At 42.9% G+C, this 230686-nt stretch carries 195 protein-coding genes, 4 tRNA genes, 1 other RNA gene and 2 pseudogenes (2 of these 202 running past the window's edge); 99 read left to right on the plus strand and 103 right to left on the minus strand.

The genetic code is table 11. The annotated features are described in order from the left end of the window. The 21 genes and pseudogenes from hlyD to J3U67_RS02415 all read right to left on the minus strand — a co-directional run. Positions 1 to 169 carry the 5' portion of a secretion protein HlyD gene (hlyD, locus tag J3U67_RS02315; protein ID WP_267403601.1) on the minus strand. The gene continues 821 nt to the left of window position 1, outside the view, so only the first 169 of its 990 coding nucleotides appear in the window; it begins with the start codon at positions 167 to 169; its stop codon lies beyond the left edge, outside the window. Between the two features lie 12 nt (positions 170 to 181). Continuing rightward, positions 182 to 853 carry a CerR family C-terminal domain-containing protein gene (locus J3U67_RS02320; protein WP_267403603.1) on the minus strand — a complete coding sequence of 224 codons (672 nt, stop codon included), beginning with the start codon at positions 851 to 853 and terminating at the stop codon, positions 182 to 184. Between the two features lie 204 nt (positions 854 to 1057). Beyond that, a complete protein-coding gene (locus J3U67_RS02325) occupies positions 1058 to 1699 on the minus strand; it encodes a hypothetical protein (protein ID WP_267403605.1) in 642 nt (213 codons plus the stop codon). An 11-nt stretch (positions 1700 to 1710) separates the two neighbouring features. Continuing rightward, positions 1711 to 2622 (minus strand): phage tail protein, encoded by a 912-nt coding sequence (locus J3U67_RS09200; RefSeq protein ID WP_416384671.1) that lies wholly within the window; start codon positions 2620 to 2622, stop codon positions 1711 to 1713. After that, positions 2620 to 2805, minus strand: a pseudogene (locus J3U67_RS02335) (phage tail protein); the annotation flags it as partial. The gene J3U67_RS09200 and the pseudogene J3U67_RS02335, both read right to left, overlap by 3 nt. Positions 2806 to 2807: 2 nt before the next feature. Then, a complete protein-coding gene (locus tag J3U67_RS02340; protein WP_267390190.1) occupies positions 2808 to 3374 on the minus strand; it encodes a YmfQ family protein in 567 nt (188 codons plus the stop codon). Continuing rightward, positions 3371 to 4423 carry a baseplate J/gp47 family protein gene (locus J3U67_RS02345; RefSeq protein ID WP_267390189.1) on the minus strand — a complete coding sequence of 351 codons (1053 nt, stop codon included), beginning with the start codon at positions 4421 to 4423 and terminating at the stop codon, positions 3371 to 3373. Before J3U67_RS02345 ends, J3U67_RS02340 begins: the two co-directional genes overlap by 4 nt. Positions 4424 to 4448: 25 nt before the next feature. Next, entirely contained in the window at positions 4449 to 4799 is a 351-nt protein-coding gene (locus J3U67_RS02350) for a phage GP46 family protein (RefSeq protein ID WP_267390188.1), read from the minus strand. Between the two features lie 77 nt (positions 4800 to 4876). Next, on the minus strand, positions 4877 to 5557 hold the full coding sequence (locus tag J3U67_RS02355) for a phage baseplate assembly protein V (protein ID WP_100156902.1): 681 nt from the start codon (positions 5555 to 5557) through the stop codon (positions 4877 to 4879). A 42-nt stretch (positions 5558 to 5599) separates the two neighbouring features. Beyond that, on the minus strand, positions 5600 to 6739 hold the full coding sequence (locus J3U67_RS02360) for a phage baseplate assembly protein (RefSeq protein ID WP_267390187.1): 1140 nt from the start codon (positions 6737 to 6739) through the stop codon (positions 5600 to 5602). After that, positions 6729 to 8057: a DNA circularization protein gene (locus J3U67_RS02365; RefSeq protein WP_267390186.1), complete on the minus strand. Its 1329-nt coding sequence runs from the start codon at positions 8055 to 8057 to the stop codon at positions 6729 to 6731. Before J3U67_RS02365 ends, J3U67_RS02360 begins: the two co-directional genes overlap by 11 nt. Further along, complete coding sequence (locus J3U67_RS02370) at positions 8057 to 10588, minus strand: hypothetical protein (RefSeq protein ID WP_267403607.1); 2532 nt, start codon at positions 10586 to 10588, stop codon at positions 8057 to 8059. The genes J3U67_RS02365 and J3U67_RS02370 overlap by 1 nt, the downstream gene beginning before the upstream one ends. A gap of 129 nt (positions 10589 to 10717) precedes the next feature. Next, a complete protein-coding gene (locus J3U67_RS02375) occupies positions 10718 to 10864 on the minus strand; it encodes a hypothetical protein (protein WP_180295877.1) in 147 nt (48 codons plus the stop codon). 71 nt (positions 10865 to 10935) lie between these two features. Beyond that, entirely contained in the window at positions 10936 to 11313 is a 378-nt protein-coding gene (locus J3U67_RS02380) for a hypothetical protein (protein ID WP_100152456.1), read from the minus strand. Beyond that, positions 11313 to 11699 (minus strand): phage tail protein, encoded by a 387-nt coding sequence (locus J3U67_RS02385; RefSeq protein ID WP_100140057.1) that lies wholly within the window; start codon positions 11697 to 11699, stop codon positions 11313 to 11315. Before J3U67_RS02385 ends, J3U67_RS02380 begins: the two co-directional genes overlap by 1 nt. A 59-nt stretch (positions 11700 to 11758) precedes the next feature. Next, positions 11759 to 13189 (minus strand): phage tail sheath subtilisin-like domain-containing protein, encoded by a 1431-nt coding sequence (locus J3U67_RS02390; protein ID WP_267390472.1) that lies wholly within the window; start codon positions 13187 to 13189, stop codon positions 11759 to 11761. Further along, positions 13189 to 13368 (minus strand): DUF2635 domain-containing protein, encoded by a 180-nt coding sequence (locus J3U67_RS02395; protein WP_100156897.1) that lies wholly within the window; start codon positions 13366 to 13368, stop codon positions 13189 to 13191. The genes J3U67_RS02390 and J3U67_RS02395 overlap by 1 nt, the downstream gene beginning before the upstream one ends. A gap of 40 nt (positions 13369 to 13408) precedes the next feature. After that, positions 13409 to 14002, minus strand: a complete 594-nt coding sequence (locus J3U67_RS02400; protein WP_267390180.1) for a phage protein Gp37 — start codon at positions 14000 to 14002, stop codon at positions 13409 to 13411. A 666-nt stretch (positions 14003 to 14668) separates the two neighbouring features. Then, positions 14669 to 14759 (minus strand) — tRNA-Ser (locus J3U67_RS02405). Between the two features lie 66 nt (positions 14760 to 14825). Beyond that, the gene (locus J3U67_RS02410) at positions 14826 to 15275 is read right to left on the minus strand and encodes a DUF441 domain-containing protein (protein ID WP_100156895.1); all 450 of its coding nucleotides are present in this window, start codon (positions 15273 to 15275) and stop codon (positions 14826 to 14828) included. Between the two features lie 116 nt (positions 15276 to 15391). Beyond that, a complete protein-coding gene (locus J3U67_RS02415; RefSeq protein WP_267390471.1) occupies positions 15392 to 15889 on the minus strand; it encodes a DUF1841 family protein in 498 nt (165 codons plus the stop codon). A 214-nt stretch (positions 15890 to 16103) separates the two neighbouring features. Between J3U67_RS02415 and ssrA the strand changes: the two genes are divergently transcribed. After that, positions 16104 to 16464, plus strand: a transfer-messenger RNA (tmRNA) gene (ssrA, locus tag J3U67_RS02420). Positions 16465 to 17108: 644 nt separating this feature from the next. Here the strand turns inward: ssrA and J3U67_RS02425 are convergent. From J3U67_RS02425 to J3U67_RS02440, 4 genes are all read right to left on the minus strand, one after another. Then, on the minus strand, positions 17109 to 17540 hold the full coding sequence (locus tag J3U67_RS02425) for a M15 family metallopeptidase (protein WP_267390179.1): 432 nt from the start codon (positions 17538 to 17540) through the stop codon (positions 17109 to 17111). A 53-nt stretch (positions 17541 to 17593) separates the two neighbouring features. After that, positions 17594 to 17932: a hypothetical protein gene (locus J3U67_RS02430; RefSeq protein WP_267390178.1), complete on the minus strand. Its 339-nt coding sequence runs from the start codon at positions 17930 to 17932 to the stop codon at positions 17594 to 17596. 3 nt (positions 17933 to 17935) lie between these two features. Beyond that, positions 17936 to 18424, minus strand: a complete 489-nt coding sequence (locus J3U67_RS02435) for a hypothetical protein (RefSeq protein ID WP_100140049.1) — start codon at positions 18422 to 18424, stop codon at positions 17936 to 17938. A gap of 248 nt (positions 18425 to 18672) precedes the next feature. Then, positions 18673 to 19572, minus strand: a complete 900-nt coding sequence (locus tag J3U67_RS02440) for a phage antirepressor N-terminal domain-containing protein (protein ID WP_267390177.1) — start codon at positions 19570 to 19572, stop codon at positions 18673 to 18675. A 364-nt stretch (positions 19573 to 19936) separates the two neighbouring features. Between J3U67_RS02440 and J3U67_RS02445 the strand changes: the two genes are divergently transcribed. Then, positions 19937 to 20527, plus strand: a complete 591-nt coding sequence (locus J3U67_RS02445; protein ID WP_267390176.1) for an XRE family transcriptional regulator — start codon at positions 19937 to 19939, stop codon at positions 20525 to 20527. Positions 20528 to 21163: 636 nt separating this feature from the next. Here the strand turns inward: J3U67_RS02445 and J3U67_RS02450 are convergent. Continuing rightward, positions 21164 to 21592, minus strand: a complete 429-nt coding sequence (locus J3U67_RS02450; protein WP_267390174.1) for a hypothetical protein — start codon at positions 21590 to 21592, stop codon at positions 21164 to 21166. A gap of 376 nt (positions 21593 to 21968) precedes the next feature. Here J3U67_RS02450 and J3U67_RS02455 point away from each other — a divergent pair, with 376 nt between their 5' ends. Continuing rightward, the gene (locus tag J3U67_RS02455; protein WP_267390173.1) at positions 21969 to 22586 is read left to right on the plus strand and encodes a LexA family protein; all 618 of its coding nucleotides are present in this window, start codon (positions 21969 to 21971) and stop codon (positions 22584 to 22586) included. Between the two features lie 243 nt (positions 22587 to 22829). On the opposite strand, the gene narI is transcribed toward J3U67_RS02455, so the two are convergent. The 9 genes and pseudogenes from narI to prli42 form a co-directional block, all read right to left on the minus strand. Then, positions 22830 to 23519 (minus strand): respiratory nitrate reductase subunit gamma, encoded by a 690-nt coding sequence (gene narI, locus J3U67_RS02460; protein WP_100140044.1) that lies wholly within the window; start codon positions 23517 to 23519, stop codon positions 22830 to 22832. Between the two features lie 13 nt (positions 23520 to 23532). Further along, positions 23533 to 24168 carry a nitrate reductase molybdenum cofactor assembly chaperone gene (narJ, locus tag J3U67_RS02465; RefSeq protein ID WP_100140043.1) on the minus strand — a complete coding sequence of 212 codons (636 nt, stop codon included), beginning with the start codon at positions 24166 to 24168 and terminating at the stop codon, positions 23533 to 23535. Positions 24169 to 24179: 11 nt separating this feature from the next. After that, on the minus strand, positions 24180 to 25730 hold the full coding sequence (narH, locus tag J3U67_RS02470) for a nitrate reductase subunit beta (RefSeq protein WP_267390170.1): 1551 nt from the start codon (positions 25728 to 25730) through the stop codon (positions 24180 to 24182). A gap of 16 nt (positions 25731 to 25746) precedes the next feature. Further along, entirely contained in the window at positions 25747 to 29442 is a 3696-nt protein-coding gene (locus tag J3U67_RS02475) for a nitrate reductase subunit alpha (RefSeq protein WP_267390169.1), read from the minus strand. A gap of 98 nt (positions 29443 to 29540) precedes the next feature. After that, entirely contained in the window at positions 29541 to 30911 is a 1371-nt protein-coding gene (locus J3U67_RS02480) for a NarK family nitrate/nitrite MFS transporter (protein WP_267390167.1), read from the minus strand. A gap of 12 nt (positions 30912 to 30923) precedes the next feature. Next, the gene (locus tag J3U67_RS02485; protein ID WP_267390166.1) at positions 30924 to 32147 is read right to left on the minus strand and encodes an MFS transporter; all 1224 of its coding nucleotides are present in this window, start codon (positions 32145 to 32147) and stop codon (positions 30924 to 30926) included. 183 nt (positions 32148 to 32330) lie between these two features. After that, on the minus strand, positions 32331 to 32987 hold the full coding sequence (locus tag J3U67_RS02490; protein WP_267403796.1) for a response regulator: 657 nt from the start codon (positions 32985 to 32987) through the stop codon (positions 32331 to 32333). Positions 32988 to 33006: 19 nt separating this feature from the next. Then, positions 33007 to 34938: a histidine kinase gene (locus J3U67_RS02495; protein ID WP_267403610.1), complete on the minus strand. Its 1932-nt coding sequence runs from the start codon at positions 34936 to 34938 to the stop codon at positions 33007 to 33009. A gap of 44 nt (positions 34939 to 34982) precedes the next feature. Beyond that, positions 34983 to 35057, minus strand: a pseudogene (gene prli42, locus J3U67_RS09205) (stressosome-associated protein Prli42); the annotation flags it as partial. Positions 35058 to 35539: 482 nt separating this feature from the next. Between prli42 and J3U67_RS02500 the strand changes: the two are divergent. The 3 genes from J3U67_RS02500 to J3U67_RS02510 all read left to right on the plus strand — a co-directional run bounded on the left by J3U67_RS02500 (position 35540) and on the right by J3U67_RS02510 (position 37978). Next, positions 35540 to 36004 (plus strand): type VI secretion system amidase effector protein Tae4, encoded by a 465-nt coding sequence (locus tag J3U67_RS02500; RefSeq protein ID WP_100140036.1) that lies wholly within the window; start codon positions 35540 to 35542, stop codon positions 36002 to 36004. After that, on the plus strand, positions 35989 to 36351 hold the full coding sequence (locus J3U67_RS02505) for a T6SS amidase immunity protein Tai4 family protein (protein WP_267403612.1): 363 nt from the start codon (positions 35989 to 35991) through the stop codon (positions 36349 to 36351). Before J3U67_RS02500 ends, J3U67_RS02505 begins: the two co-directional genes overlap by 16 nt. Positions 36352 to 36667: 316 nt before the next feature. Continuing rightward, a complete protein-coding gene (locus J3U67_RS02510) occupies positions 36668 to 37978 on the plus strand; it encodes a hypothetical protein (RefSeq protein ID WP_267403614.1) in 1311 nt (436 codons plus the stop codon). Between the two features lie 763 nt (positions 37979 to 38741). Here J3U67_RS02510 and J3U67_RS02515 read toward each other — a convergent pair. The 3 genes from J3U67_RS02515 to panC all read right to left on the minus strand — a co-directional run bounded on the left by J3U67_RS02515 (position 38742) and on the right by panC (position 44231). Next, positions 38742 to 39119: a DUF805 domain-containing protein gene (locus J3U67_RS02515; protein WP_267403616.1), complete on the minus strand. Its 378-nt coding sequence runs from the start codon at positions 39117 to 39119 to the stop codon at positions 38742 to 38744. 576 nt (positions 39120 to 39695) lie between these two features. Then, positions 39696 to 43337: a DNA translocase FtsK gene (locus tag J3U67_RS02520; protein ID WP_267390162.1), complete on the minus strand. Its 3642-nt coding sequence runs from the start codon at positions 43335 to 43337 to the stop codon at positions 39696 to 39698. A gap of 51 nt (positions 43338 to 43388) precedes the next feature. Beyond that, complete coding sequence (panC, locus tag J3U67_RS02525) at positions 43389 to 44231, minus strand: pantoate--beta-alanine ligase (RefSeq protein WP_267390160.1); 843 nt, start codon at positions 44229 to 44231, stop codon at positions 43389 to 43391. 243 nt (positions 44232 to 44474) lie between these two features. Here panC and J3U67_RS02530 point away from each other — a divergent pair, with 243 nt between their 5' ends. From J3U67_RS02530 to J3U67_RS02540, 3 genes are all read left to right on the plus strand, one after another. Beyond that, positions 44475 to 45266: a basic amino acid ABC transporter substrate-binding protein gene (locus J3U67_RS02530; RefSeq protein ID WP_100140235.1), complete on the plus strand. Its 792-nt coding sequence runs from the start codon at positions 44475 to 44477 to the stop codon at positions 45264 to 45266. 187 nt (positions 45267 to 45453) lie between these two features. Further along, entirely contained in the window at positions 45454 to 46455 is a 1002-nt protein-coding gene (locus J3U67_RS02535; RefSeq protein ID WP_267390159.1) for a 2Fe-2S iron-sulfur cluster-binding protein, read from the plus strand. 7 nt (positions 46456 to 46462) lie between these two features. Continuing rightward, positions 46463 to 48046, plus strand: coding sequence for a sulfatase-like hydrolase/transferase (locus J3U67_RS02540; RefSeq protein ID WP_267403618.1), 1584 nt, complete (start codon positions 46463 to 46465; stop codon positions 48044 to 48046). Between the two features lie 244 nt (positions 48047 to 48290). Here the strand turns inward: J3U67_RS02540 and clpA are convergent, their stop codons facing one another. Both clpA and clpS read right to left on the minus strand, forming a co-directional pair. After that, complete coding sequence (clpA, locus tag J3U67_RS02545) at positions 48291 to 50585, minus strand: ATP-dependent Clp protease ATP-binding subunit ClpA (RefSeq protein ID WP_267390155.1); 2295 nt, start codon at positions 50583 to 50585, stop codon at positions 48291 to 48293. A 139-nt stretch (positions 50586 to 50724) separates the two neighbouring features. Continuing rightward, positions 50725 to 51030 (minus strand): ATP-dependent Clp protease adapter ClpS, encoded by a 306-nt coding sequence (clpS, locus tag J3U67_RS02550; RefSeq protein WP_100140028.1) that lies wholly within the window; start codon positions 51028 to 51030, stop codon positions 50725 to 50727. Between the two features lie 226 nt (positions 51031 to 51256). Here clpS and J3U67_RS02555 point away from each other — a divergent pair, with 226 nt between their 5' ends. Then, on the plus strand, positions 51257 to 51460 hold the full coding sequence (locus J3U67_RS02555) for a cold-shock protein (RefSeq protein WP_025330479.1): 204 nt from the start codon (positions 51257 to 51259) through the stop codon (positions 51458 to 51460). 398 nt (positions 51461 to 51858) lie between these two features. On the opposite strand, the gene J3U67_RS02560 is transcribed toward J3U67_RS02555, so the two are convergent. Continuing rightward, the gene (locus J3U67_RS02560; RefSeq protein WP_100152432.1) at positions 51859 to 53097 is read right to left on the minus strand and encodes a uracil-xanthine permease family protein; all 1239 of its coding nucleotides are present in this window, start codon (positions 53095 to 53097) and stop codon (positions 51859 to 51861) included. A gap of 188 nt (positions 53098 to 53285) precedes the next feature. Here J3U67_RS02560 and J3U67_RS02565 point away from each other — a divergent pair. The 6 genes from J3U67_RS02565 (at position 53286) to J3U67_RS02590 (ending at position 60009) form a co-directional block, all read left to right on the plus strand. After that, positions 53286 to 53361, plus strand: a tRNA-Thr gene (locus tag J3U67_RS02565). A 784-nt stretch (positions 53362 to 54145) separates the two neighbouring features. Then, positions 54146 to 55825, plus strand: a complete 1680-nt coding sequence (locus tag J3U67_RS02570) for an MFS transporter (protein WP_100140026.1) — start codon at positions 54146 to 54148, stop codon at positions 55823 to 55825. A gap of 24 nt (positions 55826 to 55849) precedes the next feature. Next, a complete protein-coding gene (locus J3U67_RS02575) occupies positions 55850 to 57106 on the plus strand; it encodes an HlyD family secretion protein (RefSeq protein ID WP_267403624.1) in 1257 nt (418 codons plus the stop codon). Beyond that, complete coding sequence (locus J3U67_RS02580) at positions 57103 to 58509, plus strand: efflux transporter outer membrane subunit (RefSeq protein WP_267403626.1); 1407 nt, start codon at positions 57103 to 57105, stop codon at positions 58507 to 58509. The genes J3U67_RS02575 and J3U67_RS02580 overlap by 4 nt, the downstream gene beginning before the upstream one ends. Before the next feature lie 129 nt (positions 58510 to 58638). Continuing rightward, a complete protein-coding gene (locus J3U67_RS02585; RefSeq protein WP_267403628.1) occupies positions 58639 to 59475 on the plus strand; it encodes an RnfABCDGE type electron transport complex subunit B in 837 nt (278 codons plus the stop codon). Positions 59476 to 59565: 90 nt separating this feature from the next. Beyond that, positions 59566 to 60009: an META domain-containing protein gene (locus J3U67_RS02590; protein WP_267390149.1), complete on the plus strand. Its 444-nt coding sequence runs from the start codon at positions 59566 to 59568 to the stop codon at positions 60007 to 60009. 100 nt (positions 60010 to 60109) lie between these two features. Here the strand turns inward: J3U67_RS02590 and fumC are convergent, their stop codons facing one another. Then, positions 60110 to 61498: a class II fumarate hydratase gene (gene fumC, locus J3U67_RS02595; protein ID WP_100140021.1), complete on the minus strand. Its 1389-nt coding sequence runs from the start codon at positions 61496 to 61498 to the stop codon at positions 60110 to 60112. Positions 61499 to 61870: 372 nt separating this feature from the next. Between fumC and J3U67_RS02600 the strand changes: the two genes are divergently transcribed. After that, positions 61871 to 63637: a cation:proton antiporter gene (locus J3U67_RS02600; protein ID WP_267403630.1), complete on the plus strand. Its 1767-nt coding sequence runs from the start codon at positions 61871 to 61873 to the stop codon at positions 63635 to 63637. 250 nt (positions 63638 to 63887) lie between these two features. Here J3U67_RS02600 and sbmA read toward each other — a convergent pair whose 3' ends face one another. From sbmA to J3U67_RS02625, 5 genes are all read right to left on the minus strand, one after another. Beyond that, positions 63888 to 65090, minus strand: coding sequence for a peptide antibiotic transporter SbmA (gene sbmA / locus J3U67_RS02605; RefSeq protein ID WP_323811343.1), 1203 nt, complete (start codon positions 65088 to 65090; stop codon positions 63888 to 63890). Positions 65091 to 65602: 512 nt separating this feature from the next. After that, positions 65603 to 66322 carry a 5'-methylthioadenosine/adenosylhomocysteine nucleosidase gene (locus J3U67_RS02610; RefSeq protein WP_267403798.1) on the minus strand — a complete coding sequence of 240 codons (720 nt, stop codon included), beginning with the start codon at positions 66320 to 66322 and terminating at the stop codon, positions 65603 to 65605. A 140-nt stretch (positions 66323 to 66462) separates the two neighbouring features. After that, complete coding sequence (gene recD, locus J3U67_RS02615) at positions 66463 to 68247, minus strand: exodeoxyribonuclease V subunit alpha (RefSeq protein ID WP_267403632.1); 1785 nt, start codon at positions 68245 to 68247, stop codon at positions 66463 to 66465. A gap of 35 nt (positions 68248 to 68282) precedes the next feature. Further along, positions 68283 to 68978, minus strand: coding sequence for a lipoprotein-releasing ABC transporter ATP-binding protein LolD (gene lolD / locus J3U67_RS02620; protein WP_100140016.1), 696 nt, complete (start codon positions 68976 to 68978; stop codon positions 68283 to 68285). After that, positions 68971 to 70221 carry a lipoprotein-releasing ABC transporter permease subunit gene (locus J3U67_RS02625; protein ID WP_267403634.1) on the minus strand — a complete coding sequence of 417 codons (1251 nt, stop codon included), beginning with the start codon at positions 70219 to 70221 and terminating at the stop codon, positions 68971 to 68973. The genes lolD and J3U67_RS02625 overlap by 8 nt, the downstream gene beginning before the upstream one ends. A 535-nt stretch (positions 70222 to 70756) precedes the next feature. Here J3U67_RS02625 and J3U67_RS02630 point away from each other — a divergent pair. Further along, entirely contained in the window at positions 70757 to 73534 is a 2778-nt protein-coding gene (locus J3U67_RS02630; RefSeq protein WP_267390143.1) for a flavocytochrome c, read from the plus strand. A gap of 25 nt (positions 73535 to 73559) precedes the next feature. Continuing rightward, on the plus strand, positions 73560 to 74534 hold the full coding sequence (locus J3U67_RS02635) for an FAD:protein FMN transferase (RefSeq protein ID WP_267390141.1): 975 nt from the start codon (positions 73560 to 73562) through the stop codon (positions 74532 to 74534). A gap of 62 nt (positions 74535 to 74596) precedes the next feature. On the opposite strand, the gene hisC is transcribed toward J3U67_RS02635, so the two are convergent. The 5 genes from hisC to J3U67_RS02660 form a co-directional block, all read right to left on the minus strand. Then, the gene (gene hisC, locus J3U67_RS02640) at positions 74597 to 75658 is read right to left on the minus strand and encodes a histidinol-phosphate transaminase (RefSeq protein ID WP_267403636.1); all 1062 of its coding nucleotides are present in this window, start codon (positions 75656 to 75658) and stop codon (positions 74597 to 74599) included. An 81-nt stretch (positions 75659 to 75739) separates the two neighbouring features. Beyond that, on the minus strand, positions 75740 to 77284 hold the full coding sequence (locus J3U67_RS02645) for a SulP family inorganic anion transporter (RefSeq protein ID WP_267390139.1): 1545 nt from the start codon (positions 77282 to 77284) through the stop codon (positions 75740 to 75742). A gap of 24 nt (positions 77285 to 77308) precedes the next feature. Beyond that, entirely contained in the window at positions 77309 to 78493 is a 1185-nt protein-coding gene (locus J3U67_RS02650) for a 5-(carboxyamino)imidazole ribonucleotide synthase (RefSeq protein WP_267403638.1), read from the minus strand. A 468-nt stretch (positions 78494 to 78961) separates the two neighbouring features. Beyond that, positions 78962 to 79576, minus strand: a complete 615-nt coding sequence (locus tag J3U67_RS02655; RefSeq protein WP_267390136.1) for a ricin-type beta-trefoil lectin domain protein — start codon at positions 79574 to 79576, stop codon at positions 78962 to 78964. A gap of 29 nt (positions 79577 to 79605) precedes the next feature. After that, positions 79606 to 80553: a class I SAM-dependent methyltransferase gene (locus J3U67_RS02660; RefSeq protein WP_267390135.1), complete on the minus strand. Its 948-nt coding sequence runs from the start codon at positions 80551 to 80553 to the stop codon at positions 79606 to 79608. A 415-nt stretch (positions 80554 to 80968) separates the two neighbouring features. On the opposite strand from J3U67_RS02660, the gene J3U67_RS02665 reads away from it, so the two are divergent. From J3U67_RS02665 to J3U67_RS02695, 7 genes are all read left to right on the plus strand, one after another. Then, positions 80969 to 82303, plus strand: coding sequence for a DEAD/DEAH box helicase (locus J3U67_RS02665; protein WP_267390134.1), 1335 nt, complete (start codon positions 80969 to 80971; stop codon positions 82301 to 82303). 286 nt (positions 82304 to 82589) lie between these two features. Beyond that, positions 82590 to 82733: a hypothetical protein gene (locus J3U67_RS02670; RefSeq protein ID WP_267390133.1), complete on the plus strand. Its 144-nt coding sequence runs from the start codon at positions 82590 to 82592 to the stop codon at positions 82731 to 82733. A 283-nt stretch (positions 82734 to 83016) separates the two neighbouring features. Next, positions 83017 to 83556 (plus strand): RNA pyrophosphohydrolase, encoded by a 540-nt coding sequence (locus J3U67_RS02675; protein WP_267390132.1) that lies wholly within the window; start codon positions 83017 to 83019, stop codon positions 83554 to 83556. Positions 83557 to 83682: 126 nt separating this feature from the next. Further along, positions 83683 to 85668, plus strand: a complete 1986-nt coding sequence (locus J3U67_RS02680; RefSeq protein ID WP_267390131.1) for a DNA topoisomerase IV subunit B — start codon at positions 83683 to 83685, stop codon at positions 85666 to 85668. 887 nt (positions 85669 to 86555) lie between these two features. Further along, positions 86556 to 86918, plus strand: a complete 363-nt coding sequence (locus J3U67_RS02685; protein ID WP_100139998.1) for a roadblock/LC7 domain-containing protein — start codon at positions 86556 to 86558, stop codon at positions 86916 to 86918. Positions 86919 to 87348: 430 nt separating this feature from the next. Next, positions 87349 to 87852, plus strand: coding sequence for a PAS domain-containing protein (locus J3U67_RS02690; RefSeq protein WP_267390129.1), 504 nt, complete (start codon positions 87349 to 87351; stop codon positions 87850 to 87852). A 1-nt stretch (position 87853) separates the two neighbouring features. Continuing rightward, a complete protein-coding gene (locus J3U67_RS02695; protein WP_267390128.1) occupies positions 87854 to 88600 on the plus strand; it encodes a phosphate/phosphite/phosphonate ABC transporter substrate-binding protein in 747 nt (248 codons plus the stop codon). Positions 88601 to 89042: 442 nt separating this feature from the next. On the opposite strand, the gene J3U67_RS02700 is transcribed toward J3U67_RS02695, so the two are convergent. After that, positions 89043 to 89183 carry a hypothetical protein gene (locus J3U67_RS02700; protein ID WP_267390127.1) on the minus strand — a complete coding sequence of 47 codons (141 nt, stop codon included), beginning with the start codon at positions 89181 to 89183 and terminating at the stop codon, positions 89043 to 89045. On the opposite strand from J3U67_RS02700, the gene J3U67_RS02705 reads away from it, so the two are divergent. Next, positions 89182 to 90513, plus strand: coding sequence for a DHA2 family efflux MFS transporter permease subunit (locus J3U67_RS02705; RefSeq protein WP_267390126.1), 1332 nt, complete (start codon positions 89182 to 89184; stop codon positions 90511 to 90513). The two genes, J3U67_RS02700 and J3U67_RS02705, sit on opposite strands and share 2 nt — an antisense overlap. A gap of 77 nt (positions 90514 to 90590) precedes the next feature. On the opposite strand, the gene J3U67_RS02710 is transcribed toward J3U67_RS02705, so the two are convergent. Beyond that, positions 90591 to 91985, minus strand: a complete 1395-nt coding sequence (locus J3U67_RS02710; protein ID WP_267390125.1) for a nucleobase:cation symporter-2 family protein — start codon at positions 91983 to 91985, stop codon at positions 90591 to 90593. Positions 91986 to 92208: 223 nt separating this feature from the next. On the opposite strand from J3U67_RS02710, the gene dapA reads away from it, so the two are divergent. The 11 genes from dapA (at position 92209) to J3U67_RS02765 (ending at position 102972) form a co-directional block, all read left to right on the plus strand. Beyond that, positions 92209 to 93084 carry a 4-hydroxy-tetrahydrodipicolinate synthase gene (dapA, locus tag J3U67_RS02715; protein WP_267390124.1) on the plus strand — a complete coding sequence of 292 codons (876 nt, stop codon included), beginning with the start codon at positions 92209 to 92211 and terminating at the stop codon, positions 93082 to 93084. A 46-nt stretch (positions 93085 to 93130) separates the two neighbouring features. Further along, positions 93131 to 94279 (plus strand): outer membrane protein assembly factor BamC, encoded by a 1149-nt coding sequence (gene bamC / locus J3U67_RS02720; protein ID WP_267403640.1) that lies wholly within the window; start codon positions 93131 to 93133, stop codon positions 94277 to 94279. A 1701-nt stretch (positions 94280 to 95980) separates the two neighbouring features. Beyond that, on the plus strand, positions 95981 to 96220 hold the full coding sequence (locus J3U67_RS02725) for an NGO_0222 family membrane protein (protein WP_323811376.1): 240 nt from the start codon (positions 95981 to 95983) through the stop codon (positions 96218 to 96220). Further along, the gene (gene rdgB / locus J3U67_RS02730; protein WP_267403644.1) at positions 96213 to 96824 is read left to right on the plus strand and encodes an RdgB/HAM1 family non-canonical purine NTP pyrophosphatase; all 612 of its coding nucleotides are present in this window, start codon (positions 96213 to 96215) and stop codon (positions 96822 to 96824) included. Before J3U67_RS02725 ends, rdgB begins: the two co-directional genes overlap by 8 nt. Then, positions 96817 to 98016, plus strand: coding sequence for a radical SAM family heme chaperone HemW (hemW, locus tag J3U67_RS02735; protein WP_267403646.1), 1200 nt, complete (start codon positions 96817 to 96819; stop codon positions 98014 to 98016). Before rdgB ends, hemW begins: the two co-directional genes overlap by 8 nt. Before the next feature lie 38 nt (positions 98017 to 98054). Then, on the plus strand, positions 98055 to 98441 hold the full coding sequence (locus J3U67_RS02740; protein ID WP_267403648.1) for a RidA family protein: 387 nt from the start codon (positions 98055 to 98057) through the stop codon (positions 98439 to 98441). A gap of 67 nt (positions 98442 to 98508) precedes the next feature. Next, the gene (locus J3U67_RS02745; protein ID WP_267403650.1) at positions 98509 to 99327 is read left to right on the plus strand and encodes a symmetrical bis(5'-nucleosyl)-tetraphosphatase; all 819 of its coding nucleotides are present in this window, start codon (positions 98509 to 98511) and stop codon (positions 99325 to 99327) included. A 256-nt stretch (positions 99328 to 99583) separates the two neighbouring features. After that, positions 99584 to 100141 carry a hypothetical protein gene (locus J3U67_RS02750; protein WP_100139983.1) on the plus strand — a complete coding sequence of 186 codons (558 nt, stop codon included), beginning with the start codon at positions 99584 to 99586 and terminating at the stop codon, positions 100139 to 100141. A gap of 227 nt (positions 100142 to 100368) precedes the next feature. Further along, positions 100369 to 100902, plus strand: coding sequence for an ATP-dependent protease subunit HslV (hslV, locus tag J3U67_RS02755; RefSeq protein ID WP_100139982.1), 534 nt, complete (start codon positions 100369 to 100371; stop codon positions 100900 to 100902). Positions 100903 to 100960: 58 nt separating this feature from the next. Beyond that, on the plus strand, positions 100961 to 102298 hold the full coding sequence (hslU, locus tag J3U67_RS02760) for an ATP-dependent protease ATPase subunit HslU (RefSeq protein ID WP_267403657.1): 1338 nt from the start codon (positions 100961 to 100963) through the stop codon (positions 102296 to 102298). Positions 102299 to 102381: 83 nt separating this feature from the next. Further along, complete coding sequence (locus tag J3U67_RS02765) at positions 102382 to 102972, plus strand: biotin transporter BioY (protein ID WP_100152409.1); 591 nt, start codon at positions 102382 to 102384, stop codon at positions 102970 to 102972. Positions 102973 to 103056: 84 nt separating this feature from the next. Here J3U67_RS02765 and J3U67_RS02770 read toward each other — a convergent pair whose 3' ends face one another. After that, positions 103057 to 103395: a P-II family nitrogen regulator gene (locus tag J3U67_RS02770; protein WP_100139980.1), complete on the minus strand. Its 339-nt coding sequence runs from the start codon at positions 103393 to 103395 to the stop codon at positions 103057 to 103059. A gap of 165 nt (positions 103396 to 103560) precedes the next feature. Between J3U67_RS02770 and purL the strand changes: the two genes are divergently transcribed. The 16 genes from purL to J3U67_RS02850 all read left to right on the plus strand — a co-directional run bounded on the left by purL (position 103561) and on the right by J3U67_RS02850 (position 121793). Continuing rightward, on the plus strand, positions 103561 to 107496 hold the full coding sequence (gene purL / locus J3U67_RS02775; protein ID WP_267403663.1) for a phosphoribosylformylglycinamidine synthase: 3936 nt from the start codon (positions 103561 to 103563) through the stop codon (positions 107494 to 107496). 19 nt (positions 107497 to 107515) lie between these two features. Next, complete coding sequence (gene luxS / locus J3U67_RS02780) at positions 107516 to 108022, plus strand: S-ribosylhomocysteine lyase (RefSeq protein WP_267403665.1); 507 nt, start codon at positions 107516 to 107518, stop codon at positions 108020 to 108022. Positions 108023 to 108407: 385 nt separating this feature from the next. After that, positions 108408 to 110687 carry a class 1a ribonucleoside-diphosphate reductase subunit alpha gene (nrdA, locus tag J3U67_RS02785; protein WP_267403667.1) on the plus strand — a complete coding sequence of 760 codons (2280 nt, stop codon included), beginning with the start codon at positions 108408 to 108410 and terminating at the stop codon, positions 110685 to 110687. A gap of 87 nt (positions 110688 to 110774) precedes the next feature. Beyond that, complete coding sequence (nrdB, locus tag J3U67_RS02790; RefSeq protein ID WP_100152721.1) at positions 110775 to 111908, plus strand: class Ia ribonucleoside-diphosphate reductase subunit beta; 1134 nt, start codon at positions 110775 to 110777, stop codon at positions 111906 to 111908. Positions 111909 to 111969: 61 nt separating this feature from the next. After that, positions 111970 to 112287, plus strand: a complete 318-nt coding sequence (yfaE, locus tag J3U67_RS02795) for a class I ribonucleotide reductase maintenance protein YfaE (protein WP_100139976.1) — start codon at positions 111970 to 111972, stop codon at positions 112285 to 112287. 72 nt (positions 112288 to 112359) lie between these two features. Further along, positions 112360 to 113088: a pyridoxine 5'-phosphate synthase gene (locus J3U67_RS02800; protein ID WP_100139975.1), complete on the plus strand. Its 729-nt coding sequence runs from the start codon at positions 112360 to 112362 to the stop codon at positions 113086 to 113088. 24 nt (positions 113089 to 113112) lie between these two features. Next, entirely contained in the window at positions 113113 to 113499 is a 387-nt protein-coding gene (acpS, locus tag J3U67_RS02805; RefSeq protein ID WP_100156850.1) for a holo-ACP synthase, read from the plus strand. After that, a complete protein-coding gene (locus J3U67_RS02810; RefSeq protein WP_267403673.1) occupies positions 113496 to 114287 on the plus strand; it encodes an NUDIX domain-containing protein in 792 nt (263 codons plus the stop codon). Before acpS ends, J3U67_RS02810 begins: the two co-directional genes overlap by 4 nt. 79 nt (positions 114288 to 114366) lie before the next feature. Further along, positions 114367 to 114807, plus strand: a complete 441-nt coding sequence (locus J3U67_RS02815) for a hypothetical protein (protein WP_267390102.1) — start codon at positions 114367 to 114369, stop codon at positions 114805 to 114807. Between the two features lie 84 nt (positions 114808 to 114891). Then, positions 114892 to 115194, plus strand: coding sequence for an accessory factor UbiK family protein (locus J3U67_RS02820; RefSeq protein WP_267390101.1), 303 nt, complete (start codon positions 114892 to 114894; stop codon positions 115192 to 115194). Positions 115195 to 115205: 11 nt separating this feature from the next. After that, positions 115206 to 116702 carry a YifB family Mg chelatase-like AAA ATPase gene (locus J3U67_RS02825; protein WP_267403675.1) on the plus strand — a complete coding sequence of 499 codons (1497 nt, stop codon included), beginning with the start codon at positions 115206 to 115208 and terminating at the stop codon, positions 116700 to 116702. A 99-nt stretch (positions 116703 to 116801) separates the two neighbouring features. Next, positions 116802 to 117512: an SPOR domain-containing protein gene (locus tag J3U67_RS02830; RefSeq protein WP_267403678.1), complete on the plus strand. Its 711-nt coding sequence runs from the start codon at positions 116802 to 116804 to the stop codon at positions 117510 to 117512. Positions 117513 to 117547: 35 nt separating this feature from the next. Beyond that, the gene (locus J3U67_RS02835) at positions 117548 to 118243 is read left to right on the plus strand and encodes a thiol:disulfide interchange protein DsbA/DsbL (RefSeq protein ID WP_100139968.1); all 696 of its coding nucleotides are present in this window, start codon (positions 117548 to 117550) and stop codon (positions 118241 to 118243) included. Positions 118244 to 118342: 99 nt separating this feature from the next. After that, positions 118343 to 119161 (plus strand): undecaprenyl-diphosphate phosphatase, encoded by an 819-nt coding sequence (locus J3U67_RS02840; RefSeq protein ID WP_100139967.1) that lies wholly within the window; start codon positions 118343 to 118345, stop codon positions 119159 to 119161. 151 nt (positions 119162 to 119312) lie between these two features. Beyond that, positions 119313 to 120464, plus strand: a complete 1152-nt coding sequence (locus tag J3U67_RS02845) for an ATP phosphoribosyltransferase regulatory subunit (protein ID WP_267403679.1) — start codon at positions 119313 to 119315, stop codon at positions 120462 to 120464. A gap of 36 nt (positions 120465 to 120500) precedes the next feature. Beyond that, positions 120501 to 121793, plus strand: a complete 1293-nt coding sequence (locus J3U67_RS02850; protein ID WP_267403681.1) for an adenylosuccinate synthase — start codon at positions 120501 to 120503, stop codon at positions 121791 to 121793. 120 nt (positions 121794 to 121913) lie between these two features. Here the strand turns inward: J3U67_RS02850 and J3U67_RS02855 are convergent, their stop codons facing one another. Further along, on the minus strand, positions 121914 to 123062 hold the full coding sequence (locus tag J3U67_RS02855; RefSeq protein WP_267390095.1) for a D-alanyl-D-alanine carboxypeptidase family protein: 1149 nt from the start codon (positions 123060 to 123062) through the stop codon (positions 121914 to 121916). 204 nt (positions 123063 to 123266) lie between these two features. Here J3U67_RS02855 and ilvA point away from each other — a divergent pair, with 204 nt between their 5' ends. Beyond that, positions 123267 to 124802 carry a threonine ammonia-lyase, biosynthetic gene (gene ilvA, locus J3U67_RS02860; RefSeq protein ID WP_267390094.1) on the plus strand — a complete coding sequence of 512 codons (1536 nt, stop codon included), beginning with the start codon at positions 123267 to 123269 and terminating at the stop codon, positions 124800 to 124802. A 344-nt stretch (positions 124803 to 125146) separates the two neighbouring features. Here ilvA and recR read toward each other — a convergent pair whose 3' ends face one another. The 8 genes from recR to rpsF all read right to left on the minus strand — a co-directional run bounded on the left by recR (position 125147) and on the right by rpsF (position 131409). Beyond that, positions 125147 to 125752 (minus strand): recombination mediator RecR, encoded by a 606-nt coding sequence (recR, locus tag J3U67_RS02865; protein WP_267390093.1) that lies wholly within the window; start codon positions 125750 to 125752, stop codon positions 125147 to 125149. Between the two features lie 221 nt (positions 125753 to 125973). Then, entirely contained in the window at positions 125974 to 126315 is a 342-nt protein-coding gene (locus J3U67_RS02870; RefSeq protein WP_100139961.1) for a YbaB/EbfC family nucleoid-associated protein, read from the minus strand. Positions 126316 to 126370: 55 nt separating this feature from the next. After that, complete coding sequence (gene dnaX, locus J3U67_RS02875; protein ID WP_267403683.1) at positions 126371 to 128350, minus strand: DNA polymerase III subunit gamma/tau; 1980 nt, start codon at positions 128348 to 128350, stop codon at positions 126371 to 126373. A 458-nt stretch (positions 128351 to 128808) separates the two neighbouring features. Next, positions 128809 to 129885, minus strand: a complete 1077-nt coding sequence (gene mltB, locus J3U67_RS02880; protein WP_267390091.1) for a lytic murein transglycosylase B — start codon at positions 129883 to 129885, stop codon at positions 128809 to 128811. Between the two features lie 120 nt (positions 129886 to 130005). Then, entirely contained in the window at positions 130006 to 130461 is a 456-nt protein-coding gene (gene rplI, locus J3U67_RS02885; RefSeq protein WP_100139958.1) for a 50S ribosomal protein L9, read from the minus strand. Positions 130462 to 130476: 15 nt separating this feature from the next. Continuing rightward, complete coding sequence (gene rpsR / locus J3U67_RS02890; protein ID WP_025330416.1) at positions 130477 to 130707, minus strand: 30S ribosomal protein S18; 231 nt, start codon at positions 130705 to 130707, stop codon at positions 130477 to 130479. A 5-nt stretch (positions 130708 to 130712) separates the two neighbouring features. Further along, positions 130713 to 131009, minus strand: a complete 297-nt coding sequence (gene priB / locus J3U67_RS02895; RefSeq protein ID WP_267390090.1) for a primosomal replication protein N — start codon at positions 131007 to 131009, stop codon at positions 130713 to 130715. 19 nt (positions 131010 to 131028) lie between these two features. Then, positions 131029 to 131409, minus strand: coding sequence for a 30S ribosomal protein S6 (rpsF, locus tag J3U67_RS02900; protein WP_100139956.1), 381 nt, complete (start codon positions 131407 to 131409; stop codon positions 131029 to 131031). Positions 131410 to 131742: 333 nt separating this feature from the next. Here rpsF and J3U67_RS02905 point away from each other — a divergent pair, with 333 nt between their 5' ends. The 10 genes from J3U67_RS02905 (at position 131743) to J3U67_RS02950 (ending at position 143758) form a co-directional block, all read left to right on the plus strand. Continuing rightward, positions 131743 to 133173, plus strand: coding sequence for a mechanosensitive ion channel family protein (locus J3U67_RS02905; protein ID WP_267390089.1), 1431 nt, complete (start codon positions 131743 to 131745; stop codon positions 133171 to 133173). Continuing rightward, positions 133166 to 133609: a dihydroneopterin triphosphate diphosphatase gene (nudB, locus tag J3U67_RS02910; protein WP_267403685.1), complete on the plus strand. Its 444-nt coding sequence runs from the start codon at positions 133166 to 133168 to the stop codon at positions 133607 to 133609. The genes J3U67_RS02905 and nudB overlap by 8 nt, the downstream gene beginning before the upstream one ends. 22 nt (positions 133610 to 133631) lie before the next feature. Next, positions 133632 to 134402: an endonuclease/exonuclease/phosphatase family protein gene (locus J3U67_RS02915; RefSeq protein ID WP_267390087.1), complete on the plus strand. Its 771-nt coding sequence runs from the start codon at positions 133632 to 133634 to the stop codon at positions 134400 to 134402. Positions 134403 to 135507: 1105 nt separating this feature from the next. Continuing rightward, a complete protein-coding gene (hemB, locus tag J3U67_RS02920; protein ID WP_267390085.1) occupies positions 135508 to 136521 on the plus strand; it encodes a porphobilinogen synthase in 1014 nt (337 codons plus the stop codon). A gap of 1022 nt (positions 136522 to 137543) precedes the next feature. Then, positions 137544 to 138434, plus strand: a complete 891-nt coding sequence (cyoA, locus tag J3U67_RS02925) for a ubiquinol oxidase subunit II (protein WP_100139952.1) — start codon at positions 137544 to 137546, stop codon at positions 138432 to 138434. A gap of 19 nt (positions 138435 to 138453) precedes the next feature. Next, on the plus strand, positions 138454 to 140439 hold the full coding sequence (cyoB, locus tag J3U67_RS02930; RefSeq protein ID WP_100139951.1) for a cytochrome o ubiquinol oxidase subunit I: 1986 nt from the start codon (positions 138454 to 138456) through the stop codon (positions 140437 to 140439). Continuing rightward, on the plus strand, positions 140439 to 141050 hold the full coding sequence (locus tag J3U67_RS02935) for a cytochrome o ubiquinol oxidase subunit III (protein WP_100139950.1): 612 nt from the start codon (positions 140439 to 140441) through the stop codon (positions 141048 to 141050). Before cyoB ends, J3U67_RS02935 begins: the two co-directional genes overlap by 1 nt. Next, positions 141047 to 141379 carry a cytochrome o ubiquinol oxidase subunit IV gene (cyoD, locus tag J3U67_RS02940; RefSeq protein ID WP_100139949.1) on the plus strand — a complete coding sequence of 111 codons (333 nt, stop codon included), beginning with the start codon at positions 141047 to 141049 and terminating at the stop codon, positions 141377 to 141379. Before J3U67_RS02935 ends, cyoD begins: the two co-directional genes overlap by 4 nt. Positions 141380 to 141388: 9 nt before the next feature. Further along, the gene (cyoE, locus tag J3U67_RS02945) at positions 141389 to 142279 is read left to right on the plus strand and encodes a heme o synthase (RefSeq protein WP_100139948.1); all 891 of its coding nucleotides are present in this window, start codon (positions 141389 to 141391) and stop codon (positions 142277 to 142279) included. Positions 142280 to 142402: 123 nt separating this feature from the next. Then, on the plus strand, positions 142403 to 143758 hold the full coding sequence (locus tag J3U67_RS02950; RefSeq protein WP_267403687.1) for an MFS transporter: 1356 nt from the start codon (positions 142403 to 142405) through the stop codon (positions 143756 to 143758). Positions 143759 to 143937: 179 nt separating this feature from the next. On the opposite strand, the gene J3U67_RS02955 is transcribed toward J3U67_RS02950, so the two are convergent. Then, positions 143938 to 145668: a cation:proton antiporter gene (locus J3U67_RS02955; protein ID WP_267403689.1), complete on the minus strand. Its 1731-nt coding sequence runs from the start codon at positions 145666 to 145668 to the stop codon at positions 143938 to 143940. Between the two features lie 333 nt (positions 145669 to 146001). Between J3U67_RS02955 and J3U67_RS02960 the strand changes: the two genes are divergently transcribed. Together J3U67_RS02960 and J3U67_RS02965 are read left to right on the plus strand one after the other, a co-directional pair. Continuing rightward, positions 146002 to 146940: a Dyp-type peroxidase gene (locus J3U67_RS02960; protein ID WP_267390081.1), complete on the plus strand. Its 939-nt coding sequence runs from the start codon at positions 146002 to 146004 to the stop codon at positions 146938 to 146940. 103 nt (positions 146941 to 147043) lie between these two features. Next, positions 147044 to 148546: a cation:proton antiporter gene (locus tag J3U67_RS02965; protein ID WP_267390080.1), complete on the plus strand. Its 1503-nt coding sequence runs from the start codon at positions 147044 to 147046 to the stop codon at positions 148544 to 148546. Positions 148547 to 148624: 78 nt separating this feature from the next. On the opposite strand, the gene thrC is transcribed toward J3U67_RS02965, so the two are convergent. After that, complete coding sequence (gene thrC / locus J3U67_RS02970; protein ID WP_267390079.1) at positions 148625 to 150037, minus strand: threonine synthase; 1413 nt, start codon at positions 150035 to 150037, stop codon at positions 148625 to 148627. A gap of 41 nt (positions 150038 to 150078) precedes the next feature. Then, positions 150079 to 150426 carry a hypothetical protein gene (locus J3U67_RS02975; RefSeq protein WP_267390078.1) on the minus strand — a complete coding sequence of 116 codons (348 nt, stop codon included), beginning with the start codon at positions 150424 to 150426 and terminating at the stop codon, positions 150079 to 150081. A 164-nt stretch (positions 150427 to 150590) separates the two neighbouring features. On the opposite strand from J3U67_RS02975, the gene J3U67_RS02980 reads away from it, so the two are divergent. The 4 genes from J3U67_RS02980 to recX all read left to right on the plus strand — a co-directional run bounded on the left by J3U67_RS02980 (position 150591) and on the right by recX (position 154291). Continuing rightward, complete coding sequence (locus J3U67_RS02980) at positions 150591 to 151904, plus strand: replication-associated recombination protein A (RefSeq protein ID WP_267390077.1); 1314 nt, start codon at positions 150591 to 150593, stop codon at positions 151902 to 151904. Next, on the plus strand, positions 151891 to 152961 hold the full coding sequence (locus J3U67_RS02985; protein WP_267390076.1) for an aldose epimerase family protein: 1071 nt from the start codon (positions 151891 to 151893) through the stop codon (positions 152959 to 152961). The genes J3U67_RS02980 and J3U67_RS02985 overlap by 14 nt, the downstream gene beginning before the upstream one ends. Before the next feature lie 152 nt (positions 152962 to 153113). Beyond that, positions 153114 to 153821 carry a phosphoglycolate phosphatase gene (locus J3U67_RS02990; RefSeq protein WP_100139940.1) on the plus strand — a complete coding sequence of 236 codons (708 nt, stop codon included), beginning with the start codon at positions 153114 to 153116 and terminating at the stop codon, positions 153819 to 153821. Then, a complete protein-coding gene (gene recX / locus J3U67_RS02995; protein ID WP_100139939.1) occupies positions 153818 to 154291 on the plus strand; it encodes a recombination regulator RecX in 474 nt (157 codons plus the stop codon). The genes J3U67_RS02990 and recX overlap by 4 nt, the downstream gene beginning before the upstream one ends. A gap of 134 nt (positions 154292 to 154425) precedes the next feature. Here recX and panS read toward each other — a convergent pair whose 3' ends face one another. The 6 genes from panS to aceE form a co-directional block, all read right to left on the minus strand. Beyond that, the gene (gene panS, locus J3U67_RS03000) at positions 154426 to 155379 is read right to left on the minus strand and encodes a ketopantoate/pantoate/pantothenate transporter PanS (RefSeq protein ID WP_267390074.1); all 954 of its coding nucleotides are present in this window, start codon (positions 155377 to 155379) and stop codon (positions 154426 to 154428) included. Between the two features lie 32 nt (positions 155380 to 155411). Then, on the minus strand, positions 155412 to 155678 hold the full coding sequence (gene rpsT, locus J3U67_RS03005; protein WP_025330392.1) for a 30S ribosomal protein S20: 267 nt from the start codon (positions 155676 to 155678) through the stop codon (positions 155412 to 155414). 129 nt (positions 155679 to 155807) lie between these two features. Next, positions 155808 to 156926 carry an AI-2E family transporter gene (locus tag J3U67_RS03010; RefSeq protein ID WP_370387135.1) on the minus strand — a complete coding sequence of 373 codons (1119 nt, stop codon included), beginning with the start codon at positions 156924 to 156926 and terminating at the stop codon, positions 155808 to 155810. A gap of 257 nt (positions 156927 to 157183) precedes the next feature. After that, complete coding sequence (lpdA, locus tag J3U67_RS03015; protein ID WP_267390072.1) at positions 157184 to 158938, minus strand: dihydrolipoyl dehydrogenase; 1755 nt, start codon at positions 158936 to 158938, stop codon at positions 157184 to 157186. Positions 158939 to 159050: 112 nt separating this feature from the next. Beyond that, entirely contained in the window at positions 159051 to 160676 is a 1626-nt protein-coding gene (aceF, locus tag J3U67_RS03020) for a dihydrolipoyllysine-residue acetyltransferase (protein WP_267390071.1), read from the minus strand. Positions 160677 to 160784: 108 nt separating this feature from the next. Further along, positions 160785 to 163493 carry a pyruvate dehydrogenase (acetyl-transferring), homodimeric type gene (gene aceE / locus J3U67_RS03025; RefSeq protein WP_370386417.1) on the minus strand — a complete coding sequence of 903 codons (2709 nt, stop codon included), beginning with the start codon at positions 163491 to 163493 and terminating at the stop codon, positions 160785 to 160787. 896 nt (positions 163494 to 164389) lie between these two features. On the opposite strand from aceE, the gene J3U67_RS03030 reads away from it, so the two are divergent. After that, positions 164390 to 165358: a DnaJ C-terminal domain-containing protein gene (locus J3U67_RS03030; protein WP_267390070.1), complete on the plus strand. Its 969-nt coding sequence runs from the start codon at positions 164390 to 164392 to the stop codon at positions 165356 to 165358. Positions 165359 to 165373: 15 nt separating this feature from the next. Continuing rightward, the gene (locus J3U67_RS03035) at positions 165374 to 165640 is read left to right on the plus strand and encodes a chaperone modulator CbpM (protein ID WP_100139932.1); all 267 of its coding nucleotides are present in this window, start codon (positions 165374 to 165376) and stop codon (positions 165638 to 165640) included. A 32-nt stretch (positions 165641 to 165672) separates the two neighbouring features. Here J3U67_RS03035 and mtgA read toward each other — a convergent pair whose 3' ends face one another. Then, positions 165673 to 166368, minus strand: coding sequence for a monofunctional biosynthetic peptidoglycan transglycosylase (gene mtgA, locus J3U67_RS03040; protein ID WP_267403692.1), 696 nt, complete (start codon positions 166366 to 166368; stop codon positions 165673 to 165675). After that, positions 166365 to 167168 (minus strand): shikimate dehydrogenase, encoded by an 804-nt coding sequence (gene aroE / locus J3U67_RS03045; protein ID WP_267390069.1) that lies wholly within the window; start codon positions 167166 to 167168, stop codon positions 166365 to 166367. Before aroE ends, mtgA begins: the two co-directional genes overlap by 4 nt. A gap of 478 nt (positions 167169 to 167646) precedes the next feature. Here aroE and J3U67_RS03050 point away from each other — a divergent pair, with 478 nt between their 5' ends. The 16 genes from J3U67_RS03050 to recG all read left to right on the plus strand — a co-directional run bounded on the left by J3U67_RS03050 (position 167647) and on the right by recG (position 188347). Next, a complete protein-coding gene (locus J3U67_RS03050; RefSeq protein ID WP_267403694.1) occupies positions 167647 to 169119 on the plus strand; it encodes an MFS transporter in 1473 nt (490 codons plus the stop codon). Between the two features lie 67 nt (positions 169120 to 169186). Beyond that, on the plus strand, positions 169187 to 170317 hold the full coding sequence (locus J3U67_RS03055) for a P1 family peptidase (RefSeq protein WP_100139928.1): 1131 nt from the start codon (positions 169187 to 169189) through the stop codon (positions 170315 to 170317). A 404-nt stretch (positions 170318 to 170721) separates the two neighbouring features. Beyond that, positions 170722 to 172140 (plus strand): type I glutamate--ammonia ligase, encoded by a 1419-nt coding sequence (gene glnA / locus J3U67_RS03060; protein WP_100139927.1) that lies wholly within the window; start codon positions 170722 to 170724, stop codon positions 172138 to 172140. A 351-nt stretch (positions 172141 to 172491) separates the two neighbouring features. After that, positions 172492 to 173991, plus strand: a complete 1500-nt coding sequence (ppx, locus tag J3U67_RS03065; protein ID WP_267390066.1) for an exopolyphosphatase — start codon at positions 172492 to 172494, stop codon at positions 173989 to 173991. 23 nt (positions 173992 to 174014) lie between these two features. Next, positions 174015 to 175091, plus strand: coding sequence for a magnesium/cobalt transporter CorA (gene corA, locus J3U67_RS03070; RefSeq protein ID WP_267403696.1), 1077 nt, complete (start codon positions 174015 to 174017; stop codon positions 175089 to 175091). A gap of 83 nt (positions 175092 to 175174) precedes the next feature. Next, positions 175175 to 175672, plus strand: coding sequence for an acyl-CoA thioesterase (locus J3U67_RS03075; RefSeq protein WP_100139923.1), 498 nt, complete (start codon positions 175175 to 175177; stop codon positions 175670 to 175672). A 22-nt stretch (positions 175673 to 175694) separates the two neighbouring features. Next, positions 175695 to 176303 (plus strand): riboflavin synthase subunit alpha, encoded by a 609-nt coding sequence (locus tag J3U67_RS03080; protein ID WP_267390062.1) that lies wholly within the window; start codon positions 175695 to 175697, stop codon positions 176301 to 176303. Positions 176304 to 176533: 230 nt separating this feature from the next. Then, the gene (locus J3U67_RS03085; protein ID WP_267403699.1) at positions 176534 to 176893 is read left to right on the plus strand and encodes a DUF805 domain-containing protein; all 360 of its coding nucleotides are present in this window, start codon (positions 176534 to 176536) and stop codon (positions 176891 to 176893) included. Positions 176894 to 178216: 1323 nt separating this feature from the next. Then, positions 178217 to 179305 (plus strand): bifunctional 3,4-dihydroxy-2-butanone-4-phosphate synthase/GTP cyclohydrolase II, encoded by a 1089-nt coding sequence (gene ribBA / locus J3U67_RS03090; protein WP_370387912.1) that lies wholly within the window; start codon positions 178217 to 178219, stop codon positions 179303 to 179305. 150 nt (positions 179306 to 179455) lie between these two features. After that, on the plus strand, positions 179456 to 180352 hold the full coding sequence (locus J3U67_RS03095; protein WP_267403701.1) for a DMT family transporter: 897 nt from the start codon (positions 179456 to 179458) through the stop codon (positions 180350 to 180352). Between the two features lie 130 nt (positions 180353 to 180482). Continuing rightward, positions 180483 to 180935, plus strand: coding sequence for a 6,7-dimethyl-8-ribityllumazine synthase (ribH, locus tag J3U67_RS03100; protein ID WP_100139918.1), 453 nt, complete (start codon positions 180483 to 180485; stop codon positions 180933 to 180935). A 34-nt stretch (positions 180936 to 180969) separates the two neighbouring features. Then, positions 180970 to 181386, plus strand: coding sequence for a transcription antitermination factor NusB (gene nusB, locus J3U67_RS03105; protein WP_100152718.1), 417 nt, complete (start codon positions 180970 to 180972; stop codon positions 181384 to 181386). A gap of 154 nt (positions 181387 to 181540) precedes the next feature. Continuing rightward, positions 181541 to 182191, plus strand: a complete 651-nt coding sequence (locus J3U67_RS03110; RefSeq protein WP_267403703.1) for an RDD family protein — start codon at positions 181541 to 181543, stop codon at positions 182189 to 182191. A gap of 258 nt (positions 182192 to 182449) precedes the next feature. Further along, positions 182450 to 183028, plus strand: a complete 579-nt coding sequence (locus tag J3U67_RS03115) for an RDD family protein (protein ID WP_267403705.1) — start codon at positions 182450 to 182452, stop codon at positions 183026 to 183028. Positions 183029 to 184218: 1190 nt separating this feature from the next. After that, complete coding sequence (ilvD, locus tag J3U67_RS03120) at positions 184219 to 186087, plus strand: dihydroxy-acid dehydratase (protein ID WP_267403707.1); 1869 nt, start codon at positions 184219 to 184221, stop codon at positions 186085 to 186087. 223 nt (positions 186088 to 186310) lie between these two features. After that, the gene (gene recG, locus J3U67_RS03125; protein ID WP_267403709.1) at positions 186311 to 188347 is read left to right on the plus strand and encodes an ATP-dependent DNA helicase RecG; all 2037 of its coding nucleotides are present in this window, start codon (positions 186311 to 186313) and stop codon (positions 188345 to 188347) included. A 611-nt stretch (positions 188348 to 188958) separates the two neighbouring features. On the opposite strand, the gene J3U67_RS03130 is transcribed toward recG, so the two are convergent. The 5 genes from J3U67_RS03130 to J3U67_RS03150 form a co-directional block, all read right to left on the minus strand. Next, positions 188959 to 189033 (minus strand) — tRNA-Glu (locus J3U67_RS03130). A gap of 10 nt (positions 189034 to 189043) precedes the next feature. Continuing rightward, positions 189044 to 189120, minus strand: a tRNA-Arg gene (locus J3U67_RS03135). A gap of 156 nt (positions 189121 to 189276) precedes the next feature. Further along, positions 189277 to 190617: a deoxyguanosinetriphosphate triphosphohydrolase gene (locus J3U67_RS03140; protein ID WP_267403711.1), complete on the minus strand. Its 1341-nt coding sequence runs from the start codon at positions 190615 to 190617 to the stop codon at positions 189277 to 189279. Positions 190618 to 190783: 166 nt separating this feature from the next. Beyond that, positions 190784 to 191542: a hydroxyacylglutathione hydrolase gene (gene gloB, locus J3U67_RS03145; protein ID WP_267403801.1), complete on the minus strand. Its 759-nt coding sequence runs from the start codon at positions 191540 to 191542 to the stop codon at positions 190784 to 190786. A 17-nt stretch (positions 191543 to 191559) separates the two neighbouring features. Further along, positions 191560 to 192096, minus strand: coding sequence for an NUDIX hydrolase (locus J3U67_RS03150; protein ID WP_267390055.1), 537 nt, complete (start codon positions 192094 to 192096; stop codon positions 191560 to 191562). 124 nt (positions 192097 to 192220) lie between these two features. On the opposite strand from J3U67_RS03150, the gene crcB reads away from it, so the two are divergent. Then, the gene (gene crcB, locus J3U67_RS03155; protein WP_267403713.1) at positions 192221 to 192589 is read left to right on the plus strand and encodes a fluoride efflux transporter CrcB; all 369 of its coding nucleotides are present in this window, start codon (positions 192221 to 192223) and stop codon (positions 192587 to 192589) included. 101 nt (positions 192590 to 192690) lie between these two features. Here crcB and J3U67_RS03160 read toward each other — a convergent pair whose 3' ends face one another. Together J3U67_RS03160 and J3U67_RS03165 are read right to left on the minus strand one after the other, a co-directional pair. Continuing rightward, entirely contained in the window at positions 192691 to 193236 is a 546-nt protein-coding gene (locus J3U67_RS03160; protein WP_267403715.1) for a GNAT family N-acetyltransferase, read from the minus strand. 52 nt (positions 193237 to 193288) lie between these two features. Continuing rightward, positions 193289 to 194917 carry an ABC-F family ATPase gene (locus J3U67_RS03165; RefSeq protein WP_267403717.1) on the minus strand — a complete coding sequence of 543 codons (1629 nt, stop codon included), beginning with the start codon at positions 194915 to 194917 and terminating at the stop codon, positions 193289 to 193291. Between the two features lie 144 nt (positions 194918 to 195061). Between J3U67_RS03165 and J3U67_RS03170 the strand changes: the two genes are divergently transcribed. Next, positions 195062 to 196285, plus strand: a complete 1224-nt coding sequence (locus tag J3U67_RS03170; protein WP_267403719.1) for a chloride channel protein — start codon at positions 195062 to 195064, stop codon at positions 196283 to 196285. Positions 196286 to 196309: 24 nt separating this feature from the next. Here J3U67_RS03170 and hemF read toward each other — a convergent pair whose 3' ends face one another. Further along, positions 196310 to 197236: an oxygen-dependent coproporphyrinogen oxidase gene (hemF, locus tag J3U67_RS03175; RefSeq protein ID WP_267403721.1), complete on the minus strand. Its 927-nt coding sequence runs from the start codon at positions 197234 to 197236 to the stop codon at positions 196310 to 196312. Between the two features lie 236 nt (positions 197237 to 197472). Here hemF and grxB point away from each other — a divergent pair, with 236 nt between their 5' ends. Both grxB and J3U67_RS03185 read left to right on the plus strand, forming a co-directional pair. Continuing rightward, positions 197473 to 198120, plus strand: a complete 648-nt coding sequence (gene grxB, locus J3U67_RS03180) for a glutaredoxin 2 (RefSeq protein ID WP_100139904.1) — start codon at positions 197473 to 197475, stop codon at positions 198118 to 198120. 274 nt (positions 198121 to 198394) lie between these two features. Then, a complete protein-coding gene (locus tag J3U67_RS03185) occupies positions 198395 to 200107 on the plus strand; it encodes a thiamine pyrophosphate-dependent enzyme (RefSeq protein ID WP_100139903.1) in 1713 nt (570 codons plus the stop codon). An 835-nt stretch (positions 200108 to 200942) separates the two neighbouring features. Here J3U67_RS03185 and J3U67_RS03190 read toward each other — a convergent pair. The 17 genes from J3U67_RS03190 to pcnB all read right to left on the minus strand — a co-directional run bounded on the left by J3U67_RS03190 (position 200943) and on the right by pcnB (position 222086). Further along, positions 200943 to 202952 carry a DUF3488 and transglutaminase-like domain-containing protein gene (locus J3U67_RS03190; RefSeq protein ID WP_267403727.1) on the minus strand — a complete coding sequence of 670 codons (2010 nt, stop codon included), beginning with the start codon at positions 202950 to 202952 and terminating at the stop codon, positions 200943 to 200945. Further along, the gene (locus J3U67_RS03195; RefSeq protein WP_267403729.1) at positions 202952 to 203887 is read right to left on the minus strand and encodes a hypothetical protein; all 936 of its coding nucleotides are present in this window, start codon (positions 203885 to 203887) and stop codon (positions 202952 to 202954) included. Before J3U67_RS03195 ends, J3U67_RS03190 begins: the two co-directional genes overlap by 1 nt. Next, entirely contained in the window at positions 203871 to 204782 is a 912-nt protein-coding gene (locus J3U67_RS03200; RefSeq protein WP_267403731.1) for an AAA family ATPase, read from the minus strand. The genes J3U67_RS03195 and J3U67_RS03200 overlap by 17 nt, the downstream gene beginning before the upstream one ends. A 193-nt stretch (positions 204783 to 204975) precedes the next feature. Next, positions 204976 to 205479, minus strand: coding sequence for a transcription elongation factor GreB (gene greB / locus J3U67_RS03205; protein ID WP_100139899.1), 504 nt, complete (start codon positions 205477 to 205479; stop codon positions 204976 to 204978). 78 nt (positions 205480 to 205557) lie between these two features. Further along, positions 205558 to 207828, minus strand: a complete 2271-nt coding sequence (locus J3U67_RS03210) for an NADP-dependent malic enzyme (protein WP_100156808.1) — start codon at positions 207826 to 207828, stop codon at positions 205558 to 205560. A gap of 1130 nt (positions 207829 to 208958) precedes the next feature. After that, entirely contained in the window at positions 208959 to 209435 is a 477-nt protein-coding gene (locus J3U67_RS03215; RefSeq protein WP_267403733.1) for a GNAT family N-acetyltransferase, read from the minus strand. A gap of 11 nt (positions 209436 to 209446) precedes the next feature. After that, on the minus strand, positions 209447 to 210112 hold the full coding sequence (locus tag J3U67_RS03220; protein WP_267403735.1) for an HAD family hydrolase: 666 nt from the start codon (positions 210110 to 210112) through the stop codon (positions 209447 to 209449). Next, on the minus strand, positions 210109 to 210777 hold the full coding sequence (hda, locus tag J3U67_RS03225) for a DnaA regulatory inactivator Hda (RefSeq protein ID WP_100139895.1): 669 nt from the start codon (positions 210775 to 210777) through the stop codon (positions 210109 to 210111). The genes J3U67_RS03220 and hda overlap by 4 nt, the downstream gene beginning before the upstream one ends. A 140-nt stretch (positions 210778 to 210917) precedes the next feature. After that, entirely contained in the window at positions 210918 to 213653 is a 2736-nt protein-coding gene (gene glnE / locus J3U67_RS03230) for a bifunctional [glutamate--ammonia ligase]-adenylyl-L-tyrosine phosphorylase/[glutamate--ammonia-ligase] adenylyltransferase (RefSeq protein ID WP_416384670.1), read from the minus strand. 175 nt (positions 213654 to 213828) lie between these two features. Beyond that, positions 213829 to 214311 carry an FKBP-type peptidyl-prolyl cis-trans isomerase gene (locus J3U67_RS03235; RefSeq protein WP_100139894.1) on the minus strand — a complete coding sequence of 161 codons (483 nt, stop codon included), beginning with the start codon at positions 214309 to 214311 and terminating at the stop codon, positions 213829 to 213831. Between the two features lie 96 nt (positions 214312 to 214407). Further along, on the minus strand, positions 214408 to 216408 hold the full coding sequence (rep, locus tag J3U67_RS03240) for a DNA helicase Rep (RefSeq protein ID WP_267403737.1): 2001 nt from the start codon (positions 216406 to 216408) through the stop codon (positions 214408 to 214410). Positions 216409 to 216492: 84 nt separating this feature from the next. After that, positions 216493 to 217152: a uracil-DNA glycosylase gene (gene ung / locus J3U67_RS03245; protein ID WP_267403739.1), complete on the minus strand. Its 660-nt coding sequence runs from the start codon at positions 217150 to 217152 to the stop codon at positions 216493 to 216495. 85 nt (positions 217153 to 217237) lie between these two features. Further along, positions 217238 to 218062 (minus strand): bifunctional hydroxymethylpyrimidine kinase/phosphomethylpyrimidine kinase, encoded by an 825-nt coding sequence (gene thiD, locus J3U67_RS03250; RefSeq protein ID WP_267390041.1) that lies wholly within the window; start codon positions 218060 to 218062, stop codon positions 217238 to 217240. Positions 218063 to 218235: 173 nt separating this feature from the next. Beyond that, on the minus strand, positions 218236 to 219027 hold the full coding sequence (panB, locus tag J3U67_RS03255; RefSeq protein WP_267403741.1) for a 3-methyl-2-oxobutanoate hydroxymethyltransferase: 792 nt from the start codon (positions 219025 to 219027) through the stop codon (positions 218236 to 218238). 575 nt (positions 219028 to 219602) lie between these two features. Next, on the minus strand, positions 219603 to 220235 hold the full coding sequence (locus tag J3U67_RS03260; protein ID WP_267390039.1) for a deoxynucleoside kinase: 633 nt from the start codon (positions 220233 to 220235) through the stop codon (positions 219603 to 219605). 13 nt (positions 220236 to 220248) lie between these two features. Further along, complete coding sequence (gene folK / locus J3U67_RS03265) at positions 220249 to 220755, minus strand: 2-amino-4-hydroxy-6-hydroxymethyldihydropteridine diphosphokinase (RefSeq protein ID WP_267390038.1); 507 nt, start codon at positions 220753 to 220755, stop codon at positions 220249 to 220251. Further along, a complete protein-coding gene (gene pcnB, locus J3U67_RS03270) occupies positions 220752 to 222086 on the minus strand; it encodes a polynucleotide adenylyltransferase PcnB (RefSeq protein WP_267403743.1) in 1335 nt (444 codons plus the stop codon). Before pcnB ends, folK begins: the two co-directional genes overlap by 4 nt. Before the next feature lie 205 nt (positions 222087 to 222291). On the opposite strand from pcnB, the gene J3U67_RS03275 reads away from it, so the two are divergent. From J3U67_RS03275 to purE, 4 genes are read left to right on the plus strand one after another with little or no spacing between them, the layout of a single operon-like run. Beyond that, on the plus strand, positions 222292 to 222477 hold the full coding sequence (locus tag J3U67_RS03275) for a DUF3460 family protein (RefSeq protein ID WP_100139888.1): 186 nt from the start codon (positions 222292 to 222294) through the stop codon (positions 222475 to 222477). A 17-nt stretch (positions 222478 to 222494) separates the two neighbouring features. Next, positions 222495 to 223163 (plus strand): class I SAM-dependent methyltransferase, encoded by a 669-nt coding sequence (locus J3U67_RS03280; RefSeq protein WP_267390036.1) that lies wholly within the window; start codon positions 222495 to 222497, stop codon positions 223161 to 223163. Between the two features lie 30 nt (positions 223164 to 223193). Beyond that, positions 223194 to 223862, plus strand: coding sequence for a tetratricopeptide repeat protein (locus J3U67_RS03285; protein ID WP_267390035.1), 669 nt, complete (start codon positions 223194 to 223196; stop codon positions 223860 to 223862). Positions 223863 to 223887: 25 nt separating this feature from the next. Beyond that, positions 223888 to 224385 carry a 5-(carboxyamino)imidazole ribonucleotide mutase gene (gene purE, locus J3U67_RS03290; RefSeq protein WP_267403744.1) on the plus strand — a complete coding sequence of 166 codons (498 nt, stop codon included), beginning with the start codon at positions 223888 to 223890 and terminating at the stop codon, positions 224383 to 224385. A gap of 240 nt (positions 224386 to 224625) precedes the next feature. Here purE and J3U67_RS03295 read toward each other — a convergent pair whose 3' ends face one another. From J3U67_RS03295 to gltX, 3 genes are all read right to left on the minus strand, one after another. Next, on the minus strand, positions 224626 to 226290 hold the full coding sequence (locus J3U67_RS03295; RefSeq protein WP_267403746.1) for an AMP-binding protein: 1665 nt from the start codon (positions 226288 to 226290) through the stop codon (positions 224626 to 224628). Between the two features lie 151 nt (positions 226291 to 226441). Continuing rightward, positions 226442 to 227548: a tRNA 2-thiouridine(34) synthase MnmA gene (mnmA, locus tag J3U67_RS03300; RefSeq protein ID WP_267403748.1), complete on the minus strand. Its 1107-nt coding sequence runs from the start codon at positions 227546 to 227548 to the stop codon at positions 226442 to 226444. Between the two features lie 258 nt (positions 227549 to 227806). After that, positions 227807 to 229198: a glutamate--tRNA ligase gene (gene gltX, locus J3U67_RS03305; RefSeq protein WP_267403805.1), complete on the minus strand. Its 1392-nt coding sequence runs from the start codon at positions 229196 to 229198 to the stop codon at positions 227807 to 227809. A gap of 113 nt (positions 229199 to 229311) precedes the next feature. On the opposite strand from gltX, the gene J3U67_RS03310 reads away from it, so the two are divergent. Further along, positions 229312 to 230313 (plus strand): asparaginase, encoded by a 1002-nt coding sequence (locus J3U67_RS03310; RefSeq protein WP_267403750.1) that lies wholly within the window; start codon positions 229312 to 229314, stop codon positions 230311 to 230313. 350 nt (positions 230314 to 230663) lie between these two features. Then, positions 230664 to 230686, plus strand: partial view of a sugar efflux transporter gene (locus tag J3U67_RS03315; protein WP_267403752.1) — the beginning only. Its footprint extends 1186 nt past the window's final position; the window shows 23 of its 1209 coding nt (coding positions 1-23); the start codon lies at positions 230664 to 230666; the stop codon falls past the right edge of the window.

Below are 230686 nucleotides of genomic sequence, written 5' to 3' on the forward strand. Positions count from 1 at the left end.
ACAACAGTCGGCCTGACTGACGAAAACCCATATCAACTTCGCGGATATCAACATTCCCATAAAGCGTCAGCGGCTGTCTGGCTGCCTGATAAAAATGCCATCCTGAGTACAACGCAATTAAAGCAATAACGACAACCACACCAGTCAATATCCGTTTTCTGCTAATCATGCTCCCTCTCCCTCAGGCAAAGACCACCGCAATGATATTGCGATGCACAACTGGCAATATTTTCTGCAATTCTTCTTCACCAATTGTTGTCCATTTCATTCGTCTCAAAATACCAGTACGAACCACTCGCCAGACAGCTAGCAAGCCAAAAACACTGAAAGTGATCATCGCAGCCTCCTCTTCATCAGTATTACGCAAAACTTTTATCAATCTAATAATTTGCGTCAGCATGGGCCTGATAAATGTTGAAAACACATATTCAAAAGCAGCTGTAGGTTCCTGCTGTTCACGCATAATCAATTGCGCCCACTCTTTCGTTTTATCACTGGTCAGCAGTTTTAAAAATGTATTTGCCATCTCCAGCAACAAGGGCAAAAGAATTTCCTTTCTTCCATCCTTATCCAATGTCGACCAATCATATTTCTCGAGACAAAGGCGAATCTTGTCTTCTACTGGCGATATTTCACTCTTTAACTGGGTCGTAATTTTTTCAAAAGCCGCTAAATACAGCCCCTGTTTCCCTTTGAAATAGTAGTTAATCAGTGCCAAATTCACATTGGCAGCATGAGCAAGCTCCCGTGTACTAGCCGCATGAAAGCCATCACGGGCAAATACTTTAATAGCAGCATCAATCAACACTCGGCGTGTTAAATCACCTCGCTCCGCTTCTTTAAACTCATTCATAAAAATGTTCACAGAATTTATCAAAGTAATATTTTTAATTAAACGACTGATTAAGTCAATCGTTTAATTAAAATTTAGATAAAATTTTAAAATAAAATTAAAAAAAGAATCAGAACATAAAGCATAATAGCGCAAACTTTTAAGTTTTCAGGCATATCAATTTAAAATGCGCCGAGAGTTCCCAGCGCATTTTTCGAATCTTAATTAATAGTTTTTCTTCGCTTCATCCCAGAGCACAAAAATCTGCTCGTTGCTGATATTTAACGTTTGCATAAGAAAATCCCACATATCATCATTCATCAGCGTAAAACTTTGAGCTTCCGATATCACATTTCTTACCTTGATTAAATGGTCTCCGACTAGCTCACGCTCAGCAATATCCAGCAATTCCTTTTTATTTTTACTGAATTGCAATTCGATCGCAGTCAAAAACTGGCTGCGGGTGATTATTCCTGCTTTTTCCTTTTTATCTTGCAGACGTAATTCATCTGCATTATCCACATCCACCCATGCACCGGCCTCTTCTGACCATTCAGTAAAAGGCGCTGGAGCAAAAGTAGTTACATCATCAGGTAGTTTACCAACCGCAACAATAATTTGTTTTTCACCCGTATTCTTAGAATACACTGTTTCACCGCGATGGTCTTCTATATATTCCCATTGTCCATTATTCCATTGCGGAATAAAACCTTTTTTTTGTTCGGGCTCATCAGTCTGAATACACAAGCGTGGGATTAAATAATGGCCCCCTCCCTCAAGAGGGTCTAAATCAGCGCTGGTTATTCCCCTAAAAAAATTGTTTTCATCAAGCTGACAAACAGGAATTTCTAAAGGATAATTTTTCATAACATCGATCCTTAAATTTTGATACAGGCCAATAACGCAATGTTACGAGGTCGAGCCTCATTACCTCCGCTCACATCGGTGGCAAAATCATGGGTGTGATTGCCGTTGACATCAGTGACAAAATAATGGCTGTGAATACCGGAATTATTAGTAGATCCCCATCTTTCGATATTGCCGCCGTTTGATTCAAAATTAGACCCAGCACCATTAGTGCTAATTGGAACCCCATGATTGTGATCGCCATTGTTATGAGTCCAACCGGTATGGTTGTGGGCTCCAGATTCCCACGTTCTGCCATTGTGCATGTGGCTAAGATTTTGACTATCTTGCCATGAACCAAACTTCCGGCCCCCATCAACATTGCGTCCATCGTCCCATGAACGAATAAACTCAGCACGTAAATCTGGTAAATTAAATGTTGTATTTCCATCGCCAGATCCGTACATCGTACCTATTGCGGCAAAAAGATTTGAATATGTTGTCCGCGACAAGGCCGCCCCATTTGCTTTTAACCAGCCGGTAGGAGCCATGCTCTGGGAAAAATACATGATTGCGCCAGAAGGTGTCGTGTTTATATCCTTTGAACCATCAAAAGGGACGCCATTAATCAATCGTGCAGTTTTTAGTCTAGTAGCTGAATCTGCATTCCCTGTAGTATCCTGATTACCTGCTATATTAACACCGGGTAAATCAATATCACTTTTGGCATTAAATGTCACACCACCGATTTTTCGTGCAGCAATCAGTTCTGCATAAAGTGCAGTTTTAGCTACCCCATCTTTATCCAGTTTGCAATCAAACAATGCTTTACCTTGCCGTGCTGATAAAGCCGCCAAAGCATCATCCGAATCTAAACTATCTATAATCCGAGTTATGCCGGCAACCTTATCTGTGGCACTTGCAGGAACATTGGCGGCAATCAATTTCTTGATAGCAGCAATGACTTGACTCTGATTTGCCTTTTCTGGCTTGATGCCGGCTGCTGTCAGGATGGCGATTAGTTCAGCCTGTACCTGATTCAGCCAGCTGGCAGGTAGAACTGTACCCAGTTCGCTAATACCATCGCCATCGTGAAAAAAGCCGTCTTGTGTATCTATTGGATACATATTTATTTATCCTTATATGTAAAACGTATATCAGTGAATGCCGGTTTTAAATCTTTTAAAACACTTTCAATTACGACATCACCATATGCTGTTAATCTGTCACCGGCAGTAGACATACCTGCACGGAATTGAGTTGCACGACTGTCTGCATTTTTGATATTTACCCACCATACCCACATAATGTCTTCACGTGCCAGCCTGTGGCCTACTCGACTAATACCGACTCGAAAAGGCTGTGGTTCTGTTATATAAATGTCATAACCAATGGATGCAGCCATTTGCATAAAATAGGGAATACTCAAGCCGCCTGTTTCGTTGATTTTCGTGATAACCCCTTGTATTCGCTGTTGACCATTCTTCCCAGTACAATCCAGATTGAGCATTTCCTCCCAGCGTACAATGTAGTTACCAGACGTACGCGGGTCAATAACGCCAAGCTTGCGGCGTGCCGCATTCTGGACTTCATCCAGACAAGCACCATCAACGGCGGCTGCATTTCTTATTGAGGAAGCCGTGCGGTTGTAAGCAACTGGAGGTAATAATCCTAATAAGGTATCTTTGTAATTCATAGCAAGCCCACATCAACCTCACCAAGCATAAACCACTCTATTTTTTTGTTTGTTTCAGCCACAAGATTACCCTTAGGCAAAGTCATTTTTCGGTCTGTAACGCTTGTTACATCACTGATTACAGCTTCCAGCTGAGAGGCAATCACACTATCCCCGGGTTTTAACGCGCTGAAATGTTCTTGTAGTGCTTGTTTAATATCGTTAGCAGCTTTATCAAAAGTCCCCCCGGACAGGCTTACCTTAACTTCTATGTCTACCTTGGTTACATCAGGCTTGACTACCATACTGTTTTTAGCGGTAACAGGGCGCACAGAATCAATATAATTTTGTACTTTGCTAACTATGTCATCACTGGGTACATTATCACCACTGGTAATAACCACATCGACTGTACCTAATCCGCGGCGTAAGGGATAAACATAAGCACTGGTCACCCCATCCACACTCAAAGCCCAAGCTTTATAATCATATTGATTACCTCCGGCCGGTGGACGACGCAATAAATCAAGCAAACGATTTAATAAAGAATTGTCACTTTCAACATCAGTACCACCAGTCACATCAAGGTTTACCAGATCACTGGATACACCCACAGGAGCAGCCATAAACTGTGCTGTCTTATTATGTTGATTTGATATGACACCAGGCTCAAGCGACCTTATGCTCAAAACAACAGTACCATCCTCTTTAATGTAAGCTTTTTCCAAAACCGTATATAAACGTTCTCCACATTTAATTTGCAAATCAGCATCAATTGATGCTTGCGGAATACCATGTGCGATAACAGTACCACTGGCCGAAGTCGCATTTTTACGGCGTATACCACGCAGATTACAATGTCGTTCCAGAAAATCTGTATCTGCTGTATCTGGAAAAAACTGTTTTAATATCCATGCCTGATGGGCATACTGACCAGTGGCACAACTGGCCAAACTACTAGCACGTATATAATTATCACTATCTGAAGAAACATCTGTTTCTGGATTTAATGAAACCATATCACGCAAAATAGCCTGACGGATCTCTTCAAAGGTAGGAATATTATGCATATTTAAAATCCATTTAATTATTCTTTCAGATTACTTTAACCGGACATTCAAATATAAATTTTTCTCCTGTCATCTCCGTTACCTGTATATTCAAATGAAGCTGGCCATTATGTGTCTGCAAAGTTGTCACAGAAATATCTGTTGAACGTCCATCATCAATAATGGGCTGTAATGCTTGCTGTGCATACTGTTGAGCAAGTAAGCTAACAGATTGCACATCTTTCTCACGCTCCAATGTATAAAGCAACGAACCCAATTTTTTATCTCCCCAATAGCTGCCCAGCGGCGTCATCAGACGCAGATAAACAGCGTTTTGCAGATTATTGATTGTTTGTCCGCTGTAATCACCATTTCGGGTATTAATTTCTCTGTCCATAAATCATTCCATTTATATATTTTTATAATTTACTTGTGTTACAGCATTAAAATAAAGCTGAACAGCTTTAGTAGATTTCAGACAGGTTTGCCTACACTTACAGTATGATCATGTTCAGTCAGACTGATACCATCGGCTTTAACATCACCTACCGTAGTAAAGCTGCCTTCAGTTTGAACAACATTGCCAGAAAAGGTTGCACCCTGCCCCCCTTTAATTTCCAATCCGCCATTTCCATTAATCTGACCCGCAGCAGTAATTTCCTGAGAACAACTAACATTACAAGCAGTAATATCCACACCAGCCTGAGCATCAATACTAATCCCGGCAGCTGCTTCAATTTTCACACCAGCTGGAGCCTTAATATTCAAAGTCTCACAGTCAATTTCTATCAATCTGCCATTTTTTAATGTAATAGATGCGCCAGACTGGTTATAAACAGCCACCTCACCAGAAGCCAAAGCTTTTATACGATATGCCCCATGCTCAGTTCCAATAATAATGCCATGGGTGGTTTGTCCGCTTAGCGGTAAAATAATAGCTTCAGAACCAACCGGCGGATTACTGGTAAAACCGAATTGCTGCATATGCTCCACATCCTGTAACAACTCATCAGCTAGAGCAGAAATTTGTGCAGATTGAATCGGCTCAGTAGCATTGACACGTGTCAACCTGCCTCGAAAAGCCTGCCGCACAGAACTAGTTGTATTAGAAATGGTTGTCCGGGTTTTATTAACTAATTTTGCAACATAACTCATTTAATACACCCATTATTGTTATAAATTTATTTCAACGCATTACTAACGTGTCAATTGATTAACTTGCCGGTTAGTCACCCCTTTACGTTTACCTTTGCGCGAACGTGCAGCAGCAGACTTTTTCACATAAGCATCCGGAGTCCAAATTCCATCTTCTTTTAAGCGAAGTTCTGTCATCGTTCCTCCGCTGCGGCTAAGAAAAAACCGCCGTCCCATGATAAAAAAAATCGCATCTATCTGTTGATCTTCATCGATAACATGCACCCTTTGCCCGGGTTTCCATAAAACACCATTTTGGGTTTTATGATCAGCAACAGTAACAGTTAAGGTAAAACCTTCAAGGCGCCAGTCAGAAAGCATTTTCTTAGCCTGAACTTTGAGCTGTTCCAGATTTTCAGCATCACCAATGACAACCGTTTTAGGTTTATATAACGTCATGGTTTCATCTTTATATACCCATTTCAGATCATGCTTAGATGAGTTGGCATAGCGTGTATGGCTTTGTCCAAGAAACGTTACTTCCGAATAGCGATTTTCCGTACTGTACTCAATTTCAATACTTTGAATATTACGCCGATTGTCATTTTTACTATGAAACAATGAAGCTACAGGCTGGCTAGCATAATCGGCCCCTCCAACTACCAGCGTACCATCGGGTTCAAGCCAGACATGCAACCCAGCTTTATAGGCAATTTTGCTCAGCGCCTGCCAAGCCGTTTCCCCCGGCTCTATGTCAATCTTGTCCAATACCGGATTCTTTTCTGCTTTTAAAACCACATTTTTAATCTGCGGCCATGGTTTGACAATTTTTTGTGCAGCACTTAAGACATTCATTCCTTTGACATTAATTTGTGCCACACTGCAATCAACCAGTAATCCGGCTAGGTCGCGGCCATTAAAAGCGATACTGTGATTATTTTTATCTATTGCTTCATTCTGATGGCCAATAATACCGGTCATTACCAGCTGCTGATTAATCAACACCTCACATTGCAAAGAACTATAATCCGCTAATAAAGCCTGATTTTGTGACACATTAGTTACAAAACTGAACGCATCTGCCGGTATCAAAAAATCACTGTCAATATCATAACTAAGCCAATCTTTATGTTCTTTACCGCCAACCCGCACCACCACTTCATTACCATAAGGATAAGGTGCCAAATCACTTTCATTTAACATAATAATTAATCCAGTCATTACGCTTAATGAAAGAAGGGTGGCACAAATGAGGATTGAGACGGATCAACTCACTAGCCCGGTTTAAATCTTGGTAAAGTAAATAAGCCAATTGATGAATCGTTCCACTTATTTCGGCTTTACGTGTACGCATAGGTGGCTTTTGATTAATGACAGACAAAATATAATCATTAAACAGAGCAGCTATATTGGCCAGCATCTGTATTAAAATTGTCGTCTGCGTATAAAAAGCAGCAGCATTAATACTTTTTATATTTTCAGCATAATCATAAGTTCCACGTAAACTATTAATTAAACCTTGTATACGTAGCCGTAAATTATTATTAATAAGTTGCAGCTCATTAGCTGTAACATGATCACTATTTATTTCAATGATATTAACTGTAATCTGAACCAAATACACAGTACTCAGAAATTGTAAAATCTGAGCAACCGGTTTCATCTGAATTTCCGCAATTCTTTGTACATGATTAATAGCTGCCTCCTGAGATTCCTGCACATTCTGATTATGAAGAATATTTTCTGGCAATTGGTTCAAAATATCTACACGATTACCTATCAAATCAAAAGCCTGTCTGCTGCTTAAACTACCTGTGCCAAAATTACTTTCGTTATTCAAACCAGAACACACCATACTGGCCATAGTATCAATTAGTCCCCTGACATCCTGACTAAAAGTAATTGAAGAATAATTTTTAGAAGTCTGATATAGCAAAGGATCAAGATCAAAAAAACGTCTCACACTCCCAGCTACCCCACATAAAGCAGCAAACACACCATTACTACTCCCCCAAATAGAGGCCCCCCCCTCACGTACCGTTAACAATACGTTGCTATATGCCAATAACTGCTGCGTAAACTGATCAAGAGAATTCTGAATCTGTTCTAATTTGACCAACCATTGATTTTCAAATAAAAACAACGGTGCTGACTCTTTGGCTTCAAAAAACGTTATATCCAGTGCAACATAATTAACTGCTTCAGCCTCAGTACGAAAAGACCAGCTGGCAGCAATCATATTGGGCAACAAACCCAAAACCGGATGAACCAGCGTACCAGCACCAGGTTCTTCAAGCACGGTAAGAAGCTTCATCAACTGCGAATCAAAACTTGAACCAAAGTAAACAGCTGCAATCTGACATTGCCGCCCCTGTGCACCCAGGTCTTCAATATCAGAGCCATTGGCGAAAGGTCGGCCATGTCTTACCAGCGATTTTTCATTTTTATCATTAATAGAAATGACATCAAAAGCAATATTTTTATAACTGGCTTTTTGCAGATTATTTTTCCACATGGTCATTATTGTGCTCCCCCTCGGTTATACATTTCCACTTGATTACGTGAAACTATATTACTGATTACTCTCCCATCCAGCGTCAAAGTTACATTATTCTGTATAACCTGTTGCTGACTCGAAAGTATGGTAGCTATTTTGTCTAAACGTATACCCAGCTCCAGTACAATAGACTGGAACGCATTTTGAAATTGCTCATTCTGCTGTACCAACACAGATTGCCCAGCAGGCAACTGATTTTCATCAGCATGCATATTGGCAGGTATATTTTTATACGACATCATCATCGCTGTGGATGTCATCATATAATTGCCATTCAGCATCTGCTCCCTATCACTAGTCAATTTTAATTGGCTAGACAAAGCAGGATTGACGCCATAAGCATCATGCCAATCCGAAGACACCCTCTGTCCACTGAATGTATTTGCTGCTGTATGAATATTTTCATTTTCGTTGGTTTGGGTAACCTTATCGCCTATTTTATCGCCCAACATACTGCCGCCGATGCCACCAATCAAACCACCAACTAGCCCACCTAGAACAGTACCCACACCTGGAAATATAAATGTGCCGATTGCCGCACCAATCTCTCCACCTGCCCATGCACCAGCCATACTTCCCGTTGTTGAGGATGCATTTTTTATTTGAGCGGTCTTTTTCTGTTCAGCAGTTAAACTGTCATCATTTGCAATTGCAATTCCATTAGCTACACCACCAATAGCAGATAAAGCTAAATTACCCCGACCCATCACTTTACCAGCCATTTTTGCCGGAAATTTTCTGGATTTCAAAGTTGTCTTAGAAGATGATGGCGTTTTACTACCTTTGTTTTTACTGTTTTTATTTCTTTTTTTATCAAAATCGTCACCACCATCAATCTCGATATCATTTTTCTGTCCAGATCCGGATAGTGAACCCAACGTTTGCAATGCAGTAGCAGCACTGCCTGCTGCTGCAGCTAAAGCAGTTACCGCTAAAGTCAGTACCGGAAACTCCGCTGACAGTTCAGTTAATTTAGTTTGAAAGCCAACAAGTGGTTCTACAGCCTCACTTCTACCCAATGTTGTCAGCGCATGATTTTTTTCTTGCTGAAATTCTGGATTAGCAGCTAAAACAGCTGCATGTCTATCTGAAGAACTTTCACCAGATTGCGTAAATAATTTTGTTTGCGGTTGTAACAGATTCTGGTTACTTAAATTAGCATGAACAGCATCTTTCGCCTCTTCTGGTATAAATGATAGAAGCTTATCTTGTCTGGCCTGCATCAGCTGACTGGAATACAAATCTCCAGAGTCGGCTTTTTGCTTTAAATTCTGATAATTTTTATCTTTAGCTAAGATTTCAGTACAAACCTTAAGCAAAGATTGAACATCATTTAGGCCTTGCTTGCCACCCTCTTCTCTTATTTTATTCCAGTCTAAATGTCTGTTTGGTGAATTAGGATCTTTAACACGACTCAGTTTTTCTGTAAGACTAGGATCAGCCAGAGCCCCAAGCAAAGCCTTAACACTCTTAGCAGCATCCTCATTCGAATCAGAATGGGTAGAAGTAGCTTGTAAACTAGATATCAAATAATCAATACTGCGAATATCTGTTAACCCAGCTTTTTTTCCAGATGATAGTAATTCTGGTAGCTCACTACTAAGCTCAGCTATCGAAAACTTACCCTGCTTAGTTGAATCAATAATATGATCAGAAACCTGATGATAATCTTGATTTTTTAAACCATAATCTGCAAAAGATTTAAACAGTTTAGCCGTATTTTCATGATCATATTTACCCACTTCAGTGGATGAATTTATCATACTACGATGGGCATAAGGAATAGTGGCTTTAACTTGATCAAGAGTCATGTTTTGTTGCAACATATCATTGATCAAATCTAGAGCAGCTTGTGAAGTCCCACCATTTGAGGCAACCAGTCCTTTCACCAAAGACTGAATTTCTTTTACACCCTCAGTTTTAATCCATTCAGTTGATTTACTTTTATCGGATACATAAGCTTTAGCAGCAGTTTGTAACACACCCGAACGTAATTTTTTTTCATCATCAATTGATGGACTAACAGCATCATATACGGCTTTGCCACCTTTAATAATAGCGCTACCTGCCGACTTAGCTGTATTCCATCCGGAATTTTTTGAAACCCCCGAATTTTTCTGAATTTTAGAGCTTTTTTCTAACTCTTTATTTAATTCGCGAATACTATTGCGTGATGCCTTACTAGCATTCTGAATCTGTTTTTGCGCAGCACTGGCTGTGGCCGCAAAATTTTTATAAGCATTCCCACTTTTGATGATTTCACGCTGAATCTGCTGCTCAGCACGCAACTCCTTGCGTAAACGTACTTCAGCTGTTCGTTGCTGTTCTCTCTGAATTTGCTGAATAATGCGAATTTGTGATTTACCCGCCTTTTCACTTTCCCGAATAGCAACTGCTGCCGTTCGTTTTATCTGCTGTTCAAGCTTTTTAACTTCTTCTGTCATTTTCACGATAGAAGCCTGCTGTTTTGCCAACGAATCCTGATTGGAAGACATATCAATACTCTCTCTTAATTATAGTTATATTAATTCCAAATGATTAAATGAATTGAAAGAAATGAATAGACTTCAGCAGCATCAATGCATAATCCCTGCCACAAGACAGGGATTATGTATTTAATCAGGCTAATTAGCGGCCAAACTTTCTTTAACCGGCTGAAAAGGTTTTGGTTTTCTCTGACGTAAAGAAATAATTACATTATCATCATCATTTTTGATGCCCATACTTTCCAGCACCGTCTCAATCCACACTGATACTTCTGAATGACACATCCTGCTTACCATTTCAGGAGTAATCAATGATTTGGCCAGTAATATACATGCCTGTCTATAATTTTTATGCGCTACTTCAAAGCTTCGTTGCTCTCGGCTTTTTCGGATGCCGCTGGGTCTGACCGGCCAGCGGCAATCGATTTTGACCGAAGTGATTCCATACTTGTTAAAATTGACTGATAATCTTCAGATGCCAGATTATTAAAAAGAAATTCAACACTTAGATTTTCTGGTTCTATACCTGGCACTTGCAACTGTTGCGCCCAATAAGCCAGAGTAGTAATAATCGCTTTTTCTGCATCTGGAACATCAGTGATTAAACCAGTATCCTCCAATAATTCCAGTGCCTTAAGTTCATCGGCCAAAGTCAATGGCTTAACAGTATAATCAAAATACATCTGCTGATTGTATTCCAGACCATAAACCAGTTTTCCAGTCTCTTTTAACATTATTCAATCACTTTATCCAATGCAAACATTTCAATATCACGACGTGCTTCATTTTCTACACTGTATTCTTCCGAGCATTTTGTACTGGTACAGCCAATATAACTAATGCGAGCTTCATCAGCATTACGCGGATAAATAGTAATTTTGGCGTTAGTAATATTGTCCCAATCAATGCCACTTTCATCCAAAGGAATAGCCGCACTAACACTCATGGTATATTCAGTCACACCATCCGCATAACCACGAACCTTACCGGATTTATTCATGGTTTTTACCACCTTGCGTCCGGTAGTTACTTCCGGCTTAAAGCTGATAATTTCCACTTCTCGTCCGTTTACTTCCATAATTACCGCACCTGCATATTTAGCACCTGTTTTATTTGCCATATAATTTCCTTTATATTTAATAAGGTGTTAATAAAAAATTAACACCTTTAATAATTAATTTATAAATACAGATCCACGCGTGCAGCCAATACATGCAATCCATTAACTACATCAGCCGGTATCACTGCATCCAAACGATTTGGGTCGCTGGGATTACGCTGTACAATCAATTTTTCTTTATTTTCCATTACCTGTTCCAGAATTTCTGCGCTTTCACATTGATTTAAAACATCCAGAATTTCGGAACGGACTTTTAAAGGTGTACGTTCAGACAGTTTTTCTCGTGGAAAACGTAAAGCTATGCGTTGATTAATCGCATCTCGAACATAATCAAGAGTACGGATAGTAGTAATATCCAACAATGCCGGATCATCAGTACCAGTTGCATTTTTTACATATGTTGAGACTGCTCGCATAATCTGTACGCGGTTAGATACAATATGCAACGGTGAAAGACCATTGTATAAAGCACTATTAAACTCAGCAAATAAAGGCCAGCTGGCATCAGACGTAATACTTAGACCTTTTATTTCAAGAGTATTTAATGGGCGGGCGGGATCAGTTTCACTGGCAATTACAGCCGCATAGCCTGCAGCAATAATGGCATTACCTTCTACAGCATTTTTATACCATGCTATAGTAATACGTCCACTGTTGATGTTATTAGCAAAAGTTGTTCCCGTACTTAGGGTACCTCGCCAGCCCATTACACCTATACAGCCGCGCTTTTCAATTGCATTTGATACCAGATCTATATGATCCGATAATTTTTTAGCATTCAGACTATCAGTAAATGCATTACAAATAATCTGATAATGCTTACCGGCTACTCTCTGCAGAGCAGCACTGATATCGGGATTAAGCTGTCCACCTTCAAATGGTTTGATATCCAGCACTACACTGCTGGCGCTGGATGTGTCTGTATTAAATGAAGCCGACAAAGTAATTTCGTTACCAATCAAACCTTTATTTTTAGCGGTTAACTGAATTTTATCGCTTACAACCTCTGCTGTAGCTAATGTGTTTACTTGGTTAATTATATTTGCCAGCTGGTTATAAACTTCTGCGTTAGTATCACCATTATTGACTGTCAGCTGACATTCCGTGCCGCCGATATTAATCGTAAGGATACCTGAGTTAGCACCTGGATCTGCAATCGTAATGGCTATGCTGGCTTTAGCAGCAATACTTTGTTCAGCATCATTTACACCAATAATAGTTAAATCCAAATAAGGATTATTAGTAAATGCCTGTTTGACACAATAATGAGCCCATGACCCCTCACCAAAGAGATTAGCAGCATCGGCGTCACTAAATAATTGTACGGGTGCTAATGCCGGCTGTCTGCCTGTTGGTAGCATAGGTGCAATCAGCAGCATCTTCTGCGGATTAGCGGGCAATCCTCTTACTGCTGTCCGGGTATTGAATTCAATATACCGTCCTGGTACACGAATATCATTTCGCACAGTATCAAACTGGATATTTTCTATCATTCATTCACTCCTGTTTTATTTTCTTCGAAATTTTCAGTTATCATTATCAGATCGCCATCAGCCACCAAACGACGGTAGTAGAGAGTGTCCGGTACGTTAACCAATTGAGTTGTTATATAAGAATTAACGCGTTTTTCTTTTGGTACGCGCAAACCATCTGCTGCTTTAACCTTCATCTTCTTTCTCATGAATAGTTAGAACTTAATCCTGCCAAACTTAATTTTCTATTTCTTCTATATTCACCGTCAGTGAAGTAAATGGAGCATGTGGTTCGGAATGACTACCATTAAATTTACTAAATAAATAGTCAGGATTACTTACATCGTTGGTATATTCGGGATATTGATCACTTTCCAGCCCATAGATATCAAAACCTGCCTCAAATTCAATGGCATAAATATTCAAATCTTTACTATTGGCATCAGGAGGATTAAAAAAAACCGGACGAACCGATTTGGGCTGCAAACCTAAACTATTTAAGTGTTCATTTAATCTCTGTCCACTCAGCAGACGTAATACGGCATAAATTAAGTCATTGATATTGGTATTCTGCAAAGATTCTGAATCATTAATCTCATTATTTACACAAACTACATAAAAATTAGCTATTAATTCGAAACGTTGGCGTTCAGAACTCTTTATTTTTATATGTGCTTGATTAAGAGTTAATAACACAGCTGGTTTTTTTTCTTTGTTGGTGAACGCATCTCTATTTTCAAGCCCACCAAAAAAAACTTCTATATCTGTGACTAATGATCCCAACCCCTGATGTAATCGCTCAATAATTGCATTTTGGATTTGATTAAGCACAATAAATACATTTCTCCTTTCTTTTTATATATATTTATCATAAATATTATGTATTACATTCACTTAACTATCGAATTAAATATTAAATATCATGTTTCTTTTAGTACAAAAAACAATTCTTGTATTTCACACTTCATATACATAATTCATCAATATCTTCTCGAAAGAGATATAACTTCACGTAATTATCCTGCAGTCAGTCAAAGATATGATTAAAACAACACAAAATGCTTAATCATATTTATGAAGCATTACTCAATGAATAAAATTTTAATATACGTTTGGTTCAACAAAATTTGCGTGTTTATTCAATTTTTTAATACAAATAACCACAGTGACCCATTAATAATTTAGTCAATATCGGCTACAGTAGTAATTTTATATAGCAATTTAAATTCAAATATTTTTTGAACTATGTCACTCACTCGCACTAATCTTGATTAGTTTCTATAACACTATTTTTATTTTCTTTATCTTGTATTTTCCATTAGTGCATTTATTAGTATAGACTTATCACTCAATTTAGTGAGATTCATTGATTTAACTTGGAAATAAAAACAAATTCAGTACAAAAAGCTATACGAAATAAATACATTTAAATAATATAACAATATCATATTAAACATATATAAAAAAAAGCCGCATAAGCAGCTTTTATATAGAAACTGGCGGAGAGGAAGGGATTCGAACCCTCGATACGCTATTCACGTATACACGCTTTCCAGGCGTGCGACTTCAACCACTCATCCACCTCTCCAAGAAATGGAAGTGGGCGCATTATAACGAGCGGACCTCATTCTGGCAAGAACTTCAGGCAATAGACCTATAGAATTAACGACAGTAATCCAGCAGCAATCAAAGGTCCCACCGGCACTCCACGTAAGAAAGCCACTCCAATAATCGTACCAATCATCAAACCTGTCACAATGGTGGGATTCATTTGCATTAGTTGTACCCCACGGCCACCCAGCCACGCAACGACAATGCCTACTACTACAGCAGCAATGGTTTTCCAGCTACTGGCCAAGGCCGCAATCTGCGCAGGCTGCACCTTACCTGTAATCAGCGGTGCCAATACACCGATCATCAGCAGCATAATTCCAAGCTGCAGCCCATATTTTTCTAATAGCGGTGCATATTTCAATAACGGTGTCTGCTGCACCAGTAGGATAATCAATGCAGAAATCGTTACTGAAGGATTATGTCCGAAAATACCCAACGCCACAAACAACAGTAGCAACAAAGCATTTGCATTACTTGCCCAAAAAGACATATCCATCCCTTAATTAAAGCTTACAGATTCCAAAATATTATGTACCACATTTAATCTGATAAAGTAAATCGGTACAAATGGTTAAACAATAAACTATAATTTATACTAGAGCAAATTCAATCTTTTTTTACGGCAGCTGTTTCGATTTCATGCGGATTCAGACGCGGGTTGTCTTCCTGTCCGAGCCCAACCAATCTACGCAGACGCGTCATATAAGCATTCACATCCAGCCCTTGCCCATAACGCTGTGCCAGCCAGAGGGTTTCCGCCAATGCTTCTATCATATCGTGCTCGGCTTTGACCCAGTCACCTGCATATTTTTTACATAACTGCTGATGAATGGCAGCAATACCAAATGGCTGATTAATCGCAACCTGCTCCTGTACTGACAAATGTAATGACAGATGCAAAAAAGGGTTAGTCTCCCCTTCTTCCGGCCGCCATGTACGGTTAAGGTATTGTTCGACATTTTCTAAATAAGGCGCATATTCGCTATGTGCGTCAATAATCCGTAACGCTTTCTGCTGTAAAGCATCTAACAGATGCGGCTGCTGACGCTTCTGCCAGACATCTGAAAAAAAATGACGTACATCATCAGTATTGACATCGTACATATTAACCAAGATTTCAAATTGAACCTGTAGATTATAAATCAATACGTTTGGCAACGATATTGCATCAACAGACTTACATTCTGCACTAATTGTATATATGCAAATTAATAAAGATAATTTAATATTTTAATCCAGCAGCCAACTTAGTTAGCATATAGCAATTCAGAATAAGTTTGCATATATCTCAAATAAACGTATAATTGACAAACAATCTGGGGGCGACCTTGGTTTCGACGGGGGTTGCAAAGCAGATGCGTGCATACCGGGGTCTCAGATTCCCGTTAAACCCTGAATTTATATAGTCGCAAACGACGAAACTTACGCTTTAGCCGCTTAAGGCTAAACGTTGCAACGGTTCGCCAATGGGCCGTGTGAGGCAACTCACCGCAACGACATTTACATTGGCTGGTTTAATGTCGTGTTGTCTGGCATTAAACAAGATTTATGGCAACTGGTTTACAAACAGCCTGTCTGTCGGCGGTTTGTGAATAAGATTCGAAGTTGGCAAGACTAAGTATGTAGATCGCTCTGTAGAGGACTTTCGGACGGGGGTTCGATTCCCCCCGCCTCCACCAACTCTACAGTATTTCTCTTTTAAAACTATTTAATTCATTTCCATATCACCTGATTTTCAATCTGATTTTATTAAACTGTATTTAAATTTGTTTCCCTAGAACGCAAAAAAGCTCCCATTTAGGGAACTTATCTATTCAGCTGTTTAAGGTCAAGCATACCTGTAATTTGAATTTATTATAGCATTTATTATGTATAAGTCAATAAAATATTTTTAACCAATTGAAATAAATATATATATTTAAATTTTCTTCATTAGATTATTATATTTTCATCCAGCCAGACTTAATTCTGAAACAATTTACTCAAACAGATTTTATCATTCGTTTTTAAATGTTGATGAGATAAATATCAAGCCATTCTTATATAAATTAAGTAAATTTTTCCGATTATCATTCGAGTAATAAATTTTGGAGGCAGATATTTAGCTTCTTAGAATCATCTGACTAATAGAATTGATTATATTTCTCAACCATGAATGATTGCTATATTCTTTTGTATTATCTCAGAGTCAAATTTTAGTCTGATCGCAGTATAATGATGAAATTATATAGACTATCCATTTTGTGACAAATTTAATAAATGTATTGATTACCAATAAATAATGACAACAACACAACAATTCCATTAGTGCTATTCAGTGGAGTTATACCTCAAAATGAGGATAGTCTTTGCTAGTTTTCCAATCCCCACCCCAGACAATTTTTACATTTAGTTCTGCTGCTGCTTGCTTCATTGCCAAAGCAATGGTGTGGAATTTATGCAAATCGTTCCAGTCTACTGGATACGGTACCAGATCAATTGCCTTACCAGTAACATGTTTACTGGCAAACGGATTATTTAACCAGGTAACTTTACTTACGGCTGGCTGTGCATATTTTGCTGGCACACCTTTTAGTGTACATTGCTGCTCAGTGCGGCCTTTACCATAATTAATGCAACATTGTTCTCGTGTGCGTAGGCCTTCTGTTACCATAAAATCTTGAGTGGTCAGTTCTATTGCCCTTTTTACCACTTTAACTAAACCGTTATCTACCCCATATAGTCGCTGCAATGAGCGATTACTTAATTTATACATTTTTAATATCCAAAAAAAGCAGCCTTTCGGCTGCTGATACTCATTTATAATTATTATTTTGTTGTATCATCGTGACCAACAAATTGTTCTGCTTTTCTACTTACAATATCAATAATGCGCTTTGCCAGTCCTGGCGCGGCAGCTTTGAAGGCATCAAGAAAGGATGTTGTAGACATACCTGCAAATACTCCTACACCAGCAAAAAGCCAGGGGCGGTTTGGCGGAAAAAAGTAATCGGTCACTGCTGCTGCAAATATCATTCCCAGTAATACAAACAGTATGGTCATAAACCAACCGTAGCGTTTATAATCTGTGACCAATAAAGAACCAGCCAGCCCGCCTATCAGCGCAAATAAAATACAGACGGAAAAAGCATTTTTTATCAACTCCATACTTTATCGTCCCTTGTGTTTCAAATCTTCAACCCGTTTTGTGTAGTTGATCTGATTACGTCCGGCTAGCGCACACACAACAGCTAATACCGGATAAGTTGTCATTCCGGTGGTCAGTGGTGGATACGAAGCCCAAAACGTAGCCGATATGACTGCCCATATCAGTGCGGATAAAATCAGTAAATAACCACAAAGCACGTTGCAACGATTAGATTTAAATATGGTTACAAGCAATTGCAATACGGCCATACCAATCAACAGTACCGAAAGAGTCAACGGATGTAATAACAAAAAGCCTTTATACAGTTTGAGATTAAAAACCTCGCTACCGCCCAGCAGAAATATGCCGGCAAAACCGATCATAATCAGTGCGCTGGTTACGGTAATAACGCGTGTACCTGTATGAAACAACCATTTTTGTAATTTATCCGGCAAAAATCTTAAATCCAGCAGTGAATAAAGTAACTGTAATACCATTTCCACATTTTTCATAAATCAACCATCAAATCCTCAGAAAACAAAAAAACCGGCAAATGCCGGTTTTTGTACCCATTAATAATAAAATTTTCATATTTAATTTATTGTATAAATATTTGTTTTGTTTTTTCAATATTTCTCCTTCTGTAATTTAGTCATTAATTCAAGATTTTCTACCAGTTTCATCAAATGAAAACTGTTTACCATCATATTCTGTGCAAAGCAGTGTGTAAGTTTCGTTTAGTACCAAACTCTTGGGAAGATTACATCAGCTTAGCCAGATGCTTGCGCGCAGATTCTTTAATTTCTGATTCGGGCATTTTGTCAAATAAGGGTAGAAAAGCCTTATAGCAGTTATTAAAGACATGCTCTATTTCATAAGCATATTTATGGACCTGATTTTCGTATTTGCTGCCAAAAATATGCAATGCTGGCAGTAAATGCTCAAACATAAGTCGCATATTCTGTGAGCATACAAATGATTCATATAGATTATCTAGTTGAGCAGGTGGTACCATGATGTCTGTAAAACCACTGTTATCTGGTTGTGCATTACCGAGACTAACTTTTTTAACAGCTACGCGGCTGAGTAGACACAGCACTTCACTAAATTTGGATGCGGGTACATGCTCGTAGCTGACACCATAGCGGGTTTGTACTGCCTGCCATAATGTCATGGCCAGTTCTGCCTGTTTTTCTTTGGCAACGGATAATACAAGTTGCCGATGCAGTGCTTTTATCACAGCAATCTGGTCACGTTGTAAGCCGGATTTATTTTTGTCTACTGGTTGTGGACAGCACGGCTTTTTTAACGTACGTGGTTTACGCCAGTAAGCCTGTATAGCTTCTGCACACTCGCTCTGATAAATTACTACGGTGTCTTTAAGGCTATCTTTCACTTTTTTGGGATTGATGCTCTGCAACCAGTTACTTAGCTTTTTTAATGGAATTGCTAATATTTTTTTGGTGCCATTTTTAATTGGAATGGATAAAAATCCACAACCATACTTTTGATAACAGCCTCTGAGTTTTCGATGCTGGGTAGACCAGTCCAGACCGATTCCGCTGACTACAGATTTCATGCACACGTAAACTGTATTCTTGATTTTGACTGTAGCCAGACTACTCCCATTAAAAGAAACAAATGTGATACTATTATTCATTCAAAACTCCTTAATTTGAACTTGGGATTTTGTTTACTTAATACCTCAAAGGTGGCAGCCTTTGAGGTATTTCCTTTTAAGTTGCTATACTAATTAAATATATTTAATTTTTTTTATTTTCACCTTGTATTAGTTTATTGTTAATTTAAGTTTAAATAACTTAAAACTACTTTGGGTTAAACTTAATGACAGTTTTGACTCAATATAAATTCAGGTAATATACCTCTTACGGTTATTAAATATAGCCATTTATGGCTATATTAAAATCTATAAAAGATAATTACAAGCATTTAATGGCTATTTTTAACCATTCTTTGTCATTTTTCGATTAAATTTTTATTTATTAATATCTTATGTTTTTACCATGAAATTTGCCATTCAACTTAAAGCTGCCAGATTGGCTGCTGGGCTTTCTCAAAAAGAGCTTGCCTTTAAAACTGGCATTACGCCTTCTCTAATTTCCCGTTACGAACTGGGTAAAGTTGCGCCCAGATTAGAAACGGTTAACCGGATTATGCAAATCCTTAATTTTCAGCCCAGTGAAAGCATATCGGAAGGCCTGTTTAATGATGATGCTTTTATTCCGATTCCTCCTCTGCCATCTCAAAATACCCATTCAGAAACTTCTCAACTTAATCTGTACCGAGAGGATATCAAGCTAAATAATTTGCAGGTAGACAATCTGGTTAGTATCACCATGAGTGGTGATTCGATGCATACTTTGTTAAATGATGGTGACAAGCTCGTTGTGGATGTTTCAAAAAAAATACCTGTAGACGGTAAGATTTATGCATTTAATCAGGGTAGTCTGCTCAGAATCAGGATACTGCAAAACTTACCTAATGAGCGGGTAAGAATGAAAAGTTATAATAATCATGAATACCCAGATGAAACTGTTGGATTAAATCAGATAGAAATTATTGGACAAATTGTATACAAAGCCGGTTTTATATAAATGTTCCCAGATTCAGCTTTTGCTACTCGCAATATTCAGTTTTTTTGTTTGTGTACAGCCGAATACGCTATCAAGTATTCGGCTGGTATCGTAAATACAGTAGTTGAGTTTTGTAATATACATATCAATCATTTTAAGAGAATAATGAGATGATTTTTACGTTTGTTATTTAACTGATGAGATTAATTTAACATAGTCAGATTCCAAGCCATTTTATCTGAAATCTGACCAATTACGAATTTTCCTGACCATTTTTATTCTTCCTGTTTCAATTAAAGATATTTTTTGGTAGTTTTTGCCTGAATAAGTTCATTTATGGTGTATGATTTTATATGCTTAACAACTCAGATACTGTTGTTAATATAAGCTCATGTCTGCTTTGTTAAATATTATTAGTTATGGTCTGGTTGACCACATCTTCACTGCCTATAAAGGTATAAAAAAACGGATTTCTGTACGCAAAATCCGTGCTGATGATAAATCTCTTATTTTTGTTACTTATGCGCTGCCATAATTTAACCGGTTTCGTAATCACCAGATGCAAAAAAGCTCCCTTGCGGGAACTTTATCAAACAGCTGTTTAAGGTGAAGCATACCTGTAATGTATAATTTATTATAAGCTGTGATGTGATTATGTCAAGTATTATAGCGAAAATATTTTTCAAATTGTGGCTGAAGTTTCATTTCCTGCCAAAAGCGCCATAAGCTTTGTTCTATTGCTTGATTCCATTCTTTGCTGGAGTAGCGTCGGCGCTGGTTGCGTTTAACGGAGTTTTGATTCTGGCGTTTATATAAAGGGCTTAGTTTGCAATATTTACTAGACAGAGTGGCAAAGGCTTCGCGGTCTTTGTAAAACAGGTTGCCCATAGTGTTTTTTACCATGTCATACACTTCGGGCTGATAGGTAGGATAAAAAGCTTGCTGAGTGCTTTTATTAGGTGCTTCTGGCTGATATTTCCATTCTATACTTCGGCAATGTCCCTTTTTGATGCTATCTTTCATGCAGTACTCATACGCGCGCAGTACTTTTTCTGCAAGATCAATTTCTGATTTATAGTCTGTCATAGATTCACCTTGTGTAAGTGATGTGCCAAAACCATTAGGCGATACTTAATTAATGTATGGTTTAAGGAAAACCAGTTATTTGCTTTTTTTAAGTTGCTCGCCATATTATGAGATAAATGTTTATTTTTAAATTTTCTTTTGAATCATATTTTTAAAATTTCAGAGTTTCTAAAATTTGAAATCAATCCTTTGACTGAATACTAAATCACTATGTGAAGATTATTTTCTAACACCTTATTAATTATCGATAATAATTAACAAAATACTTTATTTCGTTTTAATACGAATATAATATTAAGCTAATATCTAATAGAATGCAAATCATTGCCTAATTATAATAAGTCTAAATAAGATTAGGTAAACACTAAGGATAGTTATGTACACTGGTAAACAATTAGGTGATGCAATTAAAACTGCGATTGAGCTAAAGGGTGTGCGAAAAGCTGATGTGGCGCGCGCTTTTGCGATAAAACCGCCCTCGGTAACGAGCTGGATACAGACTGGGCGGGTTGATAAAGCTCATATTGATAAGTTGGTATCCTATTTTGCCGATGTTGTGAAGCCGGAACATTTTGGAATCGGTGCATTTGAAGATAATGAAGTTTTGTTTAATGGCTTTAAAGTACCACTGTTGTCATGGATAGATGCATCTAAGCAGCTGGATAGAAAAACCTTACTGGTTGCCAGTAATATTTGGGTACCTGCTTTGCGCAAGCCCAGTGCGCAGGCGTTTGCATTGGAAATCAAGGGCGACAGTATGGAACCAGAGTTTACGGCAGGCGACAAAATTGTAGTAGAACCAGAGCTGCCGGTACAACATGGCAATTTTGTGGTAGTGCGCGAAAGTGGTAATGAGGCGATGTTTAAACAATATGTAAGTGAGGGTAATCGCCATTATCTGAAGCCGCTGAATAATCGCTACCCGATTATCGAGATGTCGAATCAGTTCCATATTTGCGGCATTGTGACTGAAAAATTTAAAATTTATATTTAAGATGTTACACAAGAATCTTACAGGCAAGTTGAGAGAAACTGAAGAGTGACAACGCTGACTGGATCTAATAGACATTTTTTGTGGATTACGCATTAAGAATGCGATGATTTCTAGCCCATTATGCTAGATAAGCCTGTGGTAAATCAATTTTTTAAGTGGATTTATTTTTGCTACGGTTTGGCTGTCATAAATTTAAGGCAATACTGAATATCAGTATTGCCTTAAATTGTTCTAAGCAATTGTTTAATAACGTCTGCTTCTGACCAATTGGGCTTGGCGTTTTAGGTACACTAATGCGCCAAATCCACTCCAGATATGTACTAGCCGAGTGAATGGAAAGATAACAAATACGCTCATGCCCATAAATAGGTGAAGTTTGAAAATCGGATGAGTATGAGCAATGATGTCAGCTGCTCCGCTGCGGAAAGTGACAATATGTTGCGCCCATTGCATCAGGCTAATCATTTCTTCCCCATCCAGATGGTGCGCGGAAACGTGAATGGTTCCTAGCCCAAGACACAGGGTAATAAGTAGCCAAATTAATACCAATTTATCGCGCCATGTACTGTTGGCGAGTAAACGTGCACTGCTGAAACGTCGATAAATCAGCATCATCAGACCGATTAAAGCCAGTGTTCCCATGATGCCACCGGCAATCATGGCTGTAAGCTGCTTAGCTTCATGGCTGATGCCCAGTGTGTCCCAAACAGCAACTGGTGTCAGTAATCCGATCAAATGGCCAAAAAACAAACCCAGTACGCCAATGTGAAATAGGATATTACCCATGCGCAGTAGGCGCGGATATAGTAGCTGGCTGGATTCGGATTTCCACGAATACTGGTTGGTATCAAATCGAATCAGGCTGCCCAGAAAAAAGATACTGGCGGCAATGTAGGGAAAAATGCCGAATATGAATTGATTAAGATAATACATGCTGTCTCCCGGCTTAGCTGAGTTTTTTCTGGCGGAAAAATTGCACTTCCTGTACGGATGGCTGGTTTAACAGAGGTTCGAGTCCTTCTGCGGTGGGACCAAATTTTTCCAGGGCTTCATCCATATTACGTACCGGTGCTGCCTTTAATGGCTGCGGTTTTACTGGCGACAAGGCCACTACTGCATCCATTACCGGCGCATAAATGGACTGGCTTTTATGCAGATTGGCCGCAATGTATGCAATGACATGCACGGCATCAGCTAGCAATTGCTGCGCCTGCTGACTATCTATGCCGGATAGAAACTCCAGAAATAAGGGCAGATAATCCGGCAGTTCGTTATTTTCTGGTTCCAGACCATGTGCCTGATATTCTGCTAGCAAGTCAACCATTGCCTGCCCACGTGCTTTGTCTTCACCATGCAGATGTTCAAACAGATGCAGGGCATGATTGCGGTTGCGGTCGAAAGTATCAACATACACTTCCTGAAGGCTGATTTCATCGTATGCACGCAAATGATTAAAAAATGGTTCCAGCGCTGCGGACTGTTCCAGTGCAGCATACTGGTTGACAGCTGTATGCAGTTCTTCAATATGGCTCAGCCATTGTTGCCGCGGATAGCTCAGTAAAATGGATAATATCTTATACATTTTCTGTTTCCTTATACTGACTGGCGTTCGTTTTTCTTGCGCAGACCATGAAATACTATCGGTGCAGCTTTACGAGTACCAAACAAGCTCTCTTTGCTATGGCCATTGTGGCAGCCATCACCAAAGGTGAAGCCACATCCAGCTTTTTCTTCAAAGGTATTGCTAACCAGTTCTTTATGAGCGCTGGGGATGACGAAACGGTCTTCATAGTTGGCAATAGCCATAATCTGATACATTTCTTCGATTTGCTGCGCGCTCAGTCGGTGGCCTGACAGCTCCTGCAAAGCCTGTTCAGCAGAATGGATTGTTTTAGTACGCATGTATTTACGCATATCAATCATGGTTTGAAGGGCATTGACAATTGGTTCTGTTTTGCCGGCTGTGAGCAGATTGGCCAGATACTCGAGCGGAATACGCATTTCTCTGAGCTCTGGTATGAGGCCATGCTCACCAATCACTCCAGATTCCAATGCTGACTGAATCGGAGATAATGGTGGTATGTACCATACCATCGGTAAGGTGCGGTATTCTGGATGCAATGGGAACGCTACTTTCCATTCAACGGCCATTTTATATACCGGAGAATTCTGTGCTGCCTGTATCCAGTCGGCAGGAATGCCTTGAGCAAGCGCTTCGCGGGCAATTTCTGGATCGTTTGGATCAAGGAAAACATCAAGTTGCTGTTCGTATAAATCCTGAGGATTTTCTACTGCGGCGCTGGAGCTGATACGGTCGGCATCATACAGCATTACCCCTAAATAACGGATACGGCCAACACAGGTTTCCGAACAAATAGTAGGTTGACCACCTTCAATACGTGGATAGCAGAAAATGCATTTTTCAGCTTTACCTGACACCCAATTGTAGTAAATTTTCTTGTATGGACAGCCGGAAACGCACATGCGCCAGCCTCGACATTTGTCCTGATCTATCAGTACGATGCCATCTTCTTCTCGCTTATAAATGGAGCCGGAAGGACAGCTGGCCACGCAGGCTGGATTAAGACAATGCTCACACAGGCGTGGCAGATACATCATAAAGGTGTTTTCAAAAGCGGCATAAATGTCCTTCTGAATGCCATCAAACAGTTTGTCCTTTGAGCGTTTGGCAAATTCACCGCCCAGATCATCTTCCCAGTTTGGCCCCCATTCGATTTTGTCCATCTTTTTGCCAGTTAATACCGAAACCGGCCGTGCTGTTGGCGGGGTTTGCATCAGAGGAGCAGCTTGCAAATGCTCGTAATCATAGGTGAACGGTTCATAGTACTGGTCGATGGCCGGCATATTTGGATTAGCAAATATATTTGCCAGTATTTTTAGGCGATTACCCTGCTTTAGCTTAAGTTTACCAGTACGTTCGCGCACCCAGCCGCCTTTATATTGCTCCTGATCTTCCCAGTTTTTTGGATAACCAATACCGGGCTTGGTTTCGACGTTGTTAAACCAAGCGTATTCCACACCATCACGGCTGGTCCAGACGTTTTTGCAAGTCACGGAACAGGTATGGCAACCGATGCATTTGTCCAGATTCAGCACCATGCCGATTTGTGCACGTATTTTCATAATTTGTGTTCCTTACTTATTCAGCCGCCGGGGTTGTGGCCGGTGTATCCAGCCAGTCCACCTTGTTCATTTTGCGTACTACCACCAGTTCATCGCGGTTAGTACCTACCGTACCGTAGTAATTGAATCCCCAGGACAATTGAGCATAGCCACCAATCATATGAGTCGGTTTCATTACTACTTTAGTCACAGAATTGTGGATACCGCCACGTTTGCCAGAGAGCTCCGAACCGGGCACGTTGACAATTTTTTCCTGTGCGTGATACATCAGAATCATGGTTTCCGGCACACGCTGGCTAACAACAACGCGCGCGGTTAATGTGCCGTTGACATTAAATACTTCCACCCAGTCGTTATCCTGCAAACCGGCACGTCTAGCATCGATTTCCGACATCCATACATGCGGACCACCACGAGATAAAGTGAGCATGCGCAAGTTATCAGAATAGGTACTGTGAATCCCCCATTTCTGGTGCGGGGTGATGAAATTCAGCACAATTTCTGGATTTCCGTTGCTTTGATGGCCTTTGACATTGAGTGTGGTCTTCAGGTCTACCGTTGGCCGGTAAGAAACCAACCCTTCACCAAACAAACGCATCCATTGATGATCTTGGTAAAACTGCTGACGTCCTGTCAGCGTACGCCATGGAATCAGTTCATGTACATTGGTATAACCAGCGTTGTAGCTGACTTTTTCACTTTCTAGACCAGACCAAGTTGGCGACGAAATAATTTTACGCGGCTGCGCCTGAACATCACGGAAGCGAATGGCATCGTCTTCACGTGCAATCGCCAGATGAGTATGGTCGATACCGGTATTTTTAGACAAAGCCTCCCAAGCCTTAACAGCTACATGACCATTGGTTTCCGGCGCTAAAGTCAAGATCATTTCTGCTGCATCAATAGCACTGTGTAGTTTCGGCTGTCCTTTTGACACACCATCGCTTTGCGTATTGTTGAGCTTGCGCAGTAAATCCACTTCTGCCGCGGTCTGCCAGCTAATCCCTTTGCCTCCGTTGCCAATTTTTTCCAGCAACGGCCCTACAGAAGTAAATTTTTCATAAATGGTGCCGTAGTCACGCTCTACTACTGTCATTTTTGGCATGGTTTTACCCGGTACTGGTTCGCACTCACCCAGTTTCCAGTCTTTAGGGTCAAATGGCTGAGCCAATTCTTCTGGACTATCATGCATCAATGGTGTTAACACCAAATCTTTGCGCACGCCTAGATAATCTTTAGCGGTTTCAGAAAATGCCTTGGCTAGACCACGGTAAATATCCCAGTCTGTACGGCTTTCCCATAATGGTTTCACTGCCTCGCTTAATGGATGAATAAACGGATGCATGTCCGAAGTATTCAAATCGTCTTTTTCATACCAAGTAGCTGTAGGCAGCACGATATCAGCATATAAGCAAGTAGTAGACATACGGAAATCTAACACTGTAAGCAAATCAAGCTTACCTTCAGCAGCAGGCCGTATCTTCACATCCATCGGCTTAATGGCATCTGTCTCATCGCTCATTAATGCATTCTGTGTACCCAGCAGGTATTTCAGAAAATATTCATGCCCCTTGCCAGAAGAACCAAGAATATTTGAACGCCATACAAATAGGTTGCGCGGGAAGTTTTGTGGATTGTCTGGATCATTACAAGCCATATCCAGCACACCGGCTTTCATCTGCTCAACCGCAAAGGCAATCGGGTCTTTGCCCTGCGCTTCCGCGTCAAGGGTCACATCCAATGGATTGCGCGCCAGTTGCGGTGCAGAGGGCAGCCAGCCCATACGCTCCGCTTTTACATTGAAGTCAAGCTGACTCATATTAGCCATCTGGCCTGCATGAGTAGGTGCAATCACTTCTGCCATATCCAGCTTTTCGTGTCGCCACTGGCTGGTATGTGCATAAAAGAACGACGTACCATTCATTTGCCGCGACGGACGGTTCCAGTCTGCAGCAAAAGCAAGCGGCGCCCAGCCAGTTTGCGGACGCAGCTTTTCCTGTCCTACGTAATGGCACCAGCCACCACCGCTCTGGCCAATACAGCCACACATCATCAGCATATTGATAATGCCGCGATAAGCCATATCCATGTGGTACCAGTGATTCAGACCAGCCCCCACAATTACCATACTGCGGCCATGGGTTTCATGCGCATTTTGCGCAAATTCGCGCGCCACCTGAATCACCAGCTCTGGCTTAACACCCGTATGTTTCTGCTGCCACAGAGGTGTATACGGTACATCAGCCAGATAATCATCTGTCACACCATCACCACCAAAGCCGCGGTCGATACCATAATTGGCACACATCAAATCAAATACTGTGGTGACCAAAATTTCTTTGCCATCGACACCTGTAATTTTTTTAACCGGAATATTTTTCACAATTACTTCGGCTGCATCTTCGCCACCAAAGTAATCAAAAGACACCCCCATAATCGCATCATGATTTTCGGCCAGCGAAATCTGAGCCTGAATATCGGCACTGTCGGATTTTTCCGCGCGCAGATTCCATTTTCCCTGCTCGCCCCAGCGGAAACCAATCGAACCTTTTGGCGCTACAATATCGCCGCTATTTTCATCTATTACCAAAGTTTTCCATTCAGGATGATTAGTTTCATCCAGACCGCCGGCCATCTGGCTAGCACGCAGGAAATAACCCGGCAGCAAACGACCATTGTCCCGATTCAATACCACTAGATTCGGCATATCGGTTAAGCGGCGGCAGTAATCAACAAAATAAGCCGATGGATTCTGCAAATGAAACTCTTTCAGAATCACATGTCCCATCGCCATCGCCAGCGCTGCATCTGTACCCTGCTTCGGCGCCATCCAGATATCACTGAATTTCACCATTTCGCCATAATCAGAAGACACCGCAACCGTTTTCGTACCCTTATAACGTACTTCAGTGTAAAAATGCGCATCTGGTGTACGTGTCATCGGCACATTTGAGCCCCACACCATCAGATAGTTGGCGTTGTACCAATCCGCAGATTCAGCTACATCTGTTTGTTCGCCCCATGTCTGCGGACTGGATGGCGGCAGGTCACAGTACCAATCATAAAAGGACAGCGGCACCCCGCCAATTAAGCTTAGATAGCGTGAACCAGCAGCGTAGCTCACCATCGACATTGCCGGAATCGGCGAAAAACCAATTACACGATCAGGGCCAAATTCCTTAATTGTAAATGCATTGGCAGCGGCAATAATTTCATATGCCTCATTCCAGTCCAAACGCACAAAACCACCCAAACCACGCTGAGATTTATATTTTTTTGCACTTTCTGGATTCTGAGTAATACTCTGCCACGCTTCAATCGCGCCCAGGCTTTGACGTTTCTCGCGCCACATGCGCAGCAAAGACGCACGAATCATCGGATATTTCACCCGCTGAGCTGAATACACATACCAACTGTAAGAGGCACCCCGCGGGCAGCCACGTGGTTCATGATTTGGCAAATCGGCACGCGTACGCGGATAATCTGTCTGCTGCATTTCCCACGTAATCAGCCCATTTTTAACAAACACGCGCCAGCTGCAGGAACCTGTACAGTTCACCCCATGCGTCGAACGCACCACTTTGTCATGCTGCCAACGCTGGCGGTAAGCATCCTCCCACTCGCGTCCTTCAGCTACCACCGCACCATGCCCGGCAGAAAAAGTTTCCTTGGTTTTACGTAAAAAATTTAGTCTGTCTAAAAAATGGCTCATGAATTTGTGCTCCACAGAGGCCTCAGCCCCTAACAGTTTCTTATTGATTTATAATTTTTAAGCGCTATCGTCCGCGACCACAGCGCCATAACAGCAAACTAGCAGCGCGTTACTGATTGCTTACGCACATAAAACCAGTAATTAATCAGCAGACAGCTCACATAGAAAACAATAAAGCCCCACAATGCCATCGAAACACTGCCAGTAACCTCAATCGAAGAACCGAAACTTTTTGGAATTAGAAAACCACCATACGCGCCGATGGCACCCATAAAGCCCAGCACCGTGGCTGATTCTTTAGTAGCATGCAATTCCGCACTCTTAACATCACCCTGATGCAAGTGACGGTGAAACAACGAAAAAATCCGTGGTGCCTGCGCATAAGTCGAACCATTACCAATACCACTGAACGCAAACAACAGCATAAAACTACAAAAGAAACCAACAAAATTGCCAGAATTGCTACCCATCGGCTGGCACACCAGTACCCCGATTACCCCGACAATCATCATGGCATAGCTGATTTCAGTTAATTTTGCTGCCGACATCCGGTCAGACAGCCAGCCACCGACTACACGCAGTATCGCGCCAACAAACGGACCCAGAAATGCTAGCTTAATGGCATCAATATGCGGAAAAGAACGGCTAATCAACAACGGAAAAGCAGCTGAAAAACCAATAAACGAACCAAACGTACCCACATACAGCCAGCACAAAATCCAATTGTGCAAACGTTTGAAAATAATTGACTGTTCTTTTAAAGAAGAATGCAGGCTACCAATATCATCCATACCAAACCAAGCTGCCAACGTACTGAGTACGATAAATGGCACCCAGATAAAGCCGGCATTTTGTAACCACACCTGCGTTGTACCCTGTGGCGTCGTAATAGTTTGTGCATCACCACCCAGTGTTCCAAACAGGCAGGTCGTAATCGCCAGTGGCACCGCTATCTGCACAGCAGATACCCCTAGATTACCTAGACCGGCATTAATACCCATGGCCTGACCTTTTTCCGCTTTCGGAAAAAACAGACTGATATTGGACATCGAAGAGCTAAAATTTGCCCCGCCGAAACCACACAACAGTGCCAGCACAAACATCGTACTGTATGAAGTATTAGGATTCTGTACAGCAAAACCCAAACCTAATGCAGGAATCAGTAAGCTGGCAGTGGAAATCGTTGTCCACTTGCGTCCGCCGAAAATCGGAATCACAAAAGAATAGAAAATTCGTAACGTGGCACCCGAAAGAGCAGGCAGCGCAGCTAGCCAAAACAGCTCGTTACTGCTGAACTTAAACCCCACAAGTGGCAGTTTCACCACTGTCACACTCCAAACCTGCCAGATAGCAAACGCCAGCAACAAAGCAGGAACAGATATCCATAGATTTCTGCGAGCCACCGTACGGCCTTTGCTTTGCCAAAACTGACTGTCCTCTGGACGCCACTCTTTTAAAATTTTACCCATATCAACCTCAGATTATTGATGCTTCTGATTTTTCAGAGAAAAATGCATCCAGATTAAGCTAATACACACGGTACCAAACATCAGCATAAATGAGCTGGAACGAACACCAGTCCAGTCCACCAACACACCGAACATAATCGGTAGCAGAAAACCACCTAGCCCACCAGCCAAACCGACCACGCCTGAGACAGTGCCCATATCTTCCGGAAACTCATCAGAGATAAACTTAAATACAGATGCTTTACCTATCGCCAAAGCCACACCCACAACAAATAGCAAAATCGTAAATACCGTAGCATTCAAACCAATATGCATATCAAGATGACCGCTTACCGTACGGATAGACATCTGCGTCTGCGGATAAGACAACAGAAAAAATGCAATCCAACAAACCCACATCACAGCCCAAGTCACTTTATAGGCACCGTATTTATCCGACAGCCAGCCTCCGAAAGCACGCAACACTCCTCCTGGCAAAGAAAAACACGCAGCCAGTAAAGCAGCTTGTGTGAGTGAAAAGTGATATTCACCAACGTAATAACTCACCATCCACAAAGAAATACCCACATAACCGCCAAATACCACAGAATAGAGTTGACTATATTTCAATACTTGAGGATTTTTCATCAGCAATAGCTGTGCTTTCAGACTAGGCTGTTTGGCATTGGCTAATTTCGGTTCTGGATAACTGAAAAACCAGAAAAGCAAAGTAATCACCAATAAAATTACTGCATATACCCGCGGTACTGCCTGCCAGCCATAAGCAGTAATCAAAACCGGTGCCAGAAACTTATTCAGCGCTGCGCCCGCATTGCCTGCGCCAAAAATACCCATGGCAAGACCCTGCCGATCCTTACGAAACCACTTTGCCACATAAGGTGTACCAACAGAAAAAGAACCGCCTACAAGACCCAGCCACAATGCAATCCACAAAAACTGGCTATATGTATGCGCATATTCCAGCAGCCAGACAGCAGGTACACACACCAGCATTAAAAGAAAAAATACAATCCGGCCACCAAAACGATCTGCCCAAATACCCAACGGCACCCGAATAAGCGAACCAGACAACACCGGCATTGCAGTTAGCAAACCAAACTCTGTTTCATTTAAATGCAGCTGTTGTTTAATCGGCAAACCTAGTACAGCAAATACCATCCAAATCATGAAGCAAATGACAAAAGCAATCGTACTGGACGTCAGCACTGTTACCGACTTTCTGACTTCAGAATTCATCTTGCACTTCCCCCAAAAAAATTTATCCTAGTGTACGTAATCCCTCTTTCATATCCCATTAGTCATCAGATGCAGAATCGATACTTCAAAAGAACAACCATATATAAGCAAACTGGCCTATTGACAAAATCAATAGGCCAGTTCAAAACGCAAAATTAAAAAAATTACACAGCTACTATCCCATCACAATTTATCCAAACCGTGTTCAACAGCATAAACTGCTGCTTGAACTCGGCTCCCAAGATTAAGCTTGCGCAAAATGTTCTGCATATGAACTTTTACTGTACTTTCAGTTACTTCCAGATTGCGCGCAATAAGCTTATTACTGTTACCACGTGCCAGCCAGCGTAAAATCTCCCGTTCCCGTGGCGTTAGCGGTTCCTTCAACTCATGTTTTACAGGTTCCTTCCGCCTAAGTTGCGTCACCAGCTTACTGGTCATTTCGGGTGAAAGCACACTGTCACCATTGATCGCTTTTTCAATACTATCAAGCAGAAATTCTGTATCAATATTTTTAAGCAGATAACCCCGTGCACCTAGGCGCATACATTCCACTAAATCACCACCGTCTTCAGATACAGTGAGCATCAGCACCACTTGTTGAGGATTATGGCTCATCATTTGCGGCAGTGCCTCTAACCCACGCATCACAGGCATATCTAAATCCAGCAACACAGCATCAGGTTGTAACTGCTGTTGCATTTTTACCCCTTCCAGCCCATCAGTAGCCTCACCCACTACTTCAAAACGCTCACAGCTATCAATTAAAGCACGCAAGCCACGCCGAAAGAGCGTATGGTCATCCACAATCAGAATCCGGTACTTTTTTTCATTAGCCATCATTAATTTCCCAAAAGAATTACTCCTGAGTATGGATATACTGACGTGGTACCATCAGCTCCACACATGCTCCACCCCCCACCCGTGCAGAAATTTTCAACTTTCCATTAATTTTAGCGGAACGCTCTTTCATTATATGTATACCCACATGTCCTTGCTGCTCCTTCTGCAGGAGTGTATCTTCAGCAAAACCAACACCATCATCCTCAATTTTCAGATTCAGCCGGTCTGCCATATAAGCCAAACATACTTTAACAGCATCTGCATGAGCATGTTTACGCACATTTGACAAAGCCTCCTGCACAATAAACACTACCTGTAATTGCACCTCTGGCTCAACTTCATAAACATCACCTTCAACAGACCAATCAACAACAATATCAGTTTGTTGTTCAAATCGCTTCATTACTCCTTGCAATGAGCTAATCAGCCCTTCCGTTACCAGCCTAACACGAAAATTCGATAACAATTCGCGTACATCATCATAACATTGCTGAATGCCCTCATTAATAAATTCAAGAGTCTGTGCAGCCTGTTGTTTTTTATGCTCACCTAACGCTTTTTCCAGCACCTGCACCTGAATATTCAGAAATGAAAGCGACTGAGCAATACTGTCATGCAAACCCTGTGCCATCAGATTACGTTCTTCCAGAATAGCCATCTGTTTGTCCAACTCATTTAGACGCATACTTTCAATAGCAATCCCAAACTGACTACACACAGTAGAAATCAAGCGCTGATTTTCTTCACTCAACGCAAAGGGCACTTTAGCAAACAGATGCAGCATACCAATTTCATCATCCACAGACTTCACCGCAAAGGTTAAACAAAACGGCAAAACCTGTCTTATCTGGCAGAAACGATTACGCTCATCAACAATAGCCAATGATTCAGTTTCAACTACCGGCACAGATTGCAACATCTGAGCACAACGCCCACCATCACAGCGATAATCTCTGAATCTATCCACCTGCTTTTCAGTCAGCCCATCAGATCCAGCCAGCTCAAGCCTCTGAGAATGCCGATTTTTCAACTGCACCACACAGGCATCCGCACCACTAAACACCTTCATTTTATGCATAAACACCTGCACAAGCACTGATAACTCATGCTGTTCTTGAAACAATGATGTCATAGCATACAAAACAGCCAAATCTTGATTACGCTTTACTAGCGCCTGTGTTTGTTCCGCTACCCGATTTTCCAGAGTGTCATAAACTTCATTTAGCTTAGCAGCCATTAAGTTAAAGCCTTGCGCTACCTTACCAAATTCATTAGCTGTGCCCACTTGCAAGCGCGTATCAAAACGGCCTTTACCAATCTGGCCAATACCCTGATTCAAACGGAGTAACGGTGCGATAACTAAATGGTGCAGTAACAGAAGAGAAACAATTGCAGAAAAAATAGCCATCAACAGCACAAGCACCTGTAACCAGCGCAACAACTGAATATTATGAGTATTATCCTGCTCAATCAGCAGTACCAGACGATCAATCACCGCAGTAAATTCACGAGCTTCAGCCAAAAAGGCCGCATCGCTCAGACGTCCATTTAAATAAGCATTACGGTCACCAAGAAAATCCTGTAACTGCTCCTCAATCTTTACTACTTGTTGCAGAAGCTGCTGATGCCGCCGTCCATTAACAAAACCGGTTTCATGCAAATCATGCAAATGCGTCAGAATTTCTTCAAACTGCCGTTGCTCCTGCTTAAACTGTTGCTCCGCTCCTGGTGTTTTCGTTACCAACACCATATAAAATACCCGTTTGCGTAAACTCCCAGCTTCATTTATTGCCATACCCAGCTCTTCAAGCCGCCAAGACGTATTCAGCGACAACCCTACTAAACTGGTAGCCAAAAACAGCCACACAGCAATAAGCACCACCAATACTTTAGAAAGCTTCTGCCCACGTAAAAACCAACGGTCAAATTTTTGCCACAAACTTTTCATATCACCCTTGCCAATAACAGAAGGCACAGTAACTTAAACTATAACTATAATATTATTTTGAATTTAAAATCCCCTAACATGATTGCGAGCATCAAATAAATTATTATTTTTTGAAATTTTGTTTATCATTCAAAATAAATTATTAAGATTATAAAACATCAACTATCATACTATTTACCTATTCTATTATTTTTAAATACTGAAAAAAATTAAAACATGACAAAGCATGAAAACACTAGAAACCAAGTTAATCACATTTAAGGTTTAAATATTTACATCGTCAGTATTTCCAAAATAAAAAAATAAGGTGTTAACAGCATTAACATTTTTAGTTTACTGACACATATAGACATATTCCCTATTTTTGCCCAGAAATTTTTGATCGATATGGACAATTTAATTTACCGTCTTCTGTAAGAAACAATATAAGAAGATAGGAAAAATAACTTGGAGCAAATTGTTTTAAATCAGTTAGCTTTACAAAATCCTATTTTAATTTATTTTATATTTAAGATAGACAATGCCAGCATATACACTTTATAATCATTATTAACAAATTCAGTAATTTACTTTACCTGTATTTTCTTAATAAGAGGATGAAATGGCAAAACCTGACTTCAAAACTATGTGGACAAATTTTCAGTACGTTAATGTACCCGTTAAAGAAGTAGGGAAAAAAATTGGAGGTAAAGTTCAACAAAATATTGATTCAGAAATTTTCCAGAATGCTTGTGCAATACGAATGAGCTATGCATTAAATTATTCAGGTTTTCCTATCAATCGAGATTCAAGATGGAGCACATCTTCCGGTGCCGACAAAAAATGGTATATATTTAAAGTTACTGATCTAATTCGATTTTTAGAATGTAATTTTGGTAAACCAGACATTATTACCAAATCTACTACGAATATGAGTCAATTTAATGGAGTGAAAGGTCTATTAGTATTTAATGTTTCTATTTGGTCGGATGCGTCGGGTCATGCCACATTATGGGATGGAAGCAAATGTTCTGACCACTGCTATTTTGACGATGCAAATGAGGTGAAAATGTGGAAATTAAAGTAAAACTAATTTTTAGTCTAATAGTAATTTCGATTTCTTCTGCATTCGCACAGGCGCGCCCTCCGTTAAAAAATGATTTGGAAAATTTTACCTTGAGTTATTGTCTTGCTCAGAGTGAAAGCGGAGACATAATGCAGCGGGAGGCAAAAGCAGCTGTAGGCGCCTATGTTGAACTTGGTCGCTATCCTGCTGAAGCTTATGAAGAAGCAGCACTGGTTGCACGCAAGTACTCAAAGCGTCCTTATAAAAGTTATCAAGAAGGCGTACAGCTAATATTAATGAAATGCATAGATGCTTCACAAAGCAAAGAAATAAAATCAATTAAAAACCGTTTTTCTCAGAGAAAATAATTTTTTACTGAAAATTATATAGATGAAACAAAATTCCTGTTTTCAGATTATTTATTTACAGATAATTCAATAATTTTATTCGTATTTATATAACTTTAATTATCAGGTTTATCCCATCTTAATTAGGCATAAACGAATATACCTTTTCAACACGTGGTAGATGTAAACGTTTCCAACTTTCACAATAAAATAAATTTTTTTGTGTATTAGTTTGTGATCTAAAACGAATTATAATTATTTAAATACATGTAATATATTTTCAGTAAATCATTAATATTTTATATATATTTGCTTTAATCTAGCCAAAATCCTTACCATGTATAGCAAAAAATTTCTAAAACTCATACCTTATTTTCTGGTATCAATATCAATCAACACCATTTCCCAAACATGGGCTCAAAATATATATACCATCGAAAAAATATCTCCCAACGGATTGATTACCGTTTCTTTATCTGTACCAGTTAATACTACCAACAATAAAAATACACAACTATCCTTACGCGACGATATACCAGTTACAAAATCACAAGTTATAAATGTAAGATGCGGACAAACCAAACTGAAACATGACAAATCAGGAAACTGGCTGCTCCCAACAACTTGTAATAAAGTTACCTGGCAAGTAAAACCAGAGCTATCAGATAATAAACCCATAGATTTGGCTAACCAATTAACACTCAAACTGAAAAAAGCAGGCTGGATATTATTTTCAGAATCTTCTTCTTTATTGCGGATCAAACATTCTGAGAGCGCCTCTGTACTCACTAGTACAAACAATATCCCCTTGCTTGGCGCCACTTCAACGTTGTACGGATGGGCTATCCCACCGGTAGGTACTGCTCCAGAATTTTACATCATCGGACAACCTGAAACTCAGCAAAAAATCATAGCAGACCTTCCCGTCACCTATGTAATAGACAATCCACAACAAACCAATTGGTCTGAATTGCAGGCTTTACATCAAAAAACCCTACGTTATTTCACAACTATTCTTTCTCTACCCGCAGACCTACCAAGCAATGAAAAATCATTATTGCTTATTTGGCTAGGAACAGAAGCTAAAAACAAACAAGTAAATGGATCAGCAGGCAGAAGAAGCTTTATTGCCAATTATGTATATGAAAGAAATCACCGAATCAGTACAAGTGATAATATGCATAGCCTTTTAGTTATTGCCCATGAGCAATTTCACCAGTATGCCGATATGGTACGTTACAAGCACCCTGTAGATACATCTGTCTGGATAGAAGAAAGTTTAGCTCAGTATTACGCTTTAAAATCTATGCAAAAAGCTTTATCTGCAGATGAATTTGAAGCTATTAAAAATAAATTCTTGTCACAAGATCAAAATATTTATTTCAAATTTAGTGAGATTGAGCAACAAATTAAAGAAAACAATTACAAAAACTATTCCCTCTTATATAGCCAAGGACCAAAATTTTGGTATGCCATGGATCAGGCACTGCTGTCTTCTTCACAAGGTAAATATGGGCTCGATTCATTATTACCTGTACTAATAAACTCTGACTGCCAAAATGGTCAACTTCCAGCTGCTTTCGTTCAAAAAGCAAACGAAATTGGAGGTAATCAAATAAATAATCTATTAAAACAATATGTTCAATAAAAAGTAAATCAAGAAATTTGAAAACAAAATTTTAAATAAGGAAAATTTCTTCTACAAATAACCGTAGTATAAATATACTATTTTAAATCAGATACAACCCTACAGATTTTGGTTTGTAGTGAGTTTTTTCGCATTCTTTTTATTATTTTCTAAAACATAGAATGAATGAATTAAATCATATCCGGTAAACACCGTTCACAAAGGAGCGAAATGTTTCTGTTTTACAAATCATACTTCTACTTCTAATCATCCGTATAAGAATTTATATAACGCAACAAATTAAGATTAAACAGTATAAGATAATCTGAGGCCTATTTGTGTTTATTTTAATTTCACAACTTGCTACAAATTCTGCATCCATCCATTTTATCGCAGTGAGTTTATGATTAAAAATCCATACAGAATCTATGATAAGTTTTTTACTAAAACAGCTCATTTTCAATGGCTGTTGGTATTTAAAAAATATTTTTTTACCAATTTCATATTTTTTACTGATTATTCATATTTCTATTAATATCTACAAAATAATAAAAAAATGGATTAATGACTATCAATTCAGTTTCGAACTTTTCAAAAAAGATTATTAATAAATTTGATACCTGTAAAAATACCGCAAAAGAATACAGACTTCGGCAACTCTCCCTTTCATAAAACCTAAGCTGCCGAATCAAAATAATCAAACAATATCGAAGTAAACAATAAAATGTCTCATAAAGAATTTATTGCTATTTATCTGCCAAATAAACGTATATCGTAAATCTGCTTAAAACATTCTCTGTTCAAATCGATTCGGTTTACCTGGCAATAACATAAGAATAATAAACCAGATTTGACCAATAATCGGTATCAGAGTAATCAAAATCCACCAACCCGAGCGATCAGTATCATGCAAGCGCCTAAACTGTAATGATAAAGTAGCAATCCATACTACAAATCCAATTACCAAAACTACAAAATTAATTGTCCAGTCACCCCATGTATAAATATCATTAATCGGATGGCCAAGCATTTTTTCAAGTACATACATCAGCAACATACCCAGTACATAGTTGATAACAATCGGCCACCAATAATCAGCACGGTTAGAAGTTCCAGAAAAATTAAAAATGTTGTGCCAGAAACGTTTATAAGACTCAATCATAAATCTATCTCCTAATAATAACCCGTATATATTTACACACTTAAAGACATAAATTTTTATTTCATAAATAGCCAAATTCATCTTAAAACTTATTTTTTTTTACTTCAAACCGTTTAATAATCAAAACAATTAATTACAAAATTTATTTTTCTTATAAAACCTTACGTAAATATTGAGTGTTTTAGCTTTTACCTTTTTAATTAATACAATATTTAATTACTTATCAGCAATATTTTGCACTTTCATCTACTATTTATTTTATTAAACATTGCTGACAAAGCAATACCAAGTAAAACAGCCAAAAATGATTTAATAAAATTTGCCTGTTTATTGATTTTTTTCAAAATAACTGTTCATTAAAACAACAGAATCACAACATATTAATTAAATCTATACATATAAATACGCTGTTTTAACCATAGCTCTAGAATAATATTAATCAGACAAACTAGTTAATAAATATATAGATATCATATTAATAATATAATAACTTATAGACTTAATTGACTAATCAACTCATAAATAAAAAACCGCATACATAAAGTACACGGTTTGAATAAACGATATTTAGAATAACTAATCATCTAGATGGTTATTTTGCGGAGCAAGTACAGTACGATTCCCATTTCCTTCTGCAGCAGAAACAATTCCCTCTGACTCCATTTGTTCCACCAACCGAGCTGCACGGTTGTATCCAATACGCAGCTGACGTTGTACCGAAGAAATACTCGCTTTTCGAGTTTTTACCACCAGTGCCACTGCTTCATCATAAAGAGGATCCAACTCTTCTTCACTATTGCGTGGTGACGCATTGCTAAACATATCATCATCACTGACACCGGCCGTTAAAATATCATCGATATATTTCGGCTCACCAAACTGTTTCAGATAATGCACCACACGATGCACTTCTTCATCAGCCACAAATGCCCCATGCACCCGTTCTGGATATGCTGTACCGGGAGGTAAAAACAGCATATCACCCTGTCCCAGCAGATTCTCAGCACCCATCTGGTCAAGAATGGTTCGGCTATCCACTTTGCTGGATACCTGAAAGGCAATTCGTGTAGGAATATTGGCTTTAATTAGGCCAGTAATTACATCTACACTCGGCCTCTGTGTCGCTAGTATCAAATGGATACCGGCCGCCCGAGCTTTCTGCGCCAAACGGGCAATCAGTTCCTCGATTTTCTTGCCTGCCGTCATCATCAGATCAGCAAATTCATCTACCACAACCACAATATAAGGCAGCTTTTCTAATGGTTCTGGGTCGTCGCGATTCAGCGAAAACGGATTAAATAGCTTTTTATTTTGCGCTGCTAGCTCAGCAATTTTCTGATTGAAACCGGCCAAATTACGCACACCAGCATGGCTCATCAACCGGTAACGTTTCTCCATTTCATTTACACACCACGTTAACGCATTCGCCGCTAACTTCATATCCGTCACTACTGGTGCCAATAAATGCGGTATACCTTCATAAATGCTTAATTCCAGCATTTTAGGGTCTATCATAATGAGACGCACATCTTCCGGAGTAGCTTTAAACAGCATCGACAGAATCATTGCATTAACACCCACTGATTTACCCGATCCAGTGGTACCCGCTACCAATAAATGTGGAGCTTTGGCCAAATCGGTCACCACCGGCTGTCCAGTAATACCCTGACCCAACGCCAGCGTCAGTTTAGAACGTGATTGCTGAAATACCGGAGCCGAGAATATCTCACTCAACCGAATAATCTGCCGTTTCGGATTAGGAAGTTCCAACCCCATACAGGTTTTACCCGGAATAGTCTCAACCACACGTATAGATGCAAAGCCCAGACTGCGCGCCAAATCCTTTTCTAAGTTTACAACCTGACTGCCACGCACACCCTGAGCCGGTTCAATTTCATAGCGGGTGATAACCGGACCAGCAAAAGCATCTATTACTCGTACCTTAACTTTGAATTCAGCCAGTTTTTCTTCAATGGTAATCCCATTTTCAAGTAAGGTTTCTTCACTCTGGCGTGCAGCAGGGTCATAATGCGGCGGCAATAATAAATCCATACCCGGAAGCAAAGGTTTTAAAGACGGAGCTGGTATTGATTTTTGAGGTGCAGTCTGATGCAGTGCCTTTCGTAATGCCATGCCGATTGCTGTTTGTGAATCGGATGCAGGAGAATTTATTTGCTTTGTAGGCAGCGGTTGTTGATTCAAACGGGTAACCACACTCACGCTTCTAACTTCTGGCTCTGTTTCAGATAGACTTTTTTGCACCTGTACCGGCACTAAATCTGGAGTTGTTTCAGACTCATTAACGCTGGAAGCATCTGACAACCAATAATCATAAACTTTTGAATCAGTATTTTCTTCTTCCGCTGCGGCCTGCTCAGAATTAAAAGATGATACTTCTTTCTGTTCTTCAGAATCGTTGAAATACGGGTCTTCAGTGGCCAGCACAGGATTTTCAACCACATCCGCTTCTTTGCTGCTTTCCTCATCGGTGTAGGAAACAACTGCATCATGGGTAGGGTTTAAATCACTAAAAGAGGTCGCATTTGCATAGCCATTACTACTTATACCTGACACAGGTGGTGGTATATCCGGCGCATACGGAAATTGATTTCCTACAGAGGGATCAGCATCATGCATAATGCTGTCACGATGTTCGTCCTCATCAAATACTGAAGAGTTGTAATCATCATCTACAGTAAAAGAATCATCCGCTGATGGTACCGCAACTACTGGCGCAGCAGCCATGGCTGCCGGCATCAGCTGAAAAGGTGTAAAACGTGTAGATAGTGGTGTATGTTCACTGCCTGCCACTCCTGTATAGGGGCTTACGGCCGACATATCAGCTACTGGAGTAGTCATCCGCACAGCATGGCGCTTACCAATTCGAGCAGCCGCCGGAATCACACTTTCGCGTACTACAGGCCGCTGAAATTTCTGCTTATTTAAAGGTGAATCGGTTTTAGCCAAATTAGCGTAAATTTCATCTTCCGCAATAACCGGTACACTATAGCCAGAATTAGCATGAGTGAACGTTTCCTGATGGCGCTGACGAGCCAATCTCTGGCGCAACAAATTTAAACGGATATCTTCTTCATTTATGACATGAACCCCATTGTGTTCACTACGCTGTCTAGGTTCGTGATGAGCGTGAGCAGAAAGGGAGTTTGCTGCATGTGCCAGATGCGAAGGAACGCCAACTGAGTTTCCCAATTTGCGCTGAGTAGCCTGCTGTAAATCATTTAAATCGAAATTTTTCAGCGCCCGAGCCTTGAGCAAAGCGGCTTGTTCAGCCTTAGTATGCAAGCGAACTCTGTTTAACGCCGGATCATCAGGAGTAATTTCTCTGGCATGCCTATTCTGCTGTTTTTGGCTATTTACTGGCTTATGCTGCCAGTTAATCTGTATCACCTCTAGCGCCGGAGCAGATTCAGCTACCGCATCCGTTAGAGGATGAGTAGCTACCTTACGTGTAGCTTCTGCTAATGTGATAACTTCCAGTTTTTTCTTCTGATTAAATACCACCGCTGGCTCAGCCACTTCTTCACTGCTTACCAAAATTTTTTCTGTAGTGGACTCTTCTTCCGTATCTGCTATCAGTTCCTTATCAGTGTAGGAGACATCAACCACTTTTGGTTCAGACTCAGTTTTATTTTCGGCGGAAGATTGCATTTCCTGTGTTGAGAAAGAATCTGCTATCGGCAACTGTGTTTTGTTTGCTTCCGGCATCTCTTCAGCAGTTTTTGCCTTCGACTGTAGATATTCTTTATCTAGCGTAGCAGGATAAGGCGTTTCGGTTTTTAAAGGTTTCGGGCTTGCCTCAGTTACAGTAATCTGTCGGGCTAGAGGATGTTTTATGGGCAGCTGAGGCTTGCTCGCTACAGAATCCATTGCATCAAGCTCAGCTTGTACATTCTGCTCTGATGTTGCTGACGCAATTTCCGCCGGTGCTGCTGGTACTTTCTGTAAAGAATGTTGTGATTCTGCTGACGATTGTACTTTCTGTTGCTGCTGACTACGCCGCACTGCTAATTTTCTCACTATACTTTTCAGCAATGATACAGGAGCCGGAGCTGGAGACGACACTTTACTGTGCTTTAAATGCTCTTCATAGCGGGTTAAATAGGTCATTTCCAGCTGCCATTTACGCTCTTCAATATTGCGCCACCAGAGTAATGCGCCTATAGCCATAATTAACAGTAATAATACAATCCACCACATACGTATTCACGCTGCCTTTTGGTTAAAATCCGGTTTACAGACTCTTTTATTTTATTCGTGCTCCAACTGCACTTCTAAATTATCAATTAGACGTGTCGTCCCCAGTATAGCAGCCGCAACAATTACCAGATTTTTATCAGAAATCTGAGCTTTTGTCAGCGTTTGTGCGTGTCTGACTTCAATATAATCCACTTCCCAGCCATGCTGTTGCAAATAGGTTGCTGCACTATTTTCTAAAGCAGCAAATTGCCGATTTCCTCTTCGCATTGCTTCAGCCATAGTCCTCAACTGCGCCGATAGCTGCGCTGCCTGTTCACGTTGTTCAATTGTCAGATAGCCATTACGGCTAGACAAAGCCAAACCACTATCAGCACGCTCAATTTCAACCGGAATAATGTCAATATCCATATTCAGATCCTGCACCATTCCCTTTATTACCGCCAGTTGTTGATAATCCTTTTTACCAAAACACGCCACATCCGGCTGCACAATATTAAAGAGCTTTGTCACAATTGTGGCCACACCTCGAAAATGGCCAGGACGACTACGGCCGCAGAGCTCATTCTGAATAGCCGGCGGTTCAACAAAATATTGCTGCGTTCCATTTGGATACAATTCAGTTTCTGACGGCGCAAACACCACATCAGCACCGGCCTCAGTCAGCTTTTCCACATCCTCAGCCAATGTCCGCGGGTATAGCTCAAAATCTTCGCCCACTCCAAACTGAATGCGATTAACAAATATGCTCACCACTACCGCATCAGCGTGTGCTTTGGCAGTACGCACCAAAGCCAGATGACCGGCATGCAAGTTTCCCATTGTCGGCACCAGAGCCACCCTTTTCACTTGCTTGCGCCATGAACGCAGTTCAGTAATGGTATGAAATATATGCATTATTTATCCTGTTAGACTTAATCAAATTACACCAGCACAAAATTATGTAAAGTCATGTCTCCATGAAAGCGGGATTATAGCACCGCTAAGCAGTATCACAGTGTACGGATAAAGCTTGTTTCAACAGTGAAATATGTTACTATCAAGCCATACATGGCGATAAGGATGCATATTTTGAATTGCAAACCATTGTATGGTAAGCAGCCTTCAGCCAATAATTTCAATAGAATTCAGGGAGTGTATATGAAAATCAAATACTGGCTGACCGCTGTAGCCGCGTGTTCTGCACTGATACTATCTGCCTGTGGTGGCAGCAACAGCAATTCTGCTTCTGCACCTGCTCAGTCCGGTGCAGATAAAACCTATATAGTTGGCACCAATGCCGAATTTGCACCTTTTGAATCCCGCACAGCCGATGGTTCGCTCACCGGTTTTGATATTGATTTGCTCAATGCCATGGCCAAAGCTGGCAATTTCAAAGTACAGTTTAAAGATCAGCCATGGGATGGACTATTTGCCAGCCTCAATAACGGCGATCTAGACATTGTGGCTTCCGGTGTGACCATCACTGATGAGCGTAAACAAAGTATGCTATTTAGTGACCCGTATTTTGATATTTCTATGATGGTACTTACACCAAAAGCCAAAACATTCCATTCGCTGGCTGAATTAAATAATATGCATCGTGTAGCCGTAGCCACAGGCCAAACTGGTGATTTGGCAGTACAAAAAGTATTGGGTGCGCAAAGCACAAAAATTGCCCGTTTTGACAGCGTGCCCCTAGCCATCAAAGAGCTTGAAAATGGTGGTGTAGAAGCCATGGTATCCGATGGTGCCGTAATCAGTAATTATGTTAAAGCCAACGGTGCTGATAAATTCACCATTAATAAGGTACCTGAATTCGGTGTTGACCATTACGGCTTTGTGGTTCGCAAAGGCGATACAGCCACTGTGGAGAAACTGAATGATGCACTTAAAAAAATCCGCGCTAGTGGCGAATATGACAAAATATATGCAAAATACTTTTCCAACTAAAATTTAATTTGCATTCAGAAGAAAAACAGCCCGTTATCCTAAATAGCGGGCTGAACTGTATGTGTCAACATTCTGGCCAAAGCCATATCTACTTTAGTTTCCATTTTTTCAAAACGCATCTGCACATTTGGCTTTTATTTCACAGCGTTCTAAAATAGCCAACTCGTTAAAATAAGCTAAAACTAAAATGAGTTATCAAATAACGGTTTTACCAGCTGGTGAAACTTTTCAGGCACCAGAGGGAACATCACTGCTACAGGCAGCAATCGATCAGGGGATCATGCTGCCGCATGCGTGTAAAAGCGGCTGCTGCGGAGCGTGCAAAGCTCAGCTAGTCAAGGGTCAAACTACTGAAATCAACCCACAGTCTGCCCTGAACAGTAATGACACAAATCAGCAGGATATATTACTGTGCTGCCAAAGTGCCAAAACAGACCTAACTCTATATTTGCCCAACTATAATGGCCATTCAGCACAACCAGTACAAACGCTGACTGCACGAATTGAAGATATTCGCTATTGTGGCCATACTGCCATCCTATCGCTGAAGCTGGCACAGCGAAAACCATTTCATTTCACTGCCGGCCAATATATCGATATTGTGCTATCCGAGAATCAGCGCCGTAGTTATTCGATAGCGGGTTTTGACACAAACCGCCGGCAGTTAATTATCCATGTACGACGTCACCATGGTGGCGTCTTTTCCGAACAACTCTTTGATGGCCGCTTGCGCCCGAAAGACATTCTGCATTTTCACGGGCCACTGGGCAATTTTCAGTTAAACCGTCAGCAAAAACCACTTATTATGTTGGCCTCCGGTACCGGTATTGCACCGATTGAAGCCATGTTGGAAACACTGAATCAACAGCAATTTCAACTACCGGTATCAATCTACTGGGGTATGGCAGCAGAAGAAAAATTGTATGATGCTGCCGTGCTGGATAAGCTTTGTTCTGAGTTAGCACAGGCACAGTGGTCAGCTGTATTGTCGCATCCATCGGCATTATGGAAAGGTGCACGTGGCTATGTTCAACATGCGGCACTGGCTGCTCATCCAGATATGAGTAAATATGAAGTGTATGCATGCGGCCATCCGCAAATGATACATCAGGCCAAAAATTTATTTACAAATCAGGCTGGATTGCCTGAAGACGCATTTTTTGCTGATAACTTCACCCCAGCTGTCTGAGTGATCTATGAAACTAACGCCCCGTAAACATTATGCACTGAATGTATTACTCTTACTTATTTACAGCATCGTAATGATTTATGCACTGGCCTACCCGCCAAATCCTAACCGCATTATTGAAACATGGCTGGTCAGCATATTATTGCAACGTTTCTGCTCACGACTATGGTGCATCATGATGTGGCTGAGCGCAATCATTGTTCTGTTCTATCATCCTACTGCGACTCTGTACGGAAGACCGAGTTTTGGCATCGTCACTTCATTACTTAGTACCACAGCCAGTGAAGCAAGTGAATACATAGCAGCCATATCATGGCATACCTATGTAATGACAATTGTTCTGGCCGCTATACCGCTACTCATTATGCGTTTCAGCCGCCATACGGCTGTCCCACGCTGGCGCGGCTACTGGGCTATTCCGTTTGTAATCGTACTAATGGTAATGACAGTACAGACAGCGCGCAAAGGCTATACTACCGGTGGATTTGCCCTACGTGCACAGCCAATAGAATTTCTGGCCGATGCTTATCTGCAACCGCGTGCCTACTTCGCCGAACTAGCAAAGATGAAAGCCGACTTAGCTAAACCAGATAATTGGCAAATTAGCAGTAGTCAACAGCAATACCGCAACTATGTATTGATTATTGGTGAAAGTGCCCGCGCAGATTATTTACATCTATACGGATTCAAATATCCGGACACCCCGTTTCTGGACAGGCACGCCAGCATCATCATGGATAACATGCTGTCTGCCGGTCCCAATACGCCCATCTCGCTCTTACATGGTCTTACCCTTAGCCATGGTAAATCATTCTCAATTCAGAATAATGTGATTACTCTAGCGAAAAAAGCCGGTATGGATACAGCATGGTTGTCAAATCAGGGGGCACTTGGACAATACGATACATCCATTTCAACGATTGCTCATCAGGCCAATCACATCACATTTCTAAAAACTACCGGCTACGATTTCGGCCAACGCAGTTATGATAATCAGCTCATTAAGCCATTGCAGAAAGTACTGGCTCAGCCTCTGGTTGCTGGTCAGTCCCGCCTGATTGTATTGCACATTATGGGTTCTCATCCCAATCCATGCGACCGGCTGCCCAACCCACCACAGCACTATGTGGAAAATAACAACAGTAATTGCTATATCGATACCATTCGTCAGACAGACACTCTATTAAGCCAGATATATACAACATTGCAGCAAAATGGTGAGCCTTTCAGCATGTTGTATTTTAGTGACCATGGCCTGAGTCATGACAAAAACACCTTTGAGAAAAACAGTTTAGTACGTTCTTCAAGCATCCTGCGCCACAACGACCATTTTTATCAGAATTATCATGTCCCGCTAGTCATTATCAACAGTGGTCAGCCTCGGCAGACACACAATCAGGCTCAGCGTAGTGGGCTGGAACTATTAGACGGAATTGCACAATGGTTGGGCATCCACTCACCACAACTACCATTTGCCAATCAGTTTTTCAGCACGGCAAACAGTAACAATCCGCAGGTTCTCGACTTCAACCAGCATTTACAATCCGTCAAACAGCTGCGGAATGATCCTTTGCCTGCGGATTTACAGTAAATAAACTCACTATACTAACTATCTGTAATAAAAAATAAATATCCCTGCCAAATTTATTCAGCAGGGATATAACATTAATTTTGATTTAATTTTCTTAAACATTTTCATTTGATTTGTATCAAAACACACTCAAATGAAAACATTATAATGAATTTACTTTGATTGGTTTCCTCTTGATGTGTGTGTTTAAGTGTGGCGTTTCGCCACACTTTTTTTTATTTTAATTTTAGCTTTCTTAATCAAATCATTCAATTGTTACCGATTCCTTTTTCTTAGAACCGGATTGATTGGCGGCAGAAAAAACCAGCTTCACTTCATCAGACTGCGGCAAATAATCAATCAATACATCACCTCCTTCACTCAGACGGCCGAAGAGCAACTCATCAGCCAGCAGCTTACGAATACGCTCCTGAATCAACCGGTGCATGGGACGAGCACCCAGTGCAGCATCAAAACCGTGTTTGGCCAAATAGCTGCGTAAAGTTGGTGTAAATTCTGCCACCACCTGTTTAGCCAGCAACTGCTGCTCCAGTGCCAACAAAAACTTATCCACGACTTTCGCAATTATCGCTTGATCCAGAGCCGTGAATGGCACAATTGCATCCAGACGGTTGCGGAATTCAGGCGAAAACGCTTTCTCAATAACGGCCAGACTATCGACTTGTCCACGCTTTCCTGTAAAGCCCAAATTAGGCTTAGCCAATTCAGCAGCACCGGCATTGGTGGTCATAATCAGAATAACATTCCGGAAATCCGCACTGCGTCCATTATTATCCGTAAGATTGGCATAATCCATCACCTGCAACAACACATTGAACACATCCGGATGTGCCTTTTCAATTTCATCCAGCAGCAGCACACAATATGGTTGCTTATTGACTGCATCAGTAAGTAATCCGCCCTGCTCAAAGCCCACATAACCCGGCGGAGAACCTATTAGACGCGAAACAGCATGTGGTTCCATATATTCCGACATATCAAACCGCAGCAAAGGCAAGTCCAGGAGCTGCGCCAGCTGTTTGGCAACTTCAGTTTTGCCAACGCCGGTCGGGCCGGCAAACAAAAAGCTGCCAATCGGCTTATCCGGCTGTTTGAGACCAGAGCGCGCCATTTTAATCGACGCTACCAGTACATCAATAGCTTGATCTTGTCCAAATACTTTTGCTTTTAAATTATCAGCCAGAAAGCGCAATACCTGCTTATCATCATGTGAAACAGTGGTTTCTGGAATACGTGCAACTTTTGCCACAATCGCCTCAATTTCAGCACGGCCGATAACTTTACGTTGTCTGGATTTCGGCTGGGTTTTTTGTGCTGCCGCGGCCTCGTCTATAATATCAATAGCTTTATCTGGCAGAAAGCGCTCATTAATGTAGCGAGCAGACAACTCAGCAGCTGCCTGAAGCGCACCTCGCGTGTAGCGTACCTGATGGAAATTTTCAAATGCAGGTCGCAACCCTTGTAATATCTGCACCGTTTCAGTTACCGATGGTTCTACAATATCTATTTTCTGAAATCGTCGGCTTAAAGCATGATCCTTATCAAAAATAGTACGGTATTCCTGATAAGTTGTGGCGCCAATACAGCGCATACTACCTTTAGCCAATGCCGGCTTAAGCAAATTAGACGCATCCATCGTGCCGCCAGACACACTGCCGGCACCTATAATGGTATGAATTTCATCAACAAACAATACCGCCTTATCTAGTTCGCCCAATTCTTTAATAACGGCTTTCATGCGTGCTTCAAAATCACCGCGATACTTAGTACCGGCAAGCAAAGCGCCCATATCCAGCGAAAAAACCACTGATCCTTTGATAGATTCTGGCACCTTATCATGTACCAGCATATAAGCCAGCCCTTCTGCCAGTGCCGTTTTACCCACACCGGCTTCACCTACCAGTAAAGGATTATTCTTACGCCGCCGGCACAATGTCTGAATCAGGCGCTGCATCTCCTCATTACGGCCAATAAGCGGGTCAATTCGGCCGGCAAGAGCCTCCCTGTTCAGATTAACAGTATAATTTTCTAAAGCTTTTACTTCTGCCTTGCCCGCATCTGCCTCATTATTTTGTTCAGTTTTTTTATTCTGAACCGGATTATGATTGCCAAGTGTCAGATAGCGCAGCACATCCAGACGGTTCACTGACTGCGATTCAAGAAAATAAACCGCGTGGCTGTCCTTTTCTGACATAATGGCCACCAGAACATCCACAGGTGTCACCTCACCTTCAGTATGCGCAGCACGTACATGCACAATTGCCTGCTGCAATACACGCTGAAATCCAAGCGTAGGCTCCAACTCAGACTGCTCTGCTACGCTTTCCGGCAACACCGGAGTATTCTCATGGATACTTTGCTGAAGCTGTTTGGCTAGCAATTCATTATCCACCCCTACAGCCCGTAGCACCCCACTCACTTCTTCACTTTGCTGCAACAGGCCGAGCAGTAAATGCTCCACACCAATAAACTCAAACGCATGGTTCCGAGCCTCGGCATAAACATACTGCAGAATTTTTTCTAGTTGCGCCGAAATCATACCCGACCTCCTGACAAAGTAACATTTTCAATTCAGAATACATCACACTGCATTATCAGCATATACATGAAGCACTCACGTTAAAAATCAAGTAACACCCGCCGAGTGTACCGTGGCATCTAGGTTTTAATACAACATCTCATTCTTCTTCAGTCAGACACCGCAAAGGAAAGCCAGCAGCTTCGGCACGTTCAAGCACCTGATTGCATTTGGTTTCGGCAATATCCTTCTGAAACACACCACACACACCGCGTCCAGACTCATGCACCATCAGCATAATGGCAATCGCCTGAGTATGTGGCAAATGAAACACTTCCATGAGTACAGTTACCACAAAATCCATCGGTGTGTAATCATCATTCAACAATACCACTTTATAGCGCTTCGGTGGCTTTAACATGCTTTCCTGATTCTGGCTAACAGTTTGTGTTCTAGTATTTGACATTGTGCATAAATCTACATGTATCTGTGGGTTTTTAGTAACGGTTTTAATAATTTTATCATTTTTCGGTAAGCTTGCTTGACGTTAGTTCTTAACCTATGTAAAAAGACTACTTAACAAGTCAGACATAGACTGCCAAACAAATAGTTGTACATCTGTTCACTAATTTGTAGGTTCTACTGTGTCGCAAACTTGTTCTTTATTTTGTTTTTTATGTATAGGAAGTTTCATGGCAACTGGTATTGTTAAGTGGTTTAACGACGCTAAAGGTTTTGGTTTTATTACACCTGATGAAGGTGGTGAAGATTTGTTTGCTCATTTCTCTGCAATCAATATGAACGGCTTCAAAACCTTGAAAGAAGGTCAACGCGTATCTTTTGACGTGACCACCGGTCCAAAAGGTAAACAAGCGGCCAACATTCAGGCAGCTTAATCTTAGCCGGTTGTCCGGTTAGACAAAAATAGCGGCAATGCCGCTATTTTCTGTTTGATACTGAATATACTTACATTCTGCAATTACCAGTAGCCTGTCATTTATTCATATCAGCTCAATCAGGACCAGTTGGTTAGTTTAGACACATCAAATTTAATAGAATTCAAATAAATAACTGAATTTGCTAAATAAATAGCTGGTCCGATTTTTAATTTATTGTACTTAAAAACCTGAATAATGTCCTGATTCAGAAAATCCTATCCGTTCCCCATCAGATTACAATCTCATAAGCAACCATATTAACCACCCTGCTGTTCTATTTATCTAAACTTCTTACCGATCTGCACAAAAAAACCGCAGCCTATTAGAAGCTGCGGTCTTCAACTCAAATCTGATCGTTATTCTGCTTGAACGGATGTTCCGGCTGGAAGCAGTAAATTCAGCACTATCGCCAGTAAAGCACATAGCCCTACACCAGCAAAAGCCATGGTACCGATTTTCACAACCATGCCACCTACACCCACAATCAAAACAGAACTCACAATCACCAGATTACGCGGTTGCATTAAATCCACTTTAGCATCAATCAGCGTTTTTAGCCCCAGAGAAGCAATCGTGCCAAATAGTAGCAACATGATACCGCCCATTACAGGCAATGGAATTGAGCTCAGAAAAGCATTAAATTTGCCAAAAAAGGCCATTAAAATCGCAAACACAGCTGCCCATGTCATAATTACCGGATTACTATTCTTGGTAATCATCACCGCACCTGTAACTTCACCGTAGGTTGTTACCGGAGGGCCGCCGATTAAACCGGCAATACACACACCCAAACCATCTCCAGCTAAAGTTCGATGTAAACCGGGGTCTTTCACATAATCATTACCCGTCACCTTACCAATAGCCATAATTCCGCCAATGTGCTCAATAGCCGGCGCAATCGCTACCGGCAGCATAAACAGCGCAGCCTGCCAATTAACTTGCGGAGTAGCAAAATGGGGAACAGCAAACCACGGCGCCGCAGCCATAGCACTGGTATCCACCATTCCGGTTAGCAATGCCATTATATAACCGGCTGCCACACCTATCAGAATCGGAATCAAACGCATCATCTTACTGCCGAATACCGTCACAATAACTGTTACCGCAAAAGTAAAACCCGACAAAAACAGCGAATGCGCATAATCCACAACTTGTTTATCTCCGGACTTACCCATAGCCATATTACAGGCTACCATCGCCACAGAAAGCCCAATTACCATAATCACCGGACCAATAACCACCGGCGGCAGCAAACGGTGCACCGAAGCCAGCCCGCGCCACTTAATCAGCGCAGCAAAGACAAAATACATAAAGCCAGCAGCGAACAGGCCAAACATAGTCGAACCCAACCCCCATTCCTGCATGGCATATATAATCGGGGCAATAAATGCAAATGAAGAACCCAGATATATCGGCACCTTACGTTTAGTACAAATCTGAAATAATAATGTGCCTACACCCGCACCCATCAGCGCCAGAGCTGGATTTAGCCCTGTTAACAACGGCACCAGAACCATGGCACCAAAGGCCACAAATAAAATTTGTGCGCCGGCCAGCGCTAGTTTAAATTGGTGTCCCACCCAGACACTCCCCATAAAATAATCAAAAACTCTTCATTATAGTCTAGTACCAAATAAAAAATAGTTATAATTTGTCGCCAATCAGCTAAAGCTTGAATAATTTAATTAATTTTTAAATCATAGCCTTATTTGTAAATTTAAAAAATAATTCCCATTAACTCTTGCGTATTTGTTCATTATTGCGCATAATGCGCCTCTCTTTAGCCGGCATAGCTCAGTTGGTAGAGCAGCTGACTTGTAATCAGAAGGTCCCGAGTTCGACTCTTGGTGCCGGCACCAGTTAAAAAAAAGCGTAATCAAACGATTACGCTTTTTTATTTGCAATTTAATCATTACATCTCTCGAATAATCAGTCCACAATCTAAGTTTTCCCTTCTGCACACCTAGTCTAATAATAACGCACCCGCACAATATATAACCTATGGATTACAACGCTAATCAGTTGAGCCAGCCTAAACAAAACATCCGGTACAAATAAAATACTGACTTTTATTTTCTGAAGATTTAGAGTCGAAGAAGCCTCCCACTCCTTCAAATCCATTGAGTATCTTGCTTTTCAAGTCATTCCCAACGCTTTATTAGCACCTTCACCCATAAAAACAGTCATAACTCATCCCAATTTACATAATTGATGACTGAAACAATTAATTCAGGTATTTATATTTACTTTAAAATAATGGTTGTGTTGTTAAACTCTCATCTATATCCAAAAAAATACTGTTAGGCAAGACTATCCAACTACATTAGATGCAACCAATAAATAAAACTGATTAATAAATTTTAGTATTTATTAATCAATCCATATAAGAGCACCCTCATCACAAATTAATAATTCAATACAGCAAATAAAAAAAATTCAATTAAAATAAATTGTTAATCAATAATCTTCATCTCAAGTAACTATTACATCTGTTAAATTATTGTTAGCAGAAACCAATAATTTGTTTTAGAATATGCAAAAGCTGAACCAACATCGCCCATCCACCTGAGCTGCTCAGGATTACTGGATGGCGTTTTTAATTGTGGCCGACTCAGCATAAATGTAAATTGCAATAATCAACTCATGTCTCATACTACCTATCAGTTAAAACCGCATGAACGCCCAATGATGGCCGGTTCCCCTTCCTTTCCGGACCATCCGTGGAAACGCCGCGTCTGCTATGCCATCATCGGCGTGATCGTAGGCTTAACTGCCGGATTTACCAATGGCATGATGCTGGCCAATATTCCTCAGATTCAAGGCTATTTGGGGCTGACACCCGAGCAAGGAGGCTGGATACAAGTCTCTTATTACATGTTTAGTGCCATTATTAGCGTCTTACTATTTAAAATTCGACAGAATTTCGGCTTGCCACGTTATGTTAGCTATATCGTTACGGGACTAATCATTACCAACTGCCTGCAATTCTTTTTCCATGATTATCATATGGAATTATTTGCTCGCGGTATGAGCGGACTCGTAGGCGGCAGTTTAAATAGCATGGCCATGTACTATATGATGCAAGCCATGCCCGCTATACATCGCGGTAAGGGCATACTACTCGGCCTCGGCTTGACCCAGCTAAGCCAGCCTCTGGCCAGATTTCTTTCCCCTTTGCTGTTGCAGCACGAACAATTTCAGCTAGTGTTCAGCTTTCAGCTTGGCATGGCGTTGCTGGTATGCGGAGCCGTATGGCTACTTCCTATTCCTTCTGGCTATCTGGAAAAATCATTCGAAAAAATCGACCTAATTAGTTTTCCTCTAATGGCTGCAGGCATCGCCTTTATTTCCGCTGGTGCAGTGCAGGGACGCATTGTCTGGTGGGACAAAGACTGGATTGGCTGGCTGTTTGTTGCCGGCGTTGTATGCTGTATGCTTTCCGTAATTATTGAATACAACCGCAAGCGGCCAATGTTTGATATCAAATGGATGATGCATACCAACGGCATGTTACAGGTATTGGTTTTCGGCTCACTTATCCGCGTAGCCCTGTCCGAGCAAAACATGGGGGCAGCTGGTCTAATGACAGCATTAGGTCTAAGTAACGATCAGATGATTCATTTCTATGCCGTAACATCTTGTGGCGCAGCATTGGGACTAATGACTAGCGTACTAACATTCAAACCTACCGATATCAAATTACCACTGGTGATTTCATTCGCCATCATCGCCATTGCCAGCTTTATGGAAGTTGGACAAAATCAGTGGTCGCGACCAGTGAATTTTTACCTACCAGAATTCATGATTGCTTTTGCATCATTATTCTTTTTCGGTCCTGTGATGATGGAGGGTATGATTCGCGCGCTGGCCAAAGATCCTGTTTACATCATGAGCTTCTCCGCTGTATTTGGATTTTCACAAACTGTCGGTGGTCTAATTGGTTCAGCTCTGCTGAACGCCTTTATCACCATCCGTACCCGTGTGCATTTAATCAATAGCGCCGATGGTTCCTATTTAACTGACCCTCAGGTTAATCAACTCATCCAGCAAAATGCGCAAGCCAGCCAGCGATTCAGCTTCGACAGCACATGGAATCACGCATATGGCGTGAGTAAATTGATTCAGCAAGATACCATGCTGGCACAAGTAGCCGCTTACAATGATTTATTCGTTACCGTAGGCATTGGTTCATTAATCTGTTTTCTAGTAGTTGGTGCACAACGCTGGTGGCATCAGCTGCATGGCACCAACCCTATCGGAAAAGAACTCAGAGGCTTTGCAGCAGCACGCCAGCGCGCGATGCAGGAACCGCCCAAACAATAAGCTGAAATAATATTTAGGATAATAATGACAAACACACCACAAAACACATCTGGACAAAAACCAGATACCGAAACAAACAAGCCTGAAAACTCGGCATCTGCCACCCAAAATTTAGGCAGCGCCTCTTCATCAGCACAGACCGGTGACAAACAGACCAGTTCAAATCAAAATAACGGTGCTGCGGCCGCCGGCCAGAATAACACGTCACCCACTCAGCCATCAGCCAATCAGTGGCAGCCACCTAAACGCAAATGGTTTGTCACCGCTATGCTGGTACTGGTGCTGATGCTGGGTGTTCTAATGATTTTACGCGCATGGAAATTGCCACCATTTCGCAATTCCATGGTTTCTACCGATAATGCTTATGTACGAGGCCAGACCACTATCATTAGCCCTCAGGTCACCGGCTATGTTACCAAAGTATATGTACAGGATTTTGATGAAGTAAAAGCTGGTCAGCCACTTATTCAGATAGATGATCGCATCTATAAACAGAAAGTAGCGGCTGCGGAAGCCGGAATTGGTCTGCAAGATAGCTCCCTAGCTAATTACGAACAAAACCGCCGTATCAAAGAAGCCAATCTGGTTGCCAGAGAAGCAGATATAGCCAATGCACAGGCTCAGCTGGAAAAAGCACAGGCCGATATGGCAAGGGTAAATGTACTGGTGGCAGACGGCTCTCTGTCTTTGCGTGAGCGTGACCAGACACGTGCCGCATTAAAACAGGCACAAACCGGCGTTGCAGAAGCCAAAGCCCAGTACCGCGTTGCTCAGGAAGACCTGAAAAGCACCCATGTCAATAAGGGCGGCCTGAAAGCCAATGTGGATAATGCACATGCCCAGCTAGGTCTGGCACAGATTGACTTGTCCAATACGGTAGTGAGAGCGCCGGAAAACGGCCGTCTAAGTGAAATCAGCGTTAAAAATGGCCAACTAGTAAATGCTGGCACACAATTAATGTTTCTGGTACCGGCACGCAAATGGGTAGTGGCCAATTTCAAAGAAGCTCAGACAGCCAATATTCGAGTTGGTCAGCCAGCATGGTTTACCGTAGACGCATTAAACGGCACCAAAATCAGAGGTACAGTGGAAAAAATCTCACCAGCTGCAGGCAGTGAATTTTCCGCTATCAAACCTGATACTACCACTGGCAACTTTGTCAAAGTACCGCAACGCATTGCCGTACGCATCCGTATCGATAACCATAATGAACTATTTGAACGCCTGCGTCCCGGCATGTCGGTAGTAGTCAGTATTGATACCACTAGGGTGAAAGCATGAACGCCCCATTGATTAAGTTATCCATACTTACGGCTATGGCCATCAGCCTCAACGGTTGTATTCCTCGTATACCGGCTGTACCGGCCACAGCACGAGTACAAGCCCCCGCTCACTGGCACGAACAATCCACAACAACTAGTCAGAACGCAGATGCTCAATGGTGGAAACAGCTGAATGACCCTGTGCTGGATCAGCTCATCAATGAAGCTCTATCAAACAATATTGATTTAGCTCTGGCTCAGACCCGTGTTCAGGAAGCACTAGCTCAGGAACACGCCTCGCGCGCCTCGTTGCTACCCACACTGGAGGCCAGCGGTGGCACCACCCGCCAGAAAAGTCTGAATGCGTTTGGAGTGGCCACTTTAACACGAGTAGAACAGCCCAGTTTTCAGGCCGCCTATGAACTGGATGTATTCGGTAAAAACCGCCATGCCTATCAGGCTGGCCGTTTAAACCGACAAGCCACTGAAACGGCCGAAGCTGCCACACGCCTGAGTGTAATCAGCACCACAGTGAAATCCTATATTACCCTACGAGCTCTGGATGAAAAACTCAATCTGCTACAAAAAACATTAGATGCACGACAGCGCGAACTGAAAATTGCCCAGTCCAAAGCCAATGTTGGTTATACATCCAAACTTGAGCTAAATCAGGCACAAGCAGAGTATGCCGCCACATTGCAGCAGATTCCAGTAGTCCAATCGAGTATCAGCCAGCAAGAACATGCATTGAGTATGCTGGTTGGTTCCAGCAGCCGCACCATTGGGCGTGGTTTACCATTATCCCAACTGCAAGCACCGGCCATTCCTGACATGCTGCCGTCTGAACTGATGCAGAATCGTCCAGATATAGTTCAATCTTCATTATTACTGGCTGCCAGTGATGCCAATCTGGCTTCAGCGCGAGCACAGTTTCTACCGTCAGTAAAAATCAGTGCTGCTTTTGGCCGCATTTTTTCCACTGCTCCGATTAAAGAACCGGTAAACGTCTGGAGTATAGGCGGCAGTATACTGGCACCCATCTTTGAAGGCGGTAGTATCAAGGCCAACTTTGATTTGAATGTAGCCAGACGCAACGAAGCTGCATGGAATTATCGAAAAACCGTGCTCACAGCGCTAAAAGAAGTGGAAGACCAGCTCTCCGCTAGCTACCGTCTGCAAGAACAGGAACAAGCATTGGAAATGGAGCAGAAAGCACTGGCAAGTGCTCTACATCACGCTAGCAACCGCTATCGTGCCGGATATTCACCTTACTTAGACGTACTGGATAGTCAGCGCAATTTGCTCAGTGTAGAAAGTCAGCTAATTCAGAGTAAAGCGGATTACCTGAACGCACAGGTTTCACTATATCAGGCCTTGGGTGGCGGCTGGACACCAGCTAGAAACACTGATACCCATCATTGATACTAGGACTTATTTCTCGAAACAAGCATAATTTTTTTTAACGGTCAGTCAGCACCCTGCTGCAAATTGGCACAACAACCAGTATGTTAAAATTGATTTTTAATTAGTATTCGTTTAATCAGTTTTATTATGTTTATTGCTTCAGAACACATCGACCGGCTATTACCACAAACCCAGTGCAGGCAATGTGGCTATCAGGGCTGTGCCCCTTATGCACAGGCATTAAGCCGAGGCGAGGCAGCCATTAATCTGTGTACACCGGGAGGAATGGCCGTTATCTGTGATCTGGCGCAATTACTCAATGTACCGGTTATCCCTCCTGCTGATACCAATAAAGCTCAGCAGCCTAAGGCTATAGCCATCATTGATGAAGACGAATGTATTGGGTGTACCGCCTGTATCAAAGCCTGCCCTGTAGATGCCATTTTTGGTGCAACAAAGCAAATGCATACCGTTATTACCAGCGAATGCAGTGGATGTGAATTATGTCTCCCCCCCTGTCCGGTAGACTGTATCCATATGCAGCCAGTAGCAGACCAATGGTTACCCCGCTCTCGTGTTTTAACTGAAGACATTCAAAATGAGCGCTTTGCCGCAGCTAAACAGGCTCATACCCGTTTCCAACACCGTAACGAACGCTTGCATCGTCTACAAAAACAAAAACAACAGCAACTACAGGCACGGCAGAAGAAAACCTCAGCCACAACAACTAAATTAAATTCAGCAAGCAACATCAATCCAGCGGCTCTGATTGCCAAAGCCATGGCTAAAGCTCATACTCAGCAGCAGCAACGACGTGTGCCGGATAATCACGATTCATTTCAGCAACAGCAGATTGCCAAAGCTCAGCAACAGGCCAGTTACCGCCGCGCCATGCGTGATTTCCAGTATGGAAATGAAAAGCAAAAAGCAGAGGCACAGGAATGGCTGCGTTTATACAAACAACAGCACGAATCCCAACAATAATGCGCTTAACCTGACAAAATTAAATAAAAATGCTAAAATTATAGGCTAAATTAAAATTATTTAGCTGTATAAATTAACGAAATTAAACAAATGAAAAAGCTGAAACTGATTCTGGCTACCGTGACTGCCTTGTTAATGGTGAGTGCCTGTGCCATTGCAGATAAACCCAATACCCGTTATCTGTCCGGTAACTGGCAAATTCGTACTTTAAATGGTGAGCCTACCCCTGATACCAGCGCTCGAATCCGTTTCGACCCAAATACACACCAATATTATGCTTTTTTTGGCTGTAATCATATCCAAGGTAACTACCGAGATTTTCGCCACACTCTGCATCTAAGCCAACCGTTCGGTATCGATAAAATGTGTGCCAACATCGAAGATGAACGCACCGGTACCGGTACCCTCGGTTTCGTTAATTCATGGCGTATCATCAACGATACCACCGGAGTGCGGCTGCAACTGTTAGATAAACAGCACTATGTACGTGTCGAAGCTCGTTTATTAAAAGACGCCGACAACGAACAACATTAATCTTTTCATTACCTTAGTAGTAATAAATAATCTACAAGCACTTACAAAACAAAATAGCCACATTATCTCCGAGACAATGTGGCTATTTAATTACTCTGAATTAATGCGGAGCAATCATATCTTCAGGAATCACCCACTCATCAAACTCTTCGGCAGTGAGGAAACCCAGCTCAATAGCAGCCTGTTTCAGGCTGGTATTTTGCGCATAGGCAGTTTTGGCGATTTTAGCAGCTTTTTCATAGCCGATATGGCGGTTCAGAGCTGTAACCAGCATTAGAGAATGATGCAAATTGGCATCAATTTTTTCACGTACCGGCTCAATACCTTCCGCACAACGCAGATTAAAACTATTACATGCATCCGCCAATAAGCGAACTGATTGCAGAATATTAAACACCAGCACAGGCATAAACACATTCAGCTCAAAGTTACCGGACGCACCAGCTACTGTAATCGTCGTGTCGTTACCCATTACTTGAGCTGCGACCATCGTCATAGCCTCGCACTGAGTAGGATTCACTTTACCCGGCATAATGCTTGAGCCAGGCTCATTGGCTGGAATAGTAATTTCACCAATGCCACAGCGCGGGCCACTGGCCAGCCAGCGGATATCGTTAGCAATCTTGTTCAGACTTACTGCCAGTGTCTTCAGGCTACCAGAAGCAAACACCACAGCATCACGGCCAGCAAGTGCTTCAAATTTATTTGGTGCAGTTACAAACGGTAAACCAGTCAGTTCTGCTAGTTTTGCTGCCGCTTTTACCGCATATTCCGGATGGCTGTTCAGGCCAGTGCCCACAGCAGTACCGCCCAATGGTAACTCATACAACCAGTGCAATGCTTGTTGCAAACGTTCTAAACCATGATCCAACTGGCTAACATAGCCACTGAATTCCTGTCCTAGTGTCAGCGGTGTAGCATCTTGCAAATGTGTACGGCCAATTTTAACTATATCCTTGAAGGCTTCAGCTTTCGCCGCCAATGTGTTTCTCAATGCTTTTACTGTTGGCAACAAATGCTGATTAATTTGGATAGCCGTCGCCACATGAATGGCTGTCGGGAATGAATCATTGGTAGATTGAGCATGATTCACATGATCATTTGGATGCACTGGTTTGTAGCTACCACGAGGCTGTCCGGCAATTTCGTTTGCCACATTAGCCAGAACCTCATTCATGTTCATATTGCTCTGCGTACCAGAACCAGTCTGCCACACAACCAGAGGAAACTGATCTGCCAGTTCGCCAGCCAGAACACGTTCTGCCGCCTGTACAATCAGTCCGGCACATTCGTCACTAATGCGTCCGAGCTGCTGATTGGTCAATGCAGCTGCCTTTTTTACCAAAGCCATGGCCTGAATCATGGCTGGCGGCAAAGTTTCACCACCGATATCAAAATTTTGCAGGCTACGCTGAGTTTGCGCTCCCCAATAAACATTTTCAGATACAGCGATCTCACCCATGCTGTCATGTTCAATACGTGTATTCATAACGTCTCCATGATTGCGCACACATTTTATTTAAAATAAAACAAATATTTGTGCAGCGGTCAGGCATTAACTACACTCGCAGACCCTCTGGAATATATTTAATCCCCATTCTAAAGAAGCTTAATTGTGCAGCGATTCAGCTATCTTAGCCACCAATTTATCACATTTGTAAATAGATATTAATATAAACATAAGATTTGATTATAAATTTCCAACATCATTTACCTATCAACACTTAACTGAACTTAGATACAAATTCCTAAGCTAAGATCCTAACTGCATGCCACTCTAACAGCAATTGATTATGAAAAAAAATAATAGAGGGAACAGTTTGTGGCAGAATAGAAACTACCAAACAACACATATAAAATAATGGATATAGCCTTTCAGTTTTCAGCATTACTGGCACTGGGCATAGGTGCACAATGGCTGGCGTGGTATCTGAAACAACCATCCGTACTGTTTCTGTTGTTCACTGGCATAATCATTGGGCCAGTGCTGGGATGGTTTCAGCCTGATAAAGTCATGGGCGACCTCCTTTTTCCGTGTATTTCTTTAGGTGTAGCCATTATCTTGTTTGAAGGCGCCCTTACGCTGCAATTTCACGAAATCAGCCAGCATGGCCGTGTAGTTCAAAATCTGGTGACCTTTGGTACCCTCATTACCATTGCAGTATTATCACTAGCTACTTACTGGTTGTTCAATCTGGATATACGGGTGGCTATACTGTTTGGTGCCCTCGTATGTGTCACCGGCCCCACCGTTATCGCGCCCATGCTACGCAGCGTCAGGCCACGTACAAAAATTGCCAATATTCTGCGCTGGGAAGGCATTATTATCGACCCCATCGGCGCCATTGCCGTTGTACTCGTCTATGAGTACATAGTTTCCAACGGCCACGAAAATTCACTGCTGCTTTTTAGCAAAATTGTGCTGGTAGCTGTAATCTGTGGCGGGCTGGGTGCTGTAATTCTCGCCAATGCCATCAAACGCTATTGGCTGCCGGAATACATGCGCAACGTCGTTACCTTCGCATTTGTGCTTATTCTGTTCTCTATTTCCAACTATCTGGAAAGCCAATCCGGCTTGCTCACGGTAACGATTTTAGGACTTACACTAGCTAACTGGCCCCAATTTCCACGCCAAAGTATTCTGGCGTTTAACGAATCCCTTACCTTACTCTTTATTCCGACATTATTCATTATCCTTGCCGCACGTATGGACCTAGCTGCGCTACTTGGTCTTGGCTGGCACGGATTGTTGCTACTGATGATTGCCATGTTCGTTGCGCGTCCGTTGGCCGTGTGGTTTTCTTCTATCCACTCCGGTTTAACCGTGCAGGAAAAACTAATGATAAGCTGGATCGGACCGCGTGGTATTGTCGCAGCCTCGATTGCCTCATTGTTTGCAATGCGTTTAGAACACCAGCATTTAGCCGGTACAGAATTACTGGCACCATTGGTATTTCTAATAATTATTGGTACCGTGTTGATTCAGGGGCTGGGCGCAAAAACAATTGCCATCATCTTGAAAGTACGCGAACCAGCCAATAACGGCGTACTGATTGTTGGCAGCAATGATGTCGCCCTGATGCTGGCTAATACCCTAAAACAACTGAATATCGATGTTTTGGTTGCCGATTATCACTACATACAGATTGCCCGTGCCCGCATGCAGGGTCTTCGCACCTATTTCGGTAATCCGGTATCAGAAAATGCACAGACACAACTAGACCTAATTGGCATTGGCCATTTGTTCGCCGTCAGCCGCGATAAAGAACTGAATACCTTATGTGAACTCCAATTTCGGCATGAATTCGGCGAGCAGAATATCTATCGTATCCGTTTTGCCGAAGAACAGCATTTAACCGCTCGCGCCCAGAAACAACATCAGTTTGTTTCCCGCCAACTGTTTGAAAAAGAGGTGACATTCGGGCGTCTGGAAAACATGCTAAACAAGCAGGCTCGGATAAAAATTACCAACATTACTGCTGCCTACAACTATCAGCAGTACTGTCATGACCATCCGCAAGCAATTCCTCTGTTCTTACAGGATAAAAACAATACCTTATATATCATCAGCAGTGAGTTTCAGCCAGCATCTGCCATTGGAAAAAGATTAATTGCATTGGATTACTGAGCATCAGTTCCGAAAGTCTCAGCGACTATTGGCTCATTCAACAATTTGCTGTCTGAATCAGATTACAATTAGCTAATTTTCCGGCCAATCCAACAAGCGCTAATACTGATGACACGTCTGCAGCACTCGGTGCCAGCAAATATGTAAGCATTGCCAGATAAATCTTCTGCCTGATATAAAATCAATATAAGATTGTTTTATGTTTTATGTGCAAACTATATATAGCCAAAATAACGTGAAAATATAAATATTAATTTTTAGTATTTAATATCGATTCAAAAGCTTTCAAACGTTTATGAATCGACAATAGCTCAATAATGGTTTTCCACGAACTAATCAGATATTGGAACGAATCACGCACATTGCCAAACACGTTCAGAATCTGATTAATTAGCCCCAAAGTCATCGTGCCTGCTGCAATCGATGGAGATAATATGAATAAACCGAATAAATTATCCAACTGCATGTACCATGTACTCACCAAATTAAAATAGGCGTAATGAAAATACAATCGGTAGTAATTCACCCTCACCCGCTCAAAAAGTTCTTTTAACGTAGCTGGCTGGGCGCGTGCAATATCATCCTCTCCATATACCAACTCTTTCCGGTAAGCTGCTTCTACTTTCTGATTATTGAATTGCAATCCCGGTAGCTTAATCCCCACCACCATCAGCAGCACCGTACCAAATAAAGACCAGCCTATCGCTGCCCAAACCAGCGAGTATTTAATTTCACCAATCAATGCAAGCACAGGTACATGGCTCGACAATTCAAACAGAATCGGTAAAAAAGCAATCAGCACCATCACAGCCCGTACCAGACTGACACACAATTCTTCCACAATAGTGGCAAAGCGCATTGTATCTTCCTGCACCCGCTGAGAGGCTCCTTCTACTGTATGTAATTTTGGCCAGTGGTCTATATAATACTGGTTCATCGCGGTGCGCCAGCGAAACACATAATGGCTGACAAAAAAAGCATTCAGCATAATCATAGTCACCGAAACCATCGCAATCAGCAAAAATGTCAGCATATTCTGATAAATATTACTGATTGGCCCTCCACCACTGCTAAGCATCTTCTGTATCATGTCCCAGAACGGTCCATACCAGGCATTAATCGCCACACTTACCTGCACATTAAACCAGATGTTAAACAGAATTAATGCCGAACCCCATATAGACCAACGCTGCCATGGATGGCGTGCCACCACCGACCAGAAAACCGCGAATACCAACGTAGCCAGCACAAACCAGATATAAAACCATACAAAAGCGGGCGACCAAAAACGAGAAAGGCCAATAGCCAGAGGCTTATCAGCATAGCCTTGCGGAAAGCCGAACCATTCACCAGCAGACTTACCTCCCGTATACCAGAGAGCAATATTTAAACCAATCCACAAAATGGCAGACAAAAAAAACCAACGAGGCTTAGGAAAAAACGACTGGAACACAATTTCATCCTGACAAAAAAACTACCGGTTAAAAAAAGATGGTTTCAACAATGTCAGCTCGTGCGTCACCAGCCATATGCATGCATCAGCGGAGATTGTAAAGAAGCTATTAAAAAGCGAGTGACCCACAAAGTCAATCAATATAGTTAATCCAGTAACGGATTTATTTTAAACATCTGTTTGTTGTGTCTGATAGTCTCAAGCACAGCAAATTGGCTTAGAGCATCCATTTTAGAATGGATTTGGATTTGTTCGTAAAAATTACGGTACCCAAATTCCACCAGCAGAAAAAAAGATAGCAGAAAATGAGCAATGGCTAGAAAATTTAAAATATGCCATTTTTTCCACAAAAATATTATCCTCTATATTAAATATTTATTAGCTTATTTCACTATTAAAAAGCAAAGAAACAAACCCATTATCATTATATTTTTAAGCATCAAAATACTTAAACGATGCAGGCAACTAATGTACAGCCGGCATCACTTTCCTGTAGCGCTTAATTTAACATATCATTCAGGGCTATTTTGCAGACCTAAAGTAATTAAATCAATTACCATGCGTGCAGAATTTTGGCCTGCTTGCTGTAAAAATTCATCAAAACTAATGGCAGCATTAGCGTCACCATTATCGGAAATGGCTCGGATGATGACAAACGGGATATGCAACTGATAGCAAGTCTGAGCAATGGCAGCAGCTTCCATTTCCACCGCCAGCACATCAGCAAATTTATCTTTGATGGCACTGTTCTGCTCGGCAGTACCAATAAACTGATCTCCGCTGACTATCAAGCCTGTATGGATATGTGCACCAGTGAATACTTGCGCCGCACAAGTAGCTGCTTCAACCAAAAGCTCACTAGCTTTAAATCTAGGTGGCAGCTGTGGTACCTGACCAGACTCATAGCCAAAAGCAGTAACATCGACATCATGATGAGCTACTTCTTGTCCTACCACCACATCACCAATCTGCATACCAGCTTTAAGACCGCCTGCACTTCCCGTATTAATCACATAATCAGGTGTATATCGTTCAATAATGATTGCCGTTGTCAGTGCCGCATTGACTTTACCTATTCCGCTTAGTGCCAGCACTACCCGCACACCCTTAATTTCACCTAGATAAAAATGCACTGCTCCAGCTACATCATCCTGACGTTTTTCCAGTTGAGTTAGTAAATAATCCAGCTCAGGCTGCATGGCAGCAATAACGGCAATTAAAGGTGTTGGCATCATTCAATCTTTGTCATATTTTTTTGATAAAAAACAGGATAGCAGAATTTACTTTCTACAGCCAGATAGGCATGGATGCTTTCAATTTCACTGTTACCTAAACCTATCCAAATAATTTGATTTCACATTTAGTAGCAGAATTAAAATAAAGACAATTGCGACTGCTGTAATGCTTTTCCAGCCAGAGCAGCACCCAGCCCACTGCGTCGTTGCTGGCTATTTTTAATTCCCTGAACCATTTGTTTGGCAGTACCACAGAAAATAAACTGCTCCCGTGCACGAGTCAACGCAGTATAAAAAAGCGCTCGATTAAACAGTGGGTCATCTGCTGCAGCGTTAGTCTGAGGAGCCACAAACCATACACTATCGTATTCCGAACCTTGACTTTTGTGTACCGTAATCGCAAAGGCATCTTCGTGAGGAGGCAGACGGCTGAGAACCATCGAACGAAAAGAATTACCATCATTAAAATAGGCACATAGGTGACCAGAATGATTTTCATCAGGAAGAATGACACCTATATCGCCATTATACAAACCCACCGCATAATCATTTTGGGTAATCATGATAGGTAAACCAGCAAACCAGCTATCGGTATTCAGATGCTGCCGACTACGCAAAAACTGCCGGTAATGCCGATTAAATGCTTCAGCATCAGCTCGCCAAGCTGTCAACACCATAATATCATTTAGATGGCTAAAAACTGCATCAACATCATGATCGGCCACGGCCTGCCACCATGGCTGATGCAGAGCATACAAATCATGACACATCCGCTGCCAATCAGCCGAACGCACCTGCAACTGTGCCGGAAAGCGGCGGACGGCATTCATAGCACTTTCATCATCACCTTTAATACAGGCAGTCGCCAAAGCACCGATACCTTGCGTAGCATCAAAACGGTAGCTGTGACTCAATGTAGCCACATGACTTGCCATTCCAGCCTGACTACTGGTTTCGGGCAGAATCTGATTTGGCAGCAGCGTGGTAAGCTTTTGTTTTAGAGCAAGAGACAATACTGTCGGCCGCGACAATTCTGCTAATACATTACCAGCACCAACAGCTGGAAGCTGATTAGCATCACCAAGCAATATCAGACGCACATCCTCTTTCAGAGCACGCAGCAATGCCCGAAACAAAGATAAATCCAGCATTGAGGACTCATCCACCACCAGAATATCCACCGGTAAAGGATGCTCAGCATCATAAGGGCCTGTTAAAAGAGGCGGTTGTAGCTGAAGCAACCGGTGTACAGTTTGACCGCCAAGCCGTCCCAGCAAACGTCTACTGTCTTGATCCAAAGGTAGTTTACTTAAAGCTCGCTGCAAGGCATTGGCCATATGTGCTGCCGCTTTACCGGTAGGCGCCACCAAAGCAATATGCGGCGGACGTGATAATTTCCATGCGTGCTTGAGCACCAATCCCAAAATTTTGGCAACAGTAGTCGTTTTTCCGGTACCCGGCCCGCCATTTATAACCACAAAATGCTGTAATAGAGCCAGCGCCGCTGCAAACCTCTGCTGTGCACTGTCTGCATCCGGAAACCACTCAGTCAGATCAACAGCCACAGCCTCCATATCTAAAGGTACAGATTTTACTGTTGTGCGTTTCCACAGATTCTCAGCAATATCCTGCTCGAGTTGCCAGATACGGCCTGAAAACAAATGATTATCCAGCAAAACAAATGGCGTATACGCACCGGCTGCCCCTACCAGCATCCGACAATTGCGGACAGATGTCCGGTATTCGCGCGGAACAACAATATAACTGTCCCCCCGATTCAACGCCCATAACAGTGCATTAGCCCAAGGTTGCATCACAGCCCATTCAGCCGGAACAACTGTACCCAGCACCTGAGCCATTGCCGCCAGAGCCGGATGGTCGGGTTGTTCAGAGCCTGCCTGCACTGTTATTTCATTTGCCATACACTGCAACCATCATTAGCCATTAACCCTACGGTTCAGTTTGCTGCAAAAGGTATTAATTTCCCATCTGATACCGTTAATACCTCATCAAAACGTACAGCAAGCTCATCATCATGGGTAACCACTACCAGACTGGTGCCTAGCTCATGTTGCAAATCGAGCATCATATCGAGCACATTACTGGCATTTTTACGATCCAGATTTCCTGTAGGTTCATCCGCCAGAATACAGGCTGGATGAGTAACCAAAGCGCGAGCAATGGCAGCACGCTGCCGCTCACCGCCAGATAATTCTCCAGGACGATGCGCCAAACGCTGTTTCAAACCCACTTTATCCAGCATTGCTCTTGCTTGTTCTTCCGCCTGTGCTTTGGGCATGTGACCAATCAACAAAGGCATCATCACGTTTTCCAGCGCTGTAAACTCTGGCAGCAAATGATGAAACTGATATACAAAACCCAAATACTGATTTCGCAGCTGACCAATGGCTTTCTGACTCAGCTCAGTAATATCACGCCCCATTAGGCGAATGCTGCCTGAGCTGGGTGTATCCAGGCCACCCAAAAGATGTAGTAAAGTGGATTTACCACTGCCGGAAGCGCCAACCACACTGATACTTCGGCCACTCCCGATTTTGAAATTCAAATCATCAAGTACCGATACCTGTAAATGGCCATCATCATAAGTTTTACTGACATGTTCACATTCAATCACATATTCCGGCTTATTCATAACGTAATGCCTCCGCCGGTTGAGTTTTGGCAGCACGCCAGCTCGGATACAGCGTAGCCACAAAAGCCAGTAGCAAAGAAATCACCGCAATAGTACAAACATCAGTAAACTCCACATTCGACGGCAGGTAGCTAACAAAATAAATTTGCGATGGAATCAAATGTTTACCAGTTAGGTGCTCAAAAAAGGCAACAATGCGGCCAATATTCAAACCAAGAGTGACACCAAACAAGGTTCCGAAAAAAGTACCCAGAAAACCGGCTACCGCACCCTGAATCATGAAAATACGCATTACACCGGCTGGGGAAAGCCCAAGAGTGCGTAATATAGCAATATCTGCCTGCTTTTCAGTTACCGCCATCACTAATGAAGACACTAGATTAAATGCAGCCACCGCAATTATTAGCAGCAAAATAATAAACATCATGCGTTTTTCCATCTGTACTGCATCAAAATAACTGCGGTTTTGAAAAGTCCAGTCACGAATCCAAATTTCATTCTGTAATTTAGGTGGCACAATTTTGCGAATCACATCTGGTGCATTTTGTGGGTCAGCCAGTTTCAACCTTAGACCACTTACATTATTTCCTAGCCGGTAAAGCTTTTGAGCATCACTAATATGGGTTAAAGCCAGCGTATTATCCACTTCATAAATCTTGGTTTTTACTACCCCTACCAGAGTAAACTGTTTCAGACGCGGCACCATGCCAGCGGGCGTGACATTTCCATCAGGCGTGATAACAGTGATTTTGTCTCCAATATTAGCACCCAGCGCCTCTGCCAAATCCTTGCCCAACAAAATACCGAATTCACCAGGTTTCAGTGAAGCAAAACCATTTTTGGGCATGCCGGCTCCATAATCCACAACTTTGCCTTCCAGTGCGGGATCAATGCCGCGAATCTGCACTCCACGTACCTCGCCGGCATTGGCTAACAAAGCTTGGTCTGCTACATAGGGTGCCGTGCCCACCACCTGTGGATTCCCTTGTACTAACTTTTGCAAATCCTGCCAATGCTGATCCAGACTGTTTTCATAAAAGCCCATTTCAGCATGCGGAGCGACACTGAGTAACTGATTACGAATTTCTTTTTGAAAACCATTCATCACCGACAGCACCACAATCAAAGTAGTAACTCCGAGTGCGATACCAGCAATTGACACTGCGGTAATGAATGACATAAACCCGTTACGTTTCCTGGCCCGTAAATAACGTAAACCAATCCATGTTTCCAGAGATGCCATGAGTAAAAAATTTCAATAGAAAAAACTGATTGTACCCGAGCGCAACGAGCAGCGTCATGCTCAACACTTATAATAATAATGTTAATATTCGTTAATCAGACAATCGTTTTACACCAGCAACAGTTAAGCATCTCTCATCTCAAGTAAACTAGACTATTCAAATACCTGATTATATTTAACCTTTTAAATATTTTATAGGTCGAACTTAATTTCTGAACCATAAAAATCTAAAAGCACAAACGCACAAATATGTCATCCTAAAAGCAAACTGCTATTATCAACCCAAGTTCATTCTAACCTTCAAAACATACTTCCAAATACACAAATACAGCACTGTTGAAAGAGCATCTACATAGCAAAAATCAGCTTAGTTTTACCAGAATTAACCGCATAATTTTGATTATCATCAATACAATAGCTTTAATATATGCCGTTGTTATATATACTACTTTTGCTCAATAGAAGAGTACAAAGGTTTACGCTACCATGCGCCTATTTCTAATTTTAGACTGATTCTGATTAACTGATAATGCGTATGAATACCCCATCTTCTCCACTATATAATCCGCTTACCCTACCCAACGGGGCCATTCTGAAAAACCGACTGGTCATGGCACCAATGACAACATGCTGCGGATTCTATGATGGCACGGTTACCGACAACCTAATTGAATATTACCGCCAGCGAGCTGGCAGCATCGGAACTGTTATAGTGGAATGCGGGTTCGTCGATACCATGGGACCGGCTTTTCCTGGCGCCATCGGCATACATAACGACGACTGCATCGAAGGTCTGAGCCTGCTTGCTGCAGCTATCAAAGAACAAGGTTCTAAAGCAATTATACAAATCTATCATGGCGGACGCATGGTGGAACCTCAGCTTATCGGCGGCCAAACACCAAAAGCACCCAGTGCCATCGCTATTCCTCGACCAAATGCCACAGTACCGGTAGCAATGAGCGCGGGTGAAGTGGAAGACATGATTATAAAATTTGGCGATGCCGCCAGACGAGCCATAGCCGCCGGCTTCGATGGCATTGAAATTCATGGCGCCAATACTTATCTGATTCAACAGTTTTTCTCACCTCATGCCAACCAGCGACAAGACAAATGGGGTGGTAGCCGTGAAAACCGCACCCGTTTCCCGCTAGCGGTACTAGAAATCAGCCGGCAAATGGCAGAAGAACATGCAAATAAAGAATTTATCATTGGTTACCGCTTCTCACCAGAAGAGCTAGAAGTACCTGGGATTACCTTTGAAGATTCCTTGTTTTTACTAGATAAACTAGCACAAACCGGTCTTGACTATGTCCATTTCTCCATGGCTGCGACTTTACGTCCATCCATCATTGATACTGACGACGAAACACCGTTAATAGATAAATACATTCAACAGCGTTCAGCAGCGCTGGCTAAAGTACCCGTCATCGGCGTAGGTAATGTAGTAAACAAGGCTGATGCAGAGACAGCCATGGCACACGGCTATGATTTAGTAGCTGCAGGACGAGCATGCGTTGCCTATCCAGATTGGGCAGATCGTATACAGCAATACGATGATTTACAACTGTCCATGAATAGCGATCAGCGTACCGAGCTATGCATACCCGAGCCCTTATGGCGCTTTCCGCTTATCCATAGCATGGTACGAGAAATCAATACCAAAAAATTCCATGCCGGCACCTACCAGCAGACAGTCAGCGATGACTACGAAAACAAATTCGTTATCAATGTAGAGCTGGGAGAAGATTTCATCAAAGACATGTCACTTATAAATGCCGAACAGCTAGACCACGTATCCGTTCGCAATTTCAACGAAATCAAAGAGCGGATATTGGCCGCCAACAGCCCTTATGTCGATGCCATCAGTGGTGCCACATCACAGTGCGATGCCTTTAAAAAAGCAGTAACAAAAGCCATTTCCACCTCCTACAAAGTAGCCAGCATTGTTGAAGGCGGCGATGGCGACGACAAAACCTGTGATGTGGTTGTAGTAGGTAGTGGTGGTGCCGGACTGGCAGCAGCAATAGAAGCTCACGACAAAGGTGCATCTGTCGTCATCATTGAAAAAATGCCAATTGCCGGTGGCAATACCAATAAAGCCTCAGCCGGCATGAACGCCGCAGAAACCCTGTTCCAGCAACAGGCAGGCATTACCGACCATAAAGAATGGTTCTATAACGAGACCTTAAAAGGCGGTAAAAACAAAAACAATCCTGAACTATTACACTACTTTGTCGAACATGCGCCGGCGGCTATCAATTGGCTGGACGCAAAAGGAATCCGCTTAAACAATCTAACTACCACAGGCGGCATGAGCGTAGACCGCACCCATCGTCCAAATAATGGTGCGGCCGTAGGCGGATTTCTGATTAGCGGCTTATTGAAAAACATCAATGAGCGCGGTATCGAACTGATGCTCGATACCTCCGTTACCGATATCGAACTAAAAGATGGACGGATCAATGCAGTAATAGTGAATGACGAAGATGGCAATGAACAACGCATCAGCACCAAAGCAATCATCGTAGCCACAGGTGGTTTTGGTGCCAACGCGCAGATGGTGACACATTACCGACCAGACTTAGCAAATTTTGTAACCACCAACCACAAAGGCGCTACCGGTTCAGGCATTGCCCTGTTACAGAAAATCGGCGCTGGTACAGTTGACATGAATGAAATACAGATTCATCCCACAGTCGAACAAAAAACTGCCTATCTGATTTCAGAATCTATACGTGGCGGTGGTGCCATACTGGTATCACGGCATGGCAAACGCTTTGTCAACGAGCTAGACACACGCGATAAAGTTTCCAACAGTATCATCGCCCTTACAGATCATTATGCTTATATATTATTCGATGAGCAAATACGTCAGGAAAATAAAGCAGCAGATACCTACATCGGCAAAGGACTGGCTGTACAGGCAGATTCTTTAGTTGGACTGGCAGAAAAACTGGATATCAACCCGGAAACCCTCAGCAATACGGTAGAACGCTATAATCGTTTTGTCGAACAGCAGCATGACGAAGATTTCGGCCGCACCACCGGCATGCGCCACCCTTTAAACCAGCCATCATTCTATGCAATTCCGATTGCACCAGGTATCCACCATACCATGGGTGGTGTTACTATCAACACCAATACAGAAGTACTTGATACCAATGCGCAAGTTATTAAAGGCGCATACGCAGCAGGCGAAGTAGCTGGTGGCGTACACGGGGGTAACCGCATCGGTGGTAACGCCATTGCCGATATCATTATTTTTGGTATTCAGGCTGGTGATCAGGCAGCTGCCTATGCAAAAGACCTATAATTATTGATTTACCTTGCTCATCACCATGTCAGAAACCTGCCATACCTACAGCCAGCAGCTCATGGGAACAACAGTTTCCCTACAACTTTTTGTAGAAAACCTGCCGGCAGTATCAGCTGTGTTTCAAACCATACAGGCTTTAGAAACACGATTAACGGTCAACAGAAACCATTCAGAAGTGATGAGCATCAATCATGCTGCCGGCTCACAGCCGGTAGCAGTCAGCAAACTAGTTTTTGATTTAATCCGTCAGGCCAAACAGGCCAGCCTACTTCCCCATAGCTGTTTCAACTTTGCCATTGGACCACTGGTTAAACTATGGAAAATCGGCTTTAACGGCCACAGCGTCCCGCCTGCTGAAGAAATTGCTAAGCGGCTGACCCTAGCTAATCCTGAGCTAATAAAACTAGACGAAAAAAATCATACTGTTTTTCTGACCAGAACCGGCATGGAAATAGATTTAGGTGCCATTGCCAAAGGCTATATAGCAGATATAACCAAACTGGTATTAGCCAGCTATGGCATCCATCAGGCCATAATCAACTGTGGCGGTAATGTATTAACCATTGGAAGCTCACCCCTCACCAGCAATCAGCAATGGCATATCGGACTAAAACGCCCGTTTGCCGCCGCAGACAGCCTGCTGGGAATTCTGCATCTGCAAAATAAATCAGTTGTAACATCTGGGATTTATGAACGCTATTTCATCCTGAATGAAAAACTGTATCACCACATCATTGATCCTCAGAGTGGCTACCCTTTAGACAACGAGCTGCAAAGTGTCACTATCATTTCCGACAACTCCTTGACTGGCGATATCTATTCCACAATTCTTTACGGCTTGGGAGTAGAACGAGGAATAAAAGAATTAGATAAACATCAATATATGGGTGCCATATTTGTGACCAAAGACAAAAAAATAATCATCAGATCCAATCAGCACTTCGAATTTAAATCACTAGCAGATGATTACCAAATTTGCTCATATGAACTAAATTGAATTCCTACGAACTGCCTGAAATAGCCAATACCCAAATAATAAATTAATATTTTTAATTATTATTATTTCATCAATAATTCTTTCAGCACCGCTATTAGACGCTGCTGTTGCTCAACTGTCCCAATACTGATACGCAAAAAATTATCAATCCTAGCCTGTTGAAAATGGCGCACCACCACACCATGCTGACGCAAAAAGACAGCAATCTCCTCGGCAGCTTTTTCTACGTGACAAGCAAATACAAAATTGGCATAAGAAGGTAAGACTTCAAAACCCAGTTGCCGTAATTGTTCAGTCAGCCAGATACGGTTATCGATGACTTTTTTACAAGTAGAACGAAAATAGCCATCATCCTTGAAGGCAGCAATAGCCGCCGCCTGTGCCACACGATCCAGCGGATAGGAATTAAAACTGTTTTTTACTCGCTCTAGCCCTTCAATCAATTCAGCCTGCCCCAATGCCAGACCAACCCGCATACCAGCTAGCGACCGTGACTTAGATAATGTCTGCACTACGAGTAGATTAGGATAATCTGCAATCAACTTCACCGCAGAGACACCACCAAAATCAATATAAGCTTCATCTACCAGCACCACACATTCAGGATTAGCTTGCAATATCTTTTCAATCATTGCGAGCGGTAGAATACAGCCGGTAGGTGCATTCGGGTTTGGAAAAATCACACCCGCCACTGCCCCAGCGTAATCTGCCGAATTAATGGCAAACTGCGCATCCAGTTGTATCACACGCGGTTTCACATCATACAACTGACAATACACTGGATAAAAGCTATAGCTAATATCGGGCATCAACAACTGCTGTTTACCTTGAAAAAAAGCTGCAAAAGCGTGTGCCAGCACCTCATCAGAGCCATTTCCCACAAACACTTGCGATTTTTGCAAACCATAGTAGTCTGCCACAGTCTGCTTAAGATTATCTGCATTCGGATCAGGGTATAAACGCAAATCCCCATTTACTGCGTCATGCATTGCCTGTAACACCAAAGGTGATGGTGCAAATGGATTCTCATTAGTGTTCAGTTTAACCAGATTAGAAAATTTAGGCTGCTCACCGGGTACATAAGGCTGCAACCTTTTAGTATTCTCACTCCAAAATTTACTCATTCTATTTCTATTCCCTTATTATAAAACTTGGTTACTTACAAACCCACACAATCGCAACTCAGCCCCGTATCACAACCGAATTCATACTGTTACAGGCTCACCAGCATAGCTTGGGCTGATCAATAAAGATTCAGCATCACGCGTACTCAATTGCTCAGGCAGCAAATAATCCAATTTTTTAGTCGTTAGCACCATACATGCCGCTTCACTCAGGCCACAGATATATAAAGTTTTACCTTGCTGATGCAGGTTACGTGCCAACACCTGCAGATGGACAAATACCGTCACATCAGTATGACAGCCTGCACTCACATCCAGATAAACCTTTTGTACTTTCAATGTCCGAACCAAATCAAAACTTCTATGGAGTAAGCTACTGGCATTAGCAAACAGCAAAATCTGTGGCAGCGTAATAACAGCTTCCTGTACCACAATCTGCACTTCAGGCAGCAACAACGGCCATGCTCGCAGACGAATAGTATGCCAGCACATCACAATCAAGCCTAAAGAAATAATCAGCCATAAACCGGCACAGATACCAAACAACACAATCAGCAGCGCAGAAACACACAACCATAACAAATCACCCCATTGGCGATAATACAAGCGCAACTCACTCCAGTTTATCTGCACGCAGATTGCATACAGCGCAATTACGGCCAGCACTGGCAGCGGAACCGCACGCCACCATGACCAGCAATAGATCAGTAACAATATCACCAGTGCTGTCAACAACGTCGAACGGGTTAATCGCAGAGCCTGATCATCTACATAACCCACACTGGCCACCATACCGCCAGTCAGCGCAGACAGAATATTAGTCAAACCAGTCAAACCAGTGCTGTACCGGAAACGATCTGGTAAATATTGGCAAATTTCTACATTAATCAATAAAGCAATCGTAGCACTCATAAATACCAGCAAAGCCCAGTCTGCATGTACTTGACTCACTTGCATCCAAACTTGCCAGTTTTGCTGTACCGGAGTAGCCACACCCAGCAATGTAAACGGCCAAATATGGCTGAGCATCCATACCAACAGCAACACCCACAAAGCTTTCGGCTGAGATTGCGTTCGCCAAAACAGCAGTAAAGCAAGAGAAAGAGCAGCCAGCACCACGCTCGGCCAATTCCAGCTATGCCAGTTTAGCAGTAGCACCCATTGCTCCAGCCATGAGCTATTATTGGCGGCCACACCAAGAATAATCGGTGCCAGCATCACCATCAGAGTCAAGGAAATCCCCATTCCAATACCGTGCCACACCGGACGGGCAATCCAGTTCATACAATGCCGTGGCAGAATCACAGTCAGCAATACTAACCAGCCTCCAGTAAACAGAGTCAGCATACTCGCTACCATAAGCCGATCCGACACCGCACCGGCATAGTAAGCTATCGATGCGGTAAGCATCAAAGCTGAAAACGGTGCGGGCGTCAGCAATACTTTATTACGGCCACCAAAAAGAAGGCAGCACAATAGTGCACACAACAAGCTGGCCAGAGCCATAGAAATGGGCAAGCCGGTGATACCGGCACAGGCAAGAGCCATCGGCAAAACATAGCCCAGCATCTTCCAGCCATGTGACAGCCATACCAAAGGCCGCCACTTAAAGCTTTTCAGTTCCAAGGTATTATCCTTTAGCCCAAATCATCAGGATAAATTAACATCAGTCGAGCAAAATTCTTGAGCACCAGATTGCAAACGCAGATGAAGAGCGCGAGCCATTTGCAAGGCCTGCTCAGAATCCTGTGCAAGAACAGTAAAATGTCCCATCTTGCGACTCGGACGGACTTGTTTTTTACCATACAGATGTAAAAATGCCGTTGCATGATTCAGCACGACAGACCAGTTCGGTTCAGCTTGCAGCGGCCATACATCACCAAGAATATTGGCCATACAGCAAGGCTGTAACAAATCAGCAGCAGCCGGTTTTAAACCACACATTATTCTCACCTGTTGCTGAAACTGGTCCGAAATACAGGCATCCATACTAAAATGGCCCGAATTATGCGGCCGCGGCGCCACTTCATTCACTACCAGCTGCATCTTGCTGCCCACAACAAACATCTCAACTGCCATGACCCCTCTATATTCTATGGCCTGAGCCAGCCGGCATGCCATCTGCTCAGCCTGCTGTAAAACTGAAAGAGGTAGTCTAGCCGGTACCAGCGAATATGCCAAAATACCATTTTCATGCTGGTTTTCTGCAACTGGAAAACACACCGTGTGCTCTTCATCAAGCCGTGCCACTACCACCGAAATTTCCGCACGCAAATCTACTTTTTTTTCCAGCACACAGCGCACCTGCCCTAATTTGGCAAAAGCAGACTTCAATTCAGCAATTGTACTAACCGCTATCTGACCTTTACCATCATAGCCCAGCGTCGCCGTCTTCAGTATTCCTGGTAATAATTCTTCAACATGGCTATCAATATCAGATTCAGCACAAACAACACGATAAGGTACCGTTTTCAGCCCAGCTTTAGCAATCCATTCCTTTTCCTGCTGCCTGTCTTGTGCAATAGCCACACATTCACCAGAGGGAGACACAACTGTATATTGTGCCAACCAGCGCATAGACTGAGCATTGACATTTTCAAATTCCGTCGTTACCGCCGCACATTCAGCCATAGCCTGTAAAGCTTTAGAATCATCAAAAGCAGCGCACAAATGCACATCAGCAAATTGAGCAGCAGGAGCTTCAGGATCAGGATCCCATACCATCACCTGATAACCCATTGTTTTAGCAGCAACTGTAAACATTGCCCCTAACTGGCCACCGCCCATAATGCCCAGCATTGAAGGTGGCAGAATACAGGAAGAAAAACAAGACATAACGGTATAGAACAACCCTCAGAATACAAACAATATCATTTTAAAATAATCTTATGCCAAAACAGCTAACAGCATTGAGATCTTAAACTTACTCAGTGTCTAATTTACCTGTCAGCAAATCAATATACAAACTATGCAAATAATAATAGTAATTAATGCACTTAGCAGCCAGATAGGTTGCAAAAAACCTTCATATCAGCCAAATCTCAGAATTTTTAAATAAAAAAATAAAATTCTTTAAATAAATTACCTTAACCAATCGAAAAATAAAATTAAGTAAACCCAAAAATAATATTACCTTCAATTATGTTAACATAAATCAATTCTTGATTACAAAATCAAACACAAATGACCAGTTATAATCCATCAATTTAAATTCAAAATTAGTAAAACAGAGCAATCAACAGTCATCTAATTAGATACCACAAACCCAAATACATTTAATCAATTTCCAATTTATTCATAGTTTTAATGAAATTTCTGACTAGAAACATCACTACAGGGTTGTAATTGCAAAGAGCCGTTAGCCCCATCCACACATAATTTACTATCCCTATCTCGAAGCTGGCGTCCCGTTAGTAACCAGTTATTTCTTCTACTTTGCGTACAAGAAACGACTCCAACATCATGATTTTTAACAGCAAGGCAACGATTGTTCAGCCATACTTTTCCCTGATGGAAATACATAGCCTCACTGATTTCTCCAGCCGTACAAGTTTCAAGCAAAACAGGCTGCCATACCGAAGCCATGCTTTTCGTACGCAAACATACACTATTGAGCGGACGCAAGCTGATACTGGAAGAAACAGGATAAACAGGCGGATAAGGTAAAATTTCAGGATAATCTGGATAAGGCAGAGCAGCAGGATATACGGGCGTATCAGTATAAATCACAGTTGAGCCAGCAGTGGCATCAATATGTACCGTTTTATTAATCGTAGTGGTTCGTGAAATAGGCAAATCAACAATGATATCGCGCTCACCATGACCGGAATGATATATGACCGCTGCTTGGTTCAAAGCTGGACAACACAGCATACTCATCAAAATCAAAATTTGCTTGAATTGTATATTGCCAATCATTATCACCTCCCGTAATCATAACCCAGAAATTATCGATGCCTGATCTCCCAACACTGGTGAATGCGGGTATTGCGAAAATCATCAGGTACAGTATTTGCAGAAATATCCCGAATGCTGTAGCGTTGATGCAAACCAGCATTCAACGTGAAACTCCGCAGATTATTTGAGAAAAACAACACCCCCTGTGGCGCCAATAAATGCATCGCCCCATCAATCAACTTTTCCTGATCCCGTTGAATATCAAGAATATCTCGCATTTTCTTACTATTAGAAAAACTCGGTGGATCCATTACAATTAAATCAAACTGCCTGCTTAGTTCAGCTGCCTGCTGCAGATACAGGAACACATCAGCACGCACAATCTGATGCTTTAAACTATCCAATCCATTTAGCTCAAAATTACGTTTCGCCCATTGCAGATAAGTATTTGACAAATCGACCGTTTCACTCAATATGGCTCCGCCAGTGGCCGCATAAACCGTAAAACTACCCGTATAAGCAAATAAATTCAAAAAACGTTTACCTTCAGCTAGATTACCGATTAACCTGCGAGTATTACGATGATCTATAAATAAACCCGTATCTAAATACTTATCCAGATTTACCCAAAAAGCACGTCCGTATTCATGAATAACAAAATCTGTGCCTTCAGCACCGGTTTTTTCATACTGCTCTTTACCTTTCTGGCGCGCCCGTCTTTTAACATGAATATTGTCTGCAGGCAGCCCTGTAACGAACACTATCGCCTCAATCACCCCGCCCAGCCATTCCTCATACTCTGTCTTCTGCATCAGCCAGCCAGTATCATATTCCTGCAAATGAACCTGATCCTTATAAATATCCACCGCAAACGGATATTGAGGAATATCACGGTCGTACATCCGCCATGCCTCCAGCCCCTCACGCTGCGCCCACTTACGCAAATGTTTAATATTCTTACCAAGACGGTTAGCAAAAGCACCTATATCATTACTCATAAATAAAACTTTACATATCTGCCACAAACAACCTAATACCCACATTGTAACGGAAAAAACCACCATCTCCCCAGCGCGTTTGAAATAACCATCCAGTCATCAGGTTGCTAAAAAAACCGAAATAACTTATAATTTAACGAATAATTTGAAACCATCGTTTACAACCTGAGTTAATTCCGGCGTATCCAGAATCTCTTTTATGATGTAACGCCATCTACCATTAGCCGCAGTACTGCTTTCGCTACTTGGTTGTCGTCGATGTATAAAATACCCACACACAAGCTAACGACAACCAATTGCTATCTTTATATTACTTTCCTCCTTGGCTTAAGCTAGCAACAGTTTCCAGTAATCTATTTTCAACAAAATAAACTAGATTATCACGTTTGGTTGGTCGTTTAACCAAAGGAAAACCATGACATTGTCTTTTTCAGATTTACATTTAGACAAACAAATTACCAGCGCGCTCATTGCTGCCGGATATGAAACCCCAACTCCCGTACAACTGGAATCTATTCCCGCTGTTTTAAATAATCAGGATGTAATGGTTTCTGCACAGACAGGTTCAGGCAAAACAGCCGCTTTTCTTTTGCCAACGCTACAAAAATTGCTTAAACGCAGCGAAAAATCCGGCAAAGGCCCGCGTGCACTGGTATTAACGCCCACACGTGAACTTGCCCAGCAAGTCGAGAAAAATGCTCAGATATACGGCAAAAATATGCCTTGGCTGCGCACAGTTACCCTAGTGGGCGGCACCGCCTTCGGACAACAAATCCGAGCCTTAGCGCGCCCCATCGACCTGATCGTAGCTACTCCAGGACGATTAATGGATCACATGCGTCAGGGACGCATCGATTTTGGGCGTTTGGAAGTCCTCATTCTGGACGAAGCAGACCGCATGCTAGACATGGGCTTCATTGATGACATCGAAACCATCGTCGCAGCCACTCCTGCCGAACGTCAAACCCTATTATTCTCAGCCACATGGGATGGCATGGTTGGCAAACTGGCGCAGAAACTAACCAACCAGCCTCAGAAAATTGATATTGCCCGTGAAGAAAAACAAGGCAAAATCGATGAACAATTGCTATATTGTGACGATATTCGTCATAAAAATCGCCTGCTAGATCATTTGTTACGTGATGCCAGTATTGATCAAGCAGTAATCTTTACCGCCACCAAAGCTATGTCCGAACAACTGGCTGACGAACTATACGAAAAAGGTTTTTCTGCTAACTGTCTGCATGGAGACATGCCCCAGGGCTGGCGAAACCGCACCTTGATGGATTTACGCAAAGGCCGAATTAAAATTCTGGTCGCTACAGACGTAGCTGCACGAGGTATTGACGTACCTACTATTACGCATGTAATCAATTACGACCTACCCAAACAGGCAGAAGATTATGTACACCGCATAGGACGTACCGGCCGTGCAGGTCGCACCGGTTTGGCCATTACTTTTGCTGAAGTGAACGAGTACATCAAAGTTCACAAAATAGAACGCTACCTCAATCGGAAACTGCCTGAACATACCATCAGCGGTATGGAACCCACTCGCAAGCGTTCGAGTAAATTTGCTAATAAAGGTCGTCGTTCATTTGGCAACCAAGGCAAAAGCGGCAACTGGAATGCCGACCGTCGCCATAATAATGAGCAGCAGCCCAACCGTTCGCGCCAAGGCAACCAAGCAGGACGTCAGCGCAGCAATCCGCAAAATAGACATAGCAGCAACAGCCAACCAAAACATTAATTCTTAATTACCTACACATTTATCAGGCAGCTTTTGCTGCCTGATATCTTCAAAATCATTAAGTTCAGACCATATCTGTTTTTATCATCATCAAACAGAACATCTTTACTGTCTTGCAAATTTTTGTTATATCTAATATATTTTATAGTAAAACAAAAATTATCTAAAAAAACAATAATAATATTCATGCAGGCATAAGCATTGTCACCTTATAGTAGTACCTGTAAAACAAGTATTAATGACAACAGTTGGTGCACAACACCGACAAGCGAGAAAGGATTTAACTATGCAACATCGTCGAAGATTACAAATTTTTCAGGCCGCCAAACGAGCTGCATTTTACCAGCACACTCAGCCGGTTAATACAAAAGAGCAGATTCCAGAAGAAAACGAAAAAAATATTCTTCTATTGGAAACTGTGCACCAGTAATAGTACTTAGGTAATACATAACAAGCCATATTGATCAGATATGGCTTGATTCATAATTATCCGGATAATCAATATATCCAATACTGACTCAATTGCAATATACAATCAACATAACATATTACCTACTCTACTCTTGTTTGATAAATCCTTTAATATATAAAACCAACAAAAATACCAATAGCATTTAATTAAGCAAATAGCCTTGTCTCATCATCAAACAATCCTAACTGGTTTCCTATCTCGATTTGTGCGAAAATTCAGTTTATTTACTGGGCGAACTACCATGTTAGACAGAGAAGGTTATCGCCCCAATGTCGGGATAATCATCACCAACGACCGTAATGAGGTTTTCTGGGGCAAACGGGTACACGAACATTCTTGGCAGTTTCCACAGGGTGGCATCAAACCGGGAGAAAGTCCCGAAGCTGCCATGTATCGAGAATTGATGGAAGAAGTAGGCCTGTTGCCACATCATGTCAAAATCATTGGGCGCACTCGTGACTGGTTACGTTATGACGTTCCCACACATTGGATTAAACGCGAATGGCGAGGCTCCTATAAAGGACAAAAACAGATATGGTATCTGCTGCGTCTGACTGGACGTGAAAGTGATATCCACCTGCGTGCCACCCACCATCCCGAATTTGATGCATGGCGCTGGCACCAGTACTGGGCACCAGTGGATGAAGTGATAGAATTCAAACGCAATGTCTATCTTAATGCACTGCACGAATTGTCGCGTTTTCTGCATCAACTACCGGAGTGGACTGAATTCGTACAAAACCGTCAGAATCACGATGATAAATATTCACTGGCTGAATAAAAGCCGGTCATTCAGCCGGCATTCACCTGCCTGATCCCAGCACAAAACAAAAACAAATTACCGAAAAATTAAATTTTTTACGGTAATTTGTTCTATATTGGCAATACTACCAGTCTGAAATAAATTATGAGCAAATCCATAACTTACGATGAATCTAGCGTAACCGTACTCAAAGGTCTGGCACCAGTTAAAGAACGGCCAGGCATGTACACCAGAACCGACAGCCCTACCCACATCATTCAGGAAGTCATTGATAATGCTGCCGATGAAGCACTTGGCGGTTATGCACAAAACATCGACGTCATCCTAAATCAGGATGGTTCAGTAACCGTAAAGGATGATGGACGAGGCATACCAACTGGATTACATCCAACTGAGCAGGTTCCTGTAGTCGAACTGGTTTTTACCCAGCTTCATGCGGGTGGTAAATTTAACAAAAAAAGTGGTGATGGTGCTTACGCATTCTCTGGCGGGCTACATGGTGTCGGCGTTTCCGTTACCAACGCCCTCTCCACCAGATTGGAAGTCACCGTTAAAAGAAACAGCAAAATTTATCAAATTGTCTTTGCCGCTGGAGAAGTAATTCAGCCCCTGACTGAAATTGGCAAATGCACCTCCAAAGATAGTGGAACAGAAGTTCGCATCTGGCCTGACGGTCATTACTTCGACAACCCACAATACAACATAGCTGAACTTGAACGCACATTGCGTGCCAAAGCAGTATTACTGCCAGGCATCAGTGTCACCCTTACTCGGTATATCAATAGTACAGATGAAGCACAGACACAAAACTGGCAATATCCGAATGGCCTAAAAAGTTATTTACTGAATCTCCTCTCAGATAGCCAAACCGCTACACCTATCTTTGCTAGTGAAAACTATCTAGGCGCCAACCATGACACAGATTTCAATCAAGGCGAAGGTGCAGCTTATGCATTAAGCTGGGTGGAAGAAGGAAATGCACCCAGTGAAAGCTATGTAAACCTCATACCTACAGCCCTTGGCGGCACACATGAGGCAGGTCTCAAACAAGCCGTCTTTCACGCCGTCAATAATTTCATTAACCACCACAACCTGCTGCCACGCGGTGTAAAACTTCAATCAGATGATGTATTTTCCCGCGTCGCTTTTGTATTATCCGCCCGTCTGCTGGATCCACAATTTCAGGGACAAACCAAAGACAAACTCACCAGCCGTGATGCACTCAAACTGGTGGCAGCTATGTGCAGCGATCCGCTTGAGCTCTGGCTGAACCAAAATATCGACACTGGAAAAAAAATAGCCGAACTGGCCATTCGTCAGGCGCAGGCGCGCATGCGCTCAACCAAAAAAATAGAAAAGAAAAAAGGATCCGGAGTAGCCGTCTTGCCAGGTAAACTCACAGACTGTGAAAGTGAAGATATACGTGAAAATGAACTTTTTCTGGTCGAAGGAGATTCTGCCGGCGGTTCTGCCAAACTGGCTAGAGATAAAAATACCCAAGCCATCCTGCCCTTACGCGGCAAAGTATTAAACAGCTTCGAAATTCATCGCGATCAGTTATTTGGCAATGCAGAAATTCACGATATTTCTGTAGCCATTGGCGTAGACCCGCACGGAAAAAATGATAATCCAGATTTATCCGGCCTTCGCTACGGCAAAATCGCCATATTATCCGATGCCGACGTAGACGGTGCTCACATTCAAGTACTACTACTTACCCTCTTTTATACCCACTTTCCCCGTCTGATTGATGCAGGACACATCTACGTAGCCCAGCCGCCTCTATTCAGAGTGGATGTCAACGCACAGGGTAAAAATAAACCAGCGCGTAAACTTTATGCACAGGATCAGGCAGAACTAGATACCATTCTGGATCGACTGCAAAGCGAAAAGGTTAAAGAAAGTGCCTACAGTATCAGTCGATTTAAAGGTCTGGGAGAAATGAATCCAGATCAGCTTAAAGACACCACCATGAACCCCGATACCCGCTGCCTTTTACAAGTACAGATAAGAGAAGAAGACAGCAACGAAACCCGCAACATCTTTGTTAAACTAATGGGCAAAGGAGAAGCATCATCCAGACGCATATGGATGGAAGCAGAAGGAGACAAAGTAGAAACCGATATATAATGAACCATATAACCAATATCGGCTTGACCTAAATACATAAGACTCTGTATCAAAGCATATCCGTAAGCAATGAAGTTTTATATAAATGTAACTACAGGTTTTTAACAAATAACAACCTGTAGTTACATTTATATGGTTAAATACGTATCAATGCTTTTTTATTTATAAGAATTCAGCTAATAGTCAAATAATATATCACCATTACCGCTAAATAATATAATTAGCTTGTTCAACAATGCTCAACTTACATCACGAATAAAAAACTTGAAACAAATTCTGTATAGCAAGAACCTTCATGCAATACAGACTAAATCTACCCAAAACTTTAGAATTAAAATCGGTACAAAATCCAGCAAAATTAAAATATCTCACAGCATAACCAAATCAAAAGTCACAACCTATATAAAGACATACCCTCATCAGAAGGTAAAAGCAAACTTTAAACACCAAGTCATTAAAATAAATGAACATAAATTTTATTTAATATTAATTTAATTAAAATATGGCCAACAAAGTCGTATATTATTTGCTAATTAGATATGTAAATTTATATTTATACATAGTAGTCACACAACTTAAAATTGAACTTTAAGTCAAACGGATATTGATTTAAATCAAATAAATGTTCTTTAAGCAATCCAGCATTCTGTCCATATTTAGAATAATGTTATAATAAAGAATAGTTTCAGAAGACCAATAAAATAGACTGATCAAAAACTACAGAATATTACTTTCAATACAACGTCAAATCAGAAAAAAAATGCATCGAAAATAAAAATAAGAATTATCTATAAAGATAATTGATAAAATTTAATAACATTTTTTTGCAAAAAAATTCACCCATCTTTATAATTAACACGGTTACAGTCAATTTTAGAGGAATTTTCATGAAATATGATTTCATCGAAGGCGTATTAAAAACACTAAACAGTACACCTGACATTACATCTTCTGCTGTTATTTCTACTGACGGTCTGCCAATCGCCTCAGCACTGCAAAGTGGCATGGATGAAGACCGAATCGGCGCCATGGCTGCGGCATTACTTTCATTGGGTAACCGCTCTGCTAAAGAAGTATTAAAAGGTTCTTTGGATAATACTATTATTCATACAGATAAAGGCTATATGCTGCTGTTTCAGGCATCTGAAGCCATCTTGTTAACCATCACTACAACACATGAAGCAAAATTAGGTTTAATTTTGTTTGAAGCTAAACGTGCATTGAAAGAACTAGCTGATCATTTTGGTTAATATTCAGTTTGCTTAACCTGAAATGTGCCATGCCTAATTAAAGCCATACATGCAAAATAAATGATATATCCAAAACGGTTTTTGTAATCAGCACAACACTGAAAATTTGGTTTAATCTTTCAGTATTGTTCAATTCCGGTTTCATAAACAGGATTGATCGCTGTCAGGCAAATTCATATAAGCAAAAACCGGTTTTACTGTATGACAGAAAGTTTAATATCTTTAAGCATCCTTTAGATTAAAGCATAGCATATAAACATCGGGCGAAGATTACTCTGTCCCCGAAAAGCATATTCAGAAGTTTTCAGCAGCAATTGACGTATAACATCAAAACAGACAGAGCTGCTACAAAAACATAATAACACTGAAATGCTTACATTAAGCACACTCATTCTTCACCAGATTAAACCAAATTGAAGGACAAATTAACATGGATATGAGTCGTTGGATTCAGCCAAAACCTCAGAGCGAATCTACAGAGTATAAAATCAAACATTATCAGCAAGAAGGGGAATCCACAATATATGTTACCAATCAGGAATTTCCCTATCCTGATGGCGCACTGATTGTATCCCGTACTGATCTTGACGGTATCATTACACATGCCAATGATGTATTTGTTGATATCAGTGGTTGGACCCGTGATGAAATTATTGGCGCGCCGCACTGCCTATTACGTCATCCAGATATGCCAAAAGCACCCTTTGCCGACATGTGGGCTACCTTGCAAAGAAAAGAACGCTGGTATGGCTATGTCAAAAACCTGCGCAAAGACGGTGGTCATTACTGGGTATATGCAACTGTTATTCCCAACCTGCGTCAGGGCAAAGTTATCGGCTATAGCTCAATCCGCCGCAAACCGAGCCGCGAAAAAGTAAATGAAATGAGCGCGAAGTATGCAGAAATGCTGAAATCTGAACAGGAAGGAAAATAATATGCTAAGTTTAATGGTTGTACCTGATTATTTGCCTGACCAATTCAGTACCTGGTATCTGCTCAATAACTACCTTCAAAAGAAAAGCGATCAAAATATATCACTGATCATGCCTCCTTCGTTTGATGAAGTCACAGCTCATCAGGAAAAAGAAAAAGTATCTATGCTTTTTGTTAACCCTTTTGCTGCTGGTACTTATGTACGTGAACAAGGTTATTTACCGCTCGTTAGACCTAAAAATAAATCAGACGAAATTGTCATCGTTGCAGCCGCTGATTCAGACATCAATGCAATTGAAGATCTGAAAGGAACTGTAGAATTAGCACTTTCAAATAATGAAGATGCTAATTTCATTGGGTTACGCCTACTAGAACCTGCCAATCTGAGTGATGATGAACTAGTTATCAAACGCAAAGATAATTTCCTGATGGTTGCCTCAGGTGTAATTCGGCATCATGCAAAAGTAGGAATTATCCAATCTGATGTATATGATAGCTTCAACTCAGTCACCAAAGATCAGCTGAAAGTATTATTGAAGAGCCGTATTAACGAAGTTTCACACGTTATGCTGTATCATCCTGATGCAGTTTCCAACGCTGAACTTCTGAAAGATGTGCTATGTAAAATGGCCGATGACGCCGATGGCGCCAATATTGTAAAAGCATTAAACTTCCCTGAAGGCTTTACTGCATTATCAGAAGAAGAAATGGAATTCATGATCGACGTTGTAGACACCATGCGCAAGTAATCAAGCTTGGATTAAACCGTATAGGATACCACCTATACGGTTTAATTTTTGGCTGCCGAATTTCTCTAATCAGAAAAGATAAGAATAAAGTTATTGACTTCTTTATCTTTCAAATATACTGAATAGAAATATATTTTTTCACCAACTTATCAAGTGTAATAATTCCCTTACCTTATAATTTCATAAATATTGTTAGGTGAAATTTAAAATTAACACTTTCACCTTTTTCTAATAATACAATCAACACATATATTTTTTGAAAACAAATCTGAAATAAATAAAATTATTTTCTATTAATAATTTGAACATTTAAATATAGATATAAAACCATCAATTGAGAGTAATCAACATCAATATCTGAGCTCATCAATATTAGACAGCAGTAAAGCTTTTACCAGCCATAATTCATAGCAACATACTGGCATACCCAACTGATAATGTATCAATGCTGCCTAATGGAACACAACATGATTCTGTTATAATGGATTAAATCATAATCGTTATCAACAGCTTCAATGGCTACCATTAGCACAACAAAACCTTCACGCTGTTTGCCTATATTACTAGCAATAGCAATTTTCATGCAGCAGCTGGATGCCACCATCCTGAATACTGCTCTGCCTTCTATGGCTGCAGATTTAGGCCAATCGCCTTTGAATATGCAATCGGCAATTATTGCCTATGCACTGACGCTGGCCATCATGATGCCGTTGTCAGGTTTTTTATCGGACAAATTAGGTACCCGCAAGCTCTTCATGGGATCAATGGTCATATTTATTATCGGTTCAGTTCTCTGTGCAGCCAGCAACAATTTACCCCTGCTGGTATTAGCTAGGATTATTCAGGGATTGGGTGGTGCCATGCTTACTCCTGTAGCACGATTAACCATGATGCAAGCCTATGACCGCTCTAAACTGATTACCGTTATGAATTATGCCATTATGCCAGCACTTATCGGCCCAGTATTAGGACCGATTATTGGTGGTTATCTGGTCGTCTATATGAGCTGGCACTGGATTTTTTTATTAAACGTACCAATTGGTCTGCTGGGATTGCTGGTCACATGGTACATCATGCCCGATTTCAACCGGCCGGCTAATTATTTTGACGGATTAGGTTTCTTTTTATTTTCTGCGTCCGCATTTTGCATGACTCTGACCTTTGAAACCATGTCTCACGCAAATAACATTCTTTTCGGCTGTATGATGGCAGCTGCCGGAATTGGTGCATTATTTGCCTATTTAGCACATGCACGCCAGAACAACCGCGCTTTGTATCCACCTCATCTGATTCTGGTACGCACGTTTCGTCTCGGATTGGCCGGTAACCTTGTCAGCCGTTTGGGTATGAGTGCTTTACCTTTATTATTACCCTTACTGTTTCAGGTTGCATTCAGCTACGATGCAGTCAATTCAGGTTGGCTACTGATGCCGTTGGCACTGGCTGCAATATTTGCCAAACCTTTCCTGAAACCATTAATGAACCATTTCGGCTACCGCAACACATTAGCATGGAACACACGTATCATCGGCTTACTTATAATGTCTCTGGCATTTATCAGTGCTGCTACCCCACAATGGCTTATTTTGCTTCATCTGTGCGTACTCGGTGCTTGTAATTCATTACAGTTTACCGGTATGAATACCATTACACTGGCTGATTTGCGGCCTAATCAAGTAAGCAGTGGTACTAGCCTAATGGCAGTTAATCAGCAGCTTGCCTTAAGTTTTGGTATCGCGATCGGTGCCTTGCTTTTACAAAACCTTAGCCGAGCCAGCTTTATTCATCAAAATATCACTAGTGCCTTTCGCGTCACATTCATTATTTTGGGCGTCTTTACCCTGCTTTCCAGCTGGATATTCGCTCGTCTGCATCCTACCGATGGTGATAATCTACTTACCAGAGAAAAATAAATTACTAATAACGTTTTATTTTTTACATAATAAAAAGACTGCCTTAAAAAGGCAGTCTTCCATTCAGCATAAATAAACTAATGAGGAATATCATCACTCAAATACACTGCTGGTTCACTTTTATCATGGGGCAGTAATATATTCAGTATGATAGCCACAATACCCCCCATACAAATCGGGTTTTGAAACAGAATAGGCAACTGAGCAAATACTTCCGGCTCAAAAGCTACGCCCAACCCCAATCCTAAAGAAGTAGCACAGATAACTGCTTCCCGGCGGCGAATACCAGCTGTGATAATAATACGTATACCTGCTGTAACAATCAGACCAAACATAACCACCATTGCGCCACCAAGAACCGGGCTCGGAATAGTGGTAAAAATTGCGCCAACCCAAGGGAATAAGCCCAATATCACCAAAATCACTGCAATGTATTTGCCTACATGGCGAGATGCAACACCGGTCATCTGAATCACACCATTATTCTGAGCAAATGTAGTTAACGGTAATGAACCAAGTGCAGTAGCAATTACAGAAACCAAGCCATCGGCCATGACGCCACCGCGCAAGCGGCTAGTATAGGCTGCTCCGTCCACCGGCTGATTGGATATCATTGCAGTAGCAGTTAAATCACCAACAGCTTCAAATACACTCAGAAGATAAATGGTTCCTGCTACCATAAAGGCATGCCAGTCAAAAGCAAAACCGTATTTGAATGGAATTGGAATGGTAATCAGCGGCAGATCATGTAGATTGGAAAAATCAACAATACCCATAAAAATGGCGATTACATAACCAGAAATCAAACCTACCGCAATACCTGCCATACGCCACCATGCATTGCGAAAGCAGTTAAATAACAGTACGGTAAACAGAACAAAAGTAGAAAGAGCAAGATTGGGCCATGAACCGAATGTATGATTAGCTTTAGCGGTGAGCCCCCCGCCGAAATCAGTAATACCGACATGAATCAAGCTTAAGCCTATCATCAATACCACTACTCCACTTACCGTAGGAGTGATAATTTTTTTCAGAAACGGCAATAGCCATGATGCTCCGACTACTAAAAAGGCGCCCACAAAAGAGACGCCCAATAAAGTAGAAATCATGGCTTGTTCATTCATCCCGTTTTCCTTCATGCCCAATCCTAGCGCAATCATCACAGTAACAAATGAAAAATTAACCGATTGAATCGATAATAACCCAGAACCGATCACCCCGAAACGGTGCACTTGAATATACGTACCGACACCTGATGCAACCATAGACATCGATACCAAATAGGCAGTCATGTCTGCCGGCAGTTTCAGTGCGCCGCCCACCACTAAAGCCGGAGCCACCATGGGTACGAATAGAGCGAGTAAATGGGTTAATGCACTCAGCAAACCATTAAAAACAGGAGGTTTATCCTCCAGACCATAGACCAGATCAGAGCGTTCTTCTTGTTTAAAAACAGAGGGATTATCGGCCATGTCAACCTTTCTTATTTGCTTTATACTTGCAAAAAACGAATATAAAGCCCCGTATTTTAAGCTAAGCTGATACATTTAATCTACATCAGACAATTGAGTAATAAAATCTTTAACTCAAGCAAACCTCTTTTATCAAAACACATTATGAACGGCCTATTTTCCATCAAGGGATAAAATACGCTACAATCATCACATTTTTAGCTCTCCTGTAAAGGGTAGAATTATGTTGACAGGCAGCCTGGTTGCCATCGTAACGCCTATGCATGCAGATGGTAGTATTGATTACGACCAATACAAACAGCTTATTGACTGGCATATCGAATCCGGTACCGACGCTATTGTCGCTGTAGGAACCACAGGTGAATCAGCAACCCTTAGTGTTGATGAACACCTAAACGTAATTAAAACTGCTGTAGAACACGTAGCCGGACGCATTAAAGTGATTGCCGGTACAGGTGCAAATAATACGCACGAAGCCATTTATCTTGCTCGAGAAGCACAGCAAGCTGGTGCGGATATGACACTGTCAGTAGTGCCTTACTACAACAAACCCAATCAGGAAGGCATATACCGCCATTTCAAGACCATAGCTGAAGCAACTTCTATTCCGATGATTCTATACAATGTGCCTGGACGCACTGTTGCCGATATGCAACCGGATACTGCTTTGCGGCTAGCTCAGATAGAAAATATTGTCGGAATCAAAGAAGCCACTGGCAACATCGGCCGAGCTTGTTATCTGTTTAAACATGTTCCCGAAAACTTTGCAGTTTACTCTGGCGATGATCCTACCGCGATGGCATTCCTACTATGCGGTGGCCATGGTGTTATCAGTGTGACAGCCAATGTAGCTCCGAAAATGTTTGCCGACATGTGTCATGCTGCACTACGCGGTGATATAGCCGGTGCGCGAAGCCTGAATGATAAATTACAGCGTTTGCATGGCGACCTTTTCTGCGAACCCAGTCCGGCACCTACTAAATGGGCACTGTCCCAAATAGGTAAAATCAATCCGGTATGCCGCCTGCCCATTACGGAGCTGACTGAAGCAGGACAGACCATAGTAACAGCTGCCATGCGCGAAGCCGGCTTAATCTGAATATAAGCCTACCCTATCAGAAAAATACACACAGAAAGTGGCCGATATGAATATAAGTAAAACCGTTGTCCTGACCATGCTGGCAGCCAGTCTTGCCGCCTGTGCCAGCAAAAAAGAAAACCTACCTAAACTCGATTATCAGTCAGACAATAAAAAAATTGTTCAGCTGGATGTACCGCCAGATTTGACTGATCCCAATCAAGGTAATCGTTTCAGTGCTCCTGGCAGCTCGCTGATTAATGGTGCCGTCCGTGCCAGCGATCTGAACAAACGCAATAACAAAAACCAGCCCGCAGCCAATACGCAGGTATTGACACAAGTACCGGATATTCATTTTCAACGTGATGGCAGCATCCGCTGGTTAACGGTAGACAATAAACAAGCTGCTGAGTTATGGCCTCTATTAAAAGCTTTTTGGCAGGAACAGGGCTTTACTATAGAGCGTGAAGAACCATCTATCGGCCTAATGCAGACCAACTGGGCTGAAAATCGGGCCAAACTGCCTTCGGATGCCATTCGCGGTATATTTGAAAAAGTTGGCTTGGGTGGCGTTTACTCCAGTGGTGAACGTGATATGTTTACCATCCGGCTGGAAAGAAACAATAAGGGTGGTACTGATGTATTCTTCAGTCAGAAAGGCATGAAAGAAGTCTATACCAGCAAAGATGGTGACAGTACCGCATGGCAGCCACGCCCTAATGAACCTGAACTAGAAGCAGCATTTCTGGCACGCTTCATGCAGTATCTAGGTGCAGATGCCAAACAGGTACAGCAACAGGTAGCCGCTCAACAGCAAAATCCGAATGAGAACGCTTTGGCCAGAACCGATGGCAGTAGTGTTTATCTGCTTGGCCCACAGGAACGCAACTGGCGCCGCGTTGCTCTGGCACTGGATCGCGTAGGGCTAAATGTTATTGGCGAAAATCAGAGCCAGTATGCCTATCTTGTGGAAGTGGCCGCTGCCGAAGCTTCATCTGTAACCAACAAAAAACCGGGGCTGTTTAGCCGCATGTTTGGTCGCAGCAAAAAAATCGAACTCCAGCAACAGCCCAAAGAGCAGCCGCGTTTGATGGTACTGGCTCAACCATTGAAAGATGGAGGAACACGCGTCAGTCTAGCCAATGTTGACGGTACACCTTATACCGGTAAAGATGGTAAAAAATGGATTCAGCAACTTGATCAGCAGTTGCGATAAAAACCAAAAGCCTGCTACAGCAGGCTTTTTTATCAGCAACCTTTTAACATTGCCCACATTTTTTTATTTATTTTTCAAGCAGCTAAACTCTAAATACAAACCTAATATAAAAATCAAGATCGTTAATTACATTATTGGCTTGGTATAGCTCATCTTTCTTTAGAAACTTCAAATATGAGTTAAACACTACCGTGAAACAATACTGTAAGATACTTTTGACAACTCTTTTATAATCAAATCTTGACTATAAATTATTTTGATAAATAAAACAGTATCAACACAATAATCTTAAGTTTTTAAGAACCATTACCTAGGAAAATGCTTCATCAGATACAATAGCTGGCAATTAAGCTACACTTGCTTTCATCTTATAAAATTCTTGAATAGACTAATATGAAAAAAATGATAATCAGTTATAGTTTTCTATCTTTACTGATAATTGCTGCATTTATTATGGGTACCATCTTTTTTGCAGACATCCGTTACCCCTTATGGTACAGCTTGTGTTGTTTTGCAGTAGGTATTACAGGATTGGTTATTATTGCACCCTTTACAATTAAACTGATTAAAGTTAGCCAGAAACCTCTTCTTACATCACAAAAAAATGACTAGAATTCAATCTTTAGAAAAAATAAAATACAAAATGATTTCAAGATCACATGGGGCAAGATACACTTAAATAACAATTTTTAAAATTTTTTATACTTATTTTAAATACAATGATTAAAATAATTATTCCCCTGAGCATTAACTTTATTCTGTTTATGGTGTCCTTTTACGCTGGCTTTTCTCTTTTTCAAAAAGAGCAACAGCTAACAACATATAGTACTGTATGCTTTTTCATCAGTAGTATTAAATGGCATGACATTTGTCAGAATTGCATACAGTTAACGCTTTAACATCTTTCAGCATTAAAACGTGAAACTGATTTAACGCAAAATCATCTAATGCCTTAGTAATAAAGAATTTGTTGCTATACAGTTGTTTTTAAACCTGAGTAAATGACAAAATTTAAATTTTATTAATTATTCTATTGTCATGTATATTCATGTTTAATGAAGCTTTTATATTGGGTACTATCCTTTTTGCAGATATCCGTTATCCCTTATGGTTATAGCCTGTGCTGCTTTGCAATAGTTATTACAGGTTTGATTATTATTGCACCCTTTACAATTAAACTGATTAATATTAGCCAGAAATCTCTTCTTAACATCACAAAAAACTGACTAGAATTCAATCTTTAGAAAAAATAAAATACATATGGAATTTTAAGATTAAATAAGGTAAACTTCAATGAAATAACATTTTTTTATTCTTTTATACATTTTATTTAAAAACCATGTTCAGAATAATAATTCTCCTTAGCATTAGCTTTATTGTATTTATAGTGTCGATTTTCACTGGCTATTTTCTTTTTCAAAAAGAGCAACAGCTTACAACATACAGCACTGTATGCTTTATCATCAGTATATTTTGTTTAATTATAGATATTCCATTAAGCTTGAAATTATCCAAACTAGGACAAAGCAAAAACCTTAATACCTAAAGTATTAAATGGCATCACATTTATTAGATTTGTATTTAGTTAACGATTTAACATTTTTTTGAATCAAAATGTGAAACTGATTCAACGTAAAATCATTAAATTTTAAGTAATAAAACATATTTGTCGCTATACTGTTTGTTTTTGAGCCTGCGTAAATGACAAAATTCAAACTTTTATTACTTATTCTAGCATCATGTACATTCATGTTTATTGGCTGGATAATATTGGGCTGCTATTATTGGGTACAAAATCAGCGCAATATTGCGCTGATTTGCTGTTTACTCGCATTTGTTAGCGCATTAGGTCAGTTTGCAGCGTTGGCATTCACATTACGTGAACGTGCTGCCCAGCAAATATATCGGACTTTATCTTCTAAAGATATTAAACATGAATAAAATTGTTCTTGCCAGTAATAATCAGGGTAAATTAACTGAGTTCAAGCGTCTGCTACAATCATTAAATATTGAAATAGTGCCACAAGCTGAATTCAATATTCCAGAATGTCCAGAACCATATATTACTTTTGTTGAAAATGCTTTAGCAAAAGCCCGCCATGCCAGCCGCTATAGCGGCTTACCGGCATTGGCAGATGATTCAGGTATCTGTGCCAATGCACTAAAGGGAGCACCTGGAGTTTATTCCGCCCGCTATGCCGGTACAGAACCCAAATCAGATGCAGCCAACAATGCTAAACTGGATGCCGACTTACAACCATTCAGCGATAAAACTGTATTTTACGTCTGTGTATTGGTGCTTGTACGCCATCCAGATGATCCACAGCCAGTGATTGCTGATGCCATCTGGAGGGGATTATGGCAATCCACGGCCACTGGAAACAATGGTTTTGGCTATGACCCGCATTTTTATCTTCCCGAAAAGCACCTCACAGCAGCACAAATGAGTCAAGACGAAAAAAATCGTGTCAGCCATCGTGCGCAGGCGCTAAATATTTTACTCACTAAATTAAAGCAACAATCCGGTTTAAATCTGCATGTCTGAGTTTTCTCTACCATTGCACAATAACCAGACAGCCACGCCCAATTTGACAAATTTACCTCCTTTATCCCTGTATATCCATGTACCTTGGTGTGTGCGTAAGTGTCCGTACTGTGATTTCAATTCGCATCAGTTGAAACAAGAGCTTGATGAACGGGCTTATATTTCAGCTTTACTTACCGATCTTGAGGCCGAGCTTCCCTATTTCTGGGGTAGGACGGTACATACTGTCTTTATCGGTGGCGGCACGCCCAGTCTTCTATCTGCTGCGTCATTGGAACAATTGTTGAGTGGTATACGTGCCCGCATTAATCTGCAGCCCGCTGCTGAAATAACACTGGAAGCTAATCCAGGTACCTTTGAACGCCAACGCTTTGCCGGGTATGCTGCAGCCGGTATTAACCGTCTGTCGATTGGTGTACAAAGTTTTGCTGACGATAAGCTAGCCACATTGGGACGTATTCATAGTCGCGATGATGCATTAAGAGCTATAGAAGTCGGATTATCCCTGTTTCCCAAAGTAAATGTAGATCTGATGTATGCATTACCCGGACAAACTCTTATGCAGGCACAGGAAGATATTCAAGCAGCTCTTGCCACTGGTGTACAGCATATCAGTGCCTATCAGTTAACTCTTGAGCCTAACACTCCTTTTGCCCATACCCCGCCGCCACAATTACCGGACGAAGACCACCTTGCCGATATAGAAGAAGTCGTGCATTCAGCTTTAAAGCAAGCCGGATTTATTCATTATGAGACTTCGGCCTTTGCCCGTTCGCATCAGCAATGTCAGCATAATCTGAACTACTGGCAGTTTGGTGACTATATCGGCATCGGAGCCGGAGCACATGGTAAAATATCCAGCGCTCAGTCAATCGTGCGCACCACCCGCAGCCGCCATCCCAAAGACTATATACAAAGCATGCAGCGGCAACCACAACGCGCCATTAGCCGCCAGTCAGTTGCTGCCGGGGATTTGCCATTTGAATTCATGCTTAATGTTTTACGTTTAACAGATGGTGTGCCTACTGCATGGTTCAATGAGCGTACCGGACTTCCGCTGTCGGTAATCCGGCAAGCTGTCAGTGAAGCTGTTAAACGCGGTTTACTAGATGCCAACCCATTTTTTCTGCGCCCTACAACACTCGGACGCAGTTTTCTCAATGACTTGTTGGCTTTATTTCTGAAAGCCTGATTTTTTTGATAACCCTTTTAATACGAAGGAGTAGCATTGTGAGCAAAACCATTATTCATACTGATAAGGCACCCGCTGCTATCGGCGCATATTCGCAGGCTGTCCGTGCAGGGGATACAGTATATCTGTCTGGACAGATACCCTTGGTAGCAGAGACCATGCAAGTTGTTGCAGGCGGCTTTGCTGAGCAGGCTCATCAAGTATTCAAAAACCTACAGGCTGTAGCACAGGCAGCCGGTGGTAATCTGAATGACCTGGTGAAAGTAAACGCCTATCTCACTGATTTAAGCAATTTTGCCACCTTCAACGAAATTATGGCGCAATACTTTACTGCACCCTATCCAGCTCGTGCCGCGGTAGAAGTATCTGCGTTACCTAAAGGCGTACTGGTAGAAGCTGAAGCTATACTAGTATTAGAAAAATAACAGTCAGACTCGTTCAGCACAGGCAAGTATTGAGACTGCCTGTAGCTGAACGAACTGGAGAGTAAATATGGCGCAATATGTGATTGGCGATATACAAGGCTGTCTGACTGAATTTCAACAGCTTCTAAATAAACTAAATTTTAATCCCGGTACCGACACTATCTGGCTCACTGGTGACTTAGTCAATCGCGGCCCCCAGTCTCTGGCCACATTGCGTCTGGTCAAACAGCATGATGGCTGTATGCAGACTATTCTCGGCAATCATGATTTGCATTTACTCGCATTGCATTACGGTCATGGCAAACTCAAGCGTGGCGACACCATCAGTGATATTCTCAATGCCCCAGACAGAACAAATTTAATTGACTGGCTACGCCAGCAACCTCTTTACCGTGAGGAAGAAGATTATGTGCTGGTGCATGCTGGTATTTGGCCGGAATGGAACTGCAAACAGGCACAACGGCTAGCGGTAGAAGTGGAAACCGTATTACAAAACAATCCGCAAGAGTTTTTTGCCCGTATGTATGGCAATAAACCTGTACGCTGGAACAACAACCTCAATGGCGATGAACGGCTGCGTTTTATTACTAACAGCTTCACACGTATGCGTGCACTTACCGTTGATGGCGCCATGGATTTTGATTACAAAGGTATGCTTGGTGATATGCCATCTCAGTTAATGCCATGGTTCAAAGCACCTGCGAGACAAAACACAGACAGAACTATTTTATTTGGCCATTGGTCAGCATTAGGACTGTACCATCAAGACAATGTTGTTTGTGTCGATACCGGAGCACTATGGGGCGGAAGTCTCACAGCTTACAACCTTAAAAACGGAAGCGTGGTACAGACACCAAGTCAAACAAAGTTAAATTTTGAAAATTAAATGCCGGTAAAATAATAATTAAAATATTACCTTTATCAAAGTGATAAATAGTTTATGTTCTTAAAACATTGAGTTGTGCAGAGTTTTTTAATCATGTACTATTAACTCAGTAACGATAACGTTTATTTGGTCATTTTTAATACTAACCTACATTAGCTAAAAAAGACTAAGATACATCTATTGCTTCTTTACCTAAGCCAAGTATCATGGCTTATGTTATCTAATAATTTATTCATAAATACTTGAAGGAGTTGTCATGAAAAAAGTTCTAGTTCCTGCTGTGTTGTTAATGCTTGCACTGACTGGTTGTGCTTCCAAATCTCATCACAAAGCCCCCGCTGCACAATCAACTGCAACTGCCGCTGCTACTACTGCCAATGTACAGATTGACGGACGTAAAGAAGTTTCTTACCTATGCGGTACTGGCAACGCTAAAAACAACTTACGTGTAATGTATGGTCTACAAGGCCAAAACGTTGTGGCTGCACAGGTAAACTATCAGGGTAAACTTTCTCCAGTGATGATGCGTGATGCGCGTGACGTAAATTACAATACATTCGTTTCTCCTGAAGGTATCACTTGGAAAACAGCAATTGCTACTAGCGATACTGTAGATAAAGTAGGCGCTTTAGGCTTATTACAGCCTAGCAAACAGGTTGTTAATGGTCAGGAAAGAATTGTTCCGCAAATCGTTACTCAAAACTGTGTAGTTGATAATGGTACCGTTGCTGTTGCTGCAGCTCCTGCAAAAACAAAAACTGTTAGAACTACTAAAACTGTAACTACCAAAAAAGTATACAAACACAAAAAATAAGTAGCCATGTTTAAAAAACGGCAGCCACAGAGGTTGCCGTTTTTTTTACTGATGCAATTCAGGCTTAAACTTATGGCTGTATCCGGCAACTCATACTTAAGACATATTCATTAGGTCTATTTACTCTCATCCTGATGTCTTGAAAGCCTGCATCAGCGCCCTTATTTAAAGGCAGTTATTTTTCCCAACAGTTATGGCGACTGTTGATCAGCAAAGGATCATAAGACATGCAACAATTTGACGGCACCACCATTATTTCCGTTCGGCGCGGCGAAAACGTCGCCATCGGTGGCGATGGTCAAGTGACATTGGGGAACACTATTATTAAAGGTACTGCACGTAAAGTACGGAAACTTTATAACAATCAAGTGCTGGCTGGATTTGCTGGCGGCACTGCCGATGCCTTCACACTTATAGAACTGTTTGAAAGCAAATTACAGAAACATCAGGGCAAGCTGATGCTGGCTGCCATTGAACTGGCCAAAGAATGGCGTACCGACCGCGCTTTACGCCGACTGGAAGCCATGCTGATTGTAGCCGACAAAAAAAATACCTTAGTGATTACTGGTAATGGTGACGTACTTGAACCAGAACAAAGCATTGCTGCGATTGGTTCCGGTGGTGCATTCGCTCAGTCTGCTGCGCGGGCACTGATGGAAAATACGGAACTTGAACCTGAAGTGGTGGTTAAAAAATCACTGGAAATTGCCGGTGATATCTGCATCTACACCAACCAGAGCCATACAATCGAAACTTTATAATTGTCTTGACCGATAGTTTAAATCATTAGTATCGGTTCAGCCCTATGATAGGAACAAGATGAGTACAGTAGTAATGACACCAAACGAAATCGTTCATGAACTGGATAAACACATTATCGGCCAGAATCAGGCCAAGCGCGCAGTAGCGGTCGCATTGAGAAACCGCTACCGCCGCAGCAAAGTTGCCGAACCATTACAAAGTGAAATTGTCCCGAAAAATATTCTCATGATCGGCCCCACCGGCGTAGGTAAAACCGAAATTGCACGCCGTCTTGCCCGTCTGGCCAATGCACCCTTTATCAAGGTAGAAGCTACCAAATTTACTGAAGTTGGCTATGTCGGCCGCGACGTAGACAGCATCATTCGCGATTTGATTGAAATAGCCTTAAAAAACATCCGCAGCCAGACCATTGCAAAAAACCGCGACCGAGCTCAGGATGCCGCAGAAAACCGCGTTTTAGATGCGCTACTACCTCCTCCACGCACAGTTGGCTTTGCAGGAGAACCACAGGAGGCTCAACCGGAAAATCATACACGGCAAAAATTCCGGCAGATGTTACGTAAAGGAGAATTGGATGATAAAGAAATTGAAGTTGAAATTGCCGCCACTCCTTCACCAGCCATGTCGGTAATGGGTCCTCCAGGAATGGAAGATTTTACCAACCAGCTGCAAGACATGTTTAGCAACATGGGTCAGGGTAAAACCAAAGCGCAGAAAATGAAAGTCAGCGCAGCGATGAAGATATTGCTGGATGAAGAAGCTGCCAAACTCATCAGCGAGGATGAATTACGTGAACAAGCCATCAAAGCAGTAGAGCAGAACGGTATTGTCTTTCTGGATGAAATTGACAAAATTGCTACAGACAGCAACCGCCATGGTGGCGACGTATCACGTCAGGGCGTTCAGCGCGACTTACTCCCACTTGTGGAAGGTACAACCGTTCAAACCAAATATGGCATGATTAAAACCGATCATGTGCTGTTTATTGCTTCTGGTGCATTTCATCTCAGTCGTCCCAGCGACCTGATACCAGAATTACAAGGCCGCTTTCCCATTCGCGTGGAACTGAAAAATTTAAGTGTGGACGACTTTAAAGCCATCCTGACCAGCACAAATGCCAATCTGACTGAACAATATACAGCTTTACTGGCAACAGACGATGTGAAATTACAATTTACCGAAGATGGTATTGCTCGGATTGCAGAAATTGCTTTTCAAGTGAATGAAAAAACCGAAAATATTGGCGCACGCCGCTTGCACACGGTTATGGAAAAGCTACTCGAAGAAGTATCCTTTGAAGCGCCTGCAGGAGACATCGCCATTGATGCAGCTTATGTTAATGCGCGTTTGCAGGATATAGTCGAAGACGAAGATCTGGCTCGATACGTACTATAAACCATCAATAAAGCGGCTGCGGCCGCTTTTTTTATCTGGCTGATTATTTCTTCACCGTATCTCAATTATATCGACGGCGTTTCATGATTACTACACTGACTCAAACCCATCAACCTTATCTTCAGCAACGTTATTTAATAACAGGATGGCAGTACCAGTTACTGGCCACCACCATCGCCGCATTAATGATGGCTTTATCCGCCAATATTAGTATCCCATTGCAGCCAGTGCCATTATCCCTACAATCACTAGCAGTATTACTGACCGGTGCCGGCCTTGGGCGCAAGCTTGGTGTTTTGGCTATACTTGAGTATCTACTACTTGGTGCATGCGGATTGCCATTTTTTGCTGGCGGCCATGGCGGCATTAACGTACTGGTTTCAGCTTCTGCAGGTTACCTATACGGATTTGTTGTCAGTGCCTATCTGGCTGGACTAGCTGCTGAGCGAGGCTATGATCGGCATTTTCTAAGCGGCTTATGTGCATTTGCTCTGGCACATCAAATTATTTTTGTGTTTGGAGTTGTTTATCTGGCATTTTATCTGCATATCGGCATTTATCATGCAGTAGAACTTGGCTATCTACCCTTTGCCGGTTTTGATTTACTTAAATTTTTTATAGCCAGTTTAATCATGTTTGCCTTGTGGCGGCATTCTGGGTCACTGAATCATTAAGTCTCAAACAAAAATAAACCGTCTAAATGCACAGATACTATTAATAGTCTGCGCTTTTAGACGGGTTGTATTTCAAGACTGCGATTAAATAGCTGATTCGTTCTGCTCACCGGTACGTATACGTACCGCTTCTTCTACTGGCAATACAAAAATTTTACCATCACCAATTTTGCCCGAATGTGCGGCAGCTACAATAGTTTCAATAGCCTGCTCTACCCGATCATCTGGCAATACCAGCTCAATTTTTACCTTGGGTAAAAAATCCACTGCATACTCCGCACCACGATATATTTCTGTGTGCCCCTTCTGGCGCCCAAATCCTTTCACCTCAGATACAGTCATGCCACTAAAACCAACGTCAGACAAGGCTTCCCGAACATCGTCCAGTTTAAACGGCTTTACAATTGCTTCAATCTTTTTCATACGTGCACTTCCCTATAACTGTATCCACACAAGTAAAAACTACCATAACCGTATCTGAAACTCAAACCAGCACTGCCTTACAACATAAAATTAAGCAAAACTCTTGTTTTTCGCGTAAAATTGCGCCTCAGCCAAAACCCACTATCAAAGTGAGCTTACCTCATCATGTCAGTTGTACTGTCACTGTGCGGCGAGGCCGCACTTTCACCATTCCGTATCGAAAAACTGTTACAGCAGGCAGCAAAACTGCAACTGAACTGCGAGATTCAGATAAACAGCGAATACCGCTATTTCGTGGCTTCATCCGCCGAAATCACATCCGACAATCAACAGAAATTATTACAACTGTTGCGTGCCAGACCACAGAGCAGCCACAAACTGTCTGGAACTCAGCTACTTATTATTCCTCGATTGGGCACCATTTCTCCCTGGTCCTCCAAAGCCACCGATATTGCCCGCAATTGTGGGCTGAGCATGATTGAACGCATCGAGCGTGGTATTCTGTATTCTTTTTCACGCCAGCTCAGCCAGCAGGAACAGGATAAATGGCAAACAATATTGCATGACCGCATGACTGAAAGTGTGCTTACGTCAGAGAAAGAAGCAATAAAACTTTTTCATACCTCATCAGCACAGAGCTTCAATTATATAGACGTACTAGCTGATGGCAAAAGCGCACTGGAAACAGCCAACCGGCAAATGGGCTTGGCTTTGTCCGCAGATGAAATTGATTATTTGGCAGAAAATTATCAGCAGCTACAACGCAATCCCAGCGACGTTGAGCTGATGATGTTTGCACAAGCAAACTCAGAACATTGTCGCCACAAAATTTTTAATGCAGAATTTATTATTGATGGCAAAACCCAGCCGCAATCCTTGTTTGGCCTAATCCGCGCTACTCATCAGGCACACCCCCAAGGTACACTGGTAGCATATAAAGACAATTCATCCATTATTACTGGTGCGAATATTGAACGCTTCTATCCGCAGCCTAATCAACAACAGCAATATCAATATAATGCGGAAGAAACCCACATTTTGATGAAAGTGGAAACCCACAATCATCCGACTGCCATTGCTCCCTTCGCAGGTGCAGCCACTGGTTCGGGCGGAGAAATCCGCGATGAGGGCGCAACCGGAAAGGGAGCTCGTCCTAAAGCGGGGTTAAGCGGTTTCAGCGTATCCAACCTTTCCATCCCCGAATTTACCCAGCCTTGGGAACAATACACAGCCAGCCGTAATCAGTACGGTAAGCCGACACACATCAGCAGTGCCCTCGATATCATGCTTGATGGCCCGATAGGCAGTGCAGCATTTAACAACGAATTTGGTCGCCCCAATTTGCTGGGTTATTTCCGCACCTTTGAAGAATTATTCAGCGGCACTATGCGTGGTTTTCACAAACCAATCATGATTGCCGGCGGTCTTGGAAATATTCAGGCACAACAGGTTTTCAAAGATACCATTCCAGCCGGAGCATTACTTATTCAGCTTGGCGGTCCGGGATTACTAATCGGACTGGGCGGTGGCGCAGCTTCTAGCATGAGCACCGGCGCTAATCACGCCGACCTGGATTTTGATTCCGTACAGCGCGGCAATCCAGAAATGGAACGGCGGGCACAAGAAGTTATTGACCGCTGCTGGCAGATGGGCACCGATAATCCGGTTATATCCATTCACGATGTCGGTGCAGGCGGTCTATCCAATGCCTTTCCCGAATTGGTAAACGATGCCGGTCGCGGTGCCACATTTGAGTTACGCCGCATTCCCTTGGAAGAACATGGCCTGAACCCACTGCAAATCTGGTGTAATGAAGCACAGGAACGCTATGTGCTGGCTATATTGCCTCAAAATTTGGCTACCTTTCAAAACATTTGCCAGCGTGAACGATGTCCGTTCGCTATAGTAGGCACTGCCACTGATGATGGGCAATTAAAGTTACGCGATGATTTATTTGACAATCTGCCGGTAGATATTTCGCTGGATGTATTATTGGGCAAACCACCCCGAATTACCCGTACTGATTGTACCGTTACCGAATTTATCCCAGCTTTTGACGGCAGCAGGCTAGACATACGCGAAAGCCTGTACCGTGTATTACGCCTGCCAACCGTAGCCAGTAAACAATTTTTAATTACCATTGGTGACCGCAGTGTCGGTGGACTGACCCATCGTGACCAGATGGTCGGACGATTCCAGACTCCTGTTGCAGACGTAGCCGTAACAAAAATGGGCTTTAACACGCTGCTGGGCGAGGCCATGAGCATGGGTGAAAAATCACCTCTGGCTTTATTTTCCGGCGCTGCTTCAGGACGCATGGCCATCGGCGAAGCAGTAACCAACATTGCTGCTGCAGACATTGGCACGCTAGATAAAATCAAACTCTCTGCCAACTGGATGGCAGCCTGTGGTTTTGCTGGTGAAGATGCCCGTCTGTATGAAACAGTGGCAGCAGTATCAACACTGTGCCAACAACTAGAGCTGAGTATACCAGTTGGTAAAGATTCTCTCTCTATGCAAACCATCTGGCATGATAACGGTGAGGAAAAAAGAGTGGTGTCACCACTCACAGCAGTGATTACCGCCTTTGCACCAGTAAACAACGTCTGCCACACCGTCACACCGGAGCTACAAAATATACCCGATACTACACTGCTAGCAATTGATTTGGGACAGGGTCACAGCCGTATGGGTGGTAGTGCCTTACAACAAGTATGGAAAAATCTTACTGGTCAGGCTCCCGATGTCAATTCCGCCTCTCTACTGGCTGATTTTTTCCGCATCATTCAGTCATTAATTCAGGAACAGAAAATTCTGGCCTATCATGACCGCAGCGATGGCGGGTTAGTGGTCACACTGGCTGAAATGATGTTTGCAGCGCACATCGGCGTCACCATCGACATTGCCTCGTTAATCCGGCAAATCAACGATCAGAGTCACAACCAGAAACTTCAGGATGCAGCAGTACGCTGCCTGTTCAATGAAGAACTGGGAGCAGTGATTCAAATACACAATACCGATTTAGCCAGTATTCAAGAGACTTTTGCCAAGGCCGGTATGGCTGATGCCCTGCACATACTGGGTCACATCAATACGACTGACCGTTTGATGGTACATCACGGAAATACAGTTCTGCTAAATGAAAACCGTGTAGATTTACAAAAAAGCTGGAGCGAAACCAGCTATCACATGCAGCGCTTACGCGACAATCCGCACTGTGCAGACAGTGAGTTTGCCTTACTCGAACAAGAGCATTTACCCAGATTATTTGCTGAATTGAGCTTTGATCCGGCCGAAGATATTGCTCTGCCATTTATTCAGCGCGGCAAACAGCCCAAAGCAGCCATACTGCGTGAACAAGGCGTCAACGGGCAGTTAGAAATGGCTGCTGCTTTCAGCCGTGCTGGATTTGAGGCTTATGATGTACATATGAGTGATTTGCTTACTGGACGGGTGAGTCTCGATGATTTTCAGCTACTGGCTGCCTGCGGTGGTTTCAGCTATGGCGATGTACTCGGCGCCGGTGAAGGATGGGCAAAAAGCATTCTATTTAATCAGCAACTGCGGCAGAAGTTTGCCGAATTTTTTGCCCGTCAGGACACGCTGACACTGGGTGTATGCAATGGCTGCCAAATGCTGAGCAATTTAGCTGAAATAATCCCAGGTGCACAATTGTGGCCACGTTTTCGCCGCAACATTTCCGAACAGTTTGAAGCTCGCCTGAGTATGGTGACCGTGCCAAAATCAACATCATTGATTTTGTCCGATATGGCCGGCAGCAGCTTACCGGTAGTGGTGAGTCACGGGGAAGGACGAGCAGATTTCAGCCATCTGCCACAGTCTGATTTGCCGTCGGAGCTAGACATTGCTCTGCAATACGTAGACGGTCTCAATCAGGTCACAAATACTTATCCGCTGAACCCTAACGGTTCTCCGGCTGGTATTGCCGGTGTGTGTAGTCAGGATGGGCGAGTAACCATCATGATGCCGCATCCGGAACGGGTCTTCCAGACCGCACAAATGAGCTGGGCACCGCGTAACTGGCCAGAAATGTCTGGCTGGTACCGCCTATTTGCCGGTGCCCGCAAAGTTTTAGGCTAACATCGACAAAGGAAACATCATGCCATTACTGGATAGTTTTACAGTAGACCATACCCGTATGCATGCCCCGGCAGTACGCATAGCCAAAACCATGTCTACTCCTAAAGGGGACGAAATTACCGTATTTGATTTACGCTTCTGTCACCCCAATCAGGACATTCTGCCGGAAAAAGGCATGCACACACTCGAACATCTGTTTGCTGGTTTTATGCGCGATCATCTTAACAGCAAAAATGTGGAAATTATCGATATTTCTCCCATGGGCTGCCGCACCGGCTTTTACATGAGTCTGATTGGCTCACCAGATGAAGCCACAGTAGCCGGTGCATGGGCTGCTGCGATGCAGGATGTGCTATCTGTAGCCAACCAAAACCAGATACCTGAACTGAACCGTTATCAGTGTGGCAGCTATACTATGCACTCATTGGAAGAAGCCAAGGCCATCGCCCAAAAAGTACTCGACAGTCAAATAAGCATTAATTATAACAATGACTTGAAACTAGATGAGTCACTATTGCAACACTAAAAGCGAAACACGATTACGACTGTCTAAAAATAAGTGAAGTGGTACACGGCTTATATTTTAGACAGTTTTCATTTTTATTAGTAAAACTAGCCAGATACAGCATAGATTTAAAAGCTGATAAAAAAAAACTAATACAAATTAAAAATAGATAGCAATTTTTACACTTTAATTCAAAACACGCCAAACTTAGCCAAACCATTTGTCTATCAACAAAATCATTACATCACTTAACCCATTCATTATGAAGAAGCGGATATAGTCGGTTTTGACAAGTCTTTTTTTTAAAGCAAAAAACCAGTATATTGTGTTCAGAATAACAGTTGACCACTACATTTTGTGTTGTCACTGTTTTTTTCTGCTTTACTTGTGCTAGAAAGAATAACTCATGAATGCGGTAGCCAATATAAAAGTAACCAAACGAAACGGCCGTTTGGAAGACATCAATCTGGATAAAATTCATCAAGTTGTTACTTGGGCGGCTGAAGGACTGGATAACGTATCCGTATCTCAGGTAGAAATGCGCTCACACATTCAGTTTTACAACGGCATCCGCACAGACGACATTCACGAAACCATCATTAAGGCTGCGGCTGATCTGATTTCTACCGAAACGCCGGATTATCAGTATCTGGCTGCACGGCTGGCAATATTCCACCTGCGGAAAATCGCTTTTGGCCAGTTTGAACCGCCCCATTTATATGATCATGTCACCAGCCTGACTCAGTCAGGCAAATACGATGAACATATCCTAACTGACTACTCCCGTGCTGAATTCGATGAGCTCAACGATTGTATAGACCACAACCGGGATTTAACTTTTTCCTATGCTGCTGTCAAACAGCTGGAAGGTAAATATCTGGTACAAAATCGCGTCACCAGACAAATTTTTGAAAGCCCGCAGTTTTTATATATGTTGGTGGCTATGTGTCTGTTTGCACGCTACCCGCAGGCCACCAGGCTGGAATATGTTAAAAAATTCTATCACGCTATCAGCACGTTCAAAATTTCCCTACCCACGCCGATTATGTCCGGCGTGCGCACTCCAACCCGCCAATTTTCTTCTTGTGTCCTGATAGAATGTGATGACAGTCTGGACAGCATCAACGCTACCACCAGCGCCATCGTGAAATATGTATCGCAGCGTGCCGGCATCGGCATTAACGCTGGACGCATCCGTGCACTGGGCAGCGAAATTCGGGGCGGCGAAGCTCAACACACTGGCTGTATCCCATTTTACAAAATGTTTCAGGCAGCAGTTAAATCCTGCTCACAAGGAGGCGTACGTGGCGGTGCGGCCACACTATTCTATCCCCTGTGGCATCTAGAAGTAGAAAACCTACTTGTACTTAAAAACAACCGAGGGGTAGAAGAAAACCGCGTTCGCCATCTTGATTATGGCGTGCAGATTAATCGACTGCTGTATTCTCGTTTGATTAAAGGTGAAAACATTACCTTATTCTCTCCCTCAGAAGTACCTGGGCTATATGATGCTTTTTTTGCCGATCAGGATGAGTTTGAACGCCTGTATGCCTTATACGAAAAAGACGATAGCATTCATAGCCGCAGTATTCCGGCTATAGACTTATTTTCATTATTAATGCAGGAACGCGCTGGAACCGGCCGCATTTATATCCAGAATGTTGACCATTGCAACACCCACAGTCCGTTTGACCCTAAGCTAGCACCGGTACGCCAGTCTAATCTATGTCTGGAAATCGCCTTGCCGACCCGTCCGTTGAACGACATAAATGATCCAGACGGAGAAATTGCGCTTTGTACCTTATCCGCTTTCAATTTGGGTGCACTAGAGAATCTCGAAGAGCTGGAAGAGCTGGCCGAACTAGCTACCCGTGCGTTAGATGCTCTGCTGGATTACCAAAACTATCCAATCAAAGCAGCCGAACTGGCCACGATGAACCGGCGTACACTTGGCATCGGCGTTATTAACTTTGCCTACTATCTGGCCAAAAACGGCGTAAAATACAGCGATGGTTCTGCCATCAGTCTTACCCACCGCACCTTTGAAGCCATTCAGTACTATCTACTCAAAGCTTCAGTCAAACTGGCCAAAGAGCTGGGCGCATGTCCTAAATTCAGTGATACAACATACGCTCAAGGCTTACTGCCGATTGATACTTACAAAAAAGATCTGGATAAAATCTGTCAGGAACCACTTCATCTAGACTGGGAAGCACTGCGTGCCGATATTGTCAAACACGGATTGCGCAATTCAACACTCACTGCACTGATGCCATCAGAAACATCCAGTCAAATTGCCAATGCCACCAACGGTATCGAACCTCCGCGCGGACTAGTATCCGTAAAAGCCTCCAAAGACGGCATTCTCAAACAAGTTGTGCCTGAGTTCGAACGTCTGCACGACGAATATGAGCTATTATGGGATATGCCAAATAATGAAGGCTACCTGCATTTAGTAGGTATTATGCAAAAATTCATCGATCAATCTATTTCAGCCAATACCAATTACGACCCGCAGCGGTTTGAAGGGCAGAAAGTACCGATGAAACAATTAATTAAAGATTTACTTACCGCCTATAAATTTGGCCTGAAAACCCTCTATTACCAGAATACCCGCGATGGAGCCGACGACATGCAGACCAGCATTCAAGATGACGGCTGCGCCAGCGGTGCATGTAAAATATGATTTCTGGGTGCTCATGCACCCTTTTATTTCCCATTCCATTCATTAAACTAAATAAAGAGTAACATCATGGCCTGTGAACATCTGTCAATGAACTACAGCACATTCTGTCAGAAACCAAATAACGCCCTGACAGAACCGATGTTCTTCGGTCAGCCAGTAAATGTCGCCCGCTATGATCAGCAAAAATTTGATATTTTTGAAAAACTGATTGAAAAGCAATTATCATTCTTTTGGCGTCCGGAAGAAGTAGACGTATCGCGCGATCGTATCGACTACGCCAACCTACCCGAGCATGAAAAGCACATTTTTATCAGCAATCTGAAATACCAAACATTACTTGATTCCATTCAGGGTCGCAGCCCCAATGTGGCTCTTCTGCCCTTGGTATCCATACCCGAGCTGGAAACATGGATTGAAACATGGTCATTTTCTGAAACCATTCACTCCCGCAGTTATACACACATCATCCGCAATATCGTCAACGATCCATCCATCGTATTTGATGACATTGTACAAAACAAACACATTATTGCCCGTGCTGAAGAAATTGCCTGCTACTACGATGATTTAATCGAATATACTCAATACTACAATTTGCTGGGTATCGGCGAACACCAGATTAACGGTAAAACTGTAGTCATCGACCTGCATGAACTGAAGAAAAAACTCTATTTGTGTCTGATGTGCGTAAACGTACTCGAAGCCATTCGTTTTTATGTATCTTTTGCCTGTTCCTTCGCCTTTGCCGAACGCGAACTGATGGAAGGCAATGCCAAAATTATCAAACTGATTGCCCGTGACGAAGCATTGCATCTTACTGGTACACAGCAGATGCTTAATCTAATGCGTACTGGCGCCGACGACCCTGAAATGGCACAGATAGCTGCCGAAACCGAAGAGGAATGCTTTCAGCTTTTCCGTCGTGCTGCTATGCAGGAAAAAGACTGGGCGGAATATCTGTTTAAAGACGGTTCTATGATTGGCCTGAATAAAGACATACTTGGTCAGTACGTCGAATACATCACCAACCTGCGCATGCAGGCTGTCGGCTTACCACCAGCCTTTGAGCATGCCAAACAAAACCCGATACCTTGGATAAATGCATGGCTTTCTTCCGACAACGTTCAGGTGGCACCACAGGAGGTAGAAGTTAGTTCTTATCTTGTCGGCCAGATTGACGCAGAACTCAGTGAAGACGATTTAAGCGATTTCGAGCTATAAATCCAGACTTTCCAAAATAAACCAAGCGGACAGAACTGACTGGAATACGATAATACCAAACATGGCTTTAATCACCACTAGCGACAAAACCTTCACTCTGCAACAGGACGAAACCCTGCTGGAAGGTCTGGAACGTACTGGGCACGAAGTGGAATATCAGTGTCGCAGTGGTTATTGTGGTTCGTGCCGCCTCAGACTGCTTTCCGGACAAGTAAGCTATCCAGAGCAGCCCTTGGCATTTATTGCACCAGAAGAAATTCTGCCTTGCTGCTGTAAAGTAGAAACCGATTTACATGTAGTCTGCCATCTGCGTAGCGATACACCTGAACACAATCCTGACCTCTTTGAAAATGATTTATTTCCCGCTGGACAAAATTAAAACGTTTTCCTTTACAGCCCTACAAGGCTAAAGTATCGTAACCTATCCATAATCAATTTTAGGTAAAAGCACATGCTACTTGGCGTCAATATCGATCACGTTGCCACCGTGCGCAATGCTCGCGGCAGTATTTACCCGAGTCCGCTAGAAGCAGCACTATTGGCTGAAACGCATGGTGCAGACCTCATTACCATGCACTTACGCGAAGACCGGCGCCATATTCATGATGCCGATGTATTTGCTGTCAGAAATGCCATCAGCACACGTTTAAATTTGGAAATGGCACTCACGCCGGAGATGCTGGACAACGCACTGGCTGTTCAACCTGCTGATGTGTGCATCGTGCCGGAAAAAAGGCAGGAAATTACTACCGAAGGCGGGTTAGATGTATTATCGCAACAGGATAAAGTAGCAGAATATATTCAAAAGCTCACAGCGGCCGGTATTCGTGTTTCCTTATTTGTTGATGCCGACAGCAATCAGATACAGGCCTGCCGCGAAGTAGCTGCACCCGTTATCGAACTGCATACTGGTGCCTATGCTGATGCCGCCCCACAGCAGAGAAGGCAGCAGCTTGCCCGTATTGAAGAAGCAGCCCATCAGGCCAGCGAAATGGGTATCATCGTCAACGCTGGACATGGTCTGAACATTCATAACGTCGCCCCCATAGCGAAAATTCTGGCTATTCAGGAACTGAATATCGGCCACGCATTGATTGCACAGGCCATTTTTATCGGTCTCCCCCAAGCCATCGAACAAATGAAGACCGCCATCTTCCGTGCGCGCAGTATTCCTTATTAATCTTTCAGCAGTAAAAGGGACAAAATGATTTACGGCATAGGTACAGACTTAGTCAAAATTGATCGCATCGCCAAAATGTGCAAAACCTACGGAGCCAATGCCGTGGCTGAAAAAATGCTATCTCGGATAGAAGCTCTGGAATGGCCCTCAGCTAATCAGCCGGTTCAATTTCTCGCAAAGCGCTTTGCCGCCAAAGAAGCATTTGCCAAAGCCGTACATACCGGTTTGCGTAGCCCGGTCACGCTTCGAAACATTGGTATCGGTCACAATGAGCTGGGCCGTCCGGAATTTATAGTAGAAAAACCCTTAGCACAATGGCTCAGCCAAAAAAACATCGGCCGTATCCATCTCAGCCTCACCGATGAAGAAAATTATATTGTGGCATTTGTCGTAGCTGAGTATCTTAAATGAATACCGACAAACTGGTAGAAGTTGTAGCCGGCGTACTATACAACCCACATGGAGAATTTTTGCTTAGCTCCCGTCCAGCAGGTAAAGCTTATGCCGGCTACTGGGAATTTGCCGGTGGAAAAGTAGAAACAGGTGAAACCTATCTAACCGCCCTACAGCGCGAATTCAAAGAAGAGCTAGGCATTGACGTCATCCAAGCCACCCCATGGCTCACCAAAATTCACAAATATGAACACGCCCATGTTCACCTGCATTTTTATCGTATTGGTGCCAGACAATGGCGGGGAAAACTTTGCGCTCGGGAGCAACAAAGCTGGTGCTGGCAGCAACCGGGTAAGCTTACAGTAACACCCATGTTACCGGCTAATGCGCCTATTTTGGCGGCTCTGTCCATTCCTACGAGGATGAGAGGGCAGTTTAATACCGGTTTTCACACTGTCTCTGCCCAAGAGCCGCAGCTCAAAATACTGCCTTATCACTCTGGTATTGCCGCAGCAGCCAGCATATATGCACCTGCCAATCAATTACAGTATTTGGCACAACAACACCCTATAGACCATATCTGGGCAATCTGCTCTAGCCGTGAACAGTGGCAGCAGGCACAATCAGCTGCTGCCATTATCTGGCCAATATCCAGTATCGATGATATAAAATTACTGCTTACCCTGTTACAACAAGAGCCCTCAAGTGTGCCTGTCATGGTTTTTCAAAAGAAAACTGGTTTAACAACACCGCAACCCGATTGGATGAATGTAGGTGCACATGGCATCATCCACGAGCAGGAATAAGTAATTAAATACCATTTAAAAATCCGCTACCTATTTATTCTCATTTACCAATTCTAAACTGAAACTTTTCGCCAACTTCATGTCCCAGCCTGCTAAAAATTCAACAGCCGTTATCATCGGCTTACTGATATTCATTGTGGCCGTACCGTTCATTATTGGCATAATATTCTGGCAAAACAGCCGTATAGATGCACAAAGCACACTTAGTAACTGCAACATACGCAACGGCTGCATACTGCCTGGTGGTGCCATTATCCAGTTCACCCCGCCGGCAGACGTTACCAAACCCTTCAATATCACTATGCGTCAGGTACCTGCATCAGTTAAACGCATTAGCATCCATTTCACTATGCGCAACATGGATTTGGGTTTCAATCGTACAGACTTTAAGCCACAGGGAAATGGCTTCTGGACGGCTCATCACGCTGTGCTCCCTGTATGTGTGGATGAACGCAACGATTTTCTCGGCGACCTAACACTGGATGGACAACATTACAATATTGTATTTTCCGCCCCCTGAATACTATATAAGCATTGCATCGCCGGCGCATTCACCCGTACAATCACACACATTGATTACCTTGCCATCAAAAGGATTCACGCCATGCTCAGCAAAAAATTTTTTGACGATATCAGCGAAAAACTCGGTGATACCATCAGTAATAGCCCCATCAAAGACATGGAAAAAAATGTTAAATCCATGCTAGGCAGTGCTTTTAATCGCATGGATCTGATTACCCGTGAAGAATTTGATATCCAGCAGCAGGTTCTTCTTAAAACCAGAGAAAAACTGGCTGAACTGGAAAGCCGCGTGATAGCACTGGAAGCTTTGCTGGCACAAAACAGCAACGCCGACAGCGCACAACCAATATCCTCCGCAGAAAATAATAACACTTTACCTGCCTAAGGAACTAAGCCATGTCATGGGCAGTTGTATATAGTCGTGCACTGGCTGGCATGGCAGCACCATTAGTAGAAGTAGAAGCACATCTGGCCAACGGTCTAACAGCATTTAGTATAGTAGGATTACCGGATACAGAAGTTAAAGAAAGCCGCGACCGCGTCAGAGCAGCTATTATTCAGTCTGGGTTTGATTTTCCAGCAAAAAAAATTACCGTTAATTTAGCTCCCGCAGATTTACCCAAAGAATCTGGTCGTTTTGATCTACCCATCGCCATTGGCATATTGGCCGCTTCCGGCCAGATTGAACCAAGCGCACTACAGACTTATGAGCTGGCCGGTGAACTTGGCTTATCCGGCCAAATAAGGCCTATTCGCGGTGCCATCGCTATGGCGGAAGCAGCACGGCAAGCACAGCGTGCCTTTATCCTGCCTCAATACAACGCTTTTCAAACAGCTCTCCTACCAGAAGCACAAGTCTTTGGAGCCGAAACACTTGCAGCTGTAGTTGCCCATCTCAATTATGAAGAGCCGCTTAAAGCCATAAATACCGAACATCTGCATCAGTATCCTACTGAAATCAGCTATCCAGATATGGCCGACGTACGCGGACAACAAACTGCACGGCTGGCACTGGAAATCGCAGCCGCGGGTGGCCATAGTCTGCTCATGTCTGGGCCGCCCGGTACCGGTAAATCCATGCTTGCACAACGTCTCCCGGGTATTCTTCCGCCACTGACCGCCACTGAATTGGTCAGCGTTTGGTCTTTACAGTCACTGTTACCACACGGACAACAACAATACCAGCGAAATCGTCCATTTCGCTCTCCGCATCATAGCACCTCTGCTGTTGCATTGGTCGGCGGTGGTTCTGATCCGCGTCCAGGTGAAATATCTTTAGCCCACCATGGCATTCTGTTTCTGGATGAACTGCCAGAATTTGACCGCAAAGTACTTGAAGTGCTGCGAGAACCTTTAGAAAGTGGCGAAATACACATTTCCCGTGCAGCTCGGCAAGCAACTTATCCGGCCAAATTCCAGCTGATAGCAGCCATGAACCCTTGTCCATGCGGTTATCTGGGTCACTCAGTACGAGCATGCCGTTGTACACCTGAGGCCATAGTGCGCTACCGCAACAAAATTTCCGGCCCCCTCCTCGATCGCATAGATCTCATTATTGAAGTACCCAGCTTGCCAGCTAGTGACTTGATTCAGCAGGCAGACGGTGAAAGCAGCTGTAGTATCCGCGAACGAGTCAGCACCGCCCGTGCTCGCCAGTATCAGCGTCAGGGTAAAATTAATGCTCAGCTAAGCAACCGCGAGCTGGACAACATCGCTCGCATTAGCCGCGAAGCCAAACAGACTTTAGCCGGTGCCATCGAAAAACTATCTCTTTCAGCCCGCAGTTTTCACCGAATATTACGTATTGCCCGGACTCTGGCCGATATGGATGATAACCATGACGTTGGAAACGGGCACATTTTGCGCGCCATAAGTTTTCGCCGTGCTTTATAATATGAAATAGGGCAAAATAACAGATGCCACCTCCCCTAAACAAGCATCCGGCCCTGATTAAAATTTGCCGTATAAAATGCCAACATAAAGGCTTTCAACATGCATATGTACACACCGATTCGTCAGGCAGGTAAAGGATTAATCAGCTTTATCGTCGGCTTATTGATAGCAACTGCCATCATTGCCGGTATCCTGTTTTACCTGAATAAAAGCAAGTCTGATTTCAAAACCCCAGCCATCCCTGAGGCATCTGCGCCACAAAAGCCGGAAATACTGACTCCAGATAACAGCGCATCTGCAACCCAGCAATTCATTCCCGATGGTGCAGCATCAGCATCTTCAAACAGCCCGTCGCAGACTGTGCCCCCTGCCTCAGAACCGCTAAACATCGGGGGCATTGAAAATCAGGTTACAGGCGTGCATACACCGGCAACCAGACCAAATGAAGAGCATAAAGAGCCGGCTAAAACACCCAAAAAAGTACCCTCAGGTGGTAGCAAGACTCATGTCACCCCCGAACAGATACTCAGCAACGGCAGTCTGGAAAAAGCTCAGCAGGCAGCAGAAAAACAACATACTGGCAATAAAGTCTATCTGCAGATCGGTTCCTACAGCAATCGTACCGATGCCGATGCCCAACGCGCTAAACTGGTGATGCTCGGTATCAATAGCACAGTACAGACAGCTAAAGTGAACGGCACAACCAAATACCGTGTACAGACAGACAATCTGAACCAGAATCAAGCTGGCCAGATTAAAAAGATACTGCAACAACATAATATCGATAGCCTGACCAAAGCAGCATCCTGAGTTACTCAGCTTTCATAAAAAAACAGGAAATCAACATGCTAAAAAAAATTATTACCATCATGGCCACTTCATTGGTATTCGCCAGTGGCCTAGTACATGCTTCACTCGTTAACGTAGATTACGTTGTGCTGGACAAACCTATACCGCAGCTACATAAAGACAAAGTAGAAGTACTGGAATTTTTCTCCTACAGCTGTATCCATTGCTCCCACCTTGAACCCTATATGCTCAAGGAAATGAAATCTTTCGCCCCCGATACCTACCTGCGTCCAGTACATGTAGTCTGGGATGATGACGTATACTACAATCTTGCCCGTGTCGCCGCCGCAGTTAACAGCACCAATATGAAATTACAGGCAGACCCGCTGATTTTCGACGCCATTTTCAACAAGCACATTGAATTATGGCGACCGGAAGTATTCAATAAATGGGCGGTACAGCAAACCGCCTTTGACGGACAAAAATTGGTTAAATCTTACAACAGTCTGGAAAATGCCGCCGCAGCTACCAGCATGCGTAAAATGGGTGAAAAATACAATATCCTATCCACACCAACTGTAATTGTAGGCGGTAAATACGAACTTAAATTTCCGCAAGGATTTGCAGCAGGAATGAAAACCCTGAATGAATTAATTGAAAAAGTACGCAATGAGAATAGCGCACGTGCTGCAAGCGCACGTAAACTACCAAAAAGCATAGGCGCATCACTAGCTGCTTCTGCAAATCGGTAGATTTCAGCCTGTGATTTAAAACAATAGTGTGTTTCCCTCAAACACACTATTGTTTTGCATAGAATTTGTGGCTTCAATTTATAAAGAACAGTAAATAAAATGGATATTGTCCTGTTTCTCAAAGCTCTAATACTGGGCATCGTAGAAGGCTTAACCGAATTTTTACCGGTTTCCAGTACCGGCCATCTAATTGTTGTTGGCAACCTGCTTAAATTTCAGACCACTGGCGAAGTATTTGATATCACTATTCAGCTAGGTGCCATCCTCGCTATTATTTTCGAATACAAACACCGCTTTGCCCACATCATCACGCATATCGGCAAAGAACCAGCCACTAACCGTTTTGTTCTCAATCTTGCCATTGCCTTTATTCCTGCCGCCATCATGGGTTTACTCTTTAGCGAACAAATCAAACATTACCTTTTTAACCCCATTACCGTTGCTACAGCACTGGTTATCGGCGGCTTATTAATTTTATGGATTGAAAAACGTCAAACCCGTTGTCAGCCCAAAGTACGCAGCGTAGAGGAAATGCGTCCGCGTGATGCCCTTGTCGTAGGACTAGCACAAATTCTGGCACTAATTCCGGGTACCTCCCGTTCCGGCAGTACCATCATGGGTGGCATGATGTGGGGTATTGAACGCAAAGCCGCTACCGAATTTTCTTTTTTTCTGGCCGTACCGGTGATGATTGCCGCCACTGGCTACGACATGCTCAAACATTTGAATGAATTTACTCGCGATGATTTGCTGCTGATTGCCATTGGCTTTATTGCCGCTTTTCTTTCTGCTCTGGTGGCAGTCAAAGCATTACTGCGCTTCGTTGCCCACAAAAACTATATTCCCTTTGCCTGGTACCGAATCATATTTGGCGGCATCATCCTGCTAACTTGGGTAACAGGCTGGGTAAAATGGTAAGCCAGCCAGTATTGCCTCTGGTATAAAAACGTTAAATTGTGATAAAGTGATGTTTTAACAGACCACAGGCACAGCATTTTCCTGCCTTTCCATGTCCATGTCACACTGTTGCTTCCGCTGCAGTGTGGCTTGTATTTTGTAAGGAATATCAATGCAGTCTTGGCAATTGCCCGAATACATTGCCGACATCCTTCCTTCTGCGGCGCGCCAGCTGGAAAGCGCCAAAGAACAGCTGTTAGCACTTTATCGCGTTCATGGCTACGAACTCGTCTGCCCTCCTCTGCTTGAGTATAGCCAATCTTTACTTACCCGTATTGATGAAGGTTTGTCTCTTAAAACCATCCGAGTTGTCGACCAGCTTAGCGGCCGGCAACTGGGTCTGCGTGCAGATATCACCCCGCAGGTAGCCCGTATTGACGCACATTTACTTTCTGCCAACAGCGGCCTAAACCGTCTGTGCTATGCCGGTCCAGTATTACATGCAAGACCTGACGGCTTTCTAAGCACTCGCGAACCTTTACAGATTGGTGCCGAACTATATGGCCACGCAGGTATCGATGCAGATATTGAGCTGATTGATTTAATGCTAAAAAGTTTAGCTATCGTTAATGTTTCTGCACCCACCTTATCGCTGGGGCACATCGGTATTTTTTATGCTTTAGCTGAAGCTGCCGGACTGGATGATCAGCAAGCTGCTTCACTATTACAGCTAATGCAGGCAAAAGACGCCTCAGCCGTCGAAAAATGTGTCCTGCAATGGCAGATTTCGCAACAGTGGATTGATGCCTTTATCGCCTTACCCACCCTATATGGAACGCAAGAAGTATTACAGACCGCCCGCACCATATTGCCTGACTTACCCGAAATCAGCATAGCACTACAACAGCTTCAGCAAATATGTGCGGCTTTTGCTAGCAACAGCATCTTTATCGATCTGAGCGAACTGCGAGTAGACAATTACCATACCGGATTACTGTTTGCCGCCTACAGTGAAGACTGGCCAGATGCGTTGGCACGAGGCGGCCGCTATGATGGATTGGGCAAATATTTTGGCCGTAGCCGCCCAGCCTCAGGATTCAGTTTTGACTTACGAGATTTAATTGGGCATCTGCCACCAGTAGAAAAACTACGCGGCATAAAAGTCAGCGTGCACGATGCCCCCGCTGCAAAAAACGAAATAGAGCAACTGCGTTCAGCCGGTGAATGTGTCATCATTGATTACACTCCTGAATGCAACGAAGTTAAAGGATGCGACCGCCAACTTGTCTGGCAAAACCAGCAATGGCAACTGATTCCTTTGTAGCAATAACCAACCTTTAGTATGAGCAGGTAAATCTATATGGCAAAAAACGTCGTCGTTGTCGGTACCCAATGGGGTGATGAAGGCAAAGGTAAAATTGTAGACTGGCTGACCGAACGTGCCTCCGGCGTGGTACGTTATCAGGGCGGACATAATGCGGGTCATACTCTCGTAGTCAACGGTAAAAAAACCGTATTGCGACTAATTCCAAGCGGTATTTTACATACAGGAAAACGCTGTTTTATCGGCTCTGGCGTAGTGGTATCACCAGAGGCCTTACTGAGTGAAATGTCTGAATTACAGCAAGCCGGTATTGATGTTACCAAACAGCTGACAATTGCCCCAACTTGTCCCTTAATATTACCTTATCATATTGCATTGGATCATGCCCGTGAAGCAGCCAAAGGCGATAAAAAAATCGGTACCACCGGCCGTGGTATTGGTCCGGCCTATGAAGATAAAATTGCTCGGCGTGCAGTACGGATAATGGATTTGTTTCAGCCAGATGTCTTAGAGCAAAAAATTAAAGATGCTGTTGCTATCTATAACTGCCAGCTTAATGGCCTGTACGGACAAGAAGCTCTGGATGCAGATAAAATCTATCAGCAAACTTTAGAACTGGCCGACCTGATACGGCCGATGGTCGGGGACGTTTCACGCGAGCTGAACGATATGAACGCAAGCGGCGAATCATTACTGTTTGAAGGAGCACAAGGCACGTTCCTCGATATCGATTATGGCACTTATCCTTTTGTTACCTCTTCCAACTGTATTGCCGGTGCTGCAACAGTCGGTTCTGGTGTCGGACCAACTAAAATCGATTATGTTCTGGGTATCGTCAAAGCCTATACTACCCGCGTTGGCTCAGGTCCGTTCCCGACAGAACTCTTTGACAGCGTGGGCGAAGGTCTGGCCCAACGCGGTAATGAATTCGGTGCTGTTACCGGACGTCCGCGCCGCTGCGGCTGGTTCGATGCTGCACTGATGAAACGTTCCATTCAGGTAAATGGTATCTCTGGTTTATGTGTTACTAAGCTGGATGTAATGGATGGTATGGACAGCATCAACATCTGCGTTGGTTACGATTATAATGGTGAAAAAATAGATATTCTGCCTTGCGGTTCAGATGCTGTCTCCGCTTGCACACCTATTTATGAAACCATGCCTGGATGGAAAGAAAGTACCTTCGGCCTGAAAACCTACGATGCATTACCGGCTAATGCTAAAGCTTATCTGAAACGCATTGAAGAAATCTGTGGTGCACCAATTGCCATGATTTCTACCGGCCCAGATCGCGAAGAAACTATTTTGCTGCAACACCCCTATGAATAAATAAGTAAAAAGCAAAAACCCATCAATATGATGGGTTTTTTATTATTGTTAGGTTCCTGAACAGTTTTACCTATTTTATGCTATCAAAAGCCACTTGCTTCTTTCTCATAACCGGCGCAGCTATTTTGCTTTGTGAAAAAGATTGTGCCACCACAAAGCAACACTATCCAGCCAGCGACTGAACCAACCCGCCTCATCCACATTATGCAGTGCTACCACCTGCTGTTCAGCAATTGTCTGGTTTCCAGCCAGAAGCTTTAACGTCCCCATATTCTGACCTTTATACACAGGTGCCACTACAGGCTGTACAGCATCTAGTTCAATTAAAAGCTCTTTAGCTCCATTAGCAGGCACAGTAACATAGGTATCACGCAAAAATCCGACTGGCACCTTTCGATGTGCACCCTTGTAAACAGTGATATCTGCAAGTTTATGTCCCGCCGGATATAAGCGCACCGTATTGAAAGAAGTCAGAGCCCAGCTTAATAGCTTACTGCCTTCAGCAGCTCTGGCCTCACTACTGTCTGCACCTACGAGTACTGCAATATTACTGCGGTCATTGCGCTTGCTGCTTACAGCCAGATTATATCCGCCATTAATACTATACCCTACAGCCAGACCATCCACCTGATTATCGCGAAATAACAGCAGATTTTGGTTTAACTGCGTTACTCCGTTATAACTAAATGATTTCTTAGCAAACCATTTTTGATACTGTGGAAAATCACTAACCAGTCTCTGTGCTAATATCAGCAAATCTCCCACACTACTGTATTGTCCTTGTGCCGGCAAACCGGTGCAATTCATAAAATGGGTGTGATGCAGCCCCATTTTCTGCGCTTGTGTATTCATACGTTGTACAAAGGCTTTTTCACTGCCGCCCACTGCTTCAGCCAGCGTTATTGCCGCATCATTGGCAGAAATCACCAGCATACCCTGCACCACTGTTTCAGCAGGTACCGGCACACCCTGCTGTAAAAACATTCTGCTGCCGTCTGTCTGCCAACCAGTCGAAGAAACCTGCAATTGCTGGCGAGCTTTCAGTTTGCCACTTTGCAAAGCATCAAAAACTAAGTAAGCTGTCATCAGCTTAGTCAAGGCTGCTGGTTCAATCTGAGCATCCTTATCACGGCTTGCCAGAATCATCCCGCTTTGCTCATCCGCCACCGCATACGCTGCAGCATTAATCACAGGCAATTCCACTGCCTGCGTCATTGGCAGAACTGCCAGCAATATCGTTGCCCATAGTCCACAAATTAAATTTCTCATAATTTTTTTAGCACATTCAAAATCGGCTTTGCCTGCATTCACCCAATCTTTAACCGGATATTATAAACATTTGACCGCACTAGATAAGCGATATTGGCAAATTTACTTGCATAAAAAAAACAGCCGCGTTATCGTTAATTTTTGATTAATTCCGTTAAGCAGACAATCTGCATAATAAAATCAGACTCTTCTTTATAAGCAATCATGAACAAACACGCAAACTACCTTACCCGCATACTCACCGCCGCTGTTTACGACGTGGCCATTGAAACGCCTTTGGATTATGCCACCAACCTATCCGACAGACTCAATAACCACATCTGGCTAAAACGTGAAGATTTACAGCCGGTATTTTCCTTTAAAATCCGTGGCGCCTACAACAAAATGGCCAAGCTGGACAAAACTACTCTAAAAAAAGGGGTTATTACTGCTTCAGCTGGCAACCATGCACAGGGTGTAGCTTTGTCTGCGCAAAAACTAGGATGTGAAGCAACAATTGTCATGCCTCAAACCACACCACAAATCAAAATTGATGCCGTCAGAAAACGGGGAGGAAAAGTTGTATTGGCCGGTGAGTCATACAACGATGCTTATAACCACGCCATGCAACTGGTTGCCGAAAGCGGCTTAACTTACATTCCGCCGTTTGATGATCCTGATGTGATTGCCGGACAAGGCACCATTGGCATGGAAATTCTGCGTCAGCATGCCAAACCAATAGATGCAGTTTTTGTAGCCATCGGTGGTGGTGGCCTCGCTGCTGGCGTTGCCGCCTATATCAAAAACGTACGTCCGGAAATCAAAGTAATCGGCGTTGAAACCGAAGATGCTTGTGCCATGAAACAATCCATTGCAGCAGGTAAACGCATCGAATTATCTGAAGTTGGCCTATTTGCCGACGGCACCGCCGTCAAACTGGTGGGCGAAGAAACATTTGCTTTGTGCCGCGACCTTTTAGACGACATCATCATTGTCGATTCCGACAGCATTTGTGCGGCGATTAAAGATATCTTCGATGATACTCGCAGCATTACCGAAACCTCAGGTGCACTTGCCCTAGCCGGCCTAAAAGCATATATCGCAAAGAATCAGTGCCAGCATCAAAATTTGATAGCCGTCACAAGTGGTGCCAACATGAACTTTCATCAGCTTCGTTATGTATCCGAACGTTGTGAGCTAACCGAAGGCCATGAAGGTATTTTTGCTGTTACCATACCGGAAAAACCGGGCAGCTTCCGCCACTTTATTGAACTGATAGGCAACCGCAGTATTACAGAATTCAATTATCGCTACGGGGATAACCAGAAAGCGCATATTTTTGTCGGGATCCAGAGTAACGACATCGCCGATTTACAGCAGATTGCACAGGAACTGAACAGCAACGGCCTACCTACCATTGACTTAACTCATAACGAAATGGCCAAACTGCATATCCGCTATATGGTGGGCGGTCGCACTGGAAAAGTAGCCAATGAGCGCCTGATAAGCTTTGAGTTCCCAGAGCGGCCAGGCGCATTAAAACGCTTTCTGTTACACATGCAGTCTGACTGGAATATTTCCCTGTTTCATTACCGCAACCATGGTGCAGATTTCGGCCGCGTATTAGTGGGTCTGGATATTCCTCCTTCTGATACAGAAAAATTCCATACATTTCTGGAACACCTTGGTTATCTATATCAGGAACAGACGCACAATGCTGCTTATCAGCTGTTTCTGAGTGAAACCCCAGACAAAAAATAAATCCAGTATAGACTGTAGTAATGGCTTGAATTAACTCAGTCTTAAGTGTTTAAAAATTAGAAAAATAACTGATAACATCAAAAGACATTATCGGCAGGCTGCAACAATCAAATTTTTTTAAGCGGAATAAATTGCTCAGCCTGCCATAATTTTTAACAAGATAACAATTCCTGCTTATCTCATCATGCCAAAATTATCAGCTCTATTTTCAGAAAACCTCTTTCAAAGCGATATTTTCCCCAACAAAAGTCCAATCAAAATACAAAAAAGCTAAAGATTAAACCAATCTTCAGCTATAACAAATAATAAGAAAAATACGAATCAAAAATTAATACTGCCAAAATTTATTTTATATTCCGTCGTTCATAGACAGACTGCGCCAAGGTACCGGCATCGACATACTCCAGCTCTCCACCCAGAGGCATACCGCGAGCCAGCCGCGTAATTTTAGCTGGAAAATCCGTAAGCAACTGCGACAGGACATAAGCCGTAGCATCACCTTCAGCTGTAAAATTCGTAGCAATAATAATCTCTTCTACTTCATATTCCTGTAACCTTGTAACCAGCTTATCCAGCGCTATAGCCTGTAAATCTGCGCCCTGTGTCGGGTTTACCTGTCCCATCAGCACAAAATACAGCCCATCATGACAATTCGCTGATTCCATACTGGCTACATCCACTGGCATCTGCACAATCATCAGCCGCTTCGCGTCACGAGTTTTATCCGCACAGATGGCACACAATTCACCCTCGCAAAAAGTATTGCATAACCGACAATGATGCACCTGTAACAAAGCAGCCTGAATAGCGGCGACTAATTCCTCCGCACCAGCACGCTTATGCTGTAGCAATTCGTAAGCCATACGCTGTGCCGTTTTAGGTCCCACATTCGGCAAGACTTTTAATGCATTGGTTAAACGGCTCAAAGCATCATTGTTTTTTGTGCTCATTCTGTTACTCATTAACACGCAGCTGAAGATTTAATTTATCAGCCAATATACAATTAGCATTAACAGCCATTTAATTGATTTTATTTCAGATTTAAATCAATTACGGCATGGCAAAAGCTAAAAGGAAAAAGCCGCTGCAAACGCATGTTCAGCCAATTTATGCTATTTTTTAAGATAAAAGGAAGAGCAACTCATCCAAATCACCCTCCCTGTGTAATAAATTATTTAAAGAAATCACCCATACCAGCAGGCAGATTCATACCTTGCGTAAACTGCCCCATCCGTTCAGAAGAAGTGGCCTCAGCCTTACGCACTGCATCATTTACCGCAGCCGCAATCAAATCTTCTAGCATTTCTTTATCTTCAGCTGCATCGGCAAGCAGAGTGTCATCAATATGAATACGCTTAACCCCGTAATGACAATTCATGGTTACCTTAACCATTCCGGCTCCAGATTCACCTTCCACTTCCACATTAGCCAGTTCTGCCTGCGCTTTTTTCATGCGTTCCTGCATCTGCTGCGCCTGCTTCATCAAACCACCTAAACCTGCTTTTCCAAACATAGCAACTTCCTTTTACTTCAAATTTAAACGGAAAAAATTAAACCAAATATTGTAATTAATCTTCAGCCAGACGCAAGCTTTCAGGAATCCAACTTGCGTTAAAGGTATCCATTAGCATTTTTACCGCTGGCTGCGCTTCCAGAATCGATTGTGCCTGCTGCTGAGCTTCAGCATGCAGACGCTGTTGACGCATCTGCGGTGTTTCCAGCGTACTTTGTTCTTGCCAGCTGCAAGTCTGCAGCCGAATCGGCCGCTTATAAACTTCCGAAAGAGTTTCAGCTAACCGCGTTAATAATTCACGGTTAGCTGTTGGTTCTCCCTGCTCTGCAAGCGCAATCGTCAATTCACCAGTATGTTCTTCATAGGCAGCAACGGCAGAATGTTGGCTGAACAACTGTACAGCTCCAAGCCGGTGTGCCAGCAAAGTTAATATTTCTGGCCAGTTCTCAGCACTTAGAGGCGGAAAACTATTCTGAAGTATTTCCGGTTGTGTTTTATCAGCTTGATCAGCAGCTAAGCTGCCTGAGTCAACCTCCAACTGTGGAGTAGAAAACTGCTCAGACACATCAGGCTCATCAGAGGTTAACAAAGGGGGTGATATAGAATTGTCATCAACTGCATCTGACAAATCTGAAGGAACATCTTCCCACGGAGGTGGTAACCCCTCATCAGCCATTGCTGATCTATGAGCATTCACATCAGGTGGAACTGCCTGATAATCAATACCACTAGATGTTGCTGCTGGGGTGGTTTCCACGTGTGTAGCGGGCTCTGCCTGTACATTTTGTTCAGCTTCTGTGCTTACCCCTTCGTTACCCGATATATCCGCAGATACTGGTGTCTCCACAGATTTAAAATATTGTCCTTCAGCAACCAGAAGATTACTATCCGGCGGATTTTGCAGTTGAGTGCCGCTAAGCTGACCATGCAGACGTTGAGTATTTACTGCAGCAAGTGGTGTAAAAGCCAACATGCGCAGCAAAGTCATTACGAACCCAGCCTTCTCATCCGGTGCCAGAGGTAAATCCGCTTTACCTCGTAAAGCGCATTGATAGTAGAGTTGTATTTGCTCACCAGAAAACTGGCCGGCAAAGCGGGTTAAAGCCGCATATTCAGGTTCATCCGATGCAATGGCAGAAGGCACTGTTTGCAAAATAGTTAAACGTTGTAACAATAAAGCCAGCTCTGTCAGCGCACTGTCAAAACCCACTGCACAGCTAGCCATTTCTTCAGCCTTGGATAACAAAGCTTTTCCATTACCTGTAGCCAGCGCTTCCAGTAAAGCATACAAATAGCTTTTATCCACCGCGCCAATCATATTGCGCACATTTGCTTCGGTCACCTTGCCAGAACCAATTGCAATTGCCTGATCAAGCAAACTAAGCGCATCGCGCATGGAACCGGCAGCCGCTCTACCCAACAGCAGCAATGCCGCATCTTCATAATCAATCTGTTCCTGCTGTAATACATAAACCAGATGATCGTGCACCTGCGTGCTGTTCAAATTACGCAACACAAATTGGAGGCAGCGGCTCAATACTGTAATCGGTACTTTTTGTGGGTCGGTTGTAGCCAGAATAAACTTCACATGTTCGGGTGGTTCTTCCAGCGTTTTAAGCATGGCATTGAATGCACTTTTGGACAGCATATGCACTTCGTCAATAATATATACCTTATAGCGTCCCATCGTAGGTGCATACTGCGCGTTTTCCAGCACCTCACGGATATTATCAATCCCTGTATTAGAGGCCGCATCAATTTCCAGTACATCAACGAAGCGTCCAGCATCAATCTGACGGCATGAATCGCACTGATTACAAGGTTCGCCATGTTCAACATGCAAACAATTGAGACTTTTAGCCAGAATACGGGCAATGGTAGTTTTACCTACACCTCGTGTTCCAGTCAGCATATACGCATGGTGCAAACGGCCTTTATCAAGCGCATTCACCAATGCCTTAACCACATGCTCCTGCCCCACTAAATCGGCAAACCTTTTCGGCCGCCATTTACGCGCCAATACTTGATAAGTCATAACCGTCCACAACCGCCAGCCACAGCAGAATCTAAACTCAAAAAAAGAAATTTTGTCTGTCAGAAATACACAGACAGGCACCACATTGTAACCAAAAACACCTAAAAGTGGTTAGGATAAAAGACAGCAAAAAATCGTAGGTAACAATAAGAAATTGTTTAGAAGAAATGATATTAATAAGGGCTGTCAGTAAGAATTCAATCATTTACAGCAAACGGCTTTTTTACATTCTGTAATTCATTGCCTCTAGCAGATTAATTCTAATGTAAAACATAATTTACTGCACCCATACCAGCTTTACATCAAACAACTCAGACCAATTTATACAATTGGAATAATGAGTTCAACACATTTCTTCGTAGCTCTATGTTTTCGGTACAAAATTCAGAAGATAGCTTAGCTTACTCGCCAAGCTACCTAGCTCAGCAGGTAGCTTGGACAAAGTGACAAATTAAACATTATAAATTTGCATTAGCATCAGCCAGATTATTGGCAATCTGCCGCACCGCAGCCACATAATGCCGGCTGTGATTATATTGCCAGACAGTATAGAAATTATTTAGTCCAAACCAGTAATCATACACACCGGGTGAAATTTCTAGCCGGTACAAAATACCCTTTTCCTGATTAGCAATCTGCGCCGGAATCACCACACCCAGTTGACGCAATTGTCCAGCAGTATATTTTAGGGAAGTTGGCTCATCAATAATCTGTTGTAATTGTGGCGTTGGCTGCATACTCACCTGTACCGCAATCGGTGCACCAGACTTCCAGCCATGTTGCTTCATATAATTAGCCACTGAAGCCAGCGTATCACCGGCATTGCGCCAGATATCCCTATGCCCGTCACCATCCCAATCTACAGCATATTGATGAAAACTGGATGGCATAAACTGCGGCATACCCATTGCTCCGGCAAAACTACCTTTGAAACTAAATGGATCCTGCTTTTCCTCATAAGCCAGCTGCAAAAATTCTGCCAGCTCGCGCTGAAAATAAGCTGCACGGCGCGGGTAGTGATACCCAAGGGTAGTCAGCGCATCTGCCACACGATACGATCCCATGCTCGCGCCATAATTGGTTTCAATACCCACTATTGCAACCAGTAATTGTGGCGTTACACCATAGCGTTTGGAAACCTCCTGAATCACAGCAGCATTATTCTGCCAAAAAGCGTTACCTGTACTGATACGCACATTATTTGCATTATTCTGAACAAAGGTATACCACGGCAGAGAGGTGCCCGGCTTATCCATGCCACGGATAATACTCGGGCGATAGCGTACTTGCCGAAAAAAATTCTCCAGTTGCTCGCGGCTGTAGTGACCACGTTTTATCTCATTATCAATAAAGCGGTTCACATCATTACGGCCTAGCAAATCCATACCGCTATCGGTTAATGCAAACACTTTTTCATCAGTCTGTGCGGTTACAGTGGCCGTTACAACAGGTTTGATTGGTTTATTCTGCATAGATTGTGTGCTTTGGCAGGCCGTCAGCAATAAAGCTGCACCTGTAATCAGTAGGTATTTCATTATTATGGTTCCTAATATATGCTTTATGCACAGTCTAAACTATTTTTACCATCTATAACAAAAAAGCTGTCTGGAATAATCCAGACAGCTTACGCTTTCCTGATGTGTGGTCAGTTATACTTATTCAGCAGCAGCCACAACAGTTACCGTAATAGCAGCCACAGCATCACTGTGTAGCGCCACTTCGATTTCATATTCGCCAATAGCTTTTAACGGACCGTTAGGCAGACGTACATTAGCTTTCACTACTTCCACACCGACTGCTGCTTTAATGGCTTCTGCAATATCATGAGTAGTAACTGAACCGAACAAACGGCCGTCCACACCAGCTTTCTGAGCAACGCTGATTGTCTGACCATCCAGTTTCAGCTTGCGTGCTTCGGCATCGGCCAATACTGCTGCTTGATGAGCTTCATACTCAGCGCGTTTTTCTTCAAATGCAGCCAGATTAGCAGCATTGGCACGCTGTGCTTTGCCCTGAGGAATCAGAAAATTACGAGCATAGCCGTTTTTTACATTAACTAGATCACCCAGATTACCCAGGCCACCGACTTTTTCTAACAAAATAATCTGCATAATAACTCTTCCTTATTATTTATGTTGATCGGTGTAAGGCAGTAAAGCCAGAAAACGGGCACGTTTTACCGCTGTAGATAGCTGACGCTGATAATGTGCTTTGGTTCCAGTAATACGAGCCGGAATGATTTTACCGTTTTCGGTAATAAAATCTTTTAACAAGTCAACTGCTTTATAATCAACCTGTTTGATACCTTCCGCAGTGAAGCGGCAAAATTTTCTACGTTTGAATGATTGACGAGCCATGTCGTTTAACCTTTATATTCGCGAATTTGTTGGATATGCAGTACCGGCCGGGAATGATAAATACCTTTTTGGCTCAGAAATCCATTGATTTCCACCATACTACCCGGCTGATACGGCCAGTGTGCAGCCAAATCACCTAATGCTTTTGCCTGAATTTCCATTTTCGCCAGAAACCGCTGTTGTAGCTCCATCTGCCACGATTCATGGGTAAGCCACATAGTCAATACCGGCAAACCAGCGGGGGTATAACGTAATTCATCCAGACTTTTAATCTGCGCACAAAGGCATAATTGATTCAGCAAACCAGCCTCAATAAATTAATCAGGCTTCAGCTTGCTCTGAAGTAGCTTCAGTGCTGTTACCTGCTAACAGATTCTTGGACTTCTCGTCTTTCATCATCGGAGAAGCTTCAGTTACTGCTGCGTCCATTTTCACAGTCAGATGACGCAGTACCGCATCATTAAAGCGGAACGCAGTCTCAATTTCGTCAATCACTTCTGGTGTAGTTTCAACGTTCATCAGCACATAGTGTGCTTTGTGAATTTTGTTGATCGGGTAAGCCAGCTGACGGCGACCCCAATCTTCCAAACGGTGAATTTTACCGTTGGCATCAGTAATCATGGTTTTGTAACGCTCAACCATGGCACCGACCTGTTCGCTTTGATCCGGATGGACAATGAACACGATTTCATAATGACGCATGAATACTCCTTGTGGCTAATCAATCCCTTTACCATGCGAAGTGTAAAGGGCAAGGTTGGAAAACCAGTAATTATAAATATTTTTGCATACAGAATCAAATAATAGTCTGCCATTTCCACCCAAATATTGTGAATAACTGTTTTATATACAGACATACTATGAGATCTCTTTGTATCACTGTAGCCCAAAATGTCACTTTACTGTTCTTAAGTCACATCATTAACCCAAAAACATTTCAGTAGACATACTAAATTTTAATAACGACGGTTTACAGAACTCCACTAAAACGCCTACCATTAAGGTTATATTCAAATATTGTTTCTTTGCCCCACCATGAATAACTATTTCGACTCCATGTTTGCCCGCAAAGAATTTCTGGCACGCCTGATGGTACACAGCTTAAAAACCAGCAGTGGCTGGCTCGAACTGGCCTTTGCAGTGATAATTATGTTTGGTACGTACTGGCTAAGCTTGAAAATACTGGCCGTCATCAACCGACATACTCAGCAAAGAGAAATCAAATTTCCGGTTCTGTTTCACTTTATTACACGCTTATTATGGCCGGTATTACTGTTACTGTGTACCATCATTGCCATGGTTATCTGGCGCGTCAGTACCGGTGAATCTGTTCTGTGGCTACAGCTTACGGCCTTTACCGCACGCTGGCTGCTGATGATTCGTATTATCATGGCCGTATTGCACAACGCCATACCCAATAACCGCTTCAACGAACGCTATGAGCGGTCTCTTTCTACCTTTTTATGGGTATGCTTTCTGCTCTGGCTCACCAGTCTGGATACCTTTATTATTCGATTACTCAAATCACTGGCCTTGCCAATAGGTTCAACCAGTCTGAGTCTGTACACCGTCATTACCGGCAGCATTATTGTTGGCATCGCTATCATTATCGCAATGTGGCTATCGCGCATCACCGAACAGCATATACTTAAAGCAGAAAAACTTGATGTAAATCTGCGCTATGTGCTGGTGAAAATTGTTAAAACTCTGCTTGTGGTTGTGGCTGTACTGATTGCGCTTCCAATGGTAGGTATCAATCTCACTATTCTGTCTGTATTCGGTGGTGCATTGGGTGTTGGACTTGGTTTGGGTTTGCAAAAAATTGCCAGTAACTATGTATCTGGTTTTATCATTTTGGCAGACCATTCCGTGAGACCAGGCGACCGGCTGAATATCAATAATTTTACCGGTTATGTGACCAAAATAACCGCTCGTTTTGTGGTCTTGCGCAGCAGTGATGGTTCTGAAGCATTGATTCCTAACGATACCTTTGTTTCCAATACTGTAATCAATGATTCCTATTCCAGCAAAATCATGTCTAACAATCTTACCTTACAGGTTGCTTACAATACCGACCTGCCACAGGCACTTGAAATATTAAAAGAAGCAGCAGCCAAACAGGCAAGAGTGTGCGACGACCCAAAACCAAACAGTTATGTCACTGAGTTTGCCGATTCGGGTATCAATCTGTACGTTAATTACTGGATTCGCGATCCCGAAAATGGATTTATGAGCATTAACTCAGCCATTTTGCTGGAGATATGGAACCGCTTTAAAGAAGTAGGTATAGAATTTCCATTTCCGCAGCAGGAAATCCGCATACTTAACGATGCAAGCGATCCCATTGCCTGTGACAACATAACGCACCAAATTACCTCTGAAGAAGAACCATCCTTTTCTGAACCACTGCCAACTGCACTCAGTGTTTCTTCTTTTCACGCAGGCCAGCATAAGCCTCATGAGTAGCCTTAACACCTATAAAATGCCGGTGTCTGTACTGGTGGTGGTTTATAACAATCACCACCAGATACTGCTACTTGAGCGCGCAGATAAGCCCGGCTACTGGCAATCGGTCACCGGCAGTCAAGAAGCCGGAGAAACTTTAGAACAAACAGCCAGACGTGAACTGGCTGAAGAAACTGGTATTATTTCTACCGATATTGTCAACTGGCAGTTTTCAAGCGTGTTTGAAATTTATCCACATTGGCGGCATCGTTATGCACTGGGCGTAACACATAACACTGAACATGTTTTTTCTGTATGTATAGACGCTTCTATTCCTATTAAACTATCACCACGCGAGCATCTGCGTTACCAATGGTGCCCTCTGGGGCAGGCTGCTGAGCAGGTTTTCTCACCTTCCAACCGTGCAGCACTTATCCAGTTGCCCCAACGCTGGTGATTCTATTTTTCCAACACCTTTCATGAACGCCATCACTATTGCCACTTACAACATTCATAAAGGCATGTCTGCACTAAATCAGAAAGTACAGCTGTTGCAAATGACTACAGCTTTACAGCAGCTTGCTCCAGATATCCTGTTTTTACAGGAGGTACAGGGATACAACAGCAAACGAGCAGACAATATTCCGGATTTTCCTCGCCAACCACATTACCAGATTCTCAGTGAACAACTGGACTATCACGTGAGCTACGGCCGCAATGCACGCTACAAATACCGCGATCATGGCAATGCTATTCTTAGCCGCCACCCCATGATCACCTGCCATAACCTGGATATTAGTGTCAATAAAATGGAACAGCGCGGACTGTTACACTGCGAAGTTCAGCTTCCACAGTGGCAGATGCCATTAGTGTGTTTGTGTGCTCATCTCAATCTGCGCGAACCAGATCGTATTAAACAGTATCAAACTATATACGATTACATTCAAAGTGAAATAGATCCAGCAAAACCTTTGATTCTGGCTGGAGATTTCAACGACTGGCGACAGCGGTCTTATAATACTCTTGACCCAAAACTGAATCTGCAAGATGCATTTTGTAATTACCACAACGCACCAAAAACTTTTCCTGCACGCTTACCCCTTTTAAGCCTCGATAGAATTTTTATCCGCCATTTAAAAGTACTGGCAGCAAAACCATTAACTGGTCAACCCTGGCAGAAACTATCTGACCACCTGCCCTTGTTTGCCATCATTTCTCCAGAAAACGAAAAAAATTCATCAGCACACTAATCGTACTGCTACAATTAATCAGAAACCATATAGAATAGCAAAAATAAACAAAGGGATAGATAATTAGTTAGTAACTATTTTGTTAACCTTAATACCTTAAATATCAGATTGAATTATGCTCGATTTCTTTACAAGACAAATACTGAGCCTATTTTCATAATAGCTTTCAAGGGTTTCAGCAGCAAAAATGCTTTTTTATACAAAATTTGAAACAATAATATGTTTTCTCATTATGTCTAATTAGCGAATTGCCAGATGCCAAACTGGTATGTGCAGACATCACAAAATATACTGAAGTTTTGCATCAACTCTTTGCTATTTTATTTTTTATTTCTTCTAGTAGTTTGTTTCTATTTATATAAGATTCCAGAAAATTTTCAATTGCAAAAACTCATAAAACCGTATTTAAAATAAACCTGTTAGTAAAAGATTTATCTTTCCAATTGTTTGGTTTTGTCTCGCACTCACTTAATTAAACAAGCATATTCATCCGAATATAATTTTCTCAGTCAGTCCCATCGCTATTTCATTTACCGGCAACCTTTAATTATTTGCACTTAGTGTAATACTGGCTATGTGGCTATTTTAATCTAGACAATACGCCAGATTTCTTTCACCATTATTAATAAAATTATTTTATATTAAAATTTAAATTTAACCATTTAAATTATGATGTTGATATAGGCTTAGGTTTGCCATCCATAAAAATACAATCGGTAAATTTGCTGTCTTCAAATCATTAGAATTCATTGATAAATTTCACTCGGCATACATTGAGCCCATAACCTCATGCCAAACAATAAGATACATGTTAGCTGAATACATTTTAAACACAGTATCTAAGCAATCTATTGATAAATCAAAATTATAATTATTCAGCTAATAACAATGTGCATTTACTCGTTTAATTATCAAACAAACTTCCATGCAACCTCAAAAATCAGAACCTCTTTAGAACAATCTGGAGTCGAAAAGACGATTAGAAGTACCATGTAAAAAGGATTAAAATACCACAATCAATTTCACCAAACCTCACTGGCGGTGATATCAAACTCATTAATACTATTAACAGTATGCTGAGTAATAAAATAATAGGATAGCAATTATGAATTTCCCTCCCCGTATCATGCCAAATACCCGAATGCGAAGAATGCGGCATGATGATTTTTCACGCCGCATGATGCGTGAAACCATCCTAACAGCAAATGATTTTATTTTGCCGGTTTTCGTGCACGAAAAAAGCGGTCGCACTCCGGTCGACTGTATGCCCGGTGTTGAACGGTTATCCATTGATGAATTGTTAAAAGTTGCCGAACAAGCACTTGAACTTGGTGTACCAGTACTGGATTTGTTTGGCGTACCCAATCCAGAATGTAAAACAGCTGACGGACGTGCAGCATGGGATGAAAATGGTATTATCCAGCGGGCTATTCGCGCTTTAAAATCACGCTTTCCTGAATTGGGAGTGATGGCTGATCAGGCTCTTGATCCCTATACCACTCACGGGCAGGATGGATTACCAGATGCAAATGGCTATATTCAAAATGACGAAACAATAGAAGCTATTATAAAACAATCATTATCTCACGCCGACGCAGGTGCAGATATTCTTTCACCAAGTGATATGATGGATGGACGGATTGGTGCCGTACGTGAAGCTCTGGAAGAAAATGGTTTCATCCATACCCGCATTATGTCCTATGCTGCCAAATATGCCTCTGCTTTTTATGGTCCGTTTCGTAGTGCTGTAGGTAGTGCAGGAAATTTGGGTAAAGGGAATAAATATACTTACCAGATGGATCCCGCAAATAGCAATGAAGCACTTCATGAAGTCGCACTGGATATTGCTGAAGGTGCTGACATGGTAATGATTAAACCAGGTATGCCCTATCTGGACATCATACGAAGAGTTAAAGATGAATTTGCTGTACCTACTTATGCATATCAGGTTTCAGGCGAATACGCTATGCTTCAGGCTGCGATACAAAATGGCTGGCTAGATGCGGACAAGGTGATAATAGAAAGCTTACTGGCGTTTAAACGAGCTGGTGCTGATGGCATCCTGACCTATTTCGCACTAGATGCTGCTCAACGGCTCAAACAACAATCCAACGTTTAATTTTTCATTCATCATCAATCCTATAACGATTGCATAGAGCTGTCGTAACCGATCTTCCTCTATAGCTAAGGCCGGCAGCATCCATGCAATCCCAGAACAATCTAAACTCTACTTTTTTCCTCATATTCTGGCTGATCCAAACTACCCTAACACTTAAAAATTTTGATTAAAATTACAGCATCATTTACATACTTATTTAATAACTTTGAAACACTCGAATTTACTTTGCGCTATTACAATTTAATTTAAATAATTCTTGGCTCAGCTATAAAATGGCATGTTAATTGCTTTAATGAAAAATGAAATAAGTTAATCTCTATCTAACATTGATACATTAAAAAATTAAATAAAATAGACATCTACATCGATTAAAAACTTTATTTGCTTCGTATTTTAATTAATCTTATCAACCACGTTCATCCTTAGCGATAAAATTACAACACAGCTAATTTTTTTATTACGAAACTATATTTATATAAATTTCCTTAAAATATAATTTGTTACCTTTATTTATAGATTATTTTCTATTTTGAAATACAATCAGCATATTCGATATGCGCAATTAAAATTATAAGAGAACTTATTTTGATATAGATTAATTATTTCTAAGAAAACCAAATTGTAATTCATGTAAATATCATCTTCTTAGATAGCAGCAGGAAGAAAACCAATTTATAATTTTTAGTTATATATCAATTATTTATTCATATACCTAGTAAAGATATTTTCAATTCAGAAATGTAATCCAGTAGCAATAATTGTGTGTTAATAATTGTATTAATATATTAATGTAATTTTTAAGCTTTACACATTTCTTCCCATGTCTATAAAAAAAATAATAATAAATGTATGATTTTTATATAAAATAAAAACAGAAATAAAAACAAGAATAATACTTATTTAACATTCCTTAAATAACATATAGCCACAGGCAATATACAGTTTGCCAACATTGTCTTAAAATAGTAACTCCCGTTTTTTACAAACGTTAATCGTGTTTCCCGTAATGTTGAGGTCGTTACATGAAATTAAGTAAGCTCTCAGGGATAGTATTGACGATGCTGATCGGTTCGCTGTTGTTAAGCGGCTGTGATGCAGCTCTGCTAAACCCTAAAGGCCATATAGGTCAGGAAGAACGCACGCTGATACTGACAGCAATCTGCTTGATGTTGATAGTCGTAATTCCGGTGATTATTATGGCAATTCTCTTCTCTCTGAAATACAGAGAGGGAAGCAATGCCAAATATTCGCCGAAATGGGCGCATTCCAATAAACTCGAGGCCGTAGTTTGGGGCATTCCTATCCTGATTATTCTCATTCTGGGAACAATCACTTGGAAAACCACTCATTCTCTGGACCCGTATCGTCCGCTGGAAAGTGATAAAAAACCAGTAGTAATTGAAGTTATTTCATTAGACTGGAAATGGCTGTTTATTTATCCAGAACAGGGTATTGCTACAGTTAATGAAATCGCTTTTCCGAAAGACACACCGGTGGAATTCAGAATCACTTCCAATACAGTGATGAATTCATTCTTCATCCCCCAGCTGGGTAGTCAGATTTACGCTATGGCCGGTATGCAGACCAAGCTACATCTGGTAGCTGATACTGCCGGTGAATACAAAGGTATTTCATCCAGCTACAGCGGTGCCGGTTTCTCTGGTATGAAATTCACTGCCATTGCTACACCGGATGAAGCCAGCTTCAATCAATGGGTGGAAAAGGTGAAACAGTCGCCAAATACACTTAATGACATGGCTTCATTCAACAAACTGGCTGCGCCTAGCCAATTCCACAAAGTGGAATACTTCTCCAGCGCAAATCCGAGTTTGTACGGCAACGTGATTGCTAAATTTGCCAATCACAATATGCCGGCTACTCTACAGGCCAGTGCCGCCAGCAGTGCTGAGTAAGCTTGCGAGGAAATAAACAATGTTCGGAAAATTATCTTTAGATGCGATACCGTTCCATGAACCAATTGTCATGGTAACGATTACAGCCATCATCGTCATAGGTTTGGCGTTGGTGGGTGCAATTACGTATTTTCATAAATGGACTTATCTGTGGAAAGAATGGTTTACCACAGTTGACCACAAACGTATCGGTATCATGTACATCATTGTCGCAGTCGTGATGTTGGTACGTGGTTTCGCCGATGCTGTGATGATGCGTAGCCAGCAGGTACTTGCTTCCTCTGGTACCAGTGATGGCTTTCTGCCGCCACATCACTATGATCAGATTTTCACCGCCCACGGTGTAATCATGATTTTCTTTGTAGCGATGCCATTTGTTATTGGTTTGATGAACTTCGTCATTCCGTTGCAGCTAGGCGCGCGCGATGTGGCTTATCCATTCCTAAATAATCTGGGTTTCTGGTTTACCGCTGTCAGTGTGGTGCTGGTTAACCTGTCACTGGGTCTGGGCGAATTTGCCCAAACTGGCTGGCTGGCTTATCCACCGCTGTCTGGATTGGAATTCAGCCCTGGAGTTGGTGTAGATTACTGGATATGGAGTCTGCAGATATCGGGTATAGGTACTACGGTAAGTGCGGTTAACTTTATCGCTACCATACTGAAAATGCGTGCCCCTGGCATGACTATGATGAAAATGCCTATCTTTTGCTGGGCTTCTTTCTGTAGCAATATTCTGATTCTGACTTCTTTCCCGATTTTGACTGCATCTGTAGCGATGCTGACATTAGACCGTTACCTTGGCACCCACTTCTTTACCAATGAACTGGGCGGTAACATGATGATGTATATCAACCTGATTTGGGCATGGGGTCATCCAGAAGTTTATATTCTGATTCTGCCAATTTTCGGTGTGTATTCAGAAGTAACTGCTACATTCTCACGTAAAACCATGTTCGGCTATACCTCAATGGTATGGGCCACCGTGTGTATCACCATCTTGTCTTTCATCGTATGGTTGCACCACTTCTTTACCATGGGTTCTGGTGCCAACGTTAATGCGTTCTTTGGTATCGCCACTATGATTATTTCCATTCCGACTGGGGTGAAAATATTCAACTGGTTGTTTACTATGTATGAAGGCCGTATTTCTTTCCATGTCCCAATGCTGTGGACGGTAGGCTTTATTATTACTTTCTCCGTAGGTGGTATGACCGGCGTACTGTTAGCTGTACCAGGTGCCGACTTTGTACTGCATGGCAGTCTGTTTTTGGTAGCCCACTTCCATAACACTATTATCGGTGGTGTGGTATTCGGTCTGTTTGCAGCGCTCAACTACTGGTTCCCGAAAGCATTTGGCTTCAAGCTGAATGAAACATGGGGTAAACGCGCCTTCTGGTGTTGGTTTATCGGCTTCTTTGTTGCGTTTATGCCGTTATATGCACTGGGCTTTATGGGCATGACCCGTCGTTTGAGCCAGCACATTGACCCAGCTTTCCACACGTTGCTGTGCGTAGCTGCTGCTGGTGCTGCCATCATTGCTCTTGGTGTGGTATGCATGGTGATTCAGGTAGTGGTTTCCTGCATACATCGTAAAGAAAATCTAGATGTGACCGGCGATCCATGGGATGGCCGCACACTAGAATGGTCTACTTCTTCTCCAGTACCTTTCTACAATTTCGCTATTCAGCCTCAAGTTGAATCCCGTGATGCATTCTGGGACGAAAAGGAAAAAGGTATTGCGTATAAGAAACCAGCTAAATATGAAGAAATTCATATGCCGAAAAATACAGCTGCCGGTCTGGTTATCGGTGTATTCTCCCTGATTTTCGGTTTTGCCATGATTTGGCATATCTGGTGGATGGCCATCATTGGCTTCGCTGGCATGATTATTAGTCTCATTGCCAAGAGCTTCGACACCGACGTGGATTACTACGTACCGGTTGCTGAAATTGAAGCCATTGAAAGCAAACGTTTTAATGAATTAACTAAAGCAGGACTGAAATAATGTCAACTGAAACCTTGATTCACGGTAAGGCGCCTGAACACGCTCACCACGACAACGGTTCACTGAAGGTATTCGGGTTCTGGATTTACCTGATGAGTGACTTGATTTTGTTCTCTTGTCTGTTTGCCACCTATATCGTGCTCCTGCCGGGCACGGCTGGTGGCCCAAGCGGCAAAGACATTTTCGAGCTCCCTTTTGTGCTGGTAGAAACTTTTGCTCTGTTACTGAGTTCCATTACATACGGCTTTGCTGTACTGGCAATGAATCGCAATAATCAGAGTCAGGTTTTGTTGTGGCTGGTTATAACCTTTGTATTCGGTGCCTGCTTCATCGGGATGGAGCTGTATGAATTCCATCACCTGATTACACATGGTATGGGACCGGATCGCAGTGGATATCTGTCTGGCTTTTTTGCTCTGGTAGGTACCCATGGTCTGCACGTTACCGCCGGTCTGATCTGGATGGCAGTTCTGATGATTCAGGTTGCTTCGCGTGGTCTGACTAGTGTTAACCGTACGCGTATTAACTGCCTGAGCCTGTTCTGGCACTTTCTGGACATCGTGTGGATTTGCGTGTTCTCAATTGTATATCTGATGGGGGTAGCGTTATGAGTCAGTCAAACCATCAAGACCATATTCCACAACATGGCAGTGCTAAAAACTACGTCATTGGTTTTATCCTGTCGGTGGTATTAACTCTGATTCCGTTTCTGATGGTCATGAATCATGCAGCAGACAAGAAAACTTTGTTTGCGGTGATTGTGATTACAGCTGTATTACAGCTTATTGTTCAGTTGGTATGTTTCCTCCATTTGGGCAGTAATCCAGAAGAACGCTGGAATCTAATTTCATTTATTTTCACCGCAATTGTGATTGTATTGCTGGTAGGCCTTTCCATTTGGATTATGTGGAGCCTGAATGCAAACATGGTGTTAGGTTAAAGGCAGTTCATGATTAAGCCATACCTGCAAGTAACTAAACCAGGTATTATCGTCGGCAACCTGATTTCGGTTGTCGGCGGGTTTTTGCTGGCTTCCAAAGGCAGCATTAACGGTTTCCTGCTAATTCTTACTCTGCTGGGCGTGTCTCTGGTAGTAGCTTCTGGCTGTGCGTTCAATAACCTGATTGACCGTGATATCGATCCGAAGATGGAACGTACCAAGAATCGTGTTCTAGTACGAGGGCTTGCCTCTGCACGGGTGACCTTTGCATTAGCCACGATACTGGGTATTGCTGGGTTTATTGTGCTCTATTTTGGTGCTAACCCGTTGGCCATGTGGTTATCTGTAATGGGCTTTGTGGTTTATGTAGGGATTTATAGTCTCTATATGAAACGGCATTCTGTTTACGGTACCCTTATTGGCAGTCTGTCAGGTGCCGCACCTCCAGTGATTGGTTATTGTGCAGTAAGCAATAATTTTGATGCTGGTGCACTTATTCTGCTAGCGATTTTCAGTCTCTGGCAAATGCCACATTCCTACGCTATTGCGATTTATCGCTTTAAGGATTATCAGGCAGCCAATATTCCGGTTTTGCCAGTGGTAAAAGGTATTGCGGTAGCCAAACACCATATCACGTTTTATATCATTGCTTTTATGTTTGCGACACTGATGCTGTCTATAGGTGGTTATGCCGGATACAAATATCTGGTGGTGGCTGCTGCGGTCAGTGTATGGTGGCTGTGTATGGCACTATCTGGTTATAAAGCGCAGAATAATGACCGTATATGGGCACGTAAACTGTTTGTATTTTCGATTATAGCTATCACTACCTTAAGCATTATGATGTCGGTAGATTTCATGACACCGGCCTCTCCTACTGTATTAAGCTTGGCTGGTTGATACCGTAAACATGAATACATAATAATACGCAAACCACCCCAACCTGCCTTTGTTTCTTTTACAATAGGCAGGTTTTTCTTTTAAGCTGTAATCAATATGAATTCCAACAATAATGATACACACATGAACTTTGCCGAAAGGCGAGCAACATGGGGATTAGGAGCGGTTTTTTCATTGCGCATGCTGGGCATGTTTATGGTTTTGCCGGTACTGACCACTTATGGAATGACATTACAAGGAGCCAATGAAAGCCTGATCGGGCTGGCTATTGGTATTTATGGCCTGATGCAGGCGTTACTACAGATTCCTTTTGGCTTATGGTCAGACCGTTTTGGACGCAAGCCACTGATTGTGGGCGGTTTGATAATCTTCACTCTGGGCAGCATCATTGCCGCTGTAACCACCTCAATCTGGGGCGTGATTTTGGGACGAGCTTTACAGGGTAGCGGCGCAATTGCCGCAGCCGTAATGGCTTTACTTTCAGATTTAACTCGTGAACAGAATCGCACTAAAGCGATGGCTTTTATCGGCATCAGCTTTGGCATAACATTTGCATTGGCCATGGTATGTGGCCCAATTATCACACATGCATTTGGTTTACACGGTCTATTTTGGGTCATTGCCTCACTGGCAGTAATCGCTATTGCACTGACTTTATTTTTTGTACCTGTGAGCGATGTTCATGTGCTCAATCGTGAATCTGGTATCGTGAAGGGTAGCTTTGGCACTCTACTGCATAATGCACCCTTACTCAAGCTAAACATAGGTATTTTTTGTCTGCATTTTCTACTGATGTCTACCTTTGTTGCTCTGCCTTTGCAACTTGAACAAGCAGGATTTCCAGCATCCAAACACTGGCAAATTTATTTATACACAATGCTGATTGCATTTATTACGGTATTGCCACCGATCATTTATGCAGAAAGTAAGCGCCGGATGAGACGAGTTTTTATCATATGCGTTGCCGGTCTGATGCTTGCAGAAACAGTTTTATGGCTGGCCAATGTTTCCTTTTGGTCCCTAATTTTAGGTGTATTGTTGTTTTTTATTGCGTTTAATTTGATGGAAGCCTTGCTGCCATCTTGGGTAAGCAAAGAAGCGCCTGCCGGTTTTAAAGGCACAGCAATGGGCATTTACGCTACGGGACAGTTTCTCGGAGTAGCCTGCGGTGGCACCATCGGAGGCTGGCTGGCTGCACATTGTGGTGCTCATTCAGTTTTTTTGTTTGGTACAGGATTAGCTGTGGTGTGGTTGCTGCTAAGTTTTACTATGCAGGAACCACCCTATCTGGCTAGTCTGCGCTTGACGCTGGGCAGCAATCAGATTTTGCCCGAAAATGCACGCCAACAATTATTGCAGCAGAATGGTATTAGCCAAGTTTTGATTGTGCCTGAAGAACACAGTATCTACATTAAAATTGACAGTAAAATTACCAGCCGCCAACAGTTGGAAGTTTTTATCAACTCCATCTGCAGATAGGTATCTATTAACAAGACGGTTTTTCCGTATCCGGCTCATAGTTTAAATTAAAATAGCTGCCAGAATAAAACTTACGCTAATTATTTATTTCTAAACAGTTTTATTTTTAGACTTGGCCGGATTTTATGGCGTTCAATATTGATAATTTCTTTCTACCATTTCTCACAGGAATGAAGAATTTATGCCTGCTCAAAGGCCTGCATAATTTCCTGTGCTAGCACAATCTGGCTATCAACTACTTTTGTAGCACCAGCTTGGATAAATAATTGCTTATCCTGTTCATATCGGCTAAACGTCACGATTTGCAATTGAGGATTGAGTGCCAGTGCAGCTTTGATAATTGAAACAATCTCTGTTTTATTTTGGATGGTAATAATCAAATTTCTGGCTTCGGACACAAATACTGCATCAAGCATACCATCAGATAAAGCGTGTCCGTAAGCCACTGGTATCTGACGTGCTCGTAGTTCTGTTACCACGTCAAGCCGGTTTTCCTGAACATATACCGTTTCATTCTGAGTATGCAAATGCCTGATAATTTCCTGCCCTACCGGACCAGCACCAACAAGGACGGTATGATTGCTTACAGCTGGCGCAACAGCCATGTCTTCATCAACAAAATAAATCGATACCGGTTTAATGGGAGCAGCCACTTTTGCATGAGGCTTATCAGACATCATTCCGCTGTCAATCACGCCTGGTGCTGCTGAGGTAGCCTGTTGATTCTGTTTTTCTAGATACCGGTTAAGCCAGACAAACAGAAAAGGATTACAAATAATGGAAATCAGGGCACTCCCTAATATCACATCGCTGGCCAAGGGAGGCAATATTTTGTATACCGACCCTAAGCTGGCTATCATAAAAGAAAACTCCCCAATCTGCGCCAATGCTACGGCAATGGTTAATGCTGTTTGTGGCGGATAACCAAATACACGCACAATCAGAAATGCGCCTGCACTTTTGCCGATTACCACAACCAGCAGGGTTGCTATGAGCAATAAGGGTTCACGAATAATAATACTGGGGTCAAACAGCATCCCTACTGAAACAAAGAACAAAACTGTAAAAAATTCTCTCAATCCGCTCGAAGCATCTTCAGCTGTGTGATTCATACTGGTTTCACTGATGATGGCTCCAGCAAAAAACGCACCCAGTGCAAATGAGACACCGAAAAGATAATTGGCTAATATGGCGCAACCCAGTGCTACGGCTATAACCGCCAACCGGAATAGCTCTGGACTACCGGTGCCTACTACACGCTGTAAGGACCAGGGTATGAGACGGCGCCCCAGAAACAGCATCACTACCACAAACGCAATAATCTGAACACTGGTTTTGCCTAGTAAATAAAATAAATCAGCACCCGAAACACTTCCTTGTCCTGATAATACCGGCGCAAGCGCCGGAATCATGACCAGCACAAACACCATGGCTATATCTTCCACAATGAGCCAGCCAGTGGCAATGCGTCCTTGCGTAGAATCCCCCAGATGCCAGCGCTGCAAAGCAGCTATTAAAACTACCGTAGAAGCACAAGATAAAGCCAGCCCAAACACAATTCCGGCACCAGAGCTCCAGCCGGCCAGCCATGCCAATAGCCAGCCTAACAGGGTAGCCAGTGCAATCTGTATCAGTGCTCCAGGAATGGCAACACGTTTGACTGCAAGCAAATCGCGGATAGAAAAATGTAAACCCACTCCAAACATGAGCAAAATTACGCCCAACTCTGCCAGCTGCTGAGATAAATGCATATCAGCAGTAAAACCTTTGGTGTACGGTCCGACAATAATCCCTGCAAAAAGGTAGCCAACCAAAGGTGGCATACGTAATTTGTGGGCTATATAACCGAGTATAAAAGCAAAAAATAATCCGCCTACAATGGTTTCTACCAGTGGAAATGAGTGGTGCATTGATTTCTCAGGGTAATAATCAGTAATAGTAAGTAATCTATATTAACGGATAATTTTTGATAAATAAAAGCTTTTCTCAGCTTTTCATATATAATTAGCGTTTTTTATCTAATCTTTGCATATATTATAGTTAAGTATCCCCATTTATTAATTGCATTAATGAAGGGGACATCAAATTGTACTTATTTCGAAGCCATATTCCGTATTCTTAGTTGAATATGGAAATATTATTTTTCTGCGCGAAATAGTTAAAATTTTTTAAATTTGTGTCTGCCTTGTACTTAATAAGGTTAGTTAAATTTACTATAATATTGGTTTAGGAAAGTTTTATTAATGACTATAAACAGGATACCGCCGGTAGTTGCCTATCCGGGTAAAAGCGCTTTGTTTATTACGCTTGGCATTAAGGACAATGAAACAGCAGTTGCTGAAGTTCTTGATTTTATCACCGGTTTTTCAGCTTTAATACGCAGTCTACATGGCCGTTTTCATGATGAACATTTCAATGCGTTAATGGGGATTGGTTCGGATGCGTGGGACAGATTGCGTCCAGCGAAACCCAAACCGAAAGAGCTAGTGCCTTTTACTGAAATCAAAGGTGCTAAGCATACTGCTGTGGCCACACCAGGCGATTTATTTTTCCATATTCGTGCAGACCGTCAGGATATTTGCTATGAAATGGCCGCAATGATCCATGAAATTCTGGGAGAGGCCACTTATCCGATAGATGAGGTCAGCGGATTCCGTTATCTGGATGGGCGTGCCATTATTGGTTTTGTCGATGGTACTGAAAATCCTGACGACGAACGCAAAATGGATTATGCCGTGGTTGGTGATGAAGATCCGCTGTTTCGTAACGGTAGCTATGCTTTCACTCAGAAATACCTGCACAATATGCAGGCATGGCGACAATTATCAGTTGAGGAACAAGAAAAAACTATCGGTCGGCGCCGATTCAATGATATTGAACTTTCCGATGAGGAAAAACCGCAGACAGCTCATAACAATGTCAGCAAAGTTTATGATGCTGAGGGTAATGAACTAAAAATAGTTCGCGCAAATGTTGCTTTTGCCCATCCATCGAAAAATGAATATGGTACATTCTTTATTGGCTATGCCCGTTCATTTGCTGTTACCCGTCAGATGGTTAAACAAATGTTCACCGGTAATGCAGAAGGACATGTCGATCGTCTGCTGGATTTCAGTACCCCAGTGAGCGGCAGTCTATACTTCATACCTTCTCCTGATTTAATGGATGAATTTGATTCGTAAGTTACTTTTGCATGTTTTATTCAAGGGGAACCTGCTCGAAACTGCGACAGATTCGGTTTAACTCTAATTTATAACATCATCTCAATAAAGGAAAACTGTTTGCATGGGTAGTGTACTTTTTTTACAGGCCATCACCGTTATTTTTTCGTTGTCCATAGTCACAACGCTATTAAATAAACGGTTGTTTGATATGCCACAGGCCATCGGTGTGCCGATTGTTTCCGCAATTCTTGTATTCGCTCTGCAATGGGGTATGAATTTGTTCGGACGCAATCATTTTATTCATGTGGATATCCAGGCGTTGAAAGCTGCGGTTGGCCATATTAATTTTTATGATTTTCTGGTTAACGGTGTAATCTGTTTTATCCTGACTTCTTCTGCCCTCAAATTCAAGATTTCCGATTTAAAACGCTACTGGCGTCAGATATTAATTTTAGCCACTCTGGGTTTGCTGTTGTGTTCCGTACTGTTTGGCGGGCTGCTTTATGCTTTCCAGTTTCTGGTAGGAGATTATGTCCCGCTGCTCGTGCTGCTACTACTTGGTTCTGCCCTCGGTGCCACTGACCCTATCGGTATCAAGGGCGTACTGAGCTCAGTCCGCACACCTCGGCATCTGATGGTTAAGCTGGAAGGTGAATCTTTATTCAACGATGCAATGTGTATCGTGGTGTTTATGACCATTTTAACGCTGATTAACGGCCAGCATGTATCACCCATAGGTGTGATTGAGAATTTCTTCTATGAAATTATTGTAGCCGTGATTATCGGTTTTATCTTTGGTATCGGCGCATTACGCCTTCTACACGGTAAACATGAAAATGAATCACTGATTTTAGCCACTGCCCTGCTCGCTTCTGGTTCATATCTGGTAGCCTATTTTGCCCATGCTTCCGGCCCAATTGCCTGCGTGGTTGGTGGTCTGATTGTCGGTAATAAATGGCAGGAAGTATTGCAGAAAAAAGAAATAGATGATGTTAATAATTTCTGGCATGCGGTAGAAGGGATCATCAATTCTTTCCTATTTACCCTGATTGGTCTGGAACTTTTTATTGTAGACATGAGCAAAACGCTGGTTATCGGCGGTATTGTTGCATTCGTGTTACTACATCTGAGCCGCTTTATCGGCAATATTCTGGCCTTTATGCTGTTTCCTAAAGTGCATAAGAAAAGCTACCACGGCAGCCTGACCATTCTGTCATGGGGTGGTGTGCGCGGCGGTATTTCTCTGGCTTTGATTCTAGCCGTAGCCAATATGCCGGCATTGGCGAAATACAGTGATATTCTTGTTGGTTATACTTTTATCTGTGTATTGCTATCAGGTGTAGTATGTGGTCTGGGGTTACCGGAAGTATTGAATGCGTTTTATTACAATCCAGACGAGCCGAAAACCGGTTTTCGCGGCTGGTATCAGCGTCAGTGTCATCGTTTTAACCGCAGTGGTGTGATGTATACTATTGAAGATCGGTCTGATGGTTCAGAATATATTTCTGTTTATAATCCGATTGCTGTAGCTACCGCTGCTGCTGACCCGAGTGAAGAGATTGCTCTGACACCAGAAGAATTAAAACAGAAAGTAGACAAATTGGAAAATCCGGATAATTTTTAATCCGAATCTAAAAATGCCGGCTTGATTAAGCCGGCATTTTTATTAAGTGTTTATTAAGCTATATAAGCCAAACTTTATTTATTTCAATTGTGCCTCTATAAATTCTCGTACTGCTGCGGCATCGTTATCCATGATGGTAACACGCTGTGGTAAATCTTCCAGCCCAGCCAAATTATCTGGCCGCGGGATTTTGACATTATCACCTACGGCTTCATGGATGGTCTGGGCAAACTTAGCTGGCTGTGCTGTTTCTAGACAAACAATAATTTCACCAGCTTCGCGCAATTGCCGTGCAACTTTTACACCATCAGCAGTATGCGGATCTATTAGCTCGCCGTCTTCTGCATAAACTTGTGCAATAGTATGCAGACGGTCAGTATGTGTGCTTTTACCAGCAGCAAAGCCATACTGTTTGTGGATTTTGTCGAGCAATGGGCTTAGGTCAAACCCGCTGCCAGTGGCTACCTGTTGCCAGAGCTGCTGCACTTTAGTGCCATCGTGGTCCAGCAAGTCATATATAAAGCGTTCGAAATTTGAAGCTTTGGAAATATCCATCGAAGGGCTGGAGGTAACAAAAGTATGTGCTGCATCCCGCGGACGATAATGACCAGTATTAAAAAATTCGTTCAATACATCATTTTCATTGGTGGCAACTATCAGACGGTGAATGGGCAGACCCATACTTCGCGCAATATGTCCGGCCAGTACATTACCGAAATTACCGCTTGGTACGCAAAATGATACTTTCTGCTCGTTACTGTTGGTGGCAGCAAAATAGCCTTTAAAATAATACACCACTTGCGCCACTATCCTGCCCCAGTTAATCGAATTAACCGTACTCAGATGGTAATCTGCCTTGAAAGCATGATCATTCTGTAAAGCTTTCACAATGTCCTGACAATCGTCGAACATACCTTTGATAGCGATATTGAATATATTGTCATCCTGCAAGCTGTACATTTGTGCACGCTGAAAATCGCTCATTTTGCCAAAGGGCGATAACATGAACACATTTACTCTGTCTTTACTCCTCAAGGCATATTCAGCTGCAGAACCAGTATCACCGCTGGTGGCACCGATAATATTGAGATAACGGTTTTCACGTCCAAGCACATATTCAAAGAGATTGCCCAATAACTGCATGGCCATATCTTTAAAAGCTAGTGTAGGGCCGTTTGATAGCGCTTGAATATTGACACCGTCATGCAACGTTCTCAGAGGCGTAATTTCATCGTTACCAAATACATCTGCAGTATAGGTTTTGCTAATGATTGTCTGTAAATCCGCTTTAGGTATGTCAGTAGCAAATAAGCTGATGATTTGCAGAGCCAGCTCAGCATAGCTCAATGAGCGCCAGTCATGCAGAGTAAATGCATCGATATGTGGATAGCTTTGTGGCAGTAACAATCCACCATCATCAGCCAGCCCCGCCATTAATGCCTGACTAAAGCTTTTTGGTGCTGTCTGCCCTCTGGTACTAATGTATTTCATTGTTTCTCCTGTATGATTCTGAAATCATATCTGAACCATAGTTAATAACGCTGCATTCCGTAGCTGCATTTTTCAGCCTCTGATGCAATTAATACACTTACATTCTGCTGGCGATTTTGTGGATTGACCATTTTGATTACTTCTTCGATGCTGAACTTACGTTTGTTTTGCTCAGCAATACAACTACAATACTGTTTACTCACTCCAGAAAGGTCAATTGTACCGAGTCCACGGATAAGCAGTGGCTTACTCAGCTGAAGCTGACACTCATTATTAATCATGTAACCAGCTATGCCGGAGATCAGTCCGTATTCTGCTTTTTTATCATATTGAATACCGACCCCTATCACTACCACTACAAAAACCAGCAGAAACAATATTTTATTCATGAATTTTTGTCAGTTGCATTATAATCAAACCCGAATACAACCACCCTTTTTTAAGATATGTAATCACACGATTATACACGCAATGTAAAATCTGAATAGCGGGCAAACTTCTTTCAATCAGGTACAATATCTTACACGAATTGCCGTGTACAGAATGACACGATATGGATTTATTTAATCAAAAACCTTTAGCCCCACTGGCAGAACAGTTACGTCCGCAGAATCTGGATGAAGTGATCGGCCAGCAACATCTGATTGGTGAGGGTAAACCATTACGGGTCGCAGTTGAAACTGGACATCTACACTCTATGCTGTTGTGGGGTCCTCCTGGCGTAGGTAAAACCACACTGGCACGCATTCTGGCACAGAGTTTCAATGCTCAGTTTATTCCATTGTCAGCGGTTTTTTCCGGTGTCAAGGAAATTCGTGCGGCGGTCGAAAAGGCGCAGCTGGCATTACAACATGGTCAGCGCACTATATTGTTTGTAGATGAAGTACATCGCTTTAATAAATCTCAGCAGGATGCATTTTTACCCTATGTAGAAAACGGTCTTTTCACATTTATTGGCGCCACCACTGAAAACCCCTCTTTCGAAGTGAATCCAGCTCTTTTAAGCCGCTCACAGGTTTATACGCTGCATTCGCTCAGCATTGAAGAATTAAAACAGCTTCAGCAGAAAGTATTCAGTCTGCAGGCTTTCAAAACATTCAGTATTGATGAGGATGCTCAGACACTCATTCTCAACAGTGCCGACGGTGATGGTCGGCGTTTTCTAAATCTTCTGGAACAATTAATTCACACTGCACAGGCTCAGCAGCAAAGTGTTATCAGTGCAGCATTAACGGCCAGTAGTCTTGGCACACAGCTGCGTCGCTTCGATAAAGGTGGTGACAGCTTCTACGAACAGATTTCTGCTTTACATAAGTCTGTACGTGGTTCCCATCCTAATGCCGCTATTTACTGGTTTTCACGCATGCTCGATGGTGGCGCAGACCCGCGCTATCTGGCAAGGCGCATTATCCGTATGGCGTGGGAGGATATCGGGTTGGCAGATCCTCGGGCAATGCAAATAGCGAATGATGCTGCCCTCACTTATGAGCGTCTGGGCAGCCCCGAAGGCGAACTAGCTCTAGGGCAGGCTGTATTGTATCTAGCCTGTGCTGCCAAAAGTAATGCAGGATATATGGCTTATAATGAGGCACGTGCATTTGTTAAACAGCATCCCTCCAGTGAAGTGCCTGTACATTTGCGCAATGCATCTACTAAGCTGATGAAAGAGCTGGGTTATGGCAGAGAATACCGTTATGCACACGATGAACCCAATGCTTATGCAGCTGGTGAAACTTATATGCCAGACGGTATGGAAGAACCGTCTTTTTATCAGCCAGTAGCACGCGGGCTGGAAATTAAAATCGCGGACAAGCTGGCATTTTTACATAATCTGGACGAAGAGGCCGGTCAGAATGCAAACAAATAAGCAATCACTTTGTACACTTGAAACCCAGCCATTTGGCTTGATAGATGGAGACAGCGCCACACTATGGACATTGTCCAATAGCAACGGCATGAAGGTATCGATAATGGATTTTGGTGCCATTATTACTTCAATTGTAATACCAGACCGAGACGGCAATTCAGTGGAATGTGTACTGGGCTTTGATAATGCTGAAGACTATGCCAGCAATAGCTATCGAGCCAACAATCCGCATCTGGGAGCAGTAATCGGGCGACATGCTGGCCGTATCAGCCATGCGAAAGCAAAGCTAAATCAGGAATGGATTCAGTTGTCACCCAATCAGGGCGAGCATCACATGCATGGCGGATTTTGCGGCTTCGACCAGAAATGGTGGACAGTGCATACCACGCACACAGATGACGAATGTGCTTCCATCACGTTGCAATTATTCAGCGCCGATGGAGAAGAAGGCTATCCCGGCAATCTGAACGTTCAAGTTTGTTATACTCTGACAGCTAATAATGAGTTAAATGTTGATTTCAGCGCTGAAACAGACCGAGATACGTTGATTAATCTTACTCAACACAGTTATTTTAATCTGGCTTTGCGAGAAAATACTGTCAGCGAGCATCAGTTATGGTTGTTACCTATGGAAGTAATTGATACAGATGCAGATATGATGCCTACTGGTGAGGTTTCTAAGGCACCAGCAGCTCTGGATTTCCATTCTGCCCGCCCTATTGGCAATAGTGTAATTGATACTGCCTATATCTTACCTCCTCATTCCAATCAAAGCATTGTAGCGAGTATTAGCGCGCCAGATACGGGACTTTCAATGGCGGTTAAAACTGATGCACCGGTAATGGTGGTTTATAACGCCCAGCATCTAACAAAACAACCGATACCGCAACGTAAAGCACTGCAACCATTTGCTGCCATCTGTTTTGAACCGCAGGGTTATACCGATGCAGCAAACCAGCCAGCTTTTCCCAATAATATTCTCCGGGCCGGGACTACATATAAACAGCATATCAGCTATATATTTAGCCGCAATCCTATCCAACCCATATGTAGTTAACCCTACTTAGACCTACACCTGCTGGATGAAGGCAAATTAAGGTGTAAAATCTTTGATTGCTAAACAGAGTAAATCCAGTTCGACTAAGGACCATATCGGTACATTGCTCGTGATAAAATGAATACGTCTTTTACCAACCCATATTGCTTAGCATGAAATGGAATGATATTCAGGCCATAGCATTCGATCTTGATGGTACGCTGGTCGATTCAATTGCCGATTTGTGTGCAGCGGCCAATCATATGCGTGCCGAAATGAATCTGGCACCCTTACCCGCAGAAGAACTCACCAGCTACGTAGGCGATGGTTTGTCTAGTCTGGTGCATCGGGCGCTCAGTGGAAGTAAAGACGGACAGGCTGATGAAGCTAGCTGGGCACAAGGTTTTACTGCATTTATTGCTTATTACCGTACTCATCTAAGTGTTCATACCCGTCCCTATCCTGAGGTTGAAACCGCACTAGCTCTATTTCGTAACAGGGGATTACCCTTAGCGGTAATTACTAATAAAAATGAAATTCTTGCAGTGGAATTATTGTGCGAACTGGGACTGGCCGATTCTTTTAGTTTAGTGGTAGGTGGTGACACACTGAGTGAAAAGAAACCCTCCCCTATGCCCTTATTGCACACAGCCGAAGTATTAGGTGTTGCTATTCAGAATTTATTAATGGTGGGTGATTCAGCAAATGACATTCTTGCAGCCAAAGCTGCCGGTGCCTTAAGCTGTGGCGTAACTTGGGGCTATGCCGATATGGGACTACTGGCACAAAACCCCGATACCAAACCAGATATCATTATTGACCATCTGCCTCAGATTGATGATGGCATGCGGCATCATGGCGATAGTGAAATCCGCGCATGAAACCAAAAATCAGCTTACGCGGCCGTGCCATTGCTATATTGGCACGGCAAGAAATCAGCCGTGCTGAGCTGACACGTAAATTACGCCCGCATGTAGAAGAAAACGATGATATTGAATCTTTGCTAGATGAACTAGCCGAGCGGCACTGGCAATCTGATGCTCGCTATGCGGAAACCTACATCAACAGTAAAAGCCGTATACACGGCAATCTGCGATTACAGCAAAGCCTTAAACAAAAAGGAGTTAAAGCGGAGCTGATTGCCGATTATCTGCCAAACAAAGCGGAACAAATCAGTAATGCAGTCGCTGTTTTACAAAAAAAATATCGCCGGCCTCCATCTGATTTAAAAGAAAAGCACAAATATATGCATTTTCTAGCCTATCGTGGATTTAGCATGGATATTATCAATACAGCTATGCATCGTGCTTGGGAAGAGAGTATTCTTCCAGAGGAAGAGTTTTGGGAATAGCGTATAAAAGGCAATAAAAAAATTGATGGGTTTGATGAAAAAAGCTGAATTAGTTACGCGCTCAGTTTTTGGCAAATCGCGATAATTAAAAAGTCCGGTAATTGGCCGGACTTTTTAATTATTGACAGACTATATCAATGCAGACTGACATCTTCACGTTTCACTTTGTCATTACTGGTGCCGGTAGGTTTGGTTGACCAGTAACCTGCAAGAAACGAACCGGAAATATTATGCCACAGTGAGAATATTGCTCCGGGAATTGCAGCCATTGGCCCAAAGAAATTCGTGCCTAATACTGCAGCCAGACCTGAGTTCTGCATACCTACTTCCAGTGCAAGGGTACGACAAATGGATTTATCAAAACCAAACAGCCGTCCACCCCAATATCCACCAATCAGCCCCAAACCATTGTGCAGAATTACGCCAAATACAACAATAGCTGTTTCAATCCCTATTTTATCACTGCTCAGCGAAACTACCGTTGCCAATACAAGGATAATTACGCACATGGTAATCAATGGCAATGAGGGTACAATTTTTTTTACTTGCTGCGGGATAAAATAATTTATCCCCACTCCGATAGCAATCGGTAATGCCACAATAAGCAGAATTTCCTTGAGCATATTCACTACCGGTACAGCAATAGAAGCTGCAATGTACAATTTAGCCAGTAATGGCGTAGCAAAAATACCCACTACAGTAGACAGCGCACTGATAGTTACCGAGAGTGCAACGTCCCCTTTAGACAGAAATACCATAACGTTGGAGGCAGTACCACTGGCTACGCATCCTACCAGCACCATGCCTGCTTGCAATTCCGGCGACATGTTAAGCAATCTGGCTATCAGCCAAGCAGCCAACGGCATAATCAGATAATGCAGGCCAATACCGGCCACGATTGGTGCCGGCCGTTTTAATACACGGGTAAAATCGGCTATTTTCAGCGTCATGCCCATGGAAAGCATTACCAGCATCAGCATTTCTGAAATATAAGGTTTCAGGGGTGCGAAAACAGCAGGATTCAGATAGGCGAAGATAGAACATAAGGCTGCCCACAGTGGGAACAGCCTTGTAATGATAGCAATCACGAGAATTTTCTCATGTAATAACAGTAATCAGCTTAGGCAGCCATTGCTTTGATTTTGGCAGCCAGACGGCTTTTATGACGTGCAGCTTTGTTTTTATGGAAAACACCTTTATCAGCAATGCGATCAATCACTTTAACGCTTTCGCTGTAAGTAACCTGAGCAGCGGCTTTATCACCAGCTTCAACAGCTTTCAATACTTTTTTAACCGCAGTGCGAAAAGCGGTACGCAAGCTTGCGTTGTGAGCACGTTGTTTTAGTGCCTGACGAGCGCGCTTACGAGATTGTGCACTATTGGCCATCAATATCTCCTAACATACATATACAAATCATGAAACGCCGAATTTTAATGACTTCGCAGCATAAATGCAAGTGCCCTTGTTGTTTTTTAGCTGGCTTCGGCTGGTGGCAAGTAATTAAGATTACTTAGCTTACTCGTGTTTTTCGTCCTTGATGATGGCATTTTCCGGCAGCTGGCGGAAGTAATCACTATGCCAGTATGCTTGTGTACCTTCACGTATCAGTACCAAGCATACGGCAGCCAGAGGTAGCGCCAGCAGCATGCCTACAAAGCCCAGCAACTGTCCAAAAGCCATTAAGGAAAAAATTACCCAAAAAGGTGACAGGCCAATGCGGTCACCGACAATTTTCGGCGTAACGAAAAAACTTTCCAGAAACTGGCCAATTGCAAACACGCCCCATACCATCAGTAGTCCTGTCCAGCCATTAAACTGCAATAAAGCTGCCAGCGTAGCCAGCAACAATCCGGTAAATGCACCCAGATATGGTACAAATACCAGCAAGCCAGCCACCATGCCAATCGCAAATCCTGATTCTAGTCCTACCAGAGCGAGTCCCAAACCATATACCAGTCCCATAATGACCATCACTAATAATTCACCGCGCAGAAATTCACCCAGCACAGTATCCATATTAGTGGAAATGCGATTGTAAACCGGAAGGGCTCGGCGAGGAATCAGGTGGCGGATACCGGCTGTCCAGCGGTTCCAGTCGAGTAGAAAGTAGTACAACAGGAATGGCAATAACAACAGATTGGTTATCCATTCCACCATGCCGCTGCCATGCTGCCATACTACTGGTAACACTTTCGAAGCAGCATCCTTAATGCTGGCATTGTGGGTTTGAATCCATTGACCAACATAGCGGGACATATAATCAGCATCCCAGCGCAGGCGAATATGAAAAGTCTGATTCAGCCACGGAACCAGTTTATGATGAACCCAATTGAGAAAATCTGGAAGCTTTTCATAAATGCTGTCGAGCAGGTTAATCAGCATTGGTACGACAATCAGTAGCAATACCACGATTACACTCAGCCCTAGCAGCATCACGAGCATGGCTGCAATAGAGCGTGGGATCTTCAAACGGCGCAATTTTTCTACCAGCGGATTAAGAATATAGGCCAGAACCCCTGCTGCTACAAAAGGCATTAATATCGGTTTTAGTCCGATAAACAAACTGATGGTGGCCAGTAGTACTAGCGCGCCAATAATCCATGGAGTAACAGGAGAATGTTTTTTGCTGTTGATATTCATTAAATATACTCTTGCTGATTAAAAAATAAGCTTGCAGCAATAATCAGGCAGTAACCTGCCTTTTATTATTCTAATAATAACTGAATAAATAACGTTCTGAAATAATTTATCTGCAGAGGTGATTATATCTGTAAATATTACGTAATGATAATTGAATAAGCTATCTCATCGATTTCTATCCTCACTGCCCAATAAAAAAGCCAGCTGTTCGAACCAATTCGAACAGCTGGCTATAACAAGCCCTCAACAGCTTATTTTTTACGCTGTGGCGGTAAATCAGTACAGGTTCCCATGGCTACTTCAGCAGCCATGCCAATAGATTCACCAAGTGTTGGATGCGGATGAATGGTACGGCCGATATCGTCTGCATCACAACCCATTTCAATGGCCAGACAGATTTCTCCAATCATGTCGCCTGCACTGGGGCCGACAATGGCACCACCAATAATCAATCCACTATCGGCATCGAAAATTAGTTTCGTCGCGCCCTCACTGCAACCATTGGCTACAGCTCTGCCAGAGGCTGCCCATGGAAACACTGCTTTAGTGATTTTGACACCATCTTTTTTAGCCTGATCTTCGGTTATACCAGCCCAGGCCACTTCTGGATTAGTATAGGCCACACCAGGAATTACCCTTGCGTCAAAATAAGCTTGATGACCGGCGCAGTTTTCGGCAGCAACGTGACCTTCATGTACAGCTTTGTGCGCTAGCATTGGTTGGCCGACAATATCTCCAATTGCATAAATATGCGGCACATTAGTACGCATCTGTTTGTCTACATTGATAAAGCCACGGTCGGTGACCGCTACACCGGCATTTTCAGCACCAATCAGCTTACCATTCGGGGCACGGCCGGCAGCCACCAGTACTAGATCATAGCGTTGTGGTTCAGCTGGTGCTTTATCACCTTCAAAGGTAACATAAATACCGTCTTCTCTGGCTTCCACTGCTGTAGTTTTGGTGTTCAGCATAATATTATCGAAACGATGTTCGTTTTTCTTTTGCCAGATTCTTACCATATCACGGTCAGCGCCGAGCATCAGGCCACCCATCATTTCCACTACATCTAGGCGTGCACCGAGCGTACTGTAAACCGTGCCCATTTCTAGGCCAATGATACCACCACCGATTATCAACATTTTTTCGGGCACAGATTTCAATGCCAGTGCACCGGTAGAATCGACAATGCGTGGATCCTCTGGAATAAACGGCAGATTCACCACACGACTGCCGGCTGCAATAATGGTGTTTTTGAAAGCCAGAGTAACTGTTTCGCCGGTTTCTGTTTTACCTTCGCCGGAAGTCAGTTTGACCTCAATGTGATGTGGATCGATATACCGGCCATTACCGCGGATAATATCGACTTTACGTGTTTTAGCCATACCGGCAAGACCACCTGTCATTCTGGCAACTACTTTTTCTTTGTAGCTGCGTAGCTGGTCTATATCGATTTTTGGAGCCGGATACTCAATACCATTGGCTTTAAGCTCTTTTACTTCATCAATCACTGCAGCGTTGTGCAACAATGCTTTGGAAGGGATACAACCCACGTTCAAACACACACCGCCTAGCGTGGCATAACGCTCTACAACTGCTACTTTGAGGCCTTCGTCGGCCGCAGCAAAAGCTGCAGAATAGCCACCAGGACCACCGCCTAACACGACTACATCATATTCAGCATCACTGCTGCCGTTGTAAGTGGCCGCTTGCGAAGCTGCAACTGGAGCCGTTTCACTGGCCGGTGCCGCTGCTTTGGCTGTTGCAGCTGCAGCTTCTATTACAGCAATCACCCCACCCTCAGAAATTTTATCGCCTACTTTAACTTTAACTTCCTTTACCACGCCGGCTATTTCAGCCGGTACATCCATCGTGGCTTTGTCAGTTTCCAGTGTAATGAGGGTATCGTCTACCGCAATGGTATCGCCCGTTTTGATTTCTACCGCTATGATATCAACATTCTGATAATTGCCAATATCCGGTACTTTCAGTTCAATTAAGCTCATGATCTAACCTTTTCCAGACTGCTGTATGTTAAACAACAGTATGTGCCTGTATTTCATGTATTCAGGCTGCCGAAAACGTTTCGGTTTTCAGGCAGCCTCCGGAATTGAAGTTTTACAGAGTAACGCGGCGGAAATCAGCCAGCAGCTGGCTGATAAATACCAGAAAACGCATGCCGGCTGCGCCGTCAATCACACGATGGTCAAAAGATAGTGACAGCGGACACTGTAAGCGCGGTTCGAACTCCTTACCATTCCAGCTTGGTTTAATCTGCGATTTGCAAACGCCAAGAATCGCCACTTCAGGTGCATTGATAATTGGCGTAAAGCCGGTGCCACCGATGCCACCTAGAGAAGAAATGGTGAAGCAGGCACCTTGCATTTCCTGTGGTTTGAGCTTGCCTTCACGTGCACGCTTACTCATGTCGGCAAGTTCCTGCGTGATTTCTTTGAGGCCTTTTTTATCAGCATTTTTGATAACTGGTACGACCAGACCATTCGGCGTATCAGCAGCAAAACCGATATTGATGTATTTTTTCAGTATCAGGTTATTGCCATCCAAAGATGAGTTGAATTCCGGAAATTCTTGCAAGGCTTTCACACAGGCCAGAATGATAAAAGCAAGCGGAGATACTTTCAGTCCTGCGCGCTCCCATTCTTTATTCAGTTGCTTGCGGAATGTTTCCAGTTCGGTCATGTCTGCATCTTCTTGCAGGGTGACATGCGGAATCATTACCCAATTGCGCGCCAGATTCTGACCAGATATTTTCTTGATACGGGACAGCTCTTTGACTTCGATTTCACCAAATTGACTGAAATCTACTTTCGGCCATGGCAATAAATCCAAACCACCACCCAGAGCAGTGCCAGCACCACCATGCTCGACTTTCTGCATGACTTCTTTGACAAAATTGCGCAAATCAAGCGGAGTGATGCGTCCTTTGCGACCGCTGCCATTTACTCGACCTAAATCTACGCCCAGCTCACGCGCCAGTTTGCGCACAGAGGGGCTTGCATGGGCTTTTTCAAACCCTTTTTCGTCGATATCAGAGCTGCCAAATGCTTGAGAAACATGGCTCTTTATTTCGGCGCGCAATTCATTGTTTTCTGCTGACGGCGTAGCTGCAACCTGTTTTTTGATTTCCGCAGCTTGTTTCTGATCCTGCGTAGCCGATTCAGCAGCAGGAGCAGAAACGGCGGCTACTTCAATGAGTGCACTGCCTTCTGATACTTTGTCACCCACCTTTACATGTACAGCGGTTACTTTTCCGGCCACTGTGGATGGGACATCCATGGTGGCCTTGTCGGTTTCGAGTGTAACCAGTGTCTGGTCTACTGCGACTTCATCACCTACTTTGATGTCTACTTCTATAACATCTACATTAGAAAAGTTACCGATATCAGGTACATTTACGGCTACCGGCTTGGCTGCGGTAGCTGCCGGTACTGTAGCTGCAGCTTTGGCCGGAGCTTCGGCCGTTTGCGTTGTAGCGGCTGCATCAGCAGCTTCTACTTTGACAATCACACTGCCTTCTGAAACTTTATCCCCCACTTTGACCAATACTTCTTTTACCACTCCTGCGTGGTCAGCCGGTACGTCCATGGTGGCTTTATCGGTTTCAAGTGTAATCAAAGTATCGTCTACGGCAATTTTATCGCCCACTTTTACAGCCACGTCAATGACATCGACACCGGTATAATTACCGATATCCGGTACTTTTATTTCTACAATCTGACTCATCATTATGTCCTTTGGTGACAGCAGGCTGTTGCCTGCGTCCGACAATCGTTAGCTTATACAGCCAACAAAACCTGCCTGAAACCCAAGAGGATTCAGGCAGTCGGTTCATTAGCGTGTCCAGCTCGGTTCTACATCAGCCTTGATACCATATTTGTTGATGGCATCCTGAACAACCTGTTTGCTGATTTTACCTTCATCAGCTAAGCCATTCAGAGCAGCCACCGCTACGTGGTAACGGTTGATTTCAAAGAACTCACGCAAATTGTCACGAGAATCACTGCGGCCGAAGCCATCTGTACCCAACACAGTAAATACATCTTGTGGGACGTAAGCGCGGATACGGTCGGCAAAGTGACGTACATAATCAGTAGAGGCCACCACCGGTCCTTCATGGCCAGACAGCAGTTGAGTAACGTAAGGTACTTTCTGTGTATCTGTTGGATGCAGACGGTTGTAACGTTCGATATTGATACCATCACGGTACAGTTCATTAAACGAAGTCACGCTCCAAACATTGGCTTCTACGTCAAAGTCCTGTTTCAGTAATTCTGCTGCAGCTATCACCTCTTGCAAAATTACGCCGGAACCCATCAGCTGCACTTTTAGTTTGTCGCCTTTAGCTTCCTGCAGCAAATACATACCGTTCAGAATCTGCTGTTCTATACCTTCACGCTGTGGCATGGCCGGATGTTTGTAGTTCTGGTTCATCAGAGTGATGTAATAGAAAACATCTTCACGGTCTACATACATGCGCTGCATACCATGCTGAATAATTACAGCTACTTCATAAGAGAATGAAGGATCATATGAGATGCAGTTTGGTATCAGTTCTGCTTGAATATGACTGTGGCCATCCTGATGCTGCAAACCTTCACCATTTAGAGTAGTACGGCCGGCAGTACCACCCAGCATAAAGCCACGGGCTCGTTGATCCCCAGCAGCCCAAGCCAGATCACCAATACGCTGGAAACCAAACATTGAGTAATAGATATAGAATGGAATCAGTGGATAATCGTTGTTTGAATAGCTAGTAGCAGCTGCTATCCATGAACTCATGGCGCCTGGTTCGTTAATACCTTCTTGAAAAATCTGACCATTTTTAGATTCTTTATAGAACATGAGCTGGTCATGATCCTGCGGTGTATAAATCTGTCCTTTCGGATTCCAGATAGCATACTGACGGAACAAACCTTCCATACCAAAAGTACGGCTTTCATCCGGTACAATCGGCACTACGCGCTTACCAATGTTTTTGTCTTTCAACAATGTGCTCAAGATACGCACAAACGCCATAGTCGTAGAAAATTCTCGGTCGCCACTATCTTGTAGTTGTGCGGCAAATTCGCTCAATGGCGGAATTGGCAGCTTTTCAGAATCGGGGTGACGATATGGTAGGAAGCCACCGAGCTGAGCACGACGCTCCTTCATATATTGCATTTCTTCGCTGTCTTCCGGTAAGCGGAAGAATGGCAGAGTGTGTTCCATCTCTTCATCGGTAACCGGAATTTCGAATCGGTCACGGAACTGTTTCAGCGATTTCATGTCCATTTTCTTAGCCTGATGGGCTGTATTTTGCGCTTCACCAGAAGCACCCATGCCATAGCCTTTAATGGTTTTAGCCAGAATCACGGTCGGACGTCCATCTGGATTGTTCACGGCTTCGTAGTAAGCTGCATAAACTTTATGCGGGTCATGGCCGCCACGATTCAGAGACCAAATTTCATCGTCTGACATGTTGGCCACCATGGCTTTCAGCTCAGGCGTATTGAAAAAATGCTCCCTTACATAGGCACCATTCTGAGATTTATACATCTGATAATCGCCGTCTACACATTCTTCCATGCGTTGTTTCAGCAGATTGTCTTTGTCCTGAGCCAGCAGTGCATCCCAGCGGCTGCCCCAGATTACTTTCAATACGTTCCAGCCAGCACCGCGGAAGTTGCCTTCCAATTCCTGAATAATTTTACCGTTACCACGTACCGGACCATCCAGACGCTGTAAATTACAATTCACTACGAAAATCAAATTATCCAGACCATCACGGGCTGCCAGTGCAATCGCACCCTGACTTTCTGGCTCATCCATTTCGCCGTCGCCACAGAATACCCACACTTTACGACCCTGTGTTTTGGCCAGACCACGGGATTCGAGATATTTCAGTAAGCGAGCTTGATAGATACCCTGTATTGGACCAAGCCCCATAGATACGGTTGGAAACTGCCAGAAATCAGGCATCAGCCAAGGATGTGGGTAAGAAGATAGGCCGTGGCCATGAACTTCCTGCCGGAAATTTTGCATCTGCTCTTCAGTTAATCGACCTTCTACAAAAGCTCTGGCGTAGAAACCGGGAGCACTGTGTCCCTGGAAAAATACAAGGTCGCCTTCCTGATTTTCTGTTTTACCATGCCAAAAATGATTAAAACCGACATCATACAAAGTAGCACAGGATTGGAAGCTAGCTATGTGGCCGCCCAATTCGAGATTTTTTTTGCTAGCGTTCAATACCAGTGCCGCTGCATTCCAGCGTACCAATGATCGAATACGATGTTCTAATTCATGATTACCCGGTGATTTTTTTTCTTTACCAACAGGAATAGTGTTGAGATAGGCGGTGGTGGCTGAAAATGGCATGTAGATGCCACGGCGGCGTATATAGCGCACTAAGCTTTCCATTAAATAATGTGCGCGCTCAGGCCCCTCTTCTTTTAATACTGAACTGAGCGAATCCAACCATTCCTGGGTTTCAATCGGATCGATATCTTGATCATGGAAGTCAGCAGACATAGCAATATCCTCTTTCATATGGGATTGAGTCATGAACAAAACACTTTATGTTGTTGCTATTTCATCTATTTATTTTCTTTTTATCATCAATTACTTTAATTGCTTTACCAAATTGATAAGAAAAAATACATATAAATTCAAACAACTTACAATAATTCAGCATAATCCAAACTGGATAAAAGCATACATTATTGTGATGCAACATACTGTATTTTCGCTTAAATCGTACCAGTGTAACAGGCAATCGGCAATGTCTTTTTACACCAATTTTCTGATTTAAAACAACCAAACATATGTTCACAAATTAGTATATATCAGCCTTTTAGTCTGTAGATTAAAGGACAAAAAAGGGTAATTCATTGGCGCATAAAGTAAATGAAAGAGGGATATAACCTTTAAAATGTTATGAGCATTAACATAAATCATTTACATTTGAATGATTTTAAAAACACAACGCTAAACAAAAAAAAATTATTCTATTAAGCTTAATTTTACACAGACCATTATGAATACAAATATTTTATATTCATTAATAACATATACATAATAAAACGTTTTTTAGATTACAGAATAAATCCTTCAGATCCACTGAAAAAATTTTCTGTATCTTTGTTTTTCTTATTTCTATTTAAATTTATTTTTATGTCGGCGCCTTATTCACATCGAGTTGTTAATTTGAAGATACGGGGCTGATTTTAGTCAGCATCGGTAAGTCCAATACTACATAGAGAAACTATAAAATACGGATTACATAAATCTGTAAGAAGGTATGCAGGTTTGATTCTGTTATCTGAAATTTCCTAAACCATGTTTATTCAGCTACTGCGAAAACCATGATAGTTAGGTACTTTAAACTTTAACCGTTTGTCCCCAAGTTTGGATACAATGCTAATTTGAAAATCTAAAAAAATCTGCACAAAGGACGGAACATGGCAGACCGCAATTATTATGAAATTCTGGGTGTAGACCGCAAAGCCAGCGACGATGATATTAAGAAAGCCTATCGTAAGCTGGTACGAAAATATCATCCGGATGTCAGTAAAGATCCAGATGCTGTAGCCAAAACCAGTGAAATTAATATTGCCTACGAAACTTTGCATGATAAGGAAAAACGAGCCGAATACGACGCTATGCTGGACAATCCGTTTGGCCATGGCGCCCAGCAACAGGCCGGTGGTCGTAGCGGATTTAATTATCAGCAATACGATTTTGACCCCAGCCATTTTGGTCAGAACGGTGCTTTCGGTAATGGTGATTTTCATTTCGACGATTTATTTTCAGCATTTGGCAGCCGTGGGGGACATGGTTTTCAGCAAAACCGTACTGGTCCGATCAAAGGAGAAGATCAGCATGCTGAGTTGGTAATTGACATCGATGCAGCCTACCACGGTGCTCAGCGCAACATGTCACTGGAAATGCCTACGCTCAATGCTCAGGGTCAGATGAGCTACGAGCGTAAAACCCTGAATGTTAAAATTCCGGCTGGTATAACAGAAGGACAACAAATTCGTCTTAGCGGACAAGGCTTGCCGGGTTTTAATGGTGGAGCAGCTGGAGATTTATACTTAAAAATCAGTTTCCGCAATCAGGACAACCTGTATGTACAGAATCGAAAGGATGTATACCAGCGCATCAGTGTGGCACCATGGACAGCAGCATTGGGCGGTAAAATTGACGTCAGCACACCTGCCGGCAAGTTAAGTATGAATCTTCCGGCCAACAGTCACAATGGTCAGAAAATGCGCTTGAAAGGCAAAGGCATACCAGCCAAAGAGGCAGGCGATTTGTATCTGCTGATTAATATCGTTCTACCCAAGAGCGACACCGAAGCTGACCGCGCCGCGTGGCAGGCATTGGCTCAGCACTATGCAGGTTTTCAGCCTGAGAACCACGTTTGATAGCAGGAGCGTAACATGAATAATATTCAACAAGATATAGAGTTAAGCTTTGACGATCTGGTTCGCGCCTGCGACAATCAAAGCAGTTGGGTACTGAGTCTGATTGCTGAAAGTGTCATTCCTGCAACTCAGAAACCAGAACTAGCACGCTACACTGGCTATCACATGGCAATTGCACGGCGTGCATGGCGCATTCACCGTGATTTCGATGCCAGTGCCAGTGCCACCGCCCTGATCTTGCAATTATTAGATGAAGTGGAAGATTTGCGCCGTCGCGGTTAGTACGGTATGGTTTTGATTCAGTGAAAGCAAGCTTACTGGTCGTTGTCTGGTAATTGTGCTGACCCCATCCGCCGTAAAATTACATTGGCTTTGCGGCGGATTTCCTTATCGTGCGGGTGGTCAGCGTAGTATAAAGGTCGAGGAACTCGAGCGGCCAACTTGGCTGCCTGTTGTGCCGATAATTGCATAGCTGTACGTCCGTAAATCGTCTCACTTGCCGCTTCTGCACCATATACGCCATAGCCCCATTCAATAACATTCAAGTACAAAGCGAAAATCCTGTCTTTATTCGTTGTGGCTTCCAGTAAGGAAGTGATTACTGCCTCTTCTGCCTTGCGCCAGTAATGGCGGCTTTCAGATAAAAACAGATTTTTGGCCAATTGTTGGCTGATGGTAGAACCGCCTGCCCGAATCATGCCCTGATGTTCATTTTTTTTAATTGCCGTACGAATGCCGTTCCAGTCGAAACCATCATGTTCGGCAAAGCGTGCATCCTCAGATGCAATTAGCGCTTTTTTCAGATTTGGCGAAATGCGGTTATATGCTACCCATTGGTAATTTAGTTCCGTATCAGGACGGGAAGCAGCCAGTTCATGCATACGCAGCAACATAAATACCGTACGGTGAGGTGCTACAGCACGGTAAGTTAAAAGGCTGCCATAAACGTATGCATTAAACAGCAAAAACAACGTCACCAGCATAATCAATAAACTGCGCACAATTTTCATCTTTTTTCCATTTCCGTGCGCATCTGCTCTGTTACCGGCCGGATATCCGGTCTAAATCCATGCCATAATTCGTAAGAAGCAGCTGCCTGTGCAACCAGCATTCCAAGACCATCTGCCAGCAGCGGACATCCTGCAGTCTTTGCCTGTAGTAGATACGGCGTTAGTTCCGCCGCATACATCATATCGTAGGCTAGTTTGGCCTTTGCCAGCACAGCAGATGGTATGGGCAAGGTCTGCCCGTATAAACTCCCAGAAGTGGCATTGATGATAACATCATATTGAGGTTGAATCTGATGATATTCACACCAACTTACTTCATGTTCCTGTGCCAACGACTGTACTTTGTGCACTGTACGGTTGGCAATGGTTAATGAAGCCGGATGTTGCTGCAAAAGTGGTTGAATCACTCCACGTGCCGCACCACCGGCACCCAATAGCAATATGTGCTGATTAAAGAGTGAAAACGACAACAACTCTTCAATCGCTCGCACTAGTCCAATACCATCTGTGTTGTCGCCAAGCAAACAATTATCATGCCAAAACAGTGTATTGACTGCTTTTGCTGCCTCCGCTCTGGAAGTTAGCTTATCGGCAAGCGTAAAAGCTTCATGCTTGAACGGCACCGTAACATTGGCACCAATGCCGCCTGCTGCAAAAAAAGCCTTTGCAGTAGCCGCAAATTCATTCATGGGTATCAAACGACGTTCATAGATCAATTCCCGCCCTTCCTGTGCAGCAAAAGCCTGATGAATCTGTGGCGAGCGACTATGCGCAATCGGATTTCCAAACACAGCAAACATAGTGTTCCGTTCCCCTCTGCAAAAAAAATTAGCTGTTGCTATTATCCAGCCTCTACCACTCTATGGCAAAAATGCATGAAAAAACGTGTGAGCACAATAAAAAATTAAATAATTAATGACGGTATAACTCTGATCCAGCCTCATTCGATTTAAAGCTGCCAACTTTTGCTTTTGGGCAAATAAGCTGATTTCCAACATACAATCAGACCTGTATTTAAGCAACATACGTAAAAATTTATTTTTAATTAACCTAAACTTACTATATTATCTACTTAAGACTTAATCGTTTTATATTCGTTTTATCTAACTATACTAAATATAGCCTGATTACATCCAGGTAAACACATAACTACTTATCAATGTTCTGAACCAGCATTCAGTTTGTCTAAAACTGATGAAACAGCCGGCATTCAGATTCCTTTTATATCTGCACCTAAACGTACAAAGCCATTGATACAGTAATTATCCGGGATGACTCATGCATAAACATCACACTTTCACACCCCACCTAACAAACAAACTGCCCCTTCACGTTAAGCTAGGCTATGCTATCGGACAAATGGCCGATTCAGTTGCCTACAATTTTTTTTATGTTTTTTATCTGTTTTTCCTTACCAACGTGGCTAACATCCCACCTGCGCAGGCCGGAACCATCGTACTGATAGCTGTTGTATGGGATGCGGTGGCAGATCCACTGGTCGGGCAATTTTCCGACAATATCAGCCTGCACTGGGGTAGAAGGCGGCCGCTAATGCTGGCGGCCATTCTTCCCTACAGCCTGCTACTGTTGCTGCTCTATACCGATATTCCAGCTCTTAGCATCAATCAGAAAACGATATATTTCACAATCATTGCCATTCTGTTCTGGTCTACCTACAAAATTTATGTAATTCCCTTTTATACACTTGGTGCAGAAATGACAAACGATTTTGATGAACGTACGTCGGTACGTGTCTGGGCAGGATATGCTCTGAATATAGCGGTGTTGATTTCTTCTTCAGCACCGCCCTTAATCGTTAAATGGATTGTTGATGCTGGCTACAGCGTAAGCAGTGGCTGGCATGGCGTCAGCTTGATATTTGCTGTTGTTACACTAGGAAGTGGCCTTACGTGCTGGTATCTTACCCGCGGTTACGAATTACCAGCCCAGAAAAAAACATCTTCAGCACTCAATCCAATTCATTTACTGGCTTTTTTCAAAGCAGTTATTTGCAACATGAAAGAAATAGGACGGCTGTCATCAAGTAAATTTCTTGGTGCTTCGGTGTTTTTCTGGTCGGCAGCCTATGCCCTCAGTACCGGCGCACTTTATTATCTGTTCCTAAATAATCTGGCGTACAGTGAAAAGGAAGCCGCCATTGCTTTCCTAATATTCAGCCTATTCGCTCTGGCGTGGCTGCCGGTGGTGAATTACACCGCACAGAAATTTGACAAAAAAAATGTCTATTATCTATCCATGCTGATCAGTTCTATCGGTACTGGAATTTTTTTCTTTAGTGGTTTTCCCAACCCTAGCATGCTACTGCTATATTTAATTCTGCTTCAGCTTGGAAACAGTTATTTTTGGACTATTTACTATGCCATGATGTACGACATCTGTGAGCTGGATGATTTTATCAACAGCAAACGACGGGAAGGCGCAATTACTTCCCTGATGTCATTTTTACAAAAATTTGGTAGTGCACTAGCCATCTGGTTTATCGGATTGTATCTTGCTCAGCACGGCTACATTTCGTCCAGCGGGCAACAACAAATTATTCAACCACCTCAAGCACAGTACGCAATTCTAGAACTAAACACATGGATTCATGCACTCGCCGGTATAGTGGCTGCGTTTTTCGCCATAGGCTATCCTCTCACCCGCAGCCGCTATCAGGCATTACTCAGTGCACTAAATGCAAAAAAAGCGTGCAAGCCCCATAATTCCAGCGATTTCAAACAATTACTTTAAATTTTTTTTAAAAAAGTGTATCCTTTTCTCTCCTATAACAAAAAATGAAACTACAAGGAGATGAAATATGTCTAAAAAACGTGCCCGAGAATTAGGTATTCCATTAACAGGTATCACTGGTAAATACAATGCCATTACCGATGTTACAGGTGTAGAAGTCGGCTACAGTACCGTCGTATACGGTACACCAGATGATTACACCGGACCCGGTTCACCTTTTGCCCGGACTGGCGTTACCGCCATTTTGCCCAGAGGTCGGCAGCGAAGTGCCGTTTTTGCTGGTCGGCATGATTTAAATGGTAACGGAGAACTAACCGGTACACATTGGGTGGACGATTCCGGCCTACTACACGGTCCGGTACTGATCACCAATACCAACAGCGTGGGTATTGTGCGCGACACCACCAGCAAATGGATGATTGACAACCATTTTTACTATCCCTATGTTAACAATGGCCAGCCAGTAGACGGAGTTGGTTATTTTTATCCGGTAGTGGGAGAAACTTGGGATGGATTGCTCAACGATATCAACGGATTTCATATCAAACCGAAACACGCTTTAGAAGCCTTGCATAATGCTCATCCAGGGGCGATTGCCGAAGGTAATGTTGGCGGCGGAACTGGTATGATTTGTCATGATTTCAAAGGTGGCACCGGTACTGCATCACGACTGGTCAGCACTGAAGCAGGGAATTTCACGCTGGGGGTACTGGTACAGGCCAACCATGGCATGCGAGACACTTTTCAAATATGCGGAATTCCTCTCAAAGATGAATTCGGTCCAGAGACGATGCCGATTATCAATACCTTTGCCCCTAAACCGGGTACAGGTTCAATTATTGTTATTATCGCCACCGATGCACCCTTACTACCGTGGCAGTTAAGTAAACTGGCTAAGCGTGTACCGATTGGTATTGGCTTACTTGGCGCCTATGGCGATAATGGTTCTGGTGACATTTTTCTGGCGTTTTCTACAGCCAATGAAGATGCATATGGAATTGGGATTAGCAAAATTGATTTCCTTAGTGATGAAATCATCGATCCGTTGTATGTCGCTACCGTAGAAGCTGTACAAGAAGCGGTGCTGAATGCCTTGTGTGCAGCAGAAACTATGGAAGGGCGCGACCATAATCTGGTACAGGCTCTTCCGCAAAACCAACTTGTAGCCATATTAAAAAAATACGGTAAAATTAAATAATTACCTGCTAGTATTACACTACAGCCCGCTAGTAAAGTTAGCGGGCTATTTTGATTTAGCATTTTTTTCTCATCTATCTAAACTAGACTCTCAGAATTGGGTTTTGCCAACCATCTTCAAACACAAAGTTGTTCTACTTAAGCAAGATTAGATATTAAATAAAGCAAAGCAATTTGCGACAATCACCCTACTTTCTAGACCACCTTAAACTAATAGTTCAGTATTTCAGATATAAAGAAGAATAAATATTTATAACAACATGTTTTTAAATAAATTAATTTAACAACCACAGTAAAGTCTTCTTTTTTTACATCAGTGCATTTTTTTTACAAAACAATTGTGGCAGAATCAAGATAACTTACAAGAGAGTGCACCACTCTCCATACCTTAATGGGAGTCCTAAAATGTCAATAAAAGAAGTAGTCAGCCTGATAGAAGCAAACGATGCTAAATTTATCGATTTGCGCTTTACCGATACCAAAGGCAAACAACAGCATGTATCTGTCCCTGCCCGAATTGTGCTGGAAGATCCAGAAGAATGGTTTGAAAACGGGCAGGCCTTTGATGGTTCATCCATCGCCGGTTGGAAAGGTATTCAAGCTTCTGACATGACCCTGAAACCGGATGCCTCCACTGCATTCATCGACCCTTTTTATGATGATACAACCGTAGTTTTAACCTGTGACGTTATCGACCCAGCAAATGGTCAGGGCTACGATCGCGACCCGCGTTCCATTGCCAAACGTGCCGAAGCTTATCTGAAATCAACAGGCATTGGTGATACCGCTTTCTTCGGACCAGAACCTGAATTTTTTGTATTTGACGGCGTAGAATGGCAAACCGACATGAGCGGCACCCGTTACAAAATTCATTCTGAAGAAGCTGCATGGTCCAGTGGCGAATCTTACGACGGCCAAAATACCGGCCACCGTCCGGGTGTAAAAGGCGGCTATTTTCCAGTTGCACCTGTAGATTCAGGACAGGATCTGCGTTCAGCCTGCACCCAGACATTAGAAGCCATCGGTATTCCGGTTGAAGTTCATCATCACGAAGTGGCTACTGCTGGCCAGATGGAAATCGGTACTCGTTTTAACACACTGGTTCGTCGCGCAGACTGGACTCAGGACATGAAATACGTGATTCAGAACGTAGCTCATAATTTTGGTAAAACTGCCACCTTTATGCCAAAACCAATTCTGGGTGATAATGGTTCAGGTATGCACGTACATCAGTCCATTTGGAAAGACGGCCAGAATCTGTTCTCCGGAGACGGCTATGCCGGTCTGTCTGATCTGGCTCTGTATTACATCGGCGGCATCATCAAACATGCCAAAGCACTGAACGCACTTACCAATCCGTCCACCAACTCTTACAAACGGTTGGTTCCGCATTTCGAAGCACCTACCAAACTGGCTTACTCTGCCAAAAACCGCTCAGCTTCTATCCGCATCCCTTATGTAGCCAGTGCCAAAGCGCGCCGTATCGAAGCACGCTTTCCAGACCCTACCGCCAATCCGTATTTAGCGTTTACCGCCTTGCTGATGGCAGGTCTGGACGGTATTCAAAACAAAATTCATCCGGGCGATCCGTCTGATAAAAATCTGTACGACCTGCCGCCAGAAGAAGATGCTTTGGTTCCAACCGTCTGCGCCTCTCTGGAGGAAGCATTGGAAGCATTAAAAGCAGACCACGAATTCCTCACTCGTGGTGGTGTATTCAGTCAGGACTGGATTGACAGCTACATCGATTTCAAGAGCGAAGATGTCAAACGCATTCGTATGGCTCCTCACCCACTTGAATTCGAACTGTATTACAGCCTATAAGAGCCCAGCTTTAAACTAATTACTCAGACCGTTCACACTCAGGATCATATTGCTCTCGGCACATTTATCCTGAATGTGTAGCGGTCTTATTTTCAATATAGCTGCATCTAGTATAAACAAAAGCAGCTTAAAGCCAGCCAACATATTCAGCTTAGAACCAAGCAAATTTTCTGCAGCCAATTTCGCAGCACTGGACTTTTTTCAAATATTCTCATTCATCACACATCTTCATAACAAAAAATCAGAAGTGTATCTTTTTTTGCGATAAGCATATCACCACACAGCCATTCATAGCAGTTATCACAACGATAAGGTAACATTACGTCTGTCTAAAGTTAAAACATCTTCATTATGACCGCGCAAGATATGCTCGCCACCGTAGACCTTGGTTCAAACAGCTTTCGTCTGCAAATTTGTCATAACCAGAATGGCCATTTACAGGTAGTCGATTCCATCAAGGAAATGGTGCGTCTAGCTGCAGGTCTTGATGAACAGAAAAATCTTGATCAGTCTTCGCAACAACGCGCCCTCGACTGTCTGGCCAGATTCGGTGAACGGCTGCGGGGTTTTAGTCCCGATCAGGTACGTGCTGTCGCTACCAATACTTTCCGAGTAGCCAAAAACATCAGCCAGTTTATGCCTCTTGCCGAAGCCAAACTGGGTTTTCCCATCGACATCATTGCCGGACGCGAGGAAGCACGCCTGATTTACACTGGTGTGGTTCACACCCTGCCACCTAAAGGCGAAAACATGCTGGTTATCGATATTGGTGGCGGTTCAACTGAATTTGTCATCGGGCATGAATTACAGCCTGCCATCACCGAAAGCCTTAGCCTCGGCTGTGTTTCCTACAGTATGCGCTTTTTTCCACGTGGCAAAATAAATAACAAAAATTTTCAGGCCGCCGTCAATAGCGCACGTGCCGAAATACAGCGCATCTCTGTAGCACTCAAAAATATTGGCTGGGGCTATGCTATTGGAACATCGGGTTCAGCCCGCTCCATTCGCGATGTTATCGCCGCTGGAGATGAATCTATTGATGCCATTACTGCAGCGCAGATGCAGAAAATTGCCAGCCGTATCATCGCAGCCGGCAGTACCAAAAAAGCCAGACTAGAAGGATTAAAACCTGATCGCCTGGAAGTTTTTGCCGGCGGGTTGGCCGTAATGACAGCAGCTTTTGCCGAGCTCAACATCCGCGAAATGACCATTACTGATGCAGCTCTACGCGATGGCGTATTCTACGACATGATTGGTCGCCAGCTGGGCGATGATATGCGCAACCAAACCATTGCTGACTTCCAGAAACGTTACCATGTAGATACTGTTCAGGCACAGAGAGTTGCCACTTTGGCGCAAATGATATTTAGCCACCTCACCGCCTCCATCAGCTCAGATCATCCTGAGCAATGGCAGCAGTACGTACGCTGGGCAGCATTACTTCATGAAATCGGACTGGATATTTCACACACAGGCTTTCATAAGCACGCTGCCTACATACTGGATCAGGCAGATATGCCCGGCTTTTCGCGCAAAGAACAACATATATTGGCCACACTCGTATTAGGACAACGTGGCGATTTGCGTAAAATAGCCGAGTTTAGCCAGCAGGAAATGCTGTGGCTTGGTATCTTGTCACTGAGGCTAGCGGTACTATTTTGCCGTGCAAGACAGGATATACAGATACCTGTAAATCACTGTGACATCCACTATCACAAAAACAGCCATCAGCTACTCATCAGTCTTGACAAAGAATGGTTGCAACATAATCCGCTGACCGCCAGTGCCTTATTGCAGGAATCTGCTCTATGGCAGAAAATAGGTCTGCAGCTTGAAATCAAGGCTATCTGAAACCTGTTCAGTGAGTTTGTCCCATGAGTACACCGCAACATGTTTCCAGTAATAAACTGGTTCAGACCCACAACCTACCCAGTCTGGTTCACCGTAGCAACGTGAGCAACATGCCGGCACAATCCATGACCATCATTCAGATTAATGCCAGCCAGTTTCTCAACCACACCTACACCGAAGCTGATATCCGCACAGAAAACATACCGGCTCTCAGCAAAGACAGCCTGACCTGGATTCATCTTGTCGGTATAACAGATAACGACCAATTACATGAGTTATTACAGCCTTTCAACATCCACGAACTGGCGATGGAAGATATACTCAGCCGTAAACAACGCCCAAAAATTGAAGACTACGGTCACTATCTATTCGTTGCTGCACGTATTTTTGTCTATAAAAAGCAGAAACTTCAGTACAACCAAATTTATCTCATCATTGGCCAAAACTACATCATCACCTTTCAGTTCGAACCATTAGGGTTACTACACATTATTCGCAAGTACATCCAGCATAATTACAGTAGCATTTACAGCAAAGGCATTGATTTTTTGGCTTATTCATTACTGGACCGTATAGTAGACGATTATTTTGTAACTGTAGATGAATTTGATAACCGCGTAGAAGGACTAGACAAACGCCTATTTAGCAACAGCAACAAAAACCTATTAATGTCCATCCATCAGCTCAAACGCGATGCCATCAGCCTACGCCGTACCCTTTCACCCATACGCGATATCATCGGCCGCATTGTACATAATGAATTTTCTTTATTCAGCCAAGATATACACGTCTATTTACTTGACGTCTACGACCATACGCAGCAACTGATGGAAACACTCGACAGCGCACGCGACACTGTAACAGGCATGATGGATGTACACCTATCCTATCAGTCCAACCACCTCAACGAACAAATGCGCATGCTCACTGTAATTACCATCATTGTCATGCCTCTGAATGTCCTCACCGGCATATATGGGATGAATTTTGATAACATCCCCGAGCTGCACTGGCACTATGGGTACTATATCGTCCTTGGCCTGATGGCAACCATCATCGTTAGCCTGTTAATTTATTTTTACCGGCGCCACTGGTTATAACCTTTACCAGCTTTTATAATTACACACAGTCTTCAAAGAAAGACAATTATTCACATATAAACACACATATCAAAGGTAAAACCATGGTTCCTACACCCTTACCACCGCAAGGTGCACAGCATCAGCTATCCATGTCCGTACTTATGACACCGGCATTGGCAAATTTTCATGGTAACGTTCATGGCGGCGATTTACTCAAATTGCTAGATCAGGTAGCCTATGCCTGTGCCAGCCGCTATTCTGGCGAATACGTCGTGACCCTGTCCGTGGATCAGGTAATTTTTAAAGAGCCCATCCATGTAGGTGAGTTGGTGACCTTTTATGCTTCCGTCAATCATGTAGGCCGTACTTCGATGGAAGTAGGCATACGGGTAGAAGCACAAGATATCCAACACCGTAGTGCCCGCCATACTAATAGCTGTTATTTCAGCATGGTTGCCGTCGATAAAAACGGTAAACCTACTAAAGTACCACCATTATGTATCGGCACTGAAGAACAGGCGCGCCGTTTTCAGGAAGGTGCCATCCGTAAGGAAGCACGCTTGAAAGCAGCTAAAGCCAAACACAAACCAACCGTTTAAATATCTTAGAAAGTTAGCATCAATGTTTACAGGCATCGTACAAGGATTAGGTATCGTCACCGCCATCAGCGAAAAGCAGCAATTGCGCACTATACAAGTACGCCTGCCTCAAGGCGACAGCGATAATCTCTCTATCGGTGCCTCCGTAGCCAACAATGGCTGCTGCCTCACCATCACGGCTATTAAAGGTGATGAAGTCTCTTTCGATATAATGGCAGAAAGCTTGGCCAGAACCAATCTCGGCCAACTAAATATCGGTGATGCCGTAAACATTGAACGCGCCGCCCGTTATGGTGATGAAATTGGTGGCCATATCATGAGCGGACATATTTTTACTACTACAAGCATAACCCGCATTGACGATACCCCGCCAAATCGGACTGTCTGGTTCAAACTACCAGCTAAGGCCGCTCCCTATATTCTCACCAAAGGCTTTATTGGTTTAAATGGATGCAGCCTCACAATCGGTGAGGTAACCACAGAAGAATTCAATGTCCACCTGATACCTGAAACCATGAACAGGACACTTTTTGGAAGATGTCAGGTAAACGATTGCATCAATCTAGAGATAGATGCTCAGACACAGGCAATTGTAGATACAGTGCAAAAATATATGCAATTGCATGCATAAACAAAAAATTCATTGCTACACCAAATTTTTAAACCCTGTTTTAAAGCATTCTTATCAGCCATTACTATTTAATAAAAAAGGCAGACGGAAAACCTGAACATTAGAAAAGAACAACAATCCAAACCATTAAATGATAATATATGTAAATAATTACTATATATTATTAAGTATATTTAAAATAATAAAGCTATTGCAATTTTTAATTATTTTACACTAGGATACTTATTGTTATGGAATGGTTTATCAGCTGTATGACCACAAATTATTTTAATTTCCAAGGTCGAGCCCGTCGTAAAGAATACTGGTTTTTTACCTTAATAATATTCTTGATTGGCGTTTTAATAGGCATAATCGCATCTGTTCTCGGATTAGAAGAATCAACCATTAAAATGATTCAATTAATTTGGGGTTTAGTATTATTTATGCCAGCCTTAGGGGTACAAGTGCGTCGATTACACGATATCAGTCGTTCTGGCTGGTGGATTTTATTAAACTTAATTCCTATAATCGGCCCACTAGTAATATTTATCTTCAACCTATTGGACTCCACACCGGGTGATAATGAATACGGTCCAAGTCCTAAATATTAATACACTCAACCACCTCAGCAATAATGTTCATGAGGTGGTTAAAAATACTTTATAAGAATTTTATTAATATCCAAGCTAATATATTTTATAACTATTCTAGTGAATTAAAAGAAAGATAATCTTAACTTAGTTTTCAGTTTAATCGCTTTATCAGATATAGTTTTATGAGAGCGTAAGCATTCAGTGAAAAAAAATATGCGCGAAGAATAGTTATAAATTTATGATGATTTATCATATCTTTCCTATTTGATACAGTGTATATATTAATGTTTTAAACAAATCAATGTCAGTTATACCAATGCATGATTAAAAACTTAATACAAAAAATTTCTAAAATCAAAATTTATTCTTAGTCAAAATATAATTTTAATCAAATTTCAAATATATTTAATTTTTCTTTTTAAAAAAAAGCATTCGAGAAATAGATGAATTGTCTAACCAATCAAACTAAATTTAAGCTTGAATAACAAATCATATAAATTAATTTAAATTATATTGGTATAATATTATTTAAATATAAAAAAACAGTACAAGATACACTGCTTGCGAGAAAAAATCATTCAACATAATGCTTTATCGGAATTAAATTAAATACTAAAAAGCGAGACAAATATAACAATAGAATATAATAAAAAGGTTTTCTTATCTTATTTAGCAGGTTTTTTTATGAAGTTTATCAGCGCTTGGCCTATTGATTTAAGTTTGTTTGAGTTGAACAATTGCATGATAATTGCAAAATTGATGATGGAAATACTTACCATCCCCAAACCAAATTACATGAATAATATATTAGCATTATCAATTTTTGTGCCGTATCAATACTAATACACATAATAACCGTCTGGATTTTTGAAATAAAATCCAATAATCTCTATAAAGTAATAATTGTAATCGGTTGTATTTGCGGTATACCCAACATTCTATTATCTTTGAATATTATTTTATTGGTAGTGGTTTTCAAATTTTGCCCGCAGCTTGTTTGGCGGTCTATCTAACCTGATGGTATTTCAAAGGGGATACATATTATCCAATAGACCAAACATCCCAAACATTCCTGAATAAAAACCTGAAGAACGACCTAACAATAAAATATTTATAAACACTGCAATAAAATATCGTAAACCAAAGAAGAAACAAAATTTTGTATTTTTTGTATTAACTGATATTTCAATAGTCTGCATATTCCAGCAAACAACAAAGCAGCAAGAGCTTATTGCAGCCTATCTACACAAGTCATCGCGAGTAGTGCAGATTAAAGCATCCGGTATCACCCAATCAGGAGTAAAATACACATTATTTTGCCAAGGGAGCGTTGAAAACATCATGAGCATTGCCACCATTCCAGAAATTATTGCCGACATTAAAGCAGGCAAAATGGTTATTCTTACTGATGCAGAAGACCGTGAAAACGAAGGCGATTTAATTATGGCGGCACAATTTGTTACGCCGGAAGCCATCAATTTTATGATTAAGTACGCCCGCGGACTCGTTTGCCTACCTTTAGAAGAAGAAATTGTAGACCGTCTACGCCTGCCCCTGATGACTCAGAACAATGGTGCCCAGTATGGCACCAATTTCACCGTTTCCATTGAAGCAGCTCATGGTATCACTACCGGTATTTCTGCCGCAGACCGGGCACATACTGTACAGGCAGCTGTTTCACCAGCCGCAAAGGCAGAAGATATTGTACAACCAGGCCATATTTTCCCACTGCGTGCACAAAAAGGTGGTGTGTTGGTACGTACCGGCCATACTGAAGCCAGCGTTGATCTAGCCAAACTGGCTGGTCTGATTCCAGCAGCCGTTATCTGTGAAATCATCAATGATGACGGCACCATGGCAAGAATGCCAGAACTAAAGATTTTTGCCGAAAAACACAACATTAAAATCGGGACGATCGCTGATCTGATAGAGTACCGCAGCCGCCATGAAAGTTTGATAGAAGAATTGGGTGTCAACACCATTCATACCACATGGGGTGATTTCACTCAGCATGTGTATGTAGATCAGCTATCAGGAGAAACTCATCTAGCATTGGTAAAAGGCAATCCAGAAACAGCAGATGAAGTATTGGTTCGGGTACACGAACCATTCAGCGCCATGGATTTTTTACAACCAAATCAGCTACACACATGGCCCCTACCGGAAGCCATGGCTCGCATTCAGCAAGCAGATGCCGGCGTAATTATTCTTATGCATCGAACCGAAACCGGTGCTACCCTGCTCGACCGTACTTTACCAAAAGGCACTCATCAGGCCAGACAATGGGACAGCAAAACTTATGGCATAGGCGCACAAATACTGGCCGGACTTAAAGTAAAACGTATGCGAGTAATGGGTAAGCCATCAGCCTTTACCGGTTTGAATGGTTTTGGTCTTGAAGTATCCGGATTTGAAGAACCAACTAAATAATATTTCTTTACGAAACAAGTATATATTTTAGTAGCCTATTTGAAATACAATACGCACCCTCAGGCTGTCCGAATTATCTGATGTCATCATCTGCTGCCATCAGATAATTCGGACAGCCTATTGTAATGTGGCTTTCAAGGATAGAATTTCATGCAACTCACCCCACAAAAATGGGCTGCTTCCGGTTTAACTGTTGGCTGCGTGGTTTTCGGGCTCGGCAGTCTGATTGTCAAATTTGTTTCAATTGGTTCCTATGCCGTAGCCCTGTGGCGCGTATTCATAGGTGGCATCGTTTTTTTGCTGCTCAGCCGACATTTTGGACAAAAATTACCAACCAGCGGTACGGCTAAACGGTTTTGTATTCTGTCCGGCGTATTTTTAGGTTTCGATCTGGCTTTCTGGCATGAAAGTATTCACGCTGTTGGGCCTGGGATTTCTACTTTGCTCAACAGCATGCAGATTTTTTTTCTAGCTGCCATCGCATGGTTTTTCTTCGGTGAACGACAGAGTAAACTACAATTATTCAGCATGCTGTTGTCTGTCATCGGCATTATACTCATTGCCCATCCTGAATTGCATCACAACAGCCATGGCGGATACGGCATATTTATCGGCCTGATTTCAGGAGGTGCCATGGCTGCCTCTATGGCCTGTATCCGGCAGGCACATCAGGCAGAACCAGTTTCATTATTTCCACTCATGCTGCTGGTAAGCGTAGGGGCAGTAGCTGCATTAATTGTACCCAGCATTCTGATAGACACTCATCGTTTTTGGCCATCAAGCATGAAAGATGTGCTGCTGATAATGATTTATGGCGTAGTCATGCAATGTTTTGCATGGGGATTGATTGCCTATGCCGTACCCCTCCTATCATTAACCTTAACCGGACTTTTATTACTGAGCGAACCAGTGGCTGCCATACTAATAGACTTTTTTATCCTGAATAAACCCATAAACGCACTCCAATGGACAGGAACAGCTTTAACTCTTCTAGCCATCTATCTGGGTTCACTCAAACCCAGACACAATCCGAAAAAAACCGCATAGGCATTCCACCCCATCAGCAAATTCGGTAAAATCAGTCCGATAAATACCAGCATTAGCGTTGTAAGAGCGTGAACATATTTGTCTGTTCTTACACTTTACGCTTCTGGCTAAACTGACAAAAGGAAATCAAATGAATATCATTACCCCAGAACATAATGGTACCGGTCTGCATATCGGCATTGTACAGGCACGTTTTACCAACCCGATTGGCGTAGAACTGGTTAAAGCCTGCACCGATCGTCTGGTTAAACTAGGGGTAAACGATAACGATATCACACTGGCCACAGTTCCCGGTGCATTGGAAGTACCTCTGGTATTACAAAGCATGGCTCGCAGCGGAAAATTTGACGCTTTAGTGGCTATTGGCGTAGTGATTCGTGGTGAAACCTACCATTTCGAACTGGTATCCAATGAAGCTGCCGCAGGCGTATCCCGAATCAGTCTAGAACACCAAATTCCGATTGCCAATGCCATTCTTACCACCGAAAATGATGCACAGGCACTGGCACGCATGTATAACAAAGGCAGTGAAGCTGCGGTGGTGGCCATTGAAATGGCCAATTTGCTTAAAACCAAATATTAATTATTTTCCGAACAAGGACACCTTATACATGTCAATGATCACTCCACGCCGGCGTGCCCGTCAGTTTGCAGTACAGGCTCTGTATCAAGCTCAGCTAAACAAAGAAGAATCTGCCGCCATTATTGCCCAGAATATTCGTGACAATGAGTATTTTGCCAAAGCCGACGGCGAATTATTTACACAGATTTTTTTCGGTGCCTATAACAATCAGCGCGATTATATGAAACGAATCCGTCCGCTACTGGACCGACATGAAGACGAGCTGAGTCCAGTGGAGCGTGCTGTATTGTTAATGGCTTGTCATGAACTTTCCGCTATGCCAGAAACACCCCATCCCGTCATTATTAATGAAGCTATAGAAATTACCAAAACCTTTGGCGGAACTGATGGCTACAAATTCATCAATGGGATTCTGGATAAACTTTCTGCCGAACTGAGAACTACATCTTAAAACAAGTTTTATTTTTGCAGAATGACAAGCAGACTGACAAACAGTCTGCTTTTTTTACAAAATAAGTACTGATCATAATTCATAATATTTAACATATATTGCTTAAAATTCATCATATATTTACAATAGTGTATATAATTTCCATGATAATTTTATGCAAAATAAATCTAATATAAAAGTTTCAGTTTCAAATCTAGGCATACACCAGCAATCCTGTCCTGCTCTGCCAAAAGATGGACTGGAGCTGGCCTCCCCCGCCCATCGTATGAGTGCCGTAATGATCAATCAGGTATTAACTTCTTTGATTTTTATACCTTTATATATTCAAATGTGTTTATCGATCCCAGATAATGCCGATTACGATACAGATAATGCAACTGATCTACATCAGTATCAAAATCTAGATTTTGTAAGCTGGATAAGCCAGCCTGCCACAAAATTTATTATTGGTTTAACCTTTATTGTACTGATTGTTTATACTTTATGGCAGGTTTACTGGATGAGCAAATACGGACAATCTATAGGTAAACGCATACTTAAAATCTGGGTCATCCGAACAAATGGAGAAAATCCAGGCTTTGCCCGTAATGTAATTTTGCGTGAATTAATTTATCAAATTCTGGTAATTGTTTTTAGTTTAATCACACTCGGTATCGGATATTTTGTATTTATGTTAGTTCCTGCTATGGTATTTATTAAAAAATGGAACCGACGTACATTTCAGGATTTTATGGCTGGTACCATTGTTGTTTCTACTAAAAATACCGTTAAAGATGAAAGAATCAGAATTACACTCCCTAAATGAGCAACTGTATTTGTGATTGTATAATTAATGTCGATTAAGTAAAAATTACGCTACAACTATTTCTTATATTGACATACCACTTACATCTAAAAACTTAAGAAAAAATACATAGAAATTCAGCAACTATTTTGAATATTAATTTTCAAAACGTTGAAAAAACAAATAGCAATCTTTAGAATATTTGATTTTAAATGCTTAAATAATAGCATTGAATTATAAACTTAACCCATCCTTTACAATAACCGATAGACAATTATTATGCCTAATAACCTCGAAAATTTTTATTCTAATCTCGTGGATGCTCAGTCTGAAAAAGAAACAGAAGTTGAACTGGCTAGTCCGTGGAACAGAATTGCCGCCTACATCATCAATACTCTGTTGACATCGATAGTTGTAACACCAGGAATAATCATCCTTATCATAGAAATGATTCGATCAAAATCTATAGGTTATAATCTGATAGGTCCTGTATTATGGATAATGATACCGCTAACCATTTATGGAATCTGGCAAATTATATTAATGAGTAAAAAAGGTCAATCGTTAGGCAAGCGGATGATGAATATCAAAGTTATTGGCATGGATGGACGAAATCCTGGATTTATCGGTACAGTTTTACTCCGTGAAATGGTTTTTAATATGATTGCCACTATTGTTTCGTTAATATTAACGTTTGTTTTTGTGGGTCTCTTAAATTTTCCTGACACATTAACCAGTAATTTTTTTGAATATCTAATACCATTTATTCTGCTAGTAATGCTTTTTAGAAAAAAAACCCTCCATCGTACACTTCAGGATTATTTAGCCCGCACAATAGTAATCAAAGTTAATAACTAAACATAGTATGTGTTAATTAACTAAATATTTTTATGTATAAATTTATTTTTAAAACAACATAGACTGTTTTAAACTATGATGACAAGCATTAGTGAGTCAGTTAACCAAATCAGATAGAGCAGTGATATAAGCTGCTCTATCAACTCACAGATAATCAATATAGAAAACAACTTTATTCATATCATGCTTTGCTTTCACTCACCTTATTATATAAATTTAAATAATTAATCTAATTATGTTTTTAATACAAAAATTACCAAATACATTTATGCAAATCAAGAAAATTAGTTTAAAAAAAATTTTTCTAAATATTTTGCAATATGCGCTCATTAATATCAGTTAATAATATATTACCATAAAATAATAAGATACTAAGTTCAGCGTCATTTGGAACTATTTCTAAAATAATTGTTTATACTAGGTTTTAATGTATATCGAATCGGCTAACCGTTTTAGCATCTGTTGATTCTTATAAGTATTATCATATTACACATTGTCAGCTGTTATTGGTTCTGAATCTTATCGATATATATAACTGATAATTTCCAATTTTTAATCACAAAATATTTATATGAGCCGTTTTCATTCGATGAGTCTGAAATTAAAGCTGAGTTAGCTTCACCTTAGAAACGTACCATAACGGTTATCGTTAACTGACTTATTTTATATCTGTGATTAATGCTAGGAACGATTTTATTTACCTTTTTGGTGTAATATTCCACAGCAAAATGGCTCAAAAATTCGATATCGTATTAGGTGTTTTTTACCTTTATAATCTTTTTTGTTGGCCAGAGTATATTAATGAGTACCAAAAGGCAAAAATTTGGCAAAAACTAATAGTCATAATAGTGATCGTGATTAACAGAAACAATCCCAGGTTTATAGGGACAGTTTTAATGCGTTCTGTATTGTCTTTTTTGGGCTAATAGTCATTAATCTAACAATAAATTTGATTATCTATCCAAATATCATTCCTACATTGAATCATCCCAATCTGATTGCACTATTTTTATGTCATTTGTATGATAATGCGTTTCATACTGAGAATTTCCATCGTACGCTTGAAGACTATCTAGCCAAAACAATTGTAATCAGAGCATGCTTTGAGTTTACAAACATCAACTGCCTGCGTACCATAGCTGACAGTTGTTTTACATTTACACATAAAAAACAATACAAGGGAATGCATCATGCCACAATACCGTTCGCAGACATCCACACACGGGCGAAATATGGCCGGTGCGCGTGCACTATGGCGCGCCACCGGTGTCGCCGATCAAGATTTTGGCAAACCAATTATCGCTATTGCCAACTCTTTTACTCAATTTGTACCAGGCCACGTACATCTACACAATATCGGTCAACTAGTTGCACGTGAAATTGAGCGTTCCGGCGGGATCGCTAAAGAATTTAATACCATTGCCGTAGATGATGGCATCGCCATGGGGCATGAAGGTATGCTTTACAGCCTACCCTCACGCGATTTGATTGCTGATAGCGTTGAATATATGGTTAATGCGCATTGCGCTGATGCCTTAGTGTGCATATCCAATTGTGACAAAATCACCCCGGGCATGCTAATGGCGTCAATGCGTCTCAATATTCCAACTATATTTGTTTCCGGTGGCCCTATGGAAGCCGGTAAAATTATCGACACTACAGACGGCCAGCAGCATACACGCAAACTGGATCTGATTGATGCCATGATTGAGGCCGGTAACGATAAAATCAGCGATGAAACCGTTGCTAAAGTGGAGCGCAGTGCCTGTCCAACCTGTGGTTCATGTTCGGGCATGTTTACCGCTAATTCTATGAATTGTCTGACAGAGGCTCTGGGCTTATCTTTACCCGGTAATGGCTCACTATTGGCCACTCATAGTCTACGCAAAGAGCTGTTCCTTGAGGCCGGCCGACGAATTGTTGAGCTTGCCAAACGCTATTATGAACAGGATGATAGCAGTGTGCTGCCACGAAGTATTGCAACAAAGGCTGCGTTCAATAATGCCATGAGTCTGGATATTGCCATGGGAGGTTCTACCAATACGGTATTACACCTTCTTGCCGCTGCGACTGAAGCTGGTGTGAATTTTAAAATGGCAGATATTGATCAGTTGAGCCGGCATGTACCCTGTCTGTGCAAGGTGGCACCGGCCACACAAAAATACCATATGGAAGATGTCCATCGCGCCGGAGGTGTAATGGCCATTCTGTCCCAGCTTAATCGTGCCGGCTTGCTGGATACCAGTGTACACACTGTACATATGCCTACATTGGCCGAAGCCATCTCACATTGGGACATTGGCAATCCAGCCAATACTGATGCCCGTCACCGTTATCAGGCGGCTCCGGGCGGTGTACGCTCTACTGAGGCTTTTTCACAAAGCTGCATCTGGCCTGAGCTTGATTTAGATCGCGAAAACGGTTGTATTCGTGATAAAGAGCATGCCTACTCTCAGGATGGCGGTTTGGCGGTGTTGTTTGGTAATCTGGCTGAACGTGGCTGTGTGGTGAAAACCGCCGGTGTCGACGATAGTATTCTGAAATTCACTGGCCGTGCCCGTGTATTTGAAAGTCAGGATGAGGCTGTTGAAGCGATACTGGGTAATCAGATTGTGGCTGGCGATGTTGTCGTTATTCGTTATGAAGGTCCCAAAGGTGGTCCCGGTATGCAGGAAATGCTCTACCCGACCAGTTACCTGAAATCCAAAGGTCTGGGCAAAGCCTGTGCTCTACTCACCGACGGCCGTTTTTCCGGTGGTACATCCGGTTTGTCTATCGGACATGCTTCTCCTGAAGCAGCCGAAGGTGGCAATATTGGGCTGGTGCATGAGGGCGATATCATTGAAATTGACATTCCGCAGCGACGCATACATTTGGCAGTCACCGATGCCGAATTAGCGCAGCGTCGAGCAGAAATGGAAAGCCGTGGTGCTCGTGCATGGAAACCGGTAAAACGTCAACGCCATGTTTCCGTTGCATTGCGCGCTTATGCCGCCATGACTACAAGTGCCGATACTGGTGCAGTTCGTGATGTATCTCAGGTAGAGAGGCAGGATTAATTAATCTAAACATTACCCGTTTTGCAGCGAAATTGAAACTCGATCTGTAAAACGGGTATTTTTTATACATGATATAACTCTATTTCTGGTTTTGCTCATAAAAAACTATTTGGCAGCCAAAGTTTCTTAATTATTACATCTACATGGTATCAGCAGGAATAGCATGATGCGTGTAATCGTGTTATGTTAACTAGGATATTTCTTGTTTCTTAACTGTCTGACCATGTCTACAGCAGATTTTCCTTTCCCTGTCAGTACCGCCACGCAGGCTAAACTGGCCAAGCTCAATATCAATAATATCTGGGATCTGGCTCTGCATCTGCCTTTACGCTATGAGGATGAAACTCATATTACCCCAATTGCCGATGCTCGTGCCGGTATTCCCGTACAGATTGAAGCCACGGTCATTCATCAGCAAATCCAGTTTCGTCCCCGTAAGCAGTTAATCGTACAAGTACAAGATTTATCCGGACATGTTCTGTATCTGCGATTTATTCACTTTTACCCCAGTCAGCAAAAGCAACTAGCAGAAGGGAAAGTGATTCGGGCGTTGGGAGAAATCAGACACGGTTTTTTTGGTGATGAAATGGTGCATCCAAAAATCCGCACTGATATTGAGCAAGGACTATCAGAAAGTCTAACTCCTGTTTATCCCACGGTTAATGGCCTGAATCAACCTGCATTGCGACGGCTGATTCAGGCCGCACTGAAACATCTGCCTGACGACGATACATTACCTGATGAGCTATTGCAGCAATTGCACTTACCACCATTATTACAAAGTCTGAAATTTCTGCATTCTCCTCCACCAGAATACTCAGTACAGGATTTACATCAAGGCACCTTACCAGCCTGGCAACGATTGAAATTTGATGAATTACTGGCACAGCAACTATCGATGCGGCTTGCACGCCAGCAGCGATTAAAAGGACATGCTGCAGCTTTATCTGGTGATGGACACATCAGCAAGCTTCTACAGACAAATTTAGGTTTTGCTTTAACCAGTGCCCAGCAACGTGCTATTAATGAAATCAAAACCGATCTGGCACAAACACATCCAATGCATCGTCTATTACAGGGAGATGTAGGCAGTGGTAAAACCATTGTATGTGCACTGGCCGCCGCTATTGCGGTGGAAGCGGGTTTTCAGGTTGCAATAATGGCACCCACAGAAATTCTGGCAGAACAACATTATCTGAAATTTCAACAATGGTTTGCCTCTCAAGGGATAACAGTGGGCTGGCTCTCGGGCAGTGTGCGCAAAAAAGCTAGAGAAAACACCAAAACAGAGCTGGCGAATGGAACATTGCAACTCGCTGTGGGTACACATGCCCTGTTTCAGGAAGATGTTTCGTTTCATAATTTGGGTTTAGTCATTGTTGATGAACAGCACCGCTTTGGCGTAGCTCAACGTTTAGCACTGAAAAATAAGGGCAGTGATGTACATCAGTTGATGATGTCTGCTACACCGATACCACGCACATTAGCCATGAGCTTCTTTGCTGATCTGGACGTCTCAGTTATTGATGAATTACCACCGGGACGCACCCCTATAGTGACCCGACTGGTCAACAGTACGCGTCGGCAAGAAGTTGAAAAACTGGTACAACATACCTGCATTCAGGGTCGGCAAGTGTACTGGGTGTGCCCTTTAATTGAAGAGTCGGAAACATTACAGTTACAGACGGCAGTTGATACCGTTGCCCAGTTACAATTGGCACTACCCCAGCTAAACATTGGCCTGATACATGGGCGCATGAAATCGACGGAAAAAGCAGAAGTGATGGCCGCATTTGCGGCTGGCACGATACAGGTGCTGGTGGCCACAACGGTCATTGAAGTAGGTGTAGATGTCCCAAATGCCAGCTTGATGGTCATTGAACATGCAGAACGGATGGGGCTAGCGCAGCTGCATCAGCTACGTGGTCGTGTGGGTCGTGGTTCTGCGGCCAGTCGCTGTGTTTTATTGTTTAGTGAACCGTTGAGCGATTTGGCAAAAGCCCGTTTGAAAGTGATTTATGAAAATACCGATGGATTTGAGATTGCTCGGCAGGATTTAAATATCCGTGGACCGGGAGAGTTTCTTGGCGCGCGTCAAAGCGGTGTACCAATGCTGCGTTTTGCAAATTTGGAAGAGGACTTGCCCTTACTGGAAAAAGCCCGCAATCTGGCTCCACTGCTGATTAATCAGCAACCACATGTGGTCAGAAAGCATTTACAGCGCTGGCTGGCACAACGAGCTGCTTATCTCGGTGTATAAAGGATGATGGTTACCGGATTTAAAATTTTACTGACACTTTGCTTGCACACAATTTTTAGAAAAATCGGTACCTTTTTTAAATTTTTCATCATTTATAAGTTCATAATTCCGCTCAAGATTAATCTGTGCATTCTTTAGCTCGTTTTATCTATCGATGTCTGAATGAATTGTTTAGGATTATTGAATATAATTATAATGATTTCATTATTTATCAATATATTAATACCATTTGTATTTATATATTTTTTAGAATTATTTCTTTTTTTTATGCCATCTTATACTTGAATGATATTTGGGAAAGCAAACCAGCAACTATCATCGGTTAAGACAAAATCCGAAATTGGTTTCAAGTGGCCGTTATTCAACAGTAATAGCTTCAATCATAACTGATAAACATATATTCTACGTTAGCAGATGTATATCTCATATAAAATGCAATTGTGATTTCAGCCTGATTCTATAATAATCATGAATTATTTAATATTTCAAATACTTATCTAAAATATATCACTGTATCTGTATTTTATTACCTACGAATAGTCAGATTATTCTTTTTTCTAGATAAGAAAATAAAAAAACCTGTTTGAACAATCAAACAGGTTTTTAGAATCTGGCACGCCCACGGGGAATCGAACCCCGGTTACCGCCGTGAAAGGGCGATGTCCTAACCGCTAGACGATGGGCGCGTTAGCTTGATGGTGCACCCGGAGCGATTCGAACGCCCGACCCTCTGGTTCGTAGCCAGATACTCTATCCAACTGAGCTACGGGTGCACTGCTTTCGAACTCGTTTAAGAGTCACCGAAAATCAAGAAGCGCGATAATACGCAATAATTTGCTTCTTGGCAAGAAAAAAACCGCACAAAATTAAAAATAATATTTATACACATGATTTAAATAATTATTTATCCATTTAATCAGTGCTAATAATTACAACATGCCAATACCCGACACTTCGCGTGCCAGCTTCGCTGCTGTGTTATCCGTCATCCCGCCAACAAAATCCAGCACTTTCATATAAGCCTGATACAAATTATCGTCACGAGTTAGTTTCTGCTCTTTCAATAATGACAAAGCCAGCTCCTGCCGCTTGCTCATTTTGTCGGTTTTAATAAAGTCATGTACTGCTGGTACCAGCAGACCCAATATCGAACCAAGACAGGGAAAAGTAGCGATTTCGGTAATTAATTTGCTCTGATGACGAAATATGCGTTTACATGCCAAATCCTTAGCAGCATTAAGCGCATCACTAACATCAGGACTTGCCAGCTCAATAAGATCTTTACCGCGAAATTCGCCGTTTAATAAATCTCCATGATACTTGATAAAGGTATGCGCGATATCATCTACAGCACGGCCAATGGCGATACCGCGCAATCGTGCACAGTGTGCCTGACTAGTGTCTGAATGCAAGTTATATTCCTGATTGATCAGTCTAGATAAAATTTGCTCAACTTCTTTTACCTGCAATAGTTCCAGTTCGACTGCATCTTCTAAATCGAGTAATGCATAGCAAATATCATCAGCCGCTTCCATCAGATAGGATAAAGGATGCCGTACCCATTGATTCTCACCCGCAGTAAGCAAGCCTAGCTGTTGTGCTACGCAGCGAATAAAAGGCAGTTCAGTCTGATAAATATTGAATTTACTTCGCCCTTTTTGTGCTGAACTTGTCCATGGATATTTCATTAAAGCGCCGATAACCGCCGCTGTGAGCCTCATTCCGCCATCATTCTGATACATTTCCAGACTAGCTACCAGACGCAGGCTATGTGCATTACCTTCGTAAGTTTCAATATCATTGCGTTCAACGGCACTGAGTTTATGTAAATAATGTGCATGTTGCGGATCACGGAACCATTCACGCAAAGCCTCTTCACCAGTATGGCCAAATGGCGGATTGCCAAAATCATGTGCTAAACAAGCCACCTGTACAATGGCTCCGATATCAGCTGGGTGACTGTCTGGTGGTAAAAAATCACCATTTGCAAGCATTACGCCGACTCGATTCCCCAGACTACGTCCCACACTAGCCACTTCTACACTGTGTGTCAGGCGATTGTGTGTGTGGTCATGTAAAGCAAATGGATGCACCTGTGTTTTACGTGCTAGCCGGCGAAAACCACTGGAAAACACCACACGGTCATAGTCTATATGAAAATCTGTACGTAGCGCTTCTGCACCTTCTTCACTGGACGCGGTTACGGTTGGGACGATACTGCCATTGTTCGGTTTAAAACGCTGGGTACTTAACAGTTGTTTCCAGTTCATCCTGTATCGAGATGTTGTATTCATATTTTGGCAGTTGATAAGCTGAATGCACCCTGATTTTTTCAGTCTAATATCATCTTTCTCAGGCATTCAACCTTGTTTCAACTCATTTATTCCTTCGTTATTATGCTGCCTCAATGATAACATGCTGCAATCGGCATCGGAATCAGAATTGATTTTTCCATTCGCGTAAGCAGGTAAAAACAGCCAGCGGCTGATTAGCATTTTGTCGCGGCAGACCATGTTGTATTGCAGCGGCGATTACCTGTGGCTGGCTGATACGTAAAAAAGGATTGATAGCGCGTTCATGAGCTAATGTAACCGGCAGAGTTGGCAGCGTTTCAGCTTGTCTTGAGGCTTTCTGGATTGCCTCATTATCCGGCTCAATTGCATGCGCAAATCTTAGATTGGCCGCAGTATATTCATGTGCAGGATATAACAATGTATCAGGTGAAAGACTGTTTAGACGTTGCAAACTGGCAAACATTTTGGCCATGGCTCCGGGAAGCACCCGCCCGCAACCTGCACTGAAAAGTGTATCACCACAAAACACATGTTGCCGGCTCTCGTCATCGGTGAGTATATAAGCCAGATGATCTTCTGTGTGCCCAGGTATGTGCCATACGGATACCTGTTGTCCGAAAGCTGCAAACCGACTCCCTTCTGTAACCGGCCAGTTTACCAGCCTCCATCTATCCGACCCAGTAATCACACACCGTGGAAACTGCTGTAACAAAGCAGAAACCCCGTCGATATGGTCATAATGTGTATGAGTCAGCCAGATGGCACTTAGAGTTATCTCATGCGCAATCAGATAATCAATGACACCTTGCGCTTCTCCGGGATCTACTACAACAGCCTGCTTTTCCTGATGTAACAGCCAGATATAATTATCAGTTAAGGCGGGTATCGGAAGAATCTGCATCACAGCCAACTCCAACTTTAGCAATACAATAACCAATATTGCAATGCAATCAATGTCTTACCATCATGAATCTGATTACTGGCCAACGCTTTACGCACCTCTTCCCTACTGAGCAGAACAGGCTCGATTATCTCATCTTCGTCTGCGCTCAGCTTACTATCAGCTTGCACATTTTCAGCAAGATAAAGATACATTTTTTCATCACCAAAGCCTGGAACGGTGTAAAAAGTGTGAATGAGTTTAACTTCTGTGGCTGTATAAGGGGTTTCTTCAGCCAATTCACGCACAGCAGCGTGAGCCGGATCTTCATTTTTTCCATCCAGCTTACCAGCGGGAATCTCAAGTAAGGCTTCCCCTACCGGATAACGCCATTGACGCACCAATACTACTTTTTGTTCTGATGTTACCGCCAACACTGCAGCTGCACCTGGATGCTGCACCACTATCCGTTGCGCCTGATTACCATTGGGCAGACAAACTGTATCTTCAAATACATTGATAAAGGCACCATGATAAACTTCTTCACTGCTGATTTTAGTTTCGGTTAGATTCATAAGAATAAATTTTTTAGTGTAGTTGAGAACCTTAGCGTAGCCATTTCAACTGTAGTTGACAATATTAGTGACGCTGCTTTAGCGTAAAATAAATGAATCTGTATCCTGTTTCGGTAGTTTGTTTATGTATCGGTCTATATTTGCGATTGCTGGTGGTGCGGCACTGGGTGCTGTTGTACGTTGGCTATTAAGTATCAGTCTAAACACCATTCATTCCACTCTACCCTATGGCACCTTAGCTGCAAACTGGATTGGCGCTTATTTGATCGGGTTGTCAAGTGGTCTGTTTCTACATTTCGTAAATATAGCCCCTGAATGGCGCTTGTTCGTTATTACAGGATTTCTGGGGGGATTAACCACGTTTTCAACCTTTTCCATGGAATCAGTACAATTACTTCAGTCCCACCGCTATGTTCTTGCGCTCACCCATATGCTTTTACATACAGGCGGTTCTCTGCTGCTCACCATATTCGGCTTGTTTTGCATACAGTAGTGGCTAAAATTCGTCTGAAAAATACTATAAATAAGTCATATCAAAGTACTGCCAATAAAAAAACAGCATAGATATGCTGTTGATTCTCTTCTTGCTTCTTCTCAATCGCCTGTCGGTCTGAGGGGGGTATCCAAAATCAGCTGATACAAAGCCGCATCCAGCCAGTGGCCAAATTTAAATCCTATCTGTGGTAGCGTGCCTACATGAGTGAAACCCAGCTGTTCATGCAGGGCGATGCTGCCACTATTAGCCGCATCAATCACCCCCATAAGAACATGCATATCAGCCTTGCGTGCACGTTCAATCAGTTCCTGCATCAGCATGCGCGCCAGTCCCTGTCGACGGCAGTCATCACGCACATAAACACTGTGTTCTACGGTATATTTATTTGCTGGATAATCTCTGAATGCACCCCATGAAGCAAAAGCCAGCAGATCACCTTGCTCGTTCACTGCACCGATTACAGGACAGTTACGCGCACGTTTGGCGGCAAACCAGCCATTCATAAATGCCAGTGTACGCGGTTCATAATCATATAGAGCCGTAGAAGAAGCAATCGTATGATTAAAAAGTGCCAAAATGGCTTCTGCGTGCGCCTGCTCATTACAATCAACCAGTTTTACCGCAGAATTTTTGCTTGTACTCATCATTATCTCCCATATAAAAAAACTGCCTGTGTAAATAGGCAGTCAATATAAATCAAACCAGACCTTTCTTGGCCAGATAACCTTCATAATCACCCAGATAATATTCAAAGCCACCTTCACCATCTAGCTCAATAATCTGCGTTGCAAGACTGGAAACAAACTGACGATCATGGGATACAAACACCAATGTACCTGGAAATTTTTCCAGTGCCATATTTAGCGCTTCGATGCTTTCCATATCCATATGGTTGGTCGGTTCATCCATAACCAGCACATTCGGTTCTTGTAAAATCAGCTTACCATACAGCATGCGGCCTTTTTCACCACCAGACAGCACCTGTACGTGTTTACCGACTTCATTGCTGCCAAACAACAGCCTCCCGAGAGTGCCACGGATAACCTGTTCATCATCACCTTCTTTACCCCATTGGCGCATCCACTCTGTTAACGTCATCGGTACGTCAAAATCATTTTCATGATCCTGTGGGTAATAGCCAACCTGTGCTTTTTCCGCCCATTTCACACTACCACTATCCGCTTTAATACCTTCGTTATAAGCTTCATCATAAGCTCCTGCCAAGAGTTTCAGCAAAGTGGATTTACCGGCACCATTTGGGCCGATAATTGCCAGCCGTTCCCCCGCATCCAGCATAAGACTCAGCTTTTTGAACAATTGGCGGTCAAATCGTTTAGATAAATCCTGCACTTCCAATGCCTGCCTGTGCAATTTTTTCTTATCATCAAAATTAAAACGAATAAACGGGCTCTGACGGCTGGATGGCTTGACTTCCACCATATCGGCCTTGATTTTATCTGCCAGCTTGGCGCGACTGGTAGCCTGCCGTGCTTTAGATTTATTAGCCGAAAAGCGAGCTACAAACTCCTGCAGCTCCTGCAATTTTTCCTTGGCTTTGGCATTGTCTTTCAGTGTACGTTCGCGAGCCTGCGTAGAAGCCAGCATATAATCATCATAATTACCTGGATACAGCGTAATGCCACCATAATCCACATCAGCCATGTACGTACACACTTCATTTAAAAAGTGGCGGTCGTGCGAAATGATAATCATGGTAGATTCATAACTATTCAATACACCTTCCAACCAGCGGATGGTGTTGATATCCAGATTATTGGTGGGCTCATCCAGCAGCAGCACATCCGGTTTGGAAAACAATGCCTGCGCTAACAACACGCGCAGCTTAAACCCCGGCGCCACTTCACTCATGCTAGCATTATGCAAATGCTCATCTATACCCACACCGGCAAGTAATTCAGCAGCTCGGGCTTCCGCCGTATAACCGTCATATTCTGCAAATTTGGCCTCCAAATCTGCCGCGCGCATATAGTCATCTTCAGTTGCATCCGGATTGGCATAGATAGCATCACGCTCGGTCATCGCGGCCCACATTTCCGTATGCCCCATTAACACCACATCAAGCACACGCATATCTTCATAAGCAAACTGATCCTGCCGCAGTTTACCCAGACGGAGCCCCTGATCTATGGCTACTTCACCACTCGTAGGCTCCAGATCGCCACCCAGAATTTTCATAAAAGTTGATTTACCTGAACCGTTGGCACCAATCAAACCATAGCGATGGCCGCCACCGAACTTCACCGATACATTTTCAAACAATGGCTTAGCGCCAAACTGCATCGTAATATTATTGGTACTAATCACAGGAATGCTTCCTTTAAAATCCTGACAAAATAGGCTGATTTTAGCACAGGCTTAAGCCGAAATTCCGCAAACCGTATTCCGACATTTACAATAAAGGCATTAAAGTGTAAAAACCACTTTTATTTACCACTGATGCATACTGTCATGACCCGATTAAGCCCCAGAATGATTGCTTTATTATTGCTCTGCGGAGCCATTGCTGGTGTGGCAGGTATGTCCTTAATCGGACTACTGCATATGATCCAGCAGCTTGTCTATGGCATCAGGCGTATTGACGGCATCACTTTTCGAGACATGGTAGAACAAACCAGTGCTATGCATCGTCTGCTGGCTGTGTCTGGCTGCGGCATAGTGGGTGGCATTGGCTGGTTTCTGCTGCACCGTTTTGGTGCCAAACTAGTAGATATCAAACAGGCCATCAGTACCAGCACCACCCCCATACCGCTAGGTACGACTGTGATTCATGCGTTGCTACAGATTTTAACAGTGGGTATGGGCTCACCCCTCGGGCGGGAAACCGCTCCACGTGAAATTAGTTCTGCTCTGGCGGATTGCATCAGCCGTCGATTGCAAATCAGCGCCGAGGAACGGAAAATTCTCTTAGCCTGTAGTGCGGCAGCAGGTCTGGCAGCGGTGTTTGATGTACCACTAGCCGGTGCCCTGTTTGCTCTAGAAACGCTACTTCTCAGCTTTCAACGCCAATGCGTGATTGCTGCCTTAATTTGCTGCACAACTGCGGCATGGGTAGCACGGTTGGGTTTAGGCAGTTCAACTTCCTATCAGCTACCGACACTTACTCTTAATAGTACATTATTAGTTTGGGCGTTATTACTCGGCCCTATTATCACCGCCGGTTCTTGGCTGTTACAACAGCAATTAGCTTACTGTAAACCCGCAAACCGCAGCACACCGCGCCTAATTTTTATCAGTGTTGCCGCTTACGTACTAATAGGTGTACTGGCAATGTGGCTGCCGGAAATACTGGGCAACGGAAAAGCAGGTAATGAATTATTATTTAATGACAGCATTAGTTGGCAATATGCAGCAGCTCTGCTTATTGGCAAGTGGCTTGCCTTGTTACTGGCTACACGAGCCGGTGCTTATGGCGGTTTTATTACACCCTCAATGATGATTGGTGGCCTTGTTGCCTTACTTGCGGCTACCGCATGGAATAGTATATTGCCTCCTGTGCCCTTGATAGCAGCCGTAGTAGTTGGAGCAACAGTTTTTCTGGCGGTACAGCAAAAAATGCCTCTGACCGCAATATTATTTGTAATAGAAATAACCAATATCACACCTGATATTATTATGCCAGTCAGCTTGTGTCTGCTGACTGCTCTTCCAGTACAGCAGGCACTAAACAAATAGAAAATCTGCGCCGAATTCCCTCACTTATACTGAGCAAGTTTCACCCTCTGCCAGCCAGTCGTGTATCTGTAAATACTTGGCTAGCTGAGCTTCAGCAGAACCCGTTTCAGGCTCATACTGATATTCGAAACGGGCAGCAGGCGGCATAGACATCAGGATAGATTCCGTACGTCCGCCAGCATGTAAACCAAACTGTGTGCCTCGGTCACAGAGTAGATTAAATTCTATATAACGTCCGCGCCGGTAAAGTTGAAATTGTCGTTCCCGCTCGCCAAAAAGCATACTCTTACGCCGCGCCACAATTGGCAAATATGCCTGTGTATAGGCTAAGCTAACCGCCTTTATAAAAGCAAAACATTGAGCAAAATCCCAGCGGTTTAAGTCATCAAAAAACAAACCACCCACCCCCCGCTGCTCTCGCCGGTGTGGCAAATAAAAATAGCGGTCACACCACTGTTTGAATTCCGGATACACTGCTTCTCCAAATGGCAGACAAGCTGCCTGAGCTACCCGATGCCAGTGTAAAACATCTTCTTCAAACGGATAAAAAGGTGTTAAATCAAAGCCTCCACCAAACCACCATACTGGACTGGCGTGCTCAGGATAGGCCACAAATAGACGCACATTGGCATGGCTAGTAGGCACATAGGGATTACGCGGATGGACTACCAGTGATACCCCCATAGCTTCATAAGGTGCTCCAGCCAGATGCTGACGTTGCCGTGTAGCAGAAACCGGCATTGCTTTACCCTTTACATGGGAAAAATTTACTCCTGCCTGTTCAAATACCGCCCCGTCTTTTAAAACCCTCGTACAACCAGAACCTAAAGCACCAGACCAATTATCTATTACAAAACTGCCCGTTCCATCAGCTCCTGCCAAAGTATCAGCTAAATCGATCTGTAAATTTTTAAAAAAATCTAAAACTTGATTAAATACATCACCACTCATGAAAAAACCACAAACTTTGATTAATTAATATATGTATAATGTTAATTAATTTACAGCACAAAACAACCACAGCAACAGAATTTTTAAATCTGTGGATTATTGTGTAAGAAAAAGTATTTTACTGCACATTTATCAACTGCAATACACCAGTAAAAATATCAATAAACCGATAAATGTCTGAATTGTGTCTTCGGCACTAAATTTATTACGCACACTATTAAAATAAGGAAATTTCAATGCAACTTTATCTTTATGACCATTGCCCTTTTTGCGTCCGTGCGCGGATGATATTTGGAAAAAAAATAGTACCAGTTGAAAATATTTTTCTGCTAAATGATGATGAAAACACACCCATAAAACTCATTGGCAAAAAAATGGTACCCATACTAGTCAAAGATGATGGCAGCGCCATGGGTGAAAGTCTGGATATTGTGCAATACATCGACAATCTTTCAGACAGTACACATTTAAGCCCTACTGTCCGACCAGAAATTCAGGGCTGGATCAAAATCGTTGATACTTACCGAAACTTCCTCACCGCGCCACGCTGTACACAGATTAATCTGCCTGAATTTGCCACCCAAAGTGCCATTGATTATTTCGTCAACAAAAAAACTGCCATCTACGGCGATTTTCAACAGCATCTACTAAACAGCCAAACCTACATCGAACGTCTGAACGCCGACTTAATTGCCTTATCACCACTCATTCACAGCGACCGTGGTGCGAATGGAACTTTTGGCATGGAAGACATCCTGTTGTTCCCGATTCTGCGCAATCTTACTATGGTTAAAGGTATTGAATGGACTGCACCTGTATTAGACTACATGCATAGCATGAGCCGCATTACTCGTATTCCGTTGTTTGATGACCGCGCCATCTGAAACAACCTCACCCAAAAGTGCAGCCGCTAAATTTAGCGGCTGCTTTTTTATTTAAATAATATTTAAAATTATAAACTTATAATGAATTTTATTAACATTATTGTATTGTGTATTTCACAATACTACAATAGATTAAATATTGATAAAGAATTAACATACCTTTAATTTGAATATTTTGAATATAAATTACAGGCATGATATTTAAATGAATATTCAGCCTACTCTATATTTATTCAAAGCATTAATAAGTAATCAACTTTAGAGGAAATACATCATGTCTAAAACCAAAACCGTTTCAGAAATACTTGTTGATGTACTCACCGCAGCAGGAGTAAGCAACTGTTATGGCATCATCGGCGATACTTTGAATTTTGTCGGCAAAGCCATCCAAAAAAGCAGTATAAACTGGGTACATACCCGTCACGAAGAAGCTGCAGCCTTTGCCGCTGGTGCGGAAGCCATGATTACCAACAAGCTTACAGCTTGTGCCGGTTCCTGTGGACCAGGCAGCCTGCATTTGATTAATGGCCTATATGAATCAAATCGAAACAATGCACCTGTGATTGTCATTGCTAGCCAATTAGCCGCTACTTCAATGGGAACCGGCTTTCCGCAAGAAGTTGATTTTCTTAAAGTCTATCAGGATACCAGTGTATTTTGTCAGATGGTAAATCAGCCACAGGAAGCACAACGCATATTTACGCAAGCAGCTCAGGCTGCCATCAATAAACGTGGTGTAGCCGTGGTCATCCTGCCTAGTGACATCAGCAAGATGGAAATAGCCGAACAACCCATACAGATTTGGCAGCCACAGCCGGTAACCAGACCAAATGATCAAGAAATCGAAAAACTAGCTGAAGCCATTAATCAGGGTAAAAAAATCACCATCTACGCCGGCTATGGTAGTAAAGATGCTCATGACGAAGTGATTGCTCTGGCAGAAAAACTAAAAGCGCCGGTGGTACACACTTCACGAGCTAAAGACAGCATTGCCTGGGATAACCCTTATCAAGTAGGCATGACGGGTATGTTCGGCACCAAAGCCGGCTATGAAGCAATCAAGGAATGCGATACGCTTTTATTATTAGGCTGTGGCTTTGCATGGTCTGAATATTATCCTGACCATACCAGCATCATTCAAATTGACCATGATGCGACTCAGCTGGGGTTACGTCATCCAATCAATCTAGGACTAGTTGGAGATGTAAAAACCACTTTGCAAACTGTGCTCCCAAAAATTCAAGCTAGAAGCGACAGCAGCTTTCTGGATCACTACACTGCACTATTTGCCAAAATCATGGAGAAATTTCAATCATTTGCCACCCCGGATGATAAACACCCAATACATCCGCAGCAATTAGTTGAATTAATTGATAAATATGCAGATGATGATGCTCTGATTACGGCAGATGTCGGTACACCGATGCTCTGGGGTGCCCGCTATCTAAGCATGAACGGTAAACGGCGCTTTCTCACCAGCCTGAAACACGGCACTATGGCTAACAGCATGCCTCAGGCTTATGGCTTTCAAAAAGCATTTCCAGGCCGGCAGGTGATTTCTTTATCAGGTGATGGCGGACTAGCCATGCTGATGGGTGACTTACTTACTGCCAAACAAGAAAATCTGCCCATTAAAATTGTCGTTTTTAACAACAGCTCCCTTAACTTTGTTGAGCAGGAACAAAAAGGTGAAGGACTGGTCGAAGTGTATGTAGACCTGAAAAACGGCGATTTCAAGACTATAGCCGAAGGTTGTGGCTTCAGCGCGCAAAGTGTAAGCAAATCTTCCGAACTGGAAACAGCCGTTCAAAGTTTTCTGGCACACAAAGGACCAGCTTTGCTGGACGTGGTTATCAGCGACAAAGAACTGATTATGCCTCCTTCAATCAGCTATGAGAATGTTAAAAACATGGTTTGGTATGGTTCTAAAGCCATTCTTGAAGGCAAAGGTAAAGATGTTATCGACATGATAAAAAATAATATTTAAACCAAAACGAACAAACTTACTGCTCAGCATCCGGTTGGGCAGTAAGTTTTATTATATCGGTCAGATTTTGGTAAACCATTTAAAATATCTATCTTAACGAAACTGCTTCTAAATCAGCCTAAGTTTAGAGTTTGGAATTTTCCAAAATATCACATTTACTAAATACAAAAATAATCAGAAAAAATAATAACCAGCTAATATTCCAAAAAATATCACTAAATAAACTTAAAATAGCGCAAGGTATCTGACACACCTTGGCTCAAAATCATCAGATACCATATATCCTAGACTCATTCTCAATCGAGCTTTGCCCTAAATTGGTTTTGAGAATTCTGTTTTGAAAATCATTGCAGTTTACAGAATTCACACAGTCTAACAACACTTTATAATTAAAACGTTAATTTATTATGTTTAATAATAGCTGCTTTTTAACAATCCCTTTCAAACAGCAAACATCAAATAATCAATCATCAGTTAATTAACTACGCAAAAAAAAAGGATATTTCGTTTTTAACAACACTTTATTAAAAATTTATAATTATTAAAATCAAATAGTTAAATATTAACAATAATTAATTCTTTTCAATCAAAATGATTTAACGTATTGTTATTTCATAGCTTTTAATCAAATTGATTAAAAGCTATCTGTCTGCGGGAATTTTGTACGGACTGTTTCACAGACCACACAGAAAAACTTCAGGCAAGAAATTAATATGATCATTCACAGCTGTAATAAGCTACCCAGCGATTGAGTTAAACTCAATAGTTGGGTAGTTTTCGTTTAAAAATCGATTTTAATCCGCATCAACGGAGATATATAAACGGATATACCCGTTTATTCCTGTTTATTTAGCTGGCGGACAGCTTTTTTCATCTTACGATACCAAATACGCTGCTGTCGCTTGTCTGGCAATCCACCTGCACCATATTGCCAATCAATATATTGCATCAGCAAAGCTGCCAAATCTGCATTAAGGAGATTATGTTCGGCCAGAAGAGCTTGCAGCTCCAGCGGTCCCATTGCCGCTAATTCATCTTCTTCACCTTCTATTACGGATTGCTTCAGCAAATTAATGCCGTCAGTAAGCGGCTGTGACTGCACATCTCCCTGCCGCCGCAACCAAAAAACTAACGGCAATGCCATAATGATGATGACAACAACAATCATCACAACCAGTACAGAGACAGGTAAATTTTTCAAATTTAGCCACGTTAGAATTGATTTCTGGCTTCCTGTATCATAGTTGACAACCCATTGCTGCCAGTAAAACTGGCCATTATCCAAATATTTCTGCAATAAAGGATAAGAAGATGTCAAACTGGCACGCTGAGCTTCGGGAAGGGCATCTTCAACTCCCTTTTCTACCCTTGAGGCAGCAGCAGCGGTAGTTGGATCCACACGTTGCCATCTGCCTTTTTCTGCAATCCAGATTTCAACCCATGCATGTGCATCCTTGCTTCGAATCTGCCAAAATTTCCCTTCAGGATGATATTCACCACCCTGATAGCCAACTACCACTCGTGCAGGCACTCCTACCGCTCTTGCCAGCCACACAGTGGCATCTGCATAATGCTCACAAAATCCTTCCCTACTTTGAAATAAGAAAAAATCTGTACGATTTATAGGTTCATCACTGGTTTGAGGAGTGAGTGTGTATTGAAAGTGATTATTACGAAAATAATCCATTATATGACGTATGAATTCTTCACTACTACCAGATTGTCTGGCCAGCTGCTGTGCCAATTGACGAGTTTGCGGATTTAATCCATCCGGCAGCTGAGTGTAATAACTCAGTAAAGCCTCATCCATCTGCTGATATAAATATGGCGTCAACTGAGAATACAAATGAATACGACGTAAACCTTCTCTGCTACGATTTACCCGCACCACATTGCCAACACGCCGATTCAAATCTGGCTGACTATCAGCCAATGGTTGATCAAGCGCTGGAATACGGCCATGGTCATCCTGAAGAATCAACTGGTAACCATAAAGCCGATTATTGCTTTGCTGTGTCAAATTATCCTTAGACGGCAATTGCAAAGAGTCTTCATCTGTATATTGTTCTTTTACTGCCCGCCATTCACCATCATAATTTCTACCCATTACCAGTACACGCCAGTAAAGATCGGCTTGTCTGGGTGTAACATCATTATCAAAAGTAGCATTGAAAACCAACGCATTGTCTAAAACTAAATTACTGACACTACCCGCAACCAGCGTATCCGATATACCTGTTGTAGCAGCTGATTGCTGCGGCTGGGGTATTCCCCATAAGGGCTTATCCTTACGTGGGACAACTAGAAACAGAATCACCGCCAATGGAAAAGACAGTAACAGAATCAATGCACCCTGACGAATAGCAGCAGATGGCTGAGTAGCGGCGAGTAAACCTAAAGCCGAAATAATGCAGAATAAAGCCACAATCAGCCAGGGGGCCATCAGTATGCTCTGATTAAACAGTAGGCCGCCACCCATTAAAATCAACTGAGCCAGAAGCAGAATTTGCCAGTCACGTAAGGTTTCTCCCTCGAAAGCTTTCAGCATAATCATCAGCATCAGCAAGGAAACACTAGCATCACGTCCAATGATGGTGCCCAGTCGAAAATATATCCATACCGTCGAACCCAGCAATAATATTACCAATGCCCATAATGGCAGCTTTTTGATTTTAGTAAAAAGTAAACCCACTCGTATCAGCCACAGCAAGGCAAATGCTGCACCAACACTCATAGGTAAATCAAACAGCAACGGTAAAGCTATCCAAGCCAGCATCAGCAACAGAATTAACTGCGTACGCTTAAGGGGAGATTTACGCAAAAATACCGGATCAGCTAGCCACATTACCATCTACCCAGAGCATTCAGACATTGTGTTCGTTGTGCAGTCGCTGCTTCATAGCGCTGACGCGGTAATTCGAGAATATACTTTTCACCACGGGCATCTGCGGCCAATACTCTGAAGCACATTTTACTGGCCATCTGTTCTACACTGGTGCCCTGCGGATAATCGCGATAGGAAATCAGCAATGGATCTGCCAGCGGAGCACCTTGGTCAAAATACTTATCCAGTAAATCACCACTTTTAGCATAATGCTTCCATGCAATCTGCCGTGCTGAAATAGCATTTTGGTGTGGAAGTAGATAAGCCGGATCTTGTCCACTCTGGCTGATTTGGCTGTTTTGCTCACCACTAATGCTTTTTACTGACGAAATAGTATGTTCGATCGGTTGTGGAAAAATAACAATTTCATCTGTAAATTCCCACTGTGTTTTAATCATTACCAGACCAAACGGAGCCATACTGGCACCTGCTAACATTAGTGTTGGCAAAATGCCGCGCCGTTGTGGTGGTAAAGTCCAGACAAAATCAGTATTCTCAGGTGTAATTTTCCACAGCTGCCAGTCCTCTGGAGTACCGCTAATTTCCTGTGCCGTCTGTAACCATAACCAACGTGTTCGTTTACTATTGTCACAGGCACGTAAAGTCAGTACACAATCTTTACCGGCAAAATATTCTGATTGCGGCACAACAGCCAAAATCAGACCACTTAGCTGCCGGAAACTGGCCAGCGCTCCAAACACCAATATACCAAGCAGCCAAAATACGAGCGCATAAGCTACATTGATCTGATAATTCACCGCCATAATCCACAGCAGAATACAGGCAATAGCCAATCCCCATCCCATGCGTGTCAGATTAAAACGTATATTTCGAGCACGCAGAGCCGTATGCCCGTCTATCAACGTGGGTATAGACACCTCAGACCACGGCAACATGGTCCAGCATCCCATTAAGCAGCGTACTGCTTCTGGATTGACTCTGCACTGGTTGCAGGCGATGTGCTCCCACGGATACCCAGACAGCTTTCACATCTTCCGGTACTACATGTGCCCGCCCATGTATCCATGCATAGGCTTTGGCTGCCTGAACCACTGCCAAGCCAGCACGAGGACTCAGACCTACAGCAAACATACCCGGAGTCCGCGTAGCCGCCACCAGTCGGTACACATAATCAGCAGCGGCAACAGATAAATTAACTTTAGCCACTTCTGCCTGCCACTGCTGCAGTGTTTCCCCATTACAAACGGCTTTTAGGCGTGGTACAAACTGGCGGCGTCCGCCAGAAACATAAAGCAGCTTCTCTTCTTTTTCAGCAGGATAGCCGATACTCAGACACATCATAAAACGATCAAGCTGCGATTCAGGCAAAGGATAGGTACCGAGCTGTTCGGTCGGATTCTGTGTAGCCACTACCAGAAAGGGCTTAGGCAGTGTATAAGTTTTCCCATCTACAGAAGCCTGCCCTTCTTCCATCGCCTCTAATAAAGCCGATTGCAGCTTGGGTGAAGCACGGTTGATTTCATCGGCCAGTAAAAAGGAATTGAAGACCGGTCCCGGATGAAACACAAATTCGCCACTTTTAGGTTGGAATATACTCACACCAAGCAAATCAGCCGGCAGCATATCGTTGGTGAACTGAACACGCTGGTATTTCAATCCCAGTACTGCAGCCAGTGCATGAGCGAGCGTGGTTTTGCCGACTCCTGGGACATCTTCCAGCAGAATATGTCCGCGAGCCAAAACACAGGTCACAATCTGAATCAGTAATTGTTGTTTACCCAGAATCAGGGCATTAAGCTGTTTGAAAATTGGTTCTAGTTTTGGATTCATGTATTAAAATAGTAGATAAAGGGTATTTGGCAGCAATACTGATAATAGTTACAATGCATTTCTCAAAGATAATAAACACAACAAAAGTTGTTTATTATGTTCTCATGCAAAAAGCATTGATAAAAGTACAGACTGAAAACACAAACTGTATGATTAATAACTAAGTTTAACATTATGTATGCTAAATAGTAAATTAATCAATGCGAATATATTCCACAGCCAGTATCTCAATATTCTCCACCCCATCCGGACCATGCAGGCGTACTTCATCACCTTCATGTGCTTTAAGCAATGTACGTGCCAGCGGCGATACCCATGAAATCTTATTACGACTAGTATCAATCTCGTCCGTACCTACGATGCGTACCGTTTGTTCTATTCCATTGCCGCGTAGAATGGTTACCGTTGCACTGAAAAATACCTGATCACTTGCCTCACGTGTTTCTGGGTCAATCACCTGAGCAGCCTCAAGCCGTTTAGTCAAAAACCGAATCCGCCGGTCAATTTCTCGCAACCGGCGTTTACCATACAGATAATCACCATTTTCACTGCGGTCTCCATTACCGGCTGCCCAGTTAACCACGTTCACGATTTCCGGCCGTTCCTTGTGTACCAGTTGATAAAGCTCGTCCTGTAAAGCCTGATGACCGGCTGGTGTAATGTAATTGGGCGCAGGTTGCGTCTGCACATCAGACATAATCTGTCTCCATATTTAACACAAAAAGGCTGTCTGAAAAATACAGACAGCCTGCTTCATTTTCAGCTAAGTCAGTGGTTATTTACGCTGCGCATCCACTGCTGCCAAAGCAACCATATTTACAATACGGCGTACAGAAGCCATAGGCGTAACAATATGCACGGATTCATTCATACCCATCAGAATCGGGCCAATGGTTACACCATTAGAAGAAGTACGCAACAAATTGTAGCTGATGTTGGCTGCCTCAACATTAGGCATCACCAGCAAATTGGCTGCACCTTTAAGCTTGCAGTCCGGCATTAATTTCTGACGCAGTTTTTCATCCAGAGCCAGATCACCTTGCATTTCACCATCAACATTCAGTTCTGGATCTGCTTCTTTAATCAGAGCCAGAGCTTCCTGCATTTTGCTGCTGCTGGGCTGATCCAATGAACCAAAGTTGGAATTAGACAACAGCGCCACTTTAGGTTCGATACCGAAACGTTTGATTTCATTCACACACATCAGTGTGTTCGCAGCAATTTGCTCGGCAGTAGGTTCAGGATTGACGTAAGTATCAGCAATGAACATATTGCCAGAAGTCATAATGAGTGCATTCATTGCACAAGCATTCTGCTCAGCATTGTTATAGCCAATTACTTCTTCCAGAATATTGAAATGATCATGGAAGCGGCCAACTGTACCACAAAGCAAGGCATCAGCACTGCCCATTCGTACCATCATGGCACCAATCAGTGTAGAGCTGCTAATCATGCGGCGACGTGCCATCTCTTCAGTAACGCCGTGACGTTTGCGCAGCTCATAATAAGCCTGCCAATATTCACGGTAGCGCGGATCGTCCTGATTATTGACGATTTCAAAATCCTTGCCTGACTGAATAGTCAGACCTAGCTTTTTCGCCCGTGCTTCAATAACGGCCGGACGGCCGATAAGAATTGGGTAAGCCAGTTTATGATTGACTATATGCTGCGTAGCATGCAAAACGCGCTCATCTTCACCTTCACACAATACCACACGTTTTACATCTTTCTTCGCCTGTGAGAATACCGGTTTCATAAACAGACTGGATTTGTAAACAAACTGACTCAGTTTTTCTACATAAGCATCCATATCTGCAATCGGACGGGTTGCCACACCTGAATCCATCGCTGCTTTGGCAACAGCCGGAGCAACAACCGCAATCAGGCGCGGGTCAAAAGGTTTAGGAATCAGATATTCACGACCAAAAGACAGCTCGGCATTACCATATGCTGCAGAAACTTCGTCACTCAGCTCGGCTTTTGCCAGCTCAGCAATAGCGTGCACACAGGCTAATTTCATCTGTTCATTAATAGTGGTAGCACCGACATCCAGCGCGCCACGGAAAATGAACGGGAAGCACAATACATTGTTTACTTGATTCGGGAAATCAGAACGTCCTGTACCAATTACAGCATCTGGCCGCGCTGCTTTGGCTTCCGGCGGCCATATTTCTGGAGTCGGATTGGCCATAGCCAAAATAATCGGGTCTTTAGCCATGGTTTTGAGCATGTCTACGCTCAGAACATTTGGGCCGGACAAGCCAAGGAAAATATCCTTGCCATGTACGGCATCAGCCAGCTTGCGCTGACCATTATCAGGAATGGCAAATAGTTTTTTCGATTCCACCATGTTTTCTTCGCGATTCTGGTAAATTACACCTTTAGAATCACACACAGTGATGTTTTCGCGTTTCATGCCCAGCGCTACCAAGAGCTCCAGACAAGCAATAGCCGCAGCACCCGCACCAGAGCAGACTAGCTTAACCTGACTGATGTCCTTACCTACTACTTCCAAACCATTTTTAATCGCTGCTGCTGTAATGATAGCAGTACCATGCTGATCGTCATGGAATACCGGAATATTGCAACGTTCACGCAGTTTTTTCTCAATATAGAAACATTCCGGTGCTTTAATATCTTCCAGATTGATACCACCGAAAGTGGGCTCTAGAGAAGCAATAATATCAACTAGTTTATCTGGGTCAGTTTCGTTTACTTCGATATCGAATACATCAATACCGCCAAATTTTTTGAACAGTACCCCTTTGCCTTCCATTACCGGTTTGCCGGCTAATGCACCAATATTGCCCAACCCCAGCACGGCTGTACCATTGGAAATTACAGCCACCAGATTACCGCGAGCAGTATAACGATATGCATTCAAGGGATCACGGTGAATTTCCATACATGGTGCAGCCACACCCGGTGAATAAGCCAGTGACAAATCATATTGAGTAGCCAGCGGCTTGGTTGGCGTAATCTGAATTTTACCGGGACGGGGTTCTTCGTGAAAATGTAATGCTGCTTCTTTGATTAATTCATCCATATCTGTTCTCAGTCTTAGGTTTTTCAACACCAATAAGCTGTTCTTGAAAGAGCACGCTAAAAGTCACTTCTATCAGAGCAATTTATAAATCATAGGCATTGATAAAAGTAGTTCACATTATAGCGTTATTTAACAAAATCATGCACCGTTTTATTATCAGTATAATCAACTGCCATCTATTAGAAATATCAGCCTTTACCCATGCATTGGCATTTTTTATACTAGCCATATATGGAATAGAGCATGTATAGAAAATTTAGCTTTATGTTAATAAATTAGCCCTACTCTACCAAATATTTATTTACTTCTAAAAAAATTATATTTATTGCTTTTTAATATTTTATAGCTGACTTTCATAACCTAATTTGAATAAAGAAATCTTAACTTATCATTATTCGATTTGCATTATTATAAAACCATACTCAAATGCGAATTAGGTTCCTCAAAATATAATCGCAATCTTGTATTGGATGGCAGTATTTTTCTGCAATCAATCAAAAGATACTATAAACCACTATAATGAAAGCATAAATTTTATTTTTTGTGGTATCTGTTTGTCTCTGGATGCTTTATTGAAATCTACTTTATTTGGCCATTTAAAATATTTTATTGATTTACAAATGGTATTCTGGCCAGCCAGTCTTATAGAAGAAACTATGCTGTTAAAAATCAGGCATTTTATTCAAAGCTTTTGATTGAGATATAACTTCGTGATTCATTTTCTAAATTAATAAATAGCCTTTACGTTTAATCAATAATTTACCTGTCGCAGTCATCTTCAATTCTGAAATACCTGAGAATATAAAAAGGGTTTATTTAGGCAGAGTGATTTTGCAGTGCTACTTAGGAGAAGGAAGTCAGGTGTTTATACAATTGATATTAAATTTATATAATTAACGGTTTTAGAATAACGTTATTATATCCACAACGTGTATATTTTTGAAAATATGCTGACAGTCTAATGCTTTAATTAACAGATTATGCTGTTGGATAAATGAAATCAGGCAATGCTTTAATAACAATCACCTTTTTAGTGCCTACATCAGCTCAAAAGTAAGTTCTGGTTCAAAAAATCTGTGAATCTAACAAGCAGACTCACAGATTTTACTATATATGGAAAATTTAATGGATTACAGATTCAGTTCCATCTGGATGTTGACTCTGTTGAATGTGCTGTGAAGGTTGGTAATTTCTTTAAATCCGGCTTGCTGATAAAGATGGATGGCCGGTTTCAGGCTAGTATGGCTTTCTACATAAAGTTTTTTTGCGCCCTCTTCTCTGGCTTTGGCAATGATTGCCTCTATCAAATGTCTGCCAATATGTTTGCCCTGTGCCTCTGGGGCCACTGCTAATTTGGCTAGCTCATAATCATATGGGTCACCATGCAGCTTTATCAGGGCACATACGCCTACTGGTTTGCCGTTTTCCAGTGCCACCAGTATGTGGCCGCCTTTATCGAGGATGGCTTGTCTGGGATTATCCAGTAGCTGATAATCACTGTCTTCCATTTCGAAATATTTAGCTATCCACGCTGCATTCAAATCACGAAAAGCAGAATGATAGCGGTCACTGTAATCAACAATTTGCATATTTTCTGCGATATTCATGATGCATCCTTTTACATGAAATTGAGTATAGGCCAGCCATGGCGGTGGGCATACTGTGCTAGTTTTTCATCAGGATTGACGGCTACCGGGTCAGTTACTTGTCGCAGGAGCGGTAAATCGTTATGTGAATCGCTGTAAAAATAAACTTTGGTAAAATCGCTCAGTTGTTGCCCTCGTTGTGCCAACCATTGTTGCAGACGGATAACTTTGCCTTCTTTAAAGCTGGGTGTGCCTACGTAGCGTCCGGTATAGTTACCTGCTGCATCTGTTTCTAACTGTACGCCGATAATATTCTGAATACCAAATGTTTTTGCAATTGGGGCGATAATAAACTCATTGGTAGCCGATAATAGCAACATTTCATCTCCAGCATCACGATGCCCCTGTACCAGCATTTTTGCCATGGTGGAAATATGCGGTACGATAAAGTCACGCATGTATTCGCTATGCATGCTGTCCAGTTCGGCACGGGTAAATCTTGCCAGCGGTGCAAGCTGGAATTGCAGGAATTCATCTATATCAAGACAGCCATTTAGGTAATCCTGATAGAATTTATTGTTTTTCATGTCAACAAACGCTTTGTCGACCAGTCCTTTCTGCATCAGGTACTTCGGCCATTCGTTATCCGAATCACAATTAATCAGAGTATGGTCAAGGTCAAAAATAGCCAGATTCATGCATGTTCCTGTTGTTTAAGTAGCTGCCGCAGTAAGGTAAGAGTGATGCGCCGCCCCTGCGCAAGTGAATAATCATTTAAGGTATTGAGCATTAGCAATAGACTGTCCAAATCACGGCGCCAGTGAGCCAGCAGGTAACGGATAACTTCAGCATCCACCGGTATTTGCCGTGCCCGTGCCATGCCTACCAATGCGTTAAATTTCTCTTCGTCGCTTAATGGTTTGATTTCATATACCAAACAAAAAGCCATACGGGTACGTAAATCTTCGCGAATCATAAGCTGCTGGGGGGGGATGGCTGAGCTTAAAAGCAGATTGCCCTGACGGGTATTGCGAAAGTGGTTGAATAAAGAAAAAAGCTGCTGCTGCTCGGCAGGGCTGAGTAATTCAATCTGATCCACAGCAACGCAATCGAGGTCAAACAGCCAATAACCAAGGCCTTCGCTCGCAGCGTCAACATATTCGGCTTTCAGACCGCGCGATTGCGCCTGCGCTACCCATGCTTTTAGTAAATGGCTTTTACCGCTACCGGCTTCGCCCCAAACAAAGATAAACGGGTCTGCCTGCTGCTGTAAAACATAAATCAGTTCGGCGTTGGTATGGCCGAGAAATTTGTCAAATCCGGGATAGCTGCGATCATCAAAGTCAAATATCAGTTGGTTCACTACGTTAGACCAGTTTGAAAAGGTAGTGCGGCCTTTGATTGTACGCTGTCTGCTTTGTTTCTTTCAAGCAGCACATTGGAGTAATGCTACTGAGGAATAAGGATTTTACGTTTGCACTTGTCCATGGCAAAAAGATGAAATTATTCTTTTGGCTTTACTCCAAATACTTGTGTCCAAAGCTGCTTTACAACCTGATAATTGGAGAGCAAAGTTGCGTCTATGTTGGTGTTGACAGCGTCGCGCAAACGAGTGTTGTGCTGTTGCTGGCGATAATACCGATAAGCCATGCGACTGCCTTCGGCCATACAGCTGTCTACTAGCCCCAATTCGGCAGCGATGCTAAGCAAAGCAATATTACCGTAATTGTTTAGTAATTGCGGATACTGATGCGCATGTGCCAGTATCAGATACTGCACGATAAATTCCACATCCACTACTCCGCCGCGGGCATATTTTACATTTGTGTCTACGGGTGGATGTGTAGGAAACATTTTTTCGCGCATGGCGATGATTTCGTTGCTTAAAGAGACGGTATCACGTTTGCGGCATAATATTTCGCTACGTACCCCATCAAAACGTATGCCCACGTTGCTGTCGCCACCAATGAAGCGGGCTCGGGTTAGGGCCTGATGCTCCCAAGTCCATGCACTTTCACGTTCATAGCGTTCGAATGCCTGTATATGGGTAACAGTAAAACCTGAATCGCCATTCGGGCGCAGCCGTAAATCAATATCGTAAAGGGTACCTGCACCGGTTGGTACTGTTAGCCAGCTGGTGAGACGGCGGGCCAGACGTGTATATGTATCAATAGCATCGGGATGGTTATCATCAAATACATAAACCAAATCCAAATCTGAGGTATAACCTAATTCTTTACCCCCCAGTTTGCCATAACCAATCACAGCAAAATGCGGGGTTTCAGTGTGACGTCGTGGTAATTGCGCCCATACTCTATTCAGTGCATTTTGTATAATTAAGTCTGCCAGTGCAGAAAGCTGATCTGACAACCCTTCTACTGTCCACAAACCGGCCAAATCCTGTACCGCCAGACGAAAAGTCCATGCATGCTGAAACCGGCGCAGAACATCCATTTGCGCCTCGACATCATCATGGCAATCATCCAACAAATTTGTCAGCTCCTGCGCATGTACTGTCCAATCAGTATCCTTGCGCATTAGTTCATTGCTAAGCAGTTCGTCCAATAATACCGGATGCCGCTGTAAGTATGTAGCAACCCAGCTGCTTTGACTCATGAGTCCGGCCAGTTTATCTAAAGCTTCGGGATGTTCATGCATAAAGGCCAAATATGAACTGCGCCGAGCAATGGTTTCTACAAAATCAAGCAATCGGGTTAATGTAGTATCTGGTTGCGGATATCTGGCTGCTACGCTCAGTACAGACGGAATCATGTCATCAAAACGCTGTTGCGCAGATGACGATAGCTGCCGGTACTGACTACCGTGATGTAGTTGTTGCAGACGCTGAATTACATTTTGAGCATTAAAGCCATGTGCTGTTAGTAAAGAAGTTTTTTCTTCACTATCACTATCACTGTCAACCTGCCAAACGCGAACCATATCAGGATCTTGTGCTTTGGCCTTATCGTCCGGCTCAGTGAAAATGGCATTGAAAATCTGGTTAACAGCACAACGGTGCTGATTCAATGCAAAAAGGTAGTGCTCGTAATCGGCATAGCCCATACTTTTCGCTAGCATTTGTTGCTGCTCAGTGCCGGCCGGCAGCATCTGCGTTTGCTGATCATCCCAATATTGTAAGCGGTGTTCGGTATCTCTCAGAAAATGGTAAGCCTGTAGCAAGATATCAACATTTTCTGCTGACAGCATGCCTTGTTCCTGCAAAGCATGCAGGGTTTCCTGTGTGCCTTTTAGTTGCAGGCTGCGTATCTGACCGCCGCGTATCAACTGGAAAATCTGGGCAATAAATTCCACTTCACGAATGCCACCGGCACCCAGTTTGATATTGTCCGCCATGCCTTTGCGGGTCACTTCACGCTGAATTTGCTGATGCAGATTGCGCATGGCATCGTAAGCATTGAAATCCAGATATTTACGGTAAACAAACGGCCGTACAAGTGCAGCGATATGATTCGGATAGTCGGTTACTAATCGGGCCTTAGTCCATGCATAGCGCTCCCATTCGCGTCCTTGCTGTATCAGATATTGTTCCAGTGCGGTTTCATTTATTACCAATGCACCAGCATCACCATCTGGACGCAATCGCATATCTACGCGGAAAACCTGCCCGTCACCAGTAATATCATTCAGTAGCGATATGATTTTCTGGCCAACTTTGGTGAAAAATTCCTGATTGCTTTTCTGGCGTTTACCGTTGGTGTCACCAGCCTCCGGAAAAACAAAAATTAAATCTATATCAGAGGAAACATTCAGTTCATATCCACCCATCTTGCCCATGCCCACTATACTCAGCCGCTGAAATGTATTGCTGTGGGCGCCAATTGGTTCGCCATAAAGTCCAGCATAATAAGCATGTGCATACTGTTCAGCGATATTGATGGTGAAATCAGCTAGATGAGTTATGGTGGTGGTGACTTCCTGTAAATCACTTACCCGTGCCAGATCGCGCGCCATGATATGTGCAACTACATAGCGGCGCAGCAGGCGCAACTGGCGTTTCAACTCTGCCTCATTTTCACCAGCCTGCAATTGTGTCCAGTTGGCAAAACCGTGAAAATCTTCCAACTTCAGGCGTCTTTCCAGCCATGGAAAAAGTTTGTTCTGGTCGAGCAAATGGTTATCTAGCAGACGACTGAGAAACAATGAATATGGATGGGCTGTGGCGAGAATGTGTGCAGGTGTCATGTTGCTGTTGAATTGGTAACAGTTGTGTGTGAGCATGATACCGCCAGACCTAAATACTGTGAACTGACAACTTTCAGATAATTAACAATGGCTCATCCGTACAATACTGTTGGCATCACCCATTAAATACTAATAAAGGGAATATTCATACCATAATGAATATTCCCTTTTCTTTATACAGATTCAGTTACAATTGTATTGATGTAATGTATTAGTGATGATGGTGGTCGTGGGCACCATGTACATGGCCATGTTCCAGCTCTTCTGCAGTAGCTGGACGGATGTCTTTTACAGTTGCTTTAAAGCGAATGCGCTGGCCGGCTAAAGGATGATTACCATCCACTACGGCTTTACCATCAGCCACATCAGTAATACGGTATACCATCACTTCACCAGTTTCTGGATCGTCAGCTTCGAACATCATGCCCACTTCTACTTCTACCGGAAACACATCCAGTGGTTCGATACGAATCAGGTCTTCCTCCTGCTCGCCGAAAGCATCATCCGGAGACAATGTAACATCTACTACATCGCCAACTGCTTTATCGTGCAACTGTTCTTCCACCAACGGGAAAATACCATCATAACCACCATGCAGATAGCTGATAGGTTCTTCCGTTTTATCTATCAGCTGGTTATCTGCATCAAACATTTCATAATCCAGCGTCACTACAGAGTTTTTGGCGATTTTCATAATTTTTTCCATAATCAATAAACTGCACGAGCAGCAAACAGGATGTAGTTTAACATGGAACCAGCAACATCACATGCCGCTGATGTTAAGACACCATCAGGATTGCAGACTGTCCAGTCGCGCCATCATTCCGGCCAATATACTTTTGCCTTCTGAGTGACTGACAATGGGTTCACTACCTTTGCGCCCAAGCAAACGTATATCATCTGCCGGCATTTCATCTATAAAACGGCTGGGTTCATGAAATTCCCACGTTCCGGCACGTTTGCGCTTATGACAATGGGTCAGCGTGAGTGTCTGACGAGCACGGGTAATACCAACATACATCAGCCGGCGCTCTTCATCGATATTGCCTTCCTCCACGCTATCTGCATGCGGAAAAACGCCTTCTTCACAACCAACCAGAAACACATATGGGTATTCCAATCCTTTCGAAGCATGCAATGTGGACATACTCACCATATCCGCATCTTCATCTTCCTTTCCATCCAGCAAGGTCATCAGGGCAATGGTCTGGGCTATTTCAAGTATATTTCTACCGTCTTCCTCTCCTTTTTTACTAATCCAGCCGAGCAAATCCTGTACATTACGCCACTTGATTTCACCTGCACGCCCTTCTTCTGTGTTCAGTAGATGTGCTTCATAAGCAATATCAGACAACAGATTGTGTAGCAAGTTGCCAGCTGCTTCAGTACGTGCGCGTATTTGATAATCCGCCAGCATCGCCATAAACTGCTGTAAAGGCTCACGGCTCTTGGCAGATAGTTCTGCCAAAGCACTCATACTGCGCGCCGCCTCGTACAGGCTGCATTGCGCCACTTTGGCATAATTGTTCAGCTTTGCCAGTGTCGTTTCGCCCACTCCACGCCGCGGAGTAGTCACCGCGCGTAAAAAAGCCGGATCATCATCGGGGTTGGCGAGTAAGCGCACATAAGCAAGCACATCCTTAATTTCAGCCTTGTCAAAAAAACTCTGCCCACCAGAAAGACGGTAAGGAATCCGTCTGCTGCGCAAAGCTTCTTCAAATACTCGCGCCTGATGATTACCCCTGTACAGGATGGCAAAATCGCGATAATGCACCGCATCTCCGCCTACCAGTTTCTGGTGCGCAATGCGGCTAACCACAAAATCGGCTTCATGGGTTTCGTTTTTACAGGCAATCACATCAATCATATCGCCAAGCCCATATTCACTCCATAAAGTTTTGGCGAATAACTTAGGGTTATGGGCGATTACTTGATTGGCCACGCGCAGAATACGCGCAGTAGAACGATAATTTTGCTCAAGCTTGATGATTTTCAAATCTGGATAATCCTGCTGCAAAAGACGCAGATTTTCCATATTGGCACCACGCCAAGCATAAATGCTCTGGTCATCATCACCTACAGCAGTAAATTTTCCATCCGCCCCTGTAAGCAAACGCATTAGCGCATACTGGCAAGTATTGGTATCTTGACATTCATCCACCAGCAGATAACGCAGGCGCAGCTGCCACTTATAGCGGATGTCTGCATCTGATTGCAGCAGCTCAACCGGTATGCGGATTAAATCATCAAAATCAACTGCCTGATAACTTATTAGAGTATCCTGATAAGAGGCGTACAGCTGCCCTATCTGATGTGACCAGCTATCATCTGCCTGCCGAATAATAGTTTCTGGTGACAACAGGCTGTTTTTCCATAATGAAATTTGGTGCTGTGCCTTAAATACCATTTCACGGCCACTGCTACCCAGCAACTCGCTGATAATTTTGCCCGCATCGGCACTGTCGAGAATAGAAAACTGTTTTTTATAACCAGCTGCGGCCGCTTCTTCGCGCAGAAAACGCATACCCAATGAATGGAACGTGCTGATGTTTAAACCGCGGGTCTGCGATTTGTGCAACAAATGCCCTACACGCTCTTGCATTTCCCGAGCCGCTTTATTCGTAAACGTAATCGCGGCAATCTGATGCGGTGGATAACCAGCCTGTTTGATTAGATAGGCAATTTTTTCAGTAATCACACGCGTTTTACCGCTGCCAGCACCAGCAAGTACCAGTAACGGCCCATCCAAATAATGGATAGCCTGATGTTGTTGTGGATTAAGATTCAACATGATTTACTAGATACTTTCCGGCGCAATAGATGAGACTTCTGCCTAAAACAGCTAATCCTGACATCTGTGAATCGGATAGTAAACTTAAATTTGCCAATCGATTGGCGCCATACCGTGCTGTTGCAGATATACATTGGCTTTGGAAAAATGTTTACAACCAAAAAAACCACGGTAGGCGGATAAAGGAGAAGGATGAGGCGCAGTCAGTACCAGATGCTTTTGGCGATTTATCATCGCTCCTTTTTTTTGTGCATGACTACCCCAAAGCATAAAAACAACGTTCTGACGTTCTGCATTCAGTGCAGCAATCACATGGTCAGTAAATGTTTCCCAGCCCAGCTCAGCATGAGAATGTGCCTGACCAGCGCGCACGGTTAAAACTGTATTGAGCAGCAATACACCTTGTTCCGCCCAGTGTTGCAGATAGCCATGCTGTGGTATACGAAAACCAGGAATATCGTCTGCTAATTCTTTGTAGATATTAACCAAAGATGGTGGAATAGCAATTCCCTGCCGGACTGAGAAAGAGAGGCCATGAGCCTGTTGCGGACCATGGTAAGGATCTTGCCCTAGAATCACCACTTTTACCTGTGCAAACTCAGTAGCCTTGAATGCATTAAACACATCTTGAGCAGGCGGATAAATAATTTTACCGGCCATTCTTTCGGCACGGACAGTTTCCAGAATATGCTGAAAATATGGTTGCTGTTTTTCTGCACCAATTGCCTGATGCCATGTCTGCATATGTTCTCCCCTATACGATTAGGATAATTTCTGCTTTACCCTGATACTCACTCATGCAGCCAATTTTAGCATACAGATACAACCACTAATCATGCTTGAAACGCCAGAAATGAGCCAGAGGACCATAACCGTGTCCTAAATGCCAATGCTGTCCAGCCTCAATGGCGCCGTGCACATAGCATTTAGCCACAGCTACTGTATTAGCTAAAGTTTCATGCTGTGGACGTAAAGCGGCAATTGCTGCTGAAAGCGTACATCCAGTGCCATGTGTATGAGATGTTTTAATACGCAGACTCTTAAAGCAAACTGGTTCGCAATCCTTTTCCAGTAACCAGTCTATGGCTTCTTCATCTTCACTGAGATGCCCGCCTTTGACCAGAACAGCCTGACAACCTTCATCCAGCAGAATTTGCCCCTGCTCCAGCATTTCATCACTAGAAGTAGCCATCGTTTTCTGAGTCAGCAATGCCAGCTCAAACAAATTAGGAGTAAGTATATCGGCAAGCGGCATGAGCATTTGCTTCATAGCTTGCACGGTGTTTTCTATAGAAAGTGCCGAACCAGAAGTGGCTACCATTACCGGATCTAATACGGTAAAAGGCAGATGAAATTGCTGCAAAGACTCTGCAACGACACGTATACTTTCAATATCCGCAAGCATACCAATTTTGAGCGCATCAATACGGATATCCGACATCACAGCCGAACATTGTGCCTCAATCATATCCGGTGTCACCACCATGACCTTTTGCACACCAAAAGTATTTTGTGCTGTTATTGCAGTAATGACACTGGTACCGTAGGCACCAAGTGCGGCAAAAGTTTTTAAATCCGCTTGTATACCTGCACCACCACCGGAATCCGAACCGGCTATAGTCAATGCACGAGGGTAAGGCTTGGCCAGGGCCATAAGCGACTCCCAAAATAATTTTTATTAGTCAAGGATTTAATTTATATATACATCCTGCAAAAAAAACAAGTCCATACAAATAAACCAATCAGTTTAAGCAACCTTGTTTGTAAAGGGAAAAACCGCCAGAAATATAATATTTGCAATTAAAAACAGAAATTTAATTCAAACAATCAGTCAGTAAAACTGTGTTCCGCATCAGGAAAAATCTTAGCTTTAACTTCCTGTACATAGGCTCCGACAGCAGCCTGAATACTGGTTTGATTGTGCATGAAATTCTTCACAAATTTTGCTGTTTTGCCTGGATAAATTCCCAGCATATCATGCATCACCAGTACCTGACCGTCACAATCGGCACCGGCACCAATACCTATGGTTGGACAGCTTACAGATGCGGTTACTTTTGCTGCCAGAGCAACTGGCACACACTCCATCAGCACCATATCCGCTCCGGCTTGAGCATGTGCCTGAGCATCAGCTAGCAATTGTGCCGCAGCTTCACCGCGACCCTGAACTTTATAACCGCCAAGCGTATGTACCGATTGCGGCGTCAGGCCAATATGTGCACACACAGGAATACCACGTTGCTGTAAAAAATGCGTAGTTTCAGCGATCCATTCACCGCCTTCCAGTTTTACCATGTGTGCTCCGGCCACCATCAGCCGAACAGCTGCCGCAAAAGCCTGCTCTTTACTTTGCTGATAAGCGCCAAATGGCAGATCTGCCAGTATCAGCGCCTGCTGATTGCCTCGCGCCACAGCCGCAGTGTGATAACAAATATCGTCAACACTAACCGGAATAGTTGAAGCTTGTCCCTGCACGGCCATACCCAATGAATCTCCAATCAGCAGTACGTCAACACCTGCATCGCTCATCAGACGAGCAAAACTGGCATCGTAACAAGTTAGCATAGCGATTTTTTCGCCTGCGGCTTTCATTTTTTTTAAAGTGTGAATGGTATGCATAAATTGATAAATTGAATAATGATATTTATTAGAAAACACGGCCGGTAGTTATACACAGTCTGTTTCTGTAAGGAAACAACAAATTCATCAATCAGTAAAATTGATAAATAAGCGGCCAATTTGAATGTGCGGCAAAATACCACAGACAACCTTTATACCCGAGCAGATTAACAAATATTTTGCTAAAGATAAATTTAACCGGCACGATGATGCGTGCGCTTGCCCCCGACATGACTAATCATCAGTATCTGTTCATCTAGCAATTACGCTAAGCATCATTTTTTTACGCTTGAAACCAAACCATGCAAATTGTGTGAATGTGTATACTGATTTTCAATCCAATAAACAAAAACCGTACTTTTTTCTACCAAAAAGTACGGTTTCCAAACTGAATAACACATGCTTCAGTATGCAAAAAATATCAAACAAACATCATAATGGCATTGATATTTTTTTACCCCGATTAAACTGCGCTGCACACTGAAATAGCAAAATTACTACAGATAAAAAACGGCTGAAAATAACTTTCTTACGCAAAAAAATATTCAGCTTTACTCGACAGCACAACACATCAGTTATTCGCTTAAATTCAGATAATTACGACTTCCCTGCATATTAGCAATGGTATTAAGCAACAACTCAAAATGATCTTCATTACCCAGAAAATCCAGCTCATTGGTATTGGCAATCAGTAATGGAGCATGCTGGTATAAATGGAAAAAACGGCGATATTCAGCATGAATCTGCTGTAAATAACCAGCAGGAAACAAATTAATCATACCATCCTCACGCTGGCGCAGACGCTTATCCAGCAATTCATCATCCGCTTCCAGATAAATCACCAAATCCGGTACCGGAAATTTAGGCATCACCTTTTGCTTGATTTGCCAATACAACGTCTGCTCTTCTTCACGCAGAATTACCGGTACATATATCTGGTCTTTCTCCAGCAGAAAATCAGCAACAATACGTGAACGCCGTTCATCTTCAGCATAGATAACATTGATGGCTTCACAACGGCGCATCAGAAAATGCATCTCTGTAGCCAGCCCGTGATTGGCAGCATTTAGATAGAATTTTTCTAAAAACGGATTGCTTTCAGGTATCTCTGATAACAGTAAAGCATCAAAATACTGTGCCAGACGACGGCTCAAAGCTGATTTGCCACTGCCAATAGATCCTTCTACGACAATGTAGCGATAATCCATATTTTCCCCTGACTTAGTTTTGATCGCCTTCAATAATCGTGGCTGCATCCGGCTGTGCTTTAAGTAATTTTGCCGCCAGAGTAGAGGCACTGCCATGAGTGCCGATTACATAGTATGGTGCAATAGCAGCTAGTGGGGCCATTACGAATGCACGTTCATGCGCACTTGGATGAGGCAATTTCAAATCAGGTTCATTAATGGTCTGATGATTGTAATCAATTACGTCCAGATCAATCATACGCGGACCATTTGGCACATTGCGCACACGTCCCAGCTTATTTTCCAGTTCTAGCATGGAATGTAGCAATGCCTGTGCACTTAAAGTGGTATGAACCAAAACCACCGCATTGACAAAATCAGGCTGGTCAGTCAATCCCACCGGTTTGGTAAGATAAAGTGGTGAAATTGCCTTTACACGGATACCACTAACCTGATTCAATGCAGCCATAGCCGCTTCAACCTGTTTGCGCGGATTTCCTAGATTAGCGCCCAAAGCAATAACCGCTGTTACTGTTTTCATGCTCCCTCCTGCTTGGATTTGTTAGTGCGTTTATTACGATTTCGTTTTGATTTTGTAGAGGTTGTTTTTACCTGCATCGCAGTGTGAATCAGCTCTTCACGCTCTGCATCCGTTCCCTGCTGAAAATTCTGCCACCACTGCACAGTTTCCTGAGCCACTTCGCCAAGATTGGCGCGCAGACACAGAAAATCAAAAGCAGCACGAAAGCGCGGCTGAGCAAGTAGACGATATGGCCGTCCACCGCGCATTATTTCAAATTGCGGTTGCAGAGACCAGATTTCACGCATAGTAACACCATAGCGCTGTGGTACACCCCAGTGTTTATCTATGTGCTGACGTTCGGAAGCCATGGCAGCATGCATGGCTCCATTACTGCGCATACCGCGCGCCTGTTGTTGTATCCATGCTTCACGCATATGCGGCCACAATACTGCCGCCAGTACAAATCCCATGGAAACGGACTTATCCGCACGCAGACGCTCATCAGTATTTTGCAGAGCCAGCGCAGCTATGTGCCCACTGCCGCCTGCTCCAGGCATCAGTGCATCCAAGAGCGGATGAATATTTTTTAAACCTAATATATCCATCTGACGCAGACATGCTTGTGCATAACCACTGAATAGAATCTTTAACACTTCATCAAATAGCCGTGCCGGTGGCTCCCGCTGAAGCAACTGCGCACATTCGGCAATTGGTTTGGATGTCTGTCTATCAACCGAAAATCCAAGTTTGCCTGAGAGTCTGGCTGCACGCAACATGCGTACCGGGTCTTCCTGATAACGCTCCTGCGGATTGCCTATCATAACCAGACGATGATTGCGAATATCTTCCACGCCATGATGAAAATCCAATATGACCTGTCTGTGTGGATCATAATAAAGTGCGTTGGCGGTAAAATCGCGACGCATGGCGTCCTGTTCCAGCGTACCGAAACTTACATCTTTCATAATCCGCCCCAGCTCATTATGGCTACTGACGGCACCACCACGGAAAGTTGTAACTTCAATGGTTTCTGGCCCCACCATGACATGTACAATCGGAAAACGTCGGCCAATGATGCGGCTGCGTCTGAATAGTTTACGCACCTGTTCGGGCGTGGCATTGGTGGCGACATCATAATCTTTGGGAGAAACACCCAATAGCAAATCCCGCACTGCTCCACCTACCACATAAGCCTCATAGCCTTCTTTCTGCAAACGGGATATCACTTTTTCCGCAGCGAAACTCAGCTCATCCGCCTTAATATGATGTTGTGCAAAGGGTATTTCCCGTTTTCTGCCTTTACTGACAGTCTTACGCGGCAAAACCCTGTGTAACCACTTTTTTAGCATAGAAAATACATAAGCTTATGAAAAAATACTCGCGTGCCACAGCAAACACGACCACTAAAACAGCGTAGTATAACCTATCTATTCGTTTCTCATCATCGTTAGCAGACCAAACTCGTACAATTCTGCCTGCTTCTTCACCAGTATGGTGCACTTTGTATATAATAATACACCTGTTTCTAAATAACATATGCAAGAAGAAACTTATATGTATAACTATCAGTCTGACACAACCCAATTTCTGAATAAATACTTAAATGAACACCCTGAGGAAGCTCAGGCTCAGATCCAGCATCGCGGCTTGCTGTGGGATGTTCAGCTAAATCCCGAAGATGAAGCAAATTTTGCTGCCGCCAAACTGCCAAAAAAAGGCTATACCTATTTAACCGAATAATCTCCTGCCGACCTGTCATGAGTCAACGAGCTGGTGTGAATAGTCCTGCGCTTAATACTTATCTGGCGGAGGTAAATCCCCAAGAGCACCCTTTACTGGCACAACTGCGTGCTGAAACAGCTCAGCACCGCAAAGGAAATATGAGTATTGCGCCCGAGCAGGCGCAGTTGATGACATGGTTAGCAACGCTGATACAAGCACGCCATTATCTCGAAATCGGTGTTTTTACCGGCTACAGCAGCACTGCCATGGCACTGGCTTTACCGGAAAACGGTCACATAACTGCCTGTGATATTAATGTCACTTACACCGATATCGCCCGCCGTTACTGGCAAGAAGCCAATGTCAGTCACAAAATACAGCTCTATTTACAACCGGCCTTGATAACGTTAGATAAACTGATTGCGGCAGGACAAAGCAATCAATATGACATAGCTTTGATTGATGCCGATAAACCGCCAACACCTCACTATTATGAACGCTGCCTGCAATTGGTTCGCTCTGGCGGCATTATTGCCATTGATAATGTACTGCTGCATGGGCGTGTGGCTCAACCTGCAAACACGCACGAACCAGAAAGCGTTCAGATTATGCGTTCATTTAATGCCAGCCTGAAACATGATTCGCGAGTGCAGCCACTAACCATCCCTCTGGGTGATGGCCTGACCTTGATGCAGAAAAAATAATAACAATCACTTAGAGGAGAGCAGCACCAAATGTTCTTATTTAATCATCGTCATCTATTGCTGGCTGCACTGGCTATGATGACCATCAGCTCATGCAGTACCATGAGTACCTCCTCTGCCCCTGAAAATACAACTAACTCAGAGGCGCCTGCACCGTATACCCTTCAGACAGCAGACCAATTGAGCCAAATGAAAACCCAGATAATGAGTCTGCAAAGTCAGGTAACCACCCTACAAAATCAATTAAATGATTTACGCCAGCAACAATCAACTCTATCGCGTTATCTGAATGTACATATTCAGCCAGCTCGGGTGAATCCAATAAAAAATACTGGCAATAGCGATACTACCGATGAAGCCCGCCGCCTCTACAACGCCGGACTATATGCTCAGAGTATCAGACTTTTAAAAAATGCAGATAGCGGCAGCAATGGCAGCAAGCTGGCACAGGAGCGCATGTGGCTGCTACTACAAAGCCATATGCGTCTAAATAATTGCGAATCGGTCATCAATATCGGCAAACGCTTCAGCAATTTGTTTCCACAAAATAGCCAAACGCCCAATGCCCTATATCAGGTGGCACAATGCCAGACACATTTACAGCAGCAGGATATTGCCCGTACCACCTATCAACGCATTATCAGCAACTATCCCACTAGTAATGCAGCAAATAAAGCCAAGCATCAACTGAAAAAATAATTTACAAACAGAATAAGAGCAAAACATGAATACTCCTCAAATCGGCATCATCATGGGCAGCAACAGCGATTATCCGGTAATGCAGCAAGCAGAACAGTTTTTACAACAATTCAGCATTCCTTATGAAATAAAAGTTGTTTCTGCACACCGCACCCCAGATTTAATGTTTGAATATGCCGAAAATGCACGCTCCAGAGGACTCAAAGCCATTATTGCTGGTGCCGGTGGTGCGGCGCATTTGCCCGGCATGGTAGCTGCGAAAACCACGCTGCCTGTACTGGGTGTACCGATTCCAAGCAAATATCTGCATGGCGAGGATTCCTTGATGTCTATTGTACAAATGCCCAAAGGGGTACCGGTAGCCACCTTTGCCATCGGCGAGGCCGGTGCAGCCAATGCAGCCTTATTTGCCATTGCAATGCTGGCAAACAACAATCCCCAGCTAGCTCAGAAACTCACGGAATTTCGAGAAAATCAAAGACAAAATGTTTTAGCGATGAATTTACCCCGTCAGCCAGCCTGATAAATCAGGAATTGGCCTGCACCTCATGCTAAGTAGCGTTTATTTTCTTCCAAACAATTTGCATCTTTAACAGACTTTTTCTGATAATAATCGCTTAATACTGTCCATAGCTGCTGTTTCTAAGCCATAAGAGTGAGAAAATTAGCAACAGTAGCTTTTTAGTATCAGCTACCTACCAGTCTATAAATACAAAAGCGGTTGCCGCACCATAGCAGCAACCGCTATTAATCTGCAAAACCATTATTTTTCAGTACGCAAATCCTTACGCAAAATTTTGCCTACCGCTGATTTAGGCAATTCTTCACAAAATTCGATGTCCTTCGGTACTTTATATCCCGTCAGATTCTGGCGACAGTATGCAATAATTTGCTCACGTGTCAGTGCAGGGTCACGCTTAACCACAAATAATTTTATCGCCTCACCTGTTTTCTCATTTGGCACACCGATACAGGCTGCTTCCAATACCTCTGGCATAGCAGCTACTATTTCTTCAATTTCATTCGGATAAACATTAAATCCCGATACCAAAATCATGTCTTTTTTACGGTCAACCAAACGTACATAACCCTTGGCATCGATTTCTGCCATATCACCGGTGGCGACAAAGCCACGGCTATCCAATACTTTGGCCGTTTCCTCAGGGCGGTTCCAGTAGCCCTTCATTACCTGTGGTCCCTGTACCCACAACTCTCCTACTTCACCTATGCCCAGCACTTTACCGTTATCATCTCGAATTTCAATATCGGTATTGGATACTGGTAAACCGGCTGTACCCGTGTATTCAGGATTATTCAACGGATTGGCACACACGCCTGGGCTGGCCTCAGTCAGACCATAGGCATCGATGATTGGCACCCCTGTAATCGCTTTCCATTCCTGCGCCACATTTTTCTGCGTCGCCATCCCGCCACCCAAAACAAGCTTCCATGATGAAAAATCAATTTTTTTGAATTTTTCATTATGAATCAGAGCATTAAATAGCGTATTTACCCCACTCATCACGGTGACACGATTACTTTGGAGTACTTTAACCAGCGCATTGATATCACGCGGATTGGTAATCAGAATATTTTTGGAGCCAGCATTGGCAAATATCATGATATTCACAGTGAGCGAAAAAATATGATAAAGCGGAAGCGGTGTTACTACCACTTCCTGCCCCGGTACCAGATTGGCCTTAATCCACTCTGATGCTTGCTGCATATTGGCAACAATATTTCCATGAGTCAGCATTGCACCTTTGGATATACCAGTTGTTCCACCCGTATACTGCAATAAGGCCAAATCCTCCAGCCCAAGCGGCACTGGTGTAAAGCGCTGCTTTTTACCCAATGCCAGCGCTTGCGGAAAAGTAATGGATTGCGGAATATGAAATGGTTTCACCATTTTTTTGATTTTGCGCAGCATGAAATTCACCAGCGTGCCCTTCAGCCAGCCCAACATATCTCCCATACTGGCGACAATCACCTGTTTTAGTGATGTCTGCTCCAGCACTTTTTCCACCGTATGTGCAAAATTTTCCAGCACAATAATGGCCGTCGCACCTGAATCAATTAGCTGATGCGCCAGTTCACGCGGAGTATACAGAGGATTGACATTTACGACTACACCGCCAGCCTGCAATACCCCGAACACGGCCACTGGATACTGCAACACATTCGGCATCATAATTGCCACGCGCTCACCCTTTTGCAGCTTAAGCACATTCTGCAAATAAGAAGTAAACTGATTCACCAAAGTCGCAGTCTGCGTATACGTCAGAGTGGTACCCATATTAGAAAAACTCGGCTGCGGTCCGAACTTCTTCACACTGGTGTGCAGCACGTCAATAATCGACGAATAAGCACGAACATCCACTTCTGCGCGCACCCCTTCCTGATAACTTTGTAACCAGATTTTTTCCATTATCTTTTTTCCTTTGCAACAATGCGCCTGATTTAATGTGAAGTAAGGGAACATCAGTCAAAACAGACTGTAAAGAAAACATCAAATCAGTACGACTGCATCATTGCTAGCAAGATGATTGCCCGATTATAGGCAATCGGTTGAAATTAAATTAATTATTATTAATACTGTGGCTATCGGTATCGCTGATAATACCACCACCCAAACACATTTCGCCAGCATACAGGACAGCTGACTGGCCTGGCGTCACAGCCCATTGCGGCTCATCAAATACAAGCTCGGCACTGCCATTATCAAGATAGCGCAAAGTAGCAGAAGCATCCGGCATGCGGTAACGCGTTTTCACTCCGTAGCGACCTTCAGCCGGCTGCTCAGGCGTTGTGAAACTTAAATCATGCATAATCAGGCTACGGCTGAATAGAAGCGGATGGTCATGCCCCTGTACCACTAAAAGTTCATTTCTTTTCAGATTTTTTCCAGCCACAAACCATGGTTCGCCATCACCACCGATGCCTAGCCCTTTACGCTGACCCAAAGTGTAATACATCAGACCTTCATGTTCACCTACAACATTTCCTTCCGGTGTGACCATTGCACCCGGATTGGTAGGTAAATATCGTTGTAAAAACTGCCTAAACGGCCGTTCTCCGATAAAACAGATACCTGTGCTGTCTTTTTTTGCTGCTGTAGGCAACTGTGCCTGCTCCGCTAAACGGCGTACTTCAGTTTTTTCAAGTTCACCTAACGGAAATAATGCTCGTTGCAGCTGATAAGGCTGGAGACGATATAGAAAATAGCTCTGGTCTTTGTTTTGGTCGAGCCCTTTAAGCAGATAATGCACACCATCGCGCACCTCTTTGCGGGCATAATGACCAGTAGCAATTACATCAGCACCACCGGCCAGAGCATGGTCCAGAAAACATTTGAATTTAATTTCCGCATTGCATAGCACATCCGGATTTGGTGTGCGCCCTGCCTGATATTCCTGTAGAAAGTAGGCAAAGACATTATCTTTATACTCGCTGGCAAAATTGACAATGTCTATATCCATACCAATCACATCGGCCACTGTAACAGCGTCAAGTGAGTCCTGCTTGATGGAGCAATACGCGTCATCGTTATCGTCTTCCCAGTTTTGCATGAAAACACCGCGCACATCATAACCGCCCTGTTTGAGCAGCAAGGCAGTCACCGATGAATCCACACCACCAGACATTCCAACAACAATGCGTTGAGATAAATCAGCTTTTGTATTCATTTACATTTATCCAAAATCGGCGCCGATTTTGCCACAGCCGGAGCATAGCGACAACTTACAGGCAGCATTGATACTGCATAAGGCTCGCTAACCGCCAGCATAAACACACAATACACTGCAATAAACATTAATGTGTTTACACAAGCAAACATCAATTTGAATAGGAACAAAATAAAAAACACAGGCTGTCATCACTGCGTAATCTGCCTTAAGCAAATCAATCACAATCCCGACAGCCTGTGCAAATGCAAATCAGACTCAATTCTGATGCAGGCGGTGTAATACTTCATCCCGCCCCAGTAAAGCCAATACCTGATCAATCGACGGCGTTTTGCCTGTACCACAGACTGCCAGCCGCAATGGCATACCCAATTTACCCATTTTAATATTTTCTGCTTCACAGAATGGCGCAAACAAGGCATGTATACTTTCCGCATCCCACTGTGGTAGCTTTTCCAGCTCAGCGGCAAAACGCTGCATTCGTAACGGTGCATCCATATCCCAGTGTTTGGCCACTTCTTTTTCGCTCGGTGTGGCTTTAACATAAAAATAGCTACATTCTGAGGCTAGCTGATTCAAATCCTGTGCTCGTTCCTTTACCAAAGCTATTACATCGGTCAAAGCCGGCTGTCCAGTCACCGCAATGCCCTGCTGTTCTAATCGTGGGCGTACCAGTTCAGCCAGACGTGTATCATCACTGGCTTTGATGTGCTGAGCATTCAGCCACAGCAGCTTTTCATGGTCGAAACGGCTGGCAGAAGGGCTGACATCCTTTAAATCAAACCATTGCACAAACTGAGCCATCGTGAAAAATTCGTCATCACCATGCCCCCAGCCCAAGCGTGCCAGATAATTCAACAGAGCTTCTGGCAGAATACCCTGTTTATCATAATCCACCACACTAACTGCATCACGGCGCTTACTCATTTTGGCGCCTTTTTCATTCAAAATCATTGGCAGATGTGCATACTGTGGCAGCGTGGCTCCCATAGCACGCAGAATATTAATCTGTTTCGGGGTGTTATTAACGTGATCATCACCACGGATAACCTGCGTAATCCCCATATCATAATCATCTACCACCACACAGAAATTATAGGTAGGGGTACCATCGGCGCGGGCAATAATCAGGTCATCTAAATCTTGATTGGCTATAGCAATATGGCCTTTGACCAAATCATCCCATGCCGTTTCACCAGTCAGCGGCATTTTAAAACGCACTACCGGCTGCACACCCTCTGGTATTGCAGGTAGAGTTTTACCCTCGTCCGGACGCCAGCGCCGGTCGTACCAGAAATGTTCGCCACGTGCTTCTGCTTCCTGCCGCATCGCTTCCAGCTCTTCACGGCTGGTGTAGTCATAATAGGCATGGCCAGAAGCCAGTAGCTCACGCAATACTTCAGCATAGCGGTCAAAACGCTGCGTCTGATAAAACGGGCCTTCATCATAGTCCAGACCTACCCAGTGCATCCCATCCAAAATTGCCTGCACCGATTCAGAGGTAGAGCGTTCCAAATCAGTGTCTTCAATGCGTAATACAAATTTACCCTGATGTTTACGCGCAAATGCCCATGAAAACAAAGCCGTGCGCACACCGCCAATATGTAGAAAACCGGTAGGACTGGGAGCAAAACGAGTACGTATCATGATAACCATTTCAGACGCAGAAAAACCGCTATTGTACGCGTAAGCCAGCCTGAACAAAACCCGTTCATGCTATGCTTGCGATTGCTACCCATAAGCTTTGGAAAGGCGGAATCTTTATGACAACACCGAAACATCTGGCTGTTTACTACACTGGCGGCACCATCGGCATGCAGTCCACTCCTGCCGGACTAGCGCCGGCAAACGATCTGCCGCGTCTGGCCGCCCCCATTTTTCAGGAATTTAGTAAAGAAGTGCATTGTGACTGGTTTATCAGCGACCCCTTGATTGATTCGTCGGCCATTACCTTGAGCAACTGGCAACATTGTTTAGAATGGATAGACAGCAAAGCCACAGATTATGATGGCTTGCTGATTCTGCATGGTACGGACACCATGGCTTATACTGCCAATATCATCGCACTGGCAAGGCCTCAGCTAGGTATTCCTCTTATCTTGACTGGCGCCATGCTGCCACTAGCAGCTGATAACAGCGATGCCCCACTGAATCTGCGCACAGCATTGGCCGCGTTTAGCTTGCGCGATTTTAATCAGACCGCTATCGCATTCAACGGCCAGCTCTGGCCAGCAGTTGGCAGTGTAAAAATCAGTACCGAGCAGCCGGAGGCTTTTGCCAACCCACAATTTGGCACACTGGCACAATGGTCGGCTACCGAAGGTTGGTTTAACACTAACCTTCCAGCCACACCCCCCTCTACTGCACCAGCAAGCTACCTCATTAGCAACACCGTTCGAATCCATTGTTTTACCCTTACACCGGGAGCCAATCTAGACATGATTAGCGCCAGCCTAAATCAAAACGCGCCGGACGGAGTGGTACTGCAAAGCTACGGCAATGGCAATACACCAACTGATGCAAGCTTTCTGGCAGCCATTCGCCGCATCAGTCAACAATCCATACCGGTATTAAATATCAGCCAAGTTTTGCAAGGCAACGCCTCCGCAGTTTATGCCCAAGGACATGAACTGCGCGCTGCTGGCGTGATTAATGGCGGTAAATGCAATCTGGAAACCGCTGTAGCCATTCTGACTCTCGCTGCTAGCAATCATTGGAGTAAAGAAAAAATTGAAAATCTGTTAGAAGAGCAACAGCTGATTTAACCGGTTCTACCATAATGCAGGATAATCTGTCGAAACCAACTTGTTATGCTGCATATCCCGATATACTCAAAAAAATATTATTTTTGTTTTTATCTTAATAACATTATTAATTAAAAAATTTTTTTGATTAACAAATAAAATCCTCAATTTTCATTTTCATGTATTTCCACTATTACCTGCATCCTATTTGAAATATTGTTTATCAAGCATTTATATTCACTATTTAATTTATTTATTAACAATTTCTCTGATCGCGCTTTACATATTAAACAGCCTTTGGGTACCAGCTTTTACAATGTATCAGCCGATATGTGATATAACACTTTTATTTCAGTATAGATAAATTAAGCGTGGAAGAAAAAAATAGTTTAAA

The organism is Snodgrassella sp. B3837, from assembly GCF_026535955.1.
GTDB classification, from domain to species: Bacteria; Pseudomonadota; Gammaproteobacteria; order Burkholderiales; family Neisseriaceae; genus Snodgrassella; species Snodgrassella alvi_E.

Excerpts from the sequence above, each read along its gene's own strand:
- J3U67_RS02320 (WP_267403603.1), bottom strand. The coding sequence starts at position 853 with ATGAATGAGTTTAAAGAAGCGGAGCGAGGTGATTTAACACGCCGAGTG.
- J3U67_RS02325 (WP_267403605.1), bottom strand. The coding sequence starts at position 1,699 with ATGAAAAATTATCCTTTAGAAATTCCTGTTTGTCAGCTTGATGAAAAC.
- J3U67_RS02340 (WP_267390190.1), bottom strand. The coding sequence starts at position 3,374 with ATGAATTACAAAGATACCTTATTAGGATTATTACCTCCAGTTGCTTAC.
- J3U67_RS02345 (WP_267390189.1), bottom strand. The coding sequence starts at position 4,423 with ATGCATAATATTCCTACCTTTGAAGAGATCCGTCAGGCTATTTTGCGT.
- J3U67_RS02350 (WP_267390188.1), bottom strand. The coding sequence starts at position 4,799 with ATGGACAGAGAAATTAATACCCGAAATGGTGATTACAGCGGACAAACA.
- J3U67_RS02355 (WP_100156902.1), bottom strand. The coding sequence starts at position 5,557 with ATGAGTTATGTTGCAAAATTAGTTAATAAAACCCGGACAACCATTTCT.
- J3U67_RS02360 (WP_267390187.1), bottom strand. The coding sequence starts at position 6,739 with ATGTTAAATGAAAGTGATTTGGCACCTTATCCTTATGGTAATGAAGTG.
- J3U67_RS02365 (WP_267390186.1), bottom strand. The coding sequence starts at position 8,057 with ATGACCATGTGGAAAAATAATCTGCAAAAAGCCAGTTATAAAAATATT.
- J3U67_RS02370 (WP_267403607.1), bottom strand. The coding sequence starts at position 10,588 with ATGTCTTCCAATCAGGATTCGTTGGCAAAACAGCAGGCTTCTATCGTG.
- J3U67_RS02375 (WP_180295877.1), bottom strand. The coding sequence starts at position 10,864 with ATGTGTCATTCAGAAGTATCAGTGTGGATTGAGACGGTGCTGGAAAGT.
- J3U67_RS02380 (WP_100152456.1), bottom strand. The coding sequence starts at position 11,313 with ATGTTAAAAGAGACTGGAAAACTGGTTTATGGTCTGGAATACAATCAG.
- J3U67_RS02385 (WP_100140057.1), bottom strand. The coding sequence starts at position 11,699 with ATGGCAAATAAAACAGGTGCTAAATATGCAGGTGCGGTAATTATGGAA.
- J3U67_RS02395 (WP_100156897.1), bottom strand. The coding sequence starts at position 13,368 with ATGAAGGTTAAAGCAGCAGATGGTTTGCGCGTACCAAAAGAAAAACGC.
- J3U67_RS02410 (WP_100156895.1), bottom strand. The coding sequence starts at position 15,275 with ATGTCTTTTTGGGCAAGTAATGCAAATGCTTTGTTGCTACTGTTGTTT.
- J3U67_RS02415 (WP_267390471.1), bottom strand. The coding sequence starts at position 15,889 with ATGTACGATGTCAATACTGATGATGTACGTCATTTTTTTTCAGATGTC.
- J3U67_RS02425 (WP_267390179.1), bottom strand. The coding sequence starts at position 17,540 with ATGTATAAATTAAGTAATCGCTCATTGCAGCGACTATATGGGGTAGAT.
- J3U67_RS02430 (WP_267390178.1), bottom strand. The coding sequence starts at position 17,932 with ATGGAGTTGATAAAAAATGCTTTTTCCGTCTGTATTTTATTTGCGCTG.
- J3U67_RS02435 (WP_100140049.1), bottom strand. The coding sequence starts at position 18,424 with ATGAAAAATGTGGAAATGGTATTACAGTTACTTTATTCACTGCTGGAT.
- J3U67_RS02440 (WP_267390177.1), bottom strand. The coding sequence starts at position 19,572 with ATGAATAATAGTATCACATTTGTTTCTTTTAATGGGAGTAGTCTGGCT.
- J3U67_RS02445 (WP_267390176.1), top strand. The coding sequence starts at position 19,937 with ATGAAATTTGCCATTCAACTTAAAGCTGCCAGATTGGCTGCTGGGCTT.
- J3U67_RS02450 (WP_267390174.1), bottom strand. The coding sequence starts at position 21,592 with ATGACAGACTATAAATCAGAAATTGATCTTGCAGAAAAAGTACTGCGC.
- J3U67_RS02455 (WP_267390173.1), top strand. The coding sequence starts at position 21,969 with ATGTACACTGGTAAACAATTAGGTGATGCAATTAAAACTGCGATTGAG.
- narI (WP_100140044.1), bottom strand. The coding sequence starts at position 23,519 with ATGTATTATCTTAATCAATTCATATTCGGCATTTTTCCCTACATTGCC.
- narJ (WP_100140043.1), bottom strand. The coding sequence starts at position 24,168 with ATGTATAAGATATTATCCATTTTACTGAGCTATCCGCGGCAACAATGG.
- narH (WP_267390170.1), bottom strand. The coding sequence starts at position 25,730 with ATGAAAATACGTGCACAAATCGGCATGGTGCTGAATCTGGACAAATGC.
- J3U67_RS02475 (WP_267390169.1), bottom strand. The coding sequence starts at position 29,442 with ATGAGCCATTTTTTAGACAGACTAAATTTTTTACGTAAAACCAAGGAA.
- J3U67_RS02480 (WP_267390167.1), bottom strand. The coding sequence starts at position 30,911 with ATGGGTAAAATTTTAAAAGAGTGGCGTCCAGAGGACAGTCAGTTTTGG.
- J3U67_RS02485 (WP_267390166.1), bottom strand. The coding sequence starts at position 32,147 with ATGAATTCTGAAGTCAGAAAGTCGGTAACAGTGCTGACGTCCAGTACG.
- J3U67_RS02490 (WP_267403796.1), bottom strand. The coding sequence starts at position 32,987 with ATGGCTAATGAAAAAAAGTACCGGATTCTGATTGTGGATGACCATACG.
- J3U67_RS02495 (WP_267403610.1), bottom strand. The coding sequence starts at position 34,938 with ATGAAAAGTTTGTGGCAAAAATTTGACCGTTGGTTTTTACGTGGGCAG.
- J3U67_RS02500 (WP_100140036.1), top strand. The coding sequence starts at position 35,540 with ATGGCAAAACCTGACTTCAAAACTATGTGGACAAATTTTCAGTACGTT.
- J3U67_RS02510 (WP_267403614.1), top strand. The coding sequence starts at position 36,668 with ATGTATAGCAAAAAATTTCTAAAACTCATACCTTATTTTCTGGTATCA.
- J3U67_RS02515 (WP_267403616.1), bottom strand. The coding sequence starts at position 39,119 with ATGATTGAGTCTTATAAACGTTTCTGGCACAACATTTTTAATTTTTCT.
- J3U67_RS02520 (WP_267390162.1), bottom strand. The coding sequence starts at position 43,337 with ATGTGGTGGATTGTATTATTACTGTTAATTATGGCTATAGGCGCATTA.
- panC (WP_267390160.1), bottom strand. The coding sequence starts at position 44,231 with ATGCATATATTTCATACCATTACTGAACTGCGTTCATGGCGCAAGCAA.
- J3U67_RS02530 (WP_100140235.1), top strand. The coding sequence starts at position 44,475 with ATGAAAATCAAATACTGGCTGACCGCTGTAGCCGCGTGTTCTGCACTG.
- J3U67_RS02535 (WP_267390159.1), top strand. The coding sequence starts at position 45,454 with ATGAGTTATCAAATAACGGTTTTACCAGCTGGTGAAACTTTTCAGGCA.
- J3U67_RS02540 (WP_267403618.1), top strand. The coding sequence starts at position 46,463 with ATGAAACTAACGCCCCGTAAACATTATGCACTGAATGTATTACTCTTA.
- clpA (WP_267390155.1), bottom strand. The coding sequence starts at position 50,585 with ATGATTTCGGCGCAACTAGAAAAAATTCTGCAGTATGTTTATGCCGAG.
- clpS (WP_100140028.1), bottom strand. The coding sequence starts at position 51,030 with ATGTCAAATACTAGAACACAAACTGTTAGCCAGAATCAGGAAAGCATG.
- J3U67_RS02555 (WP_025330479.1), top strand. The coding sequence starts at position 51,257 with ATGGCAACTGGTATTGTTAAGTGGTTTAACGACGCTAAAGGTTTTGGT.
- J3U67_RS02560 (WP_100152432.1), bottom strand. The coding sequence starts at position 53,097 with ATGGGGAGTGTCTGGGTGGGACACCAATTTAAACTAGCGCTGGCCGGC.
- J3U67_RS02570 (WP_100140026.1), top strand. The coding sequence starts at position 54,146 with ATGTCTCATACTACCTATCAGTTAAAACCGCATGAACGCCCAATGATG.
- J3U67_RS02575 (WP_267403624.1), top strand. The coding sequence starts at position 55,850 with ATGACAAACACACCACAAAACACATCTGGACAAAAACCAGATACCGAA.
- J3U67_RS02580 (WP_267403626.1), top strand. The coding sequence starts at position 57,103 with ATGAACGCCCCATTGATTAAGTTATCCATACTTACGGCTATGGCCATC.
- J3U67_RS02585 (WP_267403628.1), top strand. The coding sequence starts at position 58,639 with ATGTTTATTGCTTCAGAACACATCGACCGGCTATTACCACAAACCCAG.
- J3U67_RS02590 (WP_267390149.1), top strand. The coding sequence starts at position 59,566 with ATGAAAAAGCTGAAACTGATTCTGGCTACCGTGACTGCCTTGTTAATG.
- fumC (WP_100140021.1), bottom strand. The coding sequence starts at position 61,498 with ATGAATACACGTATTGAACATGACAGCATGGGTGAGATCGCTGTATCT.
- J3U67_RS02600 (WP_267403630.1), top strand. The coding sequence starts at position 61,871 with ATGGATATAGCCTTTCAGTTTTCAGCATTACTGGCACTGGGCATAGGT.
- J3U67_RS02610 (WP_267403798.1), bottom strand. The coding sequence starts at position 66,322 with ATGCCAACACCTTTAATTGCCGTTATTGCTGCCATGCAGCCTGAGCTG.
- recD (WP_267403632.1), bottom strand. The coding sequence starts at position 68,247 with ATGGCAAATGAAATAACAGTGCAGGCAGGCTCTGAACAACCCGACCAT.
- lolD (WP_100140016.1), bottom strand. The coding sequence starts at position 68,978 with ATGAATAAGCCGGAATATGTGATTGAATGTGAACATGTCAGTAAAACT.
- J3U67_RS02625 (WP_267403634.1), bottom strand. The coding sequence starts at position 70,221 with ATGGCATCTCTGGAAACATGGATTGGTTTACGTTATTTACGGGCCAGG.
- J3U67_RS02630 (WP_267390143.1), top strand. The coding sequence starts at position 70,757 with ATGAATACCCCATCTTCTCCACTATATAATCCGCTTACCCTACCCAAC.
- J3U67_RS02635 (WP_267390141.1), top strand. The coding sequence starts at position 73,560 with ATGTCAGAAACCTGCCATACCTACAGCCAGCAGCTCATGGGAACAACA.
- hisC (WP_267403636.1), bottom strand. The coding sequence starts at position 75,658 with ATGAGTAAATTTTGGAGTGAGAATACTAAAAGGTTGCAGCCTTATGTA.
- J3U67_RS02650 (WP_267403638.1), bottom strand. The coding sequence starts at position 78,493 with ATGTCTTGTTTTTCTTCCTGTATTCTGCCACCTTCAATGCTGGGCATT.
- J3U67_RS02655 (WP_267390136.1), bottom strand. The coding sequence starts at position 79,576 with ATGATTGGCAATATACAATTCAAGCAAATTTTGATTTTGATGAGTATG.
- J3U67_RS02660 (WP_267390135.1), bottom strand. The coding sequence starts at position 80,553 with ATGAGTAATGATATAGGTGCTTTTGCTAACCGTCTTGGTAAGAATATT.
- J3U67_RS02665 (WP_267390134.1), top strand. The coding sequence starts at position 80,969 with ATGACATTGTCTTTTTCAGATTTACATTTAGACAAACAAATTACCAGC.
- J3U67_RS02670 (WP_267390133.1), top strand. The coding sequence starts at position 82,590 with ATGCAACATCGTCGAAGATTACAAATTTTTCAGGCCGCCAAACGAGCT.
- J3U67_RS02675 (WP_267390132.1), top strand. The coding sequence starts at position 83,017 with ATGTTAGACAGAGAAGGTTATCGCCCCAATGTCGGGATAATCATCACC.
- J3U67_RS02680 (WP_267390131.1), top strand. The coding sequence starts at position 83,683 with ATGAGCAAATCCATAACTTACGATGAATCTAGCGTAACCGTACTCAAA.
- J3U67_RS02685 (WP_100139998.1), top strand. The coding sequence starts at position 86,556 with ATGAAATATGATTTCATCGAAGGCGTATTAAAAACACTAAACAGTACA.
- J3U67_RS02690 (WP_267390129.1), top strand. The coding sequence starts at position 87,349 with ATGGATATGAGTCGTTGGATTCAGCCAAAACCTCAGAGCGAATCTACA.
- J3U67_RS02695 (WP_267390128.1), top strand. The coding sequence starts at position 87,854 with ATGCTAAGTTTAATGGTTGTACCTGATTATTTGCCTGACCAATTCAGT.
- J3U67_RS02705 (WP_267390126.1), top strand. The coding sequence starts at position 89,182 with ATGCAGCAGCTGGATGCCACCATCCTGAATACTGCTCTGCCTTCTATG.
- J3U67_RS02700 (WP_267390127.1), bottom strand. The coding sequence starts at position 89,183 with ATGAAAATTGCTATTGCTAGTAATATAGGCAAACAGCGTGAAGGTTTT.
- J3U67_RS02710 (WP_267390125.1), bottom strand. The coding sequence starts at position 91,985 with ATGGCCGATAATCCCTCTGTTTTTAAACAAGAAGAACGCTCTGATCTG.
- dapA (WP_267390124.1), top strand. The coding sequence starts at position 92,209 with ATGTTGACAGGCAGCCTGGTTGCCATCGTAACGCCTATGCATGCAGAT.
- bamC (WP_267403640.1), top strand. The coding sequence starts at position 93,131 with ATGAATATAAGTAAAACCGTTGTCCTGACCATGCTGGCAGCCAGTCTT.
- J3U67_RS02725 (WP_323811376.1), top strand. The coding sequence starts at position 95,981 with ATGACAAAATTCAAACTTTTATTACTTATTCTAGCATCATGTACATTC.
- rdgB (WP_267403644.1), top strand. The coding sequence starts at position 96,213 with ATGAATAAAATTGTTCTTGCCAGTAATAATCAGGGTAAATTAACTGAG.
- hemW (WP_267403646.1), top strand. The coding sequence starts at position 96,817 with ATGTCTGAGTTTTCTCTACCATTGCACAATAACCAGACAGCCACGCCC.
- J3U67_RS02745 (WP_267403650.1), top strand. The coding sequence starts at position 98,509 with ATGGCGCAATATGTGATTGGCGATATACAAGGCTGTCTGACTGAATTT.
- J3U67_RS02750 (WP_100139983.1), top strand. The coding sequence starts at position 99,584 with ATGAAAAAAGTTCTAGTTCCTGCTGTGTTGTTAATGCTTGCACTGACT.
- hslV (WP_100139982.1), top strand. The coding sequence starts at position 100,369 with ATGCAACAATTTGACGGCACCACCATTATTTCCGTTCGGCGCGGCGAA.
- hslU (WP_267403657.1), top strand. The coding sequence starts at position 100,961 with ATGAGTACAGTAGTAATGACACCAAACGAAATCGTTCATGAACTGGAT.
- J3U67_RS02765 (WP_100152409.1), top strand. The coding sequence starts at position 102,382 with ATGATTACTACACTGACTCAAACCCATCAACCTTATCTTCAGCAACGT.
- J3U67_RS02770 (WP_100139980.1), bottom strand. The coding sequence starts at position 103,395 with ATGAAAAAGATTGAAGCAATTGTAAAGCCGTTTAAACTGGACGATGTT.
- purL (WP_267403663.1), top strand. The coding sequence starts at position 103,561 with ATGTCAGTTGTACTGTCACTGTGCGGCGAGGCCGCACTTTCACCATTC.
- luxS (WP_267403665.1), top strand. The coding sequence starts at position 107,516 with ATGCCATTACTGGATAGTTTTACAGTAGACCATACCCGTATGCATGCC.
- nrdA (WP_267403667.1), top strand. The coding sequence starts at position 108,408 with ATGAATGCGGTAGCCAATATAAAAGTAACCAAACGAAACGGCCGTTTG.
- nrdB (WP_100152721.1), top strand. The coding sequence starts at position 110,775 with ATGAACTACAGCACATTCTGTCAGAAACCAAATAACGCCCTGACAGAA.
- yfaE (WP_100139976.1), top strand. The coding sequence starts at position 111,970 with ATGGCTTTAATCACCACTAGCGACAAAACCTTCACTCTGCAACAGGAC.
- J3U67_RS02800 (WP_100139975.1), top strand. The coding sequence starts at position 112,360 with ATGCTACTTGGCGTCAATATCGATCACGTTGCCACCGTGCGCAATGCT.
- acpS (WP_100156850.1), top strand. The coding sequence starts at position 113,113 with ATGATTTACGGCATAGGTACAGACTTAGTCAAAATTGATCGCATCGCC.
- J3U67_RS02810 (WP_267403673.1), top strand. The coding sequence starts at position 113,496 with ATGAATACCGACAAACTGGTAGAAGTTGTAGCCGGCGTACTATACAAC.
- J3U67_RS02815 (WP_267390102.1), top strand. The coding sequence starts at position 114,367 with ATGTCCCAGCCTGCTAAAAATTCAACAGCCGTTATCATCGGCTTACTG.
- J3U67_RS02820 (WP_267390101.1), top strand. The coding sequence starts at position 114,892 with ATGCTCAGCAAAAAATTTTTTGACGATATCAGCGAAAAACTCGGTGAT.
- J3U67_RS02825 (WP_267403675.1), top strand. The coding sequence starts at position 115,206 with ATGTCATGGGCAGTTGTATATAGTCGTGCACTGGCTGGCATGGCAGCA.
- J3U67_RS02830 (WP_267403678.1), top strand. The coding sequence starts at position 116,802 with ATGCATATGTACACACCGATTCGTCAGGCAGGTAAAGGATTAATCAGC.
- J3U67_RS02835 (WP_100139968.1), top strand. The coding sequence starts at position 117,548 with ATGCTAAAAAAAATTATTACCATCATGGCCACTTCATTGGTATTCGCC.
- J3U67_RS02840 (WP_100139967.1), top strand. The coding sequence starts at position 118,343 with ATGGATATTGTCCTGTTTCTCAAAGCTCTAATACTGGGCATCGTAGAA.
- J3U67_RS02845 (WP_267403679.1), top strand. The coding sequence starts at position 119,313 with ATGCAGTCTTGGCAATTGCCCGAATACATTGCCGACATCCTTCCTTCT.
- J3U67_RS02850 (WP_267403681.1), top strand. The coding sequence starts at position 120,501 with ATGGCAAAAAACGTCGTCGTTGTCGGTACCCAATGGGGTGATGAAGGC.
- J3U67_RS02855 (WP_267390095.1), bottom strand. The coding sequence starts at position 123,062 with ATGAGAAATTTAATTTGTGGACTATGGGCAACGATATTGCTGGCAGTT.
- ilvA (WP_267390094.1), top strand. The coding sequence starts at position 123,267 with ATGAACAAACACGCAAACTACCTTACCCGCATACTCACCGCCGCTGTT.
- recR (WP_267390093.1), bottom strand. The coding sequence starts at position 125,752 with ATGAGCACAAAAAACAATGATGCTTTGAGCCGTTTAACCAATGCATTA.
- J3U67_RS02870 (WP_100139961.1), bottom strand. The coding sequence starts at position 126,315 with ATGTTTGGAAAAGCAGGTTTAGGTGGTTTGATGAAGCAGGCGCAGCAG.
- dnaX (WP_267403683.1), bottom strand. The coding sequence starts at position 128,350 with ATGACTTATCAAGTATTGGCGCGTAAATGGCGGCCGAAAAGGTTTGCC.
- mltB (WP_267390091.1), bottom strand. The coding sequence starts at position 129,885 with ATGAAATACCTACTGATTACAGGTGCAGCTTTATTGCTGACGGCCTGC.
- rplI (WP_100139958.1), bottom strand. The coding sequence starts at position 130,461 with ATGCAGATTATTTTGTTAGAAAAAGTCGGTGGCCTGGGTAATCTGGGT.
- rpsR (WP_025330416.1), bottom strand. The coding sequence starts at position 130,707 with ATGGCTCGTCAATCATTCAAACGTAGAAAATTTTGCCGCTTCACTGCG.
- rpsF (WP_100139956.1), bottom strand. The coding sequence starts at position 131,409 with ATGCGTCATTATGAAATCGTGTTCATTGTCCATCCGGATCAAAGCGAA.
- J3U67_RS02905 (WP_267390089.1), top strand. The coding sequence starts at position 131,743 with ATGAATAACTATTTCGACTCCATGTTTGCCCGCAAAGAATTTCTGGCA.
- nudB (WP_267403685.1), top strand. The coding sequence starts at position 133,166 with ATGAGTAGCCTTAACACCTATAAAATGCCGGTGTCTGTACTGGTGGTG.
- J3U67_RS02915 (WP_267390087.1), top strand. The coding sequence starts at position 133,632 with ATGAACGCCATCACTATTGCCACTTACAACATTCATAAAGGCATGTCT.
- hemB (WP_267390085.1), top strand. The coding sequence starts at position 135,508 with ATGAATTTCCCTCCCCGTATCATGCCAAATACCCGAATGCGAAGAATG.
- cyoA (WP_100139952.1), top strand. The coding sequence starts at position 137,544 with ATGAAATTAAGTAAGCTCTCAGGGATAGTATTGACGATGCTGATCGGT.
- cyoB (WP_100139951.1), top strand. The coding sequence starts at position 138,454 with ATGTTCGGAAAATTATCTTTAGATGCGATACCGTTCCATGAACCAATT.
- J3U67_RS02935 (WP_100139950.1), top strand. The coding sequence starts at position 140,439 with ATGTCAACTGAAACCTTGATTCACGGTAAGGCGCCTGAACACGCTCAC.
- cyoD (WP_100139949.1), top strand. The coding sequence starts at position 141,047 with ATGAGTCAGTCAAACCATCAAGACCATATTCCACAACATGGCAGTGCT.
- cyoE (WP_100139948.1), top strand. The coding sequence starts at position 141,389 with ATGATTAAGCCATACCTGCAAGTAACTAAACCAGGTATTATCGTCGGC.
- J3U67_RS02950 (WP_267403687.1), top strand. The coding sequence starts at position 142,403 with ATGAACTTTGCCGAAAGGCGAGCAACATGGGGATTAGGAGCGGTTTTT.
- J3U67_RS02955 (WP_267403689.1), bottom strand. The coding sequence starts at position 145,668 with ATGCACCACTCATTTCCACTGGTAGAAACCATTGTAGGCGGATTATTT.
- J3U67_RS02960 (WP_267390081.1), top strand. The coding sequence starts at position 146,002 with ATGACTATAAACAGGATACCGCCGGTAGTTGCCTATCCGGGTAAAAGC.
- J3U67_RS02965 (WP_267390080.1), top strand. The coding sequence starts at position 147,044 with ATGGGTAGTGTACTTTTTTTACAGGCCATCACCGTTATTTTTTCGTTG.
- thrC (WP_267390079.1), bottom strand. The coding sequence starts at position 150,037 with ATGAAATACATTAGTACCAGAGGGCAGACAGCACCAAAAAGCTTTAGT.
- J3U67_RS02975 (WP_267390078.1), bottom strand. The coding sequence starts at position 150,426 with ATGAATAAAATATTGTTTCTGCTGGTTTTTGTAGTGGTAGTGATAGGG.
- J3U67_RS02980 (WP_267390077.1), top strand. The coding sequence starts at position 150,591 with ATGGATTTATTTAATCAAAAACCTTTAGCCCCACTGGCAGAACAGTTA.
- J3U67_RS02985 (WP_267390076.1), top strand. The coding sequence starts at position 151,891 with ATGCAAACAAATAAGCAATCACTTTGTACACTTGAAACCCAGCCATTT.
- J3U67_RS02990 (WP_100139940.1), top strand. The coding sequence starts at position 153,114 with ATGAAATGGAATGATATTCAGGCCATAGCATTCGATCTTGATGGTACG.
- recX (WP_100139939.1), top strand. The coding sequence starts at position 153,818 with ATGAAACCAAAAATCAGCTTACGCGGCCGTGCCATTGCTATATTGGCA.
- rpsT (WP_025330392.1), bottom strand. The coding sequence starts at position 155,678 with ATGGCCAATAGTGCACAATCTCGTAAGCGCGCTCGTCAGGCACTAAAA.
- lpdA (WP_267390072.1), bottom strand. The coding sequence starts at position 158,938 with ATGAGCTTAATTGAACTGAAAGTACCGGATATTGGCAATTATCAGAAT.
- aceF (WP_267390071.1), bottom strand. The coding sequence starts at position 160,676 with ATGAGTCAGATTGTAGAAATAAAAGTACCGGATATCGGTAATTATACC.
- aceE (WP_370386417.1), bottom strand. The coding sequence starts at position 163,493 with ATGACTCAATCCCATATGAAAGAGGATATTGCTATGTCTGCTGACTTC.
- J3U67_RS03030 (WP_267390070.1), top strand. The coding sequence starts at position 164,390 with ATGGCAGACCGCAATTATTATGAAATTCTGGGTGTAGACCGCAAAGCC.
- J3U67_RS03035 (WP_100139932.1), top strand. The coding sequence starts at position 165,374 with ATGAATAATATTCAACAAGATATAGAGTTAAGCTTTGACGATCTGGTT.
- mtgA (WP_267403692.1), bottom strand. The coding sequence starts at position 166,368 with ATGAAAATTGTGCGCAGTTTATTGATTATGCTGGTGACGTTGTTTTTG.
- aroE (WP_267390069.1), bottom strand. The coding sequence starts at position 167,168 with ATGTTTGCTGTGTTTGGAAATCCGATTGCGCATAGTCGCTCGCCACAG.
- J3U67_RS03050 (WP_267403694.1), top strand. The coding sequence starts at position 167,647 with ATGCATAAACATCACACTTTCACACCCCACCTAACAAACAAACTGCCC.
- J3U67_RS03055 (WP_100139928.1), top strand. The coding sequence starts at position 169,187 with ATGTCTAAAAAACGTGCCCGAGAATTAGGTATTCCATTAACAGGTATC.
- glnA (WP_100139927.1), top strand. The coding sequence starts at position 170,722 with ATGTCAATAAAAGAAGTAGTCAGCCTGATAGAAGCAAACGATGCTAAA.
- ppx (WP_267390066.1), top strand. The coding sequence starts at position 172,492 with ATGACCGCGCAAGATATGCTCGCCACCGTAGACCTTGGTTCAAACAGC.
- corA (WP_267403696.1), top strand. The coding sequence starts at position 174,015 with ATGAGTACACCGCAACATGTTTCCAGTAATAAACTGGTTCAGACCCAC.
- J3U67_RS03075 (WP_100139923.1), top strand. The coding sequence starts at position 175,175 with ATGGTTCCTACACCCTTACCACCGCAAGGTGCACAGCATCAGCTATCC.
- J3U67_RS03080 (WP_267390062.1), top strand. The coding sequence starts at position 175,695 with ATGTTTACAGGCATCGTACAAGGATTAGGTATCGTCACCGCCATCAGC.
- J3U67_RS03085 (WP_267403699.1), top strand. The coding sequence starts at position 176,534 with ATGGAATGGTTTATCAGCTGTATGACCACAAATTATTTTAATTTCCAA.
- ribBA (WP_370387912.1), top strand. The coding sequence starts at position 178,217 with ATGAGCATTGCCACCATTCCAGAAATTATTGCCGACATTAAAGCAGGC.
- J3U67_RS03095 (WP_267403701.1), top strand. The coding sequence starts at position 179,456 with ATGCAACTCACCCCACAAAAATGGGCTGCTTCCGGTTTAACTGTTGGC.
- ribH (WP_100139918.1), top strand. The coding sequence starts at position 180,483 with ATGAATATCATTACCCCAGAACATAATGGTACCGGTCTGCATATCGGC.
- nusB (WP_100152718.1), top strand. The coding sequence starts at position 180,970 with ATGATCACTCCACGCCGGCGTGCCCGTCAGTTTGCAGTACAGGCTCTG.
- J3U67_RS03110 (WP_267403703.1), top strand. The coding sequence starts at position 181,541 with ATGCAAAATAAATCTAATATAAAAGTTTCAGTTTCAAATCTAGGCATA.
- J3U67_RS03115 (WP_267403705.1), top strand. The coding sequence starts at position 182,450 with ATGCCTAATAACCTCGAAAATTTTTATTCTAATCTCGTGGATGCTCAG.
- ilvD (WP_267403707.1), top strand. The coding sequence starts at position 184,219 with ATGCCACAATACCGTTCGCAGACATCCACACACGGGCGAAATATGGCC.
- recG (WP_267403709.1), top strand. The coding sequence starts at position 186,311 with ATGTCTACAGCAGATTTTCCTTTCCCTGTCAGTACCGCCACGCAGGCT.
- J3U67_RS03140 (WP_267403711.1), bottom strand. The coding sequence starts at position 190,617 with ATGAACTGGAAACAACTGTTAAGTACCCAGCGTTTTAAACCGAACAAT.
- gloB (WP_267403801.1), bottom strand. The coding sequence starts at position 191,542 with ATGCAGATTCTTCCGATACCCGCCTTAACTGATAATTATATCTGGCTG.
- J3U67_RS03150 (WP_267390055.1), bottom strand. The coding sequence starts at position 192,096 with ATGAATCTAACCGAAACTAAAATCAGCAGTGAAGAAGTTTATCATGGT.
- crcB (WP_267403713.1), top strand. The coding sequence starts at position 192,221 with ATGTATCGGTCTATATTTGCGATTGCTGGTGGTGCGGCACTGGGTGCT.
- J3U67_RS03160 (WP_267403715.1), bottom strand. The coding sequence starts at position 193,236 with ATGAGTACAAGCAAAAATTCTGCGGTAAAACTGGTTGATTGTAATGAG.
- J3U67_RS03170 (WP_267403719.1), top strand. The coding sequence starts at position 195,062 with ATGACCCGATTAAGCCCCAGAATGATTGCTTTATTATTGCTCTGCGGA.
- hemF (WP_267403721.1), bottom strand. The coding sequence starts at position 197,236 with ATGAGTGGTGATGTATTTAATCAAGTTTTAGATTTTTTTAAAAATTTA.
- grxB (WP_100139904.1), top strand. The coding sequence starts at position 197,473 with ATGCAACTTTATCTTTATGACCATTGCCCTTTTTGCGTCCGTGCGCGG.
- J3U67_RS03185 (WP_100139903.1), top strand. The coding sequence starts at position 198,395 with ATGTCTAAAACCAAAACCGTTTCAGAAATACTTGTTGATGTACTCACC.
- J3U67_RS03190 (WP_267403727.1), bottom strand. The coding sequence starts at position 202,952 with ATGTGGCTAGCTGATCCGGTATTTTTGCGTAAATCTCCCCTTAAGCGT.
- J3U67_RS03195 (WP_267403729.1), bottom strand. The coding sequence starts at position 203,887 with ATGTTGCCGTGGTCTGAGGTGTCTATACCCACGTTGATAGACGGGCAT.
- J3U67_RS03200 (WP_267403731.1), bottom strand. The coding sequence starts at position 204,782 with ATGAATCCAAAACTAGAACCAATTTTCAAACAGCTTAATGCCCTGATT.
- greB (WP_100139899.1), bottom strand. The coding sequence starts at position 205,479 with ATGTCTGATGTGCAGACGCAACCTGCGCCCAATTACATTACACCAGCC.
- J3U67_RS03210 (WP_100156808.1), bottom strand. The coding sequence starts at position 207,828 with ATGGATGAATTAATCAAAGAAGCAGCATTACATTTTCACGAAGAACCC.
- J3U67_RS03215 (WP_267403733.1), bottom strand. The coding sequence starts at position 209,435 with ATGAATATCGCAGAAAATATGCAAATTGTTGATTACAGTGACCGCTAT.
- J3U67_RS03220 (WP_267403735.1), bottom strand. The coding sequence starts at position 210,112 with ATGAATCTGGCTATTTTTGACCTTGACCATACTCTGATTAATTGTGAT.
- glnE (WP_416384670.1), bottom strand. The coding sequence starts at position 213,653 with ATGCTCACACACAACTGTTACCAATTCAACAGCAACATGACACCTGCA.
- J3U67_RS03235 (WP_100139894.1), bottom strand. The coding sequence starts at position 214,311 with ATGAAAATCGCCAAAAACTCTGTAGTGACGCTGGATTATGAAATGTTT.
- rep (WP_267403737.1), bottom strand. The coding sequence starts at position 216,408 with ATGTTGAATCTTAATCCACAACAACATCAGGCTATCCATTATTTGGAT.
- ung (WP_267403739.1), bottom strand. The coding sequence starts at position 217,152 with ATGCAGACATGGCATCAGGCAATTGGTGCAGAAAAACAGCAACCATAT.
- thiD (WP_267390041.1), bottom strand. The coding sequence starts at position 218,062 with ATGGCCCTGGCCAAGCCTTACCCTCGTGCATTGACTATAGCCGGTTCG.
- panB (WP_267403741.1), bottom strand. The coding sequence starts at position 219,027 with ATGCATACCATTCACACTTTAAAAAAAATGAAAGCCGCAGGCGAAAAA.
- J3U67_RS03260 (WP_267390039.1), bottom strand. The coding sequence starts at position 220,235 with ATGGATTATCGCTACATTGTCGTAGAAGGATCTATTGGCAGTGGCAAA.
- folK (WP_267390038.1), bottom strand. The coding sequence starts at position 220,755 with ATGAAAACAGTAACAGCGGTTATTGCTTTGGGCGCTAATCTAGGAAAT.
- pcnB (WP_267403743.1), bottom strand. The coding sequence starts at position 222,086 with ATGCTAAAAAAGTGGTTACACAGGGTTTTGCCGCGTAAGACTGTCAGT.
- J3U67_RS03275 (WP_100139888.1), top strand. The coding sequence starts at position 222,292 with ATGTATAACTATCAGTCTGACACAACCCAATTTCTGAATAAATACTTA.
- J3U67_RS03280 (WP_267390036.1), top strand. The coding sequence starts at position 222,495 with ATGAGTCAACGAGCTGGTGTGAATAGTCCTGCGCTTAATACTTATCTG.
- J3U67_RS03285 (WP_267390035.1), top strand. The coding sequence starts at position 223,194 with ATGTTCTTATTTAATCATCGTCATCTATTGCTGGCTGCACTGGCTATG.
- purE (WP_267403744.1), top strand. The coding sequence starts at position 223,888 with ATGAATACTCCTCAAATCGGCATCATCATGGGCAGCAACAGCGATTAT.
- J3U67_RS03295 (WP_267403746.1), bottom strand. The coding sequence starts at position 226,290 with ATGGAAAAAATCTGGTTACAAAGTTATCAGGAAGGGGTGCGCGCAGAA.
- mnmA (WP_267403748.1), bottom strand. The coding sequence starts at position 227,548 with ATGAATACAAAAGCTGATTTATCTCAACGCATTGTTGTTGGAATGTCT.
- J3U67_RS03310 (WP_267403750.1), top strand. The coding sequence starts at position 229,312 with ATGACAACACCGAAACATCTGGCTGTTTACTACACTGGCGGCACCATC.